The 226,568-nt window shown below is 70.0% G+C and carries 211 protein-coding genes, 11 tRNA genes, 1 other RNA gene, 1 pseudogene and 1 riboswitch (1 of these 225 running past the window's edge); of the genes and pseudogenes, 120 read left to right on the top strand and 104 right to left on the bottom strand.

Annotated elements, in window-relative coordinates:
• The 3 genes from hrpA to ABZ848_RS24450 form a co-directional block, all read left to right on the top strand.
• On the top strand, positions 1-1,341 hold the 3' portion of the coding sequence (gene hrpA / locus ABZ848_RS24460) for an ATP-dependent RNA helicase HrpA (RefSeq protein ID WP_360835108.1). Its footprint begins 2,667 nt before the window's first position; 1,341 of the gene's 4,008 nt are visible here — the last part of the coding sequence; its start codon lies beyond the left edge, outside the window; its stop codon occupies positions 1,339-1,341.
• A gap of 94 nt (positions 1,342-1,435) precedes the next feature.
• Positions 1,436-1,510 (top strand) — tRNA-Asp (locus tag ABZ848_RS24455).
• Between the two features lie 587 nt (positions 1,511-2,097).
• Entirely contained in the window at positions 2,098-2,289 is a 192-nt protein-coding gene (locus ABZ848_RS24450; RefSeq protein ID WP_360835106.1) for a DUF6274 family protein, read from the top strand.
• A gap of 496 nt (positions 2,290-2,785) precedes the next feature.
• On the opposite strand, the gene bldC is transcribed toward ABZ848_RS24450, so the two are convergent.
• Both bldC and ABZ848_RS24440 read right to left on the bottom strand, forming a co-directional pair.
• Positions 2,786-2,992 carry a developmental transcriptional regulator BldC gene (gene bldC / locus ABZ848_RS24445; protein WP_003949541.1) on the bottom strand — a complete coding sequence of 69 codons (207 nt, stop codon included), beginning with the start codon at positions 2,990-2,992 and terminating at the stop codon, positions 2,786-2,788.
• 498 nt (positions 2,993-3,490) lie between these two features.
• Positions 3,491-4,333 (bottom strand): hypothetical protein, encoded by an 843-nt coding sequence (locus ABZ848_RS24440; protein ID WP_360835104.1) that lies wholly within the window; start codon positions 4,331-4,333, stop codon positions 3,491-3,493.
• A gap of 224 nt (positions 4,334-4,557) precedes the next feature.
• Here ABZ848_RS24440 and ABZ848_RS24435 point away from each other — a divergent pair, with 224 nt between their 5' ends.
• Entirely contained in the window at positions 4,558-5,661 is a 1,104-nt protein-coding gene (locus ABZ848_RS24435) for a Glu/Leu/Phe/Val dehydrogenase dimerization domain-containing protein (RefSeq protein ID WP_360835102.1), read from the top strand.
• A 282-nt stretch (positions 5,662-5,943) separates the two neighbouring features.
• A complete protein-coding gene (locus ABZ848_RS24430; RefSeq protein ID WP_360835100.1) occupies positions 5,944-6,201 on the top strand; it encodes a DUF3073 domain-containing protein in 258 nt (85 codons plus the stop codon).
• A 66-nt stretch (positions 6,202-6,267) separates the two neighbouring features.
• Here the strand turns inward: ABZ848_RS24430 and purM are convergent, their stop codons facing one another.
• From purM to ABZ848_RS24405, 5 genes are all read right to left on the bottom strand, one after another.
• A complete protein-coding gene (gene purM, locus ABZ848_RS24425) occupies positions 6,268-7,335 on the bottom strand; it encodes a phosphoribosylformylglycinamidine cyclo-ligase (protein WP_360835098.1) in 1,068 nt (355 codons plus the stop codon).
• 32 nt (positions 7,336-7,367) lie between these two features.
• A complete protein-coding gene (gene purF / locus ABZ848_RS24420; RefSeq protein ID WP_123966093.1) occupies positions 7,368-8,897 on the bottom strand; it encodes an amidophosphoribosyltransferase in 1,530 nt (509 codons plus the stop codon).
• A gap of 61 nt (positions 8,898-8,958) precedes the next feature.
• Positions 8,959-9,405 carry an META domain-containing protein gene (locus ABZ848_RS24415; protein ID WP_360835096.1) on the bottom strand — a complete coding sequence of 149 codons (447 nt, stop codon included), beginning with the start codon at positions 9,403-9,405 and terminating at the stop codon, positions 8,959-8,961.
• 39 nt (positions 9,406-9,444) lie between these two features.
• Positions 9,445-10,242 (bottom strand): sterol carrier family protein, encoded by a 798-nt coding sequence (locus ABZ848_RS24410; protein WP_360835094.1) that lies wholly within the window; start codon positions 10,240-10,242, stop codon positions 9,445-9,447.
• 10 nt (positions 10,243-10,252) lie between these two features.
• The gene (locus ABZ848_RS24405) at positions 10,253-10,894 is read right to left on the bottom strand and encodes a helix-turn-helix domain-containing protein (RefSeq protein WP_360835092.1); all 642 of its coding nucleotides are present in this window, start codon (positions 10,892-10,894) and stop codon (positions 10,253-10,255) included.
• A gap of 95 nt (positions 10,895-10,989) precedes the next feature.
• On the opposite strand from ABZ848_RS24405, the gene ABZ848_RS24400 reads away from it, so the two are divergent.
• Positions 10,990-12,474 carry an MFS transporter gene (locus ABZ848_RS24400; RefSeq protein ID WP_360835090.1) on the top strand — a complete coding sequence of 495 codons (1,485 nt, stop codon included), beginning with the start codon at positions 10,990-10,992 and terminating at the stop codon, positions 12,472-12,474.
• A 60-nt stretch (positions 12,475-12,534) separates the two neighbouring features.
• On the opposite strand, the gene purL is transcribed toward ABZ848_RS24400, so the two are convergent.
• Genes purL through purS form a run of 3 tightly spaced genes read right to left on the bottom strand, consistent with a single transcriptional unit; the run spans position 12,535 to position 15,748 of the window.
• A complete protein-coding gene (purL, locus tag ABZ848_RS24395; protein ID WP_360835088.1) occupies positions 12,535-14,811 on the bottom strand; it encodes a phosphoribosylformylglycinamidine synthase subunit PurL in 2,277 nt (758 codons plus the stop codon).
• Entirely contained in the window at positions 14,808-15,488 is a 681-nt protein-coding gene (gene purQ, locus ABZ848_RS24390) for a phosphoribosylformylglycinamidine synthase subunit PurQ (RefSeq protein WP_360835086.1), read from the bottom strand. Before purQ ends, purL begins: the two co-directional genes overlap by 4 nt.
• Positions 15,485-15,748, bottom strand: coding sequence for a phosphoribosylformylglycinamidine synthase subunit PurS (gene purS, locus ABZ848_RS24385; RefSeq protein ID WP_360835218.1), 264 nt, complete (start codon positions 15,746-15,748; stop codon positions 15,485-15,487). The genes purQ and purS overlap by 4 nt, the downstream gene beginning before the upstream one ends.
• A gap of 279 nt (positions 15,749-16,027) precedes the next feature.
• On the opposite strand from purS, the gene ABZ848_RS24380 reads away from it, so the two are divergent.
• The 8 genes from ABZ848_RS24380 to ABZ848_RS24345 all read left to right on the top strand — a co-directional run bounded on the left by ABZ848_RS24380 (position 16,028) and on the right by ABZ848_RS24345 (position 20,531).
• Positions 16,028-16,345 (top strand): Lsr2 family protein, encoded by a 318-nt coding sequence (locus ABZ848_RS24380; protein ID WP_360835084.1) that lies wholly within the window; start codon positions 16,028-16,030, stop codon positions 16,343-16,345.
• Positions 16,346-16,481: 136 nt separating this feature from the next.
• Positions 16,482-16,553: transfer RNA gene (locus tag ABZ848_RS24375), tRNA-Gly, on the top strand.
• An 80-nt stretch (positions 16,554-16,633) separates the two neighbouring features.
• Positions 16,634-16,706: transfer RNA gene (locus tag ABZ848_RS24370), tRNA-Gly, on the top strand.
• A gap of 126 nt (positions 16,707-16,832) precedes the next feature.
• Complete coding sequence (locus tag ABZ848_RS24365) at positions 16,833-17,771, top strand: ABC transporter ATP-binding protein (protein WP_360835082.1); 939 nt, start codon at positions 16,833-16,835, stop codon at positions 17,769-17,771.
• The gene (locus ABZ848_RS24360) at positions 17,768-18,559 is read left to right on the top strand and encodes an ABC transporter permease (protein WP_360835078.1); all 792 of its coding nucleotides are present in this window, start codon (positions 17,768-17,770) and stop codon (positions 18,557-18,559) included. The genes ABZ848_RS24365 and ABZ848_RS24360 overlap by 4 nt, the downstream gene beginning before the upstream one ends.
• The gene (locus ABZ848_RS24355; protein WP_360835076.1) at positions 18,541-19,821 is read left to right on the top strand and encodes a histidine kinase; all 1,281 of its coding nucleotides are present in this window, start codon (positions 18,541-18,543) and stop codon (positions 19,819-19,821) included. The genes ABZ848_RS24360 and ABZ848_RS24355 overlap by 19 nt, the downstream gene beginning before the upstream one ends.
• A complete protein-coding gene (locus ABZ848_RS24350; protein ID WP_360835074.1) occupies positions 19,818-20,432 on the top strand; it encodes a response regulator transcription factor in 615 nt (204 codons plus the stop codon). The genes ABZ848_RS24355 and ABZ848_RS24350 overlap by 4 nt, the downstream gene beginning before the upstream one ends.
• Before the next feature lie 23 nt (positions 20,433-20,455).
• A tRNA-Gly gene (locus ABZ848_RS24345) sits at positions 20,456-20,531 on the top strand.
• 35 nt (positions 20,532-20,566) lie between these two features.
• On the opposite strand, the gene ABZ848_RS24340 is transcribed toward ABZ848_RS24345, so the two are convergent.
• From ABZ848_RS24340 to ffs, 6 genes are all read right to left on the bottom strand, one after another.
• The gene (locus ABZ848_RS24340) at positions 20,567-21,466 is read right to left on the bottom strand and encodes a phosphoribosylaminoimidazolesuccinocarboxamide synthase (protein WP_360835072.1); all 900 of its coding nucleotides are present in this window, start codon (positions 21,464-21,466) and stop codon (positions 20,567-20,569) included.
• A 107-nt stretch (positions 21,467-21,573) separates the two neighbouring features.
• Positions 21,574-23,097, bottom strand: a complete 1,524-nt coding sequence (locus tag ABZ848_RS24335; RefSeq protein ID WP_360835070.1) for a N,N-dimethylformamidase beta subunit family domain-containing protein — start codon at positions 23,095-23,097, stop codon at positions 21,574-21,576.
• Between the two features lie 199 nt (positions 23,098-23,296).
• Positions 23,297-25,327: a hypothetical protein gene (locus ABZ848_RS24330; protein ID WP_360835214.1), complete on the bottom strand. Its 2,031-nt coding sequence runs from the start codon at positions 25,325-25,327 to the stop codon at positions 23,297-23,299.
• A 382-nt stretch (positions 25,328-25,709) separates the two neighbouring features.
• Complete coding sequence (gene purD, locus ABZ848_RS24325; RefSeq protein ID WP_360835068.1) at positions 25,710-26,969, bottom strand: phosphoribosylamine--glycine ligase; 1,260 nt, start codon at positions 26,967-26,969, stop codon at positions 25,710-25,712.
• Positions 26,970-27,121: 152 nt separating this feature from the next.
• Entirely contained in the window at positions 27,122-29,620 is a 2,499-nt protein-coding gene (locus ABZ848_RS24320) for a DNA polymerase III subunit gamma and tau (protein ID WP_360835066.1), read from the bottom strand.
• A 70-nt stretch (positions 29,621-29,690) separates the two neighbouring features.
• Positions 29,691-29,789: signal recognition particle sRNA small type (gene ffs / locus ABZ848_RS24315), an RNA gene on the bottom strand.
• 72 nt (positions 29,790-29,861) lie between these two features.
• Here ffs and ABZ848_RS24310 point away from each other — a divergent pair.
• Positions 29,862-29,949 (top strand) — tRNA-Ser (locus tag ABZ848_RS24310).
• 55 nt (positions 29,950-30,004) lie between these two features.
• On the opposite strand, the gene ABZ848_RS24305 is transcribed toward ABZ848_RS24310, so the two are convergent.
• Entirely contained in the window at positions 30,005-31,057 is a 1,053-nt protein-coding gene (locus tag ABZ848_RS24305; protein WP_360835064.1) for a helix-turn-helix transcriptional regulator, read from the bottom strand.
• 93 nt (positions 31,058-31,150) lie between these two features.
• On the opposite strand from ABZ848_RS24305, the gene ABZ848_RS24300 reads away from it, so the two are divergent.
• Positions 31,151-31,594 carry a hypothetical protein gene (locus tag ABZ848_RS24300; RefSeq protein ID WP_360835062.1) on the top strand — a complete coding sequence of 148 codons (444 nt, stop codon included), beginning with the start codon at positions 31,151-31,153 and terminating at the stop codon, positions 31,592-31,594.
• 16 nt (positions 31,595-31,610) lie between these two features.
• Here the strand turns inward: ABZ848_RS24300 and ABZ848_RS24295 are convergent, their stop codons facing one another.
• The 11 genes from ABZ848_RS24295 to ABZ848_RS24245 all read right to left on the bottom strand — a co-directional run bounded on the left by ABZ848_RS24295 (position 31,611) and on the right by ABZ848_RS24245 (position 44,735).
• On the bottom strand, positions 31,611-31,772 hold the full coding sequence (locus ABZ848_RS24295; protein WP_360835060.1) for a hypothetical protein: 162 nt from the start codon (positions 31,770-31,772) through the stop codon (positions 31,611-31,613).
• 104 nt (positions 31,773-31,876) lie between these two features.
• A complete protein-coding gene (locus ABZ848_RS24290; protein ID WP_360835058.1) occupies positions 31,877-33,880 on the bottom strand; it encodes a beta-galactosidase in 2,004 nt (667 codons plus the stop codon).
• Positions 33,877-35,190, bottom strand: coding sequence for a glycoside hydrolase family 36 protein (locus ABZ848_RS24285; protein ID WP_360835056.1), 1,314 nt, complete (start codon positions 35,188-35,190; stop codon positions 33,877-33,879). Before ABZ848_RS24285 ends, ABZ848_RS24290 begins: the two co-directional genes overlap by 4 nt.
• 26 nt (positions 35,191-35,216) lie before the next feature.
• Positions 35,217-36,104, bottom strand: a complete 888-nt coding sequence (locus tag ABZ848_RS24280) for a carbohydrate ABC transporter permease (protein ID WP_360835054.1) — start codon at positions 36,102-36,104, stop codon at positions 35,217-35,219.
• Entirely contained in the window at positions 36,101-37,081 is a 981-nt protein-coding gene (locus tag ABZ848_RS24275) for a sugar ABC transporter permease (protein ID WP_360835052.1), read from the bottom strand. The genes ABZ848_RS24280 and ABZ848_RS24275 overlap by 4 nt, the downstream gene beginning before the upstream one ends.
• Positions 37,081-38,394 carry an extracellular solute-binding protein gene (locus ABZ848_RS24270; RefSeq protein ID WP_360835050.1) on the bottom strand — a complete coding sequence of 438 codons (1,314 nt, stop codon included), beginning with the start codon at positions 38,392-38,394 and terminating at the stop codon, positions 37,081-37,083. The genes ABZ848_RS24275 and ABZ848_RS24270 overlap by 1 nt, the downstream gene beginning before the upstream one ends.
• 223 nt (positions 38,395-38,617) lie before the next feature.
• The gene (locus ABZ848_RS24265; RefSeq protein WP_360835048.1) at positions 38,618-40,453 is read right to left on the bottom strand and encodes a copper resistance protein CopC; all 1,836 of its coding nucleotides are present in this window, start codon (positions 40,451-40,453) and stop codon (positions 38,618-38,620) included.
• A 359-nt stretch (positions 40,454-40,812) separates the two neighbouring features.
• Positions 40,813-41,574, bottom strand: a complete 762-nt coding sequence (locus ABZ848_RS24260) for an SDR family NAD(P)-dependent oxidoreductase (protein WP_360835046.1) — start codon at positions 41,572-41,574, stop codon at positions 40,813-40,815.
• Entirely contained in the window at positions 41,571-42,044 is a 474-nt protein-coding gene (locus ABZ848_RS24255) for a cupin domain-containing protein (RefSeq protein ID WP_360835044.1), read from the bottom strand. The genes ABZ848_RS24260 and ABZ848_RS24255 overlap by 4 nt, the downstream gene beginning before the upstream one ends.
• Positions 42,041-42,634 (bottom strand): GNAT family N-acetyltransferase, encoded by a 594-nt coding sequence (locus ABZ848_RS24250; RefSeq protein ID WP_360835042.1) that lies wholly within the window; start codon positions 42,632-42,634, stop codon positions 42,041-42,043. The genes ABZ848_RS24255 and ABZ848_RS24250 overlap by 4 nt, the downstream gene beginning before the upstream one ends.
• Positions 42,627-44,735: a penicillin acylase family protein gene (locus tag ABZ848_RS24245; protein WP_360835040.1), complete on the bottom strand. Its 2,109-nt coding sequence runs from the start codon at positions 44,733-44,735 to the stop codon at positions 42,627-42,629. Before ABZ848_RS24245 ends, ABZ848_RS24250 begins: the two co-directional genes overlap by 8 nt.
• A 91-nt stretch (positions 44,736-44,826) precedes the next feature.
• Here ABZ848_RS24245 and ABZ848_RS24240 point away from each other — a divergent pair, with 91 nt between their 5' ends.
• The 4 genes from ABZ848_RS24240 (at position 44,827) to ABZ848_RS24225 (ending at position 46,697) form a co-directional block, all read left to right on the top strand.
• Complete coding sequence (locus ABZ848_RS24240) at positions 44,827-45,420, top strand: HhH-GPD-type base excision DNA repair protein (protein WP_360835038.1); 594 nt, start codon at positions 44,827-44,829, stop codon at positions 45,418-45,420.
• 60 nt (positions 45,421-45,480) lie between these two features.
• Positions 45,481-46,146, top strand: coding sequence for an HdeD family acid-resistance protein (locus ABZ848_RS24235; RefSeq protein WP_360835036.1), 666 nt, complete (start codon positions 45,481-45,483; stop codon positions 46,144-46,146).
• Between the two features lie 66 nt (positions 46,147-46,212).
• A complete protein-coding gene (locus ABZ848_RS24230; protein ID WP_360835034.1) occupies positions 46,213-46,527 on the top strand; it encodes a hypothetical protein in 315 nt (104 codons plus the stop codon).
• Positions 46,528-46,574: 47 nt separating this feature from the next.
• Positions 46,575-46,697 carry a hypothetical protein gene (locus tag ABZ848_RS24225; RefSeq protein ID WP_360835032.1) on the top strand — a complete coding sequence of 41 codons (123 nt, stop codon included), beginning with the start codon at positions 46,575-46,577 and terminating at the stop codon, positions 46,695-46,697.
• Between the two features lie 22 nt (positions 46,698-46,719).
• Here ABZ848_RS24225 and ABZ848_RS24220 read toward each other — a convergent pair whose 3' ends face one another.
• On the bottom strand, positions 46,720-48,291 hold the full coding sequence (locus ABZ848_RS24220; protein ID WP_360835030.1) for a helicase HerA-like domain-containing protein: 1,572 nt from the start codon (positions 48,289-48,291) through the stop codon (positions 46,720-46,722).
• A 106-nt stretch (positions 48,292-48,397) separates the two neighbouring features.
• Here ABZ848_RS24220 and ABZ848_RS24215 point away from each other — a divergent pair, with 106 nt between their 5' ends.
• Positions 48,398-48,694 (top strand): type II toxin-antitoxin system VapB family antitoxin, encoded by a 297-nt coding sequence (locus ABZ848_RS24215; protein ID WP_003999914.1) that lies wholly within the window; start codon positions 48,398-48,400, stop codon positions 48,692-48,694.
• 112 nt (positions 48,695-48,806) lie between these two features.
• Entirely contained in the window at positions 48,807-49,457 is a 651-nt protein-coding gene (locus ABZ848_RS24210) for a LytR C-terminal domain-containing protein (protein WP_360835027.1), read from the top strand.
• A gap of 93 nt (positions 49,458-49,550) precedes the next feature.
• On the opposite strand, the gene upp is transcribed toward ABZ848_RS24210, so the two are convergent.
• Entirely contained in the window at positions 49,551-50,186 is a 636-nt protein-coding gene (gene upp, locus ABZ848_RS24205; RefSeq protein WP_360835025.1) for a uracil phosphoribosyltransferase, read from the bottom strand.
• A 94-nt stretch (positions 50,187-50,280) separates the two neighbouring features.
• Between upp and ABZ848_RS24200 the strand changes: the two genes are divergently transcribed.
• The 6 genes from ABZ848_RS24200 to ABZ848_RS24175 all read left to right on the top strand — a co-directional run bounded on the left by ABZ848_RS24200 (position 50,281) and on the right by ABZ848_RS24175 (position 52,482).
• Positions 50,281-50,475, top strand: coding sequence for a hypothetical protein (locus ABZ848_RS24200; protein WP_360835023.1), 195 nt, complete (start codon positions 50,281-50,283; stop codon positions 50,473-50,475).
• Positions 50,476-50,715: 240 nt separating this feature from the next.
• The gene (locus ABZ848_RS24195; protein WP_360835212.1) at positions 50,716-51,243 is read left to right on the top strand and encodes a hypothetical protein; all 528 of its coding nucleotides are present in this window, start codon (positions 50,716-50,718) and stop codon (positions 51,241-51,243) included.
• A 65-nt stretch (positions 51,244-51,308) separates the two neighbouring features.
• Positions 51,309-51,734: a tRNA adenosine(34) deaminase TadA gene (gene tadA / locus ABZ848_RS24190; RefSeq protein WP_360835021.1), complete on the top strand. Its 426-nt coding sequence runs from the start codon at positions 51,309-51,311 to the stop codon at positions 51,732-51,734.
• Positions 51,735-51,799: 65 nt separating this feature from the next.
• Positions 51,800-51,884, top strand: a tRNA-Ser gene (locus ABZ848_RS24185).
• Positions 51,885-51,971: 87 nt separating this feature from the next.
• The gene (locus tag ABZ848_RS24180) at positions 51,972-52,181 is read left to right on the top strand and encodes a zeta toxin family protein (RefSeq protein WP_360835019.1); all 210 of its coding nucleotides are present in this window, start codon (positions 51,972-51,974) and stop codon (positions 52,179-52,181) included.
• On the top strand, positions 52,129-52,482 hold the full coding sequence (locus ABZ848_RS24175) for an AAA family ATPase (RefSeq protein WP_360835017.1): 354 nt from the start codon (positions 52,129-52,131) through the stop codon (positions 52,480-52,482). Before ABZ848_RS24180 ends, ABZ848_RS24175 begins: the two co-directional genes overlap by 53 nt.
• 46 nt (positions 52,483-52,528) lie before the next feature.
• Here ABZ848_RS24175 and ABZ848_RS24170 read toward each other — a convergent pair whose 3' ends face one another.
• Entirely contained in the window at positions 52,529-52,978 is a 450-nt protein-coding gene (locus ABZ848_RS24170; protein ID WP_360835015.1) for a hypothetical protein, read from the bottom strand.
• Position 52,979: 1 nt separating this feature from the next.
• Positions 52,980-53,177 carry a hypothetical protein gene (locus ABZ848_RS24165; protein WP_360835013.1) on the bottom strand — a complete coding sequence of 66 codons (198 nt, stop codon included), beginning with the start codon at positions 53,175-53,177 and terminating at the stop codon, positions 52,980-52,982.
• Positions 53,178-53,650: 473 nt separating this feature from the next.
• Here ABZ848_RS24165 and ABZ848_RS24160 point away from each other — a divergent pair, with 473 nt between their 5' ends.
• The 5 genes from ABZ848_RS24160 to ABZ848_RS24140 all read left to right on the top strand — a co-directional run bounded on the left by ABZ848_RS24160 (position 53,651) and on the right by ABZ848_RS24140 (position 57,110).
• Complete coding sequence (locus ABZ848_RS24160; protein WP_242768096.1) at positions 53,651-53,827, top strand: hypothetical protein; 177 nt, start codon at positions 53,651-53,653, stop codon at positions 53,825-53,827.
• Positions 53,828-53,847: 20 nt separating this feature from the next.
• Entirely contained in the window at positions 53,848-54,141 is a 294-nt protein-coding gene (locus tag ABZ848_RS24155) for a Dabb family protein (RefSeq protein ID WP_360835011.1), read from the top strand.
• 124 nt (positions 54,142-54,265) lie between these two features.
• On the top strand, positions 54,266-55,132 hold the full coding sequence (locus tag ABZ848_RS24150; protein WP_360835009.1) for an RNA polymerase sigma factor SigF: 867 nt from the start codon (positions 54,266-54,268) through the stop codon (positions 55,130-55,132).
• Between the two features lie 316 nt (positions 55,133-55,448).
• Complete coding sequence (locus tag ABZ848_RS24145) at positions 55,449-56,336, top strand: RNA polymerase sigma factor SigF (protein ID WP_360835007.1); 888 nt, start codon at positions 55,449-55,451, stop codon at positions 56,334-56,336.
• Between the two features lie 54 nt (positions 56,337-56,390).
• Entirely contained in the window at positions 56,391-57,110 is a 720-nt protein-coding gene (locus tag ABZ848_RS24140) for a hypothetical protein (RefSeq protein WP_360835005.1), read from the top strand.
• Between the two features lie 9 nt (positions 57,111-57,119).
• On the opposite strand, the gene ABZ848_RS24135 is transcribed toward ABZ848_RS24140, so the two are convergent.
• Positions 57,120-57,320: a hypothetical protein gene (locus ABZ848_RS24135; protein WP_360835003.1), complete on the bottom strand. Its 201-nt coding sequence runs from the start codon at positions 57,318-57,320 to the stop codon at positions 57,120-57,122.
• 195 nt (positions 57,321-57,515) lie between these two features.
• Between ABZ848_RS24135 and ABZ848_RS24130 the strand changes: the two genes are divergently transcribed.
• The 4 genes from ABZ848_RS24130 to ABZ848_RS24115 all read left to right on the top strand — a co-directional run bounded on the left by ABZ848_RS24130 (position 57,516) and on the right by ABZ848_RS24115 (position 62,002).
• Positions 57,516-58,025 carry a MarR family transcriptional regulator gene (locus ABZ848_RS24130; protein ID WP_360835001.1) on the top strand — a complete coding sequence of 170 codons (510 nt, stop codon included), beginning with the start codon at positions 57,516-57,518 and terminating at the stop codon, positions 58,023-58,025.
• A gap of 13 nt (positions 58,026-58,038) precedes the next feature.
• The gene (locus ABZ848_RS24125) at positions 58,039-60,585 is read left to right on the top strand and encodes an MFS transporter (RefSeq protein ID WP_360834999.1); all 2,547 of its coding nucleotides are present in this window, start codon (positions 58,039-58,041) and stop codon (positions 60,583-60,585) included.
• Positions 60,586-60,700: 115 nt separating this feature from the next.
• Positions 60,701-61,522 (top strand): YceI family protein, encoded by an 822-nt coding sequence (locus ABZ848_RS24120; RefSeq protein WP_360834997.1) that lies wholly within the window; start codon positions 60,701-60,703, stop codon positions 61,520-61,522.
• A gap of 9 nt (positions 61,523-61,531) precedes the next feature.
• Positions 61,532-62,002, top strand: coding sequence for a PPOX class F420-dependent oxidoreductase (locus ABZ848_RS24115; RefSeq protein ID WP_360834995.1), 471 nt, complete (start codon positions 61,532-61,534; stop codon positions 62,000-62,002).
• A gap of 11 nt (positions 62,003-62,013) precedes the next feature.
• Here the strand turns inward: ABZ848_RS24115 and ABZ848_RS24110 are convergent, their stop codons facing one another.
• From ABZ848_RS24110 to ABZ848_RS24060, 11 genes are all read right to left on the bottom strand, one after another.
• Positions 62,014-62,769 (bottom strand): TetR/AcrR family transcriptional regulator, encoded by a 756-nt coding sequence (locus ABZ848_RS24110; protein ID WP_360834993.1) that lies wholly within the window; start codon positions 62,767-62,769, stop codon positions 62,014-62,016.
• 42 nt (positions 62,770-62,811) lie between these two features.
• The gene (locus ABZ848_RS24105) at positions 62,812-64,209 is read right to left on the bottom strand and encodes an MFS transporter (RefSeq protein ID WP_360834991.1); all 1,398 of its coding nucleotides are present in this window, start codon (positions 64,207-64,209) and stop codon (positions 62,812-62,814) included.
• Positions 64,210-64,272: 63 nt separating this feature from the next.
• Positions 64,273-66,498 carry a glycosyltransferase family 39 protein gene (locus ABZ848_RS24100; RefSeq protein WP_360834989.1) on the bottom strand — a complete coding sequence of 742 codons (2,226 nt, stop codon included), beginning with the start codon at positions 66,496-66,498 and terminating at the stop codon, positions 64,273-64,275.
• Positions 66,499-66,500: 2 nt separating this feature from the next.
• Complete coding sequence (locus tag ABZ848_RS24095; RefSeq protein ID WP_360834987.1) at positions 66,501-68,021, bottom strand: bifunctional glycosyltransferase family 2/GtrA family protein; 1,521 nt, start codon at positions 68,019-68,021, stop codon at positions 66,501-66,503.
• Positions 68,022-68,035: 14 nt separating this feature from the next.
• Positions 68,036-69,664: a HAMP domain-containing sensor histidine kinase gene (locus tag ABZ848_RS24090; protein WP_360834985.1), complete on the bottom strand. Its 1,629-nt coding sequence runs from the start codon at positions 69,662-69,664 to the stop codon at positions 68,036-68,038.
• Entirely contained in the window at positions 69,661-70,401 is a 741-nt protein-coding gene (locus tag ABZ848_RS24085; RefSeq protein WP_278196566.1) for a response regulator transcription factor, read from the bottom strand. Before ABZ848_RS24085 ends, ABZ848_RS24090 begins: the two co-directional genes overlap by 4 nt.
• A gap of 237 nt (positions 70,402-70,638) precedes the next feature.
• Positions 70,639-71,514, bottom strand: a complete 876-nt coding sequence (locus tag ABZ848_RS24080; protein WP_360834983.1) for an amidohydrolase family protein — start codon at positions 71,512-71,514, stop codon at positions 70,639-70,641.
• The gene (locus tag ABZ848_RS24075; RefSeq protein WP_360835210.1) at positions 71,507-71,950 is read right to left on the bottom strand and encodes an antibiotic biosynthesis monooxygenase; all 444 of its coding nucleotides are present in this window, start codon (positions 71,948-71,950) and stop codon (positions 71,507-71,509) included. Before ABZ848_RS24075 ends, ABZ848_RS24080 begins: the two co-directional genes overlap by 8 nt.
• A 139-nt stretch (positions 71,951-72,089) precedes the next feature.
• Positions 72,090-72,569, bottom strand: coding sequence for a hypothetical protein (locus ABZ848_RS24070; protein ID WP_360834981.1), 480 nt, complete (start codon positions 72,567-72,569; stop codon positions 72,090-72,092).
• 50 nt (positions 72,570-72,619) lie between these two features.
• Positions 72,620-73,498 (bottom strand): DUF2797 domain-containing protein, encoded by an 879-nt coding sequence (locus ABZ848_RS24065; protein ID WP_360834979.1) that lies wholly within the window; start codon positions 73,496-73,498, stop codon positions 72,620-72,622.
• A 59-nt stretch (positions 73,499-73,557) separates the two neighbouring features.
• Positions 73,558-74,013: an HGxxPAAW family protein gene (locus ABZ848_RS24060; protein WP_360834977.1), complete on the bottom strand. Its 456-nt coding sequence runs from the start codon at positions 74,011-74,013 to the stop codon at positions 73,558-73,560.
• Positions 74,014-74,105: 92 nt separating this feature from the next.
• Between ABZ848_RS24060 and ABZ848_RS24055 the strand changes: the two genes are divergently transcribed.
• Positions 74,106-74,582, top strand: coding sequence for a MarR family transcriptional regulator (locus ABZ848_RS24055; RefSeq protein WP_360834975.1), 477 nt, complete (start codon positions 74,106-74,108; stop codon positions 74,580-74,582).
• Positions 74,583-74,690: 108 nt separating this feature from the next.
• Here the strand turns inward: ABZ848_RS24055 and ABZ848_RS24050 are convergent, their stop codons facing one another.
• Entirely contained in the window at positions 74,691-74,879 is a 189-nt protein-coding gene (locus ABZ848_RS24050; protein ID WP_360834973.1) for a hypothetical protein, read from the bottom strand.
• 263 nt (positions 74,880-75,142) lie between these two features.
• Between ABZ848_RS24050 and ABZ848_RS24045 the strand changes: the two genes are divergently transcribed.
• Positions 75,143-75,349 (top strand): hypothetical protein, encoded by a 207-nt coding sequence (locus tag ABZ848_RS24045; RefSeq protein ID WP_360834971.1) that lies wholly within the window; start codon positions 75,143-75,145, stop codon positions 75,347-75,349.
• 101 nt (positions 75,350-75,450) lie between these two features.
• On the opposite strand, the gene ABZ848_RS24040 is transcribed toward ABZ848_RS24045, so the two are convergent.
• Positions 75,451-75,747 (bottom strand): zinc-ribbon domain-containing protein, encoded by a 297-nt coding sequence (locus ABZ848_RS24040; protein ID WP_360834969.1) that lies wholly within the window; start codon positions 75,745-75,747, stop codon positions 75,451-75,453.
• A gap of 229 nt (positions 75,748-75,976) precedes the next feature.
• Between ABZ848_RS24040 and ABZ848_RS24035 the strand changes: the two genes are divergently transcribed.
• The 5 genes from ABZ848_RS24035 to ABZ848_RS24015 all read left to right on the top strand — a co-directional run bounded on the left by ABZ848_RS24035 (position 75,977) and on the right by ABZ848_RS24015 (position 79,895).
• The gene (locus ABZ848_RS24035; protein ID WP_360834967.1) at positions 75,977-76,417 is read left to right on the top strand and encodes a VOC family protein; all 441 of its coding nucleotides are present in this window, start codon (positions 75,977-75,979) and stop codon (positions 76,415-76,417) included.
• A 249-nt stretch (positions 76,418-76,666) separates the two neighbouring features.
• Positions 76,667-76,879, top strand: coding sequence for a hypothetical protein (locus tag ABZ848_RS24030; RefSeq protein ID WP_360835208.1), 213 nt, complete (start codon positions 76,667-76,669; stop codon positions 76,877-76,879).
• Between the two features lie 291 nt (positions 76,880-77,170).
• Positions 77,171-77,671 carry a YfbM family protein gene (locus tag ABZ848_RS24025; protein WP_360834965.1) on the top strand — a complete coding sequence of 167 codons (501 nt, stop codon included), beginning with the start codon at positions 77,171-77,173 and terminating at the stop codon, positions 77,669-77,671.
• 907 nt (positions 77,672-78,578) lie between these two features.
• Positions 78,579-78,935, top strand: coding sequence for a hypothetical protein (locus ABZ848_RS24020; RefSeq protein ID WP_360834963.1), 357 nt, complete (start codon positions 78,579-78,581; stop codon positions 78,933-78,935).
• Between the two features lie 201 nt (positions 78,936-79,136).
• Positions 79,137-79,895, top strand: a complete 759-nt coding sequence (locus tag ABZ848_RS24015) for a hypothetical protein (RefSeq protein ID WP_360834961.1) — start codon at positions 79,137-79,139, stop codon at positions 79,893-79,895.
• A 783-nt stretch (positions 79,896-80,678) separates the two neighbouring features.
• On the opposite strand, the gene ABZ848_RS24010 is transcribed toward ABZ848_RS24015, so the two are convergent.
• Genes ABZ848_RS24010 through ABZ848_RS24000 form a run of 3 tightly spaced genes read right to left on the bottom strand, consistent with a single transcriptional unit; the run spans position 80,679 to position 81,950 of the window.
• Positions 80,679-81,065, bottom strand: coding sequence for a hypothetical protein (locus ABZ848_RS24010; RefSeq protein ID WP_360834959.1), 387 nt, complete (start codon positions 81,063-81,065; stop codon positions 80,679-80,681).
• Positions 81,059-81,487, bottom strand: a complete 429-nt coding sequence (locus ABZ848_RS24005) for an ATP-binding protein (protein ID WP_360834957.1) — start codon at positions 81,485-81,487, stop codon at positions 81,059-81,061. The genes ABZ848_RS24010 and ABZ848_RS24005 overlap by 7 nt, the downstream gene beginning before the upstream one ends.
• 46 nt (positions 81,488-81,533) lie before the next feature.
• Positions 81,534-81,950, bottom strand: coding sequence for an NUDIX hydrolase (locus ABZ848_RS24000; protein WP_360835206.1), 417 nt, complete (start codon positions 81,948-81,950; stop codon positions 81,534-81,536).
• A 107-nt stretch (positions 81,951-82,057) separates the two neighbouring features.
• Here ABZ848_RS24000 and ABZ848_RS23995 point away from each other — a divergent pair, with 107 nt between their 5' ends.
• From ABZ848_RS23995 to ABZ848_RS23950, 10 genes are all read left to right on the top strand, one after another.
• Positions 82,058-82,846, top strand: a complete 789-nt coding sequence (locus ABZ848_RS23995; RefSeq protein WP_360834955.1) for a GntR family transcriptional regulator — start codon at positions 82,058-82,060, stop codon at positions 82,844-82,846.
• Positions 82,847-83,015: 169 nt separating this feature from the next.
• The gene (locus tag ABZ848_RS23990; RefSeq protein ID WP_360834953.1) at positions 83,016-83,372 is read left to right on the top strand and encodes a hypothetical protein; all 357 of its coding nucleotides are present in this window, start codon (positions 83,016-83,018) and stop codon (positions 83,370-83,372) included.
• Entirely contained in the window at positions 83,372-84,754 is a 1,383-nt protein-coding gene (locus ABZ848_RS23985) for an FtsK/SpoIIIE domain-containing protein (RefSeq protein WP_360834951.1), read from the top strand. Before ABZ848_RS23990 ends, ABZ848_RS23985 begins: the two co-directional genes overlap by 1 nt.
• 84 nt (positions 84,755-84,838) lie before the next feature.
• A complete protein-coding gene (locus tag ABZ848_RS23980; RefSeq protein ID WP_360834949.1) occupies positions 84,839-85,477 on the top strand; it encodes a DUF2637 domain-containing protein in 639 nt (212 codons plus the stop codon).
• 15 nt (positions 85,478-85,492) lie between these two features.
• A complete protein-coding gene (locus tag ABZ848_RS23975; protein ID WP_360834947.1) occupies positions 85,493-85,684 on the top strand; it encodes a mobile element transfer protein in 192 nt (63 codons plus the stop codon).
• 16 nt (positions 85,685-85,700) lie between these two features.
• Positions 85,701-85,895 (top strand): hypothetical protein, encoded by a 195-nt coding sequence (locus tag ABZ848_RS23970; RefSeq protein ID WP_360834945.1) that lies wholly within the window; start codon positions 85,701-85,703, stop codon positions 85,893-85,895.
• 25 nt (positions 85,896-85,920) lie between these two features.
• Positions 85,921-86,166, top strand: a complete 246-nt coding sequence (locus ABZ848_RS23965) for a SpdD protein (RefSeq protein WP_360834943.1) — start codon at positions 85,921-85,923, stop codon at positions 86,164-86,166.
• A 144-nt stretch (positions 86,167-86,310) separates the two neighbouring features.
• A complete protein-coding gene (locus tag ABZ848_RS23960) occupies positions 86,311-87,612 on the top strand; it encodes a replication initiator (protein WP_360835204.1) in 1,302 nt (433 codons plus the stop codon).
• The gene (locus ABZ848_RS23955) at positions 87,609-87,815 is read left to right on the top strand and encodes a helix-turn-helix domain-containing protein (RefSeq protein WP_360834941.1); all 207 of its coding nucleotides are present in this window, start codon (positions 87,609-87,611) and stop codon (positions 87,813-87,815) included. The genes ABZ848_RS23960 and ABZ848_RS23955 overlap by 4 nt, the downstream gene beginning before the upstream one ends.
• The gene (locus tag ABZ848_RS23950) at positions 87,803-89,038 is read left to right on the top strand and encodes a site-specific integrase (protein ID WP_360834939.1); all 1,236 of its coding nucleotides are present in this window, start codon (positions 87,803-87,805) and stop codon (positions 89,036-89,038) included. Before ABZ848_RS23955 ends, ABZ848_RS23950 begins: the two co-directional genes overlap by 13 nt.
• Positions 89,039-89,116: 78 nt before the next feature.
• Here ABZ848_RS23950 and ABZ848_RS23945 read toward each other — a convergent pair.
• Positions 89,117-89,189: transfer RNA gene (locus ABZ848_RS23945), tRNA-Arg, on the bottom strand.
• Between the two features lie 187 nt (positions 89,190-89,376).
• Positions 89,377-89,467: transfer RNA gene (locus tag ABZ848_RS23940), tRNA-Ser, on the bottom strand.
• Positions 89,468-89,971: 504 nt separating this feature from the next.
• On the opposite strand from ABZ848_RS23940, the gene ABZ848_RS23935 reads away from it, so the two are divergent.
• The gene (locus tag ABZ848_RS23935) at positions 89,972-90,397 is read left to right on the top strand and encodes an SSI family serine proteinase inhibitor (RefSeq protein ID WP_360835202.1); all 426 of its coding nucleotides are present in this window, start codon (positions 89,972-89,974) and stop codon (positions 90,395-90,397) included.
• Between the two features lie 443 nt (positions 90,398-90,840).
• The gene (locus ABZ848_RS23930) at positions 90,841-95,412 is read left to right on the top strand and encodes a PAS domain-containing protein (RefSeq protein WP_360834937.1); all 4,572 of its coding nucleotides are present in this window, start codon (positions 90,841-90,843) and stop codon (positions 95,410-95,412) included.
• A gap of 81 nt (positions 95,413-95,493) precedes the next feature.
• Here ABZ848_RS23930 and ABZ848_RS23925 read toward each other — a convergent pair whose 3' ends face one another.
• From ABZ848_RS23925 to ABZ848_RS23900, 6 genes are all read right to left on the bottom strand, one after another.
• Positions 95,494-97,173 carry a long-chain fatty acid--CoA ligase gene (locus ABZ848_RS23925; protein ID WP_360834935.1) on the bottom strand — a complete coding sequence of 560 codons (1,680 nt, stop codon included), beginning with the start codon at positions 97,171-97,173 and terminating at the stop codon, positions 95,494-95,496.
• 138 nt (positions 97,174-97,311) lie between these two features.
• Positions 97,312-97,869, bottom strand: coding sequence for a SigE family RNA polymerase sigma factor (locus ABZ848_RS23920; RefSeq protein WP_360834933.1), 558 nt, complete (start codon positions 97,867-97,869; stop codon positions 97,312-97,314).
• Positions 97,870-98,065: 196 nt separating this feature from the next.
• On the bottom strand, positions 98,066-99,232 hold the full coding sequence (locus ABZ848_RS23915) for a lipid-transfer protein (RefSeq protein ID WP_360834931.1): 1,167 nt from the start codon (positions 99,230-99,232) through the stop codon (positions 98,066-98,068).
• Entirely contained in the window at positions 99,229-99,654 is a 426-nt protein-coding gene (locus ABZ848_RS23910) for a MaoC family dehydratase (protein WP_360834929.1), read from the bottom strand. The genes ABZ848_RS23915 and ABZ848_RS23910 overlap by 4 nt, the downstream gene beginning before the upstream one ends.
• Positions 99,651-100,580, bottom strand: coding sequence for an OB-fold domain-containing protein (locus ABZ848_RS23905; protein ID WP_360834927.1), 930 nt, complete (start codon positions 100,578-100,580; stop codon positions 99,651-99,653). The genes ABZ848_RS23910 and ABZ848_RS23905 overlap by 4 nt, the downstream gene beginning before the upstream one ends.
• A 259-nt stretch (positions 100,581-100,839) precedes the next feature.
• Complete coding sequence (locus tag ABZ848_RS23900) at positions 100,840-101,151, bottom strand: hypothetical protein (protein ID WP_242768202.1); 312 nt, start codon at positions 101,149-101,151, stop codon at positions 100,840-100,842.
• Between the two features lie 349 nt (positions 101,152-101,500).
• Between ABZ848_RS23900 and ABZ848_RS23895 the strand changes: the two genes are divergently transcribed.
• Positions 101,501-102,370, top strand: coding sequence for a bifunctional DNA primase/polymerase (locus tag ABZ848_RS23895; RefSeq protein ID WP_360834925.1), 870 nt, complete (start codon positions 101,501-101,503; stop codon positions 102,368-102,370).
• Positions 102,371-102,515: 145 nt separating this feature from the next.
• Positions 102,516-102,944 carry a hypothetical protein gene (locus tag ABZ848_RS23890; protein ID WP_360834923.1) on the top strand — a complete coding sequence of 143 codons (429 nt, stop codon included), beginning with the start codon at positions 102,516-102,518 and terminating at the stop codon, positions 102,942-102,944.
• Between the two features lie 394 nt (positions 102,945-103,338).
• Here ABZ848_RS23890 and ABZ848_RS23885 read toward each other — a convergent pair.
• Both ABZ848_RS23885 and ABZ848_RS23880 read right to left on the bottom strand, forming a co-directional pair.
• A tRNA-Ser gene (locus ABZ848_RS23885) sits at positions 103,339-103,425 on the bottom strand.
• A 109-nt stretch (positions 103,426-103,534) separates the two neighbouring features.
• On the bottom strand, positions 103,535-105,007 hold the full coding sequence (locus ABZ848_RS23880; protein ID WP_360834921.1) for a trypsin-like peptidase domain-containing protein: 1,473 nt from the start codon (positions 105,005-105,007) through the stop codon (positions 103,535-103,537).
• Positions 105,008-105,263: 256 nt separating this feature from the next.
• Here ABZ848_RS23880 and ABZ848_RS23875 point away from each other — a divergent pair, with 256 nt between their 5' ends.
• From ABZ848_RS23875 to ABZ848_RS23865, 3 genes are all read left to right on the top strand, one after another.
• Complete coding sequence (locus tag ABZ848_RS23875; protein WP_360834919.1) at positions 105,264-106,103, top strand: glycerophosphodiester phosphodiesterase; 840 nt, start codon at positions 105,264-105,266, stop codon at positions 106,101-106,103.
• 146 nt (positions 106,104-106,249) lie between these two features.
• Entirely contained in the window at positions 106,250-106,894 is a 645-nt protein-coding gene (locus tag ABZ848_RS23870) for an ATP-binding protein (RefSeq protein ID WP_360834917.1), read from the top strand.
• A gap of 127 nt (positions 106,895-107,021) precedes the next feature.
• A complete protein-coding gene (locus ABZ848_RS23865) occupies positions 107,022-107,987 on the top strand; it encodes a DUF5926 family protein (protein ID WP_360834915.1) in 966 nt (321 codons plus the stop codon).
• A 244-nt stretch (positions 107,988-108,231) separates the two neighbouring features.
• On the opposite strand, the gene ABZ848_RS23860 is transcribed toward ABZ848_RS23865, so the two are convergent.
• Both ABZ848_RS23860 and ABZ848_RS23855 read right to left on the bottom strand, forming a co-directional pair.
• Positions 108,232-108,789, bottom strand: a complete 558-nt coding sequence (locus tag ABZ848_RS23860) for a hypothetical protein (RefSeq protein WP_360834913.1) — start codon at positions 108,787-108,789, stop codon at positions 108,232-108,234.
• A gap of 56 nt (positions 108,790-108,845) precedes the next feature.
• The gene (locus tag ABZ848_RS23855) at positions 108,846-109,511 is read right to left on the bottom strand and encodes a bifunctional DNA primase/polymerase (protein ID WP_360834911.1); all 666 of its coding nucleotides are present in this window, start codon (positions 109,509-109,511) and stop codon (positions 108,846-108,848) included.
• Between the two features lie 452 nt (positions 109,512-109,963).
• On the opposite strand from ABZ848_RS23855, the gene ABZ848_RS23850 reads away from it, so the two are divergent.
• From ABZ848_RS23850 to ABZ848_RS23835, 4 genes are all read left to right on the top strand, one after another.
• Positions 109,964-111,475 (top strand): PP2C family protein-serine/threonine phosphatase, encoded by a 1,512-nt coding sequence (locus tag ABZ848_RS23850; RefSeq protein WP_360834909.1) that lies wholly within the window; start codon positions 109,964-109,966, stop codon positions 111,473-111,475.
• A gap of 83 nt (positions 111,476-111,558) precedes the next feature.
• Positions 111,559-113,022, top strand: coding sequence for an aminopeptidase P family protein (locus tag ABZ848_RS23845; RefSeq protein WP_360834907.1), 1,464 nt, complete (start codon positions 111,559-111,561; stop codon positions 113,020-113,022).
• Positions 113,023-113,292: 270 nt separating this feature from the next.
• Complete coding sequence (locus ABZ848_RS23840; RefSeq protein WP_360834905.1) at positions 113,293-114,660, top strand: PLP-dependent aminotransferase family protein; 1,368 nt, start codon at positions 113,293-113,295, stop codon at positions 114,658-114,660.
• 67 nt (positions 114,661-114,727) lie between these two features.
• Positions 114,728-116,038, top strand: coding sequence for an MFS transporter (locus ABZ848_RS23835; protein ID WP_360834903.1), 1,311 nt, complete (start codon positions 114,728-114,730; stop codon positions 116,036-116,038).
• A 194-nt stretch (positions 116,039-116,232) separates the two neighbouring features.
• Here the strand turns inward: ABZ848_RS23835 and ABZ848_RS23830 are convergent, their stop codons facing one another.
• From ABZ848_RS23830 to ABZ848_RS23820, 3 genes are all read right to left on the bottom strand, one after another.
• The gene (locus tag ABZ848_RS23830; RefSeq protein WP_360834901.1) at positions 116,233-117,066 is read right to left on the bottom strand and encodes a triphosphoribosyl-dephospho-CoA synthase; all 834 of its coding nucleotides are present in this window, start codon (positions 117,064-117,066) and stop codon (positions 116,233-116,235) included.
• Positions 117,067-117,076: 10 nt separating this feature from the next.
• On the bottom strand, positions 117,077-118,012 hold the full coding sequence (locus ABZ848_RS23825; RefSeq protein WP_360834899.1) for an intradiol ring-cleavage dioxygenase: 936 nt from the start codon (positions 118,010-118,012) through the stop codon (positions 117,077-117,079).
• A gap of 133 nt (positions 118,013-118,145) precedes the next feature.
• On the bottom strand, positions 118,146-118,595 hold the full coding sequence (locus tag ABZ848_RS23820; protein ID WP_360834897.1) for an ATP-binding protein: 450 nt from the start codon (positions 118,593-118,595) through the stop codon (positions 118,146-118,148).
• Positions 118,596-118,818: 223 nt separating this feature from the next.
• On the opposite strand from ABZ848_RS23820, the gene ABZ848_RS23815 reads away from it, so the two are divergent.
• The 9 genes from ABZ848_RS23815 to ABZ848_RS23775 all read left to right on the top strand — a co-directional run bounded on the left by ABZ848_RS23815 (position 118,819) and on the right by ABZ848_RS23775 (position 128,773).
• Positions 118,819-119,646, top strand: a complete 828-nt coding sequence (locus ABZ848_RS23815) for a hypothetical protein (RefSeq protein WP_360834895.1) — start codon at positions 118,819-118,821, stop codon at positions 119,644-119,646.
• 151 nt (positions 119,647-119,797) lie between these two features.
• Positions 119,798-120,541, top strand: coding sequence for a YcnI family protein (locus tag ABZ848_RS23810; protein ID WP_360834893.1), 744 nt, complete (start codon positions 119,798-119,800; stop codon positions 120,539-120,541).
• 124 nt (positions 120,542-120,665) lie between these two features.
• Positions 120,666-121,319 carry an SCO family protein gene (locus ABZ848_RS23805; protein WP_360834891.1) on the top strand — a complete coding sequence of 218 codons (654 nt, stop codon included), beginning with the start codon at positions 120,666-120,668 and terminating at the stop codon, positions 121,317-121,319.
• Positions 121,316-121,768 (top strand): copper chaperone PCu(A)C, encoded by a 453-nt coding sequence (locus tag ABZ848_RS23800; protein WP_360834889.1) that lies wholly within the window; start codon positions 121,316-121,318, stop codon positions 121,766-121,768. Before ABZ848_RS23805 ends, ABZ848_RS23800 begins: the two co-directional genes overlap by 4 nt.
• A 13-nt stretch (positions 121,769-121,781) precedes the next feature.
• Positions 121,782-123,869 carry a copper resistance protein CopC gene (locus ABZ848_RS23795; protein ID WP_360834887.1) on the top strand — a complete coding sequence of 696 codons (2,088 nt, stop codon included), beginning with the start codon at positions 121,782-121,784 and terminating at the stop codon, positions 123,867-123,869.
• Between the two features lie 8 nt (positions 123,870-123,877).
• A complete protein-coding gene (gene efeB / locus ABZ848_RS23790) occupies positions 123,878-125,203 on the top strand; it encodes an iron uptake transporter deferrochelatase/peroxidase subunit (protein ID WP_360834885.1) in 1,326 nt (441 codons plus the stop codon).
• 33 nt (positions 125,204-125,236) lie between these two features.
• Positions 125,237-126,169, top strand: coding sequence for a prephenate dehydratase (gene pheA, locus ABZ848_RS23785; RefSeq protein WP_360834883.1), 933 nt, complete (start codon positions 125,237-125,239; stop codon positions 126,167-126,169).
• 532 nt (positions 126,170-126,701) lie between these two features.
• Positions 126,702-127,979 carry a serine--tRNA ligase gene (gene serS, locus ABZ848_RS23780; RefSeq protein ID WP_360834881.1) on the top strand — a complete coding sequence of 426 codons (1,278 nt, stop codon included), beginning with the start codon at positions 126,702-126,704 and terminating at the stop codon, positions 127,977-127,979.
• Positions 127,976-128,773 carry an HAD family hydrolase gene (locus ABZ848_RS23775; protein ID WP_360834879.1) on the top strand — a complete coding sequence of 266 codons (798 nt, stop codon included), beginning with the start codon at positions 127,976-127,978 and terminating at the stop codon, positions 128,771-128,773. The genes serS and ABZ848_RS23775 overlap by 4 nt, the downstream gene beginning before the upstream one ends.
• 15 nt (positions 128,774-128,788) lie before the next feature.
• Here the strand turns inward: ABZ848_RS23775 and ABZ848_RS23770 are convergent.
• From ABZ848_RS23770 to ABZ848_RS23745, 6 genes are all read right to left on the bottom strand, one after another.
• Positions 128,789-128,876: transfer RNA gene (locus ABZ848_RS23770), tRNA-Ser, on the bottom strand.
• A 282-nt stretch (positions 128,877-129,158) separates the two neighbouring features.
• The gene (locus ABZ848_RS23765) at positions 129,159-129,359 is read right to left on the bottom strand and encodes a hypothetical protein (protein WP_360834877.1); all 201 of its coding nucleotides are present in this window, start codon (positions 129,357-129,359) and stop codon (positions 129,159-129,161) included.
• A 93-nt stretch (positions 129,360-129,452) separates the two neighbouring features.
• Positions 129,453-130,172, bottom strand: coding sequence for an ABC transporter permease (locus ABZ848_RS23760; protein ID WP_360834875.1), 720 nt, complete (start codon positions 130,170-130,172; stop codon positions 129,453-129,455).
• 10 nt (positions 130,173-130,182) lie between these two features.
• Positions 130,183-131,094 carry an ABC transporter ATP-binding protein gene (locus tag ABZ848_RS23755; protein ID WP_360834873.1) on the bottom strand — a complete coding sequence of 304 codons (912 nt, stop codon included), beginning with the start codon at positions 131,092-131,094 and terminating at the stop codon, positions 130,183-130,185.
• Positions 131,091-131,999: an ABC transporter permease gene (locus ABZ848_RS23750; RefSeq protein WP_360834871.1), complete on the bottom strand. Its 909-nt coding sequence runs from the start codon at positions 131,997-131,999 to the stop codon at positions 131,091-131,093. Before ABZ848_RS23750 ends, ABZ848_RS23755 begins: the two co-directional genes overlap by 4 nt.
• Positions 131,989-132,951, bottom strand: coding sequence for an ABC transporter ATP-binding protein (locus tag ABZ848_RS23745; RefSeq protein ID WP_360835200.1), 963 nt, complete (start codon positions 132,949-132,951; stop codon positions 131,989-131,991). Before ABZ848_RS23745 ends, ABZ848_RS23750 begins: the two co-directional genes overlap by 11 nt.
• Positions 132,952-133,204: 253 nt before the next feature.
• Here ABZ848_RS23745 and ABZ848_RS23740 point away from each other — a divergent pair, with 253 nt between their 5' ends.
• The 6 genes from ABZ848_RS23740 to ABZ848_RS23715 all read left to right on the top strand — a co-directional run bounded on the left by ABZ848_RS23740 (position 133,205) and on the right by ABZ848_RS23715 (position 139,483).
• Entirely contained in the window at positions 133,205-134,047 is an 843-nt protein-coding gene (locus ABZ848_RS23740) for a M24 family metallopeptidase (RefSeq protein WP_360834869.1), read from the top strand.
• Positions 134,048-134,049: 2 nt separating this feature from the next.
• On the top strand, positions 134,050-135,801 hold the full coding sequence (locus ABZ848_RS23735) for an SDR family oxidoreductase (RefSeq protein ID WP_360835198.1): 1,752 nt from the start codon (positions 134,050-134,052) through the stop codon (positions 135,799-135,801).
• Between the two features lie 79 nt (positions 135,802-135,880).
• A complete protein-coding gene (locus ABZ848_RS23730; RefSeq protein WP_360834867.1) occupies positions 135,881-136,819 on the top strand; it encodes a MerR family transcriptional regulator in 939 nt (312 codons plus the stop codon).
• 121 nt (positions 136,820-136,940) lie between these two features.
• The gene (locus ABZ848_RS23725; RefSeq protein ID WP_360834865.1) at positions 136,941-137,489 is read left to right on the top strand and encodes an RNA 2'-phosphotransferase; all 549 of its coding nucleotides are present in this window, start codon (positions 136,941-136,943) and stop codon (positions 137,487-137,489) included.
• A 124-nt stretch (positions 137,490-137,613) separates the two neighbouring features.
• The gene (locus tag ABZ848_RS23720) at positions 137,614-138,519 is read left to right on the top strand and encodes an LLM class flavin-dependent oxidoreductase (RefSeq protein ID WP_360834863.1); all 906 of its coding nucleotides are present in this window, start codon (positions 137,614-137,616) and stop codon (positions 138,517-138,519) included.
• A 76-nt stretch (positions 138,520-138,595) separates the two neighbouring features.
• Positions 138,596-139,483, top strand: coding sequence for a Cof-type HAD-IIB family hydrolase (locus ABZ848_RS23715; RefSeq protein ID WP_360834861.1), 888 nt, complete (start codon positions 138,596-138,598; stop codon positions 139,481-139,483).
• A gap of 68 nt (positions 139,484-139,551) precedes the next feature.
• Here ABZ848_RS23715 and ABZ848_RS23710 read toward each other — a convergent pair whose 3' ends face one another.
• From ABZ848_RS23710 to hisC, 6 genes are all read right to left on the bottom strand, one after another.
• Positions 139,552-140,610 (bottom strand): M23 family metallopeptidase, encoded by a 1,059-nt coding sequence (locus ABZ848_RS23710; RefSeq protein ID WP_360834859.1) that lies wholly within the window; start codon positions 140,608-140,610, stop codon positions 139,552-139,554.
• Between the two features lie 136 nt (positions 140,611-140,746).
• Entirely contained in the window at positions 140,747-142,432 is a 1,686-nt protein-coding gene (locus ABZ848_RS23705) for a GAF domain-containing protein (protein WP_360834857.1), read from the bottom strand.
• A 54-nt stretch (positions 142,433-142,486) separates the two neighbouring features.
• Positions 142,487-145,978 (bottom strand): thiol reductant ABC exporter subunit CydD, encoded by a 3,492-nt coding sequence (cydD, locus tag ABZ848_RS23700; protein WP_360834855.1) that lies wholly within the window; start codon positions 145,976-145,978, stop codon positions 142,487-142,489.
• A 35-nt stretch (positions 145,979-146,013) separates the two neighbouring features.
• Positions 146,014-147,018, bottom strand: coding sequence for a cytochrome d ubiquinol oxidase subunit II (gene cydB / locus ABZ848_RS23695; RefSeq protein ID WP_360834853.1), 1,005 nt, complete (start codon positions 147,016-147,018; stop codon positions 146,014-146,016).
• A gap of 18 nt (positions 147,019-147,036) precedes the next feature.
• Positions 147,037-148,545, bottom strand: a complete 1,509-nt coding sequence (locus ABZ848_RS23690; RefSeq protein WP_360834851.1) for a cytochrome ubiquinol oxidase subunit I — start codon at positions 148,543-148,545, stop codon at positions 147,037-147,039.
• Positions 148,546-148,743: 198 nt separating this feature from the next.
• Positions 148,744-149,823 carry a histidinol-phosphate transaminase gene (gene hisC / locus ABZ848_RS23685; protein WP_360834849.1) on the bottom strand — a complete coding sequence of 360 codons (1,080 nt, stop codon included), beginning with the start codon at positions 149,821-149,823 and terminating at the stop codon, positions 148,744-148,746.
• A 419-nt stretch (positions 149,824-150,242) separates the two neighbouring features.
• Here hisC and ABZ848_RS23680 point away from each other — a divergent pair, with 419 nt between their 5' ends.
• The 6 genes from ABZ848_RS23680 (at position 150,243) to ABZ848_RS23655 (ending at position 155,356) form a co-directional block, all read left to right on the top strand.
• The gene (locus ABZ848_RS23680; protein ID WP_360834847.1) at positions 150,243-151,355 is read left to right on the top strand and encodes a LacI family DNA-binding transcriptional regulator; all 1,113 of its coding nucleotides are present in this window, start codon (positions 150,243-150,245) and stop codon (positions 151,353-151,355) included.
• 200 nt (positions 151,356-151,555) lie between these two features.
• On the top strand, positions 151,556-152,632 hold the full coding sequence (locus tag ABZ848_RS23675; protein WP_360834845.1) for a metallophosphoesterase: 1,077 nt from the start codon (positions 151,556-151,558) through the stop codon (positions 152,630-152,632).
• A gap of 194 nt (positions 152,633-152,826) precedes the next feature.
• Complete coding sequence (locus tag ABZ848_RS23670; protein WP_360834843.1) at positions 152,827-153,690, top strand: hypothetical protein; 864 nt, start codon at positions 152,827-152,829, stop codon at positions 153,688-153,690.
• 767 nt (positions 153,691-154,457) lie between these two features.
• Positions 154,458-154,853 carry a VOC family protein gene (locus tag ABZ848_RS23665; RefSeq protein ID WP_360834841.1) on the top strand — a complete coding sequence of 132 codons (396 nt, stop codon included), beginning with the start codon at positions 154,458-154,460 and terminating at the stop codon, positions 154,851-154,853.
• Between the two features lie 67 nt (positions 154,854-154,920).
• On the top strand, positions 154,921-155,118 hold the full coding sequence (locus tag ABZ848_RS23660) for an NUDIX hydrolase (RefSeq protein WP_360834839.1): 198 nt from the start codon (positions 154,921-154,923) through the stop codon (positions 155,116-155,118).
• Between the two features lie 10 nt (positions 155,119-155,128).
• Positions 155,129-155,356, top strand: a complete 228-nt coding sequence (locus ABZ848_RS23655) for a hypothetical protein (RefSeq protein ID WP_360834837.1) — start codon at positions 155,129-155,131, stop codon at positions 155,354-155,356.
• A 19-nt stretch (positions 155,357-155,375) separates the two neighbouring features.
• On the opposite strand, the gene ABZ848_RS23650 is transcribed toward ABZ848_RS23655, so the two are convergent.
• Positions 155,376-155,792 (bottom strand): helix-turn-helix domain-containing protein, encoded by a 417-nt coding sequence (locus tag ABZ848_RS23650; RefSeq protein WP_360834835.1) that lies wholly within the window; start codon positions 155,790-155,792, stop codon positions 155,376-155,378.
• 94 nt (positions 155,793-155,886) lie between these two features.
• Between ABZ848_RS23650 and ABZ848_RS23645 the strand changes: the two genes are divergently transcribed.
• Entirely contained in the window at positions 155,887-156,825 is a 939-nt protein-coding gene (locus tag ABZ848_RS23645; protein WP_360834833.1) for an NADP-dependent oxidoreductase, read from the top strand.
• 43 nt (positions 156,826-156,868) lie between these two features.
• Here the strand turns inward: ABZ848_RS23645 and thiC are convergent, their stop codons facing one another.
• Positions 156,869-158,701 carry a phosphomethylpyrimidine synthase ThiC gene (thiC, locus tag ABZ848_RS23640; protein WP_360834831.1) on the bottom strand — a complete coding sequence of 611 codons (1,833 nt, stop codon included), beginning with the start codon at positions 158,699-158,701 and terminating at the stop codon, positions 156,869-156,871.
• Positions 158,694-158,883: riboswitch (TPP riboswitch) on the bottom strand. It overlaps the preceding gene by 8 nt.
• Before the next feature lie 71 nt (positions 158,884-158,954).
• Between thiC and ABZ848_RS23635 the strand changes: the two genes are divergently transcribed.
• Entirely contained in the window at positions 158,955-160,412 is a 1,458-nt protein-coding gene (locus tag ABZ848_RS23635; protein ID WP_360834829.1) for a YibE/F family protein, read from the top strand.
• A gap of 311 nt (positions 160,413-160,723) precedes the next feature.
• Here the strand turns inward: ABZ848_RS23635 and ABZ848_RS23630 are convergent, their stop codons facing one another.
• From ABZ848_RS23630 to ABZ848_RS23615, 4 genes are all read right to left on the bottom strand, one after another.
• Positions 160,724-161,161 (bottom strand): SsgA family sporulation/cell division regulator, encoded by a 438-nt coding sequence (locus ABZ848_RS23630; RefSeq protein ID WP_360834827.1) that lies wholly within the window; start codon positions 161,159-161,161, stop codon positions 160,724-160,726.
• A 98-nt stretch (positions 161,162-161,259) separates the two neighbouring features.
• Complete coding sequence (locus ABZ848_RS23625) at positions 161,260-161,994, bottom strand: helix-turn-helix domain-containing protein (RefSeq protein WP_360835196.1); 735 nt, start codon at positions 161,992-161,994, stop codon at positions 161,260-161,262.
• Positions 161,995-162,523: 529 nt separating this feature from the next.
• The gene (locus tag ABZ848_RS23620) at positions 162,524-162,736 is read right to left on the bottom strand and encodes a DUF5326 family protein (protein ID WP_242768329.1); all 213 of its coding nucleotides are present in this window, start codon (positions 162,734-162,736) and stop codon (positions 162,524-162,526) included.
• Positions 162,737-162,916: 180 nt separating this feature from the next.
• Positions 162,917-163,234, bottom strand: coding sequence for a cupin domain-containing protein (locus tag ABZ848_RS23615; protein WP_200703065.1), 318 nt, complete (start codon positions 163,232-163,234; stop codon positions 162,917-162,919).
• Positions 163,235-163,293: 59 nt separating this feature from the next.
• Here ABZ848_RS23615 and ABZ848_RS23610 point away from each other — a divergent pair, with 59 nt between their 5' ends.
• The 5 genes from ABZ848_RS23610 (at position 163,294) to ABZ848_RS23590 (ending at position 167,041) form a co-directional block, all read left to right on the top strand.
• Positions 163,294-163,671 carry a phage holin family protein gene (locus ABZ848_RS23610; RefSeq protein ID WP_242768332.1) on the top strand — a complete coding sequence of 126 codons (378 nt, stop codon included), beginning with the start codon at positions 163,294-163,296 and terminating at the stop codon, positions 163,669-163,671.
• Positions 163,672-163,678: 7 nt separating this feature from the next.
• Positions 163,679-164,170, top strand: coding sequence for a low molecular weight protein-tyrosine-phosphatase (locus tag ABZ848_RS23605; RefSeq protein ID WP_360834824.1), 492 nt, complete (start codon positions 163,679-163,681; stop codon positions 164,168-164,170).
• A complete protein-coding gene (locus ABZ848_RS23600; protein WP_360834822.1) occupies positions 164,167-165,312 on the top strand; it encodes a cystathionine gamma-lyase in 1,146 nt (381 codons plus the stop codon). The genes ABZ848_RS23605 and ABZ848_RS23600 overlap by 4 nt, the downstream gene beginning before the upstream one ends.
• 241 nt (positions 165,313-165,553) lie before the next feature.
• On the top strand, positions 165,554-166,459 hold the full coding sequence (locus tag ABZ848_RS23595; protein ID WP_360834820.1) for a LysR family transcriptional regulator: 906 nt from the start codon (positions 165,554-165,556) through the stop codon (positions 166,457-166,459).
• A 99-nt stretch (positions 166,460-166,558) separates the two neighbouring features.
• Positions 166,559-167,041 carry an NUDIX hydrolase gene (locus ABZ848_RS23590; protein WP_360834818.1) on the top strand — a complete coding sequence of 161 codons (483 nt, stop codon included), beginning with the start codon at positions 166,559-166,561 and terminating at the stop codon, positions 167,039-167,041.
• Positions 167,042-167,052: 11 nt separating this feature from the next.
• Here ABZ848_RS23590 and ABZ848_RS23585 read toward each other — a convergent pair whose 3' ends face one another.
• Complete coding sequence (locus tag ABZ848_RS23585) at positions 167,053-168,351, bottom strand: globin domain-containing protein (RefSeq protein ID WP_360834816.1); 1,299 nt, start codon at positions 168,349-168,351, stop codon at positions 167,053-167,055.
• A 340-nt stretch (positions 168,352-168,691) separates the two neighbouring features.
• Positions 168,692-169,324, bottom strand: coding sequence for an HAD-IB family phosphatase (locus tag ABZ848_RS23580; protein ID WP_360834814.1), 633 nt, complete (start codon positions 169,322-169,324; stop codon positions 168,692-168,694).
• Between the two features lie 194 nt (positions 169,325-169,518).
• On the opposite strand from ABZ848_RS23580, the gene ABZ848_RS23575 reads away from it, so the two are divergent.
• Positions 169,519-170,385, top strand: a complete 867-nt coding sequence (locus ABZ848_RS23575; RefSeq protein WP_360834812.1) for a GNAT family N-acetyltransferase — start codon at positions 169,519-169,521, stop codon at positions 170,383-170,385.
• A 36-nt stretch (positions 170,386-170,421) separates the two neighbouring features.
• Positions 170,422-170,874: a GNAT family N-acetyltransferase gene (locus tag ABZ848_RS23570; protein ID WP_360834810.1), complete on the top strand. Its 453-nt coding sequence runs from the start codon at positions 170,422-170,424 to the stop codon at positions 170,872-170,874.
• A gap of 112 nt (positions 170,875-170,986) precedes the next feature.
• Here the strand turns inward: ABZ848_RS23570 and ABZ848_RS23565 are convergent, their stop codons facing one another.
• The gene (locus ABZ848_RS23565; protein WP_360834808.1) at positions 170,987-172,372 is read right to left on the bottom strand and encodes a serine hydrolase domain-containing protein; all 1,386 of its coding nucleotides are present in this window, start codon (positions 172,370-172,372) and stop codon (positions 170,987-170,989) included.
• A gap of 256 nt (positions 172,373-172,628) precedes the next feature.
• On the opposite strand from ABZ848_RS23565, the gene ABZ848_RS23560 reads away from it, so the two are divergent.
• Complete coding sequence (locus ABZ848_RS23560) at positions 172,629-173,195, top strand: dihydrofolate reductase family protein (RefSeq protein ID WP_360834806.1); 567 nt, start codon at positions 172,629-172,631, stop codon at positions 173,193-173,195.
• A 30-nt stretch (positions 173,196-173,225) separates the two neighbouring features.
• Here the strand turns inward: ABZ848_RS23560 and dnaB are convergent, their stop codons facing one another.
• On the bottom strand, positions 173,226-174,695 hold the full coding sequence (dnaB, locus tag ABZ848_RS23555) for a replicative DNA helicase (protein ID WP_360834804.1): 1,470 nt from the start codon (positions 174,693-174,695) through the stop codon (positions 173,226-173,228).
• 458 nt (positions 174,696-175,153) lie between these two features.
• Here dnaB and ABZ848_RS23550 point away from each other — a divergent pair, with 458 nt between their 5' ends.
• On the top strand, positions 175,154-176,491 hold the full coding sequence (locus ABZ848_RS23550) for an MATE family efflux transporter (RefSeq protein WP_360834802.1): 1,338 nt from the start codon (positions 175,154-175,156) through the stop codon (positions 176,489-176,491).
• Between the two features lie 156 nt (positions 176,492-176,647).
• On the opposite strand, the gene rplI is transcribed toward ABZ848_RS23550, so the two are convergent.
• The 4 genes from rplI to rpsF all read right to left on the bottom strand — a co-directional run bounded on the left by rplI (position 176,648) and on the right by rpsF (position 178,375).
• Positions 176,648-177,094: a 50S ribosomal protein L9 gene (rplI, locus tag ABZ848_RS23545; protein WP_142153548.1), complete on the bottom strand. Its 447-nt coding sequence runs from the start codon at positions 177,092-177,094 to the stop codon at positions 176,648-176,650.
• A gap of 18 nt (positions 177,095-177,112) precedes the next feature.
• Positions 177,113-177,349, bottom strand: coding sequence for a 30S ribosomal protein S18 (gene rpsR, locus ABZ848_RS23540; protein WP_003949403.1), 237 nt, complete (start codon positions 177,347-177,349; stop codon positions 177,113-177,115).
• Positions 177,350-177,406: 57 nt separating this feature from the next.
• Positions 177,407-178,003, bottom strand: coding sequence for a single-stranded DNA-binding protein (locus tag ABZ848_RS23535; RefSeq protein WP_360834799.1), 597 nt, complete (start codon positions 178,001-178,003; stop codon positions 177,407-177,409).
• Positions 178,004-178,084: 81 nt separating this feature from the next.
• Complete coding sequence (rpsF, locus tag ABZ848_RS23530) at positions 178,085-178,375, bottom strand: 30S ribosomal protein S6 (RefSeq protein ID WP_005482942.1); 291 nt, start codon at positions 178,373-178,375, stop codon at positions 178,085-178,087.
• A gap of 263 nt (positions 178,376-178,638) precedes the next feature.
• Between rpsF and ABZ848_RS23525 the strand changes: the two genes are divergently transcribed.
• The 3 genes from ABZ848_RS23525 (at position 178,639) to ABZ848_RS23515 (ending at position 181,360) form a co-directional block, all read left to right on the top strand.
• Entirely contained in the window at positions 178,639-178,953 is a 315-nt protein-coding gene (locus tag ABZ848_RS23525) for a hypothetical protein (protein WP_242768368.1), read from the top strand.
• 179 nt (positions 178,954-179,132) lie between these two features.
• The gene (gene femX, locus ABZ848_RS23520) at positions 179,133-180,254 is read left to right on the top strand and encodes a peptidoglycan bridge formation glycyltransferase FemX (RefSeq protein ID WP_360834796.1); all 1,122 of its coding nucleotides are present in this window, start codon (positions 179,133-179,135) and stop codon (positions 180,252-180,254) included.
• 74 nt (positions 180,255-180,328) lie between these two features.
• Complete coding sequence (locus ABZ848_RS23515) at positions 180,329-181,360, top strand: alanine racemase (protein WP_360834795.1); 1,032 nt, start codon at positions 180,329-180,331, stop codon at positions 181,358-181,360.
• A gap of 109 nt (positions 181,361-181,469) precedes the next feature.
• Here ABZ848_RS23515 and ABZ848_RS23510 read toward each other — a convergent pair whose 3' ends face one another.
• A complete protein-coding gene (locus ABZ848_RS23510) occupies positions 181,470-182,978 on the bottom strand; it encodes a glycosyltransferase 87 family protein (protein ID WP_360834793.1) in 1,509 nt (502 codons plus the stop codon).
• Positions 182,979-183,109: 131 nt separating this feature from the next.
• On the bottom strand, positions 183,110-185,785 hold the full coding sequence (locus ABZ848_RS23505) for a transglycosylase domain-containing protein (protein WP_360834791.1): 2,676 nt from the start codon (positions 185,783-185,785) through the stop codon (positions 183,110-183,112).
• Positions 185,786-186,138: 353 nt separating this feature from the next.
• Here ABZ848_RS23505 and ABZ848_RS23500 point away from each other — a divergent pair, with 353 nt between their 5' ends.
• The 4 genes from ABZ848_RS23500 to ABZ848_RS23485 all read left to right on the top strand — a co-directional run bounded on the left by ABZ848_RS23500 (position 186,139) and on the right by ABZ848_RS23485 (position 189,945).
• Entirely contained in the window at positions 186,139-186,822 is a 684-nt protein-coding gene (locus ABZ848_RS23500; RefSeq protein WP_360834789.1) for a helix-turn-helix transcriptional regulator, read from the top strand.
• A 44-nt stretch (positions 186,823-186,866) separates the two neighbouring features.
• The gene (locus ABZ848_RS23495) at positions 186,867-187,949 is read left to right on the top strand and encodes an inositol-3-phosphate synthase (RefSeq protein WP_360834787.1); all 1,083 of its coding nucleotides are present in this window, start codon (positions 186,867-186,869) and stop codon (positions 187,947-187,949) included.
• A 92-nt stretch (positions 187,950-188,041) separates the two neighbouring features.
• A complete protein-coding gene (locus tag ABZ848_RS23490) occupies positions 188,042-189,304 on the top strand; it encodes an MFS transporter (protein WP_360834785.1) in 1,263 nt (420 codons plus the stop codon).
• A 125-nt stretch (positions 189,305-189,429) separates the two neighbouring features.
• Positions 189,430-189,945, top strand: a complete 516-nt coding sequence (locus ABZ848_RS23485; protein ID WP_360834783.1) for a hypothetical protein — start codon at positions 189,430-189,432, stop codon at positions 189,943-189,945.
• Positions 189,946-190,066: 121 nt separating this feature from the next.
• Here the strand turns inward: ABZ848_RS23485 and ABZ848_RS23480 are convergent, their stop codons facing one another.
• Positions 190,067-191,509 carry a CCA tRNA nucleotidyltransferase gene (locus ABZ848_RS23480; RefSeq protein WP_360834781.1) on the bottom strand — a complete coding sequence of 481 codons (1,443 nt, stop codon included), beginning with the start codon at positions 191,507-191,509 and terminating at the stop codon, positions 190,067-190,069.
• Between the two features lie 218 nt (positions 191,510-191,727).
• Here ABZ848_RS23480 and ABZ848_RS23475 point away from each other — a divergent pair, with 218 nt between their 5' ends.
• From ABZ848_RS23475 to trxA, 7 genes are all read left to right on the top strand, one after another.
• A complete protein-coding gene (locus ABZ848_RS23475; RefSeq protein WP_360834779.1) occupies positions 191,728-194,118 on the top strand; it encodes a DUF6049 family protein in 2,391 nt (796 codons plus the stop codon).
• Between the two features lie 45 nt (positions 194,119-194,163).
• A complete protein-coding gene (murJ, locus tag ABZ848_RS23470) occupies positions 194,164-196,455 on the top strand; it encodes a murein biosynthesis integral membrane protein MurJ (RefSeq protein WP_360834777.1) in 2,292 nt (763 codons plus the stop codon).
• Positions 196,456-196,593: 138 nt separating this feature from the next.
• Complete coding sequence (locus ABZ848_RS23465) at positions 196,594-198,312, top strand: serine/threonine protein kinase (protein WP_360834775.1); 1,719 nt, start codon at positions 196,594-196,596, stop codon at positions 198,310-198,312.
• A 31-nt stretch (positions 198,313-198,343) separates the two neighbouring features.
• Positions 198,344-199,069, top strand: coding sequence for an RNA polymerase sigma factor SigM (sigM, locus tag ABZ848_RS23460; protein WP_360834773.1), 726 nt, complete (start codon positions 198,344-198,346; stop codon positions 199,067-199,069).
• Positions 199,066-200,001 carry a hypothetical protein gene (locus ABZ848_RS23455; RefSeq protein ID WP_360834771.1) on the top strand — a complete coding sequence of 312 codons (936 nt, stop codon included), beginning with the start codon at positions 199,066-199,068 and terminating at the stop codon, positions 199,999-200,001. The genes sigM and ABZ848_RS23455 overlap by 4 nt, the downstream gene beginning before the upstream one ends.
• Before the next feature lie 168 nt (positions 200,002-200,169).
• Positions 200,170-201,138 carry a thioredoxin-disulfide reductase gene (gene trxB, locus ABZ848_RS23450; protein ID WP_360834769.1) on the top strand — a complete coding sequence of 323 codons (969 nt, stop codon included), beginning with the start codon at positions 200,170-200,172 and terminating at the stop codon, positions 201,136-201,138.
• A 44-nt stretch (positions 201,139-201,182) separates the two neighbouring features.
• Positions 201,183-201,512, top strand: coding sequence for a thioredoxin (trxA, locus tag ABZ848_RS23445; protein WP_242768399.1), 330 nt, complete (start codon positions 201,183-201,185; stop codon positions 201,510-201,512).
• A 74-nt stretch (positions 201,513-201,586) separates the two neighbouring features.
• Here trxA and ABZ848_RS23440 read toward each other — a convergent pair whose 3' ends face one another.
• The 9 genes from ABZ848_RS23440 to rpmH all read right to left on the bottom strand — a co-directional run bounded on the left by ABZ848_RS23440 (position 201,587) and on the right by rpmH (position 208,514).
• Positions 201,587-202,204: a GNAT family N-acetyltransferase gene (locus ABZ848_RS23440; protein WP_242768401.1), complete on the bottom strand. Its 618-nt coding sequence runs from the start codon at positions 202,202-202,204 to the stop codon at positions 201,587-201,589.
• A 329-nt stretch (positions 202,205-202,533) separates the two neighbouring features.
• Positions 202,534-203,634, bottom strand: a complete 1,101-nt coding sequence (locus ABZ848_RS23435) for a ParB/RepB/Spo0J family partition protein (protein WP_360834767.1) — start codon at positions 203,632-203,634, stop codon at positions 202,534-202,536.
• Entirely contained in the window at positions 203,631-204,704 is a 1,074-nt protein-coding gene (locus ABZ848_RS23430; RefSeq protein WP_360835194.1) for an AAA family ATPase, read from the bottom strand. Before ABZ848_RS23430 ends, ABZ848_RS23435 begins: the two co-directional genes overlap by 4 nt.
• A 265-nt stretch (positions 204,705-204,969) precedes the next feature.
• Entirely contained in the window at positions 204,970-205,686 is a 717-nt protein-coding gene (rsmG, locus tag ABZ848_RS23425; RefSeq protein WP_360834765.1) for a 16S rRNA (guanine(527)-N(7))-methyltransferase RsmG, read from the bottom strand.
• A gap of 117 nt (positions 205,687-205,803) precedes the next feature.
• Positions 205,804-206,316 carry a R3H domain-containing nucleic acid-binding protein gene (locus ABZ848_RS23420; RefSeq protein WP_015659255.1) on the bottom strand — a complete coding sequence of 171 codons (513 nt, stop codon included), beginning with the start codon at positions 206,314-206,316 and terminating at the stop codon, positions 205,804-205,806.
• Between the two features lie 15 nt (positions 206,317-206,331).
• On the bottom strand, positions 206,332-207,606 hold the full coding sequence (yidC, locus tag ABZ848_RS23415) for a membrane protein insertase YidC (protein WP_360834762.1): 1,275 nt from the start codon (positions 207,604-207,606) through the stop codon (positions 206,332-206,334).
• Positions 207,607-207,609: 3 nt separating this feature from the next.
• Entirely contained in the window at positions 207,610-207,987 is a 378-nt protein-coding gene (gene yidD, locus ABZ848_RS23410; RefSeq protein WP_242768408.1) for a membrane protein insertion efficiency factor YidD, read from the bottom strand.
• A complete protein-coding gene (gene rnpA / locus ABZ848_RS23405; protein ID WP_242768410.1) occupies positions 207,984-208,355 on the bottom strand; it encodes a ribonuclease P protein component in 372 nt (123 codons plus the stop codon). The genes yidD and rnpA overlap by 4 nt, the downstream gene beginning before the upstream one ends.
• Before the next feature lie 21 nt (positions 208,356-208,376).
• On the bottom strand, positions 208,377-208,514 hold the full coding sequence (gene rpmH, locus ABZ848_RS23400; RefSeq protein ID WP_015659252.1) for a 50S ribosomal protein L34: 138 nt from the start codon (positions 208,512-208,514) through the stop codon (positions 208,377-208,379).
• Between the two features lie 383 nt (positions 208,515-208,897).
• On the opposite strand from rpmH, the gene dnaA reads away from it, so the two are divergent.
• The 9 genes from dnaA (at position 208,898) to ABZ848_RS23355 (ending at position 221,811) form a co-directional block, all read left to right on the top strand.
• Positions 208,898-210,895, top strand: a complete 1,998-nt coding sequence (dnaA, locus tag ABZ848_RS23395; RefSeq protein WP_360834759.1) for a chromosomal replication initiator protein DnaA — start codon at positions 208,898-208,900, stop codon at positions 210,893-210,895.
• Between the two features lie 871 nt (positions 210,896-211,766).
• Positions 211,767-212,897 (top strand): DNA polymerase III subunit beta, encoded by a 1,131-nt coding sequence (gene dnaN, locus ABZ848_RS23390; RefSeq protein ID WP_360834757.1) that lies wholly within the window; start codon positions 211,767-211,769, stop codon positions 212,895-212,897.
• Positions 212,898-213,027: 130 nt separating this feature from the next.
• A complete protein-coding gene (gnd, locus tag ABZ848_RS23385) occupies positions 213,028-213,903 on the top strand; it encodes a phosphogluconate dehydrogenase (NAD(+)-dependent, decarboxylating) (RefSeq protein WP_360834755.1) in 876 nt (291 codons plus the stop codon).
• Between the two features lie 53 nt (positions 213,904-213,956).
• Positions 213,957-215,114: a DNA replication/repair protein RecF gene (gene recF / locus ABZ848_RS23380; protein WP_360834753.1), complete on the top strand. Its 1,158-nt coding sequence runs from the start codon at positions 213,957-213,959 to the stop codon at positions 215,112-215,114.
• Entirely contained in the window at positions 215,111-215,656 is a 546-nt protein-coding gene (locus tag ABZ848_RS23375; protein ID WP_360834751.1) for a DciA family protein, read from the top strand. The genes recF and ABZ848_RS23375 overlap by 4 nt, the downstream gene beginning before the upstream one ends.
• Before the next feature lie 398 nt (positions 215,657-216,054).
• Complete coding sequence (gene gyrB, locus ABZ848_RS23370; protein WP_360835192.1) at positions 216,055-218,115, top strand: DNA topoisomerase (ATP-hydrolyzing) subunit B; 2,061 nt, start codon at positions 216,055-216,057, stop codon at positions 218,113-218,115.
• A gap of 42 nt (positions 218,116-218,157) precedes the next feature.
• The gene (gene gyrA, locus ABZ848_RS23365) at positions 218,158-220,752 is read left to right on the top strand and encodes a DNA gyrase subunit A (protein ID WP_360834749.1); all 2,595 of its coding nucleotides are present in this window, start codon (positions 218,158-218,160) and stop codon (positions 220,750-220,752) included.
• Positions 220,753-220,770: 18 nt separating this feature from the next.
• Complete coding sequence (locus ABZ848_RS23360) at positions 220,771-221,610, top strand: DUF3566 domain-containing protein (protein ID WP_360834747.1); 840 nt, start codon at positions 220,771-220,773, stop codon at positions 221,608-221,610.
• A gap of 124 nt (positions 221,611-221,734) precedes the next feature.
• Positions 221,735-221,811: transfer RNA gene (locus tag ABZ848_RS23355), tRNA-Ile, on the top strand.
• Between the two features lie 209 nt (positions 221,812-222,020).
• Here the strand turns inward: ABZ848_RS23355 and ABZ848_RS23350 are convergent.
• Both ABZ848_RS23350 and ABZ848_RS23345 read right to left on the bottom strand, forming a co-directional pair.
• Positions 222,021-226,001 (bottom strand): hypothetical protein, encoded by a 3,981-nt coding sequence (locus ABZ848_RS23350; RefSeq protein ID WP_360834745.1) that lies wholly within the window; start codon positions 225,999-226,001, stop codon positions 222,021-222,023.
• A gap of 475 nt (positions 226,002-226,476) precedes the next feature.
• Positions 226,477-226,568, bottom strand: a pseudogene (locus ABZ848_RS23345) (ectoine synthase); the annotation flags it as partial.

The following is a 226,568-nucleotide window of genomic DNA, read 5'->3' as shown; positions in this document are numbered from 1 at the left end:
CAGTTCGAGCCGGGCGCGGACGCGGACGGTGTGACGGTGCACATCCCGCTCCAGGTCCTCAACCAGGTCAAGGACGAGGGCTTCGACTGGCAGATCCCGGGCCTGCGGGAGGAGCTGGTGACGGAGCTGATCCGTTCCCTCCCGAAGCCGATCCGCCGCAACTACGTACCGGCGCCGAACTTCGCGAAGAGGTTCCTGGACACGGCTGTCCCGCTGCAGGAGCCCCTGACCACGACCATGGCCCGCGAGCTCAAGCGCATGGTCGGAGTCCCCTTCACCGCCGAGGACTTCGACTGGTCCCGGGTTCCCGAGCATCTGCGCATCACGTTCCGGATCGTGGACGAGCGGCGGCGGAAGCTGGCCGAGGACAAGGACCTGGAGACGCTGCGGCTGCGCCTGAAGCCGAAGGCCCGCCAGGCGCTGTCCCAGGCCGCCGCGGCCACCGCGTCCCGCGAGGGCGGCGAGTCCCTGGAGCGCAAGGGCCTGACGGACTGGACGATCGGCTCCCTGACCCGCGTCTTCGAGACGCGCCGGGCCGGCCAGCCGGTGAAGGCGTACCCGGCGCTGGTGGACGACGGCGACACGGTCTCCGTACGGCTCTTCGACACGGAGGCCGAGCAGGCGGAGGCGATGTGGAAGGGCACGCGCCGGCTGATCCTGCGCAACATCCCGGTGAACCCGGCGAAGTTCGCGTCGGAGAAGCTGACGAACGCCCAGAAGCTCGCGCTGTCCGCCAACCCGCACGGCTCGATCCAGGCCCTGTTCGACGACTGCGCGATGGCGGCGGCGGACAAGCTGATCGGGGACTTCGGGGGGCCGGCGTGGGACGAGGAGTCGTACCGGAAGCTGTACGACAAGGTGCGCGCGGAGATCGTGGACACGACGGTGCGTACGGTGGGGCAGGTGCAGCAGGTGCTGGCGGCCTGGCAGGCCTGTGAGCGGCGCCTGAAGTCCGTGAACAGCCCGGTGCTCCTGGCGAACCTCCAGGACGTACGCAAGCAGCTGGACGCGCTCGTGCGGCCGGGCTTCGTGACGGCGACGGGGATCCGGCGCCTGCCCGACCTGATGCGGTACCTGGTCGCCGCGGACCGGCGTCTCCAGCAGATGCCGACGAGCGTCCAGCGGGACACGACCCGCATGGAAAAGGTCCACGAGATGCAGGACGAGTACGCCTGGCTGCTGGAACAACTCCCCCAGGGCCGCCCGATCCCGTCCTCCGTCACGGACATCCGCTGGATGATCGAGGAGCTCCGGGTCAGCTACTTCGCCCACGCCCTCGGCACCGCGTACCCCGTCTCGGACAAGCGGATCGTGAAGGCGATCGACGCGGCCGCACCGTGACCGACCCCGCACACTGGGTGAGTTCGACTGGTGGGCACACCCTCCTGTACAGTCTCTTCTCGCAGCGCAACGCACCAATCGCACTGCGAAACCTGGTCCTGTGGAGCAGTTTGGAGTGCTCGCCACCCTGTCAAGGTGGAGGCCGCGGGTTCAAATCCCGTCAGGACCGCATGTAGGAGGAAGGCCCGCACCCGGCAAGGGTTTGCGGGCCTTTCTCATGCCATCAACCCTCGCCACCCTGTCAAGGTGGAGGCCGCGCCCGCGGCGGAGCCGCAATCGAACACAGCAAATCCCGTCAGGACCGCAGCAAGCAAGTAGGCCCACATCCCGTCAAAGGATGCGGGCCTTCTTCGTTCCCGCCCCACTCTCTGATCGCCACCCTGTCAAGGTGGAGGCCGCGCCCGCGGCGGAGCCGCAATCGAACACAGCAAATCCCGTCAGGACCGCATGCGTGAGGAAGGCCCGCACCCGGCAAGGGTTGCGGGCCTTCTTCATGTCTCGGTGCCGGGCCGCATCATCCAGCCCGTCTGGGGGTGCCCCCTCCGGGGGAGTTTGAGGACGAGGCCCGTTCAGGGCCGAAGCGGGGGTTTGGGGGCGGCAGCCCCCAGGGCGGTGACCGTGACGCCGGGCGCCGATGCACAGGCGGCCACACGCGCCCCCGGCGACCGGCGGAGCCCCACGCCGTCTTGACGGCTTCTGGCTGCGCCGGTACCCAGAAGACAGGGGCGCTCCCCGTGCGGCCCTTGGAGGTGGCGTATGGCGGCATCGGCCAGGCACGAGACGCGAGCTCTGCTCCGCGCGCATCTGTCGGCCGCGTCGTCCTTCGGGCATCTGACCCGCCACTGCCCGATCTGCCACCACCTGCTGCGGCTGGCGATGGACTCCGCACCAAGAACCGCTCAGGCGCCGGACGAGGTCATGGAGGACGAAAGTCCCGCCGGTGCGTGACCATCGGCGGCGCCCAACCCCCTTCTCCCCGTGGGACGCTGGAAAGCGCGCCTCCTCTATCGCACGCGGACCGACGGTAACAAGGACCCCAGCATGTGACGGGTGTCACCGCATGAGTTTCTGAAACCGCGGTACTTACCCCTCACCTACAACTGGTCAATTTAATATGTGCAATTGCACCACTCCCGGCACCTCACCCCACCGCGTCGAGGCGCCCGCTCCGAGGCCGTCCACAGGAGATCCGACAGCCCTCCCCAGACTCCGACAAGCCCGCTCACAGCGGCCCCGGCCCGGCACCCCGCGCGCACAAAAAAATCGCGCTGGACCCGGCGGAGTCCAGCGCGATCAACGACGCACCCTGTTCACAACTTGCTTGGGAAGCCCGGAGGGGCTTGGGCGTGGGCTCTGTTGGGGCAGAACCCGCGTCGCTTGGAGCTAGGGTTCGGGCACTTCGGCGCAGTTGGGGGACCTGCCGATTTGCCCTGGTATGGAGTTGTCAGGCCTCGCTGCGCTGCTGCGGGATGCCCGCGAGCAGAGCACGGACCTCCGCCTCGCGGTAGCGGCGGTGCCCGCCGAGCGTACGGATCGACGTGAGCTTGCCGGCCTTCGCCCACCGCGTGACCGTCTTCGGGTCAACGCGGAACATCGTGGCGACCTCAGCCGGGGTCAGCAGCGGCTCGGCATCAGGGGTGCGAGCGGTCATGAGCGGCCTCCTCGGGAGAACCGAACCTTCTCGGTTCTTTCCTCTAAATTCTGCACCTTGACCCGCGTTGCCCGAAATGGCGGACGCGAGTCGAGTCGGTTATAGGACGAACGGCTTGTCCTCGGCACTACAACTACACCATCTGTCCAGCCGCTCGGGCCAAACCGATGGAATTGCCCCTCCAGGTGTTCATCAGCGACGGAAGCCGATGGACCATGCCATAGCGGACAGTCACGCCACTGTGACGATCAGTCACAGAGCGATCAGGAGTCACCAGACCCCCCAAAGCGTGCAATGCGGGCGGAGTCCTCCCCGGACTCCTTGTCCTATTTTGGCATGAGGAGGGGCAAGAGACGCAAGGGCCGGGTACGTGCGTTCCGTCACGCTCGACACATAAGCCCGTATCGGGGCCTACGTCCGATGTTGACGAAACCTCAGGAACCTCGGTGCGAGGACGAAACCCCAAAACGGGCGATTCGTCAAACGCCCGTTCGTTACCTAGTTCGCCGAGCGCCGGTCCCTGACGGACCGCCAGCGCTCCACGAGACGCGCGTACGCCTCCCCGGCGGCCGCCCCGTCGCCCTGCCGCAGCGCCTCGATGCCCTCGGCCACATCGGCCGCCGAGTGGTCGTCCTCCAGCTCGCCGGCCGACAGGGTGTGCACCAGCCCGCCGTAGTCCAGCTCGACCAGTGAGCGCGGGTGGAACTCCTCCAGCCAGCGCCCCACGTCCACCAGCCCGTCGATCAGCGGACCCTCGTCCATGGCGTCCTTGAGCGCCCGCAGCGCCCGCGCCACCCGCCGCCGCGCCTGCACCATCGGCGTCCGGTAGCGCAGCGCCGCGGGGATCTCGCCCGAGCCCTTGTCGAAGCGCCGCTCCTGGTCGGAGACCAGCACGAACCAGTGCAGCGGCACCTGCCAGGTCCCGGTGCGGATCCACGGCCGGGCATCCGGGTTGCGCACCAGCCAGCGCTCGTAGTCGCCGGTCGCCTGGCGCCGTACGAACTCCGGCAGAGCCGCGTCCAGGACCGCCCGCGGCAGCTCCTCGGGCAGCTCCTGCAGCGCCTGCCAGCCGCGCAGCCGGGTCCGCCAGGGGCACACGCACACGACACCGTCCACGTCGAGCACGAACGCGTCGCTGCTCTCGTGCACCGGCACCGGGATCGGCGGGGTGGGCAGCAAGTCGGCCAGCGAACGGCGCAGTTCGTCCTGGTACGTCGGCCGGTCGGGGCGGCGGGCGTAGCGCGCCCAGTGGGTGCGCTCGGGCTCCGGGAAGGCTGCCAGCGGTTCGTAGACGCGGAGGTACGTCGCGTACGGGACGATCACCGAGGACACCTTGGGCACGCCTGCTCCCTCCCCCGCCCACCACCGGGAAAACCTGCGGAACCCGCTCACAAACGTGCGGGAAATCTATGCAAATCGTCGCACGGACGTACTCCGGTGGTAGGTGATCCTGAGCACTGCGCGGATGGCGGGGCCGCGAGGGTCTAAATTCGTGCTCACAGCCCCCGCCACCCACACGGGGAGCTGGTCTCCACCCGCCGCTACTTACTTCAGGAGTCACCACAGTGACCGACGTAACCGGCGCACCTGCTGATGTACTGCACACCCTGTTCCACTCGGACCAGGGCGGACATGAGCAAGTCGTGCTCTGCCAGGACCGCGCCAGCGGCCTCAAGGCCGTGATCGCCATCCACTCCACCGCGCTGGGCCCCGCCCTCGGCGGTACGCGCTTCTACCCGTACGCGACCGAGGCGGAGGCCGTCGCCGACGCGCTCAACCTCGCGCGCGGGATGTCGTACAAGAACGCCATGGCCGGGCTCGACCACGGCGGCGGCAAGGCCGTGATCATCGGCGACCCGGACCGCGACAAGAGCGAGGAGCTGCTGCTCGCCTACGGCCGCATGGTCGCCTCCCTCGGCGGGCGCTACGTCACCGCCTGCGACGTCGGCACGTACGTCGCCGACATGGACGTCGTGGCCCGCGAGTGCCGCTGGACGACCGGGCGTTCCCCCGAGAACGGCGGCGCCGGCGACTCCTCCGTGCTCACCGCGTTCGGCGTCTACCAGGGCATGCGGGCCAGCGCCCAGCACCTGTGGGGCGACCCCTCGCTGCGCGGCCGCAAGGTCGGCATCGCCGGCGTCGGCAAGGTCGGCCACCACCTGGTGGCGCACCTGCGCGAGGAGGGCGCCGAGGTCGTGATCACCGATGTGCGCGAGGAGGCCGTGGGCCGGATCCTCGCCGCGCACCCGGAGGGCGTGACGGCCGTCGCCGACACCGCGACCCTGATCCGCGTCGAGGGCCTGGACATCTACGCCCCCTGCGCGCTCGGCGGCGCCCTGAACGACGACACCGTGCCCGCGCTCACCGCGCGGATCGTCTGCGGGGCCGCCAACAACCAGCTCGAACACCCGGGTGTGGAGAAGGACCTCGCCGACCGCGGGATCCTCTACGCGCCGGACTACGTGGTGAACGCCGGCGGGGTCATCCAGGTCGCCGACGAGCTGCACGGCTTCGACTTCGACCGGTGCAGGGCCAAGGCGGCGAAGATCTTCGACACCACGCTGGCCATATTCGCACGTGCGAAGGCGGACGGGATTCCGCCGGCCGCGGCGGCCGACCGGATCGCGGAACAGCGGATGCACGAGGCGGCCACGAAACAGGCGCTCTGAACGTTTGGCCGGTACCCGTCGGCGGGCACTTAGAGAGAACTCTCACGTTCGTCGGCGGGTCGCCCGCCGAGAAGTGGTTAAAATCGCGGTTGACCAGCGGGGACGGGGCGCCCCGAGGGTCCTGGACCCGGGCCCGTCCTGCGGGCGACGTACCGTATGGGCGCGGGCTCAGGTACCGTGGAAGCCCTACGGACCGGTCTCTCTGCGGAGAGCCCGTTCCAGATCATGAACGCGTGTCAAGACTCTGGGGCCGTCGAGCCCCGTCACCGAGGGGGTCGAGCCATGGGGCGCGGCCGGGCCAAGGCCAAGCAGACGAAGGTCGCCCGCCAGCTGAAGTACAACAGCGGCGGGACTGACCTGTCGCGTCTGGCCAACGAGCTGGGCGCTTCGACTTCGAACCAGCCGCCGAACGGCGAGCCGTTCGAGGACGACGAAGACGAAGACGACCCGTACGCCCAGTACGCGGATCTCTACAACGACGACGATGAGGACGAGGACGACGAGTCCGGCCCTTCGTCGCAACATCGCCGCGGCGCTTGACGCACCAGCTGTGCTTGACCCGGTCCGGGGTGGTTCCCACCACCGGACCGGGTTTTGCGCTGCCTGTCAGGCGTCGTAGTCGCCGACCAGTTCCGCACCCGTGGTGTGCTCGCCGCGGTCGGTGATCTCGCCGGCCACCCACGCCTCGACGCCGCGGTCCGCCAGTGTCGCCAGGGCCACGTCCGTCGACTCCTCGGGGACGATGGCGATCATGCCCACGCCCATGTTGAGGGTCTTCTCCAGCTCCAGTCGCTCGACCTGACCGGTCCGGCCGACGAGGTCGAAGACCGGGGCCGGGGTCCAGGTGGAGCGGTCGACGACCGCGTGCAGGCCGTCCGGGATCACGCGGGCCAGGTTGGCGGCCAGACCGCCACCGGTGATGTGCGAGAAGGCGTGCACATCGGTCGTCCGCGTGAGCGCCAGGCAGTCCAGCGAGTAGATCTTGGTGGGCTCCAGGAGCTCCTCGCCGAGGGTGCGGCCGAGCTCCTCGACGCGCGCGTCGAGGGAGAGGCCGGCCTGGTCGAGGAGGACGTGCCGGACCAGCGAGTACCCGTTCGAGTGAAGACCGGAGGCCGCCATGGCGATCACGGTGTCACCCGTACGGATGCGATCCGCGCCGAGCAGCCGGTCGGCCTCCACGACGCCCGTACCGGCGCCGGCGACGTCGAAGTCGTCCGGGCCGAGCAGCCCGGGGTGTTCGGCCGTCTCGCCGCCCACCAGGGCGCAGCCGGCCAGCACACAGCCCTCGGCGATGCCCTTGACGATCGCGGCGACCCGCTCGGGGTGGACCTTGCCGACGCAGATGTAGTCGGTCATGAACAGCGGCTCGGCGCCGCACACCACGATGTCGTCCATGACCATCGCGACCAGGTCGTGGCCGATGGTGTCGTACACGCCGAGCCGGCGCGCGATGTCGACCTTCGTGCCGACGCCGTCCGTGGCGGAGGCCAGCAGGGGACGGTCGTAACCCTTGAGGGCGGAGGCGTCGAAGAGGCCGGCGAAACCGCCGAGGCCGCCGAGGACCTCGGGGCGCTGGGTCTTCCTGACCCACTCCTTCATGAGTTCTACGGCGCGGTCGCCCGCTTCGATGTCGACGCCCGCGCTCGCATAGCTGGCACCAGTTGTCTCAGACATGGGGTGAGAACTTTCGTGTCGTACTACGGGGCTTACGGGCGACGGATCGCGTCGGCCGCCGCCGTGGCTGCCGGACCGGCGGCCAGTTCGGTCTCCAGGAGCTGCTTGCCGAGCAGCTCGGGGTCCGGGAGCTCCATCGGGTACTCGCCGTCGAAGCAGGCGCGGCAGAGGTTCGGCTTGGCGATGGTGGTCGCCTCGATCATGCCGTCGATGGAGATGTAGGCCAGGGAGTCGGCGCCGAGCGAGGTGCCGATCTCGTCGATGGTCATGCCGTTGGCGATCAGCTCCGCGCGGGTGGCGAAGTCGATGCCGAAGAAGCAGGGCCACTTCACGGGCGGGGAGGAGATCCGGATGTGGACCTCGGCGGCGCCGGCCTCGCGGAGCATCCGGACCAGGGCGCGCTGGGTGTTGCCGCGCACGATCGAGTCGTCGACGACGACCAGGCGCTTGCCCTTGATGACTTCCTTGAGGGGGTTCAGCTTGAGCCGGATGCCCAGCTGGCGGATGGTCTGGGACGGCTGGATGAAGGTCCGGCCGACATAGGCGTTCTTCACCAGGCCGGCGCCGAACGGAATACCGCTGGCCTCCGCGTAGCCGATGGCGGCCGGGGTGCCGGACTCCGGGGTCGCTATCACCAGGTCGGCCTCCACGGGGGCTTCCTTGGCGAGCTTGCGGCCCATCTCCACGCGGGAGAGGTAGACGTTCCGGCCGGCGATGTCGGTGTCGGGGCGCGCGAGATACACGTACTCGAAGACGCAGCCCTTGGGCTTCGCTTCCGCGAATCGGGAGGTACGGAGGCCGTTCTCGTCGATCGCCACGAACTCGCCCGGCTCGATCTCGCGGACGTAAGAGGCGCCGCAGATGTCGAGGGCGGCGGACTCGGAGGCGACGACCCAGCCGCGCTCCAGGCGGCCCAGGACCAGCGGGCGGATGCCCTGCGGGTCGCGGGCGGCGTAGAGGGTGTGCTCGTCCATGAAGACGAGGGAGAAGGCCCCGCGGACCTTGGGGAGGACCGTGTGGGCGGCCTCCTCGATGGTCAGGGGCTTGCCGTCGGCGTCCTCCTGGGCCGCGAGCAGCGCGGTGAGGAGGTCGGTGTCGTTGGTTGCCGCGACGCGCGGGGTGCGGCCGCCCTCCTTCTTCGGGAGGTCGGCGACCATCTCGGCGAGCTGGGCGGTGTTCACCAGGTTGCCGTTGTGGCCGAGCGCGATGGAGCCGTGCGCGGTGGCGCGGAACGTCGGCTGCGCGTTCTCCCACACGGAGGCGCCGGTGGTCGAGTAGCGGGCGTGTCCGACCGCGATGTGACCCTGGAGCGAACCGAGCGAGGTCTCGTCGAAGACCTGGGAGACGAGGCCCATGTCCTTGAAGACGAGGATCTGGGAGCCGTTGCTGACCGCGATACCCGCGGATTCCTGGCCCCGATGCTGGAGGGCGTAGAGCCCGAAGTAAGTGAGCTTGGCGACCTCTTCGCCCGGAGCCCAGACTCCGAAGACGCCGCAGGCGTCCTGGGGGCCTTTCTCACCGGGGAGCAGATCATGATTGAGTCGACCGTCACCACGTGGCACGGCACCGAGTGTAGGCGAGATCGACCACTGGTCCGAATTGGGGTTACTCACCGGTAGTGGATCAGTCGGCGGCGACGGCCCGTACGCTCGTGCCGTTTTCGCTGGTCAGCGTGAGGGTGTCGTGATCGACTCGGTAGCTGACAGTGCCGTCGAAGAGGCCGAGCAGGGCCCGATCGGTGTCCATGAGTGAGGCGTCGCACATCATTCGGGTGGTGAGCGGTCGGCCGAGCGTGATGTGTCCGCCGCGTACCGTCGCCGTGGCGTTGACGTGGTTGCAGCCGAGCTTGCCGCCCACCTTGTGGGTCTTCGCGTCGAAGGCGAGGTGCGGTTTGCCGTGCGCGGTCTTCGTGGTTCCGTCCGCAGTGATGTCCCGGACGCTCCAGTCGACGCTGGTGACGGGCCGCTCGGCGTCGACCGAGCCGCTGCCGCTGTTGGCCTTCTCGCTGCCGCACGCCGCCACGAGCGGAAGGACGGTCAGGACGGCGAGGGTGAATCGCTGTTTGTCCATGCCGGTGGGACGGGAGGGACGCGGGACCGGTTCCCCGGCTCAGCTCATCACCGGTAGCAGCCCGCCCAGATCCGCCCGCTCGCCACTGGCACTGACCTGGGCCTCCTCGACGGCGTCCGCCCAGGCCACCCGCCCGGTCGCGAGCCGGATCCAGGTCAGCGGGTCGGTCTCGACGACGTTCGGCGGGGTGCCCCGGGTGTGCCGGAGCCCCTCGACGCACTGCACCACGGCGTACGGCGGGATCCGCACCTCGGTCGAGCCGCCGGGGGCCTTCGCGGCGAGCGCGTCGGCGAGCAGCCGGGTGCAGGCGGCGAGGGCCTGGCGGTCGTGGGGGATGTCGAGGCCGGGGACGGCGGCGTTCAGGTCGTCGGTGTGGACGACGAGTTCGACGGTACGGGTGACCAGGAAGTCGGCGAGGATGATGGCGCCGGTGCGGAAGTCGAGGACGCGGGGGCCAGGGGTCTCGGCCAGTGCGGTGGCGAGGCGCTCGGCGGTCGCGGCGAGGGAGGCGTCCGGGTCGGTGTTCCGGGCGGCGAGTTCATGGGCCGCCTCGGAGAGCGCGGAGGCGTTGGCTGCGGTGCCGAACGCCCAGTCCAGGAGCGTGATCTCGGGCTTGGGCGGCGCGGGCAGGGCGATGAGCCGGGGCACGACGTCCACACACATCCCGATGTGCGCGACCAGCTCCCGCACGGTCCACTCCCCGAGCCGCGTGGGCGACGCGAACTGCTCGGCCGTAAGCCTCCGCACGCCTTCCCGGACGTGCCCGAACTGCGCGGTCACGGCGGCACGGATCTTCACGGAGTCGTAGGTACGGGCGCGCTTCTTGGCCGGAGACATGGCGGGGAGCCTATGCCTTCACCGCGTAGCCGCTCAGCCCCTTTTCGATCAGCCCGAACGCCTGGCGGGTGCGCTCGGCGGCATCGGCGGCGACCTGGTCGGCGGACTCCCCGGCGGCGATACGGGCGTGGTGCTCCTCGATGAGCGCGTTACGGGCGGCGCTGAGCATGGCGGCGGCGACGGTGGCGAGCATGGCGTCGTCGGTCTCCTCGGCGAGCAGCGCGGCCAGGTCGCGGGTGCCCTTCTGCGCGGACAGGAAGGCGCGCTCCATCAGCGCCGGGGTGCCGAGGACGAGTTGGCGCAGCCGCCGGGCGAGCGGCTCGGGGTGCAGCCCGACCGCGGGGTCACGGGCTTCGACCATCTCCAGGAACTGCCGGCGCACCGCTTCCACGGCGGACTCGCCGGCCCGCCGCTCGCGTACGGCGCGGGCGGCGTCGCCGAAGTGCTCCTCCATGGGCAGGAAGACCAGGTCCTCCTTGGAGCCGAAGTAGTTGAACACGGTCATCTTGGAGACCTCGGCCGCTTCGGCGATCTCCTGGACCGAGACCGCGTCGAACCCACGCTCCAGGAACAGCTCGACCGCCGTCTCCCAGATCCGCTGCGCCGTCTGCAGCTTCTTCCGCTCGCGCAGCCCCATCGCCCGATCAGCCATAACAGCACTGTACCAAGGCGAAACTTGAGCCAGGCCGAACTTTAATCCCGACCGAAAGATTGACTGGGTACACAAACTCCGGGCATGGTGATGCCATGACCGACACCCAGCGCAAGATCGGCTTCCTCGTCTGCCTCGTCACGATCGTCCTGGCCGTCCTGGACCTGCAGATCGTGTCCGCGGCCACCGTCCCGATCGTCCGGGACCTCGATCCGGCCCACGGCATCGACAAGATCCCGTGGCTGGTCAGCGCGTTCGCGCTGGCGTCGGCCGCGCTGCTGCCGCTCTACGGCAAGCTGTGCGACGTACTCGGCCCGAAGCGCGTCTTCACCGCCGCCATCGCCACCTTCCTGCTCGGCTCCGCGCTGTGCGGCGCCGCCCAGTCCATGGACCAGCTCATCGCGGCCCGCGCGGTGCAGGGCCTGGGCGGCGGCGGCCTGATGAGCGTGACGATGGTGGTGATCGCCCACCTCAAGGGCCCGGAGGAGAAGGGCGGCGGCAAGGGCGCGAACATGGGCGGGCTGGTCGCGGGCGGCGCCATGGCGGTCGGCCCGTGGATCGGCGGTCTGCTCGCCGACCACGCGAGCTGGCGCTGGATCTTCTACGTCAACCTGCCGGTCGGCCTCGCCGTCCTCGCCGGCTCCGCGTTCGCCCTGAAACTCCCCGAGCAGCACGTCCGCCGCCCGCTCGACTACTCCGGCGCCCTGCTCGCGGCGGCCTTCTCCTGCGCGCTGCTCCTGGTCACCGACTGGGGCGGCAAGAAGTACGCCTGGTCGTCGCCGGAAGTGCTGGCCCTCTTCACCACGGCCGCCGTCGCCCTCGCCCTGTTCCTGTGGCGCCAGCTCCGCGCCCCCGAACCGGTCCTGCCCCTGGCCCTGTTCCGCATCCGCGAACTGCGCCTCGGCTTCGCCATCCAGGCGATCATGGGCGCCGCGATGATGGGCGCGATCTACTACGTCCTGATCTATCTCCAGCTCGTCCGCGGCATCAGCAGCTCCTCCGCCGGCCTCTACCTGCTCCCCATGGCGGTCGGCATGTCCGCGGCCGGCCTGCTCGCCGGCCCGCTCACCGCCCGCGGCTGGACCCCGCGCACCTTCACCGTCAGTGGTACGGCGACCACCGCGCTGGCCTTCGTGCTGCTCGCCACGACGACCGGCCCCGACACCTCGCTCTGGCTGGTCCGCGCCGAACTCCTGCTGACCGGCGCCGGTTTCGGCCAGCTGCTCGGCCAGCTGATCCTGCTCGTCCAGAACGCGTCCCCGCGCCACCAGCTGGGCGTCGCGACCACGTCCATCCGCTACTTCCAGAACATCGGCAGCGCCCTGGGAACCGCCCTCTTCGGCACCGTCCTGGCCCGCCTGTACGCCTCCCACGGCCCCGGCGGCGACGTCAGCGCCCTGGCCCGCCTCACCGGAGCGGCCCACACCAACGGCGTGCACGCCTTCATCGACGCGACGAGCGTGGTGTTCTGGTGCGGCGCGGCGATCATGGCCGCGGCCTCGCTGCTGGCGCTCCGGCTGCCCAGGTCCGGCCCCGAGCCGCTGACTTCGGAGCCGACGAAGGAACCGGTCGCCGTATGACGCAAACCCGAAGGCCCCGCCCGTTCGAAACGGGCGGGGCCTTCGTCGTCGTACGACCGCCTACTTGAGCAGCGCGGGGATGGTCTCCTCGTGCGCCCGGCGCAGCTCCTCCAGCGACAGCTCGAACTCGCCCTGGAGCTCGACCACCGCATTTGAATCAGACACAGTGCCGTCGACGACACCGATGCGGGTGGCGGGCAGACCGCGCGCACCGCACATGTCGTTGAAGCGGACCTCTTCGGAGCGCGGGACGGCCACGACAGCGCGGCCCGCCGACTCCGAGAACAGCAGCGTGAACGCGTCGAGCCCGTCCGGTACGACCAGACGCGCACCCTTGCCGCCGAGCAGCGCCGACTCCACGACCGCCTGGATCAGACCGCCGTCGGAGAGGTCGTGCGCGGAGTCGATCATGCCGTCGCGGGAGGCCGCGATCAGGGTCTCCGCGAGCAGCCGCTCACGCTCCAGGTCGACCTTCGGGGGCAGCCCGCCGAGGTGGTCGTGCACCACCTGCGACCAGGCCGAACCGCCGAACTCCTCACGCGTGTCGCCGAGGAGGTAGAGCAGCTGCCCCTCCTCCTGGAAGGCGACCGGCGTACGGCGGGCGACGTCGTCGATGACGCCCAGGACCGCGACCACGGGGGTCGGGTGGATGGCGACCTCGCCCGTCTGGTTGTAGAGGGAGACGTTGCCGCCGGTCACCGGGGTGCCCAACTGCTGGCAGGCGTCGGCGAGTCCACGGATGGCCTCCGCGAACTGCCACATCACGGCGGGGTCTTCGGGCGAGCCGAAGTTCAGGCAGTCGGAGACCGCGAGGGGCTTGGCACCGGTGGTGGCGACATTGCGGTACGCCTCCGACAGCGCCAACTGGGCGCCCGCGTACGGGTCCAGCTTGGCGTACCGGCCGTTGCCGTCCGTCGCGATGGCGACGCCGAGGCCGCTCTCCTCGTCGATGCGGATCATGCCCGAGTCCTCGGGCTGCGCCAGCACGGTGTTGCCCTGCACGAAGTGGTCGTACTGCGAGGTGATCCACTTCTTGGAGGCCTGGTTGGGGGAGGCGACGAGCTGGAGCACCTGCTGCTTGAGCTCCTCCGAAGTCCCCGGCCGCGGCAGCTTGTTGGCGTCGTCGGCCTGGAGCTCGTCCTGCCAGGACGGGCGGGCGTACGGGCGCTCGTAGACCGGACCGTCGTGCGCGACCGTCCGCGGGTCGACGTCGACGATCTTGCCGCCGTGCCAGAAGATCTCCAGCCGGTCGCCGTCGGTGACCTCACCGATCACCGTGGCGATGACGTCCCACTTGTCGCAGATCTCCAGGAACCGGTCGACCTTCTCCGGCTCGACGACCGCGCACATGCGTTCCTGCGACTCGCTCATGAGGATCTCCTCGGGCGAGAGCGTCGAGTCGCGCAGGGGTACGTCGTCCAGGGTGACGCGCATGCCGCCGGAGCCGTTGGAGGCGAGCTCGGAGGTGGCACACGACAGACCGGCCGCGCCCAGGTCCTGGATGCCGACGACCAGCTTCTCCTGGAAGGCCTCCAGGGTGCACTCGATGAGGAGCTTCTCCTGGAAGGGGTCGCCGACCTGGACGGCAGGACGCTTGGAGGGCTTGGCGTCGTCGAAGGTCTCGGAGGCGAGGATGGACGCGCCGCCGATGCCGTCGCCGCCGGTCCGGGCCCCGTACAGGATGACCTTGTTGCCCGCGCCGGACGCCTTCGCGAGGTGGATGTCCTCGTGCCGCATCACGCCGATGGCACCGGCGTTGACCAGCGGGTTGCCCTGGTAGCAGGCGTCGAAGACGACTTCGCCGCCGATGTTCGGGAGGCCGAGGCAGTTGCCGTAACCGCCGATGCCGGCGACGACACCGGGCAGGACGCGCTTGGTGTCCGGGTGGTCGGCCGCACCGAACCGCAGCGGGTCCACGACGGCGACCGGCCTGGCACCCATCGCGATGATGTCGCGCACGATGCCGCCGACGCCGGTGGCCGCGCCCTGGTAGGGCTCGACGTACGACGGGTGGTTGTGCGACTCGACCTTGAAGGTCACCGCGTAGCCCTGGCCGACGTCGACGACACCGGCGTTCTCGCCGATGCCCACGAGCAGCGCATCGGACTGCGGGGCCTTCTCGCCGAACTGGCGCAGGTGCACCTTCGACGACTTGTACGAGCAGTGCTCGGACCACATGACCGAGTACATGGCGAGCTCGGCGCCGGTGGGCCGGCGGCCGAGGATCTCCACGACCCGCTCGTACTCGTCCTTCTTCAGACCGAGTTCGGCCCAGGGCAGCTCGACGTCGGGGGTCGCGGCCGCGTGCTCGACCGTGTCCAGAGGCGTCCGGCTCATGCGTTGACCAGCTTCTTGAGGATCGAGGTGAAGAAGGGCAGGCCGTCGGTGCGGCCAGAGCCGATGAGCGGCTCGACGGCGTGCTCCGGGTGCGGCATGAGGCCTACGACGTTCCCGGCCTCGTTGGTGATGCCGGCGATGTCGTTGAGCGAGCCGTTGGGGTTGAAGTCCAGGTAGCGGAACGCGACCCGCCCCTCGGCCTCCAGCTTGTCCAGCGTGTACTGGTCGGCGACGTAACGGCCGTCCATGTTCTTCAGCGGGATGAAGATCTCCTGGCCCTCGCTGTAGTCGCTGGTCCAGGAGGTGGTGGCGTTCTCCACCCGCAGCTTCTGGTCGCGGCAGATGAAGTGCAGGTGGTCGTTGCCGAGCATGCCGCCCGGGAGGAGGTGGGCCTCGGTGAGGATCTGGAAGCCGTTGCAGATGCCCAGGACCGGAAGACCGGCCTTCGCCTGCTCGATGACCGACTCCATCACCGGCGAGAAGCGGGAGATGGCGCCCGCCCGCAGATAGTCGCCGTAGGAGAAACCGCCGGGGAGTACGACCGCGTCGACCTGGTGGAGGTTCTTGTCCTTGTGCCAGAGGGCGACCGGTTCGGCGCCCGCGAGGCGGATCGCGCGCTGGGTGTCCCGGTCGTCGAGACTTCCCGGGAAAGTGACGACGCCAATACGAGCGGTCACTTCGCGGCCTCCGCGACTTCATCCACCCGAACCGTGAAGTCCTCGATCACGGTGTTGGCGAGGAAGGATTCCGCAAGATCATGGATGCGGGCGAGGACGGCCTCGTCGACCGGTCCGTCAACTTCCAGTTCGAATCGCTTTCCCTGACGTACGTCGGAGATGCCTTCGAAACCCAGCCGCGGCAGTGCGCGCTGCACCGCCTGGCCCTGGGGGTCGAGGATCTCCGGCTTGAGCATGACGTCGACTACGACGCGTGCCACGTGCACTCCCGGTGTGTGGTGCTGAGCAGGTTCCTGCAGGTGGTTTCAGACTACCTGCACAAAATTTCTACGCGCGTCGACTTGTAGGAATCTACGTGACGGCTGTCACGAACCGGCGACAGGGCGGCCCTCGGCGAAAAGTTCCTGGAAAGTTCGGAGATCGGTACCCGATACCTATTGCGCTCCGGACACGCGGGAGGATTTAGTCAGGCTTCACATTGCATTGTCGGGCACTGTACAAATGAATTGGCAACGTGCCGTACGAAGGGACCGATATTCGTGGCGCAGAAGGTCGTGGTCACTCTCTTTGACGACATCGACGGCTCGGAAGCGGCGGAAACGATCGCCTTCGGACTCGACGGCAAGTCGTACGAGATCGACCTGAATCAAGCCAATGCCAAGAAACTGCGTAAGGCGCTCGCGCCCTACGTGGAGGCCGGCCGCAAGCGGTCGAAGTCGGGCAAGACGTACCGGCAGACCGAGGTCGCCCCGGACCCGGCCGCCGTGCGCGCCTGGGCCCAGGCCAACAAGATGGACGTACCGGCCCGCGGACGCATCCCCAAGAAGGTCTACGAGGCGTTCGCCGCGGCCCAGTGAGCGGCAGGGCAGCCGCTGCCGACGCCGGGTCACCCGCCCCTCGGGACAACCGACTTGCGTTGCACCCCACCTGGTCAGCTAGAGTCTGGAGCACGCCGAGGGGCGAGGCCGGAAAGGCCCAGTCCACGGAGTACATGCGGGTGTAGTTCAGTAGCAGAACATCCCCCTTCCAGGGGGAAGGCGCAGTGTGCAATTCCTGTCACCCGCTCTGCACCGCCGGTCCTGGGTCCCTTGTGGATCAGGTAGGCTGGTGCTCGCGCCGATCGGTGGGAGCCGGTCGGAGGCAATGCGGACGTAGCTCAGTTGGTAGAGCGCAACCTTGCCAAGGTTGAGGTCGCGAGTTCGAGCCTCGTCGTCCGCTCGGGAGCAAGACCCCGGTCCACTGGACCGGGGTCTTTTTCGTGCGCCGGCCGCTTCTGACATTTGTCATGCCGGGCGATGACACCGCGCACTGCTTCCGGGCCCGTGGCGCCGGGACGCTTGAGCCATGGACATCAACGAACACGGACACGTGATTGAGGTCACTGACCTGCGGCGTGTGTACGGGGGCGGGTTCGAGGCGGTGCGCGGAATCACCTTTTCCGTGGCCCGGGGCGAGATCTTCGCGCTGCTCGGCACCAATGGCGCGGGCAAGACGTCGACCGTCGAGCTGCTGGAGGGGCTCGCGCGGCCGGCCGGGGGGCGGGTGCGGGTGCTCGGGCACGATCCTTACGCCGAGCGGGCCGCCGTACGACCGCGCACGGGCGTGATGCTCCAGGAGGGCGGCTTTCCGTCCGAGCTGACCGTGGCGGAGACCGCGCGGATGTGGGCGGGGTGCGTGAGCCGGTCGCGGCCTCAGGCGGAGGCGCTCGCGCTGGTCGGGCTGGAGCGGCGGGCCGGCGTACGGGTGAAGCAGTTGTCCGGGGGTGAGCGGCGGCGGCTTGACCTCGCGCTCGCGCTGCTCGGGGAGCCCGAGGTGCTGTTCCTGGACGAGCCGACGACAGGGCTCGACGCGGAAGGGCGCCGGGACACCTGGGAGCTGGTGCGAGCGCTGCGCGACGCGGGTACGACCGTGCTGCTCACCACGCACTACCTGGAGGAGGCGGAGCAGCTCGCCGACCGGCTCGCGATCCTCCACGAGGGGCGCATCGCGGCGACCGGAACGCCGGCCGAGGTCACCGCCGGGCAGCCGTCACGGATCTCCTTCCGGCTGCCCCACGGCTACTTCCTGGGGGATCTGCCACCGCTCGGCGAACTGGGGGTGTGCGGGCACGAGGTGGACGGGGAGGTCGTACGCCTGCGAACGCGAGAACTGCAGCGGACGGCGACGGGTGTGCTGGTGTGGGCGGAGGGGGCGCGGGTGGAGTTGCGGGGGCTGGATGTGCGGTCGGCCTCGCTGGAGGAGGCGTTTCTGGGGATCGCGCGGGAGCAGGGGGTGGGGGTGTGAGCGGGAATCGTGTGGTGGCCGGTCTGGTGCCCGGTGGGCGGCGGTTGCGGGCGTTGGGGCGGGCCGAGTTGACGTTGCTCGGGCGGAATCGGACCGCTGTGGTCACGGCGCTGCTGTTGCCGCTCGCGCTGCCGTTCAGTGTGCGGCCCGCCGTCGACAAGATCGACCTGGAGGCGGAGGGGCTGAGCATCGGGACGGTGACGCTGACGGCGGCCATCGGGTTCTCGCTGCTCTTCGCCGTGTACAGCTCCCTGGTGAGCGCCTTCGTCGCCCGCCGCGAGGAACTCGTCCTCAAGCGGCTGCGCACCGGGGAACTCGGCGACCCCGAGATCCTCGCCGGCACCGCGCTGCCCGCCATGGGCCTCGGCCTCGCGCAGGCGGTCGTGCTCGCCGTGGGCTGCACGGTGCTCCTCGACATGGGCGCGCCCCCGGCGCCGTATCTCACCGTCCTCGGTGTGCTGTTCGGCCTGGTGCTGTGCGCACTGCTCGCCGCCGTCACCGCGTCCTTCACCCGGACCGTGGAGAGCGCCCAGGTCACCGCGCTGCCGCTGGTGCTCGTGTCGATGATGGGCTCCGGCATCGGGATCCCGACCCAGGTCCTCCCCGACCGGCTGGCCTCCCTCTGCGAACTCCTCCCGCTCTCCCCCGCGATCCGCCTGATCCAGGGCGGCCTGACCGGCCACCTCAGCGGTTACGAGGCCCTCGGCGCCGCCGGCACCGCGCTGGCCTGGACCGGGCTCGCGGTGTTTGCTGTGCGGGGGTGGTTCCGGTGGGAGCCGCGGCGGTAGGCGACGACGGGGGAGCCGTGTTCGGGCGGATCAGAGGGTGGCAGCGGCGGCACTGGCGGGAGTTGAGCAAGGCTCAGCGGGTCGAGTTGCAGTCCGTGGTGACCTGGTACGTCACCACCTGGTCGTTCTCGCTGTTCTGGCTGGCGCTGCCGCTCGTGGGCGGACTCCACCGGCGGCCCACCGCACTCGTCCTCGGCGGGCTGCTGCTCCTGGTCGGCGCCGCGCAGTGCGTCGAGGCCAACCGGCTCACCCGGCCCGTCCTCGACCACTACCTGGGCCGCGCCGAACTCCCGCCCCGCGCCCTGCGCCCCGCCGCCGTCCTGCTCACCCTCGCCCTCGCACTGGCCCTGACGCTCGCCGCACTCGGCGGCACCGACGCGCTCACCGCGCGGCTCGCCATCGGCGCCTCGCTGCTCCCCTTCGGGCTGCTGTACGGGCTGGTCGCGCCGATGGCGGTGTTCCTGCGCCGGTCCGCCCTGCTCGCCGTGGCGCTGATGGCCGTGTCCGCCGCTGTCGACCCCGATCCCGCCGGGATCGTCATGGTCGGGGTCATGGCCCTGTTCGGCACCCTCTTCTCCCTGCTCGCCGGCCGCTGCGGCGCCTGGACCCTGTCCGTGCTCTGGGACGCGGAACGCTCCCGCGAGGTCCAGGCACGGCTCGCCGTCGCGGAGGAACGGCTGCGGTTCGGGCGCGACCTGCACGACGTGATGGGCCGGAACCTCGCCGTGATCGCCCTGAAGAGCGAGCTCGCCGTCCAGCTGGCCCTGCGCGGGCGGCCCGAGGCGGTGGAGCAGATGATCGAGGTGCAGCGGATCGCGCAGGAGTCACAGCGGGAGGTCCGGGAGGTCGTACGGGGGTATCGGGAGGCCGACCTGGGGGTCGAACTCGCCGGTGCGCAGGGGGTGTTGAGTGCGGCCGGGATTCGGTGCGGGGTTACCGGGGAGGTCGGGGCGGCCGCGGGGCTGGGTGGGGAGGTGCAGTCCGTGCTGGGGTGGGTGGTGCGGGAGGCGACGACGAATGTGCTGCGCCACGGAGATGCAGTGCAATGTGACATATCACTGCATGTGCATCAGAACCGCGTGGTGCTGACGGTGGCGAACGACGGCGTCACGAGCCCCACGGGTGACACCGGCTCCGGCCTCGCCGGCCTGCGCGAACGGCTCTCCGCGGTCGGCGGCACCCTGGAGGCCGGACCGGCCGGCGGGGACGGCTTCCGGGTCACGGCCGAGGTGCCGCTGAGCGTGAGAGAGGTCACCGCATGACGACGCCCGTACGGCTGCTGCTCGCCGACGACGAGCATCTGATCCGGGGTGCGCTCGCCGCGCTGCTCGCGCTGGAGGACGACCTGGTGATCGTCGCCGAGGCGGCATCCGGACCCGAGGCGCTCGCGATGGCGCGGGCCCACTCACCCGACGTAGCCGTGCTGGATCTCCAGATGCCGGGCGCGGACGGTGTGAAGGTCGCCACATCCCTGCGCGCCGAACTGCCCGGCTGCCAGGTACTGATCGTCACCAGCCACGGGCGGCCCGGACATCTGAAGCGGGCGCTCGCGGCGGGCGTGCGCGGGTTCGTGCCCAAGACCGTCAGCGCGCAGCGGCTCGCGGAGATCATCCGCACGGTGCACGCCGGACAGCGTTACGTGGACCCCGAGTTGGCGGCCGACGCGATCGCCTCCGGCGACTCCCCGCTGACCGCGCGGGAGGCCGAGGTGCTGGAACTCGCCGCCGACGGAGCACCCGTCGCGGAGATCGCCGAACGGGCCGCGCTCTCCCAGGGAACCGTACGGAACTACCTGTCCTCGGCCGTCTCGAAGCTCGGGGCGGAGAACCGTCACTCCGCGGTGCGCCTCGCCCGGGAGCGAGGTTGGGTATAGTGGTCATCGCGCTTCGGCGCAGTGCGAACGTAGCTCAGTTGGTAGAGCGCAACCTTGCCAAGGTTGAGGTCGCGAGTTCGAACCTCGTCGTTCGCTCCATGTGAAAGCCCCCGGTTCCCCGGGGGCTTTTCGCGTTACGACCAGCTCGTGCCCGTCAGCCGCTCGTACGCCTCCACGTACTTGGCGCGCGTCCGGTCCACGATCTCCTGCGGCAGCGGCGGCGGGGGCTGCTCGCTCTTCCGGTCCCAGCCGGACTCCGGCGAGGTCAGCCAGTCCCGCACGAACTGCTTGTCGTACGACGGCTGCGCGCGCCCCGGCTCCCACTGGTCGGCCGGCCAGAAGCGGGAGGAGTCCGGGGTCAGGATCTCGTCCGCGAGGACCAGGGTGTCGCCCTCGAAGCCGAACTCGAACTTGGTGTCCGCGAGGATGATCCCGCGGTCCCGGGCGATGTCCCGGCCCCGGGAGTAGACCGCGAGGGTGGCCTGGCGCAGCTGGGCGGCGGTGTCGGCGCCGACCTGGCGGGCGACCTCCTCGTAGGAGACGTTCTCGTCGTGCTCGCCGACCTCGGCCTTGGTGGCCGGGGTGAAGATCGGGGCGGGGAGTTCGCTGCCGTCGACCAGGCCCTCGGGGAGGGCGAGGCCGCAGACCGTGCGGGACTCGTTGTACTCCAGCAGGCCCGAGCCGGTGAGATAGCCGCGGGCGACCGCCTCGACGGGGACCATCTGCAGCGACTTGCAGACAAGGGTGCGGCCGGCCCAGTCGGCGGGGGCGCCTTCGGGCAGGTCGGTGCTGAGCACGTGGTTGGGGATCAGGTCGGCGATCTGGTCGAACCACCACAGGGACAGCTGGGTGAGGACCCGGCCCTTGTCGGTGATCTCGGTCGGCAGCACCCAGTCGAAGGCGGAGATGCGGTCACTGGCGACCATCACGAGGTCGCCGGCCTCGTTCTGGTACAGCTCACGCACCTTGCCGGTGTGGAGATGCACCAGGCCCGGAACCTGAATCGGCTCGGGCTTTTCTACGAATCCGGACACGGTTCCTCCCCGTGGTTCTGTCCAATGGCTCGATTCTCCCGTATGCGAGGGATCGCCCTTGGCTCGGGGTGGGCTTCATAGGGCGGGTGATCTGGGCGTACGTGAGCTCAGTCACGTTTGCAGATGCGGTCCAGGAGGTTGGCGGTGGCGCGCTGGACGCGGGTGTCGACGTGGCCCGGGCGGTCCAGTGAGGGTGACCAGGCGAAGGTCCCGGACGCGAAGACCAGGGCACCGGAGGGGGCCCGGTAGAGAGACGTCTCCTGGTGGCGGAGGACGCCCTCGGAGTCGGTGTACGGGGAGTGGGCGAGCAGGATGCGGTCCTCGTGCTCCGGCAGCGGGGTGCGCGGGAAGTAGCGGTCCGCCTCGCCGGCGACCAGTCCCTCGATCTCGTCGCCCTCGTGCGCTCCGGTCGCCTCCCACAGCCAGTGGTCGGCGTTGCGGACGATCAGCGGGTGGGGCTCGGGGACCCTTCCGGCGTACTGGATGCCGACCAACTGCTGCTCGGGCCGGTCGATTTCGCGCCAGAGGACCGGCCGTCCCGGGCCTTTGCGTTTTCGGCAGGTCAGCAGGCGGTCGGGGACGCCGGACGGGGACGGGCCCAACTCCACCTGCCAGTACATGGTGTTGGCGGAGAGGAAGACCAGCGACGTGCCGTGCTCGCGGGCGATCTCGCAGGTGCGGCGCATGGCGGCCGACCAGTACTCGTCGTGCCCGGGGAAGACGAGGCCGCGGTAGCGGCTGGGGTCCACATGGCCCGCGTGCAGGTCGCGGGCGTCGGCGTAGGCGAGGTCGTAGCCGTAGCGCTCGGCCCAGCGGATGAAGTCGTAGGCGTGGCCGACGTGCATGGGCAGGCCCGCGCCGGCGTACGGGCGGTCGAAGGAGACCGTGGTCGCGGCGTCGGCCTCGCCGAGGAGCCGGCCGTCCTCGTCCCAGGCGTGGTAGAGGCTCGCGCCGGTGCGGCCGTCCTCCGGATAGAGGTTGTACGCCTGCCAGGTCACGTCGGGCAGCAGGAGCAGCAGGTCGGCGGGGTGGTTGTCGCGGACCGTGAAGGGGATGTGGGAGCGGTAGCCGTCGGCGGTGGTGAGGACGGCGACGTATGCCCCGATGCTCCAGTAGCTCGGGATCTGCAGCCGCCAGGACAGCCACCAGTGGTGGCAGGAGACCGTGCGGTCCGCGGTGAGGGGCGGGGGCTGGACGATGCCGGAGAGGCGGGGGCTGGTGGTGATCTTCGATGCGCCGTCGCCGCCGTAGTGGCCGATGCGGTAGATGTCGACGGCGAATTCCTGGGGCGGGTCGACCGTGACGTGGAAGTCGACGGCCTCGCCGGGGGCTACGGCGCCGGTGGAGATGAAGCCCTTGATCTGGCGGCCGACGTCGTCCGCGGAGCGGGGGCCGCCGGCGGCTCGGGGGGCGGGCACGCGGGGGGTGCCGGCTGCGGTGGGGTGGCCGGGCGGTTGCGTATGCGGCTGTGGCTGCGGGGTGCCGTCGACGTACCAGGGGACGACCTGGCCGGTGTCGCCGAAGTACGTCTCCGTGCCGCGGAGCCAGGGGACGGGGCCCTGGCCGAAGGGGTCGGTCACGGCGTGTGCCAGCGTTCCGGATTCCCAGCGGCGGATCTCGTCCGACCCCATGGTCGCTCCCCTCCCTCGTGCCCCCGTGGTCGCGTGTGGTGTGTCTGTCCTGTGCCGTAAGCCCTTGCCATGTGCGCGATCGGTCCCAGCACATCACATTACGCACGCGACTGGTCACACTTCGTTGCGAATTGGCCGAAAGTGGAACCGGGGGTTCCGGCATGGGACCGGGGTCGGCGGCGTCGAGTCCGGCATCGGGTCAGACGAGGCGGACCGGCTTCTCCGGGCGTATGCCGGTTTCCAGGAGCCAGGCTCGGAGGGGGGCGGGGTCGCCGTCCTCTACGAGGCTGAGGACTCGGGGGGTGAGGTCGGCCGCTCGTTCGCCGTTGATGAGGAGGGAGGGGCCGTCGAGCCAGTCCAGGCCGGGGGTGGCGCCTGCAGTGTCCATGGCGGCGCAGCAGACCATCGCGGTGACGTGGTCGGTGAGCAACTCGCGGGCTGTGCGGGGGGGTTGGAGCGGGAAGAGGGGGAGGGGGGTGTCGTCCCAGAGGGCGGGGTCGGGGGCGGGGGGGTCGGTGGGGGTTGTCGTGCTGGGGGTGGCTTCCTCGCGGGCCAGCTGGGTGGTGAGGGCTGCGGCGAGGGTGGTGGCCCGTTCGTTCTCGGCTTCGCCTTCGAACGATTCGCTCCCACCCGCACCACCCGTGACAGTTTCGTCGTCGGGTGCGGGTGGCCCCTGTGGGGCGGACTCGCCATCGGCGACTGCGGGCTCGTTCGAGTGCATCGCTGCGGGCTCGTTCGAGTACGTCGCTGCGGGCTCGTTCGCCGATGCGGCTGAGAGCTCATCCACCGGCCCGGCTGAGAGCTCATCCGCTGACGCGGCTGGGGCCTCGTCCGCTGGCGCGGCTGGGACCTCCTCCACCGGCTCCGCTGAGAGGTCGTCCGCCAACGCGGCTGTGGGCTCGTTCGCCGGCTCGGCTGCCAGCTCGTTCGTCGGCTCGGCCGTGGGCTCTTCCTGGGGTGTCGACAAGTGGTCCAGGATTCTGGACAACGTCGGGGCGTCGGCGTCCGGGGTTGTGGGGTTTGGCGTGCCGTTTATGCCCATCGTGTTCAGGACCTTGTGGAGGCGGGCCGCGTCTGTGCGCCATTTGCGGTCCACCACCTCCTCCGGGTACTCCTGCCAGTCGACCGGGGACCAGTCCGGGCCCGGTTCGGCGGGGCCGCCGTGGAAGAGGCGGGCGGCCAGGAGGGATGCCGCCTCGTCGATCGCGCCGGGTTCCTCCAGGAGGTCGCAGGCGGGGCGTTCGCCCAGGCGGGAGGCGAAGCCCTCGGCCAGGCGGTCTCGGCGGGACAGCTCGGTGAGGGCCGCCACCACGCCCGCGTCCAGGCGGGACGGCCAGCGGCCCATGCGCCAGGCGGGGAGCGCGACTCGGGTCAGGAGGCGGTCCCAGCCGGCGTAGGCCAGGCCGACCTGTTCCTGGGCGACGATGCGCAGGCCGTAATCCACAGCCTGTGCACGCTCCGCCGCCGCTGCCGCGACCCCGCGCTCCATCAGCGCCGCATGCTCCCGGCAGCTGCGCAGGAGCAGCCGGGCCACCGCGCCGACCCCCGCGCAGACCGCACGGGTCAGCGGGCAGCGGCCCGGCGTCGAGGCGACGGCCACCGCCGCGTCCAGGCCCCGTACGAAGCGGCGGGCCGCGGCTATGTCCGGGTGCGCCGAAGGTCCCGTACCGGCGACGACCGGGGCGAGGACCGCGCGCAGCTCGCCGACGCGCATCCACCACAGGAACGGGGAGCCGATGACGAGCACCGGGGCCGCGGGGCCACGGCGGTGCGGGGCGTGGGCGCCCGCTATCTCGTCGTGCCGGTCCTCCGCCGGGGGCGGGCCGTGCGCCGGGTGGGTGCGGTCCTCCAGCCAGCTGTCGCAGTCGGGGGTCAGGGCTATCGCGGAGGGCGCGGGGACGTCCAGGCGGTCCGCGAGGTCACGCACCATCCGGTACAGGTCAGGGGCGGACTCCTCCGCGATCGGGACCGTCGGGCTCACGGCCGGGCGGGCCCGGGCGACGACCAGGGCGATGGCGCCGGCGGCGAGCAGCACGAGGACGGCGACGGGGGTCATGACCCAGCGGGCGGCATGCCAGAACGGGCCCACCAGATGTCCCGTGGAACCGCCCGCCAGCAGGATCACGGCGGCCGCCGCGGGCAGCAGCGCCACCGCCAGCGCGCGGCTGCGGATGCGCAGCACGGCGAGGGCCCTGGAGCGCGCGGCCTGCGCGCCCGCCTCCACTCCCATACCGGTACCGGTCACGACCGGTCCTCACCCCCTCCCCAGCTGTGCCGACTGCCTGGCTGTCCTGGCGTTGCTCACTCCCCCACTGTGGCACCCGCCACTGACATCGCAATGCCGGTGGGCCAAGTGCCGGAACGCCTGCGCCGCACCATAGTTGGGGTCCTGGGCCCCGTCAGCCGGATGGGGGAGCGCTCACTCGATGGAATGGCTTTGGTCAGAGCTGGATGACGGGTTGCGATGATCAGGCCTCTGTTTTTGACTCGGGTTCTAAGAGAATCGGTCCTGCCGTGCCGGACTTTCGCCAGTGAGTGCGCACAGCAGTGGGCCCCGCATCCGAAGACGGACACGGGGCCTGCGGGGTTCACTGCGGGCCGCGGAAGCCGGGTCAGGCGTCCGCCTCGCGGGCCGCCTTCGCGGCGATGTCCGTGCGGTGCTGGGAGCCGTCGAGGCGGATACGGGCGACCGCCTTGTATGCGCGGTCGCGGGCCTCGGTGAGGTCCTTGCCGGTCGCCGTGACGGACAGCACACGGCCGCCCGCGCTGACGATCGCGTCGCCGTCCTTCCTGGTGCCGGCGTGCAGCACGTATGCGTGCGGGGCGTCCTCCGCGGCCACCTCGTCGAGGCCGGTGATCGGGTCGCCGGTGCGCGGGGTGCCGGGGTAGTTGTGCGAGGCCACGACCACGGTGACCGCGGCGTCGTCGCTCCAGCGCAGGGGCGGCAGGTCCGCGAGGTCGCCGGTGGCGGCCGCCAGCAGCACGCCGGCCAGCGGGGTCTTCAGACGGGCCAGCACGACCTGGGTCTCCGGGTCGCCGAAGCGGGCGTTGAACTCGATGACCCGTACGCCTCGGGAAGTGATCGCGAGACCGGCGTAGAGGAGACCGGAGAACGGGGTGCCGCGCCTGCGCATCTCGTCGACCGTCGGCTGCAGGACGGTGTCGAGGACCTCCTGGACGAGCTTCGGGTCGGCCCAGGGCAGCGGGGAGTACGCGCCCATGCCGCCGGTGTTCGGGCCCTCGTCGCCGTCGAGGGCGCGCTTGAAGTCCTGCGCGGGCTGGAGCGGGACGACCGTCTCGCCGTCGGTGATGGCGAAGAGGGAGACCTCGGGGCCGTCGAGGAACTCCTCGATGACGACGCGCTCGCAGGAGTTGGCGTGGGCCCGGGCGGCGTCGAGGTCGGAGGTGACGACGACGCCCTTGCCGGCCGCGAGGCCGTCGTCCTTGACGACGTAGGGGGCACCGAAGGCGTCCAGGGCCTCCTCGACCTCGTCGGGGTTTGTGCATACGTACGAACGTGCCGTGGGCACCCCGGCGCCCGCCATCACGTCCTTCGCGAAGGCTTTCGAGCCCTCGATCTGCGCGGCGTCCCCGGCCGGCCCGAAGACCGGGATCCCGGCCTCGCGCACGGCGTCGGCGACCCCGGCGACGAGCGGGGCCTCCGGGCCTACGACCACGAGGTCGGCCTGGAGCTGCCTGGCCAGCGCGGATACGGCCGTGCCGTCGAGGGCGTCGACCTGGTGCAGCTCAGCCACCTCGGCGATGCCCGCGTTGCCGGGGGCGCAGTGCAGGGCGGTGACGGCGGGGTCGAGGGAGAGGGAACGGCACAGGGCGTGTTCGCGGGCGCCGTTTCCGATGACGAGGACCTTCACGGGGGTCAGCGTAGCCGGGTGGCTGTCCTGGAGGTTCGTCCAAGGGGTGCTCGGCGTTGGTGTGGCCGTGTAACTGGGGGCTTGCAGCCCCCAGACCCCCGCTTCGGCCCTGAAGGGGCCTCGTCCTCAAACGCCGGACGGGCTGAAAGCCCCTACTCGTTCGTGAACTCCTCCATCACCGTCGCCCCCAGCTCCCGCACGATCAGTTCGTGGCCGGAGAGGGCCGATTCGTTGAGGTCGGGGTCGTCGTCCTCGGGGATGTCGTCCTCGATGGAGACAGGGGGGGTGGGAGCGGGGGCGGCGGGCTGGGGCGCCGGAGTGGGAGCCGGGGCAGGCGTGGTGGAGGGCGCCGGGGTCGACGGGGTCGGCTGCGGGGGTGCCGGGCGCTGTGGGGCGGCCGTACCACCGGCGCCGTAACCGCTCGCGTTGCCGCCTCCGCCGTAACCACCACCACCGGCATTGCCCGCGCCGCCGTAGCCGCCGGGGGCTGCGCCGCCTCCGCCGTTGAAGCCGGGCGTGCCGCCGGTCGGGGCGGGGGCCGAGCCGCCCGACGGGTCGACGATCGCCTCGATCTTCCACTGCACGTTGAACTGCTCGGCCAGCGCCTGCCGCAGCACGTCCTCGCTGCCGCTGCTCGCGAAGTTGTCCCGGGCGCCTGCATTCACGAAGCCCAGCTGGAGGGTCGTGCCGTCGAAGCCGGCCACCTGGGCGTTCTGGCTGAGCAGGATCCAGGTGAAGCGGCGGCGGTTCTTGACCGCTTCCAGGATGTTCGGCCAGAGCATGCGGGGGTCGAGGCCGCCGGTCGGGGGAGCGTAGGCGGCGGGGGCCGATGTGGTGGGTGGGGGCGCGGCTGCCGGGGTGGAAGGCGGGGTCGGTTCCTGTGCCGGGGCCGATGCGGTGGGGTTCGGCTGAGGCTGTCCGCCCCCTGCCGGGGCCGCCGTCGGCCAGCCGCCCGGGCGTCGGCCGCTGCCCGCGGTGACGGCGGTGGGCCAGGCGCCGGGGGCTGCTGCGGTCGGGGATGAGGGGGGCGACTGGGGCTGCTGGGGCGGTTGGACGGCGGGGGCGGAAGGCATGGCGGAGGCAGCGGCGGCAGCGGGCTCTGCAGCGGCCGGTGCCTGGGGCGCAGGCGGCGCACCTTGACCTCCCTGGCCAACCTGGCCGCCCTGACCGTGACCGGTGTGGCCTCCCGGCCCGGCCGAGCCCGCGCCGAGCCCGGCGGCCGTACCGCTGCCGGGAACGCCACCACCCGCGGTGCCCGGAGCACCGGGGGCACCAGGGGCACTCGGCGCACCAGGCCCGCTTGAAGCCCGTACCGCCGCTCGTGCCGCAGCCGGGCCCCCGCCGGGCGGAACCGGCGCGCCACCGAATCCACCACCGCCACCAGGCCCACCACCCGGCGCACCCGGTACACCCGGCACCACGCCCCCGCCCGCATGTGCCTCGGGCCCCGGCGCGTACCCCATGGCCGGCAGGCCGCCGCCCGCGGAGAAGTTCACGCCTCGCTCCAGGCGGTCCAGGCGGGCCATGACGGAGCGCTCGTCGCCGTATGCGGCGGGCAGCATCACGCGGGCGCAGATCAGTTCCAGTTGGAGGCGGGGGGAGTTGGCGCCGCGCATCTCGGTCAGGCCCTCGTTGACGAGGTCGGCCGCGCGGCTGAGCTCGGCGGCGCCGAAGGTGCCGGCCTGGGCCTGCATCCGCTCGATGACGTCGGCGGGGGCGTCGATGAGCCCCTTCTCGGCGGCGTCGGGAACGGCGGCGAGGATGACCAGGTCCCGCAGCCGCTCCAGCAGGTCGGCGACGAAGCGGCGCGGGTCGTTGCCGCCCTCGATGACGCGGTCGACGACCTCGAAGGCGGCGGCGCCGTCACCGGTCGCGAAGGCCTCCACGACGGAGTCGAGGAGCGAGCCGTCGGTGTAGCCGAGGAGGGAGGTGGCCATGGCATACGTCACACCCTCCTCGCGCGCACTGGCGAGGAGCTGGTCCATGACGGACATGGAGTCACGGACGGACCCCTGACCGGCCCGCACGACGAGCGGGAGCACCCCTTCCTCGACGGGGATGTTCTCCTTGCCGCACACCTCGCCCAGGTACTCCCGCAGGGTGCCGGGCGGCACGAGGCGGAAGGGGTAGTGATGGGTCCGCGACCGGATGGTCCCGATGACCTTCTCGGGCTCGGTCGTGGCGAAGATGAACTTGAGGTGCTCCGGGGGCTCCTCGACGACCTTCAGCAGCGCGTTGAACCCGGCCGACGTGACCATGTGGGCCTCGTCGATGATGTAGATCTTGTAGCGGCTGGCGGCGGGCCCGAAGAAGGCCTTCTCACGCAGCTCACGGGCGTCGTCCACACCACCGTGGGAAGCGGCGTCGATCTCGATGACGTCGATGGACCCCGGGCCGTTCCTGGCGAGGTCCCGGCACGACTGACACTCTCCACAGGGGGTCGGCGTCGGCCCCTGCTCACAGTTCAGACACCGCGCCAGGATGCGCGCGCTGGTCGTCTTGCCGCATCCGCGCGGACCGCTGAACAGGTACGCGTGATTGACCCGGTTGTTCCGCAGCGCCTGCTGCAGCGGGTCGGTGACATGCTCCTGCCCGATGACCTCGGCGAACGACTCCGGGCGATAGCGGCGGTACAGCGCGAGAGACGACACGCATACGAGGTTATAGGCGCCCACTGACAACGAGCTCCCGCCCGCGGGCTCCACCCCCACCCGCACCGCGAACGCAAGCGCCCCCCACGCACCCGCCAGAGCCAACCTACCCTTGCTGCCTTCCGGCCCTGGGGGAGTTCAGTCAGATAGCGCCGCGTGAGGGGCTCCGCAAAGAGTACCCGACGTCAGCGGGTGGGAACGAGTTCGCGAGCACTCCTCTCGGTCATGTAATGTTTCCGGCGGAGGATTCGCCTAGAGGCCTAGGGCGCACGCTTGGAAAGCGTGTTGGGGGCAACCCCTCACGAGTTCGAATCTCGTATCCTCCGCCAGTTCAGAGGGTCGGACCGCGAAAGTGGTCCGGCCCTCTGGCTTTGTGGGCGTGGCTCATGTTCCGAGGGCCCGGGTCAGCAGCATGACCCGGTTGTTCGTCGAGGTTTTCGTGAAGATTGATTTCAGGTGGTCCTGGACCGTGTGTTCGGACAGGGACATGTGGTGGGCCACCGTGTGGCTGTCGCCGCCCCTTGCCAGGTGGGTCAGGACGTCCGCTTCCCGAGGGGTCAGGGCGAAGGCTCTCGTGAACAGGGTCAGGCGGTCCGTGGGGGACGTCTCCTCGATCGTCACGGCGATCGTGTTGCGGCGGTGCGTGGGGGTCGCATCGTCTATGCGGGCCGCGCTCAGGGTCAGCCAGAGGCCGTCCGCGAGGTGGGCGCGGGTGCGGGGTGGGTGGGTGTCGATGCCGGCCTCCACGGCCAGCAGCTGGGCCGCCACGTCGTAGACGCTCGCGTGGATCGCCGCCCTGCCGCCGTGCGCGGGAGGCGACATACGGCTCAGGAAGGTGGGCGTGGCCGCCGTCTGCGCGAGGACCCGCAGGTCGGGGGAGAGCAGCAGGGCGAGCGGGCCGGAGCTGCGGGTGTGCGGCCGGCGTACGACGAAGGTGTGGGCCTGGGTGCGGCGCAGTGCCGTCGTCACCGGTGCGGTGAGGCGGGAGAGGTAGGACGATTCCTCGGCGGTGAAGTGACCGTCCCGGCGGTAGAGGTCCAGGCGGCCCCAGCAGCCGAAGCGGTCCTTGAACGCCATCGCCGCGATGTCCCGTACTCCGTGGTGCCGCAGCAGTTCGTGCCACAGGGGGCTCACGGCGGGGTCGGGGAGGTCGCTGAGCAGGGCGACTCCGTCCAGGGCCGTCCAGCGGTGGACCTCGGTCAGGTACTTGAGGCGGGTCATCCTGGGCAGTTCCGGGAGGCAGGGGACCTCCGTGATCGGGGAGCAGCCCACCGTGGTCTCGGGGTCGGTGAGGAGGAAGGCGTACGCCTCGAAGGCGGTCGCCCTGCGCAGTTCGGCGATGAGTCGCGTGCGCAGGGTCCGGGAGTCGGTGGCGGTCTCGCAGAGCCGGACGACACGGTCGTACGACCGCGCGTACGGGACGACAGGAACCGCCATGAATCGAGCGTACGTCGCAAATCCCCAGATTTCTGGGATGGGCCGGGCTCCGGGCCAGGTCAAGCATGGAGGGAGCGGATCGAGGAGTCAGCCATGAACATCAATCCGAACCCCGCCAAGGCGGCCGGTGGTCGTCGGCGGGCGGTCGTGGCAGGCGCCGCGCTCGCCCTCGCCGCCGCGGCCGCGCTCACCACCGCCGGGCCCGCCGGCGCCGGGACCGTCGCCGCGACCCAGCAGAGCACGGTGTACGCGTGGATCGACGGCTGGGGCGGCGGCACCGTCACCAGCAGCCCGGCCGGGATCAGCTGCCACACGACGGCCTGGGACCCCTACGGCAGCGAGGAACCGCAGCCGGGCTCGACCGGGCCGTGCTCCGCGAGCTTCCCGGTCGGTACGACCGTCACCTTCACCGCCACCCCGGACACCGGATCCGCCGTCAACGGCGGCCCCGACCCGGCCTCCCTGACCGTCCGGGCCGGTTACAACAGCGTGTGGGCCATGTTCTGCCCGAACGACGGCCTCTGCTCCAGCTGGTGAGCGCGCGGGACGGCGGTCAGGGGCCGCCGTCCGCCACGTCCGCGTCGACCGCGGGCTCCCGCTCCGTGGACGGCTGCCGGTCCGCCGGCGCCTCCTCGCGGCGGCGTTGGCGGGCCAGTTCCGCGGCCGTCTTCTCCGAGTGCAGGCGCATTTCCGCCTCGGTGCGGAGATCGAACATCGTTGCCTCCCGTGGGTGCAGTGGTTGACTTTTCCTTGGTGTTCTTTACCATTGCATTACCCATGGTGAGGATCTTCAATCCTGGTCGGTCGCAGCTGTCGCGGTCAGGCGCCCCGCCGCTCCCGCACCACCGCCACCCCGCCCGCCGGAACCCGCGCCGAACCCGACAGCCGCTTCCCCGTGAGGAGTTCGGTCGACTCCGGGGCCACCTGGACCTCCGCTTCGCGGTCCGTGTGGTTGATCAGGAAGAGATAGTCGGACTCCGGGGCTCGGCGCAGGGCCACCTCCACGCCCTCCGGGGCCGTCCGGACCGGCTGCACGCCCGCCTCCGCGCGGATACGGTCCAGGATGGTCGTGAGGGTCGCCGCGTCCGGCTGGGTTGCCAGGTACCACGTCGTGCCCGTGCCGTGCGCGTTGCGGGTCACCGCCGGGACCCCGGTCAGGGGGCCGTCCGTGTACCTCGTCACCGCCTCCGCGCCCTCCAGGCGGAGGCGCTCCGACCACAGCGTGCCCGTGCCGCCGCCGTCCAGGCCCACCGACTCGCCCGGCAGCAGCGGGAACAGTTCGTCCGTGCGGATACCCAGGGCCGTGCGGAAGGCTCCCGGGTAACCGCCCAGGCGGACATGGCAGTTGGCGTCCACCATGCCGCTGTGGAAGCCGACCGCGAGGGTGCCGCCCCGCTCGGCGAAGGACGTCAGGTTCGCCGCGCCCGCCTCGTCGACCAGGTAGAGCGAAGGCGCCAGGACCAGGCGGTACGGCGCCAGGTCCGCGTCCGGGCGGACGAAGTCCACCGCGATGCCCGCGCGCCACAGGGGCTCGTACCAGGCCCGGACCAGGTCGTGGAAGCGGAGTTCGCCGCTCGGCTGGGAGGGCAGCTCCAGCGCCCAGCGGGCGTCCCAGTCCCAGACCACCGCCACCTCGGCGGTACCCGTGCTGCCCCGCACCTCCGCCAACGCCCGCAGGTCCGCGCCCAGTTGGACCACGTCCCGCCAGATCTGGCTGTCGGTGCCCGCGTGCGGGAGCATCGCCGAGTGCCACTGCTCGGCGCCCGCCTTCGCCGCCCGCCACTGGAAGTACGCGATGCCGTCGGCGCCCCGGGCCACATGCGCGAGCGCGTTGCGGCGCAACTCCCCCGTCGTCTTGGCCCGGTTGACCGGCTGCCAGTTCACCGCGCCCGTCGAGTGCTCCATCAGCAGCCAGGGGCCGCCGGCGAGGGAGCGGACCAGGTCGCCGCTCAGGGCGATGTCGATCTGCGACTCGGGATCGGCCGACTGGAGGTAGTGGTCATTGGAGACGATGTCCAGCTCCGGGGCCCAGCGCCAGTAGTCCAGGGCGTCGAAGTTGAACATCACCATGAAGTTGGTGGTCGCGGGCGTCGCCGGGGCCGCCTCCGACAGGACGTCGCGCTCCGCCTCGTACAGGGAGAGCAGGGCGTCGCTGCAGAAGCGGCGCCAGTCCAGCTGGTGGGTCGGGTTGGGGACCGCGCCGGTCGCGCGCGGGGGCAGGATCTGGTCCCAGTCGTAGTACCACTGGCTCCAGAAGGTCGTCCCCCAGGCGTGGTTGAGCTCGGCCAGGCTGTCGTAGCGGTCGCGCAGCCAGCCGCGGAAGGCCTCCGCGCTGGTGTCGCAGTAGCACTCGGCGTTGTGACAGCCGTACTCGTTGTGGATGTGCCACATGACGACGGCCGGGTGGTCGGCGTAGCGCTCCCCCAGCACCCGCGCCATCCGCAGTGCCGCCTCGCGGTAGGCGGGGCTGGACGGGCAGAAGGTCTGGCGGCTGCCGTACGACAGTCCGCGGCCGTCCCTGTCGACCGGCAGCGCGTCCGGGTGCTTGACGAAGAACCAGGCCGGCGGGGCCGCCGTCGGGGTCGCCAGGTCGGCGGCGATGCCGTGGGAGTGGAGGAGGTCGAGGATGCGGTCGAGGCGCGAGAAGTCGTACTCGCCCTCGGTGGGTTCCAGCAGCGCCCAGGAGAAGATGTTGACGCTGACCATGGTGACCCCGGCCTCGGCCATGAGGCGCATGTCCTCGGCCCAGACCTCCTCGGGCCACTGCTCGGGGTTGTAGTCGCCGCCGTACGCGATGCCCGGGACGTTCAGCGGCACGCTCATGCGTCGACTCCCGACAGCAGACGGCGCGTTGTGGTCACGCCCCACTCGTCCAGGGACAGCAGGCGGTCGCTGGACGCCATCAGGCCGCCCGTCGCCTCGACGTGCGCCGCCCAGCGCTCCCGGGTCTCGACCGCCGGCCGGGCCATCAGGCAGTCGGGGTCGTTGACCCAGAAGCGGCCGTGCTGCCACTGGCGGCCGACGCCGGTGAACTCGGCCGGGTCCTGGCCGGGTTGGCTGTAGTCGTCGGCCTCGGGGCGGCGGTGCGGGGCCGTGTCGGGGCTGACGCGCATCGCGTCGAACAGGCCGATGGAGGGGAGGATCGGGGCGCCGCAGCCGAGGAGGTAGGCGTCCGGGCCGATCGCCTCGCGGATCAGCTCGATGCCGGAGCGGTACGCCGTGAGGGCGTCCCCCTCTGCATGCCGTACGCCGTCCAGGGCGCCCGCGTAGAGGAAGTCGACCTTGAAGTAGTCGTAACCCTCGGAACGGAGCGTGCGGAAGACGTCCGTCAGGTACGCGGCCGCCTCGGGGTGGGTCGTGTCGAGGACGCGCAGGTCGTGGCCCCAGTTGCGGCCGGCGTGGGTGAAGCCGCCGTCGGGGTCGTGGACCAGCCAGTCGGGGTGCTCGGTGGCCAGGTCGCTCGCCGGGTCGACCAGGAAGGGGGCCGTCCAGATGCCGGCGCGGCGGCCGCGGGCGCGGATCGCGTCGGCGATGCCCGCGCGGGAGCGGAAGCGGCCGGAGAGGGTGAGCCAGTCGCCGAGGGCGGACTGGTAGCCGTCGTCGATCTGGACGACGTCGATGGGCAGGTCGAGGGTGTCCATCGCACGGAGGTTCTCGTGGATGTCGTCCTCGGTGACGTTCGTGAAGTACTCGTACCAGGAGCACCAGACGGTGGGCGCGGGGCGCGGGGCCGGCACCTCCTGCGCGGCGGCCCAGTCCGCCAGCACCGACTGGATGTCCGTGCCGGTCCACTCCTTCACCGGGCCGTCGGCGCCGACCTCCGCCACGCCGTCCGTGACCGTCAGACGGACGGACGGCACCTCGGCGGTGGGGTCGACGGCCGCCCACAGGCGTACGGCCGAGCCGTCGCCGGGGTCGAGCGCCAGCAGGCCCTCGCCCTGGAAGATGCCGTCGGGGACGGTGACGCCCGGGCGGTAACAGACCGTCGCCCAGTTGGCGTTGGTCGGGCGGTAGGGCCGCTCGTCCAGGGCGTAGGCGCCGCTGGGGCTCCAGGACTGCCAACCCTCCTCGTGGACGCGGGCGTTGGCCGGGTCCACGGGGACGGAGGCGACGGGGGTGAAGGGGTGGGACACGTCGTTCTCTTTCAGAGGTCAGGGCGTCAGCCCTTGTTGGCGCCCAGCGTCAGACCGCTCACGAACTGCCGCTGCAGCACGAAGTACACGATCAGCGTCGGGATGGCGGTCAGCAACGCGCCCGCGGCGACCAGGTTCGGGTCCGTGAAGTACTGGCCGGAGAGGTTGTTCAGGGCCGAGGTGATCGGCATGTTCTCGCCGGTGGAGATCAGCACGATCGCCCAGAAGAAGTCGTTGTAGATCCAGATGGACAGCAGCGTCGCCAGGGCGGCCATCGCCGGCTTGCACAGCGGCAGCACGATCTGCCAGTACATCCGCCACACCGAGGCGCCGTCGACCAGCGCGGCCTCGGTCAGCTCGTGCGGCAGCATCCGCATGTAGTTGCTGAGCACGAAGGCGCAGAAGCCGGACTGGAACGCCACGTGGATCAGGACCAGGCCCAGCGCGGAGTCGTACAGCTTGCCGCTGGCCGTGATGCCCGGCAGGTCGATCAGCAGGTACATCCGGTACAGCGGGGTGATGATGACCTGCTGGGGCAGCAGGTTGCCCGCGGTGAACAGCAGCAGCAGCGCGATGTTGAGGCGGAAGTCGAAGCGGCTGACGTAGAACGCGACCATCGACGAGAACAGCAGGGTCAGCAGCACGGCCGGCACCGCGATGATCAGCGTGTTGCCGAAGTAGTGCAGCATGTCCGACTGTTCGAACGCGTTCTTGAAGTTGTCGAAGGTCAGCTTGTCCGGCCAGGACACGTAACCCTTGTTGCTGGTCTCCGAGTACGGCCGCAGGGCCGCGAAGATCGCCCACAGCAGCGGGGCGAGCCAGGCCAGCGAGGTGACCACGAGGAACGTGTGCAGCAGGACGCGGGCCGGGCGGACCGGGGTGCGCTGCTTCAGCACAGCGGCATCGGTGCTCATGCGCGCCGCTCCTTCCGGAAGGTCGCGATCAGGTAGGGGATGATGACCGCGAGGGAGATCACCAGGAGGACCACGGCGATCGCGGAGCCGTATCCGATCCGGCTGGACTCGCCGATGATGTTGTTGGTGATCAGGATCGACAGCAACTCGGTTCCCTGGGCGCCCTTGTTGAAGACGAAGACCAGGTCGAAGGCGCGCAGCGCCTCGATGATGGTGACCACCAGGACGACCGTGTTGGTCGGGCGCAGGGTGGGGAAGATGACGTTCTTGAACGTCTGCCACTCGTTCGCGCCGTCCAGGGCGGAGGCCTCCCGCAGGGAGGGGTCGACGCCCTTCAGGCCGGCCAGGTAGAGGATCATCATGTAGCCGGTGTGCCGCCAGGACGCGGCGATCAGCACGGCCCACAGGTTGAGCTTGGGATCGCCGATCCAGTCGATGTAGTGGCCGGGCTTGTTGGCCCCGATGATGCTGTTGATCAGGCCGGTGTCGGGGTTGTAGACCAGCTGCCAGACGAAGCCGGTGACCGCGAGGGAGACCACGACCGGCAGGAAGAAGGCGGTCTGGTAGACGCGGCTGAAGCGGATGTTCTTGTCCAGCTGCACGGCCAGGAACAGGCCGAAGGGCGTCGGGATCAGGATCAGCACGACGAACCAGATGACGTTGTGCTGTACGGCCGGCCAGAACTGCGGGTTGTCGGTGAACAACTGACGGAAGTTGTCCAGGCCGACCCACTTGATGGAGTCGAAGCCGATGCCGTCCCAGGTGGTGAAGGCCAGCGCGATCGAGGCGATCGCGGTGATCCAGACCAGGGCGACGTGCAGGACGGTGGGCACACCCGCCATGAAGGCGAGCGTGACGCGGTCACGACGGGTCAGCAGGCGCTTGTGGCCCTGCGGGACCCGCGTGACGACAGGCGCGGGGCCCGGAGGCGGCACGTCGGCCGCCTCCGGGCTCTTCGTGGGGGTCTCGGAGCTCATCAGGACGCGAAGATCGTCTTCTTCTGGCGCTCGATCGAGGAGAGCAGGCTGTCGACGCCCTTGGGGTTCTGCAGGAACTTCTGCAGACCGGGCTGCATCACCGTGGAGGTGAAGTCCGGGCGGGAGTCGCGGTCCATGAACTGGGTCAGGGACTTGGCCTGGCCGATCATGTCGAACGCCTTCTTCTGCAGCGTCGAGTACGCGGCGGTGGAGGCCTTGTTGGAGGCGGCCACGACGCTCGGGTCGCCCTTGAGGTAGAGCTCCTCGGCGGCCGGGGTGCCCAGGTACTCCATGAGCTTGGCGACGCCGTCCTTGTTCTTCGGGGACTTGGAGACCATGAAGCCGTCGGTGGGCGCCTCGACCGTGTCCTGCCCGTACGCGGAGTTGATCTCCGGGAAGGCGAAGAAGTCGAGGTCGTCCAGGTCGGCCTTGTTGGTGAACTGCTGCGCCACGAAGGTGCCCAGCAGGTACATGCCGGCCTTCTTCGACACCAGGGTCTGGGCGGCGTCCTGCCAGGTGCGGCCCATGAAGCCGTCCTGGTGGTAGGGGAGCAGCTCGGCCCAGTGGTCGAAGACGGCCTTGACCTTGGCGTCCGTCCAGGCGGCCTTGCCGGCCATCAGCTCGACGTGGAAGTCGTAGCCGTTGAGGCGGAAGTTGATCTGGTCGAAGGTGCCCATCGCGGGCCAGGCGTCCTTGTCACCGAAGGCGATCGGAACCAGGCCGTCCTTCTTCATCTGCTTGCACAGGGCGACCAACTGGTCCCAGGTGGTGGGGACTTCGTAGCCCTTGGCGGCGAAGACGCTCTTGCGGTAGAAGATCGCCCAGGGGTACGTGGTCATCGGCACGAAGTAGTACTTGCCGTCCGCGCCCTTGCTGAGCTTCTTCATCGCGTCGGGGAAGTTGCCCCCGATCTTCTCCCAGACGTCGTCGATCGGGGAGGCGAGGCTCTTGGCCGCGAAGAACTGCATGCGGTAGCCGGCGAACCACTTGAACACGTCGTCCGGCGTGCCCTGCAGGTAGGAGTTGATCTGCTCCTGGAAGGTGTTGTGGTCCTTGGTGTTGACCTTGACGGTGAGCCCGGACTGCTTCTGGAAGGCCGAGTACACGGCCGCGTACGCCTTCTTCGGCACGGCGTCCGAGTCGTTGGAGCCGACGCTGACGGTCTTGCTGTCGGACGAGCTACCACTGCTGCCGCAGGCGCTCAGCAGCGGGATTCCCGCACCGGCGACAAGGGCAGCGCCTCCGACTCCCCGCAGCAGGCTGCGGCGGCTCGGGGAGGGGAGGGAGAGACCCGAGGGGGAGAGGTCTGTCATTACGGCTCCTGAGGGCAGGGTTCGGTCAGGCTGAGCCACGTCGAAAAAAGTCGAAACCGACCAGAAACCAACTCGACCGAACATCGTGGCGGTAATAACAGCCCCATGTCCGGTCATGGGTCAATAGGCACCCAAGAGCTTTGTGGAAACGTAACCGTCACGATTGTGATCATTCTTGTTCGACTGTTCGAACATACGATCACGGATTGTGCCGGAATGCGTCCTACCGGATGCGCACGGCCTTGGTGACGCTCACCTGGTCGATGTCGGAGGTGCGCACCGTGACCTTCATCGTCCAGGTGCCGGCGATGGGAAGGGTGAGGCTGTTGGTGCCCCAGTAGCCGCCCAGATTCGTCAGCCCCGCGTCCAGCGGACCGATCTTCTGGGCCGGGAGGCTGAAGGAAAGCCGCAGCTCAGGGACGGTGGAGATACCGCCGTCGGGGCCGAAGACCACCGCCTGGACGTTGTTGTCGCCGACCCGGCCGGGGTCGAGGGTGATCTGGACCTTGCCGTGACCGCCGGGGGTGCCGACGTCGAACGGGATCGTGGTGACGGAGGCGGCGGGCAGTCCGACGGCGGACGCCGGCTGCTCGGCCGCCTCGGCGGCGGCACGGCCCGGGAGGGTGCCGGTGAGCACGGTCGTGATCACGAGCACGAGAACCCCGACGGCGACTTCGGCGAGGACGGACCGGCGCAGGGCCCGGCGGTGGGGGCCGGGGGCGGAGGTGCCGGTGGTGCCCTCGGGGCCGGTGGTGGATTCGGTGGGTTGCCCGGGCGCGGGCCGGTCCGACGCGGGCAGCGCGGGCCCGCCGACGGCCTCCGGTACGCGCGCGCGTACGGCCGTCTCCGCGACGTCCGCGGGGGCGGCGACCATGCGGGCCGTCCACCGCCGCGACATCCCCGCCAGCGCCAGCAGAAGCACCACGGCGGCGACCTTGGCGAGCAGGAGACGCCCGTACGTCGTCCCGGTGAACGCACTCCAGGAGCCGAGGCCGCGCCAGGACTGGTAGACGCCGGTGACGACCAGGACGGTCACGGAGGCGAAGGCGAGCCGCGAGAAGCGGGCCACGACGGCCGCGGACACGTCGGTGCCGCGCAACAGGATCAGCAGCGCGGTGAGCCCTCCGAGCCAGACCGCCATGGCGAGCAGATGCAGCACGGAGGACACGACGGCCACGGGCACCTGGATGCCGGCGGAGGCATGCTCGGCGAGGGCCCAGGTGAGGGCGAGGGCCACGGCGTGGGCGGCGCCGGCGAGCAGAAGCGGGCGGGGGGCACGCTCACGGCCGGCTTCCCCGGCAGGCGGCGAGAGCCGGCCCGCTGATCGTTTGCGAAGGGTTACGAAGGCTGCGGCGGCGAGCAGCAGCAAAGCGAGGCGGGCGAGGAGGGTCAGGCCCGGGCGGCCCGTCAGGGTGTGGGTGAAGGCCGAGGCGCTGAAGGCCGTTCCAGGGGCCGTTCCCGTCTCGTAGGGGGACCGGAGGACCAGGAGGACGACGCTCGTGCCCAGGAGCGTCCACCAGCCGGTCAGAAGGGGCTTGCGGAGGGGCGCGCGGTCGGCCGGGCGGCACAGGGCCGCGAAGGCCGCCGTGCCGATCAGGAGGGCCGCGGCGAGGTAGGCGAGGTAGCGGGCGATGTTGTAGAGGCTGGCGGTCGCCGGGTTCTCGACGGGGCCGGTGCTCACCGAGGCGACCGTCGCCGAGGGTTTGCCGACCGAGAAGGTGAACGCGCCCGACACGGGGTGGCTGTCCGCCGAGACCACCCGCCAGGCCACCACGTACGTGCCCTCGGCGAGCTTCGCCGGCAGCGTCACCTGCGCCGTGTCGGAACGGCCGGACGCGTGCCGGGCCTCACCCGTGCTCACCCGCCGGTTCTCTGGGTCCAGGACGCGGAAGGAGTCGTCGAGCAGGCCGACGGACTCCGTGAAGGTCAGGGTGACGGAGCGGGGTGCCGACTTGAGGACGGCGGAGTCGGAGGGGTCGGAGGACTTGAGGGCCGCGTGGGCCGACGCGGGTCCCGCCCCGCCGAGGACGAGCAGGACCAGCACGGCGCCCAGCAGCACCAGCCCTTGAATTCGCCGGCGTCCGCGGGGGTTTCGGGGCGGCTGGGGGCTGCGGCGCCCGGCGAGGCCAAGGAGTCCGGGGAGGCCGCGAAGCCTGCCGGACCTTCGGGGTTCGCCGGGCTCGGGGTGTCCGCCGAAGCCGCCGAGTCCGAAGCGCCCGCCTGGTCCGGGGCGCCCGCCGAACCCTCGCCCCTCGCTGAAGCCGCGCGGTCCCTGGCGCTCCCGGCCAAGTCCGCGGAGCCCCCGCCCTCGCACTCCGCCATCCGCACCGTCACACCCCACGTCGTATCTCCGTCGTCGGACTCGCCGCCTTCCCGATACGTACGGACGCGAGCGCCCTCGTACTCACCGCGTGGCCCTCACCACGTCGGGCGGGCCGAGATCCCGCCGTCCACGAGCAGGTCGTGGCCCGTCACGAAGGACGCGAGCCGCGAGGCCAGGAACACACACGCGTCCCCCACGTCCTCCGGTCGCCCCAGCCGCCCGAGCGGCACCGCCTCCCGCCATCGCCGCACCCCCTCCGGCCAGGCCTCCGCCAGCCCCTCGCGCCCGATCAGGCCCGGCGAGACCGTGTTGACGCGGATCCCGTACGGCCCGTACTCCAGGGCCGCCGACCGGGCGTGCATCACGACCGCCGCCTTGGAGGCGCTGTAGTGCGCGTGCCCCGGCGCGGGCTGCCGTCCCTCGATGGAGGCGATGTGCGTCACCGATCCCCCGGCGCCGCGCTCCCGCATGACCTCCGCGGCGGCCTGCGTGCACGCGAACACGCTCGACAGGTTGGCGTCCACCACCGCCCGCCACTCCCCGGCCGTCATCCCGGGCAGCTCCCGCACCGGCTGCACGCCCGCGTTGTTGACCAGCGCGTCCAGGCCACCGCCCCACTCGGCCGCCTCCCGCACCACTCGCGCGCACACGAGTTCGTCGGTGAGGTCGCCCTCCACCACGACGGCCCGCCCGCCCGACTCCTCGATCCGGTCCGCCACTTCGCGCGCCGCCGCCACCGCCGTACGGCAGTGCAGCGCGACCGCGGCGCCCTCCTCGGCGAACCGCAGCGCGATCCCCCGGCCGATGCCGCCGCCCGCGCCCGTGACCAGGGCGACCTGTCCTTCGAGGAGTGTCATGGACGGGAGAGTTCCAGGATCCGGGCGGCCCGGTCCGGATACCGCGCCGTCAACTCCGCCGCGTCCCCGTGCTCGTAACCCTCGAAGGTGAAGCCGGGCGCCATCGTGCAGCCGAACAAGGTCCACGCGCCGTCGGCGAGGACCCGGGCGCCCATCCAGGTCCCGGCGGGCACGGTCAGCTGCACCTGCTGGCCGCCGAGGACGTCCGGACCGAGGACCGCCGTCGACGAGGTGCCGTCGGGGGCGAGGAGGAGGAGTTCGAGCGGGTCGCCGAGGTAGTGGTGCCAGATCTCGTCACTCGGGAGGCGGTGCAGGGCCGAGAAGTCGTCCGACGTGAGGAGGGCGACGATCGCCGTGCCCTCCGGGCGTCCGTCGGGGCGGTCGGGGCCCGCCCAGGTCTGGCGGTAGAGGCCGCCCTCGCGCGGTATCGGTGTGAGGCCGTAGTGGGCGACGAGGTCTTCGGGGGTCACGCCGGGAAGGCTACCGCCCGCTCCAGGAACGCCAGTTGTGCCTTCTTCTCGGTCAGGTACACGTCCGGGATGTCGATCTCCGGCAGCACCACGACCTCGCCGGCCACGAAGCCCTGGCGCAGGAAGCGGGCGATCGCCTTCTCGTTCCGCACGTCCGGATCGACCACGATCCGGCGCCGGTCGAGCCCGACCAGGACGTACGACACGACGACGCCGAGCAGCTCCGCCGACCAGCCGGACCGCTCGCCGCCCTCCCCCGCGGGCGCGAGCAGCACGTGCACGCCGATGTCGCCGTCGCGCACCTCGTAGCACTCGCTGACGCGGTCGGCCTCCGGTTCGTAGGTCTGGAGCAGGCCGACCGGTTCGCCGTCCCTCACCAGCAGGAAGGCGTGATGGGTGTCGAGGGTGTCCATGTGGGCGTAGATCTCGGCCACTTGGTCGCGGGTGAGGCCGTTCATGCCCCAGAAGGCGGCCCGCTCCTCACGCACCCAGCGGTGCAGCACGTCCGCGTCGGCGTGCGCGTCCAGGGGCAGGACGCGCACGGCGCCCGACGCGTGGACGGCGGTACGGGTGTCGTACGGGTCAGACATCGCTCTCCTTGCCGAGCCGGTCGAAGTCGGTGACGACCGGGACGAGATCTCCCCTGAGCCACAAGGGGAGTTGATCGGTGTGATGGGGCGAGCCGGGCAGGCCGGACGCCCCGAGCGGCACCACCCACAGGCTGTCCTCGCGCCGGGCCAGGTCCCACACATAGCGGGCGGCGGGACCGCGCGCGCTCAGGTCGGTCAGCCCGGGCACGGCCGAGGTGCACAGCACGCAGTCGTGGTCGCCGGACAGACCCGGTCCTTCGTACGACGGCTGCGGCAGCGCCCGCCAGGGGGCGAGGCGGTGGGTGTCGCCCCAGGTGCCGGCGGGCGGCGCGGCGGCCACCTCCTCCAGGGCGGCCCGTACGGCCTCCGCGCGGTCGACGCCGTACAACTCCTCTGCTCGCAGCAGGTGTTCGAGGGCGAAGGCGATGCGCGGGAGCAGGGCGAGCCAGGGGAGGAGGACCTCGGGGTAGGCGGGCGGAGTGGCGAGGGCGGCGAACGCCGGGTGGGCCGCGAGCCGTCGTACGACCGCGCCGCGCACCGCCGCGTAGACGGCCGCGTCGGTGGAGGCGGCGTCCATGCGGCGGTCCCAGCGCAGGAGGCGGTCGCGGAGGGCGGTGGCCTCCGGGGACAGGTCGGTGAGGGCCGCCAGGTGGTCCAACAGGGGTGCGGCGGAGGCGAGATGGGTGTCCATGTGGATCGCGGGCATGTCGGCGGCCGACCAGTGGTCCTTCTCCGCCAGCCGGGCGGCGATGCGGTCGGCGCGGTGCGGCGGGGCGAACTCCACGCCGAACGGGGTCGCCGGGCCGCGCTGGTTGGCCATCACGGCGACGCCGTCGGCCAGCCCGGCGTGCGGCATCCCGGCCCAGCCCCGCCACTCGTGCCCCGGCTCCCAGGCGGGCACCGGCCGCACCCGGTTGGCCTCGGCGCGCACCGGCACGCGCCCGGCGACCCGGTGCAGCAGCCCGCCCTCGGTGTCGGCGGCCTGCACGACGTTGACGGGCTCGGCCCACAGGTCGAGGGCCCGGTCGACGTCGGCGACGCGGCGGGCGCGCAGGAGGGGGAGGAGGGCGCCGAAGCCGAGGTCGGAGGTGACGCGGGGTGGGTGGCGCAGGGACAGGGCGAGGGGTGCGTGGGATTCCCCCACGGGGACCATCCCGTCGGCCTCGACCACCCCGCTCTCCAGCCCCTCCGGCCCCCCGACGATCACCGGCCCCCGTTCCGTCTCGATCACCTCGACCTCGACCGGTGTCTCCCCCGCCACCTCCACGGTCTCCGTGTGCCGGGAGGCGCGGCGCCAAGTGCCGTCCGGGCCGAGGGCCTCCACGCCCGCACCCGTGCGCCGCAGCCGCTCGCGGTACAGGTCCTGGTAGTCGGCCATGGCGTTGGTGATGGCCCAGGCGACCGTGCCGGTGTGGCCGAAGTGGGCGATGCCCGGGACGCCGGGGACGGCGAGGCCGACGACGTCGAACTCCGGGCAGGAGAGGTGGATCTGCTGGTAGACGCCGGGGTCCTCGACGAAGCGGTGCGGGTCCCCGGCGATCAGCGCGTGCCCGGTGCCGGTCCGCTCGCCGCTGACCAGCCAGCCGTTGCTGCCGGAGGTGCCGGGCCCGTCCGTGGCGAACAGCCCGACGGCCTCCTCACCCAGGTGCCGGATCGCCTGCTCGCGCCAGAGCTTGGCCGGGAACCCGGCGAAGAGGATGTGCGTGGCGAGCCAGACGCCGAGCGGGGTCCAGGGCTCCCAGCGGCCGGGGGAGAGGCCGGCCCGCTCGAACTCCGGCGCCGTGCTGCCCGGCAGCTCCGCGTTGATCCCGTCGACGTACGCCCGTACCCACTCGGCCGTCTCGGGGTCGTGCTCCTCCAGCGCGGCCCAGCAGCGGCGGGCGGTGTCGTCGAGGCGGGCCCGGCGGGCGAGCAGGTCCCAGTGCAGGGCGTCGGTGCCGAGGAAGGCCGCCGAGGTGCCCTGCGCGCGGTGCCGTTCGGCCTCCAGCTGCCAGGCGCGGTCGCGGGCGGTGACGACGCCCTGGGCGCGGGCGAGTTCACGGGCGCTGCCGGCCCGCAGATGCGGGATGCCCCAGGCGTCCCGGTAGATCTCGGTCGTCACGCTGCGATCCCCTTGCGCATTAAGCTTAGCCTTACCTTAGTAAGCGGTGGTGGAATCGTACGCGAGCCGTGAAAGGGGGATGATCGGGGTCATGGACGTCACCCTGCACCTCGCCCAGGACCCCGAGGCCGACGAGCTCCTCGGGCGTTCCCCGCTCGCCGCGCTGACCGGGATGCTGCTGGACCAGCAGGTCCCGATGGAGTGGGCGTTCAAGGGGCCGCGCACGATCGCCGACCGGCTCGGGCTGGACGACCTGGACGCGCACGAGATCGCCGCCCAGGACCCGGAGGCCTTCGCCGCGCTGCTCTCGCAGAAGCCGGCCGTGCACCGCTACCCGGGCTCGATGGCCAAGCGGATCCAGCAGCTGTGCCAGTACCTCGTCGAGCACTACGACGGGAACGCAGAGCTGGTCTGGAAGGGCGTCACCGACGGCCGTGAGCTGCTGCGCCGTCTGGAGGAGCTGCCCGGCTTCGGCAGGCAGAAGGCGCAGATCTTCCTGGCGCTGCTGGGCAAGCAGCTCGGCGTACGGCCCAAGGGGTGGCAGGAGGCGGCGGGCGCCTACGGCGAGAAGGGCTGCCACCGCTCCGTCGCCGACATCACGGGCCCCGACTCGCTGGCCAAGGTGCGTGCGCACAAGCAGGAGATGAAGGCGGCGGCCAAGGCGGCGAAGGCCGCCGGGAAGTAGCCGTCAGCCGGGTGGGTCCCAGGGGTGGCGCCACGGCCCCGGCCGGTCCAAGCATGGAGCATGACCGACCCGCCGAATACCTCGTCCTGGGGTCCGGAGTTCGACGACCGGAAGGTCCACGCCGCCGGACCCGCGACGGGCGCCCTGCCGCCCGAACCGCCCTTCGAGGGCCCCCTGCACGCTCTGTCCAAGGCCGCCTGGCAGGTCGTCCTGCTCACCGGCGTCGCCTCCCTGATCCTGGGCGTCCTGGTCCTCGTCTGGCCGGGCGCCTCCCTCCTCGCGGCCGGCGTGCTGTTCGGCCTCTACCTCCTGTTCAGCGGCGTCTTCCAGCTGATCGCCGCGTTCGGCACGCACAGGTCGACCTCGCTGCGCGTCCTGGCCTTCATCAGCGGCGCCCTGTCGATCCTGCTCGGACTGTTCTGTCTGCGCGGCCCGATGCGCTCGATCCTGCTGCTCGCCCTGTGGATCGGCATCGGCTGGCTCATCCGCGGCATCACCCAGACCCTGGCCGCGGCCTCCGACAGCTCCATGCCGGCCCGCGGCTGGCAGATCTTCCTCGGCGTCCTCACCTTCGTCGCCGGCATCGTCCTGATCGACTCCCCCTTCGAGTCCGTCGCCGTCCTCACCCTGGTCGGCGGCATCTGGCTGGTCGCTGTCGGTGTCGTCGAGATCATTACAGCGATCCGCATCCGGGGCCGGGCCCGGGAGATTCCCTGGTCCATGTAGCCCGTACGGGCGGATCTCGCCCCCGACGTGCTGAACGACGGGCGTGTCGGGGGCAGACCACCTCCCGTGAGCACCGCACGCCGTCTCCCGCACAGCCGCACCTGGCTGCGGGTGCTCGTGCTGCTGTTCGCCCTGCTGGTGCCGGGCGCCCACACCGAGGTGCACGCGGCGCCGGTCGCGTCCGTGGAGACCGTCGAGTACGACGCCCTGGACGCGGCCGTACGGCCACCGGCCGACGCCGTCCGCCGGGCCGCCGTACCCCTGCGCCCCGCGCCTCTCCCGGCCCCCGCGCCGCACGCCGCGCCGGGCCGCCCCCGGCCCGCGGTGCCGGGGCCGTCGTACCCCCTGCGCTGCCTGCGCACCGTCGTCCTGCGCTGCTGACGGACCCCGCTCCGGGAAAGGTCAGTCACGACGCAAGGAACACAGCCATGCCCACCGACCCGTACGCGGTCCTGCGCGCCCTGCTGCGCGCCGAGGCCGCCCGCAACGCACCGAAGCCCACCGAGAAGAAACCACACCCCAAGCAGCCCACGGAGAAACAGGGCCGCTGAGTGCGCGCAGGCCCGGCGGGGGCTAGCGCCTCCGTCGGGCCGTGCCGAAGAGGGAGCGGGTGATCTCGCGGCCGATCTGGGTGCCGACCGAGCGGGCCAGGGACTTGAACATGCCGCTGCCGACGACCTGTTGGACCATGGACGGCTCTTCCTTGGCCTTGGACTCGGCCTCCGGTGTCTCCTGCGGCTTCGGCGGCGCGGTGGTCAGCTTCTCGTACGCCGATTCTCTGTCCACAGCCTGTGCGTAACGTCCGTACAGCTGCGAGGACTTCACCGCCTGGTCCAGGGCCGTGCCCTCGACCGGCCCCATCAGGGACTCGGGCGCGCGCAGGCGGGTCGCGGCGACCGGGGTCGGGGCGCCCTTCTCGCTCAGGACCGTCACCACGGCCTCGCCCGTCCCGAGGCCGGTGAGGAGTTCCTCCAGGTCGTAGGCGGAGTCGGGGAAGGTCTTCACGGTCGCCTTGAGGGCCTTCTGGTCGTCCGGCGTGAAAGCCCTGAGCGCGTGTTGGACACGGTTGCCGAGCTGGGCGAGGACGTCGGACGGTACGTCCTTCGGGGTCTGCGTGACGAAGAAGACACCGACCCCTTTCGAGCGAATCAGCCGGACGGTCTGCGTGATCGAGTCCAGGAAGGCCTTGGAGGCGTCGTTGAAGAGCAGATGCGCCTCGTCGAAGAAGAAGACCAGCTTCGGCTTGTCGGCGTCGCCGACCTCCGGCAGATCGTGGAAGAGATCCGCGAGCAGCCACATCAGGAAGGTCGAGAACAGCTGCGGCTTGTCCTGTACGGCGGGCAGTTCGAGGACGGAGACGACGCCCCGCCCGTCCGGCGCCGCACGCAGCAACTCGCTCGTGTCGAACTCCGGCTCCCCGAAGAAGTCGGCCATCCCCTGCGCCTCGAAGGCGGTAAGCGAGCGCAGGATCACCCCCGCCGTGGCCGTCGAGAGACCACCGATGTTCTTCAGCTCCGCCTTGCCCTCGTCGGAGGTGAGGAAGGCCACGACCGCCCGCAGGTCCTTGAGGTCGATCAGCTCCAGGCCCTTGGTGTCGGCGTAGTGGAAGATCAGGCCGAGGGACTGCTCCTGGGTCTGGTTGAGCTGGAGCACCTTGGAGAGCAGGACCGGGCCGAAGCTGGTGATCGTGGCCCGTACGGGGATGCCGTGGCCGTATCCGCCGAGCGCGAGGAACTCCGCCGGGAAGCCGGTCGGCGTCCACTCCTGGTGGACCTCGGCGGCACGGCCCTGGACCTTGTCGTTCGGCTGCCCGGCGGCGGAGATCCCGGACAGGTCGCCCTTGATGTCGGCCAGGAAGACCGGCACGCCCTGCGCGGAGAGCTGCTCGGCGATCAGCTGGAGCGTCTTGGTCTTGCCGGTGCCGGTGGCGCCCGCGACGAGTCCGTGCCGGTTGAGCATGGGCAGGGGGATGCGGATCTGCGCGTCGGACAGGCAGTTTTCGGCCCACATCAGGGCGCCGAGGTCCAGCGCCGGACCGGTGAAGGCATACCCGGACGCGATCTCCAGCGCCTCCCGCGGGAGAGCGGAAGCGCTGCCCGGAGCCTCGGGCGCGGTTGCCGGTGGCATGGTCTCGCGGTCGCTCATGTCAGACCCTCTGTTCCCTTTTTGCCCCTGTTTACGGCATCTTTTCCAGCGTCGCACTCCGTCTCCATGGCTGCGCCCGGAACGTCTTGACCGGTAGGCTTTCCGTGTGATCTTCAAGCGCATCGGAAACGGCCGGCCGTACCCCGACCACGGCCGGGAAAGCACCCGGCAGTGGGCGGACGTCGCGCCGCGCCCGGTCCGCCTCGATCAGCTCGTGACGACGAAGGGGCAACTCGACCTGGAGACACTCCTGGCCGAGGACTCGACCTTCTACGGCGACCTGTTCGCACACGTGGTCAAGTGGCAGGGCGACCTGTACCTGGAGGACGGCCTGCACCGGGCTGTCCGGGCGGCGCTCCAGCAGCGCCAGGTGCTGCACGCACGCGTGCTCGAACTGGACTGACCCGCCCGCGTCGAGGGCCTGTCGGAAAGGGCTTGGCCCTTTCGGGTTCACCTGCGTGGCGTCGAATGATCATCTAGTAGGCATCGCCGCTCAGGCGCACTACGCTGCGCCCATGAGCATGCTGACTCCCCCAGGCATGGGCGGCAAATACCGGATCACGGGGGACAAGTACCCGCGCATGCGACGGCGTCGGCGGCGCGGCAGGCTCGTGCTCGCCATGGTGGCCTGCGTGGTCGCGCTCGGCGTGATCGGCTGGGGCACGCTGCAGCTCATCGACGTCTTCACCGGGGGCGGCAAGAAGGCGTCGGCCGCCGGGCCCAAGGCCGACTGCGCGACCAAGGCGAGCCCGTCCGCGTCCGCTTCCACGTCCACCGCCGCGCTGCCCGAGCCGGGTCAGATCACCGTCAACGTCTACAACGCCACGCCCCGCAGCGGGCTGGCCAAGGACACCGCGGACGAACTGGAGAAGCGGGGCTTCAAGATCGGTGACGTGGGGAACGCGAGCAAGGAGTTCGACAAGAAGGTCAAGGGCGCGGGGATACTGCTGGGCCCGTCGTCGTCCCTGAACACGTCACTGCCGGTGCTGGCGACGCAGCTGGCTTCCGCCGAGCGCCGTACGGACGCGGCGCGCAAGGGCACCGACGTGGACCTGATCATCGGCACGGCGTTCAAGAATCTGACGGCGAAGGCGGCGGCGGACAAGGCGCTGGCGGCGCTGGGACATCCGCAGCCGACGCCGACTGCTTCCAAGAAGAGCTGCTGAAGCGCCGCTGCTTTTAGGGGCGCGGGGAACTGCGCGACAAGCCACGACGAACCCGCAGCCGCCACACAACCGCACCCCTATGGCGCGAAGGCGTTATTCCGCAGCCCCATAGAGACGGTCCCCGGCATCTCCCAGGCCCGGCACGATGTAGCCGTGCTCGTTGAGCCGCTCGTCCACCGCCGCCGTCACCACTGTCACCGGCGTCCCCGCCAGCTCGCGTTCCATGACCTCGACGCCCTCGGGGGCGGCCAGGAGGACCACCGCCGTCACATCGTCCGCACCGCGCTTGATCAGTTCCTGGATCGCCGCCACCAGCGTGCCGCCCGTCGCCAGCATCGGGTCCAGGACGTACACCTGACGGCCGGAGAGGTCCTCGGGCATGCGGGAGGCGTACGTGGACGCCTGCAGCGTCTCCTCGTCGCGGATCATGCCCAGGAAGCCCACCTCGGCGGTCGGCAGGAGGCGGACCATGCCGTCCAGCATGCCGAGGCCGGCCCGGAGGATCGGCACGACCAGCGGGCGCGGGTAGGACAGCTTGACGCCCGTCGTCGAGGCGACCGGCGTCGTGATGTCGACCTGCTCGGTGCGCACGTCGCGCGTGGCCTCGTAGGCGAGCAGGGTGACCAGCTCGTCGGCGAGACGGCGGAAGGTCGCGGAGTCGGTGCGCTGGTCGCGCAGCGTGGTGAGCTTGTGGGCGACCAGAGGGTGGTCGACGACGTGGAGACGCATGCCCTAACAGTAACCGCGCCCAGGTGAGGCTCGCGCTGGCATCAAACCGCCCATCAGAGGGAAAGTGGGAGGGACACAGCGGGGTGGTGAGCTTATGGCCGAGCCCGGGTCCCGAGGGGACGCGTCACAACAGGAGCGGTCGGAGACCGACGCCGAGCGCAGGCGCCGCAGGGCGCAGTTCCTGCGTGATCTCGCCGAGGCCCGCGAGCTGCGGGACCGGGTACAGCCCAGGCGTGCCAAGGTCGCCCGCATGCGACACGCGATGCGCATGCGCACCTTCCGCTGGTAGACGTAAGCCGCCTCACAGCCGTCGTAACGCCAACCGGGTGCATGCGTCTCATGATTGCCGCGTACGATCCCGCTGGTGGTCGATCAAAACGGGCGGACACAGGGAGCCGAAGACGTCCCCTGAACGCCTTGTTTCTGCCACGATTCCGAGTGGGCGGGGCTCGGAGCACAGCTCTCCCCGCCCAAGCCTCCGCCGGGGGGACCCCCAACCGGCACGCCTATGACCAGTGGGAGAGTCACGGTGTACTTCGCCGCACTGCTCGCGCGCACCGAAGACGGGTGGGAAGCGAGCGACACAGAGCTCGACGATGTGGAGACCCTGTCGGATCTGGCCGATCTCGCCCGGGAGGCCTCGGCCGAGGACGACACGGTGCTCGTACTCATCGAGCAGGAAGAGACGTGGTTCGGCGTGGTCCGGATCGACGGCGAGGACGACCCTCGTATCTACGTCTCGGACGCCGCCGCCGCTGCCCGCAGCAGTTACGGCGAGATCCTGCTCACCGACGAACTGCTCGGCCGGGAGCCCGGTGACGACGGCCCCGACCTGGACGCCCTCGACCTCGACGGGACCGAGGACGGCGAGGACGAGGAGGACGGCGACGACGACGCCCCTTCCGCCGAGTCCGTGCCGCACAGCCCCGTCGGCGACGTCGAGATCCTCGACGACCTCGGTGTCAGCGCCAAGGAGCTGCGCGCCCTGGACGAGGACGCCCTGAGCGCGATCGCCGAGGCGCTGGGTGCCTCGGAGGTCCTGGAGACCGTCCGCTGACACCGGCGACCGAAGCCGGCGGACCGGGCACACCGGACCCGGTACGTGACCGCTGGCGGGCCGCGATGCGGCTCGCCCTGGACCAGGCCGAGCGGGCCGGCGGGGACGTCCCCGTCGGTGCCGTCGTGCTGGCCGCGGACGGTACGACCGTGCTCGGCGCCGGGCACAACGAGCGCGAGGCCACCGGCGATCCGACGGCGCATGCCGAGGTCCTCGCGATCCGCCGGGCCGCGGCCGACCTCGGCGAGTGGCGGCTTACGGGCTGCACGCTCGTCGTCACCCTCGAACCCTGCACGATGTGCGCGGGCGCGATCGTGCAGTCCCGGGTGGACCGGGTCGTCTACGGCGCCCGTGACGAGAAGGCCGGCGCGGCGGGCTCCCTCTGGGACGTCGTACGCGACCGGCGGCTCAACCACCGGCCCGAGGTGATCGAGGGCGTGCTCGCCGAGGAGTGCGCCCGTCTCCTCACGGACTTCTTCCGGGACCGCTGACCCCGTTCCCCCTTCCCCGAATACCGATTTCAAAGCATGGCCTGGCGTGCTGTAAGGTCTCTCTCGGTAGCGTGTCCGAGCGGCCGAAGGAGCTCGCCTCGAAAGCGAGTGTGGCGCAAGTCACCGAGGGTTCAAATCCCTCCGCTACCGCAGGTAGACGAGGGGCCCGGTCCGTGGACCGGGCCCCTCGTGGTCTTCCGTCTCACGGGAACCGAGTCCCAGACTCTGACGAGACGGATGTCGCCACGTCCACCGCTCTGCGTCCTGATGGCCGGGCTGCCCGGCTCCGGCAAGACCACGCTCTCCCGCGCCCTGAATGATCACGGGTTCGTTCGTCTGTGCCCGGACGAAGAGACGTACCGCCAGCACGGCGTCTACGGGGTCGACTTCCCTCGTGGCACATTCCCCGCCCTTGAGCGACCGGTGCTCGAAGGCGTGGCAGGTTGAACTCAGGGATCTGCTCGAGGCCGGCCACGACGTCGTCGTCGACCACGGCTTCTGGATCCCGGAAGACCGGGCCGGATGGCAAGCCATCGCCGTCGACTCCGGTGCCATCCCTGTGCTGATCCATCTCGCGGCCGACCATGACCAACTCTGGGCGCGCATCCGCAAAGCGCAACGAGTTCCACGCGGACGATCCGAATTCGATCTACTTCTCCGAGGGCGATCTTCGGCGGTACCGGGCGCGGTTCACCCCCCTCGGGAGACGAACCGCACCTCCTCCACGACGGCGATGTTGCGGGCGTGATCGCGGTCATGGAAGCCGACCTGCATCAGCCCTGACCCGCAGGGACTTACCACCAACCCCGTTTGACTGACACCCACGCCAGCCACACCAGGCCACCGGTGATCAAATAGTTCCTGGTCCGCAACCAGTCCACGTTCACTTGAGACAGCGCCGCCACCAGCATGAACGCGACGGCCACGCCGGGCCATACGAGGACGCCCCAGGATCCGGTCCGGCGGCGTCGGGCGGGCGCCGCACCTGCGATCTCCGCCGCGACGTAGGGGGCTATGTACCCGCTGCGCACCCCTGCGATCACAGCGTCGGCTATGTCCTCCTTGTCGGCTCTGGTCAGAGCTTTCTCTGCCTTCGAGATCGTGTAGACGTCACCGTGAAGGAAGACATCTCTGCCTGCGGTGACGTTTCCAGTGCCGGATACGTTGACCCGGACCTTTTCCGTGTCAGCCGACCCCGTTCCACTGCCCGGGCTCTGTTGGCTCAGGGGAGCTGGTTGTTCCACGTCAGTTGGTCCCGCCCTGCTGACCGGGCCCTGCTGACGGATCGGGGCCGTGGATGACGTCGCGACCTGCAGCGGTGATCCCCGTGCCCTTCGAGGTCACGATCGTGATCGGACCGTTGCCCGTCTGGTTCCTCCGATTGAAGGTGATCCTCAGGGCAACCGCCGCTCCCCCGAGCGCCGCCACGACGATGGAAGCCACCGCTATCAAAGAACCCTGATCCATTTCGCCCACCGATGCCGGCTTTGTTCTTTCTATGCGACATAAACGATATTCAGATCATAGTGATGGATAATTGTGGGCAGCAGGACGAGTGAACGCAAGACTTCCCTCTTCCGGGTCACCTCTCCGCCGGAGGCTTGACATCTGCGCCTCTGTGCTCCCTAGAAGGGCCCCCTCGAAAGACGGGGCCCTTCGTGCGTTCCGGACCCGCAAGTGCGCGTCGCCGACGGGGGAGAGCGGCGGCGCGTACCCCGCAGTGGGGTCCGTTCCGGCCCTGCGGATTCCTGCCAGTTCCGCTGGGCATGTCTCCATGGTCTCTCCCGGAGCGCCGCTCCGGAGCCGCCGAAGGCCCTTCACCTGCGGGCCGTTGGTCCTTAAAGGGGGCGTGAAGGTTACACTCGCGCCCGGCAACAGGGGGCCCTAGGGGCACATCAGTCACACAGGAGGCCGCGATGGCGGTGAACGCGAAGAAGATCGCCGTCTATTTGCTCGTGGTCTTCGTGATGTACGTGATCATCAAGGACCCGGCGAAGGCCGCCGACTACGTCCAGATAGGGTTCGAGGGCATTTCGGACGCCGCCAAGGCCATCGGGGACTTCTTCAGCTGGATCGCCGACGGCGCCCACTAGCCCGGAGCCCAGGAGCACACATGATCCGCCACCTCGTCCTCTTCAAGCTCGATGACGGCGTCGAGCGTGACGACCCGCGTGTCCTGGAGGGCGTCGACGCCTTCCGGTCGCTGGACGGGAAGATCCCCGAGATCCGGTTCTGGGAGCTCGGCTGGAACCTCAGCGACCGGCCCATCGCCTACGACTTCGCGATCAACTCCGGGTTCGAGGACGCGGCCGCGCTGCGCGCCTACGTCGAGCACCCGGAGCACCAGGCGGGCGTGACCCTGTGGAAGGAGTTCTCCACCTGGGTGATCGCCGACTACGAGTACTGAGCCACCGCGCTCCACAGCCTCCCGCCGGAACGGCGGGAGGCTGTTCTGCGTCTCAACACGGAGCAACGATGCGTTATGCGGTGCTTGCACACAGTGGACATGTCTTGTGATGCTATGACCGCTTTTGACGGATGAGTTGACCGATAAAGAGGTGGCGTTGACCGTGTCGGCCAGTACTGCGCCTCCCCAGGAGGCCACGGAAGCCGCGCCTGCCGTACCGCAGCGCAGCCGCGGCGCCGACACCCGGGCGCTCACCCAGGTGCTCTTCGGCGAGCTCAAGGGGCTCCGGCCCGGCACGCCGGAGCACAACCGGGTACGGGGAGCGCTCATCGAGGCCAACCTCCCGCTCGTGCGCTACGCCGCCGCCCGCTTCCGCTCCCGCAACGAGCCGATGGAGGACGTGGTCCAGGTCGGCACCATCGGCCTCATCAACGCGATCGACCGCTTCGACCCGGACCGGGGCGTGCAGTTCCCGACCTTCGCGATGCCGACCGTGGTCGGCGAGATCAAGCGGTACTTCCGGGACAACGTACGGACCGTGCACGTACCGCGCCGGCTGCACGAGCTGTGGGTGCAGGTCAACAGCGCGACCGAGGACCTCACCACCGCCTTCGGGCGCACCCCGACCACCGCCGAGATCGCCGAGCGGCTGCGCATCTCCGAGGACGAGGTGCTGTCCTGCATCGAGGCCGGCCGCTCGTACCACGCGACGTCCCTGGAGGCCGCCCAGGAGGGCGACGGACTGCCGGGACTGCTGGACCGGCTCGGCTACGAGGACCCGGCCCTGGACGGCGTCGAGCATCGCGACCTCGTCCGCCATCTCCTCGTCCAACTCCCGGAGCGCGAACAGCGGATCCTTCTGCTGCGCTACTACAGCAATCTCACCCAGTCCCAGATCAGCGCCGAACTCGGAGTGTCGCAGATGCACGTATCGCGGCTACTCGCGCGTAGCTTCCAGCGGCTGCGATCCGCGAATCGGATCGAGGCATAAGAGGCGCACGGGCGCACGCGCGGAATCACTCGCGGAACACCGCAGTTCGCAAGCAGGATCGAGTTGTCACCGGCGCGAGCGAATCGCTCACCAGGGCTGTTCCCGACAGTTCTGGGCTGAAAAACGCTCAGACCCCCTCTTTCCAGGGCCGATTCGCATCTCGCATGTCGACATGTCACTACAGCGTGTTGCCGACATGTGACATTCTTCCGCCAACGCGTTTGCCGTGGCTTCGGCTCCGGTATTCAGGTGAAGGCTGAACTCCTCGCCGAGGGGAGCTTCGGCCGCGACCGTCCCGCGACCCAGAGGGGGTGGCATGTCCGCAGACCAGGGCAGCTCCAAGGTGCTCACGCTCACGAAGAGCGACTCCGCGCCCGGCGCCGTTCTCGACGACGTCACGGCCCTGGAGGCCGTACCGGCCCCGGCCCTCCCGTCCTCGGGAGCCATCGACACCCGCACCCTGTCCCGCTCCCTTTTCCTGCGGCTCGCCGCACTGGACGAGAACAGCCCCGAGCGCGCGTACGTCCGGGACACGCTGATCGAGCTCAACCTCCCGCTGGTGCGCTACGCGGCGGCCCGCTTCCGCTCGCGCAACGAGCCGATGGAGGACATCGTCCAGGTCGGCACGATCGGCCTGATCAAGGCGATCGACCGGTTCGACTGCGAACGGGGCGTGGAGTTCCCGACGTTCGCGATGCCGACGGTCGTCGGCGAGATCAAGCGGTTCTTCCGCGACACCTCCTGGTCGGTGCGCGTCCCGCGCCGCCTCCAGGAGCTGCGTCTGGCCCTCACCAAGGCCAGCGACGAGCTCTCGCAGAAACTGGACCGCTCCCCCACCGTCCCCGAACTCGCCGCCGTGCTCGGCGTGTCCGAGGAGGACGTGGTCGACGGCCTCGCCGTCGGCAACGCGTACACGGCGTCCTCGCTGGACTCGCCGGCCCCGGAGGACGACGGCGGCGAGGGCTCCCTCGCGGACCGGCTCGGCTACGAGGACACGGCGCTCGAAGGCGTCGAGTACCGCGAGTCGTTGAAGCCGCTGCTGGCCAAACTCCCGCCCCGCGAGCGGCAGATCATCATGCTCCGCTTCTTCGCGAACATGACCCAGTCGCAGATCGGCGAGGAGGTCGGCATCTCGCAGATGCACGTCTCCCGCCTGCTGACCCGCACGCTGGCGCAGCTGCGTGAGGGCCTCATCTCCGACTGAGCCAAGAGCGCTTCAGGGGTTCCTATTTGACGGAGTGTCAGCCACCATGGCGCGATGCTGCGTGGAACTCCTGGGACCACATGGACCACCCGGACGACCCGGACACATGGCCGTCGAGGCGCCGCGATCGGCGCGTCGGCGGCCGTCGTCTGCCTGGCCGCGGCGCTCGCCGCGTGCGGGGGCGGCGCGCGTGAGGGCTACGTCGCGACCGGCATGGTGGGCGGCCCTCAGCCTTCCGGTACGGCGGTGCGGCCGACGGGGAGCGTGACGCTGGTGCCGCTGGAGGGCGAGCGGGCGGCGAGCGGGCGCGCCGGGGCCACCAACTCCCCTGCGGGGAGCGGCGATACGGAGGGCAGCTCGCCGGAGGCGACGGTGACCGCAAGCCCCGGCCCGTCGGCCGACGGCGCCAAGTCCGGTCGTACGACTACGGGTTCACCGTCCGCGACGACCGCCCCCAGCCCTGCCACCCCCGCCGCCCTCACCTGGGGCGATCCCGCCCGCAAGGCCACCGACAAGCGGTGGTGCGAGGACGTGACGCTGGAGTTCGTCAACTCCGGGGGCACCGCGGTGCGTTCGGGTGAGGTGACCTTCGGGACGCACATCATCGGGGCGCTCGGGCTCGACTGGGGGACGGTCGAGTCGACCGCCGGGCTTCCGGTGCCGATCAAGGCCGGCGCCGAGAAGGAGAAGACCTGGACGGTGTGCGTCGAGTCCTGGCGCGTGCCGCTGGGCATGCACATCGAGACCCGGGACGTCGCCGTCCGGTGGAAGTAGTGCCGTGCGCTACTTGAGCGCGAGCCAGGCCACCGCGGCCACGACCGCCACGGCGACCACGATGCCGACGATCAGGCCGATGCGGGGGCCGGAGGACGCGGGCGCCTGCTGCTGCTGACGGCCCTGCGGACCCTCGTCCACGAACGCGCGGAACATCTGGGTGCTGCCGGCGGGGTCGTAGTTGCCCTGGGGGTTCTGGGGGTTAGCCATAGCTGGAGACCCTAGCGAATACGCGTGTGCTGCCCAAGTGGGGGTCCGCCGGTACCCGTAGCCGCCGCCACCTGCGTGTTTACGCTCGCAATACTTGCCTTTGCCAAGTTTTTATGCCACCCCCACCCCAGATTGTTTGCCTGTAGCAACCAACAACTCTTATGGTTGCCCTAAGCAACGAATGCGGGAGGTGTGATGGCCGAGCGGGCACAGTACGAGGAGCTGGTACGTCAGTTCAGCGCCTTCGGTGCCGTGAAGCGGGAGCTGGGACGGATCCTGCCGTCCGACTGCCCGAGCGGCAGCGCTGCCGTGCTGACGCTCCTTGGCCGCCACGGCGACATGCGCATGAGCCGGCTCGCGGAGCTGCTCGCGGTGGACATGTCGGTCACCAGCCGGCATGTCACGCACCTCGCCGAGCGCGGCTGGATCGACCGCTCCCCCGACCCCGCGGACAAGCGGTCCCGGATCCTGCACCTCACCCCGGCCGGCACGGCCCGCCTGGAGGCGCTGTCCGAGCGGACCACCCAGCTGCTGGCCGAGCGGCTCGCGGACTGGAGCGACGAGGAGGTCGCCCAGCTCACCCGGCTGATGGCGCGCCTGCGCTCCAGCTTCGACGACAGCCGCGTCGCCGCCCTGCCGCCCAGGCTGCCGCCCCCCGCGCTCGAAGAACCCGAACCGACCACCCGTACACCCGCGAACACGTAAGAGAAGGAAGTCCATGGCAACGACCACACCAGCCGGTGTGCGGGCTCATGCCAAGCACGGGGGAGGCTCCGCCGCCGAGTACGCCCCGATGTCCCATCGGCAGATCATGGAGGCCATCTCCGGTCTGCTGCTCGGCATGTTCGTGGCGATCCTGTCGTCGACGATCGTCACCAACGCCCTGCCGCACATCATCAGCGACCTCGGCGGCGGCCAGTCCGCCTACACCTGGGTCGTCACCGCCGCCCTGCTGTCGATGACCGCGGCCACCCCGCTGTGGGGCAAGCTCGCCGACCTGTACAGCAAGAAGGCGCTCGTCCAGATAGCGCTCGTCATCTATGTGCTGGGGTCCGCGGCCGCGGGTCTGTCGCAGAACGCCGGCATGCTGATCGCCTGCCGTGTCGTCCAGGGCATCGGCGTCGGCGGTCTGTCCGCCCTCGCCCAGATCGTCATGGCCGCGATGATCTCCCCGCGTGAGCGCGGGCGTTACTCCGGCTACCTCGGCGCCACCTTCGCGGTCGCGACCGTCGGCGGCCCGCTGCTCGGCGGTGTCATCACCGACACCTCGTGGCTGGGCTGGCGCTGGTGCTTCTACGTCGGTGTCCCCTTCGCCGTCATCGCGCTGATCGTGCTGCAGAAGACGCTGCACCTGCCGGTCGTGAAGCGGGACGTCAAGGTCGACTGGGCCGGCGCGTTCTTCATCGCCGCGGCCGTCTCGCTGCTGCTGGTCTGGGTCACCTTCGCCGGTGACAAGTACGACTGGATCTCGTGGCAGACGTACGCGATGGTCGGCGGATCGATCGTCCTCGGGCTCGTCTTCGTGCTCATCGAGTCGAAGGCCAGTGAGCCGATCATCCCGCTGCGCCTGTTCCGCAACCGCACCATCACGCTCGCGTCGCTGGCCTCGCTGTTCGTCGGTATCGCGATGTTCACCGGCACGGTCTTCTTCAGCCAGTACTTCCAGCTCGCCCGCGACAAGTCCCCGACGATGTCCGGCGTCATGACCATCCCGATGATCGGCGGGCTCTTCGTCTCCTCCACCGTCTCCGGGCAGTTCATCACCCGCACCGGGCGCTGGAAGGCCTGGCTGGTCAGCGGTGGCGTGCTGGTGACGGCGGGCCTGGGCCTGCTCGGGACCATCCGGTACGACACGGCCTACTGGAAGATGTCGATCTTCATGGCCCTGCTGGGTCTCGGCATCGGCATGATGATGCAGAACCTGGTGCTGTGCACGCAGAACCAGGTCGAGCCGGGCGACCTCGGCTCCGCGAGCTCGACGGTCACCTTCTTCCGTTCCCTCGGCGGTGCGGTCGGCGTCTCGGCGCTCGGCGCGGTGATGTCCCACCGGATCACGCACTACGTCACGGACGGCATCGCCTCCCTCGACCCCAAGTACCGGGCCGCGCTGGCCGGTTCGAGCTCCTCGACCGACAGCATCCCGGACCTCGCCAAGCTGCCCGGCCCGATCCGCACGCTCATGGAGAGCGCGTACGGCCACGGCATCGCCGACGTCTTCCTGATCGCCGGCTGCCTCGCGGCCTTCGCGTTCCTGATCACCCTGTTCATCAAGGAGGTCCCGCTGAGGACCAAGGGCGCGCTGGCGCAGGCCGCGGCGGCGGACGAGACGCCGGCGGAGGCCTCTGTCGAGGCGCAGGCCCCGGCGGCGGCGGCGCAGGCTCCGGCCGCGGAGCATGTCCCGAGCTGGGCCGTGACCACCTCCGAGACGGAGACCGCCGCCGACGGCACGCAGCGGCTGGCGGCCGTGGCGACCATCGCGCGGCCCGAGGAGTCCGCGGCCAGCGGCGGGATTCCGGTACGGGGCTTCGTGCGCGGCAACGAGAGCGCGCCGGTGCCGCAGGCCGCCGTCACCCTGATCTCGCTGGCCGGACGCCAGCTGGGGCGGTCGGTGACGCAGGCCGACGGGTCGTACGCGGTGGACGCGCCGAGCGTCGGGTCGTACGTCCTGATCGCGGCGGCGGACGGGTTCCAGCCGCAGGCGTCCACCGTCGTCGTCAACGGCGAGCCGGTCTCGTACGACATCCTCCTGAGCGGTACCAGCGGTCTCAACGGGCTGGTGCGGGCCGCGGAGAGCGGGCTGGCGGTCAAGGACGCGATGGTCATCGTGACCGATGTGCGCGGGGATCTGCTGGCCACCCAGGCCACCGGTGAGCAGGGCGAGTTCTCCTTCGCCGAGCTGGTGCCGGGGGCGGTGACCGTCGCGGTGAACGCCGCCGGGTACCGGCCGCGGGCGCTGCCCGTCGAGGTCGGCGGCGCCGGGGTCACCCGGATCGAGGTCGACCTGGACTCCGGGGCCCAGCTCCAGGGCGTCGTACGGGCGCCGCACGGTCCGCTGGCCGACGCGCGGGTCACGCTGGTCGACGCGGCGGGCAACGTGGTCGGCACCGCCACCACCGGTCCGGACGGGGCGTACGCCTTCACCGACCTGAACGGCGGCGACTACACGGTCATCGCGACGGGCTACCCGCCGGTCGCGACGGCGCTGACGGTGAACGGCCGCGGTGTCGACGACCACGACATCGAACTGGCCCACCCGGGCGAGTAGTTCGGACCCCGGCCCGTGGCGGGCGGTGTGCGCGCGCTCTGAGCGGAGGCGCGCGCCCGGCGCCACGGGCCGGTTTCTTTTCACGACCATTGCAGCACCGCAGGGAGAGAACGGGATGAGACTGACCGCGAGGATCCGTACCAGGGACGGATGGGCCGTGTCGCACGCGGTCGTCACGGTGACCGACATGAGCGGCACGCAGGTGCTGCGGGCCGAGGCGGACGCGGAGGGGGCCGTGCGGGACACGACCTCGCTGACGCCGGGGCCGTACGTCGTCATCGTCACCGCCGTCGGATACGCGCCCGCCGCCTCCACGGCCATCGTCACGGCGAGCGGGCGGGCCGAGCTGGGGAACGTCACGCTGGCCCGGCAGGGCGGTACGGAGCTGCCGCCGCCGGGGCCATGGACCATCGACCCGGCGCACTCGAGCGTGGGGGCCGTGGCCCAGCACCTGGGGATCTCCAGCGTGCACGGGCGGTTCACCGAGTTCGCGGGGCGGATCGAGATCGCGCCGGACGAGGTGGAGAAGTCGCGGGTGGAGGCGGTGATCCGGGCAGAGTCCATCGACACGGGGAACGGGATGCGGGACCAGCATCTGCGGTCGGCGGACTTCCTGGACGTGGAGCGGTTCGCGGAGATCACTTATCGGTCCAGTGGGCTTGCGGCCGCCGGTTCCGACCGGTGGACCGTGCACGGGGAGCTGACGCTGCACGGGGTGGTGCGGCCGGTGGATCTGGACCTGGCGTACCTGGGCACGGGGTCCGACCCGTGGGGCGGGACGCGGGCGGCTTTCCGCGCCACGACCGAGCTGCGGCGGGAGGACTTCGCCATGAACTACAACCAGGTGGTGCAGGCGGGGATCGCGGCGATCGGTACGACGCTCAAGGTGGAACTCGACATTCAGGCGGTGCAGGGGGAGTCGCTGCCTCAGGCCTAGGCTGAGGGCATGGCACCCAACATCGCTACGAACACGTCTGTCTCCCTCGAAGAGTTGCTGGACTTCGTACGGCCCCGGCACCGGGCGATCCTGCTGACGCGGCGGGCCGACGGCAGCCCGCAGGCCTCGCCGCTGACCTGTGGCGTCGACGACTCGGGGCGGATCGTCGTCTCGACGTATCCCGAGCGGGCGAAGACGCGGAACGCGAAGCGGGACGAGCGGGTCAGCGTCGTCGTGCTGAGCGACGAGTGGAACGGGCCGTGGGTCCAGGTGGACGGGACGGCCGAGGTCATCGACTCGCCGGAGTCCGTGGAGCCGCTGGTGGAGTACTTCCGGAACATCTCGGGGGAGCACCCGGACTGGGACGAGTACCGCGAGGCGATGGTGAAGCAGGGCAAGTCGATCATCCGGGTCACGCCGGTGAAGTGGGGGCCGGTGGCTACCGGGGGATTCCCGGCGAGGCTGGTCTCCGACCAGTAGTCAGCCGCGAGTCAGCGGCGGGAGACCATCGCCTCGATTCCGGCCACCAGCAGGTCCAGGGCGAACGTGAAGTCCCGCTCCCGCATCTCCTCCACCGTGTCGCCCCCTCGGGCCGCCATGATGTCGGCGTTCTCCTTGATGATCGCGGCGGCCTCGGGGGCCTGGGTCACCGCGCTCATCGCGTGCTGGAAGTACTCGTCCTGGGACATGCCCGCCGTGGCGCAGCGCGCGATGAAGTGGCCCTCGATCGTGCCGAAGCCGTACACGAACTGGAAGACGGCCGAGATGGCGCCGGACAGTCCGTGCACGGGCAGGCCCGTCTTGCGGATGACCTGCTGGACGACCCGGGAGAAGGCGAGGCTGTTCGGGCCGATGTTCAGGAACGTGCCGGCCAGCGGGGACAGCCACGGGTGGCGGACCAGGAGGGCGCGGTACTCCGTTGCCAGGGTGCGGAGTTGGGCCCGCCAGTCCTCGTCGGTCCCGGGGTCGGGCAGGGCCAGCTCGCCATAGGCCGCGTCCAGGGCGAGTTCGAGGAGGTCGTCCTTGGTGTCGACGTACCAGTAGACGGACATCGCGGTGACGTTCAGCTCCCCGGCCAGGCGCCGCATGGAGAACTTGGCGAGTCCCTCGGAGTCCAGGAGCCGCACGGTGACCTCGGTGATGCGGTCGCGGTCGAGGCCGGACGGCTGACCGCCGCGCCCGCCCCGCCGGACCTTGCCCTCCAGCCACACACTGGTCCGCGCCGCCCGCTCGGCTGCCCTCACCATTGGCGCACCTTCCTCGACTTCCACGGTTCACTGATCAAGATGCTAGGCCGCAGCCATCTCCGAGTCTGCCCGCTGAGCCCGGCGCAGCAACGCCGCGGCCACGAACCCGCCCAGCAACACGGCCACGGCACCCACCAGCTGACCGGCCTTCAGCCCCTCGGCCAGCTGCCCGGAGGAGCTGAGCACCGCACCCAGCACCGCTACCCCGAGTCCGTTCCCGAACTCGGCCAGGGTGCCGTTGATTCCGGCTCCCACCCCCGCCTTCTCCGGCGGGATCGAGCTCATGATGGCGTGCGCCATGGCCGGGTTGGCGATCGCGCAGCCACCACCGATCAGCAGCAGCCCGAGCAGCGTCGCGCCGTAACCACCGGTGTCGAACACGGCGATCGACACCAGCCCGCCCGCCATCAGCACCATCCCCAGCGCGATCGACACCGGTGTGCCGAGCCTGGCCGCCCACTTCGCCGACAGGCCCGAGAAGTTCAGGACGACGACGGTCAGCGCGAGCGGCGCCGTGCGCAGGCCGGCCTCCAAGGGGCCGTACCCGAGCACGAACTGCAGATGCTGGGTGAGCAGGAAGAGCGCGCCGCCCATGCCGAAGGTGATCAGGACCGCTCCGGTGACCGCGCCCGTGAAACGGCGGTCCCGGAAGAAGTCCAGGTCGAGCATGGGGTACGGGATCCGGCTCTCCCACCACGCGAACGCGCTCAGGACCAGCACGGCGACCGCTGCCGTCAGCAGGACCCGGCCCGACAGCCAGCCGTGGTCCGGGCCGGAGATGATCGCGAACACGAGGGAGGCCATGCCGATCGTGGAGAGCAGGGCGCCGAGGAGGTCGGGGCGGTCGCCGGTCGGGTTCTTGGATTCCGGGACGAGGGCTACGACCGCCACCAGGCCCAGGGCCACCACCGGCAGGTTGATCAGGAAGATCGCGCCCCACCAGAAGTGGTTCAGCATGAAGCCGCCGATGAGCGGGCCCGCCGCGAAGCCGAGCGCGTTGACCGCCGCCCAGACGCCGATCGCCTTGGGCTGCTCCGCGGGCGCGAAGATCTGCATCGCCACGGCCAGGGTGGTGGTCAGCAGCAGCGCGCCGCCGATGCCCATGCCGGCCCGCGCGGCGATCAACTGGCCGGTGGAACCGGCGAATCCGGCGACCAGCGAGCCGAGGCCGAACAGGGCGAGTCCGGCCAGCAGCATCTTCTTGCGGCCGTAGCGGTCGGCCGCGCTGCCGGCCGTGAGCAGCAGGCCGGACTGGACGAGCGAGTACGCGTTGATCATCCACTGGATGTCCGAGGTCTCGGCGTGCAGCTCCCGGGTGAGGGAGGGGATCGCCACGTTCAGGACGGTGTTGTCGAGCAGCACGGTGAGCTGGGCGAGGCAGATGACACCGAGGATCAGCCAGCGCTGGGGATGGCCGTGGGGGGACGCGGACGTAGACATGCCGTACACCGTATAGCTGGTTGCTATACGGTGTACAACACTTTCTCCGTCAGCCGTTGACCGTCAGCTGCTCGCCTTCTGCGTCAGGTCGTAGAACGTGGACGAACCCACCGTCACCTTCTTGAAGTTCTTCTCGACCCACGAGGTGATCTGCGAGGACGTGCCGCTGCTGCTGCCGCCCATGCCGCCGCTGCTGCCGGACGAGATGAAGTAGTGGATCTTCCCGTCCGCCACGTACTGCTTGAACTGGGCCAGCGTCGGGGACGGGTCCGTGCCGTTGAAGCCGCCGATCGCCATGACCGACTGGTCGGTGGCGAGCTGGTAGCTCGCGGCGTTCTGGGCGCCGATGGCCGCGGCGACCCAGGTGTACTTCGAGGAGTCCGTCTCCAGCAGCTTCTTGGCCTGGGAGCTCACGGTCGCGCCGTTCAGCAGGCCGCCGACGCCGCCGCCCATGCCGCCGCCGTCGCCCATCTGACCCCGGCCGCCCTGCTGGTTCTGGGTGGTGCCGTTGCCGTTCTGCTGGCCCGGCATTCCGCCGCCGAAGCCGCCGTTGCCGTTGCCGGTCGTGCCGCCGCCCGGGAAGCCGTTGCCGTTCTGGGTGGTGCCGCCGGTGCCGTTCTGGCCCGGCATACCGCCGCCGAAGCCGCCGCGGTTGCCACCGCCGCCGGGGCCGCCACCCATGCCCATCATGCTCGCGCCGGCCGGACCGGCCGTCGGGATGGAGCCGGTGTGCGCGGAGTTGACCGTGCTCAGGGTGTACGCCGCCGGGCCCGCCAGCGCGGCCACCAGGCCCACCGCGGCCGCCCCGAGGGCGAGTTGGCGGTTGATGCGGCCGGCGAAGATCAGGCCGAGCGCGGCGGTCAGACCGCCGATCAGGATCAGGTACTTCAGCCAGGGCAGGTAGGTGGAGGTGCGGTTGAGGAGGACGTAACCCCAGACCGCTGCCGAGACGACGGCGGCGGCGAGGGTGATCGACGCCCACAGCTCGGCGCGCTTCTCCCACAGGAGCCCGGCGCCCATGCCGACCACGGCGGCGATGTAGGGGGCGAGGGCGATCGTGTAGTACTGGTGGAAGATGCCCGCCATGTAGCTGAACACGATCATGGTCATCAGCAGCGAGCCGCCCCAGACCAGGAACGACGCCCGGGTCACCGAGGTCCGCTTCAGCTTGCGGGTCGCCACCAGACCGGCGACGAGCAGGATCAGCGCGGCCGGGATCAGCCAGGAGATCTGGCTGCCGATCTCGGAGTTGAACATCCGGTCCCAGCCGGTAGCGCCCCAGCGGCCGGAGCCCGTGCCGCCGCCACCGCCGCCGACGCTGCCGGTCTCGTCACCGCTGATGCGGCCGAGGCCGTTGTAGCCGAAGGTCAGCGACAGGAAGCTGTTGTCCTGCGAACCGCCGATGTAGGGGCGGGAGGAGGCCGGCCACAGCTCGACGATCGCGACCCACCAGCCGCCGGAGACGACCAGCGCGACCGTGGCCAGGGCGAGCTGTCCGATCCGCTTCTTCAGCTTGTGCGGGCCGACGGCCGCGTAGACGAAGGCGAGCGCCGGCAGGATCAGGAAGGCCTGCAGCGTCTTGGCGAGGAAGGCGAAACCGATCGCCACACCGGCGTACACCAGCCACTTGGTCTTGCCGTCCTCGACGGCCCGTACGACGAAGTAGCAGGCCAGCGCCATGAGCAGGGCCAGCATCGCGTCCGGGTTGTTGAACCGGAACATCAGCGCCGCGACGGGAGTGAGCGCGAGCACCGCACCCGCGATCAGACCTGCCCCGGGGCTGAAGCGTCGGCGCACGGAGGCGTAGACGACGGCGACCGTGCCGACGCCCATGAGGACCTCGGGGCCGAGGATCGTCCACGAGTTCAGGCCGAAGATCCGGGCCGCGATCTCCATCGGCCACATGAACGCCGAGGGCTTGTCGACGGTGATCGCGTTGCCCGCGTCCAGCGAGCCGAAGAACATCGCCTTCCAGCTCTTGGTGCCGGCCTGGACGGCCGCCGAGTAGAAGGAGTTGGCGTAGCCGGACGCGCTCAGGTTGTAGAAGTACAGCGCCGCGGTGGCGAGCAGCAGGCCCCAGAACGCGGGGCGTACCCAGCGGGGGTCCTCGGGGCGGCCGCGCCACAGTCTCCGCGCGAAGGGCTGCTTGGGCTCACCGGCCTGGGGCTCGGCGGGGAGGGCCGGCTCCGGCTCCTGCACGGGCGAGTCGATCGTCTGCGACGGCCCCCAGGAGGACGGACCGGGCCCGGACCCTCCCTCGTAGGTCGTCTGGTCGTAGTGGGTGGTCATCGTCAGTCCCTCGGATCGGTGTCGGTCGGGCGCACCGGCTGCAGATGCATGGTGGCGTCCTCCCAGCGGCGGTCCGCGACTTCACCGGCGCGGAACTGGGTCGTCTCATGGCTCTCATACGTGCCGTTCGGGCGGCCGACCGGACGCTGCGGCAGCGGCGGCTGCGGGCGGTACGACTGCTGGAACTGGTCCTGGTACTGGGGATGTGCGGGCACGCTCGTCGCGTAGGTCGGCGAGGACGGGTTGGGGCTGTGCGAGGCCACCACCGTCGACGGCTCACCGTCCCTGCGGTCGGAGAAGACCCAGGCGCGGAAGAGCAGGAAGCGCAGCACGGTCGCCGCGAGGTTGGCGGCCACCAGGACCGCCAGCTCGGTGGAGTGCGCGGGGTCGGAGGTCGCCGCGTTCAGGGCGGCGAGCGAACCGGCGGTCAGCGCGAGACCGATGCCGAAGACGACGAGCCCCTGCGCCTGGTGGCGCACGGCGCCGCCCTTGCCGCGCACCCCGAAGGTCAGGCGCCGGTTGGCCGCCGTGTTGGCGACGGCGGAGACCAGCAGCGCGAGCGCGTTGGCGACCTGCGAGCCGGAGAAGGTGCGGAAGCCGCTGTAGAGGAGGAGGTAGAAGAGGGTCGACAGACCGCCGATGACGCAGAACCCGACGAGCTGGCGGGCCAGCCCCTTCGGCACGTCCTGGATCTCGCGGTCGCGCGGGTCGTCGCCGAACGGCCGGGCGATCCGGTCCAGCGGCAGCGAGCCGGTGGCCAGTGCCTTGCCCACGCGCCACACCCCCTTGAGGTCCTCGGTCGCCGTCTTCACGATGTGGACGGTGGAGTTCGGGTCGTCGACCCAGTCGACGGGCACTTCGTGGATACGGAGCCCCGCGCGCTCGGCGATGACCAGCATCTCGGTGTCGAAGAACCAGCCGGTGTCCTCGACCAGCGGCAGCAGCACCTGGGCCACGTCACGGCGGATCGCCTTGAATCCGCACTGCGCGTCCGAGAAGCGGGCCTGGAGCGAGCCGCGCAGGATCAGGTTGTACGAGCGGCTGATGAACTCCCGCTTCGGGCCGCGCACCACTCGCGAGGAGCGGGCGAGCCGCGAGCCGATGGCCAGGTCGGAGTGGCCCGAGATCAGCGGGGCCACCAGCGGGAGCAGGGCGTTGAGGTCGGTGGACAGGTCCACGTCCATGTAGGCGAGGATCGGGGCGTCCGAGGCTGACCAGACAGTGCGCAGCGCGCGACCACGGCCCTTCTGCTCCAGGCGGAAGTTGCTGACCTCGGCGATCTCCGCCTCCAGCCGTGCCGCCACCTGGGGAGTGGTGTCGGTCGACGCGTTGTCCGCGATGGTGATGCGGAACGCGTACGGGAACGTGCGCTTGAGGTGCTCGTGCAGTCTCAGCACACACGGCTGGAGGTCCTTCTCCTCGTTGTAGACGGGGATCACTACGTCCAGGACAGGCGTACCGGCGTCGCCGGCCGGGAGGTGCTCCCGCGCCGGCAGGGTGCCGGGAGAAGAGTCGGTTCGCATGACAACGACTCTGGTCAAGTGCCCTGTTGCACCCATGTGGTGGCACTGTGCTGTACCTGTGAGTGCGATTGCCAATTCGTTTCGGGGGCGGGCTGCGGAATCGCGGGGGCAAGCGCCGGCAAATGCACGGTAAACACGGTGCAGCCCGGAACGCTGTCCACGGTCACGGCACCCCCGTGGGCGGTCGCGACGGCCTGCACGATAGCAAGTCCGAGGCCGGTGGAGCCGGTCGCCCGGGACCGCGCCGAGTCACCGCGCGCGAACCTCTCGAAGACGTGCGGGAGCAGGTCCGGCGGGATACCGGGGCCGTTGTCCTCGACGTCCACGCACATCCACGGGCCGCGCCGCTGGATGCGGGCGGTGACCGTCGTACCGGGCGGGGTGTGCTTGCGGGCGTTGCCGAGCAGATTGACCAGCACCTGCTGGACCCGCGCCGCGTCGGCCGAGACCAGGGCGGGTTCGTCGGGCAGGTCGAGCCGCCAGTTGTGCTCCATGCCGGCCGCGCGGGAGTCGCTGACGGTGTCGACGACCAGCGGGATGAGGTCGGTCTGCTCGAACTGCAGCGGACGGCCCGCGTCCAGCCGGGCGAGCAGGAGGAGATCCTCGACCAGCAGGGTCATCCGCCCCGCCTCGGACTCGATACGGCCCAGGGCGTGCCGGGTGTCGGGGCCGACCTGCTCTCTGCCGCGCCGGGTCAGCTCGGCGTAGCCGCGGATGGAGGCGAGCGGGGTCCTGAGCTCGTGGCTGGCGTCGGCGACGAACTGCCGTACCCGCATCTCGCTCTGCTGCCGTGCGTGCAGGGCGCCGTGGACGTGGTTCAGCATCCGGTTCAGCGCGGCGCCCACTTGGCCGACCTCGGTGTGCGGGTCGGTCTCCGACTCCGGGACCCGCTCGCTGAGGTTGACCTCGCCGGTGTGCAGGGGGAGTTCGGAGACACGGGTCGCGGTGGCGGCGACGCGGCGCAGCGGGCGGGTGGCGACGCCGACGAGCACGTAACCGGCGATGACGGCGGCACCGAGGCCTGCGGCGGTGACGCTGACCTCGACGAGGATCAGCGTGTTGATGGTGCTGTCGGCTTCCTTGGTGGGGATGGCCACGTAGAAGGCGGACTTGTCGTTGCTGGAGTACGTGACCTGATAAGTCCCCAGACCCGGCAGGTCGACCGTGTGGATCTTGCTGTCCTGGGGGACGGAGTTGAGAACCTTGATCTGGGCCTCGGTGAGCGGCTTGGGGTTCATCGAGAAGTTGTTCGTGGAGTCGGACTTCACCCCGCGCTGGGCGTCGGTGATGGTCCGGTTCACCACCTTGGCCGCGATCGTGCCGTCCGGCTGCCCGCCCCTGGTGACGAACTGGGAGGGCTTGGTCACCGGGATGTCTTCGGTCGTCTTCTGCTGCTCGCCGGGCAGGGTCTTGCCGTTGGGCGGCCCGTCGAATTCGCGGGGCGCCACCCGCGCCGCGACCTCGCCCAGCTTGTCGTTGAGCTGCTCGTAGAGGTGGGACCGCAGTGCGAGGGTCGTCACCGTGCCGATCACCGCGCACACCACGGCGATCAGCACCACGGAAGCGACGACGAGCCGCGTCCGCAGGGTGCGCGGCTGTCCCGCTCGTCGCTTCTGCGGACGTGGCCGTCGTCGCCCGCTCATGAGGCGGCGGGCTTGATCAGGTAACCGGCGCCACGCCGGGTGTGGATCATCGGCTCCCGGCCGGCGTCGATCTTCCGGCGCAGATACGAGATGTAGAGCTCGACCACGTTCGCCTGGCCGCCGAAGTCGTAGGACCAGACCCGGTCGAGGATCTGCGCCTTGCTGAGCACGCGCCGCGGGTTGCGCATCAGGAAGCGCAGCAGCTCGAACTCGGTGGCGGTGAGGTGGATGGACTCGCCGGCCCGGCTCACCTCGTGGCTGTCCTCGTCCAGCGTCAGGTCGCCGACGACGAGCACGGAGTCCGAGCGGCGGTCGGCGGCACCGGAACGGCGGATGAGACCACGCAGCCGGGCCACGACCTCTTCGAGGCTGAAGGGCTTGGTGACGTAGTCGTCGCCGCCGGCCGTCAGACCCGCGATGCGGTCCTCGACGGCGTCCTTGGCGGTGAGGAAGAGGACGGGTACGTCGGGCAGCTCGCGCCGCAGACGGCCGAGGACCGTCAGGCCGTCCATGTCCGGCAGCATCATGTCGAGAACGACGGCGTCGGGCCGGAACTCCCGGGCGGTCTGGATGGCACCCGTGCCATCTCCGGCGGCCCGGATCTGCCAGCCCTCGTAGCGGAGGGCCATGGAGAGCAGTTCGGTGATCGACAGCTCGTCGTCCACCACAAGCACTCGGACGGGGCTCCCGTCCGGCCTCAGCAGTTCGGTGCGCCCCTGGGGCGAGGTCGTGGTCATGGTGGACACACTGTCTGGATCCTCTGAGAGCACCCTTTCGACAACCTGTGATTTCCCTAAGAAACGCACAGGCACCTCTCAGGGAACCCCTGGGAATCTCTTGACCAGCGGTACCAGGGGGCACTTCTGCGGACTCGGATACATCATGTGCGGGTCAAGGTGATCAGGGCGTAAAGGGGGGCTGTGAGGAGGCTGGGGGTGTCGAGGGGGTGACATGAGTGGCGGCAGGGGGCGGTCTCACAGACCGAACAACGTCGCTCCGTTGTCGTGGCACACGGCCCTCAGCCAGTCGGCCCCGAGGCTCAGTCGCTCCAGGGCGTGGAGCTGGTGGAGGTACGGGTACGGGATGTTCGGGAAGTCGCTGCCCAGCAGGATCCGGTCCCCGAGCTCCGCCAGCCGCGGCAGCGCCCGCCGCGGGAACGGCGCGAACCGCTCGGCGAAGTCGGTGAACACCGACGTCGTGTCCAGCCGCACCTCCCCGTACCGCTCGGCCAGGTCGAGGAAGTCCTCGTACTCCGTCATCCCCATGTGCGCGATCACGAGCCGCAGCCGGGGATGCCGGGCCAGTACCCGCGCGACCGGCTCGGGCCCGGTGTGCTTGCCGGGCGCGGGCCCCGACCCGCAGTGGATGACCACGGGCACCCCGGCCTCGGCAAGCAACCCCCAAGCGGGGTCCAGGAGTTCACTCGCCGGGTCGTACACCCCCACCTGCACATGCGCCTTGAACACCCGCGCCCCGGCCTCGACCGCCTCCCGCACATAGCCCTCAACTCCCGGCTCTGGAAAGAGAGTCGAGGTGTGCAGGCAGTCAGGGGTACGGCCGGCGAACTCGACGGCCCAGTCGTTGAGCCACCGCGCCATCCCCGGCTTGTGCGGATAGAGCATGGCGGTGAAGCCCCGGACCCCGAACTCCCTTATCAACGCGACCCGTTCGGCCTCCTCCTTCCGATACGTGATCGGCCACTCCAGCCCGCCGGTCAGTGACCCGAGCGAGTCGAAGTACGCCCAGACCTTGCGCAGCACGCGCTCCGGCATGAAGTGCGTGTGCACATCGACGAGGCCGGGCAACCCGAGCCGCCCCCAGAACCGCCGAATCTCCTCGGCTTCAGTCATGGGACTTCCCTCGGCCGGCGGCGCGCTCGAACCCCTGGCTGTGCTCGACCCTGGCGATGTGCAGCGTGTACCGCTCGTACCAGTGCTCACGCCCGTACGCCTTGGCCGCCCGATGCTCCTCGTGCCGACGCCACTCCTCGATCCCTGCCAGGTCCCGGAAGTAGGCGACGGTGACGCCGAGCCCACCCGGCGTACGCGCGGCGTCCTCTCCCAGAAACCCCGGAATGCCCTTCACCAAGTCTCCGAGCCGCTCGGCGGTCCGGTCGTACCCGTCATCACTATCCCCATTGCCATCGCCATCCCCGTTGCCGTCGCCGTCCGCTCCGGTCCGTACGGAGGTGAAGACAACGGCGTAGTAGGGCGGCTCATGGGCGGCGACAGGCACGTTGGCAGACACGTTGACAGGCGCACTGGCAGGTGCACTGACAGGTGCCATCCGGTGATCACTCATGTCCCTCACGATCGTCCCCGCTCCGCCCCCACGTCCACCTCCTTGCCGAAAGGGATCCGGAAGGGATCCAACTCTTGACCGTCGCCTACGACTGCCGAACGGCCCGCCCGCCGGACCGGCCCGCCTACCGGACCGGCCCCTGCTCGTCCACGTGAAAGCTCGGCTCACCGAGGAACACCTCGGCGTCGACCGGCCCGTACGCGATGTTGAACGTGTCCAGCCAGTACGACCAGTCCTGCATGCCGGCCATGCTGCTGAACCGGAAGTTGAGCTGCCACCGCACCCACTGCCCGGGGTCGAGCCGCACGGCGGGCGGACGCCGTGGTCTCGGCGGCAGCCCGTAGAGCGGATCCACGTGCGGCGGCCGGACCCGCAACCGCCCGTTCCTCACCTGGAGTCGGACAGCCAGGTCCCTCAGCTCCGCCCGCCCGTTGTACGGGACGAAGCCCTCCCACTCGCGCATCCGAACCGTGTGCGCGTCCGGCGCCGCCAGGCCGTGCGGGACGGCGAAGCCGACAGGCAGGGCGTTGCGCCGGGCGGCCGCCTCGCCGCCGCGGGACTTCTTGGTCCAGCTGGTGCGTATCCACTGGACGGTGATGTCCATAGAGCCCCCCTCCTCCGAACACCTGCACCGGCGCCCCGGCGCACCGACAGTCAGAACAACCCGTCCTGAATCCCCGCAGCCTCCCTGAACTCCCGTACCGGCACCGTGAATCCGGTCTCGCCCCCGGTCGCCGGCACGAGGTTCCAGCCCGTCATCAGCCGGGTGTCGAGCACGACGACCCCGCGTCCGGTCGCGAGGTGCAGGTCGGGTCCCGCGGCGGCGACCAGTTCCCCGCTCACCCAGCCGCCCGGGATCAGCTCACCCACCTCCCCGACCGCCCCCGGCAGCTCCGCCAGCCCGAACACCCCGACGTGGTCGACCACTTGGCACGGCTCGCGTCTCAGCGACTCCGGCCACTCGGCCAGCCCCACGGCCCGCGCGTGGAGCGCCTCCACCTCGGCCGCGCGCTCCGCCTCCGACGCCGGCAACCGGGACCGCACGGCCCGCTTGTCGCCGTACGGAATCCGGTCCGGCACCCGGAGTGCGGCCCGCAGCAGTTCCTCCGTGCGCCGGGCGGCCATCAGCGGTCCGAGGCCCAGCCAGCTGAAGCAGACGGCCCCCTGCTCAAGCAGCCGCGCCGAGCCCCGCTCTTCGGCGGTGATCCCGACCTTGACCATGCCGGGCCCGAACCAGGCCAGATATACGTGGTACGGCCGCGGATCGTCCGCGATCGTGTCGGCGGCCACCGAGTGCGCCCGGTCCAGCCGCGCACACTCCTCGCACCGCGCCCCCGTACTCCGCCCCGGCACCACCGCCCGTACCGGACACGCATGCCCCCGCGCTCCCGCACACGTCCGCACACCCCCGTCCGCGGCCCCGAAGGCCACCCGTTTCCCCCAGGTCAGCGCGGAGCGCCGACCACCGTCCCACACCAGCACGGGACCACCTGCCGCCCACCGCAGCCCCGAGCACTTCCATGCCTGTGCCATTGCTCCCGAGAGTAGAGGCCGCCACTGACAACGGCCTCCGACGCGGGCATCAGCGCAGCTCAGCGGCTATCTTCGGCGGCGAGGGCAGGCGCGGATTCCGGGCTGCCGGTCACGGTGGGGCTGGCGGCCACGACCGGGCTGCCGGCCACGACCGGGCTACTGGCCACGACCGGATCGCCGGTCACGGCCGGATCGCCGTACGACACCGCCGTACGAACCCGTCGTCCCGCCAGCCGGCACCCCACGCACCCGGGGTGCCCGTCCCGCGCCGTCAGATCCCGCGTGCGCCACCCCCACTGTTCCCGCGGCCGCCGGCCCGGCGGTTTGCCCCAGCCGGTGAGGTGCAGCGCCCAGGTGACCAGGACGCTCACCACCACGATCCCGAGCCCGCCGGCCAGGATCGCGGCCGAGGCCGTACACACGCCTAGTCCCAGCACCGCCGTCCCGACGGTCGCGACCGCGAAACCGGTCCACCCGGCGACCGTATGCCCCTCGTCATACTGATGTGCACTCATGCGCCCGCCCTCCCGATCACGGCAAATATCTCACCACCTAAGAAATTTAGCCCAGAAATCTCTCACGCACTAAGGGAATCAGGGAATCCGGAATGCAAGCGAAGCCGCGCCCGTCCGCGACACCGGCCCAGGCGCTGTCCGCCATGGACCACCTCATCGCGACCAGCATGATCGGCCAGCAGGAGATGGCCCAGCGGGTGGGCCTGAACGTCACCGACCTGACCTGCTTCGCGTACGTCATCGAGGCCGGCGAGAACCTCCTCACGGCCGGCGACCTGGCGGCCCGCGCGCACGTCACGACCGGCGCGGTCACCGGAATCCTCAACCGCCTCGAACGCGCCGGTTACGTCACCCGCCGCCCCGACCCGAACGACCGCCGCCGGGTCCGCGTGGCGGCACAGCCGGACGCGGAGGCGCGCGTACGCGAGCTCTACGAGCCGTACTACGCCCGCCTGATGGCCCTGTTCGCCGACTACTCCCCCGACGAGATCGCGATCCTGACGGACTGGTTCACGCGCGCGAGTGCGCTGGCGGCGGGGTATCTGGAGGAGCACTGCGGGACGGAGTGAGGTGAAGGGGGGTGGGGTCAGGTGGGGTGGGGTGGGGTCAGGTGGAGTGGGGTCAGGTCGGCCGGGATGCCGGTTGACGGGTATCGCCCTCCAACCCCGCCCGGCCGGTCACCGCTTCAGCGCCCGGTACCGCTTCAGCAGCGCGGCTATCCGTGTGCTGTCGGCGGGCCCGTTGAGCTCGGTCAGGAGGTCGTCGGGGCAGAGTTCGTAGAGGTCGCCCCACCAGCGACGGCCGTGGTTGTCCCAGATCCGGTATCCGCCGGGCACGCCTCGGGCGACGTAACGCCTCCGCCCCATCGCCGCAGCCCCCCTCACCCTTCGTCGTCCCGCGCACGAGGGTACGTATGGTGGAGGGGATACGGCGCGCGAGTTCTGGCGCGTGCCGAGAAGCCTCAGGGGGAGGGCAGCCCCCCTCGGGGGTACGGCCAGCTCCACCATCGTTCCGGTAGGACGCTTCATGGTGACAAGGGGCCGGCCGACGGCATCGTAGAACCCATCGAGGAACGGACCGAGGAACCGATCGAGCCCAGGCCTCCACCACTTCCTGGAAGGGAACCCCGATGAAGCCGCTGCAGCCCACCAAGCCGAACACCACGACCGGCGAGGCGACCAAGGCCCCGCACGAGAACGACCTCGCCCCTCTGCTCACCGCCTGGGACCAGGCCCACCCGTCCCTCAGCGACCCGGACTGGCGCCACCTCCTGGACGAACTCGCCCACCCGAACACGACGCAGGCGTTCCACCGCCTGGCGGAGGCGGCGGCTTGATCCCGTACGCGACCGCTTTCAACTGCCCACCCAGCGCCGATGGAAGAGGCCCCGGGGAAGATCTCCAGATCTCCCGGGGCCTTTTCGATGCCGTCGGCCTCTCAGACGCCCGGGTGCTGGTGCGGCTGCTGCGGCTGGCCGTACGGCTGCGCGCCGGGGCCGCCGACGGCCTGGGCCTGCAGCTGCTCGGCCTGTTCCTTCGTCACCTTGTGCTCGGTGCCGCAGAAGGTGCACTGCGTCGCGTACTTCGTGGACAGCGGGAACAGCGGCACGAAGAACAGCGTGAACTTCGTGACGCGCTTCCTGAGGGTGTGCGCGGCGGGGTTGCCGCAGTTGCCGCACACCAGCGTCAGTATCGCGAGCTGGTACAGGTATCCCTTGGTGCCAAAGATGATCACGAGATCGGCCCTTCTCGGGTCAGTGCCTACTACTCATAACGCACGAGTCCCGGAAATCTCTCCGGGCCTTTCGAGGACGGACGCTAACGGACGCCACCGGACGAGGGCATGCCCCCTCCCCATGTCGATGTCGAGAATGGCTCGTCGGTTCCGTCTCAGGGGCGGCAGAGGCGGCAGGTACGCCGGAGTGACCGGGGAGGCCGGCCGCTCGGTGCGAAGGAGGTCCAGCATGGCGATCAAGCGGATGGACAACGTCCTCATCGTGGTCGACGATCTCGACGCGGTGATCGCGTTCTTCGTCGAACTCGGCATGGAACTGGAGGGCAGCGGACCGGTCGAGGGCCGCTGGGTGGAACGGATCATCGGGCTCGACGACGTACGCCAGGACGTCGCGATGCTGCGGGTCCCGGACGCGCCCGGACGGATCGAACTGGTGAGATTCCACCAACCGAAGGCCGTCCAGCCCGAGCCGAAGAACGCGCCCGCGAACACGCTGGGCATCCGCCGCATCATGTTCGCCGTCGACGACATCGAGGACGTCATCACCCGCCTGCGCACCCACGGGGCGGAACTCGTCGGCACGGTGGAGCAGTTCGAGAACATCTACCGGCTCTGCTACGTCCGCGGCCCTGAGGACATCGTCGTCGGCTTGGCCGAGGAACTCGGCTGACGGGGCAGGGCTCGCCTGACGGGGCAGGGCTCAGCTCTGCGGGCCCGCCCGGCGATGGACGCATAAATCGAACACGTGCTTGAATTCAGTCATGCGACCGTTCCCCACCGAGCTGCGCCGCCACCACCTCCACCGGCACTGCTGCAGGCACCTGCAACGGTCACCGGGGGCCACCGAATGACGGGCGGGAGCGCGGGACGGCCGTACGACCCGGACGACCCGGACGACCCGGAAGGTACGTCCGCCCCGATACGCGTGACCGTCCACCCACCGTCCCCCGCCGGCGGCCGCCGCGTCCGCGCTGACGGCGAACTCCTCGGCCTGGCCCACAACATCATCGACCTGACCGAGTTCCTCCGCCGAGCGGGCCTGGAGATCGACCCTTCGGAGGTCGCGGGGATGCCATGGATCGACTGGAAAGGGGTGGGGCCGGACCGATGGGGTCCGGGGGCGGGCGCCTGACGCCGTACCCAGCCGACACAGCGCCTTGAGCCGCCCCGCTTCACTGAGACTCGGGTACGGCTACGGGCCAAACGTCGCTTCGGGCCAACGCCGTTGCGATCGGGGAGGCGCTCCCATGAACCTTGGCACAGGCTGACCGACCATTGAAGGTCATGGCTCTACCGCAGCCGGTACAACATCTCCTGAGTCTCTGGCCTGGCTGCCCGCACGCTTCCCAGCCGGGCCGAATGAGACGGAATCTGAGACGGCTCGTCCACGGCCGTTGTCAGTGGTCTCCTTTAGTCTCCGGCCATGAGCATGATCGGTGAGTACCTGCGTGTCACGGCTGCTGAGCTGGACCGGGCGATCCAAGACCCCGACTGGGCTCTGGACTTCGTCGAAAAGGTTCAGGACACAGAGGAGGAGACGGAGCCCGAGCCGTCCGAGGCGCGTCACTTCAGCACCTACAAGACCTGGGACTTGCTCCGATTCCTGCTGGCGCGCGCCGAGTTCCCCGTGAACGTGATCCACGGTGAGGAACCGTTCGCCGAGGATGAGGACTGGGGGTACGGGCCGCCGAGGTACCTGCGACCTGAACGGGTCCAACTCGCGGCGGAAGCTCTGCGGGTCACCAGCTATGCCCAGCTCATCACTGGCGTGGACCCTGCTGAACTGACCCGCGCCGAGGTGTATCCCCTCGGATGGAGTGAGCCCGGCTCGCTGGACTGGGGGCGTCCCTGGTACGACGGCCTCTCACAGTTCTTCGAGGCTGCCGCCCAGGCGAACGACGCGATGCTCGTCTGGCTGGACTGACGGACGCGCGGACCGGACTCAGCATCCTGTCCACTGTGATGGGCGGCAGCGCCAACGACGCCGGCTGTTCACCGCCTGTGGCCGTGCTTCGCTGCCCTACGGCACGTCAAAGCCCCCTCCGGAATGATCCGGAGGGGGCTTTGACGTGCTGTGCACTCGGCAGGATTCGAACCTGCAACCTTCTGATCCGTAGCTCTACAGAGATCGGTCAGCGGGGGGCATAGGGGCTGCGGGGAGGGTCCTGAGGGCCGATGTGCGGTGTTGGCGGTTGCTGGGGTTGCTGTACCTCGTTGCTGTACAGCAGGATCCCGACCGGGGGTGCGGCCATGGAACGGGAACAGCTCGAACGGCTGCTGGGTGGTGGCGACGACACGTCGTCGGCCGCTCTCGCTGCAGTCCGCGCCGGCGCTTCATACGTCGTCTGGGACGGAACGACGTCACCCAGATCGCTCGCGACGGTCTACGGGCGCCGACTCCGTCACACCCTTCGGAGGGGGATCGAGACCTCCGGCTTGGCTCGGGCTGTGCAACGCCTCGACCTATACAGCCGACCGGTTCGACTGGGGCAGATCAGGACTGCCGACAGATCGTGGATCTTCATGCTGTTTCTCGACGCGGACGGCAGCACGCTGGTGGCGTGCACTGGCGTCCGCCAATCCCAGCCGGGCCCTGTACGACCAGACATCTGCTGAAGCCTCGCACCGCCGACACGCTTTCCAACTGTGGTGGTGGGGTGCTGGACGTCGTCCGGGGGCGTTCACCTGGGTTCAGGGGCGGCTGGCCATCGGCGTCGGGACGGCTTCGGGTCTCGCCTGAACGGCCGTGAACGGGGCTGAATGAGACGGAACTTGAGACGGAGCCCGGTGGGTAAGGGGCTCTGTCAGAGCCATGGTGAATGATCCCTGGCATGGGATACGAGCTTCACATCACGCGGGCATCGCACTGGATGGACAGCGAGGAGTACCCGATCGCGTTCGATGAGTGGATCGCGTTCGCTCACCGCTGCCCAGAGCTCCGCGAGGACGGGTACCTCGACCTGGTCGACGTCGGTCGGCAGCCGGGCTTCACTTGGATCAGTCCGGGAGGTGGCGCTGTCGGGCTTCATTGGTACGAGGGAAGTGTGACGCTGTCCGGCGCACACGCCCCTGATGTTGACAGGGTTGCCCTGGCCGACCTCGCAGCAGAGCTGGCGGCGAACCTTGTCGGGGACGACGGCGAGCACTACACGGGGACCCGCGGCAGTGTCGACGGCGTAGAGCACTGAGCTTGGGAAACTAAGGGTATTTGGGGCCTGCTCCGGGACTGACCTGCGGTGAATCAGCGCCGGGGCCTGGTGGGCGGTCGGCTGGTTCCCCGGTATTCCCCGCCAGATCTGGCACAGGTCTGGCACGCGGCTCACGGCCTCACCGCGTGGCAATGTCAGTGGTGCCGCCAATCTACCTACTGAATCCCATATGTTTGGGCGATGCAGATGTCCAAGTCGGCGGTGCAGAGACTCGGCAAGCGCCTTGAGGTGCCTGGTGAGGCCCCCGAAGAAGCGCTCATACAGCTTGAAGAACTCCTCGTCGACTACAGCGAGCTACTCACAGCCGCACGAGGTGTCATTGATGAGCTCTGCGACGCTCTGGACTGGCCCCTCAGCGTCACGCACCGTCTGAAGACCACCGACACCTTGGTACAGAAGCTGCAACGAGCCAAGGCACGAGGTGCAAGCACCAACCTGGCTCGCATCCAGGACATCGCTGGCATCCGGGTATCTGGCAATATCACGCTCACCGAGCAGGACCAGCTCTGCGACTGGATCATCGAACGCTTCGAAGCGCAGGGCCACACTTGCTCCATCAAGGACCGTAGAACCGATCCGATGGTTGGCTACCGCGCAGTCCACGTCATCGTCTCGATCGATGGCCGCTACGTAGAGGTACAGGTGCGCACCCTCAGCCAAGACCTGTGGGCCAACGTGTTTGAGCGGATCGCCGACATCTTCGGGCGCGGCATCCGCTACGGTGAGCCACCGGATTCAGGCGGAGAAGCTGTGGGCAACATCATCCGTATGTTGGAGGACTTCTCGGCTAACCTGTATGAAGAAGAGCGCTTCGCCTACACAGACGACGCCATGCGGGATGGTCGAGAAGCTACGCTGGAGGCTCAACGCCCGCTTCTCGCCCAGTTGCGCGAGCTGCTGCGAACCACGGAAGACATCACGGGAGGGCTGTCAACATGAGGGCACTTAAGCACTTCCTTCTTGTCTACAACCGACGCACGGGCGAGACAGTCGTTCAGCAAGAGTTCTCAGCTGCAGAGGGCCGACAGGCAGTCCGCGCGAGGTTTCAGCTTGAACGAGAGCTGCGTGGGCACGACGACATTGAGATCGTCGTCTTGACCGGGACGTCACTCGCGAGCCTTCGGAAGACCCACTCTCGTTACTTCTCTGGCGCAACCGATCGGGCACTTGCCGTCGCCTAAAGGCGCCCCTCATCAGCAATTATCACGGAGCGTAGCAGGTAGGGGTCGCTGCTGGATCACCCGCTGTTACGCTCCGTCGCTATGCTGATCTTCGATCACGGAGCGTAACAGCGGGTGATCCAGCAGCGAGGGGAAACAGAAGGATTGTAATCTAATCGTTACCCCGACTGACTCCAACGACTGCAGGTGACGGCCTGCGCTGGCTAGGCCGCAAGGTCGGTGGAACGGCTTTGGGCTGGAGCTGCTTTGGGGCGAGTGATCATGGCCCCTTAAGCTTCCGGCGAGTCGGGCAGTCTGTGGACCTGCCCGTTAAAGCACGACGTTGGGGCCATGATCTTAGAGGCTCGCCCCAAAGTGGCTGCCTAAAGCCGTGGAGCCGACCGCCCCAGCCACAGAGGGTGTCTCCCACCTCATGCCCGCAGCTCGCCAGCGCGCCGCCTTGGCGCGGCCAGCCGGGGCGAAGACAGAGGCAGGCCGCGCCGTCGAGGCGGCGCGCGCCCGCGCCGTGCGCGGGCCTTGAACCAGTAGAGAAAGTTGTAACTCAGTCGGACGTGTGGGGCTTGAAGTCGTGTGCGCAGGCTGGCAGTTCGATCCTCTGACGATGTGCGAGCGGCAGGAAGCGTACGGGCCGGATCGTCCACGTGATGCGGGTGTTGGCTTGGGTCACTGACACCGCGCAGGGTTCGAGGCTCAAGAGTGCTCGCCTGGTCTTGATGCGGCTGGAGTAGAGCCAGTGCCATGCCTGGTCGGAAGCGTCCGGGTCCAGGGCCGGCGTGATGGTGCGGAGTGTGGTCGCGACCCATCGGTCGGCCTGGGTGGCGGTGTAGGCGTCGAAGGAGGCGTGGAGCGTCGGTCGTTCGGTGTCGTCGGTGAGGTCTTGGGTCCAGCACTCGCACCAGAAGCCGGGCAGGGGCTTGTCCGTCAGCATGGGTGGCCTCCCCTGCGGGTGTCGGTGAAGAGCTCCGCGGTGATGGTGTGGCCGTTGTCGCTGTCGTGGACCACGACCCGGTGGGCGATCGCGCTGACCATGCCCAAGCCTCTGCCGTGCTCGGCCTCCTGGTCCTGGTGCTCGACCTTGGGGGCCGTGCCCGTGCCTCCCTCGTCCGTCACTGACAAGGCGACTGCCTGCGCTGATACCGCCAGGGCCAGGTGAAAGCTGCCACGGTCGCCCCCGCTGGCCGTGTGCAGGATCGCGTTCGCGCTCAGCTCGCTCACGATCAGTTCCGCGTCCTCCGCCAAGGGCGAGTCGCGCAGGATGTCGCGCGTCCAGCGGCGGGCCCTGCTGACCTCTTCCGGGAAACCTGGGCAAGTGAGCCCCCAGACCCGGGCTGTACTCGTATACTCGTGCATACAAGTTCCTTCGTGCTGGTAGGCCGCCATGTGCAGCGGGTTCGGGCTAGACGAGTTTCACGCCATCGTGAGCGCGGATGGCCGGCGGGGATGTCCCGTCGGTGGAGTCGAGTGCGTCCAGGACGCGGATCGCGTACGCCTCGTCGGCGAGGTCGGAGACTTCTTCGCGGGTGGCCCAGCGCAGCGCGCGGGTTTCGGAACCGGTGGTGGGTGTGCCGTCGGCTGCCTGGCAGCGGAAGACCAGCGAGACGATCAGGCCGGTCATGTTCTTGTAGACGCCGGTCAGGGTCGCCGGAAGGGCGATCTTGATGCCGGTTTCTTCGAGGACTTCGCGTTGCAGGGCCTCGGGGATGGTTTCCTCGCGTTCGAGGACGCCGCCCGGGGGTTCCCACTTGGCGTTGTCGCGGCGCTGGATCAAGAGGGCCCGGTTCTGGGCGTCAACGATCACTCCGGCGACGCTCACGGAGTGCGGACGGTCCATGCTCACGTTCCTCGGCCCTCTCGGCTGGCTAGGCTCTCCACCGTAGCAACAAGACTCGCCCACACGTCTAGATACCTAAAGGAGTACGCGTGAGCCCTCTTCCTTCCGGCCTCCTCGGCGACCTCGACCCCACGAGTGATCGTGCGGTCTTCCGCCAGATCGCCGACCAGCTGCGCGAGGCCATCGACCGTGGGCGATTCCACGAGGGCGACAAGCTGCCCTCGGAGGCCGACCTCGTCGAGCATTACGGGGTATCCCGAATGACGGTCCGCAACTCCTTCTCCATCCTCCAGGGGGAAGGGCTCGTGCACGCCGAGCACGGCAAGGGCGTCTTCGTCCGACCACGGCCCCCTGTGCGGCGCCTGGCCTCGGACAGGTTCGCGCGGCGGCATCGGGAGCAGGGCAAGTCCGCCTTCATCGTCGAGGCCGACGCCGCCGGCAGTCACCCCCAGGTCGACAGCCTTGAGGTCCAGGAAGAGAAGGCCAGTCCCGACGTCTCCGCGCGGCTCGGGTCCGTCCGGCGGGTGCTCGCCCGTCGACGGCGGTATCTGCTGGACGGGCGGCCGGTCGAGTTCGCCACCTCCTTCCTGCCCCTCGACATCGCGCGCGGCACGCAGATCGCCGAACCCAACCCCGGACCTGGCGGCATCTATGCCCGCCTCGAAGAACTGGGCCACCGCCTCGACCACTTCGAGGAGGAGATCCGGGCGCGGATGCCCTCGCCGGCCGAGGTCAAGACGCTCAGGCTGGCCTCCGGCGTCCCGGTCATCCACCTCATCCGGACCGCCTTCGACACCGAGGGGCGGGCCGTCGAGGTCTGCGACACGGTCATGGCGGCTGACGCATACGTGCTGTCGTACCAGCTTCCTGCGACCTGATCGTCATGGTTTGCGGTGGTGCGCGGGGACGTTCTCCCGAACTCGTACACCCCAACGTGCATACTCGTATAGACGAGTGGGCAAGTTGTGTGGCAGGGTGGTCCACGCGTTCCCGGCAATCGGGTCCGCAGATCACTACATGTATAGACGAGTAGATAGGAAAACTGCCTTGCGTACCATCCGTGTTGAGACCTCGGCCGCGACGATCCTGCTGACCGAGGCTCCCGAGCCCAAGGTCCGCGACCGTCAGACGGGCGAGATCGCCAAGGACGCCGTCAGCGGTGAGGCGCTGATGACGATCGGGGTCGTCCACATCGAGGACGGCGAGTCGTCGCTGATCAAGGTCACCGTTCCGGAGAGCGGTGTGTCCGAGGGGCTGATCCTCGGGGCGCCGGTCTCGCTGCCGGGGCTGGTGGCCCGGCCGTGGGAGTCCGTGTTCAACGGGCAGAAGCGGCACGGCATCGCCTTCCGCGCCGCCGCCGTCACCCCGGTCGCGTTCCCGGCCGCTGCGGGGGCCGCCGCCTGATGTCCGACCTGACGACGCTTCTGGAGGTGGGTGGTCCCCTCGCCGCGCTCGGCGGCGGGGCCGCCTACACCCGGGCCAAGCACCCGGGCGTGTACTGGTCCACCATCGGCCTGCCGATATCCACGGCCAAGCTCCTCGGCTCGTACGGCTCGGTCATGGAGGCCTGCGGATTGACCGTGGCGCCCTCGCGGCTGCGGGTCCTGGCGGTCAAGGCCACCACCAACCGGGAGGTGCGGCCAGTCCCGCCGCGCCGGGGCCTCATCCGGCCCACCTCGACCGGGCTGCGCATCCGGCTACGGCTCGCGCCGGGCCAGGAACCCGCCGACGTCGCCGCCTCCGCCGAACGGCTGCGGCACGCCTGGGGCGTTCACGCCGTCTACGTCACCACCGTCAAGCCCGGTGTCGTCGAACTCCGACTCGTCGGATATGACGTCCTGCGCAAGGTCCGTATGCCCCGCAAGGTCGGCGGCGGGTACCTGCGCATCCCGGTCGCGCTGCGCGAGGACGCCACGCCCTTCGTGCGCGACTACCGCACCATCCCGCACCAACTCACCCTCGGTGCAACGCTGTCCGGCAAGTCCATGTACCTGCGCCACCTCATCACCGGACTCGCCCCGCAACCGGTCGCCCTGGTCGGCATCGACTGCAAGCGCGGTGTGGAACTGGCGCCGTTCGCGACCCGGCTCTCAGCGCTCGCCACCGACCCGGAGCAGGCGGCCGAGCTGCTGCCCGTACTCGTCAAGGAAATGGAGGACCGATACGACCTGATCAAGGCCCGGCAGGGCATCGCCCCGGACACCCCCGACGAGGAGATCACCTCGGACATCTGGGGCCTGCCCGACCACCAACGCCCCACCCCCATCGTGCTGTTCGTCGACGAGGTTGCCGAACTCTTCCTCATCGCCACCAGGAAGGACGAGGACCGGAGGGACGAGATGGTCACCCAGCTCATCCGCCTCGCCCAACTCGGCCGCGCCGCCGGCATCTATCTGGAGGTGTGCGGGCAGCGCTTCGGCGCCGAACTCGGCAAGGGCGCCACCATGCTCCGCGCCCAGCTCACCGGCCGCGTCTGCCACCGCGTCAACGACGAAGCCTCCGCCAAGATGGCCCTCGGCGACATCGCACCCGAAGCCGTCATGGCCGCCTGCGCCATCGCCCCCGAACGCCCCGGCCTCGCCGTCGCCGGTGACACCTCCGGAGGCTGGTCCCGCATCCGCACCCCGTACCTCTCCCTCGGCGACGCCGCCGAGATCTGCCGCGACTCCGCGCACCTGGTCCCCGACCTGCCCGCGCTCAAGCCCTTCCGGCCCGACGTACCCGTACGACCGGTCGAGGCCCCGGACCCGGCTCCGGTCGTGAAGCCGCGCCCGGTGACCGACTGACCTTCCGCCCAACCCCGGTCGGCGTGACCGCCTCACGCCACGTCCCTACCCCTCCCATGCGTGAACCCGAAAAGGAGCCGCATCATGCGCGCCCTGCTGGCACGCGTCGACGCGGTGCTCGTCCAGGCGCTCATCGCCGCCGCGCTGTCCTTCGCCCACCTGCACGACATCGCTGCGGCGGCCGGACAGGACGGATGGAAAGCCTGGGCCTACCCGATCAGTGTCGACCTGCTGCTCGTCGCCGCCTGGCGTCGGCTGCGCTCCGGGGGAGCGAAGGCGTCCTCGTGGTGCTGGTTCGTCATCGCCCTGACCGCGTCCCTCGGCGCCAACGTCGCCACCGCCGGACTGCTCGACATGACCGACGTGCCGGCCTGGCTGCGCATCCTCGTCGCGGGCTGGCCCGCCGTCGCCTTCCTCGGCGGAACCCTCCTCGCCCACACCGCCCCCACGACGTCACCGGACCACGACGCCGAGCCCAACGTCGAGGTCATCGAGAACCAGGAGCACACGCCCGTAGCCGCCTCCGAGCCAGCCGCCCAACCGGCCCTCGTGCCACCGCCCGAACGTCCCGCCGTCCCGGTTCCGGCCGCCCTGATCGGCCACGCCCGCAAGGTCGCCGCCGAACACCACACCCGCACCGGGACCCCGATCGACACCCCAACCCTCCGCGCCCGCCTCGGCGTTCCCGCCTCCATGGCCGAAGCCATCGCCGCCCAACTCTGAAGGGAGAACCCCCACATGACCGCCAACCGCCGCTTCCGCAACGTCACCCGCATCGGCCCCGTCCAGGTCGCCACCGCCTACGACGACCGGGGCCGCGAGAAGCACACCGCCGCCTGCACCGCCCCGCGCTGCGGCTTCTCCGCCGACTACGACAGCCGCGCCGCCGCCGAACTGGCCGCCCGCACCCACCGCTGCCCCGTCCGCTGAAAGGACCCGCCACCCCGTGACCGTCAGCCTCCCGCTCGTGTTCGTCCTCGGCCTCTTCGCCTGGGGTGCGGTCAAGTTCCTCGGCGTCCGCACCTGGGTCGTCGTCCTGATCGCCCTCTTCGGCTTCTGGCTCTCCCACACCTTCATGGCGCCCGCCGTCGAGTCCGGCACACGGTCCGGCGTGGACGTCATAAACGGCTCACATGACTAGACGAGTAGATAAGGAGTCCCCGGCCGTGTTCCTGCCCAAGTACCCCGACAACCCCACCCCGCCGCCCGCGCACACCCACACACCGAGCCACCCGGCGCCCATCCCGCGCTTACTCCCGTCGATCTCGATCGACAAGAACACCATCGCGGTCGTGCTCGTCGGCGGCGTCGTCCTCACCGCGCTCCTGGCCGCCGTCGCCGTCACGGCCATATCCGTATCCGTCGCAGCCGTGGTCCTGCGCTCCCTGCTCCGCGACCAGAACCGCCGCTAGAACTCCGCACCCGGCCACCGGGGCGACGGCACACGACCAAGTCTTTCGCCGCCCCGGGGCCCCTTCCTCCCGACCGAGCCAGCCAGAAGGAGAACCGTCATCTTCGCCCGCCCCACCCCGGCCCCACTCCCTGAACTCACGAACCTGGCCGAACAAGGCACCCTCCCCGGTATCCTCCGCCAGCTCTCCACACTCGGCGGTTGCACCCACCCCATCCGTCTCGACGGCCACCGCACCGAGTACGACGTCGACACCGCCACCGGCGAGATCGGCGCCGTCCTCCGCCACCTCGACTCGACCGACCTCCCCGCCGGCCAACTCCTCGTCCGCTGCAACAACCGCCGCACCACCCGCTGCCCGGCCTGCGCCGAGGTCTACCGCCGCGACACCTTCCACCTGATCACCGCAGGCCTACGCGGCGGCAAGGGCACCCCGGAAGAAGTCGCCGCTCACCCCCGCGTCTTCGCCACCTTCACCGCCCCGAGCTTCGGCCAGGTCCACAACCGCCCCTCCAACGGCCGTCCCTGCCGCTGCGGCCTCCACCACGACCAGGACGACGACGCCCTCGGCACCCCACTCAACCCCGACACCTACGACTACGAAGCGGCCGTGCTCTGGAACGCCCACGCGGGCGCCCTCTGGCGGCGCTTCTCGACCTACCTGCGCCGCGAAGTCGCCAAGCGCGCGGGCCTCTCCCAGCGCCGCCTCCGCGACCACGCCCGCGTGTCCTTCGCCAAGGTCGCCGAGTACCAGAAACGCGGCGCCGTCCACTTCCACGCCGTCATCCGCATCGACGGCCCCACCGGCGGAGACACCCCACCCCCACCCTGGGCCACCGCCGACCTGCTCACCGACGCCATCCGCACCGCGACCTCCAAGGTCCGCGTCGACGGCCCGGTCATCGACAACTACGCCCACACCTTCACATTCGGCCGCCAACTCGACGTCCGCACCATCCGCTCCGCCGACTTCAACGACGGCCAGGAACTCACCGAGCGGGCCGTAGCGGCGTACATCGCCAAGTACGCCACCAAGGGCGCCGAGACGGCCACGGGAGCTCTCGACCGCCCCCTGAAGTTCGCCGCCGAACTCGCCCAGCTCGACATCAGCGACCACGCCCGCCACCTCATCCGAACCGCCTGGGACCTCGGCGCCCGCAAGAGCCTCGAACACCTCCGCCTCCGAGCCTGGGCTCACATGCTCGGCTTCCGCGGCCACTTCTCCACCAAATCCCGCCGCTACTCCACCACCCTCGGCGCCCTCCGCACCGCCCGCGCCGAATGGCGCCGCGCGCAACACGACACCCGCCCAACACCTGGCCCGCACAACACGACGTACGTCCTCGCCCACTGGGTCTTCGCCGGAACCGGCCTCTCCTCCGCCGAATCCTGGCTCGCCGCATCCCTCGAACCCGCCCCCGGAACCGAAGGAGAACCGACCAAGTGACCACGGTGACGATCCACCGCAAGTGGCACACGACCGCCGAGGTCGCCGAGATGCTCGGCTTCGGCCTCTCCAAGACCAAAGCGCTCGTCCTCGCGGGCGAGATCCGTTCCGTCAAGGTCGGCCGTAACCGGCGCATCCTCCCTGCCTGGGTCGACGAGTACGTGAACCGCTGCGCGGCCGACTCCGAGGGGTGGGCGGCATGAGCGGGAAACGCGCCAACGGCGAAGGGTCCATCTACCCCTACAAGAACGGCTTCGCGGCCTACGTCTGGGTCACCACCCCCGACGGCGACCGCAAGCGGAAGTACGTCTACGGCAAGACTCGGGAGGACACCCACGAGAAGTGGATCAAACTCCACAGTGAGGCCGCCAAGGGCCCGGTCCAGACCCGCCACCGCACGGTGCAGGCCTTCCTCACCTACTGGCTCGACTCGATCGTGAAGCCCAACCTCGCCCCGCTGTCGTACGTCTCGTACGAGGGCTCGGTACGGCTCTACATCGCTCCTCACCTGGGCGCGAAGCGGCTCGACAAGCTGACCGTCCGGGACGTGCGCGAGTGGCTGACCAAGCTGGCCGGCATCTGCCAGTGCTGCGCGCAGGGCAAAGATGCCAAGCGGCCCAAGGATCGGCAGCGCTGCTGCGCCATCGGCGACTGCTGCGAGGCGTACCCGTCCCGACGCGTGATCCAGGCAGCCCGTGACGCGCTCCGCGCCGCGCTCACTCACGCTGTGACCGAGGAGGAGATCAGCAAGAACGTGGCCTCGCTGGTGAAAGTCCCGAAACCTCGTCGGCGCCGTATCAAGCCGTGGTCCGTCGTCGAGGCGGGCCGCTTCCTCGCCGATGCCCTCGCCCGGGAAGATCCGCTGTTCGCAGCCTGGGTCCTGGTGCTCTGCCTCGGGCTCCGCCGTGGTGAAGTCCTCGGCCTCACCTGGAAGTCGATCGACTTCGAGACGGGTGAGCTGTACGTGGATCACCAGATCCAGCGCGCGGGCCGACAGATCCTCCACCGGGAGACCAAGACGGAGGAGTCCGACGACTTCCTTCCCCTCCCGGAGTTCTGCCTCAAGGCGCTCCGCATGCGCCGCGCTCAGCAGACCGGCGACCAGAAGGCGGCCGGGGAGCTCTGGCAGGACACCCGCGGCCTGGTCTTCACCACGAAGTACGGGACGCCGATCGAACCGGGCAACCTGACCCGCATGTTCGCCCTGCGCGCCCGCCGCGCCGGCCTCCGGGTCATCCCGCTCCGGAACACCCGGCACACCTGTAGCTCGCTCCTGGTCGCGCTGAAGGTCCATCCCAAGGTGGCTCAGCGCATCCTCCGGCACTCGCAGATCGCCATGACGATGGAGGTCTACGCGGAAGCGAGTGAGGAAGAGGTGCGCGCCGCCCTCGGCAAGCTGTCTGATGCCATGGGCGGTACCGGCTGAGGCCGTTGCTGTACTTCACTGCTGTACGGCACGGAAAAGCCCCCTCCGGGATGATCCCGAGGGGGCTTTGACGTGCTGTGCACTCGGCAGGATTCGAACCTGCAACCTTCTGATCCGTAGTCAGATGCTCTATCCGTTAAGCTACGAGTGCTTGTTTTGTTTTTCCGCCGGTTCCTGGCCTTTCGGCCGCTCGCGGCGACAGGAAGAACATTACATGACTGCCGCCGCCATGTGAAATCCGTTTGGTCTACCCCTTGTGAGCTGCGGAAACGCGCTTCCGGGCCGCCTGCGAACGACGAAGCCCCGGTCGAGTGGACCGGGGCTTCGGTGATCAAGCGCGGAGGCGGAGGGATTTGAACCCTCGATGGGCTTTAAGGCCCAAACCGCATTAGCAGTGCGGCGCCATAGACCGGACTAGGCGACGCCTCCAGCACAGCCGCTCGCGCGAGCGCGAGTGGTGCGTGCAGATGATGACACAGTCGAGCGTGCTGTCACCAATCGGCCTCCACGGTACTAGGCAGGCGGGCCGCAGAGCAAAGGCCTTGTCAGGGGCGGTGGGGTGGTGGAAGGCGGGATCGGGGGTGGTGGAGGGCTGGGACAAAGCTGGTGGAGGGGTTAGGTCGGGGTGGCGGGGAGCGGTGATTCGATCATCGGGGACCGGTGACCGCGTCGGCGGGTACGGGCCCAGGACCCGCAGCCGCCTCCACCCCCGCGCAACATCCCGCCCCTCCCCGCGTTAGTCAGGTCATGTTGCAGGTCACCCCTAGCAGTCCTCAGCCCGGTCCGCGTTCCGACCCCCGCCGCCACCGCCGTTCCCGCAGCTCCCAGCGCTCCCTCCGCCCCCGCCTCACCCACCTCCTTCTCATCGCCACCGCCGCCACCGCCTCCTCCGTCGTGCCCACCGCCGCCCACGCCGACGTCGCACGCACCGGCATGACCCCCACCGGCGCAACCCGCCCGGACCTCGCCCCCGCCTCCCTCCTCCCCCTCGCGCCCCCACCCGCCCGCGACGAGGACCGTCCCGGTGATCACCTCACCGTCACCGTGCGCGGTGCCGGCGGCAAGGACGGGACGTATCAGCTGTACTGCCACCCCGGCAGCGGCGATCACCCCGACGTGGCCGGTGCCTGTGCCGCGCTGGATCGGCGGACCCGGTGGGGTACCGACACCTTCGCCCCCGTGCCCGGCGGCAGCATCTGCACCATGCAGTACGGCGGCCCCGCCACCGCGCACGTCACCGGCGTCTGGGCCGGACGGCGCGTCAACGCCTCGTACGACCGCAGCGACGGCTGCCAGATCGCACGGTGGGACCGACTCGTACCGCTGCTGCCCGACCTGCGTCCGCAAGGACGGTCGTAAGCACCGTCCGCGAGGACTGTCGTAAGCACCAGGAACAGCTGCGGTGGTAACGGCCGGCGCAAAGACCAAAGGAACCCAACCCAAAGGAACCCATGAGCACCCGCCCGCCGCACAGCTCCCGCGCACAGCCCCCGCGCACCACTCCCGCGCACAGCCCCCGCCCCGTGTTGACACCGGCGCACCGTGTTGACACCACCCCCGTAAAGGTCCCGCGAAGGTCTCGGGGAGTCTCCCGCTGGTCGGGGGTGGGGTGGTGTGCAGGCCAGGTGGTGGGGCGGTGATGCGGTCACACGTTCTGCTTCACTTCGTCGTGCGACCTCCCTCTCATCCGGCGCCGCGAGCGCAGGCACTGCGCTTAGACTCCCTCGCGTGACACGTCGCGGGCAGGTTGGCAAGATGGCCCGAGCGGTCGGCAAGGTGCGGTAACAGGGAGGAAGCGTCTCGTGAGCAGCAGGCCATCCCGAGGCGCTGCTCGCCTCGCAGCCATACTCGACGCGCTTCCCGATGCGTTGGTGCTGGTCAACGCCAATGGGACCGTCGTGAACGCGAACACCATCGCGCTTGAGGCCTTCGAGGCGCCCGGGACCGCGCTCGTCGGGCGCGGGCTGCTTGATCTGCTGCCCCAGTTCGACTCCAAGCTCATTCCCGGGTCCATGCGGCGGCCCGATCACATGGACCCGGCCGGGCGGACCAAGCCGACGCGGATGATCGCGCGGCGGACCGACGGCGTCGAGTTCCCCGTCGAGGTCACCAGCGCCAATCTGGAGAACGGGCAGCAGGCCTACGACGGTTACGGCTACAGCGGCGACGAGCTGCTGATGCTCGTCGTACGCGATCTGACCGGGACCGTCGACACCGAGGCCGAGCTCGCGCGGTCGCAGCGGCAGACCGAGATGATTCTGCGGGCCGCGGCCGAGGGGGTCGTGGGGACCGATACCGACGGGCGCATCGTGCTCGTCAACCCCGCCGCCGCTCAGATACTGGGGTACCGGGCCAGCGACCTCGGCGGCAAGGCGCTGCACGATCTCGTGCTGCACTCGCGCGCCGACGGCACGCCGTTCCCGTACGAGGAGTCGCCGCTCGCCGACACCCTGCGCTCCGGGCGCAAGCACCGGGTGCGCGGGCAGGTGCTGTTCGCCAAGGGCGGGCAGAAGGTCTCCGTCGACCTCACGACCGCGCCCGTGCGCGACGGCGACCAGCTCGTCGGCGCCGTGATGACCTTCACCGACCGGCGGCCGTACGACGCCCTCCTCGCCGAGAAGGCCGCGCTGGAGAAGCGGCACGCCGAGGAACTGGAGCGGCTCGACGAGGACCACGCCTCCGAGCTGACCGCCCTGCGCCAGAAGCACGTCACCGAGATCGAGGACCTGCAGGAACAGCACGACGAGGAACTCGCCGCCGGCGAGGAGCGCTACGCCGCCCTCGGAGAGCGCGAGGCCGACCGTTACGAGGCGCTCGCCGCGCGGTACGACCAGCTGTCGACGTTGCTCGGGCGGTCCCTGCGCGGCCCGCTGGACGAACTGCGCCGCGAACTCGCCGCGCTCGCCGCCGACGACGCCGGGCAGTTGTGGCCCGAGGCCAACCAGGTGCTGCACCACCTCTCCGCCGGTTATTCGCGGATCACGACTCTGATCGACAACGTCCTCGGGTATCAGCGGCTCGATGTCGGCAGTGAGCAGATCAGTCGTACCAAGGTGATGCTCGACGCCGTCGTCGCGGCGGGCGTCGACGGGGCCGTCGAGCTGATCGGGCCGGGGCGCGTGCAGTTCGCCGTGCACGCGCCGCCCATCGAGGCCGAGGTCGACCCGCAGCGCCTCGCGAGCGCGCTCGCCCACCTCGTCGCGGACGTCGCCGGCGTCGACGCGACCGGCAACGCGCCCGTGTCGGCGGGCGGTTACATGGACAACACGGTCGTGGTCGCGGCGGCGCAGCGCGGTGAAGTCGTACGGATCGAGGTGCGCGGGCCCTACGCCGGGGGAGACCCGGTGCACGAGCCGATCGTGCGCGGGATCGTGCGGGCTCATGGTGGTGTGCTGCAGACGCATGAAGTGCCCGGCATGAGCGGCAGCGCGTACGTCCTGGAGGTGCCGATCGGCGGTGGGGCCGGGGCCGTTCCGGTCGAGGCGCCCGTCGAGGTTCCCGAGGCCGAGGAGACGTCCGGCGGACGGCGGCGGGCCCGGCGGTCCTCTGTCGACGCCTTCCTGGAGAGCGAGGCCCCGGGGGAGGGCGCGGACGCGGTTACGGCGCCCGAGGGCGAGGCCGGTGTGCCCACCGGGCGGCGCCGGCGGCGCGCGGTCGAGGAGTCGGCGGCCGCGGCGGCCGCCACGGGCAGCGCCGTGGAGGTGGCCGGCGGGACGGGGCGGCGACGCGGACGGTCGGCCGAGGGCGCTGGTGACGGGGTCGCCGCCGAGGGTGCGGTGGTTACGGCCGCCGAGCATGCGGCGGGGGCCGCGGCCGTCGGTACGGGGCTCGGTGGCACCGTACCGCCGCAGGGTGTGCCGGTGTCGCCGCAAGGCGCGAACGCCGCGGCCGGTGGACGGCGTGCCCGGCATGGCGGCGAACAGCACGCCCTGCCTGCGGCGCTGCCGGCCGGGTCGGCCGCCGACGATCAGTCGATGGCGCCGGCTTCGGGGGCGGGTGCGGGTGGCCAGGGGGTTCCCGCCAATCAGCCTGTCCTGGCCAACCCGCCGGTTCCGGTCGAGGGTGGCCAGCCGACGGGGCGGCGTCGGCGTGCGCTGGCCGCCGCGAATGAGCGTGCCGCCGCGCAGGAGGCTGGTCCCCGTACGGTGTTCGCCTTGCCGCCCGCGGAGGCGGACCGGGCGCCGAGTGGGGTGCAGGGTGTGCCGGGTGGCGTGCCTGGGGTTCCCGTACCTGGGGTTCCGGGCGGGCCCGGTGGGCAGACACAGGGACAGGTGCAGCCGCAGATTCCGGGGCAGGCTCAGGCGGTGCCCGTGCAGGGGCAGGTTCCGGGGCAGATGCCGGTTCCGCCGCAAGGTCACGTTCCTGTTCCTGGACAGGCCCCGGTTCCGCCGCAGGGCCAGGCTCTCGGGCAGCCTCAGCTTCCGGGTCAGATCCAGGTCCCGGGCCAGCCTCTGCTCCCAGGCCAGGCTCAGGTTCCCGGCGGCCAGGCTCAGGTTCCCGGCCAGCCCCAACTCCCGGCGCAGGTCCAGGTTCCCGGTGGTCAGGCCCAGGTGCCCGGGCAGCCCCAGCTCCCCGGGCAGAGCGGTCAGGGCCTCTCCGGTGACGCGCTGATCGAGGACGGGCGGCACGACGCCGTACCGCACGATCAGTCCGGCGACCACACTCCGCCCCAGCCGCACCCCACCACCGCACCGACGGGTCGCCGTCGACGCGCCGGGGCGCAGCCGGGCGCGGCGGCCGGGACGCCCGCGCAGGGGGTTCAGGCGCAGGAGGCGGGTGTGCAGGGCGTTGCGCCGGCCACTGCCCAGGCCGCTGTTCAAGGTGGTACGGCGGCTGGTCAGGCCGTTCCTCAGGTTCAGCAGCCCGCGGCCACGGCCGTCCCGGCGCAGGGCACCGTCGCTCCGGGCGGGCAGCCGGCCCCTGGTCAGCCGGTCCCAGGGCAGCCCGCCCTGCCTGCACAAACCGCCCAAGCCGCAGCCCAGGCCGCCCCCGGCCACCCCCTCCCCGCCGAGGCCGGCGCGGGCGCCCCCGTACCGGCGACCGACGCTGCCGGCACCCCCGTACCCCCGCAGCCCGCGCAGGCGACCCCGGCTCCCGGTGTCCCGCAGCCCGCGCAGGCCACCCCCGCCCCCAACACACCGCAGCCCGCCGAAACTCAGGCGCAGGCGCGGGTCGCTCAGCCGCTGCCCGCCGAGGCGGATGCCGCTGCCGTTGATCCGAACTCCACTCAGGGGCGGGCGATCAGCGTTCGGACCTTGGGGCAGGGGGTGCCGTTCACGCGGCAGGCCGCGCAGGTGCAGCAGCCGACTGCGACGCCCGCGCCGCACAACCCGGGCGGTTCCGGCCGCCGTCGCAAGCTGGGCCAGCGGACCGACTCGGGGCAGGAGCAGGCCGCCCGGCCGCATCCGACCGCCGAGCAGGTGCCCGCGCAGGCACAGCAGCAGCCGTCCCTGGCCGGGCAGCCGCAGGCGCAGGCGCAGCCCTCGCTCGCCGGGCAGTCGCGGCTCGCGCCGATGACCGAGGGGGCCGGGCGGTCGTACGCCATAGGGGCACCGGACGAGAACGCCGCCGAGGGGCCCGAGCCGCTCGACGGGCCCGGTGGGGCGATCGAGGTCGCCGATCCGCCGCGGCCGATGCCGATGGACGACGAGCTGCCGCCCGAGCCGCTCGACAACCCGCGCCGGCTGCTGGTGTGGCCCGCGCCGGACGTGACGACCCAGCAGGCGCTGAGCGATCGCGGGTACCGGCCGGTCATCGTGCATTCGCGCGAGGAGGTCGACGCGCAGATCGCGGCCTTCCCGGCCGCGCTGTTCGTGGACCCGCTGACCGGGCCGATCACGCGGACCGCGCTGCAGTCGCTGCGGCAGGCGGCGGTCGCCGCCGAGGTGCCGGTCATGGTCACGGCGGGGCTGGGGCAGGCGACGCGCGAGGCCGCCTACGGCGCCGACCCCGCCGTACTCCTGAAGGCCCTTGCGCCTCGGGACAGTGAGCAGCATCCGCCGCGCGTGCTGTTGATCGAGGAGCACGCGGAGATCGCGCTGGCGCTGACCGCGACGCTGGAGCGACGCGGGATGCAGGTGGCGCGGGCCGCGAGTGATGCCGATGCGGTGACGCTGGCCGGGCAGCTCAGGCCCAATCTGGTGGTCATGGACCTCATGCAGGTGCATCGGCGGCAGGCCGGGATCATCGACTGGCTGCGGGCGAACGGGCAGCTCAACCGCACCCCGCTCGTCGTCTACACCGCCGCCGTCGACCAGGCCGACCTGCCGCGGCTGGCCTCCGGCGAGACCGTCCTGTTCCTCGCCGAACGGTCCACGAGCAACGAGGTCCAGGCCCGGATCGTCGACCTGCTCGCCCGGATCGGCACCAACTGACGCCCCGCGGGAACGGGTTCCGCGGCGGCGGCTGTCGTACGGCGATCTTCACGGCCGTACGACAGCCGCCGTCGAACCCGGTCAGAGCTTGGTGACGTCCAACTCCCCCTCCGCGTACTGCCTGCGCAGTACCTTCTTGTCGAACTTGCCGACGCTCGTCTTCGGCACCGCCTCGATGATCGTCCAGCGCTCCGGGAGCTGCCACTTGGCGATCTTGCAGACGTCGCTCGCCAGGAAGGCGCGCAGGGTCGCGAAGTCGGCCGTGGAGCCCTCCTTCAACACGACGGTGGCGAGCGGGCGTTCGCCCCACTTCTCGTCCGGTACGGCGACGACCGCGGCCTCGGCGACGTCCGGGTGGGACATCAGCGCGTTCTCCAGGTCGACCGAGGAGATCCACTCGCCGCCGGACTTGATGACGTCCTTGGCCCGGTCGGTGAGGGTGAGGTAGCCGTCCGGGGAGATGGTGCCCACGTCACCGGTCTTCAGCCAGCCGTCCTCGCTGAACTTGTCCGCCGGGCGCAGGGGTTCACCGTCCGGGCCGTTGTAGTACGCGCCGGCGATCCAGGGACCGCGGACCTCCAGCTCGCCCGCCGACTCGCCGTCCCAGGCCAGCCGCTCGCCACCGGGACCGCTCAGCCGCGCCTCGACCCCGGCCGGGAACCGGCCCTGCGTGAGCCGGTAGGCGAACTCCTCGTCCGTGCCCACCGCGTGGGCCGGCGGGCGGGCGACCGTGCCCAGCGGCGAGGTCTCGGTCATGCCCCAGGCGTGGCAGACCCGCATGCCGAGCTTGTCGAAGGCCTCCATGAGGGAGGGCGGACAGGCCGAGCCGCCGATGGTGACCTGGGTGAGGGACGAGACGTCGCGCGGTTTCGCGGTCAGCTCGGCGAGCAGGCCCTGCCAGATGGTCGGGACGGCGGCCGCGTGCGTCGGCCTCTCACTCTCGATCATCTCGGCGAGCGGGCCGGGCTGCAGGAAGCGGTCCGGCATCAGCAGGTTCACGCCGGTCATGAAGGTCGCGTGCGGCAGACCCCAGGCGTTGACGTGGAACTGGGGCACTACGACCAGCGAGGTGTCCTGGTCCGTCAGCCCCATCGACTGGGTCATGTTGACCTGCATGGAGTGCAGGTAGATCGAACGGTGGCTGTACACCACGCCCTTGGGATCACCGGTGGTGCCGGAGGTGTAGCACATGGCTGCGGCCTGGCGTTCGTCGATCTCCGGCCAGTCGTACGTCGTCGGCCGGCCCGCGATCAGCTCCTCGTACTCGTGCACCTGCGCGGCGGCACCCGCCAGCACGGAACGGTCGCCCGGCCCGGCCACCACGATGTGCTCCAGCGTCGGGAACTTGTCCAGCAGCGGGGCGATCAGCGGCAGCAGCGAGCCGTTGACGATCACGGCCTTGTCGGCCGCGTGGTTGACGATCCACACCAGCTGCTCGGGAGGCAGCCGCAGGTTGAGCGTGTGCAGCACCGCGCCCATCGAGGGGATCGCGAAGTACGCCTCCACATGCTCGGCGTTGTTCCACATCAGCGTCGCCACACGGTCGTCGCCCCGGACGCCCAGCTCGTCACGCAGGGCGTTCGCCAGCTGCGCCGCGCGGGCCCCGATCTCGGCGAAGGACCGGCGCTGCGGCTCGGCCTCCCCTGTCCAGGTGATCACCTGTGACGTGCCGTGGATGCTTGACCCGTGGGTCAGGATCCTCGAGATCAGCAGCGGTACGTCCTGCATGGTGCTCAGCACGGCGTCCTCCCGGGGCGACATTGCCTACGCGGTAGTAGGGGTTGCCGCTGATTCTGCGCACATACCGAGTGGTATGTCACTAGGTGCCGATGATCGATCGCATCACGCCGGCCCCCAATTGCCACCAGGTCGGCCCTCGACCGGCCCCAGGCGGGCGCATTACCGCACAAGCCCCAGCTCAGGGTCCTCGCGCAGTTTCCCGAGCGCCCGCGACACCGCCGACTTGACCGTGCCCACCGAGACCCCGAGCACCTCGGCCGTCTGGACCTCGCTGAGGTCCTCGTAGTACCTCAGCACGACCATCGCCCGCTGCCGGTCGGGCAACTTCATGATCGCCCGCCACATCGCGTCGTGCAGCGCCTGCTGCTCGGCCGGGTCCTCCCCGTCCGGCAGCGGCTCCGGCTCGGGCAGCTCCTCGCACACGAACTCGTCCACCTTGCGCTTGCGCCACTGCGAGGTGCGCGTGTTCAGCAGCGCCCGGCGCACATAGCCGTCCAGCGCCCGGTGGTCCTCGATCCGCTCCCAGGCGACGTACGTCTTGGTGAGCGCGGTCTGCAGCAGGTCCTCCGCGTCGCTCGGGTTCGCGGTCAGCGACCGGGCGGTGCGCAGCAGCACCGGCTGCCGGGCCCTGACGTACGAGGCGAACGACGGGTACGACAGGGTCTGCGTCGCCGGGTTGGCGGCGGTCGAAGCGCTGGTGCAGACGGGTGTGGTCATGGCTCCACGCTATGAGCGAGGGCACCTCCGGCTCATCGGCCGCAGGTCCCGAAGGCGAGTCCGCCTCAGGTTGTAGGGGTGGGGCTGACTCCACCTCCTGAAGGTGGACGGACGGGGCCGGACTACTGCGGGATGACCCCTGGGGGGCGGCGCTCCGGGGTGGGGGTGGATGGATGCCTGGGCGGGCGGATGCCGGTCAGTTGTCCGAGGCCAGGACCAGGCCCGACGTGGGCACGCCCGTGCCGGCCGTCACCAGGACCCGCTCCGCCCCGGGTATGGGGTTCGCCGCCGTCCCGCGCAGCTGTCTCACCCCCTCCGCTATCCCGTTCATCCCATGGAGGTACGCCTCCCCGAGCTGTCCTCCGTGCGTGTTGATCGGCAGCCTCTCCTCCGCCACGAACTCCGCCGCCTCCCCCTTCCCGCAGAACCCGAACTCCTCCAGCTGCATCAGCACGAACGGTGTGAAGTGGTCGTACAGGATCGCCACGTCCACCTCGGCCGGCCCCAGGCCCGACGTCCGCCACAGCTGGCGGGCCACCACGCCCATCTCCGGCAGGCCGGTCAGGTCGTCGCGGTAGAAGCTGGTCATCTGCTCCTGGCCGCGGCCCGCGCCCTGGGCGGCCGCCGCGATGACGGCCGGCCGGTGCGGCAGGTCGCGGGCCCGCTCCACCGAGGTGACCACGATCGCCTGGCCGCCGTCCGTCTCCTGGCAGCAGTCCAGCAGCCGGAGCGGCTCGACTATCCAGCGCGAGGCCGCATGGTCGGCGAGGGTGATGGGGCGGCCGTGAAAATACGCCGCCGGGTTCGTCGCCGCCCACTTCCGGTCGATCACCGCCACATGCCCGAAGGCCTCCGGGGTCAGCCCGTACATGTGCAGATACCGCTGGGCCGCCATCGCCACCCAGGACGCCGGGGTGAGCAGCCCGAACGGCAGGGACCAGCCGAGCGCCGCGCCCTCCGCCGACGGCTCCCGGTGCTGGACTCCGGAGCCGAAGCGGCGGCCGGATCTCTCGTTGAAGGCGCGGTAGCAGACGACCACTTCCGCGACCCCCGTGGCCACCGCGAGCGCCGCCTGCTGGACCGTGGCACAGGCCGCGCCGCCGCCGTAGTGGATGCGGGAGAAGAAGGACAGGTCGCCGATGCCGGCCGCCTGGGCGACGGTGATCTCAGGGCTGGTGTCCATCGTGAACGTGACCATCCCGTCCACGTCCCCTGGTGCCAGCCCCGCGTCGTCCAGCGCGGCCCGCACCGCCTCCACCGCCAGCCGCAGCTCGCTGCGCCCGGAGTCCTTGGAGAACTCCGTCGCCCCGATGCCGGCGATCGCGGCCCGGCCGCCGAGGACGTCCCTCTTGCGCACGCTCACCGGGCACCTCCCGAGGGGAGGCTGACCGTCACCGTGCCCGTGACGTGTCTGCCGATGCCGTTCGCCCCGACCACTTTCACGGTTGCCGTCGCCGTGGCCGCGTCGGTCTCCTCGGTCACTTCCTCGACCGCGCCCGTCAACACCATCGTGTCCCCCGGGTAGTTGGGCGCCCCCAGCCGTATCGCCACCTTGCGGAGCACGGCCGTTGGACCGAAGTGGTCGGTGATGTAGCGGCCGACCAGGCCGTTGGTCGTCAGGATGTTCATGAAGATGTCCGGGGAGCCCTTCTGCCGGGCCAGCTCGGCGTCGTGGTGCACGTCCTGGTAGTCGCGGGAGGCGATGGCCCCGGCGACGATCAGGGTGCGGGTGATCGGGATCTCCAGGGGCGGCAGCTTCTCGCCGGCCCTGACCTGGCTGCTCATGCGACCTCCTCCCGGGCGCGGAACACGGGCAGCACCAACTCGTCGTCGTACGACTGGAATTCGAGGTGGACGGGGAGGCCTATGCGCACCTTGTCGCAAGGCGTGCCGATGACGTTGCTGATCATGCGGACGCCTTCGGCGAGCTCGATCAGGGCGACCGCGTAGGGAGGGGCGAAGGCCGGGAAGGGCGGGTGGTGCATGACGACGTACGAATAGACCGTGCCCTCGCCGCTCGCCTCCAGCGTGTCCCAGTCCAGGGCGCCGCAGGCGTTGCAGCCCGGGAGCCACGGGAAGCGGAGGGTGGTGCAGGATGTGCAGCGCTGGATGAGGAGGCGGTGCTGTTCGACTCCTTCCCAGAAGCCGGCGTTGTCGCGGTTGACGACCGGGCGGGGGCGGCGGGGCTGCTCCTTGGGCCGGCTCCGGGCCGCGGGGGCGTACTTGAGGATGCGGAAGCGGTGGGTGCCGGACAGGGCGTGGTCCGGGCCCGCGCGGACGTCCGTGCGGGTCGTGACGAAGTAACCCGTGCCGAGTTTGGTGGTCTTGCGCTCCGAGACCGACTCGATCACGGTGTCGAAGGTGACCTCGTCGCCGGGGCGGAGGGGTCTGACGTACTCCTGCTCGCAGTCGGTGGCGACGACCGAGGTGCAGCCCGCGTCGTCGAGCAGGCCGAGGAGTTCGTCGAACGCGGCGGAGCGGCCCGTGTGGCCGGAGAGGCCGCCCATCGTCCAGGCCTGGAGCATGGTGGGCGGGGCCATGGCGTCCGGTCCCTCGTACGCCGGATTGGTGTCGCCCATCGCCTCGCACCAGTGCCGGATCATGGGCAGGTTGACGGGGTCCTTGCCCTGGCCGGCGACGGCGGCCGCGCGCCCCTCGTACGCCTTCAGCCGCGTCCCCAGCTCGTCGATCGCCTCCGGCCCACCGCTCATCGTCGCCCCCTCGTCCCGCGCCGTATCGCATTGACACTTCTGGTACACCGCAGCCGCCGGTCGGGTTCCCACGAGTCCGACAGGAGTTTCTGACTGTCCGTCAGATTTGATGCACTGTCAAGGTCGGCCCCGGACAGGCGAAAACGCCTGCGCGGCGATGCCGAAGCACCGCCGCGCAGACGCGTCACACCCCACGGAGCACACCCCTCGGGTCCCTTGCTCCCGGGCCCTCCGACGGCCGGGAGTCAGGGACGCCGGCTCACCAGAGGTTGGTGAAGTTGACGGCGACGTTCTCGTTTCCCTGGTTGATGGCCGTGAACGCGGAGCCGTTGACCTGGGCGGTGTTGCTCTGGTTCGAGGCGCCGGAGCCGACCGCGTTCTGCTGCGTGGTGGACGAGTTGCCGTTGTTGTCGTGGCCGACGCCGCTGCCGACGATGCTCGCGACACCGGCGTTCGATCCGTCGTCCGCGAAGCCGCCGTTGTCCGCCGCCGCGACGCCGGTGAACAGGGCTGCTGCCAGCGGGAGGGCGGAGACGGCGGCGATGACGCGGGCGGTGCGGATGCTTGCCATGTTTCTTCCTCCAGAACCCGGCTTCTTGCCGGAAGTACGTCAAGTAAGGCTGTTACCAGGGCAGTTGGCCGGCCGCCTCGGTGTTGTGCACGACGTCGCGAGACCAGAGTTGCCCACCGAATCCCCGGCGAACCAGCCCGGAAGCCGCGATTCCCACTCAAGTGCTACGACAAGTCGATAAACCCCTTTCACCACTTCCAACGCCCAGGTCAGGGCAAGAGGGGCGAGATCACCCCAAGCGCCGCAGGCGGTGAAGCGTTCCGGCAGATTTCCGGCCAATTCGTTTCGGCCCGGCGAGTCGCCGTCGATCCCCCTTCCCTTTTTCGAACATACGTACGAACATGGAGTCATGGCCACCACCGACCGGCAGGCCACGACGCTGGCCCTCGCACACGCCCTGTCAGCCGCCGAGCGCGGACTGGCCGTCATCCCCCTGTCCCGGACGAAACTCCCGGCCCTGCGATCCCCCCACCGCGACGACCCCGACCCCCATCGCTGCCACGGCGAGTGCGGCCGCCTCGGCCATGGGGTGTACGACGCCTCGACCGACCCGGCGCGCATCCGCGAGCTGTTCGCCGCCGCTCCCTGGGCGAGCGGCTACGGCATCGCCTGCGGGCTGCCCCCGCACAACCTGATCGGCATCGACCTCGACACGAAGACCGGCACCGACTCCTCCACCGCCCTGCGCGAACTGGCCCTGCGGCACCTGTTCACCATCCCGGACACGGTGGTCGTGCTCACGCCGAGCGGCGGCCGCCACCTCTGGCTGACCGGCCCGTCCGACGCGGCGGTCCCCAACTCGGCCGGCCGCCTCGCCCCCGGTATCGACATCCGCGGCGCCGGCGGCTACCTCGTGGGCCCCGGCTCCCGTACCGACCACGGCGTGTACGCGACGGCCCCGGGCACCGCCCATCTCGCCCCCGCCGTCTGCCCGCCGGCCCTGCTGCGCCTGCTCCTGCCGCCGCCGCGCCCCGTTCACCCCGCGACCCACCCCTCGGCCGGCGACCATGGGCAGGGCCTGGTGCAGTTCGTGCTCGCCGCGCACGAGGGGCAGCGCAACACGCGCCTGTTCTGGGCCGCCTGCCGCGCGTACGAGAACGGCATCGGGCCGGCCCTCGTCGCCCCGCTGGTCGACGCGGCCCTCAACACCGGCCTGTCGGAGCGGGAGGCGCGGGCGACGATCGCGTCGGCAGCGCGGATGACGGGACACCGGCCCTGAGCCCAGGCAGCACGCAGGAGACCGGCAAGGCACCGGCCCTGAGCCCAGGCAGCACGCGGGAAGCAGGCAAGGCACCGAGCAGGCCCAGGAAAGGCGCCGGAAAAACCGAAGGAACCAGATGCACGACCGCCCTAGAGTGCGGATCATGTCGCTGACCCGCGTGATCCTCACTTCCGGCCGCTCCGTCGACCTGTCCGAGGTGCGGTTCTCGTCGACGTACGGAGGATTGCTGGAGGGCTACCCCTGCAAGCCGGTCAACGAGATCAGGATCAAGGGTCTGCTGCACACGGCCGAGCGCGCCTTCCGCTCGCCCGTCCACCTGGTGCCGCCTCCGCGCGAATACCCGGACCAGTACGCCGGCGCGTTCGGGCCGGTTGAGGTGCTGCCGCCGGTGGCCTGCGTCGGCGCCTTCCGTTCCACGGCCCTCGACCCGGCCCATGACCCGGTGCTCTACCGCTCGGCGCTGACGGTCATATGGTTCCAGTCCACACCCCGGGTGCCGTCGGACTGCGACGCGGTCACGGCACTGCGGGACGTGGACTGGGAGGGGCTCGCCGAGGACTACGAGCTGTAGCGGCGTCCCGGTCGGTGATCGGGTTGTAGCGGAAGGTGATGCTCTGCGGCATCAGGATCGAGCCGTTGGCCCGCAACTGGTCCGGGACGTGCAGGACGGACTGCGCGAAACTGCGGGTTGATCGTGTACACGAAGGTCCGGTCGGTGACCACCGAGTGCCGTCAGCTGGACGTCACCATCCAGCCGACGACCGGGATGGACTGGCACCCGACGTCGAGATGTAACCGCTGTTGTTCGCCCGGTCGCCGCGGTACATCTGATCCTGGCCAACACATGGCCATACGCACTGGTCAACCCCGGGACACGGGCGAGTCAGGGGTGAGACAAGGCGCACGTAGAAGGGGTGCCTCTGCGAGAGAGGCACCCCTTCTGACCAGCACGCCTATGAGCTGTGCGGAGGCGGTGGGATTTGAACCCACGGTGACATCGCTGCCACGACGGTTTTCAAGACCGTTCCCTTCGGCCGCTCGGGCACGCCTCCCCGCGCCGCCCTGGAGATCGGCGGCGCGGGGACAAGAGTAACGGGTTGGTCCACGCGCGCGTGGGGCAGTTGTCGTCGAACCGGGGAGGTACGCGCGCGTGGCTCGGGGTCAGCTGTCGCCGGTGCGGGAGCCCAGCGTGAGCTGGACCGTGTGGGACTTGCCGTCCCGCTCGTAGGTGATCGTGACCTTGTCGCCGGGCTTGTGGGTCCAGATCTCGCCGATCAGGGTCGGGCCGGAGTCGATCACCCGGTCGTCGAGCTTGGTGATCACGTCACCGGGCTTGAGGCCGGCCTTGTCGGCGGGGCCGCCGGACTCGACCGCGGAGGCACCGCCGGCGCCCGTGTCGGTGATCTTCGCGCCGCCACTGGAGTCCTCCAGGGAGACCGAGGCGCCGATCTTCGCGTAGACCGGCTTGCCGGTCTGGATCAGCTGCTGTGCGACGTACTTGGCCTGGTTGATCGGGATGGCGAAGCCGAGGCCGATCGAGCCGGACTGGCTGGTACCGCCCAGGCCGCCGCTGCCGGTGGACTGGATCGCGGAGTTGATGCCGATCACATTGCCCTGGGCGTCGAGCAGCGGGCCGCCGGAGTTGCCCGGGTTGATCGACGCGTCGGTCTGCAGCGCGCTCATGTAGGAGGCGTTCGAGCCCGTGCCGTCGCTGGAGGCCACCGGGCGGTTCTTCGCGCTGATGATGCCGGTCGTCACCGTGTTGGACAGGCCGAAGGGGGCGCCGATCGCGATCGTGGAGTCGCCCACGGCCACCTTGTCGGAGTCGCCCAGGGTGAGCGGCTTGAGGTCCGACGGGGGGTTCTTGAGCTTGATGACCGCTACGTCGTAACCCTGCGCGTGGCCGACCACCTCGGCGTCGTACTTCTTGCCGTTCGGGAAGGTCGCCGTCAGCTTGCCGCCGTCGAGGGCGTCCGCGACGACGTGGTTGTTGGTGACGATGTGGCCCTGGGTGTCGAAGACGAACCCGGTGCCGGTGCCGCCCTCGCCGCTGTTCGACTCGGCCTCGATGGTGACCGTGCTGGGCAGCGCCTTGGCGGCGACCGCCGCGACCGTGCCGGCGTCGCGCTTGACCTGGCCACCGCTGGTGGACGAGGAGACCGTCGTGGAGCCGGTGTTGTCGTCGTTGTTCTTGGCCAGCGTGTAGCCGAGACCGCCGCCCAGGCCGCCGGCGACCAGCGCGGCGACCAGGATCGCGGCGACGAGTCCGCCGCGGCGGGCCTTCGGGGACGGCGGCTGCTGCTGGTACGAGGATCCCCAGTCGGAGCCGGAACCGGAGCCGCCGTCGGAGTACGACGGGGTCGCGGGGGGCGGGGGCGGCCAGGAGGCGTCCGGGGCGGAACCGCCGCTTCCCTGCGCGTTGTTCGACTCCGTCGACGCGTACGCGGGCGCGTGGCCCGCGTGCACCAGCTCCTGCTCCTGCGCGCCGGGGGCGCTCGGCGGCACCGGCGGGAGCGGAGCGGTGGGCGCGCTCCCCTCGGAGGCGGCGGGTGCCGAGGGAGCGGGAGCGTCCACCGGCACGGGGGGTGCGGACGGGGCCGGGGGTACCGGGGTGCCCTCGTTCTCGGTGCTCACAGCTTCTCTCCTCGGTCCACGGCTGATCTTCTGGGTCGCACTCGGTCACGCCCGTTCACGTTGTCGACGGTCCGGCGCGCTGCAGCTGTGCATGTCCTTTTGTATGCCGTCAGCTTTTCCCATGAGCCGTCAGGGCACCATAAGCGGTGCCTGTGGGTCTCGGGCAGTTCCTTATATAGGTCATGACGGGCAAAAGGGGCGCAATCTCTGGCCCTCCGCCCGCACGACTACCCCCGTGCGGTGGCACCATGACGCGGTGACCCACGCACGGCAGCACTCGATCCAAGTCGTCGCCCACCGGGGCGCCTCCGAAGAGGCCCCGGAGCACACCCTGGCCGCTTACAAGAAGGCGATCGAGGACGGTGCGGACGCCCTCGAATGCGATGTACGCCTGACGGCGGACGGCCACCTCGTCTGCGTCCACGACCGACGCGTCAACCGTACGTCCAACGGCCGCGGCGCGGTCTCGGCGCTGGAGCTCGCCGAGCTCGCCGCCCTGGACTTCGGCTCCTGGAAGGCGCGGGACGCCTGGAAGGGGCGCGACGAGGAGCCCGACTGGGAGTTCCGGCCGGAGGACCGCGAGGACACCTCCGTACTGACCCTGGAGCGGCTGCTGGAGCTCGTCGCGGACGCGGGGCGGCGGGTGGAGCTCGCCATCGAGACCAAGCACCCCACGCGGTGGGCGGGTCAGGTGGAGGAGCGGCTGCTGGTGCTGCTGAAGCGGTTCGGCCTCGACGCGCCCGCCTCGGCCGCCGAGTCGCCGGTGCGTGTGATGAGTTTCTCGGCGCGGTCGCTGCATCGCGTGCGTGCCGCGTCACCGACGCTGCCGACGGTCTATCTGCTGCAGTTCCTCTCGCCCCGGCTGCGCGACGGACGGCTGCCCGCGGGTGTCCGGATCGCGGGCCCCTCGATCCGGATCGTGCGCAACCACCCCGCGTACATCCAGCGGTTGAAGCGGGCCGGCCACCAGGTGCACGTGTGGACGGTGAACGAGCCCGAGGACGTGGACCTCTGCGTCGAGCTGGGCATCGACGCCATCATCACCAACCGCCCGCGCGCGGTACTGCGTCAGCTGGGGCGCGAGGGCGGCCTCTGACCATGTGTCACTGGTAAAGACCTGTGAAGAACCCTTGACCCTTCCGCCCCTCTGGCACCATTCTCGCTTTCCGGACACCGTCGAAATCAAGCCACGCGACTACGGGGAGTGCACCGGCGCGTTCGGTCCGTATTCGATCGTTGCGAATGCGTCACCGAACGTGGATTGGCCGGTTTCCGGTACAGGCCAATGGGGCATCCACACCGTGGCGTGGGGCAAAGGAGGTCTCGGGGGTGGCGTTGGTGGTGGCACAGGAGGTGCCCACGTCGTCGAGCATGGCCGTACCCCATGGCCCTGCGGGCGTGGGGGAGGCGAGACACCGTATGCGCGAGCAACTGCGCAGGGGCGGTGTGTCGGAGACGGTCATCGACGATGCCGTACTGATTCTTTCCGAACTCTTGAGCAATGCGTGCAAGCACGGCCGGCCGCTGGGCGACGCCCTGGCCGGGGACGGCGACGTCCGGGCGGCCTGGCGGGTCGACGGCGGCAGGCTCACCGTGGAGGTGACGGACGGTGGCGGACCCACCCGTCCGGCTCCAGCCACTCCCTCGGTCACCGCGCACGGCGGCCGCGGGCTGAACATCATCACCGCGCTGGCCGACGACTGGGGTGTACGGGACGACGCGCGCGGCGAGGTCACCGTGTGGGTCGTGGTGCACAAGGACGTTCATGATCCGGACGCGGGCCACCGTCGCGACGACTTCGCTACGCGCGTCACGGCGCCGACGGTCTCGCGGGTGCCGGGGATGCCGGGCATGGGGTACGTGGAGGCGTTCGACGACCTGGACTAGGTCGCCGGACCTTGTCCACAGGCTTCCGTTGTCCACAGGCCCCGTCATCCACAGGCTCCCGCCGTCGATGGCGTGAACGGCTAGGCTCCCGCCGTACGAGACGAGCCGTAACCGGGAGACACCCACGATGGCCAAGAAGCGACCTCAGACCAAGGCCAAGCAGCCCCAGATCACCGACGGAGAGATCCCGGTTGTCGGTGCGCGTGAGCCCTGCCCCTGTGGCAGTGGCCGGCGGTACAAGGCCTGCCACGGCCGGGCCGCCGCGCAGGCCTCGACCGAGCTGGTGCACCGGCCCTTCGAGGGGCTGGCCGGCGAGTGCGACTGGGTGGCACTGCGCGAGCTGGTGCCGGCGGCCACCGTCGAGCTGACGCTCAAGGCCGGCCTGCCCGAGGGAGTCCCGTCCGTCACGCTCGCGACCGTGCTGCCGATGGCGTGGCCGGCGCTGCGCCGCGACGACGGCTCGGTGCTGCTCGGTCTGCAGAACGACACGGCGTCGGGTGACATCAGCCGCGACCTGGCCGACACCCTCCAGCGCGCGCTGACCGCCGAGCCGGGCACGCCGGTCGAGGGCCGCCGCGCGCCCGCCGACGGGCCGCGGCTGCAGGATCTGCTCGATCCCGAAGGCGCGTTCGAGCCAGTTGTGCATGAGGGCTTCGAGTTCTGGGTGCCGGACGCGGAGAACGCGACGCCTGATGTGACCGCCTCCCTGGAGCGGGCGAACGCCGCGGCGATCCCGACCGTGAAGCTGACGGGCGTGGACGCCGCGTACTGGTGCGAGACGCCGGAGAAGAACCACCTGCGCTGGGTCATGCCGCACCCGGAGGAGCAGCTTCTGGACGCGCTCGCCCGGCTGCACGCGGCGGGCCGGTCCAACCTCGGCGAAGGCACCCGCCTGGTGGGCTCCTTCCGCGCTCACGGGCTCACCGTGCCCGTCTGGGACCTGCCCAGCGGCGTCGGCGCGGAGGACATCGAGAAGCCGGCCGCCGAGTTCGCGGAGCGGCTGGCGGGGGCTCTCGTCACGGACGCGCCGCTGACCGCGGACGAGCGCCGGGCGCGCGGCGGTCTCACCAACCGGCAGGTCACGCTCAGTTGACAGACCGTGACGAAATCGGGTGCGGCTGACCGACCGATCAGCCGCGTCCGATCTTGTGGAACCGGTGACTCCGCTCACAAGTCCCGTCAGGGACAAGCAAATACGTGACCGGAAACCCCGGATCGAATTTGCGAACCGCCGATCTCTTGTTACCGTTCCAGTAGCCCGGTTGCTGGTGCATCCCCCGTCGCCAGCAACCGGGTCTTTTCATGTCCGCGTTCCTTTTACGGAATTCCGCCGGACGTCAACTGCCGTTCGAGGCCCCGGAGTTGCTCCCGGACCTCAGCAGCAGCGGCCCGCGTCCGCCCCGCGCCGCGAACTCCGCGACGGCCGTGTACGCGTCCGGTCCACCCCGGGTGCGCTCACGCGGTGTCTCGCACGTCCCCGGTTCGTCCCCGGCGCCCACGGCGCAGTTGATCTGCACGGTGCGGCCCTCGGGTCCCATGAGACTCAGTACGGAGTCCAGGGCGTCGCCGGTCGCGTTGCGGTAGTAGGTGCGCGCCCAGGTGTCCGCACCCTGCGTGAGCACACAGGTCTGCGCCTCGATGCCCTCGGGCGAGGTGAGTTCGGGGCCGCAGCGGGCGGCGGTGGCCAGGCCCAGGCCGAGCAGCAGGGGCGACTCGGTGGGCCCGGCGGGGGGCGCCTTGGCGTCGGCGGACGGGGAGGAACGTACGGGCTCGCGCGCGGGGGCGCGTACGACGGCGCGGCCCTCGTCACCCGCCGGACCCGCGGACGCCACGGCCAGCGGCAGCGCGACCGCGCACGCCACGACGCCCGCGAGGGCGAGCAGACGGAGGTTCATGAGGGGGAAGATAACGACCACGCGCGCGTGTACCGTCCCGCGCGCGCTCGACACCCCTACAACTCGGGCGCGCTCACACCCGTACGAGTGAGGGCCTCGACCGTGGCGTCCACCACGGCCTCGACGTCGGGGACCCAGGGGGAGGCGGAGCCGGGCAGCGGCGCGCGCTCCCAGCGGATCTCGCCCTCGCCGGTCTCGGACGGGGGCAGGGCGAGATAGCCGCCCTCGCTGTGGAAGCGGAGCGAGCCGGGGACGAAGTCCTTGGCGTACAGCAGTTCGCCCAGCTGCTCCATGGAGTACGGCTTGACCAGGATCGCCCAGCGGCTGGGCGAGGCCACGACCGGGCCGAGGCGCATGCCCATGCGGTCGAGGGCGCTCAGGGCGTGCGCGGCCGCGAGGGCCGGCAGGCTCACCGCGCAGGGGGCCTTGCCGCCGGTGGCCAGGACGATCGGCGCGCTCGGGCGGTTGGTCCACCACCAGCGCACCATGCGGGCGTCCGTGGTGGCCGCGAGCAGACCGGGGTCGAAGGGGTGTGCACCGGGCACCGTGCACTCCGGGTCGGGGCAAGCGCAGCGGGAACGCCCCTGCGGGTCCGCCACCACACCCGGGAGTACGGGCCACTGCCATTCCGCCGCGAAGGTCAGGGCCGCGCTGATCAACTCAGGCCTCCCGTCGCTGCGCTGGGACAGGAGCCTGCGTCGCCTTCCGAGGATCTCGCGCATGAGCGCTCGTTCCTTTCCGTTGCACCGCTGGCAACACCGTGGGCCACATCACACCATGTGTCGATCACTTCACTGTGCGTACCTGTTGGCGCATCACACCCGTGTCCTGAACACGGGGAACCCCATACTGCGTCTATCAAAAGCATGGGCGTGGCGGGGGGTGGCGAAGTCTGGCGTTTTGCCGTCCCGCGTATTTCTCTCCGCCTCCGCCACGGGAGGATGGGGCACGGTCGTCGGTGGATAGGACGCCGGGGTCGGTCACCAGGTTCCGGGTGACTGTCAACCACCCCTGGCCTTCTCCGAGTACGTACCCATCACGACCGCTGTGACGCTCTGTGGAGCAAGGCCAGTCGACCGCAATACCCCGTTACCCGAGTCAGTTTTAAGCCAACTTTGCTTTATGGCAAGGGGTGCACCGGTGACCCACGGACACCAGGAATCCCAGCAGGACAATGCTGGACATCCCCTTACGAGTGCGTGTACATGTGGAGACACTGCTAGCGGCGCAGAATGACATGGGGGTTTGCGATGCTTTTGAGCAATACGCACCGGTCGGAAAGCCGGACGCCATGAACGCCCCTCACCCTCCGAAAGTGGCCGGAATCGATTCAACGGTTCCCTCGCCCGCACACACTGTCGCGCCCGCGCCCGTGGCCCCGGACACCCCTCCGGTCCCCCCGCCGAACCCACCAGGAGCGCTGCTCCAGGACCGTCTCGCCGGCTGGGTCTCGGACCTCACGACACTCCACGAACTCACCGAACGACTGGCCCGCACGGACGCACTCCAAGAGGCCCTGACCGAACTGCTGCGCGCCGGAGCCGCCCTGGTGGGCGCCCGGCGCGGTCTCGTCGTACTGGAACCCGGCGACGGCCTGGGACCGGACACCACGATCGGCCTCGGCCTCGCCCGCGCCGACCTCGGCCACATCGAGACCGTGCCGCGCAGCGCGATGTCGTACGGCCGCATCCTGGACGGACTGCCGGGCGCGGACGGCGAGATCGCCGAACCGGACCTGCTCGCCGAGGACGGCCTGGACCCCCGCCACCGCGAGGTCGCCGCCCGCCTCGGCTACGCCGCCTGCTACGCGCTCCCCCTGACCACCGAGGGCGCGGGCCGGATCGGCGCCGCCGTGTGGCTCTACGACGAGCCCGCCGAGCCGGTCGAGCGCCAGCGCCATCTGGTCGGCCTGTACGCGCGCTACGCCGGTGAGCACCTGGCACGGCTCGTCGAAGTGGAGCGCACGCGCGCGAACATGGCGACCATGGCCGAGGAGCTGCTGCCGTCCCGGCTCCCCCGCGTCGCCGGAGTCCAGCTGGCCGCACGTCATCGCACCGGGCCGCGCGGGGGCGGCGACTGGTACGACGCGCTGCCGCTGCCGGACGCCGCGCTCGGCCTCGCGGTCGGCGCGGTCACCGGTTCCGGTCCGAGCGCCGTCGCCGCGATGGGCCGGCTGCGCGCCTCCCTGCGCGCGTACGCGGTGATGGAGGGCGAGGATCCGGTCGCGGTCCTGTCCGACCTCGAACTGCTGCTCCGCCTCACCGAACCCGCCCGCTCCGCCACCGCCCTGTTCGCCTACTGCGAACCCGCGCTGCGCAAGATCACCCTCGCGGGGGCCGGGCACTGCCCGCCGCTGCTGGTCGGTGAGCGCCGCACCGAGTTCGTGGAGACCTCGGTCTCCGCGCCGCTCGGCATGCTCGCCTGCTGGGAGGCGCCGAGCGTGGAGCTCCAGGCCGAGCCCGGCGAGACCGTGCTGCTCTACACCGACGGCCTGCTGCACCGCACCGGCGACCCGACCGACCGCGCCTTCGCCCGGCTGCACTCGGCGGCGGCGAGCGTGCCCAAGGCGCTGCGGCACGACCCGGACGCGATCGCCGACCACGTGCTGCGGACCGTGCTGCCGGACGGGCTCGACCAGGCCGACGGCGAGGAGGACGTCGTCCTGCTGGCGGCGCGCTTCGAGTAGGTGGTCGGTAACAGGTCCTTCGCCCCTGGGCCCCCTTCCGTACGACCGTACGATGGAGGGGGTCCAGTGCCGTAACTAGGAGGATGACCGTGGCGGAGGAGCTCACCCCGGAGACCCCGGAAGAGAGCGAAGAGCCGATCAAGCAGCGCAAGAACGGCCTGTACCCGGGCGTTTCCGACGAGCTGGCCGAGAGCATGAAGTCCGGCTGGGCCGACACGGAGCTGCACCACCTGGAGCCGATCGCCCAGGCCGCCGAGACCGCGGCCCGCCGCGCGGCGCTGTCCACGCGCTTCCCGGGCGAGCGTCTGGTGATCCCTGCGGGCAACCTCAAGACCCGCTCGAACGACACCGACTACCCCTTCCGGGCGTCCGTCGAGTACGCGTACCTCACCGGCAACCAGACCGAGGACGGCGTCCTCGTCCTGGAGCCGACCACCGAGGGCCACGACGCGACGATCTACCTCCTGCCCCGCTCCGACCGCGAGAACGGCGAGTTCTGGCTGTCGGGCCAGGGCGAGCTGTGGGTCGGCCGACGCCACTCGCTCACCGAGGCGGAGAAGCTGTACGGCATCCCCGCCTCCGACGTCCGCGAACTGGCCGACAAGCTGCGCGAGGCGACCGGCCCGGTGCGGGTCGTGCGCGGTTACGACGCCGGGATCGAGGCGGCGCTGACCGACAAGGTCACCGCCGAGCGGGACGAGGAGCTGCGGGTCTTCCTCTCCGAGGCGCGGCTGATCAAGGACGAGTTCGAGGTCGGCGAGCTGCAGAAGGCGGTCGACTCGACCGTGCGCGGCTTCGAGGACGTGGTGAAGGTCCTCGACAAGGCGGAGGCCACCTCCGAGCGCTACATCGAGGGCACGTTCTTCCTCCGCGCGCGCGTCGAGGGCAACGACGTCGGTTACGGCACCATCGCCGCGGCCGGCCCGCACGCCTGCACGCTGCACTGGGTCCGCAATGACGGCCCGGTCCGCTCCGGCGACCTGCTCCTGCTGGACGCGGGCGTCGAGACGCACACGTACTACACGGCCGACGTCACGCGCACGCTGCCGATCAGCGGGCGGTTCAGCGAGATCCAGAAGAAGATCTACGACGCCGTGTACGAGGCCCAGGAGGCCGGCATCGCGGCGGTCAAGCCGGGCGGCAAGTACCGGGACTTCCACGACGCGGCTCAGCGCGTGCTGGCCGAGAAGATCGTCGAGTGGGGCCTGGTCGAGGGGCCGGTCGAGCGCGTCCTGGAGCTCGGGCTGCAGCGCCGCTGGACCCTGCACGGCACCGGCCACATGCTCGGCATGGACGTCCACGACTGCGCGGCCGCGCGCACCGAGGCCTACGTCGACGCGACGCTGGAGCCGGGCATGGTGCTCACGGTCGAACCGGGCCTGTACTTCCAGGCCGACGACCTGACGGTGCCGGAGGAGTACCGCGGGATCGGCGTCCGGATCGAGGACGACATCCTGGTGACCGAGTCCGGGAACCGGAACCTCAGCGACGGACTGCCCCGGCGCTCCGACGAGGTCGAGGCCTGGATGGCGGAGCTCAAGCACTAATACGAGACTGATGGCCGGGTACCTGTGGGGTGCCCGGCCATTCACGTGCCAGGGCCTGTCCGGCGGATCAAGTCGCAGGAAATCAGCGGCGACATACTGACCGAGGTGAGCGGGGTCTGGTGCGTGCAGCTGCAAGGCGGAGGAGGGAGCCGACGCGGAGCGTCGGGGACCGACGACAACGCGGCTGGGGGCACCCCCTCTGGGGGAGTGCGTGCCAGACCCCGCGTCTGCGGCATGATCCGCCGGACAGGCCCTAGGGGGAGGGTTTTCGTGAACGACTTCTGGTCCGGAGTCGGTGTCGATCTGCATCTTGAGCCCGATGCCGGTGACGGACGGCGGGTTGGGCTCGAACGGGCTCTTCGGGACGCTGTGCGGGACGGGCGGCTGGCCCCCGGGACCCGGCTTCCGGCCACTCGACGGCTCGCGACCGAACTCGGTGTTTCACGTGGAACAGCGAAAGCCGCGTACGACCAGCTCGTCGCCGAGGGGTATCTGACCGCGCGGCAGGGGTCGGGAACGCAGGTCGCCTCCTTGCCCTCGCTGGACTCCGAGGCTCCCAACGCGGCCGCACGCGCGCGTACTCCGCGTTTCGATCTGCGGCCCGGGAGTCCGGACGTAGGGGCTTTCCCCGCCGCGGCCTGGCTGCGGGCGCTGCGCCGGGCCATCGCCACGGCGCCTCTTCTGGCGTACGACTACGGCGATCCGCGTGGGCGAACAGAGCTGCGGACGGCGCTTTCGGGGTACCTGGGGCGCGCGCGGGGTGTGATCGCGCCGCCCGAGCGGATCGTGATCACCTCGGGGTACGTGCAGGGGCTCGCGCTCCTCACGCGCGTGCTGGAGGGCGGGACGGTCGCCATGGAGGACCCGGGGCTGCCGTTCCATCGTGAGGTCGTACGGCGCAACGGGGGCAGCGTGGTGCCGGTGCGCGTCGACGAACGCGGGGCGAGCGCGGAGGAGTTGGGGGACTGCCGGGCCGTCGTCGTCACCCCCGCCCACCAGTACCCGACCGGCGTGACACTGGGCCCGGAGCGGCGGCGCGCGCTGACCGACTGGGCACGCGCGCGTGGCGGGCTGATCGTCGAGGACGACTACGACGGGGAGTTCCGTTACGACCGCCAGCCCGTGGGCGCGTTGCAGGGCATGGCGCCGGGGCAGGTCGTCTATCTCGGTACGGCGTCCAAGACGCTCGGGCCCGCCCTCCGGCTCGGCTGGATGGTGCTGCCGCCGCACCTGGTCGACGCGGTCGCCGACGCCAAACTGCACAGCGACCACCACACCGAGTCCATCGGCCAGCTGGCGCTCGCCGAACTCATCGACAGCCACGCGTACGACCGTCACGTGCGCGCGTGCCGGCTGAGATACCGGCGCCGGCGCGACCAGCTCCTGGACCGGCTCGGCAACCGGCACACGGTCCGCGGCATCGCGGCCGGGCTGCACGCGCTCGTGGACGTCACCGACGAGGCGGAGGTCCTGGAGCGGGCGGAGGCGGAGGGGCTCGCGCTGGGCCGGCTCGGCGACCACTGGCACGGGCCGGGAGAGGGGCGGCCGCAGGGGCTGGTCGTGGGGTACGGGACGCCGAGGGAGCGGGTGTATCCGGAGGCGTTGGAGGTGCTCGGGAAGGTGCTCGACGGGGCCTGATTGGGCCATTGACAGGGGTGGCGATTGGATCTGTATAGGGGTCCATTGCGCCTCTAGCGTCGTACGTATGACACCTCGCCTCGTCCCGCCCGCGGGTCCGCAACGCGTCCTGGCGCTCGCCCAGTTGACGAACTCCATCGGTGACGGCGCCTACTACGTGACCTCGGCGCTCTACTTCACCCACGTCGTCGGGCTCGCGCCCGCGCGCGTGGGGCTCGGGCTGACCCTCGCCTGGGCGGTCGGGTCGCTCGCCGGGGTGCCGCTCGGGCGGCTCGCGGACCGGCGCGGGCCGCGTGGCACGGCCGTGCTGCTGGCGCTGGGAACCGGGGCGGCGGTCGGTTCGTTCCTGGTGGTGCGGGGGTTCGTGCCGTTCGTCCTCGCGGCCTGCGCGTACGCGACGGCGCAGTCGGGGCTGGCGGCGGCCCGGCAGGCGCTGCTCGCGGGGCTGGTGACCGCCGGGGAGCGGACGGGACTGCTCGCGCATCTGCAGGCGACGCTGAACGCCGGGCTGGCGGTGGGGGCGGGGCTCGGCGGGCTGGCGTTGCAGGCGGGGACGCGGGGTGCGTATCTCGGGGTGCTCGCGCTGGACGCGGTGAGTTTCCTGGTGTGCGCGGGGGTGTTGCTGCGGCTGCCGGGGGTTGCGCCGATGGCTGCGCGGGAGTCGGGGTCGGCCGCGCGGGAGTCGGGGTCGGCTACGGAGAAGCCAGGCTCGGCCGGACGGCGGTCGGTGGCGTCCGTGCGGAAGTCGGACCGGCTCGGGGTGTTGCGGGACCGGCCGTACGCCGTGCTCACGCTGCTCAACACCGTGCTGCTGCTGCGGATGCCGCTGCTCAGCCTCGGGCTGCCGCTGTGGGTCGCCGAGCGGACCGCCGCGCCGACCTGGGTGGTCTCCGCGCTGTTCGTGCTCAACACCGGGGCCGTGATGCTGTTCCAGGTTCGTACGGCTCGCGTCGTCACCGGGCTCGCGTCGGCCACGCGCGTGGTGCGGCGGTCGGGGTGGGTGATGTTCGGGGCGTGCGCGGTGTTCGCGCTGTCGGCCGGGGTGTCGCCGTGGGTCGCGGTGGGGGCCCTGGTGATCGGGGCCGTGCTTCAGGTCGTCGCCGAGATGGGGCAGTCGGCGGGTTCCTGGCAGCTGTCCTTCGACCTGGCGCCGGCGGACCGGGTGGGCGAGTACCAGGGGTTCTTCGGGACCGGCGTGACAGTGGCCCGGACGCTCGGCCCGCTGGTGCTGACCTCTCTGCTGGTGGGGTGGGGGACACCGGGGTGGCTGCTGCTGGGCGGGGTGACCGTGGTGGCGTCGTACGCGATGGGGCCGGCGACCCGACGGGCCGCCGGCCGGGTGGTCGAGGAGACCAGGCAGCCGGCACTCGCACGCTGACCGGCGGCAAGGTCTCCTGCACGCCGCCGGTCCTCATCAACAGACGCGGACCACCAGCTCCTGCACGCCGCCGTCCTCACCAACAGACCCGCGCCAACGGCTCCTGCACGCCGCCAGCCCTCATCAACACACCCGCGCCAACGGCTCCTGCACGCCGCCAGCCTTCACCAACCGACCCGCGCCAAGGGGCTCCTTCACTCCGCCCGCGCCGTCGCGGCAACCGGCAGCGAGTCCAGGAACAACGCCCCCGACAGCAGCCCCGCGCTCCCCCGCGGGCTCCAGCCACGCTCGTGCAGGTCGGCGTCGAGGGCCGTCAGTGCGTCGCGGCCCGCCTGTGTCGCCGTACCGCCCGATTCCAGGACACCGCGTGCGCCCGCCTGGACATGGCGCAGGCCCAACGGGCCCGCGGTGTACAGGAGTTCCGTGTCCTGGAGCGTGGACATCACCGTGAGCAGGGCGTCCAGCCGGGCCTCGGCCTCCGTCGCGCCGGCCGAGCGGGCCGCGGTGAGGGCGTCGAACGCCCGCCGTACGTGCGGGAATCCGGCGCGGGCCTCGCCTCGGGCACCGGCGGCGCCGTACTTCACGGAGATCGTCGAACCGCGTGAGGGGCGGCGCGGGGCGCCCTTGTCGTTGAGGGCGGCGAGCTTCTTGGCCGTGGCGGCCACGTCCCGGGCGCCGGCCCGGGGATGCAGCGCGGCCGCCGCGACCAGGAAGCCGAGCGCCCACAGGGCGCCCTTGTGGCCGCCGCCGGCCAGGCCCACCGAGTGCTCGGTGGACCGTCCGATCGCGCCCAGTTCCGCCCGCAGTTGGGGGTTGGGCTCGCCGGTGCGTCGGGCGGCGGCGGCCATCGCCGCGAGGCCGGGCGCGAGCGCCTTGGCCGACCAGCGCAGGGAACAGTGGTCCCGGCGACCGGCGGGTACCCCGAGGTCACGCGGGTCGGGCAGGCCCGGCTTGGGGGCCAGGGCCAGCTGCCCGGTCAGCGCCGCCACCGCGGCCTGCGCAAGCGTCTCGTCCTCGCGGCTGCTCATTAACGGCACCTCAGGACGCCGACGCCGAAGGGCTCGCGCTGTCGCTCGGGGCGTCGCTCGGCGGCGTACCCGTCGGCGCGTCGCTCGGCGGGGTGCCACCGCCGCCGCTGCCCGCACCGGTGTTCTCCGCGTCCGGGTCGATGCCGAGGGTGAGGAACCCCTTGTAGCCCTTGGACGGGTCCTTCTTGTGCACGGCCTTCAGGGTGAGCAGACCGCTGGAGGCGCCGCCGCCGTCGTACACCATGTCGTTGGCGAGGGTGGTGTAGCTGCCGGTGTGCTTGGAGTACGGGTCGAGGGTGAAGATCTCCTCGGCGACGTCGTCGGCGAAGAACAGCTGGCCGGTGTAGTTGACCTTGCCGCCCTCGTAGGTGCCGTCCTCCTTCTCGCCGCCGGTGTGCACCTTCACGTGGATGTGGCAGGTGCGCGGGGTGTACCAGCCGGGGAAGATCGTCTCGAACTTGACGACCCCGTTGGCGTTGGCGATCTGGTAACCGCGCAGGTACGTGTTGTCGTTGGCGGAGTCGCCCTCCTCGCTCTCCGAGGGCGCGGAGCCGCCGGGGTTGGCGGTGGTGTAGCCGGAGTAGTAGCCCCAGGCGTCGCAGTGCCAGATCTCGACCGCGGCGCCCTTGACCGGGGTGCAGCCGTCGGTGGCGTCGACGACGGTCAGACGCAGCGTCAGCGGGACGCCCGCCTTGCCCTCGGTGATGTCCTTGCGGACCAGCGCGCCGTCCAGGTAGTAGGGGCCCTCGGTGACGCTGGCCATCAGCGTCGCGCACTCGCTGGTCGAGGTGGCCGAGGCGCTGGCGTCGTCGGTGGTGGAGTCGGTGGTGGTGTCGGCGAACGCCGACTGGTAGCCGGCGGCGGCGAGACCGCCCGCCGCGACCGTGCCGCCGGTGACCGCGATGGCGCGGCGCCGGGTGATGGAGTTCCTGTGGTTTCCCGTCATGATCGGGAACGTAGGGAGGCCGTCCGTCAGGGATGTAGGGCCGGACTAAGAAAAAGCTGTGAATGCTGAGGAAGCTGAACTCCGTCCGGATCCTTGCGGTCGGCGGAGCTCACACGCGATCAGCGGCGCGTCCTCACACCGCGATCAGCGGCGCGTCCTCGCGCCACTTGAGGATCTTGTCGAAGCTGACCACCGTGCCCCCGCGGCCGGGCTTGCTGCCGATGTGGACGTGGTCGGCGAGCTCCCGGATGAGACACAGGCCTCTGCCGTGCTCGGCGTCCGCGCGGGCCGGGCGGGCGGCGGGGGCGCCGCCCGAGAAGCCCGGGCCGGAGTCGGTGACCTCGATACGGCACTTCTCGCCGTCCAGATAGGCCGTCACCCGGTACGCCTCCGAGGACCGGCCGCGCGCCGTGTCGCCGCCGTGCTCGACGGCGTTCGCGCAGGCCTCGCTCAGGGCGACCGAGAGGTCGTAGGAGACGTCGGGGTCGACGCCCGCCGTCTCCATCGTGCCGAGCAGCAGCCGCCGGGCGAGCGGCACGCTCGCAGCTTCCCGCCGCAAGTGGAGTGACCACCAGATGCTCATGCTCCAGCCTCCCGGCCGCGGCTCGACATACCGTTTCTTATTGCCGCCAGTGCCCGGGTGTAAGCACGGAGTTGACGTGATGCCGCCCATATGGGCGATGCATCCAAAACAGAATCGGTGTATGTGTGGGCGGCTCACACCAGAGGGTGATGTTCCGGTTCGTATGTCACCTTGCGGACCTGCCGTATGGGGTCGATAAGCGCAGTGCGATGATGAGCCCGCCATGACTGCCCCCCACCAGCGCAGGGCGCGCTCCGGACCGGACGTCCGGATTCTGCGGGCCGCGGTGTTCGCCGCGGTCTGCGTCGTGCTGGCCGCGGCCGGTCACACGCTGGCTTCCTGCGCCACCGTCCCGCTGTGGACGCTCGGCGCGGGATTCCTGGGGGTCTTCCTGGTCGCGGCACCGCTGGCCGGACGCGAGCGCTCGCTGCCGGGCATCGTGACGCTGCTCGCCACGGGACAGACCGTGCTGCACACGCTGTTCGGGCTCGGGCAGCACACGTCGAGCGGGACGTCGATGGCCTCGATGTCCATGTCCGACGCCACGCTGGTCGAACGGGCCGCACGCCTGGTCTGCGGGACCACCGCGGCGGCCATCACCCCGGCGCACGCGCGCCGGATCCTGGCCGACGCCCGGCTGAGCCCCGACACGGCCATGGACATGGGCTCCATGAACCACTCGGCGGACGCCCTGACCGGCACCGCCTCCCCGGTCGCGCTGCTGCCCTCCCTGCCGATGCTGCTCGGCCACGTCCTCGCGGCGATCGCCGCCGGCTGGCTGCTGCGCCGCGGTGACCTGGCTCTGCTGCGGCTGATCCGTCTGTCCGGGCAGTCCGCGGACTCCCTGGCGGAAGGGGCGGTCGTACGGTCCCTGCGCGCGGCCCTCGCCCTGGTGCGCGCCCTGCGTGCCGGGCTCCCGGCCGCGCCCGAGGCCGGTCCTCGTACGCCGCGCACCGCGCTGCTCGCGCCGCCGAAGCCCCGTACCACCGCACTCCAGCACTCCGTGATCCGGCGCGGCCCGCCGGCCGGCGGGTTCGACCTCGCCGCCTGACGCGACGCGACCGCCACTCCGCCTTCAGCTCCGGGCTTTCCGGGAGAGGTGCCGCCGTCGTGCGGCGCACACGCGCGCCCGCGTTTTCGACGCCCACGCGCGCGTACCCCTCCGTACACCGGAACTCACTCGAAGTGGAGTGCTCCCTGCCATGAAGGCTTCTCGTCTCGCCGCCTCCGGCGCCCTCGCCGGCACCGCCGTGCTGGCCCTGTCCGCCCCCGCGTTCGCGCACGTCAGCGTGGCGGCGGAGGGCACCGCCGCCAAGGGCGGTTACGCGGTCGTCGACTTCAAGGTCCCCAACGAGCGCGACAACGCCTCGACCACCAAGCTCGAGGTCACCTTCCCCACCGACCACCCGCTGGCCTCCGCCATGCCGGAGCCGATGAACGGCTGGAAGATCCAGGTCACCAAGGCCAAGCTGGCCAAGCCGCTGGAGCTGCACGGCGAGAAGATCACCGAGGCCGTCTCCAAGATCACCTGGACCGCCGAGGGCAAGGGCGTCGAGCCCGGCTACTTCCAGAAGTTCCCGGTCTCCGTGGGCGCGCTGCCCGAGGACGCCGACGAACTCGTGTTCAAGGCCGTGCAGACGTACTCGAACAAGGAGGTCGTGCGCTGGATCGAGGTCCAGCAGGACGGCCAGGAGGAGCCCGAGAACCCGGCTCCCGTGCTCACCCTGTCGGCCGCCTCGGAGGAGGGCCACCACGGCTCGGCCACCGCCGAGGACGCTTCCGACGAGACGGACTCCGGGTCCGCCGAGAACACCGCGGCCGACACGAGTGCCTCCGCCGACAGCAGCGACACCACCGCGCGCGTACTGGGCGTCGTGGGCATCGTCGTCGGCGGGCTGGGCGTGGCGTACGGCGTACTGGCCGGCCGTCGGCGTACCAACGCCTGAGGTCTTCGATCCGCCCTGTGCACGGGGGTCGTACGCCTGCGTATCGACGTCGGTACGACCCCGTACCGACGTCCGTACGACCCCCGGTGCACACCGGAGCTCACAACATCTGGGACATTTTTCTATGCGCAAGAAGACGTTCGCCGCGGCCGCGCTGATCGCCGCCGCCACCCTGACCCTCTCCGCCTGCGGCAGCGGTGGCGGTGACGACTCGCCCGTCGCCGTGGTCTCCGAGGACGGCTCGCAGAAGGCCGCCACCCTCCTCGACCAGCCCTTCGAGAAGCCGGACCTGGTGCTGACCGACACCCAGGGCAAGAAGTACGACTTCCGCAAGGAGACGGCCGGGAAGCCGACTCTGATCTACTTCGGCTACACCCACTGCCCCGACATCTGCCCGCTGACGATGAACAACCTCGCCGTCGCCAAGAAGCAGCTGTCCAAGGCGGATCAGGACAAGCTGCGGATCGTGTTCGTCACGACCGACCCGGCCCGCGACACCCCGTCCGAGCTCGGCAAGTGGCTCAAGGGCATCGACCCCCAGATCGTCGGCCTGACCGGCGACTTCGCCACCATCCAGGCGGGCGCCCGCACCCTCGGCATCTCCATCGAGCCGACCCACAAGGACAAGAAGACCGGCAAGACCGTCTCCGTGCACGGCACCCAGGTCATCGCCTTCTCGCCCAAGACCGACGGCGGTTACGTCCTCTACGGCGAGGACGCCACCGTCGACGACTACACCAAGGACCTCCCCAAGATCATCAAGGGGGAGAACCCGTGAGGCACCTCGTGGTGCCCGCGGCGCTGATAGCGGGCACGCTGGCCCTGACCGGCTGCGGCGGCTCCGGCGACTCCAGTGCCGAACTGTCCGTGTCCGCCTCGTACATGCCCCAGCCGGTCACCGGTGACATGGCCGCGGGCTATTTCACCATCGCCAACAAGGGCGGTGCGAAGGACGAGCTGACCTCGGTCACCAGCGACGCGGCGGCCACCGTCACCATGCACGAGACCGTCGGGCAGTCCATGGAGGAGGTCAAGTCCCTCGATGTGCCCGCACACGGTCAACTCGTGTTCAAGAGCGGCGGCAATCACCTGATGTTCGAGAAGCTGAAGCGCAAGCCGAGGCAGGGCGAGAAGGTGAGCGTCGAACTGCACTTCGCCAAGTCCGATCCGATCACGGTCGAGATGCCGGTGAAGTCGGCCACGTACAACCCTGCGACCGGCCACTGAGGGAGGCACGACCGTGACACCGACCATCACCCCCCGCCGTATGCGGACCCTGGTGCTGCTGTTCCTGGCCGTCATGGGGGCACTGCTCGCCGGCGCCGGACCGGCCTCCGCGCATGCGGCGCTCACCGGCAGCGACCCCGCTTCGGGGGTGGTGGTCGACAAGGCGCCCACCCAGGTCACTCTGACCTTCTCCGAGAAGGTCGCCACCTCCGGTGACTCCGTGCGCGTCCTCGACCCCAAGGGCAAGCGGGTCGACACCGGCAAGGCGACCGACGTCAGCGGCACCACGTACTCCGTGCCCCTGCACAGCGGCCTGCCCGACGGCACCTACACGGTGGCCTGGCAGGTCGTCTCGGCCGACAGCCACCCGGTCGCGGGCGCCTTCACCTTCTCCATCGGCGCCCCCTCCCAGACCACCGTCTCGGTCTCCGGCGACACGGCGGGCGGCGGGGTCGTCGGCTGGCTCTACGGCTTCGGGCGGTACGTCTCGTACGCCGGCTTCATCGTCATGGTGGGCGGCGCCGCCTTCGTCCTCGCCTGCTGGCAACGCGGTTCGGGGGTACGGCCGCTGCAGCGGCTCGTGGTCTCCGGCTGGCTCGCGCTGACCTCGGCGACCCTTCTGCTGCTGCTCCTGCGCGGCTCCTACACCAGCTCCGGCAAGGTCGGCGACATCTTCGACCTGAGCCTGCTGGGGCAGGTGCTGCAGACCAAGACGGGTGCGGCGCTGGTCTCCCGGCTGCTGCTGCTCGCGGCTGCGGCGCTGTTCATCGCCGTGCTGTTCGGGGCGTACGACAAGCGTGAGGACGAGGAGAAGCGGGACCTCACCTTCGGGCTCGCGATCGGCGGGTTCGTGGTGTCGGCGGGGCTCGCGGCGAGCTGGGCGTTGGCCGAGCACGCCTCGACCGGGCTCCAGCCGGGCATCGCGATGCCGGTCGACGTCGTCCATCTGCTGGCGGTCGCGGCCTGGCTGGGCGGACTGTGCGCACTGCTCGTCGCGCTGTACCGCGCGGATACGCCGATCGAGGCCGCGGCGGTACGACGCTTCTCGACCGTCGCTTTCGGCAGCGTGTGCGCGCTGGTCGCGACGGGCGTCTACCAGTCCTGGCGCCAGCTCGGCTCCTGGTCGGCGTTCACGGACACGGCGTACGGCCAGCTGCTGCTCGTCAAGATCGGGCTGGTGGCGCTGCTTGTGGGGATCGCATGGATCTCGCGGCGGTGGACCGCGCGGCTGGCGGACGGGCGTGTGGAGAGCGAAGAGGGCGCCGAGACGGAGGGGTCCGTCGAGGACGGTGCTGAGGAAAGCACCGAGGAGGACGCCGGCGTCGGCAAGAAGCAGCATGCGGCAGCGCGGGCAGGTGCCGGCTCGGCCACGGCCACTGCCGGCTCGGCCAGCGCGTCCGCCGGCAGCTCGACTGCCGCCGGCTCCACTGCCGGGGCCGCCGAGGACTCCGGCGATTCCGAGGCCACCGGCACTTCCAAGACCCCCGGCGCCCCCAAGTCCCCCGCCGACACCAAACGCGCCGCCCAGCTCGCCCGGCAGCGGGCCGCCGTCGACACCGCGCGGCAGAAGCGGCAACGGGACGCCGATCCCGACCGGTTCGGGCTGCGCCGCTCCGTGCTCGCCGAGGCCGGTGTGGCCGTCGTACTGCTCGCCGTGACCACCGTGCTCACGCAGACCGAGCCGGGCCGTACCGAGGAAGACGCCAACGCGGCCAAGGCAGCCGCGTCCTCCTCTTCCTCCGCGTCGGACTCCTCGTCCGGCGCCCTGACCCTGACCATGCCCTTCGACACCGGCGGCACGGACGGCAAGGGCGTCGTCTCGGTCGACCTCGACCCCGCGCGCGTGGGCGGCAACGAGATGCACGTCTACGTCACCCGGCCCAACGGGCGCGCCTTCGACATCCCCGAGGTGAAGGTCTCCTTCACCCTGGAGGCCAAGAAGATCGGTCCGCTGCCCGTCGCACCCGACCACGTCGCCACCGGTCACTGGGCGGCGAGCGGAATCCAGATCCCGATGGCCGGCGACTGGAAGGTCGCCGTGACCGTGCGGACCTCCGACATCGACCAGGTGACCGTCTCCAAGAACGCGCAGATCGGCTGAATCGCACCATGGCTGACCAGTCCATCCCCGAAGCCCGCACGTCCGGGGCGGCAACGGCCCCGGAGGAGGCCGTTTCAGGAAACGGCACCATCGGAGAAACGCCCGTCCAGGACGGACCCGGCATCTCCCGCCGCACCCTCCTCGGCACAGCCGGCGCCACCGGCCTCGTGCTCGGCGCCGCCGGTGGTGCCGTCGGATACGCCGCCGCGCCCTCCGAGGCCACTCCGCTCTCCTCCGTCGGCGCGGACATGGCAATGTTTCACGGGAAACATCAGCCCGGGATCACCGAGGGCCTCCAGGCCAAGGGCCACCTCGTCGCCTTCGACCTGGCGGCCGGCGCGGGCCGCAAGGAGGCGGCCGCGCTGCTGCGCCGCTGGTCGGCGACGGCCGAGCGGCTGATGGCGGGCGAGGCCCTCACCAGCGACGACACGGACGTGGCCCGTGACGCCGGGCCGTCCTCACTGACGATCACCTTCGGCTTCGGGCACAGCTTCTTCGCCCGCACCGGCCTGGAGAAGCAGCGCCCGGTCTCCCTCGACCCGCTGCCCGACTTCTCCTCCGACCACCTCGACAAGGCGCGCAGCAACGGCGACCTGTGGGTGCAGATCGGCGCCAACGACGGCCTGGTCGCCTTCCACGCCCTGCGCGCGATCCAGAAGGACGCGGGCGCGGCGGCCCGCATCCGCTGGCAGATGAACGGCTTCAACCGCACGCCGGGCGCCACGGCCCACCCCATGACGGCCCGCAACCTCATGGGCCAGCTGGACGGCACCCGCAATCCCAAGCCGACGGAATCGGACTTCGACAAGCGGATCTTCGTGCCCGCCTCCGGCTCGAACGACCCTTCGTGGATGGCGAACGGCTCCTACGCCGTCGTACGCCGTATCCGCATGCTCCTCGACGACTGGGAGAAGCTCTCGCTCGCCGCCCAGGAGAACGTCATCGGGCGCCGCAAGTCCAACGGGGCGCCGCTGTCCGGCGGTTCCGAGACGACCGCGATGAACCTCGACAAGACCGACGCCAAGGGCGAGTACGTCGTCCCGATCAACGCCCACTCCCGCATCACGCGCCCCGACCAGAACGGCGGTGCGGCGATGCTGCGGCGCCCGTTCTCGTACCACGACGGCTTCGACGCGAACGGGGTGCCGGACGCCGGTCTGCTGTTCGTGTGCTGGCAGGCCGATCCGCTGCGCGGTTTCGTCCCGGTCCAACGCAAGCTCGACCGCGGCGACGCCCTGTCGAAGTACATCCGGCACGAGGCCAGCGGCCTGTTCGCGGTGCCGGGCGGGACGGCGAAGGGCGAGTACGTGGGGCAGCGGCTGCTGGAAGGGTGAGCCGTGCCCCCGTGAGGCCATTAGGGTGAGGGCATGCCAGCGAGCTACGCCTACCTCGGCCCCGAGGGCACCTTCACCGAAGTCGCCCTGCGAACGCTGCCCGAGGCGGCCACCCGGGAGCTGATCCCGTACGTGTCCGTGCAGTCCGCGCTGGACGCGGTCCGCGCCGGTGAGGCCGAGGCCGCGTTCGTGCCGATCGAGAACTCCGTCGAGGGCGGCATCACCACCACCCTCGACGAGCTGGTCGCGGGCGCGCCGCTGATGATCTACCGCGAGGTGCTGCTGTCGATCACCTTCGCGCTGCTGGTCCGGCCGGGCACGAAGCTGTCCGACATCAAGACGGTCTCCGCGCACCCGGCCGCCCAGCCGCAGGTCCGCAACTGGCTCAAGAACAACCTCCCGGACGCCCACTGGGAGTCCGCCGCCTCGAACGCGGACGCCGCCCGGCTGGTCCAGGAGGGCCAGTACGACGCCGCCTTCGCCGGTGAGTTCGCGGCCGCCCGGTACGGCCTGGAGGCCCTGGAAACCGGGATCCATGACGCGGAGAACGCGCAGACCCGTTTCGTGCTGGTGGGCCGGCCCGCCCGGCCCGCGGCGCCGACCGGCGCGGACAAGACATCCGTCGTGCTGTGGCAGCGCGACGACCACCCCGGTGGTCTGCGCGACCTGCTCGGCGAGTTCGCGACCCGCGGCATCAACCTGATGCTGCTCCAGTCCCGCCCGACCGGCGCCGGCATCGGCAACTACTGCTTCTGCATCGACGCCGAGGGCCACATCTCCGACCGCCGGGTGGCCGAGGCGCTGATGGGCCTCAAGCGGATCTGCCTGGAGGTGCGGTTCCTGGGCTCGTACCCGCGCGCGGACGTGGGCGTGGAGGACGTGAGCGCGCCGCGCCTCGGCACCTCGGACGAGGAGTTCGTCTCCGCGTCGGACTGGGTGGCCCGTTGCCAGGACGGACGCTTCTAGCACCGGTCTTACCTGCAGATTTTCGTTATCCACAGAAGTTATCCACAGGCATGCTTCTCGACCTGGGGACAAGTCGACACCGAGGCATGACCCTGTCGACAAATCGGCCCTGGAGGCCCTCCACCGTCCACCAACGCGCACATCACCCTTCGTCCACTCTTTTCCTTTAGTCAATCCTTTGGAGCGACCCCTTTCCACTCGAAAGTAGTGGTAAGGCATGGTTTGAACCGGGAATCCCTGGCGTGACGCCCCGGTTTCGGAGTGATCAATTCCGAAATCCACAGATCCTCCGCACACCCTGTGGATAACTCTTCGGAGGGTGTGGATCGCTGTGGACAACGGGAGCTCAAGTCCCGCTCCACGCAAGGGAATCGGGTCAACACGACGCCCGCCGCGTGCCCCGTACCAGGGAGTGGGACACTTTTTATTGACACGCTGGGCAATTCCCTCATAACGGAACGTAAGCCGCAATTCGTCACGGTTGTGAATGCTGAGTCGTGAGGCGTATGCCCGCACCGGTAGCCTTGACCGCGTGATTGACCTTCGCCTGCTCCGTGAGGACCCCGACCGTGTGCGCGCGTCCCAGCGCGCCCGTGGAGAGGACGTCGCGCTCGTCGACGCTCTCCTGTCTGCCGACGAGCGGCGCAGGTCGTCCGGCGTCCGCTTCGACGAGCTGCGCAACGAGCAGAAGTCGCTCGGCAAGCTCATCCCCAAGGCCTCCGGCGACGAGAAGGCCGAGCTGCTGAAGAAGGCGAGCCAGCTGGCCGCCGACGTCAAGGCGGCCGACGCCGAGCAGAACGAGGCCGACGAGGAGACCAAGCGCCTCGCCCTCCAGCTCGGCAACCTCGTCCACCCCGACGTCCCCGTCGGCGGCGAGGAGGACTTCGTCGTCCTGGAGACGCACGGCACGATCCGCGACTTCGGCGCCGAGGGCTTCGAGCCCAAGGACCACCTGGAGCTCGGCGAGGCGCTGGGCGCCATCGACGTCGAGCGCGGCGCCAAGGTGTCCGGCTCCCGCTTCTACTACCTCACCGGCGTCGGCGCCCTGCTGGAGCTGGCCCTGGTCAACGCGGCGATCGCACAGGCCACCGAGGCCGGCTTCATCCCGATGCTGACCCCCGCGCTGGTCCGCCCGCGCGCCATGGAGGGCACCGGCTTCCTCGGCCAGGCCGCGGAGAACGTGTACCACCTGGAGAAAGACGACTACTACCTGGTCGGCACCTCCGAGGTCCCCCTCGCCGCGTACCACATGGACGAGATCCTCGACGCCGACAAGCTGCCGCTGCGCTACGCGGGCTTCTCGCCGTGCTTCCGCCGCGAGGCCGGCACCTACGGCAAGGACACGCGTGGCATCTTCCGCGTGCACCAGTTCGACAAGGTCGAGATGTTCTCGTACGTCGCCCCCGAGGACGCGGAGAACGAGCACAAGCGGCTCCTGGACTGGGAGAAGCAGTGGCTGACCGGCCTCGAACTGCCCTTCCAGGTCATCGACGTGGCCTCCGGCGACCTCGGCGCCTCCGCCTCCCGCAAGTACGACTGCGAGGCGTGGATCCCCACCCAGGGCAAGTACCGCGAGCTGACCTCGGCCTCCAACTGCGACAGCTTCCAGGCCCGCCGCCTCTCCGTCCGCCTGCGCGACGGCAAGAAGGTCCAGCCGCTGGCGACGCTGAACGGCACGCTGTGCGCCGTACCGCGCACGATCGTGGCGATCCTGGAGAACCACCAGCAGGCCGACGGCTCGGTCGTCGTCCCCAAGGTGCTGCGCCCGTACCTGGGCGGCCGTGAGGTCCTGGAGCCGGTCGCCAAGTGACGTTCCCCTACCGGCTGGTCGCGACCGACCTCGACGGAACACTCCTGGGCCGCGGCGAGTCCGTCTCGCAGCGCACCCGTGACGCGCTCGCCTCGGCCACCGCGGCGGGCGCCGCGCACATCGTCGTCACCGGCCGCGGGGTGCGCTGGACCCGGCACATACTCGACGACCTCGGCTACGCGGGCCTCGCGGTGTGCGGGCAGGGCGCGCAGGTGTACGACGCCGGCGAACACCGCCTGCTGACATCCGTGACCCTGGACCGGCAGCTGGCGGGGATCGCCCTCGCGAAGATCGAGGCGGAAGTCGGTCCGCTGTACCTGGCGGCGAGCCAGGACGGACTGGACGGCGATGTGCTGGTCGGGCAGGGGTACGCGGTGACGGGCACGCTGCCGTCGAAGCCGTTGACCGATGTCTCGGAGCTCTGGGCGGCCCCGCTGACCAAGATCTACATCCAGCATCCTTCGCTCACGGACGACGAGTTGGCGGAGGCCTCACGACAGGCCGCCGGCGGTTTCGTCTCTGTCGCGATGGCCGGCGAGGGCATCGTGGAGCTCCTCCCGCTTGGTCTGTCCAAAGCGACGGGGCTGTCCCTGGCCGCCCGCCGCCTGAAGGTCAAGGCAGCGGAGACGATCGCCTTCGGCGACATGCCGAACGACGTCCCGATGTTCGCGTGGGCGTCGTACGGCGTGGCGATGGCCAACGCCCACGAGGAACTCAAGGCGGTGGCGGACGAGGTGACGGCCTCCAACGAGGAGGACGGGATCGCGGTCGTACTGGAACGGTTGCTGGGCTAGTTCTTCGGCTTCTTGCGGAGGATGCACGGATCGAACGTGCGCGGGCTTTCCAGGCCCGACCATGGCTTAGCAAGCCAGTGCCTTACCACTCGGCCAATCCTCCGGGTGGGCGGCCCACGCGAGAGCGACATCGCGTGCTCGAAGCGGCCGCCCCGGGCAGTTCCATGCGGTCGTACTCGACGGTGGGGTAACTACACCGGAGTCCTCCGCGAGCTGCCCTGACGGGAGCTGGACGTACTGTCGTGCATGGACATCGTCCGGCTCCTCTCCCAGAACGTGGCGCCGGAACAGCATCCAGAAGTACGGGCGTCCGGCGGTGTGGACACAACCATCGTGCCTGTACGACGAGTTCGGCGCCACTGATTAAAAGGCGGCCGGGGCCTGGCTACCGCCGACGCCACTTCCGCCGGCGCGCCTTGCTGAAGAACCATCCCGCCGGCGGCTCGTCGGAGCGCCACGGCTGCGGCTCGGGTTCCTCGGCACGCCAGCGGGCGGCGAGCATACGGGCGCGGGCTGAGGGCTCGGTCGTCTCGGCGGACCGTATGAAGTCCTCGTCCAGGGCGAGGTCGTCCCAGTTGTCTGCCATCCCCATTCCTCTCAGCCCATCATTTCCCTTATGCCCAGTGTGCCCGGACAGAGGTGAAGTCCCTGTCAATAAAGGCGGCGTCCGGGGCGGTGCCTACTCCTCGCCGGCCAGCGTCAGCGACCGCAGCTTCTGCCCGGCGTACCAGGTGGCGAGGACGGTGACCACGATCAGCAGGACCGTCGCCGTGGGGAGGCTGACGTCCGAGGTCACGAGCTCTCCGCCGGCCACCTTGTGGGCGACGGCCAGCGACCACTGCTGGACGCTGAGCGTGCGGGCTCCGGAGACCAGGGAGCCGAACAGGGCCTCCCAGACCAGCGCGTAGACGAGCCCGAAGACCACCGCGTGCCGCGACACCGTGCCCAGCAGCAGGAAGAGCGCCGCGTAGGCGATGGACGAGACGAGAGCCGCGACCGTGTAGGCGACGGCGATCTGCTGCCCGTTGCCGTTCAGGATCAACCCGGCGATCAGCGTCGGCAGCGCCGAGAACACCATCGTCACCGCGATCGCCACGATCAGCTTGGTGAAGATGATCGTGGGCCGTTTCAGCGGCTTGGACAGCAGGTACACCACTGAGCCGTCGTCGATCTCCGGGCCGATCGCGCCGGTGCCGGCGATGACGCCGATGATCGGCACCATCGTGGCGAGCGCGAGCCCGCCCAGCAGGTCGGAGGCGGTCTGGTCGTCGGCGCCTGCCAGGCCGCGGACGACGACGGAGATCGCGATCAGCAGCAGCGGCAGGGCGCCCAGGATGAGGGCCCGGCGGCGGCCGAGCAGGGCCCGGTAGGTGAGTCGGGCGACTGTGGGGTCGTACATCTTCGGCCTCCTACGCCGCGACCAGGTACGAGAACACGGACTCGAGGGACTCGTCGGACGGCGAGACCGTCAGCAGCCGGATGCCGTGGTCGCGGGCGACCCTCGGCAGCAGCGCGGTGAAGCGGCCGAAGTCGACGGCCTGGATGCGCAACGCGCCTTCCTGAAGGTCGACTTCGATGCCGGACGTCGACGGGTCGGCGATCAGCGCGGCCGCGAGGGCGCGGTCGTCGCTGGAGCGGACCAGGTAGCGGTGCGGTCGGTCGGTCATCAGGCGGCGGATCTTGCGGAAGTCACCGCTGGCCGCGTGCCGTCCGGCGACCACGACCTCGATGTGCCAGGCGAGTTGCTCGACCTCTTCGAGGATGTGGGACGAGAAGAGGACCGTGCGGCCCTCGTCGCCCATGCGGCGCAGCAGGTCCATGAGCTGCATGCGCTGGCGCGGGTCCATGCCGTTGAACGGCTCGTCGAGCAGGAGCAGGGACGGGTCGTGCACCAGGGCGCTCGCCATCTTCACGCGCTGGCGCATGCCCTTGGAGTACGTCGAGATCTTGCGGTCCTGCGCGTACTCCATCTCGACCGTGGCCAGGGCCTTCTGTGCCGCCTTGGCGCCCAGGCCGTGCAACTCGGCGTTGGCGACGACGAATTCGCGGCCGGTGAGGAAGTCGTACATCGCCTCGCGCTCGGGGACGATGCCGATGTGCTTGTAGATCGCCTCGTTGCGCCACACCTGCTGGCCGTCCAGGGTGACGGTGCCGGTGGAGGGGGCGAGGAAGCCGCCCATCATGTTGATGAGGGTGGACTTTCCGGCGCCGTTGGGGCCGAGGAGGCCGGTGACACCGGGGCCGATGGTCATGGTGATGTCGTTGACGGCGACCACGTTGCCGAACCAGCGGGAGACGTGGTCGATGTTGAGCGTGGTCACAGTCCCACCTTCTGGTAGCGACGCATCAGGAGGCCGTAGCAGGCGGCGATCAGGCCGAGGACCACGAGGACGTAGACCGCGCCCTCGCCGTTGGTCGGGCCGACCGCGCCGGGGAACGCCGAGCTCGCGCCGAGGAAGGCCGACTGGACGCCGTCGATGAGCGTGACGGGCGAGAACAGGCCGATCCAGGGGATGGCGCCCGTGCTGTTCTGGGCGTCGGCGATCGCCTGGAGCGTGGAGACCGCGCCGTAGGAGATCGTCAGTACGGCGATGACGGCGGCGATGCCGAAGCCGCGCCGCGGGGTCACCGAGGCGATGACCAGGCCGATGCCGGCGAAGAGCAGTGAGAGCAGTGCCACGGAGACGAGTCCCTGTGCGAATCCCTTGGTCTGGTCGGCGAAGTCGAGCTTGGCCAGCAGCGCGCCCACATAGAGGACGAGCAGCGGAGCCGCGGTCAGGACGAACATCGCGGAGGCCAGCGCCGCGTACTTGGCGCGTACGTAGTCGGCGGTCTCGATCGGCCGGGAGAAATACAGCGGCACGGTCTTGAAGCGCAGGTCGCGCGAGACCGACTGGGGCGCCTGCGAGGCGACGTACAAGCTGATGACGGCCTGCATGATGATCGCGTAGCGCGTGTAGTCGACCGGCAGGTCCTTGGCCTTGGTGGCGACCGCGACGGCGACCATGATGGCCGCGGGCACGCACATCACCACGAACAGCAGCATGGGCAGCACCTTGGACTTGACCGAGCGGCCGAGGCCGTAGGCGCCGCGCAGGGACTGCGAGTAGAGCGAGCGGGTCGCGTACGAGCGGCCGAGGCGGGGGCCGTCGTAGTTGCGGTAGCCGATGTTGTGGATGCGGGTCTGGTCACCGGCCGTAGCGGCTACGGGGTGCTCAACTGCCATGGACGGCCGCCTCCTTGCTCTGCTCGTCCTCGGTGGTGAAGACCTCCGAGATGTGGTGGCGGCGCTGCTCCATGCGCACCAGGCCGAGGCCGAGGTCGGCGACGACGTCGCGCACCAGGTCGTACGTCTCCTCGCCCTGCGCGGTCAGCAGCAGGAGGTGGCCGGCGCCGGGGAGGCCGCTGCCGGCCTCGACGGTGACCCCGCGCGCGTGCAGCGCCTCGCGCATCACGCGCGTGCCGTCCGGGTGCTCGTCGGTGTCGGTGACCTCGATGGCGATCGTGGTCGTGGTCTGGGTGAAGTCCGTGGTGGAGCTGGAGCGCAGGAGCTTGCCGCCGTCGATGACGACCACGTGGTCGCAGGTGCGCTCCAGCTCGCCAAGGAGGTGGGAGGTGACCAGGACCGAGATGCCGAAATCCGTGTAGATGCGCCGGATCAGTGCGAGCATCTCGTCGCGGCCGACCGGGTCGAGGCCGTTGGTCGGCTCGTCCAGGAAGACCAGCTGCGGGTCGTGGACGAGGGCCTGGGCGAGCTTCACGCGCTGCTTCATGCCCGTCGAGTAGCCGCCGATGGGGCGGTAGCGCTCCTCGTACAGGCCGACATGGCGCAGTGTGTCCGCGGTGCGCTCGCGCGCGGCCGTCGGCGGCAGGCCGGACATGCGGGCCATGTGCACGACGAACTCGGTCGCCGAGACGTCCGGCGGCAGGCAGTCGTGCTCCGGCATGTAGCCGACGCGCTCGCGGATGGCGGCGCCCTTCGTCGCGACGTCGAGCCCGAGCACTTCGGCGCGGCCCTCGGAGGCGGGGGACAGACCCAGCAGGATCTTGATCATGGTGGACTTGCCGGCTCCGTTGGCTCCGACGAGCCCGGTCACACCGGGTCCGACGTCGACGGAGAGCCGGTCAAGCGCGGTCACCCGGGGGAACCGCTTGCTCAGGCTTTCGGTCGCGATCACAGTCACGCATTCGAAGGTAGTGACCTGGACCACGCCGGTCGTCAGACCGCAGAGCTGTCTTCGTCTCAGACTCCAGATGTACGGGTCCGTAGGGGAGACCCCTACCTGAGAGCTACGGACAGTTATCCGTCACCGAGAGTTGTCCACAGGCCCGACCCCGCCTATTGACGCAGCCTCTAACAACTGTCACATTCGCTGGTGTCAAGTTACGGACACGTACCGCAGTCGGCGTGGACGAGGGTGGGGCGGTGGCATGACGACGGCAGTGGCAGACGAACTCTCCGTGGAACTGCGGGGATTCAGGCAGGTGCAGCGCCTCGCCTACGAGTGCGCCGAGGCGGTCGCCGCCCAGCTGCAGCCCGGGGTGACCGAGCGCGAGGCGGCCCGTATGCAGCGGGCGTGGCTGCGAGAGCGCGGGGTGCGGGACTGGTTCCACCTGCCCTTCGCCTGGTTCGGCGACCGCACGGCCTTCGTGAACTTCCGTGTCCCGCTCCAGTTCTTCCCGACCGACCGCCGCCTGGAGCCCGGGATGCCGTTCATCCTGGACATGGCTCCCGTGTACGACGGCTGCACGGCCGACATCGGCTACTCGGGCTCGCTCGGGGTCAACCCCGTGCAGGACCGGCTGATGGCCGACCTGGAGGCGCACCGCGAGCTGATCCTGCGCGAGGTGCGCGAGCGGCGCCCGCTGCGCACGATCTACGAGGACGTGGACCGCCTCATGGTCCGCCAGGGCTACGCCAACCGGCACCGCGCCTACCCCTTCGGCGTCATCGCCCACAAGGTCGACCGCGTGCGGCAACGCCGCTTCTCACCCCACCTGTTCGGATTCGGCACCCAGTCCCTGAAGGGCCTCGCCGCCGACGCGCTGCACGGTCACCGCGAGGGCTGGTCCCCGCTCTGGTCGCCGTACCGCTTCTCCGACCACCCGCCGCAGCCGGGCCTGTGGGCCGTCGAACCCCACCTCGGATTCCGCGGCACGGGCGCGAAGTTCGAGGAGATCCTCGTCGTCACCGACTCCAGGGACCCCGAGCAGAGCGCCTTCTGGCTGGACGACGATCTGCCGCACGTGCGGCGCTGGGCGGAGGACAAGTGAGCATGCTCAAGGGCGCGCGCGAGCGCTGGGTGCGGACCGGCGGCGTCGAACTGTGCGTCGCCGAACTGGGCGACTCCGCACAGCCGACGGTCGTCCTGGTGCACGGCTACCCGGACAGCAAGGAGGTCTGGTCCGAGGTCGCCGGACGGCTGACGGACCGCTTCCACGTGGTGCTGTACGACGTCCGGGGGCACGGCCGCTCGTCTGCGCCGCAGCCCCTGCGCGGCGGCTTCACCCTGGAGAAGCTCACCGACGACTTCCTTGCGGTGATCGACGCGGTCAGCCCGGACCGGCCGGTGCACGTGGTGGGGCACGACTGGGGCTCGGTGCAGTCCTGGGAGTTCGTCACCGTCCAGCGCACCGAGGGACGTATCGCCTCCTTCACGTCGATGTCCGGGCCGTCCCTGGACCACTTCGGCCACTGGATCAACAGCCGCCTGAAGAAGCCCACTCCACGCCGGGTCGGCCAACTCCTCGGCCAGGGAGCCAAGTCCTGGTACGTGTACGCGCTGCACACGCCCGTGCTGCCCGAACTGGCCTGGCGCGGCCCTCTCGGCAAGCGCTGGCCGGCCGTCCTGCGCCGCTTCGAAAAGGTGCCCGCCGACGGCTACCCCACCTCCTCGCTGCCCCAGGACGCGGCCCACGGGGCATGGCTGTACCGCGACAACGTCCGGGCCAGGCTGCGCAGGCCGCGCCCCGATGCGTACGCGCACGCGCCCGTGCAGCTCATCACGCCCCTGGAGGACGCCTTCCTGTCGGAGCGGCTCTACGACGACCTCGACACCTGGGTCCCGCGGCTGACCCGCCGCACGCTCCCGGCCAAGCACTGGATACCGCGCACCCGCCCCGACCGACTGGCGTCCTGGATCACGGAGTTCGTGACGGCCACCGAAGGAGGCAGGACCGAGGTGACGGCCACCGGCAGGTACGCCGAGCGGTTCGGCGGACAGCTCGTCCTGGTCACCGGCGCGGGCAGCGGCATCGGACGGGCCACGGCGTTCGCCTTCGCCGAGGCCGGCGCGCGCGTGGTCGCCGTCGACCGGGACGCCGAGGCCGCGACCCGCACCGCCGAACTGTCCCGGCTGGTCGGCGCCCCCGAGGCCTGGGCGGAGACCGTCGACGTCTCCGACGAGCAGGCCATGGAGAAGCTCGCCGACAAGGTCGCCGCCGAGTACGGCGTGGTGGACGTCCTGGTGAACAACGCCGGGATCGGTCTGGGCGGCTCCTTCTTCGACACCACACCGGAGGACTGGAAGAAGGTCCTCGACGTCAACCTGTGGGGCGTCATCCACGGCTGCCGGCTCTTCGGGAAGCAGATGGCCGAGCGCGGCCAGGGCGGCCACATCGTCAACACCGCGTCGGCGGCCGCGTACCAGCCCTCCAAGGCGCTGCCCGCCTACAGCACGTCCAAGGCGGCCGTGCTGATGCTCAGCGAGTGCCTGCGCGCCGAACTCGCCGGTCAGGGCATCGGAGTGAGCGCGATCTGCCCCGGCTTCGTCAACACCAACATCACCTCGACCGCGCGCTTCGCGGGCGTGGACGCCGAGGAGGAGAAGCGGCGCCAGAAGAAGTCCGCGCGCCTGTACGGGATGCGCAACTACCCGCCGGAGAAGGTCGCCGACGCCATCCTGAAGGCCGTCGTCCGCAACCAGGCCGTCGTACCCGTGACTCCGGAGGCCCGCGGCGCCCACCTCATGTCCCGCTTCACCCCGCGCGCGTTGCGGGCGATAGCCCGGCTGGAACCACCGCTGTGAGCGCGGCGAGGACGGCTTGGAGAGCCCCGGCAGCGGCGCGGGCGGCGGGCAAAGGCCCCGGCGCGGCGAGGACTGCGGCATGAGCGACGCTGCCGTGTACCGGATAGAGGACCTGGCCCACGCCAGCGGCGCCACCGTTCGCACCATCCGTGCCTACCAGGACCGCGGCCTGCTCCCCCGCCCGGAGCGCCGCGGCCGCGCCAATCTCTACTCCGACGCCCACCTCGCCCGGCTGCGCCGGATCGCCGACCTCCTCGACCGCGGCTACACCCTGGCCTCCATCAAGGAGCTCCTGGAGGCCTGGGACGCGGGCCGCGGCCTCGGCGGGGTGCTCGGGCTGGTCGCCGAGGTGGACGGCCCGTGGACCGACGAGGAGGCGGTACGGATCACCCGCGCCGAGCTCGACGAACGCTTCGGCGGCTCCCCCGACGCCGCCGCCGTCGCCGACGCCGTGGAGCTCGGCATCCTGGAGCCGATCCCGGGCGACGAGGACGTCTTCCTCGTACCGAGCCCCCAAGAGCTCGCCGTGGCCGTGGAGTTGCACTCGGCGGGCGTGCCGCTGTCCGCGATCTCCGGTCATCTGCGGGAGTTGAGGGGGCAGGTCGAGCACATCGCGGCGCGTTTCCTGGAGTTCACCACCGAGCACGTCTTCGCGCGCTACCTCGAAGGCCCGCACCGCCCGACCGACGCCGACGCGGCCGAAGCGGCCTCGCTGGTACGACGGCTGCGGCCGCTCGCGCAGCAGACGGTGGACGCGGAACTCGCCCGGGCGATGCGGTTGTTGGCGGTACGGCATCTGCGACAGCACCTCGGCGGGCACAGCGCTGCGCAGGCCCGGCCGATGTCACGCTCCGTGGTTCTGCCCGAGGAGACGATTCGGGCGGTGGAAGAGCTGGTTGGAGCTGAACGGGCGGCGGAGTTCGTGGGGCTGGCGGCTGAACGGGAGGTGCGGGCAAGGGTGTTGGACGTGCTCGCGTCAAGGGGAGGCCCCCCAGGTGATCTTGACGAAGGGGGCTGACATGTCGGGGAGTTGTCCACAGAACCGCCAAGTAGCCTGTGGATAACTACAGTTGGTTGTGGATCAAACCTCGGAACAAAAAAATTAGCGTGACGCACGTCTCTCCCCTCATGCTGATCGCATGGACGAAAGACGCACCGTAAAGGTGTCGAAATACCTCTCGAAGCACCTGCGGCACCAACCCGAACGAATCGGGCTGACCCTCGATGACGCCGGCTGGGTCGAGATCGACGAGCTGATCGCCGCGGCCGCCGCGCACAACTTCCGCTTCACCCGGGACGAACTGGACCATGTCGTCGCCGCCAACGACAAACAGCGCTTCGCTGTCGACGGCACCCGGATCCGCGCCAGCCAGGGCCACAGCGTCGACGTCGACCTGGGACTGCCCCCGGCGACCCCGCCGCCCTACCTCTACCACGGGACCGTGGACCGCTACCTGGACGCCATCCGCGACGAGGGGCTGCGCCCCATGAACCGGCACGACGTGCACCTCTCGCCCGACCGTGAGACGGCCACGCGCGTGGGCGCGCGGCGCGGCCGGCCCGTCGTCCTCTCCGTGGACGCGGGCGCCATGCACCGGGACGGACACGTGTTCCACGTCAGCGCGAACGGGGTGTGGCTGACGCAGGGCGTGCCCCCGCGGTACCTGCGTTTCCCCGAGTCGCACTGACTCCCCGCGGGAACAGGCACCCACCCGCGAGCACCCGACACCGTTCCACCCCACCCCGTGGCCGGGCAGCCGCGCACGGTGACCGTTTCGTCCGTTGTCAGAGGGTGCGCTTAGTCTCGTACGCATGAGTCTGCGTCTGAGCACCGTGATCCTTCCGCACCGCCGCTGGCACGAGGGCGGCCGTTCGGCATGGCAGCGGGCCGAGCAGCTCGGCTTCCACACCGCCTACACCTACGACCACCTCTCCTGGCGCGTCCCCTTCCGCGACGGCCCCTGGTTCGGTGCGGTGCCCACGCTGACCGCCGCCGCGGCCGTAACCGAGCGACTGCGCCTGGGCACGCTGGTGACCTCGCCCAACTTCCGGCACCCGGTGACCCTCGCCAAGGAGCTGATCTCCCTCGACGACATCTCCGGCGGCCGCATCACCCTCGGCATAGGAGCGGGCGGCACCGGCTTCGACGCCACCGCGCTCGGGCAGGAGCCCTGGACGCCGCGCGAGCGGGCCGACCGGCTTGCCGAGTTCGTGCCGCTCCTGGACCGGCTGCTGACCGAGGACTCGGTGTCGTACGAGGGCAACTACTACTCGGCGCACGAGGCGCGGAACATCCCCGGCTGTGTGCAGCGGCCCCGGCTGCCCTTCGCGGTGGCCGCGACCGGGCCCCGCGGACTGCGGCTCGCCGCCCGGTACGGGCAGGCCTGGGTGACCACCGGCGACCCCAAGCTGTACGAGAACGGCACTCCTGAACAGTCGATTCAGGCCATTCGCGGACAGGCCGAGAAGCTGGCCGACGCCTGCGCCGAGATCGGGCGGGACATGGCCGGAATGGATCGCATCCTGCTCACCGGGTTCACCCCGGACCGGGCCCGCCCGCTGGAGTCGCTCGACGCGTTCGTGGACTTCGCCGGCCGCCACCGCGAGCTGGGCTTCACCGAGATCGTGATCCACTGGCCCATCCCCGACACGGCGTTCGCCGCCGACCAGAAGGTCTTCGAACAGATCGCCATGGAGGCGCAGGCGCAGCTCGGCTGAGTCGACGGAGGGTGACGGTGCTGATGAGGACGGTAACCACTCACATGTGCGCACTCCCGCACGGCCGTGCGGGCATATGCGGGAGAATGGCCGGGTGACCTCAGCGACTCGACAGCCCGAGACCCCGGCCGCCGCCGTCCCGCCCCGGCTCATAGCCACCGATCTCGACGGCACCCTGCTGCGCGACGACAAGTCGGTCTCCCCGCGTACCGTCGCCGCCCTCGCCGCCGCCGAGGAGGCGGGCATCGAGGTCTTCTTCGTCACCGGCCGCCCGGCCCGCTGGATGGACGTCGTCAGCGACCACGTGCACGGCCACGGCCTGGCCATCTGCGGCAACGGCGCGGCGGTGGTCGACCTGCACGGCGGCCCCGGCGCCCACCGCTTCGTGAAGGTGCGCGAGCTGGCGAAGGACAACGCGCTGGACGCCGTACGACTGCTGCGGGACGCGGCGCCCGGCACGGTGTACGCGGTCGAGCAGACGTACGGCTTCTACCAGGAGCCGAACTATCCCAAGCTGCACATGGAGACCCCGGACAACCTCGCGCCCGCCGAGGAGCTGCTGGCGCCGGACGGGCTCGCGGCCGGGGAACCGGTGCTCAAGATCCTCGCCTACCATCCGACGCTCGACCCGGACGGCTTCCTCACCGCCGCCCGCCTCGCCATCGGCGACCGCGCCAACGTCACCCGCTCCAGCCCCAGCGCCCTGCTGGAGATCAGCGGCCCCGGCGTCTCCAAGGCCAGCACGCTCGCCCTGTGCTGCGCCGAGCGCGGCATCTCGCACGAACAGGTCGTCGCCTTCGGCGACATGCCGAACGACGTCGAGATGCTGACCTGGGCGGGCCGCTCGTACGCGATGGGCAACGCCCACCCGGACGTCATCGCGGCGGCCTCCGGTCGGACGGTCGCCAACAACGAGGACGGGGTGGCGGTCGTGATCGAGCGGATGCTGGCGGAGCGGGGGTAGCGGAGGCCGACAGCCGTTGTAAGAGGCGTCGGCTATTGATTGCGCCCCTTACATCGACCGCTCCGCCTCTATCCGACCGCCACGCCGCGTGCCGCCAGCCACGGCAGCGGGTCCACCGCCGAGCCGAGTTCCGGGGTGACCCGGACCTCGAAGTGCAGGTGCGGGCCGGTGGAGTTGCCGCTGGTGCCGGACTGGGCGATCCACTGGCCCGTACTCACTCGGTCGCCCTGGTCGACCGTCACGGCGGCCAGGTGGGCGTACTGGGTGTAGTAGCCGCCGGGATGCTCGATCACGATCTCGATGCCGAAGGCGCCCCCGCAGGACACCTTCACCACGCGGCCCGCGCCGACCGCCCGCACCGGCGTCCCGATCGGCACCGCGAAGTCCTGCCCGGTGTGCCGGTTCGCCCACCGGTCGCCGCCGCTGCCGAAGCCCGCCGACAGCTCGTACGTCTCCACCGGCGTCACCCACGCCTGCGTGACCTGAGCGTTCGGCTGGTCCAGCCGGACCGCGCCACGGCAGCTGCCCGCCGCCACCGAGGCGTCCGCCCGGCCCTGCAACTCCCAGCGCGCCTGTTCGAGGCTGCGCTGGATGCCGTCCTTCATGGCCGCGAGCCCAACGTTCCGCTTCTCCAGGGCCTGCCACTGGGCCGCGGCCTTCTTCTCGTCGGCGGCCAGCCGCGCCTCGGCCCGGCGGCTCTTGCCGACCGCGTTCTCCAGCGCCAGATTCGCCTGCGAGAAGACATGCTGACCGCGCATCAGCTCGTCCGGGCTCTTGGCGAGGATGATCTGCGCGGTCAGCGGAAGCCCGCCACCGGTGCGGTACTGGGCGCGGGCGATGCGCCCGAGGTCCTCGTGCATCACGGCGATCTCCTGCCGTTCGCGGGCGAGCAGCGCCTCCGCCCGCCCGGCCCGTGCCCGCTGCAGCTCCGACTCCTGCCGGCCCATCTCGTACCGCTGGGTCGCCACCGCCGCGTCCTGGTAGAGCCGCGCCACCTGCGCGCTGACGTCCGAGTCGCCGTCCTGGTCGCCCGGCTCCCCGTCGGCCGCCGTCGGCCGGGCCGCCAACACGGCGAGAGCGCACAGCAGCGCCGGAACGAGCAGCGGGTGACGGCGAGGTGAGCGCATGTCAGCGATCGTGTCCCGGCACCCCGGCCCCGGTCCTGTTCAACTCGTACGGCTGGGGGACCCGTTGCTGCGGACGGGGCACGCGCGACCAGGAACGGCTGCCACGCGCGGCCGTCGCGGGAGGGTCACGCCCGGCTCAGTAAGGCGCCTCCCACACCACCGTCGTACCGCCGCCGTCCTCCCCGATGCCCGGCCCGTGCCTGCTGTCGCCGCCCAGGGACTCGGCCCGCCGCTTGAGGTTGTTCAGGCCGCTGCGGCGGCCGTCCGCCGGGATCCCGACGCCGTCGTCCGCGACCGTCAGCCGTACGCCCGGGCGTCCGTCCGGCAGGGTCACCGTCGCGTCGACGACGACGTCGATGCGGGAGGCCCGGGCGTGCCGGAAGGCGTTGGAGAGGGCCTCGCGCAGGGCGGCGATGAGGTTCTTGCCGGTGAGGTCGCCGACCAGGGTGTCGACCGCGCCGACGAAGCGGTGCGCGGGCTTGAAGCCGAGCGGCACGGCGGCCATGTTGATCTCGCGCAGCACGCGCGTGCGCAGCCCGGAGGGGACCTCGGTGGGGCCCTGCTGGAGCGCGAAGATGGCGGTGCGGATCTCCTGGATGGTGACGTCGAGTTCGTCGACCGCCTTGCCGACCCCGTCCCGCACCTCGGGCACGACCGACCCGCGCTGGGCGCTCTCCAGCATCATGCCGGTCGCGAACAGCCGCTGGATGACGAGATCGTGCAGGTCACGGGCGATCCGGTCGCGGTCCTCGTACACCGCGAGCCGCTCCCGGTCGCGCTGCGCCTCGGCCATCATCAGCGCGAGCGCCGCCTGCGAGGCGAACTGGACCGCCATAGTCCGCTCGGCCTCCGTGAACGCCGGCGCGCCCTGCGTCCGCGGGGTGACGAGCGCCCCGAGGACTCGCCCGTCGCTCTGCAACGGCAGCATCATGACCGGCCCGTACGCGCGCGCGTACGGGGTGAGCATGCGCGGGTCGGTGGCCGCGTCGTCGACGAACACGGCCTGTCCGTCGAGGAGTTCGGCGACCAGCTCGCTCTCCGGCGGGACGACCGAGCCCAGCATGGTCGAGGGCCGGTCCGCGGCCACGGCCACGATCTCCAGGCCGCCCTCGTCGGCGGGCAGCAGCACGACCCCGGCCGCGGACCCGGACAGCCGGCGCGCCTGCTCGGCGACGACCTGGAGCGCGTCGTCGGCGTCCCCGCCCGACAGCAGCGCCGTGGTGACGGCCACCGACCCGTCGATCCACTGCTCCCGCTGCCTGGCAGCCTCGTACAGACGGGCGTTGCCGACGGCGATACCGGCCTCGGTCGCCAGCACCCGGACCATGTCCAGGTCGAAGTCGTCGAACGGCTGACCGTCCCGCTTCTCCGTCAGATACAGATTGCCGAAGATCTCGCCCTGCACCCGGATCGGCAGCCCCAGGAAGCCGCGCATCACCGGATGGTGCTCGGGGAAGCCGCACGAGCGCGGATCCCGCGTCAGATCCGCGAGCCGCACCGGCTCCGGGTCCCGGATCAGCGCCCCGAGCAGCCCCTTGCGCCCGTCGGGCAGCCGTCCGATCCGCCGCGCGGTCTCCGCGTCGACCCCGCGGAACACGAAGTCGGCGAGCCCGTCCGCGTCCTCGTCGACGACCCCGATCGCCGCGTACCGGGCGCCCGTCAGATCGGCCGCGGTCTCACAGATCCGCTCCAGCGTGGAGTGCAGTTCGAGCCCACTCCCGACGGACCGCATCGCCTCCAGAAGCTGCGGCACATGGGCGGCCAGCTCGGCGGAGAGGCCGGGCAGAGGGCGCTCGGGGCCGGACGACGGTGCGACGGACATGCCCCGAGCGTAATTAGTCCCATTTGTTACGGAAACTTGAGACGAGGTCGCGCCCTACGCCGCCCCCACCAGTGACTCCGCCTCCGCCTCCCGCTCCACCATCGCCCGCAACGGCCCCGGCACAGCCGCCAGCTCCGCGTACGACCCCCGCTGCACAACCCGCCCCTCATCGAGTACGACGACCTCGTCGACCGCTTCGAGTCCGGCCAGCCGGTGGGTGATGAGCAGCGTCGTACGGCCCTCGGTGGCGGCCAGCAGGTCGGCCGTCAGCGCGTCGGCCGTGGGCAGGTCGAGGTGCTCGGCGGGCTCGTCGAGCACCAGCACCGGGAAGTCGGCGAGCAGCGCGCGGGCCAGCGCGAGCCGCTGCCGCTGCCCGCCGGACAGCCGCGCGCCGTGCTCGCCGACCAGCGTGTCGAGCCCGTCGGGCAGACCGTCGGCCCAGTCCAGCAGCCGCGCCCTGGCGAGTGCGTCGCGCAGGTCGTCCTCGGTGGCGTCCTTCTTCGCCAGCAGCAGGTTCTCGCGCACCGAACTGTCGAAGAGGTGCGCGTCCTGCGCACACAGCCCGACCAGCCGTCGTACGTCGTCGCTGTCGAGCGCGTACGCGTCGACGCCGGCGAGCGTGTAGGAGCCGGCCCGCGCGTCCAGGAACCGCAGCAGGGTCTGGGCGAGGGTGGTCTTGCCGGATCCGGACGGTCCGACGACGGCGACCCGGCGCCCCTGGTCGAGGGTGAGATCGAGCTCCGTGAGCGCGTCCCGGTCCTGCCCGGCGTGCCGGGCGATAAGCCCCTTGAGGGCGACCGGGAAGGGGGAGGCGGGCGCCTGCCGGGGCCGCTCGGGCTCCCGTACGGGCGCGGGCGCGTCCAGCACCTCGTACACCCGCTCCGCGCTCCTGCGCACCCGTTGCCGGTACTGCACGGCGAGCGGCATCCCGAGTACGGCCTCGAAGACGGCCAGCGGGGTGAGGACGACGACCGCCATCGCGACGCCGCCGAGCCGCCCGTCGGCGACTCCCTGGGCGCCCGCGAGGGCGGTGGCGGCGACGGTCAGGCCGGAGATCAGCGCGGTGAGCCCGTCGCCGAGCGCGGTGGCGGCGGCCGCACGGGAGGCGATCCGGGTGAGTGTGCCGTCGGCCCGGCGTGCTTCGGCCGTACGGGCGGGCAGGGCGCCGGCGACGGTCAACTCCGCGGTGCCGGTGAGCAGGTCGGTCACCCGCGTGGCCAGCACTCCTCGGGCGGGGGCCAGCCTGCGTTCGGCGCGCCGGGCGACGGCAGCCGTGATCAGCGGGACGCCGACGCCGGCCGCGAGCAGGCCGAGGGCGAGCACGGCGCCGGCCTCCGGCAGCAGCCACGCCGTGAAGCCGACGGAGGCGGCCGACACGAGCGCGGCGGCACCGGCGGGCAGCAGCCAGCGCAGCCAGTAGTCCTGGAGCGCGTCCACGTCGGCGACGAGCCGCGAGAGCAGATCGCCCCGGCGGGTACGGCGCAGCCCGGCGGGCGCCAGCCGCTCCAGGCGCCGGTAGACGGCGACCCTGGTGTCGGCGAGCATCCGCAGCACGGCGTCGTGCGACACAAGCCGCTCCCCGTACCGGAACACGGCCCGCCCGATCCCGAAGGCCCGCGTCGCCGTCACGGCCACCATCAGGTAGAGCACGGGAGGCTGCTGCGAGGCCCGCGAGATGAGCCAGCCGGAGGTGGCCATGAGCCCGACGGCGCTGCCGAGCGCGAGACTGCCGAGCAGCAGGGCCAGGGCGAGACGACCGCGCCGTGGGCCGGACATGGCACGGACGCGCGCGAGGACGCCGCCACTTGGCCCAGAGGGCTCGGTGGCTGCGGATGCTTCCAGAGTGGTGTCGCCTACCACTGGCGGCTCAGTCCGAGCCGCCGCGGACACCCGCCCCTCCACGACAGCAGGCACCATCGGCTCCGCCAGCCGCACCACCCGATCCGCCACCCCCAGCAGCGCCGGCCGATGCACCACCAACAGCACGGTCCGCCCCACCGCCAGCCGCCGTACCGCCTCCACGACCTCCGCCTCGGTGGCCCCGTCCAGCGCCGCCGTCGGCTCGTCGAGCAGCAGTACGGGCCGGTCCGCGAGGAACGCCCGTGCCAGCGCCAGCCGTTGCCGCTGGCCCGCCGACAGCCCGGCACCGTCCTCGCCGAGCACCGTGCCGACCCCGGCGGGCAGCGCGTCCACGAACTCCAGCGCCCCGGCGTCCCCCAACGCCCGCCGTACGGCGGCGTCGTCGGCGTCGGGACGTGCCAGCCGTACGTTCTCGGCGATGGTCCCGGCGAACAGGTGCGGCCGCTGCGGCACCCAGGCGATCCGCGACCGCCACTGCTCCAGGTCCACCTCGGCGAGATCGACTCCCCCGATCCGCACCCGCCCCTCGGTCGCCGGCACGAACCCCAACAGCACGTTCAGCAGCGTCGACTTGCCCGCACCGCTCGGCCCGACAAGGGCCACGGTCTCCCCGGGCTCGACGGCGAAGGACACGTCCGAGACGGCGTCCTCCGACCGGCCCGGATAGCGGACGGTGACCCCTTCGAAGGCCACGGCACCCGCCGGCACGGCACCGCTACCCGAAGCCTGCACAGGTGTCTCCAGCACCGCGAAGATCTCCTCGGCGGCAGCGAGACCCTCCGCCGCCGCGTGGTACTGCGCTCCGACCTGCCGCAGCGGCAGATACGCCTCGGGCGCGAGCACCAGGATGACGAGGCCGACGTACAGGTCCATCTCGCCGTGCACGAGCCGCATGCCGATCGTCACCGCGACCAGCGCCACCGAGAGCGTGGCGAGCAGCTCCAGGGCGAAGGAGGAGATGAAGGCGATCCGCAGCGTGCGCATGGTCGCCTGCCGGTACTCGCCGGTGATGCGCTTGATCGACTCGGCCTGCGCCTTGGCCCGCCCGAACACCTTCAGGGTCGGCAGACCCGCGACGACGTCCAGGAAGTGCCCGGACAGCCGGGACAACAGCTGCCACTGACGGTCCATCCGGGACTGCGTGGCCCAGCCGATGAGGATCATGAAGACCGGGATGAGCGGCAGGGTTCCCACGATGATGGCCGCCGAGACCCAGTCCTCGGTGACGACCCTGGCCAGCACGGCCACCGGCACGACCACCGCGAGCCCCAACTGCGGCAGATAGCGCGAGAAGTAGTCGTCGAGGGCGTCGACGCCACGCGTGGCCAGGGCGACGAGCGATCCGGTCCGCTGCCCGCCGAGCCAGCCGGGCCCCAGCGCGACCGCCCGCTCCAGCAGCCGCCCCCGCAGCTCCGACTTCACCGCCGCGCTCGCCCGGTGCGCGGCGAGCTCGGTGAGCCAGGAGACCAGGGCGCGACCGCCGGCGACGGCGACCAACAGCAGCAGGGGAGTGCGGAGTTCAGCGACCGACATGCCGTGCTGGAAGGCGCCCACCACGACCTCGGCGATGAGCATCGCCTGCGCGATGACCAGGAGGGCACCGAGGACGCCCAGGCCGACCACGGCCGCCATGAAGAGGCGGGTGGCTCGGGCGTATCGGAGCAGTCGCGGATCGATTGGTTTCACGTGAAACACACCTCAGTGCACGGTCGCGGCGATGTTCAGTGCACGGACTCAGCGATGTGCTGCGTACCGATGCGCTTGCGGAACACCCAGTAGGTCCAGCCCTGGTAGAGCAGGACGAGTGGTGTGGCGATCGCCGCCAGCCAGGTCATGATCTTCAGGGTGTACGCGCTCGACGAGGCGTTGGTGACCGTGAGGCTCCAGTCCCCGTTGAGCGACGACGGCATGACGTTCGGGAAGAGCGACAGGAAGAGCATCGCCACCGCGGCCACGATCGTGACGCCGGACAGTGCGAACGACCAGCCCTCTCGCCCGGCCTGATTCGCCGCCAGCGCCGCGACCAGGGCGGCGACGGCCACGATCAGTGCGACCAGGCTCTTGCCGTCGCCGCTGTCGACCTGCGTCCAGAGCAGGAAGACCAGCGCCAGTACGGCGGTGAGGAGACCGACCTTCGTCGCCAGCGCCCGCGCCCGGACCCGGATGTCGCCGACGGTCTTGAGCGCCGTGAACACCGCTCCATGGAAGGTGAACAGCGTCAGCGTGACCAGGCCTCCGAGGAGGGCGTACGGGTTGAGCAGGTCCCAGAAGTTGCCGACGTACTCGAAGTTCTTGTCGATCTTCACTCCGCGCACGATGTTGCCGAAGGCCACGCCCCACAGGAACGCCGGGATCAGCGAGGTCCAGAAGATCGCCGTCTCCCAGTTGCGCTGCCAGTTCTCCTCGGGCCGCTTGGCGCGGTACTCGAAGGCGACTCCGCGCACGATCAGGCAGACCAGGATGACCAGCAGCGGCAGGTAGAAGCCGGAGAAGAGGGTGGCGTACCACTCGGGGAAGGCGGCGAAGGTCGCGCCGCCCGCGGTGAGCAGCCACACCTCGTTGCCGTCCCAGACCGGGCCGATGGTGTTGATCAGCACCCGCTTCTCGGGCCGGTCCCGGGCGAGCAGCTTGGTGAGGATACCGACCCCGAAGTCGAAGCCCTCCAGGAAGAAGTAGCCGGTCCACAGGACGGCGATGAGCACGAACCAGACGTCGTGAAGTTCCATGACTCGATCTCCCTCGGCCTAGTACGAGAAGGCCATCGGCTTGTCGGCGTCACGGACGTCGCCGCCGATCTTCGTGGGCGGGTTGAGGTCGGCCTCGGTGAGCTCGGGCGGGCCGGCCTTGACGTACTTCACCATCAGCTTGACCTCGACGACGGCGAGGATGGCGTAGAGCGCGGTGAAGGTGATCATCGAGATGAGGACCTCGGCCTGGGAGACACCGGGGGAGACCGCGTGCCGGGTCTGCAGGACGCCGTAGACGACCCACGGCTGGCGGCCCATCTCGGTGAAGATCCAGCCCCAGGAGTTGGCGATCAGCGGGAAGCCCAGCGTCCAGATGGCCACCAGCCAGTACAGCCTGCCGAGCTTGGGGCTCAGGGCCTTGTTCCGGAAGAGCACCAGATGGGGCACCTCGTCGTCGCCGACCCGCAGATGCTGCGGCAGCATGAACTTCTTCCGGGTCAGCCACAGGCCGAGGATGCCGATGGCGAAGGACGCCATGCCGAAGCCGATCATCCAGCGGAACGCCCAGAAGGCGACCGGGATGTTGGGCCGGTAGTCGCCGGGGCCGTACTTCTGCTGCTCGGCCTTGTTGGTGTCGTTGATGCCGGGGACGTACGAGTTGAAGTCGTCGTCGGCGAGGAACGACAGCACGCCGGGGACGGACAGCTCGACGGTGTTGTGACCCTTGCTGACGTCGCCGTACGCGAAGATCGAGAACGGCGCGGAGTCCTGGCCGTCCCACAGGGCCTCGGCGGCGGCCATCTTCATCGGCTGCTGCTTGAACATGACCTTGCCGAGGGTGTCGCCGCTGATAGCGGTGAGCAGACCGGCGATGACCACGGTGACCAGGCCCAGGCGCAGCGAGCTCTTCATCACGGAGACGTGCTTCTTGCGGAAGAGGTGGAAGGCCGCGATGCCGACCATGAACGCGCCGCCGGTCAGGAAGGACGCGCTGAGCGTGTGGAAGGCCTGGGCCAGCGCGGTGTTCTGGGTCAGCACGTGCCAGAAGTCGGTCAGTTCGGCCCGCCCCTTGGCCTTGTTGATCTTGTAGCCGACGGGGTGCTGCATCCAGGAGTTGGCCGCGAGGATGAAGTACGCCGACAGGATCGTGCCGATCGAGACCATCCAGATGCAGGCCAGATGGATCTTCTTGGGCAGCTTGTCCCAGCCGAAGATCCACAGGCCGATGAAGGTCGACTCGAAGAAGAACGCGATCAGCGCCTCGAAAGCGAGCGGGGCGCCGAAGATGTCACCGACGAAGCGCGAGTAGTCGGACCAGTTCATGCCGAACTGGAACTCCTGCACGATGCCGGTGACCACGCCCATCGCGATGTTGATCAGGAAGAGCTTGCCCCAGAACTTGGTCGCCCTGAGGTACTTCTCCTTCTCCGTGCGCACCCAGGCGGTCTGCAGGCCGGCCGTCAGCGCGGCCAGCGAGATCGTCAGGGGGACGAACAGGAAGTGGTAGACGGTGGTGATACCGAACTGCCATCGCGCCAGAGTCTCCGGCGCCAACGCCAGATTCACGTCGCCGCTCCTTACGTACGCTTGTGAAAGCGTTCACATTCACAAGCAATTATGGACCATGCCTGTTCGACACGGGATGGGCGGGGGGTCCCCCAGAGGGTCCAATAGGTCACACCCGGACAGGACCGGTCGGCCCCTAGCGCACGGGGCGCCTCGGTTTCACGTGGAACCGAGGCGCCCCGCAGCTTACGACGACTGCTACAGCTCCTTACGGAAGGCCTCCGTCACCTTCAGGAAGATGTCGTTCGCCTCGGTCTCCCCGACCGTCACCCGCACGCCCTCGCCCGGGAACGGCCGGACCACCACGCCGTGCTGCTCACAGGCCTGCGCGAAGTCGACCGTGCGCTCCCCCAGCCGCAGCCACACGAAGTTGGCCTGGGTCTCGGGCACCGTCCAGCCCTGGGCCCGCAGCGTCTCGACGACGCGGTTGCGCTCGCACACCAGCGAGCCGACCCGGCCGAGCAGTTCGTCCTCGGCGCGCAGCGAGGCGATCGCCGCGTCCTGGGCGAGCTGGCTCACGCCGAACGGCACCGCCGTCTTGCGCAGCGCCGCCGCCACCGGCTCATGGGCGATCGCGAAGCCGACCCGCAGACCGGCGAGGCCGTACGCCTTGGAGAAGGTGCGCAGGACGCAGACGTTGGGGCGCTCGCGGTACAGCTCGACGCCGTCCGGAACCTCGTTGTCGCGGATGAACTCGCGGTAGGCCTCGTCAAGGACGACCAGGACATCGGCCGGCACCCGGTCGAGGAAGCGCTCCAGCTCGGCCCGCTTCACGACCGTGCCGGTCGGGTTGTTGGGATTGCAGACGAACACGAGTCGCGTGCGGTCGGTGATCGCGTCCGCCATCGCGTCCAGGTCGTGCACGTCACCGGGCGTCAGCGGCACCTGCACCGAAGTGGCTCCGCTGATCTGCGTGATGATCGGGTACGCCTCGAAGGACCGCCAGGCGTAGATCACCTCGTCGCCGGGGCCGGCGGTGGACTGGATCAGCTGCTGGGCGACGCCGACCGAACCGGTGCCGGTGGCCAGATGGGAGAGCGGAACGCCGAAGCGGTCGGACAACTCGTTCATCAGGCCCGTGCAGGCCATGTCCGGGTAGCGGTTGAAGGAGGAGGCGGCGGCCGTCACGCTCTCCATCACGCCGGGCAGGGGCGGATAGGGGTTCTCGTTGGAGGACAGCTTGTAGGCCACCGGCCCACCGGCCGCGGCAGGCTTCCCCGGCTTGTAGGTGGGGATACCCGCCAGCTCGGCGCGCAGCTTCGGGCTCGTCTCGCTCACCGCAGTCCTCCTCATGACCACCGGCTTCCAATACTGCTCACCTTATGAGGATTCGGCGCCGCTGCGTACAGGTGAGCGCGGACCGGGTTCGCCGGAGGAGCCGACCTCATCCGTCACACCAGCATCAGGCGCATCACCGTACGAACGCAGACGAATCGGGGGGCGCGGCTACATATATCTATGCGCCGGTGGCTCACGCCCTGGCGCGCATCACCCGTGCAGGTGAGTTGAGACCTCTTCGAAACATCGAGCACTTGGCAGGCTCATGCGTGCCGACAAGTCACGTAGTGCCATTGGATCGTTCAACTGACTGTGTTTCAAAGGTAGTTGACGGCTTATGACCTTGCAGAAACGTGCCTGTCAACGCGTGCATATGCGTCCGCCCTACCCCACCGCATGAGCCCTACTATCGGCTCGCCATGACAGCAGCAGGGAAGCACCAGGTGAGCCGCGCGGAAACCTCCCGTCGAGGCAGCCGGCCGGGTCGGGCGGGCATCAGGGATGTGGCCGCCGCCGCCGGAGTCTCCATCACGACCGTCTCCGACGCCCTGAACGGCAAGGGCAGGCTCCCGGACGCCACCCGCCGCCATGTCCGCGAGGTCGCCGACCGGCTGGGCTACCGCCCGTCGGCAGCGGCCCGCACGCTCCGTACCGGCAAGTCGGGTCTCATCGGCCTGACCGTGACGACGTACGGGGATGAACCTTTCACCTTCACCGAGTTCGCGTACTTCGCCGAGATGGCGCGGGCCGCCACCTCGGCCGCGCTCGCCCGGGGCTACGCGCTGGTGATCCTGCCGGCGACCTCGCGCCACGACGTGTGGTCGAACGTCGCCCTGGACGGGACCGTGGTGATCGACCCCTCCGACCAGGACCCGGTGGTCAGCGAACTGGTCAGGCAGGGTTTACCGGTGGTCTCCGACGGCCGCCCGGCCGGCGCCCTGCCGGTCACCGCGTGGGTCGACAACGACCACGAGGCCGCCGTGCTCGGCATCCTCGACCATCTGGCCGACGCCGGCGCCCGCCGCATCGGCCTGCTGACGGGGACGTCGACGGACACGTACACCCATCTGTCGACCACGGCGTACCTGCGCTGGTGCGAGCGCGTCGGCCAGGACCCGGTGTACGAGGCCTACCCGGCGCACGATCCGTGCGCGGGCGCCGTCGCCGCCGACCGGCTGCTGGCCCGCCCGGACCGGCCGGACGCCGTCTACGGGCTGTTCGACCCGAACGGCACCGATCTGCTCGCCGCCGCCCGTCGCTACGGCCTGCGCGTACCGGACGACCTGCTTCTGGTCTGCTGCAGCGAATCGACCGTGTACGCCAACACCGAGCCGCCGATCACGACACTCTCACTGAAGCCGCGCCGGATCGGCACGGCCGTCGTGCAGCTGCTCATCGACGCGATCGAGGGGGTCGAATCGGACCAACCGGTCGAGCAGGTGATACCGACGGAGCTGATCGTGCGCACCTCGTCCGAGCGACGCTCTCCGCGCACGACGGTCAGCCCCCCGCGTTCGCCCGAAGAGGAGTAGAACAAGCGCTGTCAGCAGCGGCCCAAGCTCTGCCCAATCGGGGCGAAAGCCGCGGTGAACTGGACTCTTGCTCCGATTCACCACCCCTGGGTCATCACATGGCGCGATCCGCATTCCTATGATGGGCCCACGACACCGCGGGCCGCTGCGACCAGGCAGTCCGAAGCGGTGCAGATGCGGCGCGATGGTGGAGGGGTCTGATGACTCAGGGGGCCGGTCAGGGACCCGAGGTGGAGCGGACGGCGACGTTGCCCGACTTCCGGGTGCCCGCGTACGTCCACGAGACCGGTCCGTACGGCCAGAGCACACACCCCGGTGACGTCGTACCGGCGCACGAGGAGACGTACCCCGAGGGGTACACCCCGACCGAGCGGGACCTGCCCGTGATCAACCGCGGTGACACGGTCCCGGTGGGCGTCGACCCGGCGTCCCTCGCCGCCCCGCAGGACGCGGACGGCGCGGGTCCGCTCTACGTCGTCGGCGATGTGCACGGCTACCTCGACGAACTGGTGGCCGCCCTGCAGGCCCAGGGCCTCATCGACGCCGCGGGCAACTGGTCCGCCGGCACCGCCCGGCTGTGGTTCCTCGGCGACTTCACCGACCGCGGCCCGGACGGCATCGGCGTCATCGACCTGGTGATGCGGCTGTCCGCGGAGGCGGCCGCGGCCGGCGGCTACTGCAAGGCGCTCATGGGCAACCACGAGCTGCTGCTGCTCGGCGCCAAGCGGTTCGGCGACACCCCCGTCAACTCCGGCGCGGGCACCGCCACCTTCCAGGCGGCCTGGCTGCTCAACGGCGGCCAGAAGAGCGACATGGACCGCCTCCAGGACCACCACCTGCAGTGGATGGCGCGCCTGGACGCGGTCGAGGAGGTGGACGGCTATCTGCTCGTCCACTCCGACACCACCGCCTACCTCGACTACGGCGACTCGATCGAGGCGGTCAACGACACCGTGCGCGAGACCCTCACGCGCAACGACGCCGACGAGTGCTGGGACCTGTTCCGCAAGTTCACCAAGCGGTTCTCCTTCCGCGACGAGGGCGGTGCAGACGCCGTACGCTCCCTGCTGGATACGTACGGCGGCACCCGCATCGTTCACGGTCACAGCCCGATTCCCTATCTGCTGGGCGAGGTCGGCTCCGAGGACGGCGAGGACAACTCCGGTCCGGTGGTCGAGGGACCGCACATCTACGCGGAAGGCCTGGCCATCGCGATGGACGGCGGAGTGACCATGGCCGGAAAGCTGCTGGTGCAGGAACTTCCCCTGGATATCTGAACGTTCACGGGGAAAGCGTTCCTCTCTCGGAGGAATGGCAACGAACGGCGCAGGCCAGGGCCCAATTTCCGGAAACCCCCTGTCACCGCGTGCCGTCCCCGCTCTACCATCGGCTTATCCGTAGCAGGCTCCCCTCCGTTTCTGCCCGACGGCTCGTTGGCATGCGAGCCCCAAGCCCTACGGAGCATCGGGGGATGCACATGAACAGCGTTCCGCAGCACCTGCTGAGCGAGGACCGCCAGGAGTACGAGCGGGTCCTCGATGAGGCGCTGCGCTCCGCCCCACACCGCCCGGAACTGGCCGCTGTTGGACAGCGGCTGAATCCCGAACAGCTGCGCACCATGGCGCTGAACGCCACCGCACTCATCACGGCGGCCGCGGCGACCGAGTACCAGCACTACGTGAAGGTTCGCGAGGAACTGCGCCGCCCGGCGCCGTCCACCCCGGCTACCGCCCGCGAGACCGGCTCCGAGGAGCCGGGCACGGGCGTGATGGGGCTCGCCACCACCCTCGGCGAGGCGGGCGAGCCCGCCGGCGCGGGCGCCGTCGCCGTCGCCGCCGTCCTCACCCCCGTCCTCGCCGGAACGGCCGCCGCGATCTTCCTGCTCGTCGGCTACATCCTCAGGTCGCTCGCCCCCAAACAGGCGTTCGGCAAGACCATGCTCATGGCCGGCTGGGTGTTCGGCGCCATGACGGCGGTCGCGATCCTCGTGGCCGCGGTCGGGCTGCTGCTCACCGCCCTGCGCAACCGGCCCTCCCTGGAGTCGGGACCGTACGGCGAACTGAGCGAGGAGGTGACCCGGGCCAGGGAAGCCTGGCGCGAGGCGCTTCTGGAGCGCGGCATCCTGCCCTTCCTGCGGGAGGCGCTCTCCGACCCGGGCTCAGCCGCCCTGCACCGCACGGAACCGGCGGCGCCGAGCCGTATCCCGCACCTCGGCTACGGCCGGCCGGGCTTCAGCAGCCCGGAGGACGGCCCGGCCGCCGGTCCGCGCCCGAGTTTCTCCAGCCCGGACTACACCAGCCCGGACTTCGGAGGCCCGGACCACCAGCTGGAGTGACCGACGGCTTGCGCCTTCCGCTTACGTGTCGCCGCGGGGGAGCGCAAGCCGAGTACCGGGCAAATCCGCCGGACGTCCGCGCACACCGCCCCGGCCCGCACTCAGGCCGCCGGCAGTGTGTCGGCGACGTCCGCGGTCGCCCGTACGAATTCCCGTACGCGTTCTGTGGTGTTGCCCTCCAGCCAGACGGGTCCCGTTCGACGAGCGGCGCGTCGTGGAGCGGCACATGGGCGACGTCCGGCCTCGGGCAGTAACGCCGGGCGTGCTCGCCGACCGGGAGCACACCCTTGCCCATCGCGACGAGCGTGAGCATCTCGGAGAACGACCCTCCGGCCGGTCCCTTCTCCACAGGGCGGCCCGAGAGTGTGCGGTCCGGGGTGCGGTCGCGCTTGAAGCCGACCGACGTCGCCTCCGGGTACCGCACCACGGGGTGCTCCGCGAGCACCTCCAGCGACACCGACTCCTCGCCGGCCGCGGATTCCCGACGGCCACGGCGAGCACCCGCCGCTCCATCAGCAGTACGGGTCCTCGCGCCATGCCGTCGAAGGGGTACGAGGCGACGAGCACGTCGACCGAGCCGTCGAGCAGGCTCGCGCGGGAGTTGGCCAGCTGAGCCTCCCGTACCTCGACCGACCCGCCCGGTGGTGAGACGCAGCCGCTCGGCGGTACGGCCGAAGTGCAGCTCCGTGGATCCGTCCTTGATGGCGGACCTGCCCCGGCGGATCGTGAAGGCACCCACCTGAACGCCCTTCCCGGAGGACCTCCTCATGCCCGCTGTCCGCGTAAAGGCCTTCGACCGCCTGGTCCTCAACGTCCGGCACGTCGAGCGTCCCCTGGACTTCTACGTCCACCGGCTGGGCCTGGAGCCGGTACGCGTCGCCGAATGGCGGGCCGGAAAGGTGCCGTTCCCCTCCGTGCGGATCACGCCGGAGACCATCGTCGACCTGGCCGCCCGTCCTCGCGGCGAGTCCAACGTCGACCACATCTGCCTCACCGTGGACCCCCTGGACTGGGACGAGTTCATCACCTCGGCCGGCTTCACGGTCCTCGAAGGCCCGGTCCCCCGCTACGGCGCCCGCGGCACGGCCACCTCTGTGCACGTCCAGGACCCGGACGGCAACTCGGTAGAGCTGCGGTGGTATCCGCAGGATGCGGCGGCCTGAGTCGGCCGTCCGGCCCCGCTTGCCCGACGTGCGTCGGCCGAGGGCCCGGCGCGCTACCGTCGCGGACATGAAGGTCCGCCACAAGGTACGCGTGGTCCTCCTCGACGGTGACCATCTGGTCCTGTTACGACGGGGCTGGCCAGGCGGACTGCCGTACTGGACGGCCGTGGGCGGAAGCGTCGAGTCCGAGGACGCCGACCTCGAAGCGGCGCTGCGTCGCGAGGTCATGGAGGAGCTCGGCGCGACGATCGGTCCCGCCCACTGAATTCCTGACGGTGACCGAGCCGGGCAGGGTCGCCGTCACGCGGCACTACTTCCTCGCCGACCTGCTGGACATGCGCCCGGACCGGCGTGGCGGCCCCGAGCTCGGCGACCCGGACATCGGCACCTTCGAACCCACCCGGGTTCCTCTGCGTGGCTCCGTCCTGTCGTCCCTCGGCCTCCAGACGCCCCAACTCGCCGAGTACGTGCTTGAGCACGTCGATGCGTGGCGGACCCGATGATCCTGTCCTCGGTCTGAGGTCACGCCCCCGTAGGGCCCATCGCCGCAGCCGTGCGTTCGTCGAAGTCCTTGCGGGCCGCCTGGATCGCGGAGATGTTCGCCTGCGACCAGTCGGTGATGCTCTGCAGCAGGCCGCCCACCTCCCGGCCCAGGTCGGTCAGCCGGTACTCCACGCACGGCGGGACCGTCGGGTAGACCTGACGGGTCAGCAGGCCCTCGCGCTCCAGTGTGCGCAGCGTCTGCGTCAGGACCTTGGACGTCACGCCGTCCAGCCGCCGGCGCAGTTCGGCGAACCGCATCGGGTGGCCGTCCTCCAGGGCGACCAGCACCAGCATGGTCCACTTGCTCGCTATGAGTTCCAGCACGGCACGGGTGGGACAGTCCCGCAAGAAGACGTCCACACCGCCGTGTTTTCTCAGGTCGAAGCCGGTATCCATGAGGAACCTCGATATCAGAAAAGTGCCTTCTTCCGTGGGGTGATCGCTCGGGCCGACGATGGGACGCATCCCGCCCGACCGATGGGGAGCCCTGATGTCAGCCCGTATGCATGCCGTCGTCCAGACCTCCTTCGGTGGTCCCGAGGTACTGACCTACACCGAGACCGACGTACCCGAACCCGGGCCCGGCGAGGTCCTGTTGCGGGTCGCCGGGGCCGGGGTCAACCCCGGCGACGCGGTGCTGCGGGCAGGCCGCGTGCCGGAGTTGGTGACCCTCCCCTGGACGCCGGGCAACGACGTGTCCGGCGTCGTCGAGCGGGTCGGCGAGGGTGTGACGCGATTCGTGCCGGGGGACCGGGTGTACGGCATGCTCGCCGTCAGCCGCCTTGGCGCGTACGCCGAGTTCACCGCCGTGCCCGCCGACGCGCTGGCGTTCGCGCCCGAGAACCTCGACCTGGCGCACGCCGGAGCCGTACCGCTGGTCGCGGTCACCGCCTGGCAGGCGCTGGCCGTGCTGGCACAGGTCCGGCCGGGCGACCGGGTCCTGATCCACGCGGCGGCGGGCGGCGTCGGCCATGTCGCTGTGCAGCTGGCCAAGGAGCTGGGCGCGCACGTCATCGGCACAGCACGAGCCGCCAACCACGACCGCCTGCGCGAACTGGGCGCCGACGAGCTGATCGACCACACCACCGCCGACTTCGAAACCGCCGTGGCCCCGGTGGACGTGGTCCTCGACCTGGTCGGCGGCTCCTACGGCCCGCGCTCCCTGGACGTACTGCGACCGGGCGGCCTTCTCATCGGCGCCGCGATCGACCCCGGCACGGACGAGGAACAGGCCGCGGCGCGCGGGCTGCGCTACACCTGGGTCACCGCCGAGCCCTCCGGTGACCTGCTGCAACAGGTCACCGAACGCATCGAATCCGGCCGACTGCGTGTCCAGGTCCAGCGGACCTACCCCCTGGCCGAGGCATCCGAGGCCCACCGAGCCATCGAGGCCAAGCGCACCACAGGCAAGATCGTCCTCGTCCCTTGACGATTCCACCGGTGGTGCCTGCTCAGGCCTCGACCTCCGGACGTCAGTCCGCGATCGGCAGATACACCCGGTTCCCGCTCGCCGCGAACTCCTTCGACTTCAACGCCATGCCCTCCTCGATCTCCACCCGACTGCCGCCGTGCTCGCGGCGGATGTCCTGGGAGATCTTCATCGAGCAGAACTTCGGCCCGCACATCGAGCAGAAGTGGGCGGTCTTGGCGGGCTCCGCCGGAAGCGTCTCGTCGTGGAACTCCCGTGCCGTGTCCGGGTCGAGGGCCAGGTTGAACTGGTCCTCCCACCGGAACTCGAAGCGGGCGTCGGACAGGGCGTCGTCCCAGTCCTGCGCCCCGGGGTGGCCCTTGGCGAGGTCGGCCGCATGGGCGGCGATCTTGTAGGTGATGACGCCGGTCTTGACGTCGTCCCGGTTGGGCAGGCCCAGGTGCTCCTTGGGCGTGACGTAGCAGAGCATCGCCGTGCCCCACCAGGCGATCATCGCGGCACCGATGCCGGAGGTGATGTGGTCGTACGCCGGCGCGACGTCCGTCGTCAGCGGGCCGAGCGTATAGAACGGAGCTTCATCACAGATCTCCTGCTGAAGGTCGATGTTCTCCTTGATCTTGTGCATCGGGACATGTCCCGGGCCCTCGATCATGGTCTGTACGTTGAAACGCTTGGCGATCGTGTTGAGTTCCCCCAGCGTGCGCAACTCCGCGAACTGCGCCTCGTCGTTGGCGTCCGCGATCGAGCCGGGCCTGAGGCCGTCGCCGAGCGAGTACGTGACGTCGTAGGCGGCGAGGATCTCGCAGAGCTCCTCGAAGTTCTCGTACAGGAACGATTCCTTGTGGTGCGCGAGGCACCACGCGGCCATGATCGAGCCACCGCGCGAGACGATGCCGGTCTTGCGGTTCGCGGTGAGCGGTACGTACGGCAGGCGCACGCCCGCGTGGACGGTCATGTAGTCCACGCCCTGCTCGGCCTGTTCGATGACCGTGTCCTTGTAGATCTCCCAGGTCAGCTCCTCGGCGCGGCCGTCGACCTTCTCCAGCGCCTGGTAGAGCGGGACGGTGCCGATGGGGACGGGGGAGTTGCGCAGCACCCATTCGCGGGTGGTGTGGATGTTGCGGCCGGTGGACAGGTCCATGACCGTGTCGGCGCCCCAGCGGGTCGCCCAGGTCATCTTCTCGACCTCCTCCTCGATGGAGGAGGTGACCGCGGAGTTGCCGATGTTGGCGTTGACCTTCACCAGGAACCGCTTGCCGATGATCATCGGCTCGATCTCCGGGTGGTTGACGTTGGCCGGCAGCACCGCGCGTCCGGCCGCGATCTCCTCGCGGACGACCTCGGGGGACACGTTCTCCCGGATGGCCACGTACTCCATCTCGGGCGTGACCTCGCCCCGGCGTGCGTACGCCAGTTGCGTGACCGCCCTGCCGTCACGGCTGCGGCGCGGCTGCCGCGGACGCCCCGGGAAGACGGCGTCGAGGTTGCGCAGGCCACCGCGCGGCGCGGTGTGCTTGATCCCGTCGTCCTCGGGGCGGACGGGCCGGCCCGCGTACTCCTCGGTGTCGCCGCGGCCGATGATCCAGTTCTCCCGCAGCGGGGCGAGCCCCCTGCGGACGTCCGTGTCGGTGAGCGGATCGGTGTACGGGCCAGAGGTGTCGTACAGCGTGACCGACTGCCCGTTGGTGAGGTGCACCTGACGGACCGGCACCCGCAGATCGGGGCGCGAGCCCTCGACGTATGCCTTGTGCCAGCCGATGGACTTCCCGGCCTCCTGGGCCTGTTCGCCCTGGGACCGTTCATCCTGGGGCTTTTCCCCCCGAATGAGCTGTTCGTCCTGGCTGGAGGCAGGCGTGCGTGCGTCCTTGATGGTCATGAGACCTACTCCCTACGCCGGCATTACCCGGTAACAGGTTCGGCGGTCGACGCAGCGATTTCCGTCTGTCGATGCCTCGTGGCGAACATCACTCGACTTCGGTGATGTTCCACGTGAAACATCGCTGGGACGGAGGTCAGCGCCCTCTCAGCCCGGTGCTCCGAGCTCCCGCGTGTGCAAAGGTGCCTCCACGCTAGCGTCAATTCGGGCGCGGTGAACAGGGGGCCCCTGTCGTTCTTGCGATGATCGGGCGGTGACCACGACACATCAGCCCCCGGAGCCACCGCACATCCACGGGTCGGGGCACGACCGTGGACACGACCACGGGTCGGGGCACGACCACGGTCGCGGACACGGGCATGGATCGGGCGGCGAGCAGGGCCACGGATCAGGTGGCGGACACGGCCACAGTCACAGCCATGGCCCGGCCGCCCCTGTCTCCAAGCACCTGCGCAAGGTCATCGCGGCGATCCTCATCCCGTTCGCCGCGGCCGTAGTGGTGGGCCTCGCGGTGCTGTGGCCCGGCGGCGCACCGGCTCACGAGCGCACCGGCGTGGGCTTCGACCGGCAGACCCAGCAGGCGACCGTCACCAAGGTCGTGAGCGTGAGCTGCAAGTCGGTGAACGCCTCCAGCGGGTCCTCGACCGGTGACACCTCCACCACCGGAAACTCCTCCGCGAAGCAGGAGGAGAACGGCACCTGCAAGAAGGCGACGATCCGCGTCGACTCGGGCAAGGACAAGGGCCGTACGTTCACCGAGATCGTGCAGCCGGACCAGTCACGGCAGTTGCACGAGGGCGAGAAGGTCGTGGTCGCCTACGAGCCCTCGGCGCCCAAGGACCTGCAGTACTCGGTGACCGACGTGAACCGCCGGTTCCCGATGGCCCTGCTCGCCGGTATCTTCGCGCTCGCCGTCGTGGTGGTGGGGCGACTGCGGGGCATCATGGCGCTGGTGGCGCTGGCCATCAGCTTCCTGATCCTGAACTTCTTCATCCTGCCCGCGATCCTGCAGGGCTCGAACCCGCTGCTCGTGGCGGTGATCGGGTCGAGCGCCATCATGCTGATCGCCCTCTACATCTGCCACGGGCTGTCGGCCCGTACGTCCGTAGCCGTGCTCGGCACCCTGATCTCGCTGATACTGATCGGCATCCTCGGCTCGGAGTTCATCGACTGGGCGGCCCTCACCGGCAACACCGACGACAACACCGGCCTGATCCACGGCCTGTATCCGTCGATCGACATGAGCGGTCTGCTGCTCGCGGGCGTCATCATCGGCTCGCTCGGTGTCCTGGACGACGTGACGGTCACGCAGACCTCCGCCGTCTGGGAGTTGCACGAGGCGAACCCGGCGATGGGCTGGCGCGGGCTGTACCGCGCGGGCATCCGGATCGGCCGCGACCACATCGCGTCCGTGGTCAACACGCTGGTCCTCGCCTACGCGGGCGCCGCGCTGCCGCTGCTGCTGCTCTTCTCCATCGCCCAGAGCAGTGTCGGCACGGTCGCCAACAGCGAGCTGGTCGCCGAGGAGATCGTGCGCACACTGGTCGGCTCGATCGGCCTGGTCGCCTCGGTACCGGTCACCACCCTGCTCGCGGCCCTGGTGGTCGCGGCCGACCGCCCTGAACCGGGTGCGGTACCGACGACGGCAACGGCGGGCACAGCACCGGCGGCACCGGCACGCGGGGGGAGGGGCCGGCGCCGTAAGCGGTGAAGCGGGGAGGGCCGATGCGGTGAGCGCTGAGACGGGAGGGCCGATTCCGGTCCGCTGCCGATTCCGGTCCGCTGCCGATTCCGGCCCACTGCAGTCTCCGACCCGCTTCCGACTCTGGCCCGCTTCCAAAGCCCGCCCGCAGCCAGCTCCGGTCCGCTGCCGCCTCCGGCCCACCTCCGACTCGGACCCGCTCCCGACTCCCGCCCACTGCCGCAGAAGCGTTCCTGCACCTCTTCAGCCGACTCGCGACCCCGCGCCCATGCGTTCCCTCAGCCTCGTGCCGAAGCGTTCCTTCGGCCTCATCGCCCGCTTCAGCCCGCGCTCTGTTCCTCCGCCAGGATGCGGTCCAGCGCCTCGTCGAGATGGGCGTCGAAGTCCGCGAGGGCGCCCTCCTGCCCCAGCGGCACCAACTTGTCCGTGCGGTCGAGGAACGCGATGAGAGGCGCCGTCGACGAGCGGAACAGGGCCTGGTCGCGGCCGACCTGAAGCCGGATCAGGACCTCGCACAGCGAGTCCGGTTCGGCGGGCGAGACCCGCACGTCCCCGTCCCCGCACGGCCGCCCCACCCCGTCGATCAGCAACTCCCGGCCGAACGCCCAGGTCACCGGGGCGTCCCCGGGCAGATGGAAGGTCAGCCGCACGGCATACGGATCACAGGGCTCGTAACGCAGCTCCACCGGAATACGGAAGGAGAGCTCCTCGGAGACGAGAAAGCTCATCATGACCTCTGCCTGTACGGACTCGCGCATCGCCTACCCCGTCATATGAAGCCGTCTGGCTGGGAATCATCCCCTGACACTGATGAAATCTTGCTGAACGTGCACGACAGATCACAAGGAGTGAGTTTTCAGATACTGATAGAGATCGCGAGCGACCCCAGCAGGCGCCCGACCTCACACTGCAGCTGCTGCGCCGCCGACACCAACCGGTCGGCCTGGTGCGCGGGCAGGGAGATGGCCATCGTCGCGGCCGTGGTGCCCAGGGTGATCGGGATCGCCGCGCAGACCGTGCCCAGCGCGTACTCCTGCCGCTCGATGACCGGTTCCATCCGCCGCGTCCGCTCCAGCCGCCGCAGCAGCGCGTGGTCGTCACACACCGTGTACGGGGTGATGGACTGCACGGGGTAGCGGTCGAGGTGGTCGCGGCGGGCGTCCTCGTCGAGTTGGGAGAGCAGACACAGCCCGATCGCGTGCGCATGCGCGGTCTCGCGGAAGTCGGCCCACTCCTCGACCGCCGGGTTGCCCGGGGTGTCGGAGACGCACATGACGTCGATCTCGCCGTCCCGGTACACCGCGTAGTACACGGGCACGCCGATCGCGTCCCGCCAGCCGGCGAGCGCCTCGACCACCGTGCTGCGACGTTTCTGCTGGGCTCCGCTGCTGCCCAGCCGCTCGGCCGCGTCACCGAGGAAGAACAGTCCCTTGTCGCGGCGCAGGTAGCCCTCGTGCACCAGGGTGCGCAGCAGGTGGTAGGCCGTGGGGAGGGCCAGGCCGGTCTCGCGGGCGAGTTGCTTGGCGGGGGCGCCGTGCGCATGGTCGGCGACGCATTCCAGGAGGCGCATCGCGCGCTGCACGGAGCCGATGAGGGTCGCGGTCTGGGGCTGTGCGGCCGGGGATTCGGGGTGCGCGGGCGCCGGGACGTCCGGGAGCCGTGTCGAGCCCGGCCGAGGCGTCGGCGTACGGGTCGGCTGCGGCCGCGCGGGGACCGGTGGTCGCGCGGAGGCCGGTGGTCGTGGCCGCGCCGGGGGTGTGGCCGCCGGGCCGGCCGTCGCGCACTCCTGTGTCGCGGGGCCGGGCTGCTCGGGCGGCCGGAGGCGTCCCGGGGGCACTGCGGCGGCCTGGGCCGATCCTGGCGGTGCGTGAGGGACGGTGAGTGCGGTGTCCGTGGCCAAGGGTCACTCCCGAAGCGCGAGAGGGCAGCCCGTGCGGGGGAACACGGGAGGGGGTGTACGCCGCTCGCGGGGTGACCCCCGCGTCGGGTTCCGGACTCTAATGGGCGGCGACCGTCTTGAGACGGCCTGTCCGGAAAACTTCCCTCGCGCGAGGGAACCGATGGTTCCTGTTACCGATCACCGACTTCCGCGGCCACCGGTCACCGGCCCCCGACGCCCCTCACCAGTCGCTGCGCGACGACGAACTCGACGTGAACTTCCGCACCACGTAGATGAGTCCGCCGACCAGGGCGACGAAGACCAGCACCTTGAAGAGCAGCCCGATGACGAAGCCGACGACGCTGGCTATCAGGCCGCCGAAGACGACCAGGGCGATGACCGGCACCGCGATCCACTTCACCCACCAGGGCAGTCCCGCGAAGATCTCTCCCATTGCTCTCGTCCTTACCTCTCCGCCCGTCGCTCGCACCGGGTCCGTCGATGACCCGGGTCTTGGATGCCGGATCCTTCTGATGTCCTGCACTCGATGCTAGGGCCGAGGTGGTGCCCGGCGGGGGCCTCGCATCCCTTGTCCTCCCCTGATCGAACCCCTAGGGAACCCCGAGGCGACGGCTCAGCTTTCCGGTGGAGAGAACACCACGAGCACCCGCAGGTCCTCGCTGATGTGGTGGAACTTGTGGGCGACCCCGGCCGGCACGTAGATCACGCTGCCGCGCGCCACCTGAGTCGTCTCCAGACCGACGGTGATCGCGGCGCGGCCGCTCACAACGAAGTAGACCTCGTCCTGGTTGTGCGGCTTCTGTGGATCATGCTCACCGGCGTCGAGCGCGTACAACCCGACCGACATGTTCCGCTCCCGTAGAAACTGCAGGTAGGCGCCGTCATTTGCGGCGCGCTCCGCCTCCAGTTCGTCCAGCCGGAATGCCTTCATCGCCGTTGTCGCCCTCGTCCCGGTGCTCGTAACCGATCTCGTCTGCCACGATCAGACACATGAAGAATTTCGTAGTCAAGACGATCGCCAACGCGGGCGCCCTGGCGGTCGCGGTATGGCTGCTGGACAAGATCACCCTCACCGGTGACAGCACAGGCAAGAAGGCCTGGACCCTTATCCTCGTCGCCCTGGTCTTCGGCCTGGTGAACTTCCTGGTCAAGCCGATCGTGAAGGTGCTGTCCTTCCCGCTCGTCATCCTGACGCTCGGCCTGTTCACGCTCGTCGTCAACGCCCTGATGCTGCTGCTGACCTCATGGCTGGCCGACAAGCTCGACCTCAGCTTCCACGTCGAGGGCTTCTGGACCGCCGTCCTCGGCGGCCTGATCATCTCGATCGTCTCCTGGGCGCTGCACGTCGTCCTGCCCGACGAGGACTGAGCAGGCGATGGCCTATCGCGTCTGCTTCGTCTGCACCGGCAACATCTGCCGTTCCCCGATGGCGGAGTCGGTCTTCCGCGACCGTGTGGCGGAGGCGGGGCTGGACGACCGGGTCGAGGTCGACAGCGCCGGCACCGGCGGCTGGCACGAGGGCGACGGTGCGGACCCGCGCACCGTCGCCGTCCTGGAGGAGAGCGGCTACGACGGCGCCCACACGGCCCGTCAGTTCCGGCCGTCGTGGTTCGCCCGCCTCGACCTCGTCGTCGCCCTCGACACCGGCCACCTCAAGGCCCTGCGCCGCCTCGCGCCGACCCCGGAGGACGCGGCCAAGGTCCGGCTGCTGCGCTCGTACGACCCCGCGGCCGGCGACGACCTCGACGTCCCCGACCCCTACTACGGGGGCATGGACGGCTTCGAGGAGTGCCTTGAGATGGTGGAGGCGGCGAGCGAGGGTCTGCTCGCCGCGGTACGCGAGCAGGTGGAAGGGCAGGCGGCATGAGTGATTCCGGTACGCCGGTGGGCGAAGGCGACGGCACGCGGGCGGTGCGGGCGGGACTGCCCGAGGCGGTCAAGAACGAACCGACCCTCCCCGGTCCGGTGTTCGCCGCCCACTACCACCTGCCGGGCGACGTCAGCGGCCCGTACACCTACGGCCGCGACGACAACCCCACCTGGACCCTGCTGGAGCGGGCCATCGGCGAGCTGGAGGCGCCCGGGCAGGAGGACGTCGAGACGCTCGTCCTCGCCTCGGGCGTGGCCGCCGCCTCGGCGGTGCTGTTCTCCCAGGTGCGCGCCGGGGACGCCGTCGTACTCCCGAACGACGGCTACCAGGTGCTGCCCCTGATCCGTGCCCAGCTGGAGGCGTACGGCGTCGAGGTGCGCACCGCGCCGACGGCGAACGACGCCCAGCTCGGCGTCCTCGACGGCGCGAAGCTGCTGTGGATCGAGACGCCGTCGAACCCCGGGCTCGACACCTGCGACATCCGGCGGCTCGCCGAGGCGGCACACGCGCGTGGCGCGCTCGTCGCCGTCGACAACACCCTCGCGACGCCCCTGGGACAGCGCCCGCTGGAGCTCGGCGCCGACTTCTCGGTGGCCAGCGGCACCAAGCAGCTGACCGGGCACGGGGACGTGCTGCTCGGTTACGTCGCCGGCCGGGACGGCGAGGCCATGGCCGCCGTACGGCGCTGGCGGAAGATCGTCGGGGCGATTCCGGGGCCCATGGAGGCCTGGCTCGCACACCGTTCGATCGCCACGCTCCAGCTGCGCGTCGACCGGCAGTGCGCCACGGCCCTCACCGTCGCCGAAGCGCTGCGGGAGCGGCCCGAGGTGACCGGGCTGCGTTATCCCGGGCTGCTCGACGATCCCGCGCACAAGGTCGCCGCGCAGCAGATGCGCCGCTACGGGTGCGTGGTGTCGTTCACGCTGCCCACGCGCGCGCGTGCCGAGCGTTTCCTCGACGCGCTGCGGCTTGTGGACGACGCGACGAGCTTCGGGGGTGTGCGGTCCACGGCCGAGCGCCGCGGACGCTGGGGCGGGGACGCGGTGCCCGAGGGCTTCATCCGCCTCTCGGTCGGCGCCGAGGATGCCGAGGACCTGGTGGCGGATGTGCTGCGGGCGCTGGACGAGTCGGCGGAATGACCACGTCAGAGCCTGGTTTACGGACACCCGGCCGGTGTTCCGCTCCGTACAACGGACGGTCCGAGCCTCCCCCCTCGTGGCTCGGACCGTCCTCGGTTCCGCGCGCGAAGAACCGCGCGAACAAGGCTAGTTGACTCTGTGTCAGTGTCCAATCACAGTAGCGACAGAGACCTATCGACTTATTTATAGTTGGGCCCTGTCCGGGGGCGGGAGAAGGGCAGGGAACCGGGGAGGGCGAACGATGGATCTGGCCTTGCTGCGCACCTTTGTGACCGTGCATCGGGCCGGCTCGTTCACCCGCGCCGCCGCCCTGCTCGGTCTGTCGCAGCCGGCCGTGACCTCGCAGATCCGCACACTGGAGCGGCAGCTGGGCCGCCCCCTCTTCCTGCGGCAGGCCCGCGGCGTGACCCCGACGACCATCGGCGACGAGCTCGCGCACAAGGCCGCCCCGCACCTCGACGCCCTGGTGGAGATCGCGGAGACGGGCCTCGACGACGAGTCCTCGTTACGGACCCTGCATCTCGCCGGTCCCCCTGAGTTCACTGCGGAACGCGCGCTGCCCGCCCTCACCGAGCTCACCGGCGAAGACGGCCAGGGCTTCGCGCTGCGCGCCTCCTTCGGGAACGCCGAGGAGACCCTGGAGGGGCTGGCCGCCGGGCATCACGATCTGGCCATCAGTACGGCCCGTCCGCGCGGCGCCCTGCTCACGGCGACTCCGCTCTGCGACGAGGAACACGTCCTGGTCACCTCCCCGGCACGGGCCGAGCAGATCGGTCCCGAGAAGCCGCGGCGCAAGGGAGCGCTTGCGCTGGAGGACGTCCCCGTGGTCGAGGTGCACGAGTCGCTGCCCTTCGTCTCGCGCTACTGGGCCTCCGTCTTCGACTCCCGCCCCGGCGCCCCGGGCACCGTCATCGTCCCCGACCTGCGCGCCGTCCTCGCCTGCGCCGCCGCAGGTGCGGGTCTCGCGGTGCTGCCCCGCTATCTGTGCGCGGCCGCCCTCAAACGCGGCGACGTCGTCGCCCTGCACGATCCCGCCGTACCGCCGCTGCGCACGTACTTCCTCGTGGTCCGCACCGGCACCCTCGCGATGCCGCATATCGCGCGGGCTCACGAATGGCTGCTGCAGGCGGCGGACGACTGGTGCTGACCAGGGCTTTTTCCGCCTCATTGCCGTCATCACGGGCTGAGCTCGGCCGATGACACCACGCGATGTTTCACGTGGAACCATCCGGGCCACATTCCACCCATGACCGTCCGACCCGTGGTCAAGCGCACCGCACGCGCCGTCCTCCTCGACGGCGACGACCTGATCTTGATCAAGCGCACGAAGCCCGGCGTCGATCCCTACTGGGTCACCCCCGGTGGCGGGGTCGAGCCCGGGGACACGACCGTCGTCGACGCCCTGCACCGTGAAGTGTACGAGGAGCTCGGCGCCAAGATCACCGACGTGGTGCCCTGCTTCGTCGATACCGTCGAGCACATCGGCGCGGACGGCGGTGCGACCGGCGTGAAGGTGCAGCACTTCTTCGTCTGCCACCTGGAGTCCATGGACACGTCGCTGCGGCACGGTCCCGAGGTGGACGAGCCGGCCGGTGAGTACGAGATCGTGCGCGTGCCGTTCACCCGTGTCGGGATCGCCTCGGTCCATCTCGTCCCGCTGTCGCTGCGGCACTACCTGGACGGCAACATCGAGGGCGTACGGGCCATGCACGCCCCGGACCTGGGCTGACTTCCGCCGGCTCAGGCGCCGGTCCCGACCAGTTCCTCGACCGAGTCGTGCCGTATCCGCTCCGCCGGGATGCCGATGTTCCTGAGGACGTCGACACCGCTGCGGATCATGCCGGGCGGGCCCGACAGATAGGCGTCGAACTCGTGCCACGGGCCGTACTGGCGTACCGCGTCGGGGAGTTGGAGGTGCCCCTGCTGGTCGATGACGGCGCGGACCGAGAGCCAGGGGTGGATCTGCTGGAGCCGGAGCATGGTGTCGATGTCGTACAGGTCGCGGTCGGTGCGGGCGCCGTAGAACACCTCGACCCGCCGCCGCTCACCGTGCTCGGCGACGTCCTCCACCAGGGCCTTGATCGGCGCTATGCCGGTGCCGCCGCCCAGGCAGAGCAGTCCGCTGTCGGTGGTGTGGTCCACGGTCATCGAACCGGTCGGCGGGCCGAGCCGGACGACGTCGCCCGGCCGGGCGCGGTGGACCAGGGCATTCGAGACCCAGCCCGCCGGGACGGCCTTCACGTGGAAGGTCAGCAGGCCGTCGGAGCGGGGTGCCGAGGCGAAGGAGTAGTGCCGCCAGATGCGCGGCCACCAGGGCGTCTCCACGCTCGCGTACTGCCCGGCGAGGAAGGGGTAGGGCTGGTCCGTGCGGACGGTGACGACCGCGACGTCCGAGGTCCTGAGGTCGTGCGCGACGATCTCGGCGAACCACCAGGCGGGCGCGCGTAGTTCGTCCGCCGCCGCGGCATCGATCATGACCTGCGAGATCGTGGTGTACGCCCGGACCCAGGCCGCTTCCGTCTCCGCGTCCCAGATACTCGTCGTGTACTTGCTCAGCGCCCCGATGAGGCATTCGCCCACCGCCGGGTAGTGCTCGGCGCGGGTGCCGTACTTGCGGTGGCCACGGCCGAGGTTCTGCAGGTAGGCGACGAGGACCTCGGTGTTGTCGATGTGCTCGGCCGCCGTGAGCAGCGCCTTGAGCAGCCGGTCCCGCTGGGTGTCCATGGCGGCCGGGAAGAGGGACCGCAGGTCGGGGTGGCGGACGAAGAGCAGCGCGTAGAAGTACGAGGTGACCTTGTCGGCGACCGGCGCGACCTCGGACATCGTCCGCCGGATGAGGACGGCGTCCGGCGACGCGGTCTGGGCCTGCACAGGGGCAAGGGAGTGCGGGGGTTCGGACTGTGCGGGGCGCTGGACGGGGACGCGGAGGTCAGCGGAGGTCTCCGGCTGCGGCGTGAACCAGCCGCCCCCGCCGCCGGAAGTGCCGTTGTCGGCCGACGCCGTGGTCGGAGCGTCCATGGTGTGCCTCGCCTCGAACATCTTTCGGTCGGTCTGCGCCCTTCCTCGGTCGGAAGGTGCCTGCTTTCCCCCGCAGACGGCTTACTTTCGTACGGACAAGTAAGGCGAGAGTGTGACATTGGCCGCAGTGCCCGCACCGCAGCATCGCATCCCATTCGGACGGTCCGACCGCATAACCGAAAATACGGGTCTTCGATCTCTGCGTCCCGTTAGGCTGCACTGCCCAGCTCACGGTCAGCCCGGGATGTCTGCACCACGCCCCGAAAGCGAACCGGAGTCGACCCTACCGGTCACCGACCCGATCACAAGTCCCCCCTCCCTCCGCCACGATTGTGAGGGGGTTAACTAACAATTCCCTCAATTACCGGGCACGGCGCACCAATTCATAGGCATCCCACAGATCGCCGCCGATGTACGTGTGTGTCGCAAGGCCGGCGAGATGGCGGTCGGCATTGACCGCCACGGAGACCGGCACCGCACCGAACAGATCCCGGTCCGACAGCGAGTCGCCATAGGCAATGCAGTCGGCGCGGGTCACTCCGAACTCCGCGCACAGGCGATCGGCGATCTCGACCTTTGCCGCCGCGCTGAGAACTCCGGCCGGGTCCACGGGCTCGGTGAACGGCACAGCCGGAAAGCGCGACCCGAATGCCGCATGCGCGCCCCAGCCGATGAGCCGTTCGACGAAGAAGGAGGGTGAGAGCGATACGACGGCGCAGTATTCGCCTTGCTGCCGGATTTCCGCCCAGACTTCCCGGATCCGCTCCAGCCACGGCGCTCCGTCGAAAGCGGCCGTCACATGCGCCTCGGTGAGGTCCGCCCAGAGGGCATACACCTGAGCCGCGTACTCCGGTGGACCGATGAGTCCCGCCGAGATCGCCTCGTCCAAGGCCACCGTCTCGGCTTCGAGCCCCAGCTGCCGTGAGATCTCAACGGGTGATGTGGTGCCGTGCAGCAACGTGCCGTCGAGGTCGAAAAGATGAAGTCTCGCCATGGGACCCGAGGCTAACGGGACACGGCAAAGGGGCCCTGGTGAGCCCGCGGATGCTCGCCGTTCGCCCATGTTTCACGTGAAACACCCGGCACCTGTAGGTGCACTGTGCAGTTGGCCACGACATGGCCAAAAGCTCATGCGTCTCGGTGGAAAGAGGTGGACGCCGAGGGCACCCGTCAGACAGCCTGACCTGCGTGGCGACTCCTTCCCTCACTGCTCTCCCCGTCCGCCGTCTGACGCTTCGCGATCTCACCGCCTGCGCCGACTTGTCCGAGGACCGGGGGTGGCCGCGCGAGGAGCACAAGTGGGGCTTCCTCCTCACAGCCGGGAAGGGCTACGGCATCGACGATCCCCAGGGCGGTCTCGTCTGCGCCTGCGTCGTCACCGAGTACGGACCGCAGGACCGGCCCGATCTCGCCGCCATCGGCATGGTGCTGGTCGCCGAACGGCACGCACGCCGGGGTATCGGACGCCACCTGATGCGGCACATCGTCTCGACGATGGGCACCACACCGCTGACCCTGCACGCCACCCCGAACGGCCGCCCGCTCTACGAGGAACTCGGCTTCAAGGTCACGGGCCGGGCCGAGATGCTGCGTGGACACTTCACCTCCGGCGGGCTGGAGGCCAAGGTCGTCACGAGGGCCGCGACCGCCGAGGATCTCCCCGCGATCGTCCGTCTCGACGAGGAGGTGTTCGGCGCCGACCGCACGCACATCGTCACGCGGCTGCCGGCCTTCGCCGACCGCCTCTGCGTCGCCGAGGAGAACGGCCGGATCATCGGATACGCGGGCGCCTGGCCCAACATGGAGACCCATGTGGTCGGCCCGCTGATCGCCCGGGACACGGAGACCGCGAAGGCGCTCATCACCTCACTCGCCGCCCACACCGACCGCCCCTTGCGCACGGACATCGACGTACGCCACGAAGAGCTGCTGGCGTGGGCGAAGGAGCGGGGGCTGGGATCCATCGCCTTCAACTCCGTGATGACGTACGGCATCCCCGAGCTGCCCGGCAACTGGACCCGGCGCTTCGCCCCCGTGACGGTCGCGGCCGGCTGAAGCTCCTCCGGAACGCCTGTGCGTAGGGTTGCCGGCATGGGAGATCTTGAGATGCGGCCCGCCACGGCGCAGGACGTACCCGCGATCGTCGCGATGCTCGCCGACGACCCGCTCGGCGCCCAGCGTGAGTCGCCGGACGATCTGACGCCCTATCTGGCCGCTCTGGAACGGCTGGCAGCCGACCCGAACCAGCATCTGGTGGTCGCCACCCGGGATGACCGCGTCGTCGGCACACTTCAGCTCACGATCGTTCCCGGGCTGTCGCGACAGGGCGCCACCCGGTCGATCATCGAAGGGGTCCGTATCCACGCGGACGAGCGGGGCAGTGGCCTGGGCACACAGCTCATCGAGTGGGCCATCGACGCGTCCCGGCGCGAGGGCTGCCAGTTGGTCCAGCTGACCTCCGACAACACCCGCACCGACGCGCACCGGTTCTACGAGCGGCTCGGCTTCACGGCCTCGCATGTGGGCTTCAAGCTCCAGCTGTGAAAGCGAGGCGTCCTGTTTCACGTGAAACAGGACGCCGGGACCGCTGATGGATGCCGAGCCGACCGATGGGGGGCCGGAGGCTGCCGATGGGGGCCGGAGCCCGGATGGGGGGCTAGCCGATCCCCCGCCATCCGTCCGGGTCCACCCCACCCGGCACAGAAGCCTCCTCGTCGTACGGCTGACGCGTGAACACGAACGACCCGAGGTCCAGGTGGCTCACGGTCCCGTCCGGGCGCCGTACGGCCCTCAGGAGCTCTCCGGCGTAGTAGCCCTCCAGGCCGGTCCAGGTGCCGTCGCCGTTCGCCTTGAAGCGCGAGCGGCGCCCCTTGCCGGTCAGCGGCTCCAGCGAGACGAGTCCGTCGGCCGTCAGCCGCAGGGCGAAGCCGTACGTGCCCCAGTACCACTGGCCGGCCAACTCCAGTACGCCCGTCTCGACTTCACCCATCGGCCGCCACGGCTCGGGGATCCGGGGCTCGGCCTCGGCGACGATCCGGACGAGATCGCCGGCCACGGTGACGAGCGGCGGGCCGGAGGTGCAGTTGGCGAGAACCACCGCCGCGACGTCGTCCTCCACGCTCATGGCGAGGCAGGCGAGGAAGCCCGGCAGGGATCCCGAGTGTCCGACGAGGAGCCGCTCGTCCTGGCGCCGGATCTCCATCCCCAGGCCGTACGCGTAACCCGCAGCCACGTCCGGGGCCTCGGGCGGGGCCGCCGGGGTCCGCATCTCCAACAGCGACTCGGCGCTCAGGACGCTGTCGTCCCCCTTGGCCAGGAAGGCCGCGAAGCGCGCCAAGTCCCCTGTCGTCGACCAGAGTTGACCGGCCGGGGCCATCCGGCCGAGGTCCTCCGAGGGCTCCGGCAGCATCACGTCCGCCCACGGGTGCACCGCCCAGCCGCCCGCGTGCGGTGCCTGCGGTCGTCCGCGCGTACGGTGGAGGCCGAGAGGTTCGAGCACTTCCCGCCGAAGAACCTCCTCCCACGGGGCCCCGCGCAGCTCCTCGACCAGCGCGCCGAGCAGGGTGAACCCGGGGTTGGAGTAGTGGAATCTCCGGCCGACGGGATGCACCAGAGGCTGCTCGCCGAGCACGTCGCCGAGCTCGGGGCGCAGCACACCCGGTGTCCGCTCCCACCACGGTCCGGGTGACTCGGCGGCCAACCCGCCGGTGTGCGCGAGCAGTTCGGCGATAGTGGCCTCCCCCGCGCCGGTGCCCGGCAGATGCTTCTCCAGGGGGTCACCGAGGTCGAGCGCGCCCTCGTCACGCAGCCGCATGACGAGAACGGCCGTGAAGGTCTTCGTGATCGAGCCGATGCGGTACTGCACGTTCTCGTCCGGCCCGTGCCCGTCCACCGAACTCCGCGCACCGTGCCACACCGTCTCCCCGCCCCGCACCACCGCCGCGACCAGCGACGGCGCCCGTCCCTCGGCCTGGGCCACGGCGATCCGGTGCAGCAGTGATCTGCGGGTACCGGCGAGCAACTCTTCCTGGGATGTCGTCATGCCCCCAGTCCATCCCGCGAGGCGCCCGGCCGTCGAGCTCATTTGCCTGGGCACGCAGCTGCAGGGTCTCGCCGCGCATGACATGTCGATCTTGGGCGGGGGCGAGGTCGAGATCGGGCGGCTTGCCCGTGTCGGCCGAGTACCCCACGCTGAGCCCCGAGCACGAGGACTACCGGCAAGCCCGGATCGCGCACCGATGAGTTTCCCGAGCCACGCTGGTCTGTACGCCGGACACCCACGGACGGAAGGCTGGGCCATGCGGAAATTGATCTACGGCATGAACCTGACCCTGGACGGCTACATCGCCGCGGCCGGCGACGACATCGGCTGGGGCGGACCGCCGAGCGACGAGCTGTTCCAGTGGTGGCTCGAGCACGAGCAGGCAAGTGGCCTGTCGCTGTACGGGCGCAAGCTGTGGGAGACGATGAGCTCCTACTGGCCGACCGGCGACCAGCAGCCGGGCGCCACCCCGGCGCAGATCGAGTTCGCGCGGAACTGGCGGGACACGCCGAAGGTGGTGTTCTCCTCGACGATCGACAAGGTCGACTGGAACACCCGCCTGGTCACCGGCGACGCGATCGCCGAGATCACCCGGCTCAAGGCCGAGGACGGCGGCCCGATGAACATCGGCGGCGCGACGCTCGCCGGTGCGGCCATGCGCGCAGGGCTGATCGACGAGTACGTGATCGCCACCCATCCGGTCCTGGTGGGTGGCGGCACGCCGTTCTTCACCACGCTGGACGGCTGGGTGAACCTGAACCTGTTGGGGACCCGGACGCTGCCCGGCGGCGTGGTACTGACCAGGTACGAGACGAGGCGCTGAGCACCAGCAGCCGCCCGCTGGTCTCACTGGTCAGGTCTGCGCCATGTCCACGAAGCGCGAGTAGTGGCCCTGGAAGGCGACCGTGATCGTCGCCGTCGGGCCGTTACGGTGCTTGCCGACGATGATGTCCGCCTCGCCCGCGCGCGGTGACTCCTTCTCGTAGGCGTCCTCGCGGTGCAGCAGGATGACCATGTCGGCGTCCTGCTCGATGGAGCCGGACTCACGCAGGTCGGACACCTGCGGCTTCTTGTCGGTGCGCTGCTCGGGACCACGGTTGAGCTGCGAGAGCGCGATCACCGGGACCTCCAGCTCCTTGGCCAGCAGCTTGAGGTTACGGGACATGTCCGAGACCTCCTGCTGGCGGCTCTCGGAGCGCTTGCCGGACTGCATCAGCTGGAGATAGTCGATGATCACGAGCTTGATGTCGTTGCGCTGCTTCAGCCGGCGGCACTTGGCGCGGATCTCCATCATCGACAGGTTCGGGGAGTCGTCGATGTAGAGCGGGGCGGACGAGACCTCGGGCATCCTGCGCGCCAGCCGGGTCCAGTCCTCGTCCGTCATGGTGCCGGAACGCATGTGATGCAGGGCGACGCGGGCCTCGGCGGACAGCAGACGCATCGCGATCTCGTTGCGCCCCATTTCGAGGGAGAAGATGACGCTCGGCAGGTTGTGCTTGATCGACGCCGCTCTCGCGAAGTCCAGCGCGAGCGTGGACTTGCCCATGGCGGGCCTGGCCGCGATGACGATCATCTGGCCCGGGTGCAGCCCGTTGGTGAGCGAGTCGAGGTCCGTGAACCCGGTGGGCACGCCGGTCATCTCGCCGCTGCGCGAGCCGATCGCCTCGATCTCGTCGAGCGCGCCCTCCATGATGTCGCCGAGCGGCAGATAGTCCTCGCTGGTGCGCTGCTCGGTGACCGCGTAGATCTCGGCCTGGGCGCGGTTGACGATCTCGTCGACGTCGTCGTCGGCCGCGTATCCCATCTGGGTGATGCGCGTGCCCGCCTCGACCAGCCGGCGCAGGACCGCGCGCTCGTGCACGATCTCCGCGTAGTACTCGGCGTTGGCCGCCGTCGGCACCGTCTGGACCAAGGTGTGCAGATACGATGCGCCACCGACCTTGTTGATCTCGCCGCGCTTGGTGAGCTCGGCGCCGATCGTGATGGGGTCGGCGGGCTCGCCCTTGGCGTAGACGTCGAGGATCGCCTGGAAGATCGTTTCGTGGGCCGGCTTGTAGAAGTCGTGGCCCTTGATTACCTCGACGACGTCGGCGATGGCGTCCTTGGACAGCAGCATGCCGCCGAGGACGGACTGCTCGGCATCGAGGTCCTGGGGCGGCACGCGCTCGAAGGCGACGCCGCCGTCCCATTCGCCGTTCTCCCGGCCCCGGTCGTGCTGCTCCTCGCGGCCCCGGCCCCCGTCGCCGCGTCGGCGGGAGGCAGGCAGACGGTCACTGGGCCCGCTGTCGGCCCAGGGGTCGTCCAAGGGCTCGGAAACGCTCACCGAGCCACCTCCTCCCGTCCGCAGGGCGGACCTAGCCATGCCCTCATTTCTACGGCACGGCACTGACAAATGAGAGGCCCAACTCCGCTTGTGGCGCGTCGGTTTTGTGATGGTTTCCCGGCCGACGGACGGAGTGGGCGCCGGACCACGGTAGGCCTGTGGGCACCGTCAGCCAATCTGGTTATCCACAGGCCATGTGGACGACGGCCCGGATGCTGTGGAGAACTCCGCAAAACCTGTGCACGACCCGGTGGACAGGCCTGTGAACAAGCTCGGGCCACTTCCGTCAAACCTACCCTGACCTGCAACTTTCCCGTCCACCGGCTGTGCAGAAGAAAAACTTCCCCAGTCGGATCAAGATCGCCTCGAACGCCACGCGAAAGTACACACCCCGAGTGAAGCGGTAAGGGTCAGAAAAGCTTTGCATCTCTTACCTGTGGACGATTAGATTGGTGCACATGACACAGGCTCCCGCGCCCCCCAGGGCCGCCCGGCGACAGCACGATCGAGAGATCGTCGCACTGGCCGTCCCGGCCTTCGGCGCACTCGTCGCCGAGCCGCTTTTCGTCATGGCCGACAGCGCGATCGTGGGCCACCTCGGCACGGCACAACTCGCCGGACTCGGCGTCGCCTCGGCCCTCCTCACGACAGCGGTCAGTGTCTTCGTCTTCCTCGCCTACGCGACCACCGCGGCCGTCGCCCGGCGCGTCGGAGCAGGCGACCTCCAAGCCGCCATCCGCCAAGGCATGGACGGCATCTGGCTGGCCCTCCTGCTCGGCGCCGCCGTCATCACCGTCGTGCTCCCCACGGCACCGGCCCTGGTGAACCTCTTCGGCGCCTCCGACACCGCGGCCCCCTACGCGACCACATACCTCCGCATCTCCGCTCTCGGCATCCCGGCCATGCTCGTCGTCCTCGCCGCGACCGGCGTCCTGCGCGGCCTACAGGACACGAGGACACCGCTATACGTCGCCGTCGCCGGCTTCGTCGCCAACGGGGCCCTCAACCTGGGTCTCGTCTACGGCGCTGGCCTCGGCATCGCCGGCTCCGCGTGGGGCACCGTCATCGCCCAGTGCGGCATGGCCGCGGTCTACCTCGTGGTGGTCGTCCGCGGAGCCCGCAGGCACGGTGCCTCGCTCCTCCCCGACACCGCCGGGATCAGGGCCTCCGCCCAGGCCGGAGCACCCCTGCTCGTCCGGACACTCTCGCTGCGGGCGATCCTGATGATCGCGACAGCCGTCGCCGCCCGGCTCGGCGACGCCGACATCGCGGCACACCAGATCATCCTGTCCCTGTGGAGCCTGCTCGCCTTCGCCCTCGACGCCATCGCCATCGCGGGCCAGGCCATCATCGGGCGCTATCTCGGCGCCGGTGACGTCCAGGGAGCCCGTCAGGCATGCCGTCGGATGGTCGAGTGGGGCATCGCGGTCGGCGTCGTCCTCGGCGTGCTCGTCGTGATCACGCGGCCGGTGTCCCTCCCGCTGTTCACGAGCGACTCGATAGTGAAGGACGCGGCTCTGCCCGCCTTGGTGATCGTGGCCCTCTCACAACCGATCTGCGGAATTGTCTTCGTCCTCGACGGAGTCCTGATGGGTGCAGGCGACGGAACCTACCTCGCGGGGGCCATGCTCGTCACGCTTGCGGTCTTCGCGCCCGTCGCCCTGCTCGTTCCCACGCTGGGAGGAGGTCTGACCGCCCTGTGGGCCGCCATGACGCTGATGATGGCCGTGCGGATGCTGACCCTGTGGCTCCGTTCCCGGTCGGGCCGCTGGCTGGTGACGGGGGCGACCCGTTGACGGTTTCACGTGAAACACGTCGGTCGGCCGGACTGACCGTTTCACGTGAAACATGCGCACGCGATCGCCCTCTCGGCACGCAGAAGGGGCCGCACCCCAACGGGTGCGGCCCCTTCTCAGCTGTTCAGCCGAAGCTGTTCAAGCCGAGCGCGGCGATCAGGCCGCGACGACCTCGATGTTGACCTTGGCGGCAACCTCGGGGTGCAGACGCACGGACGTCTCGTGGGCGCCCAGGGTCTTGATCGGAGCGGTCAGCTCGATGCGGCGCTTGTCGACCTCGGGGCCACCGGAAGCCTTGATCGCCGAGGCGATGTCGGCCGGGGTGACGGAACCGAAGAGACGACCGGCGTCGCCGGAGCGGACGGCCAGACGGACCTTGACGGCCTCGAGCTGGCCCTTGACCTGGTTGGCCTGCTCGATGGTCTGGATCTCGTGGATCTTGCGAGCACGACGAATCTGCTCGACGTCCTTCTCGCCACCCTTGGTCCAGCGGATAGCGAACTTCCGCGGGATCAGGTAGTTGCGAGCGTAACCGTCCTTGACGTCGACGACGTCGCCCGCGGCACCGAGGCCGGAGACCTCGTGGGTGAGGATGATCTTCATGTGTCGGTCACCCTTCCCTTATCGCGCGGTGGAGGTGTAGGGCAGCAGCGCCATCTCACGGCTGTTCTTGACGGCCGTGGCGACGTCACGCTGGTGCTGCGTGCAGTTGCCGGTCACGCGGCGGGCACGGATCTTGCCGCGGTCGGAAATGAACTTCCGCAGCATGTTCGTGTCCTTGTAGTCCACGTACGTGACCTTGTCCTTGCAGAAAGCGCAGACCTTCTTCTTCGGCTTGCGCACAGGCGGCTTCGCCATGGTGTTTCTCCTGTGTGATCAAGAAGTTTGGGTACGACCCGCCCTCGACCCGAAGGTCTAGAAGGGGGGTTCGTCCGAGTAGCCGCCGCCACCGCCACCGCCGGAGTTTCCACCCCAGCCGCCGCCACCGCCGCCCTGGCTGCCACCGGCGGGAGCGCCGGTCGCCCACGGGTCGTCGGCGGGAGCACCGCCACCGCCCTGCTGGCCGCCGCCGGAGTTTCCACCCCAGCCGCCGCCACCCTGGCCGCCACCGCCGCCGTAACCGCCCTGGCCACCGCGTCCGGCACCGCCGGCGGTCTTGGTGACCTTGGCCGTGGCGTTCCGCAGGCTGGCGCCCACTTCCTCGACGTCCAGCTCGTAGACCGTGCGCTTGACACCCTCACGGTCCTCGTAGGACCGCTGCTTCAGCCGGCCCTGCACGATGACGCGCATGCCTCGCTGGAGCGACTCGGCGACGTTCTCAGCCGCCTGACGCCAGACCGAGCAGGTCAGGAACAGGCTCTCGCCGTCCTTCCACTCGTTCGTCTGACGGTCGAAGGTGCGGGGAGTGGACGCGACACGGAACTTCGCGACCGCCGCACCGGAGGGGGTGAAGCGCAGCTCGGGGTCATCGACAAGATTGCCGACGACCGTGATGACGGTCTCGCCTGCCATGGGGGAACCTCTCGGCGGGTTTGCTGCTCTGGCTGCTTGGTTGCTGCTACTCGAATCCCGAGATCAGCTGAGCGGGAGAGCTCAGTGGGTCTCGGGGCGGAGGACCTTGGTCCGGAGGACCGACTCGTTCAGGTTCATCTGGCGGTCGAGCTCCTTGACGACCGCAGGCTCGGCCTGCAGGTCGATGACCGAGTAGATGCCCTCGGGCTTCTTCTTGATCTCGTACGAGAGACGACGACGGCCCCAGGTGTCGACCTTCTCGACCTTGCCGTTGCCCTCACGGACGACGGAGAGGAAGTTCTCGATCAGGGGGGCGACAGCGCGCTCCTCCAGATCGGGGTCGAGGATGACCATCACCTCGTAGTGACGCATGTGGAACCCACCTCCTTTGGACTCAGCGGCCACGGTCGTTCCGTGGCAGGAGGGTCGTGATGCGTACGCAACGATATCGGCCGCCACTGACAATCGGGCTGACCTCGCGGTTCGCCCGAGCTGGCCTGGGCAGACACCGGTGCAGACGGTACAGAGTACCCGCACACCGGCTTCCGGTTGAAATCCGGCCGTGCGGACCGTCAGTCTGTACACATCGGGTGTGTATGGCGCTACGATGCGCCGCCTTTCGCAGGAGGTGCCCCATGGCACAAGCATTGCGACCCAACACCGTCGGAGGCCTCTTCGCCACGGACGGAAAGCCCCACCCGCTCCAGGACACGCTGCTCGCGGTCACCCTGGTGCTCGGTCTGACGGCGTTCGTGACGGGCTTCTTCCACAACCTGCACCTGCTCAGCTCCTGGACCGGCCTGGTGGGGATCCTCACCGGCGCGTACGGCCAGTGGATCTCGGAGACGACACGCGAGCGCTTCGGACTCATCCTGGGTCTCGGCGCAGCCGGTGTCGGCTTCTTCCTCGGCATGGCGCACGGCGGCCTCTTCGGCGGGGTCATCAGCTGATGCCAGGGACACCGTCCCCTTAACTCCACGCAAAGCACCGCGGAACGCCTCGGCGGCCCATGAGCCGGGGCGCAGGTTCCGTACGCCCAGTCGGGGCGCTCGCAAGGCGCAGTAGGCTTCGGCGCGAGAGCCGGAGCCCCTGTACCCATGGGGACACACCAGCCCGAGGAGCGCCCCGAATGAGCCTGACCCTGAGGACGATCAGCCGCGAGCAGCATCTGGCGTACATCCAGACCCTGCCGGCGGCGAGCCACATGCAGGTTCCGGCCTGGGCCGACGTCAAGGCGGAGTGGCGCTCCGAGAGCCTCGGCTGGTTCGACGAGCGCACCGGCGAGATGGTCGGCGCGGGACTCGTCCTCTACCGCCAACTCCCCAAGATCAAGCGCTACTTGGCCTATCTGCCCGAGGGCCCGGTCATCAACTGGTTCGCGCCGAATCTGACCGAGTGGCTGGAACCGATGCTCGCGCACCTCAAGCAGCAGGGCGCCTTCTCGGTGAAGATGGGCCCGCCGGTGATCATCCGCCGCTGGGAGGCCAACTCCATCAAGGGCGGCATCCAGAACCCGGACGTGAAGCGGCTGCGCGACATCGAGGCCGACTTCATCGAGCCGCGCGCCTTCGAGGTCGCCGACAAGCTCCGCCGTATGGGTTGGCAGCAGGGCGAGGACGGCGGCGCCGGCTTCGGCGACGTACAGCCCCGCTACGTCTTCCAGGTGCCGCTGGCCAACCGGTCCCTGGAAGAGGTCCACAAGAACTTCAACCAGCTGTGGCGCCGCAACATCAAGAAGGCCGAGAAGGCCGGCGTCGAGGTCGTCCAGGGCGGCTACCAGGACCTCGAGGAATGGCAGCGGCTGTACGAGATCACGGCCGTGCGCGACCACTTCCGGCCCCGCCCGCTGTCGTACTTCCAGCGCATGTGGACGGCTCTCAACACCGAGGACCCCAACCGGATGCGGCTGTACTTCGCCCGCCACAACGGGGTGAACCTGTCGGCGGCGACCATGCTGATCGTCGGCGGGCACGTCTGGTACTCCTACGGCGCCTCCGACAACATCGGCCGTGAGGTCCGGCCCTCGAACGCGATGCAGTGGCGGATGCTGCGCGACGCCTACGCGCTCGGCGCGACCGTCTACGACCTGCGCGGCATCTCCGACTCGCTGGACGAGACCGACCACCTCTTCGGCCTGATCCAGTTCAAGGTCGGCACGGGCGGCCAGGCCGCCGAGTACCTCGGCGAGTGGGACTTCCCGCTCAACAAGCTGCTCCACAAGGCGCTCGACATCTACATGTCGCGCCGCTGACGTCGCGTCCTTCGCTTCAATTGGTTCCATACCTCTGATACACCGCAGCCACGAGAAAGGTTCCAGGTCCGGCCATGGCGCTCACGCTCTACGTCGACACCGCGCGCTGGCGTGCGCACCACAAGCACGTGCAGGACCAGTTCCCGGGGCTCGTCCCGGTCTGCAAGGGCAACGGATACGGCTTCGGGCACGAGCGGCTGGCGGAGGAGGCCACCCGGCTGGGCTCCGACGTCCTCGCCGTCGGCACCACGTACGAGGCCGCGCGCATCAAGGACTTCTTCGGCGGCGACCTGCTGGTGCTGACGCCGTACCGCCGCGGCGAGGAGCCCGTCCCGCTGCCCGACCGGGTCATCCGCTCGGTGTCGTCCATCGACGGCGTGTACGGCCTCGTGGGCGCCCGTGTGGTCATCGAGGTGATGTCCTCGATGAAGCGGCACGGCATCAGCTCCCAGGACCTGCCGCAGCTGCACGCCGCCATAGAGAACGTCCGTCTGGAGGGCTTCGCCATCCACCTGCCGCTGGACCGCACGGACGGCTCGGACGCCGTCGAGGAGGTCATCGGCTGGATGGACCAGCTGCGCGCCGCCCGGCTGCCGCTGCACACGATGTTCGTCAGCCATCTCAAGGCCGAGGAACTCCACCGGCTGCAGCAGCAGTTCCCGCAGACCCGGTTCCGCGCCCGTATCGGCACCCGGCTGTGGCTGGGCGACCACGAGGCCACCGAGTACCGCGGAGCGGTCCTGGACGTCACCCGCGTCGCCAAGGGCGACCGCTTCGGCTACCGCCAGCAGAAGGCGGCCTCGGACGGCTTCCTGGTGGTCGTTGCGGGCGGTACGTCGCACGGGGTGGGCCTGGAGGCCCCCAAGGCCCTGCACGGCGTCATGCCGCGCGCCAAGGGCGTCGCCCGGGCCGGCCTCGCCACGGTCAACCGGAACCTTTCTCCGTTCGTCTGGGGCGGCAAGCAGCGCTGGTTCGCGGAGCCTCCGCACATGCAGGTGTCGATCCTGTTCGTGCCGTCGGACGCGCCCGAGCCGAAGGTCGGCGAGGAGCTGGTGGCCCATCTGCGGCACACCACCACGCAGTTCGACCGGATGGTCGACCGCTGACCCACGGGTCGGACCGACCAGGCCGGGCCACAAGACAGCGGACAGAGCGAAGGCCGTACACGGAACTCCGTGTACGGCCTTCTGCGTGGACCCCGCGCGCTCTGTTCGCTCAGAGCGAACCGTCTGTGGAAGACGCCGCTCCACGACTGCCCCACTCCACCTGTTGGCCCTCGAAGTAGGCCGCGTGCCGCGGGGGATGGGCCGCCGGGCCGACGACGAAGACGTCCTCCGCGCAGTCCAGCACGCCTCCCGAGGGATCGTCGTCCCCGGACCTGCGCACGGGGTCCCGCTCCGGCATGAGGATGTCGCGCACGATGACGGCGCACAGGTACAGCGTCCCCAGCAGATGCACGCCGATGGCCCAGTGGTAGCCGTCCTGCGGCAGTCCCTTGTGGGCGTCGCCGCTGGTCGTGTACGCGAGGTACATCCAGATGCCCAGGAAGTACGCGACCTCGCACGCCTGCCAGATCAGGAAGTCCCGCCACTTGGGCCGGGCCAGCACGGCCAGCGGGACCAGCCACAGGACGTACTGCGGCGAGTAGACCTTGTTGGTGACGATGAACGCCGCGACAATCAGGAACGCGAGCTGGGCGAAGCGCGGGCGCCTGGGCGCGGTCAGGGTGAGGACCGCGATGCCGATACAGCAGAGCACCACCAGTGCGGTGGCCAGGTTGTTGACGGTGTCGGTGGTCAGCGGGTCGGACGAGTTCTGGGCCATGATCAGCCAGAACGAGCCGAAGTCCACACCCCGGTCGTGACTGAACTTGTAGAACTGCGACCAGCCGTCCCAGGCGAAGAGCATCACGGGCAGGTTCACGACGATCCAGGCGACGACCGTGCCCCCCAGCGCCTTGCCGAAGTCGCGCCACTTGCCGGCCCGCCAGCACAACAGGAACAGCGGGCCGAGCAGGAAGACGGGATACAGCTTGGCAGCCGTGGCGAGCCCCAGGAGGACGCCGAAGGCGAGAGGGCGGCTACGGGACCACATCAGCATGGCCGCGGCCGTCAGAGCGACCGCCAGGAGGTCCCAGTTGATGGTGGCGGTCAGAGCGAAAGCGGGCGCCAGGGCGACCAGAAGACCGTCCCAGGGCCGGCGGGCGTGCGTCCGGGTCACGCAGACCGCGATGACGGCCGCGCAGACCATCAGCATCCCGGCGTTGACCATCCAGTACCACTGCTCCTGGTCCTGGATGCTGCCGCTGCCCGGTGTGAGCCAGGCGGCGACCTCCATGAACACGCCGGTGAGGACCGGGTATTCGAGGTACGGCATGTCGCCGGAGAGCTTGTCGAAGTACGGCACGAGGCCGTCGGCGAAGCCGCGGCCTTGATAGAGGTGCGGGATGTCCGAGTAGCAGGCCTTCGTGTACTGCGAGCTGGCACCGAAGAACCAGGCGCCGTTGTAGCAGGGCGCCTTCTGGATCAGGCCGAGGGCGAACATGCCGATCGCGACGAGCGCGACGACCCGGACGGGAGTCCACCAGGACGTCCCGAGCAGGGCGCGCCGTCCGAGGGGGCCGCCGATCAGCTCGCTGCCGGCCGTGGCGACCTTGTCCTCCTTGGTCGGCCGCACGGTGTCCGGCTCGTGCACGCTCGCTTGCGTCGATTCTGCGCTGGGCATGGCGCACATCCTGCCGTACATGCCTAGGAATACGCCGAGGGCCGCCGCACCTACTCAGGTGCGGCGGCCCCTGTTTCACGTGAAACATCTGGACGTTTCACGTGAAACACCCTTGCCGGATGCTTTGGCGCCTAGCCGGTCGAGCCTCCGAAGAGGCCTCCGTTGCCATTGCCTCTGGTGTTGCCGTTGCCACTCGTCTCGGTGGCCGTCGGCGTAGAGGTCACCCCGCCGTCGGTCCCGCCCGTGTCCGTACCGCCGGTGTCGGTGCACTGCCAGCTGAACTGGCAGGACTCGCTCGCCGTGGGACTCGGACTGGTCAGCGTCTCGCTGGGCGTCGGAGTCGGCGTGGGGCTGTTCAGCGTCTCGCTCGGCGTCGGAGTCGGCGTCGGGCTGGGCACGTCGTTGACGACCTCGCCGATCGACTCGGGCGTCGGGAAGTCCTTCGCCTCCGTGCCCTTCAGCGCCTGCGTCATGTAGTCGTGCCAGATCTCCGACGGGAACGAGGCACCGTGGATCTTCTCCTGGCCACCCGTTCCGTACATCTCCAGGAAGGTGCGGTTCTTCTGGGACTCGTCGTCGTCGTACCGGAACATCGTGATCGACGTCGACAGCTGCGGCGTGTAGCCCACGAACCAGGCGGACTTGTTGCCGTCGGTCGTACCCGTCTTGCCGGCCACCTGGCGTCCGGGCAGCTGGGCGTTGGTACCCGTACCCTTCTCGACCACCGTCTTCAGCACGTCGGTGACGTTGTCGGCGACGGCCGAGGTGAAGGCCTGGGTGACCTTGTCCTCATGGGTGAAGACCGTGCCGTCCTTGCTCGTCACCTTGGTGACGGAGAAGGGGTCGCGCTGCTTGCCGCTGGAGGCGAACGTGCCGTACGCGCCCGCCATGCGGATCGCGCTCGGGTCGGAGATACCGATCGAGAAGGAAGGGAAGCTGGTGCCGGCCAGGCTGTCCTTCTTGAGGCCGGCGGCGATCGCCGCTTCCTTCACCTTGTCCAGCCCGACGTCCATGCCGAGCTGCACGAAGGCCGAGTTCACCGACTCCCGCATCGCCTCACGCAGGTCGATCCGGTAGTTGGGAGGACTGCCGTACGACTCATTGCCGTCATTGGTCTGCAGCCACTCCTGGCCCTTCTCGTTCTTCCAGATCGTCCCGTCGTAGTCCTTGATCTTGAGCTTGTTCTTGCCGCTGTAGAGGCTCTTCGGGGAGACCTGGGTGCGCTCGTCCTGGGCCTGCTCCGGGCCGAGGCTCTTGTCCCGCACGCCCCACTGCATGGCCGCCGCGAGCACGAACGGCTTCATGGTCGAACCGATCTGGGCGCCGGTCACGTCCGCGTTGTTGGTGAAGTGCTTGGTCGCGTCCTCACCGCCGTAGATCGCCCTGATGGCACCGGTCGACGGTTCCACCGAAGCGCCGCCGAACTGGACGTGGGTGTCCGTCTTCGGGCGCTGCTTGGGCTTGATGTTGGCCTTCTGGACGTTGGTGACCGCGGTCTCGAGCTCCTTGACCTTCTTCTTGTCGAAGGTCGTGTAGATCGAGTAACCGCCCTTCTGCAGGTCGTCGGCGGAGATGTTGGTGTTGTTGACCAGGTACGCCTTGGCGAGGTCGACGAGGTAGCCGACCTGGCCGCTCAGCTTGTTGTTGGAGCGCGGGTTCTGCCACTTGGGGAGCGTCGTGTACTTGGCCCGCTCCGTGGCGCTCAGGTGGCCGTACTCGACCATCTTGTCGAGGGTGTCCTGCATCTGCGCCAGCGCCCGCTTGCTGTTGGCCTGGGGAGTGGCGGCCGGGTCGAGGGAGGTCGCGCCCGCTGGGTCGTAGTACGTGGCGCCCTTGAGCATCGCTGCCAGGAACGCGCACTCGCCCGGCTTCAGATCGACGGCGTCCTTGTTGAAGTACGCGCGCGCGGCCGCCTGGATGCCGTAGGCCCCGCGGCCGTAGTACGCGGAGTTCAGGTAGCCGGCCATGATCTGGTCCTTCGAGACCGTGGTGCCCACCTTGATCGAGACGAAGATCTCCTTGAACTTCCGGGAGATCGTCTGCGACTGGTCGTCCAGCATCGCGTTCTTCACGTACTGCTGGGTGATGGTGGAGCCGCCCTGCGTCTCACCGCCCCTGGCCATGTTGAACACGGCGCGGGCGATGCCCTTCGGGTCGATGCCGCTGTCGGTGTAGAAGGTCTTGTTCTCCTGGGAGATGACCGCGTACTGCATCGCCTTGGGGATCTGCGAGAGGTTGACGATCTGGCGGTTCGTCTCGCCGCCCGTGGCGACCATCTCGCTGCCGTCGGCCCAGTAGAAGACGTTGTTCTGGGCCTCCGCGGTCTTCGCGATGTCCGGGACGCCCACCATGGCGTACGCGATGCCCGCGACGGCCACGATGCTGCCGAAGAACCCGATGAAGAGCCCCGCCACCAGCTTCCAGGACGGCAGCCAGCGCGCCGCGCCGTACTTGCCGGCGCGCGGGTAGTCGATGATCCGTTTCTTGCCGGGAACGGCGGCGCGTCCTCGGCCCCGCCCGGGTCCGGTGGGGCCTTCGGGCGCGCCGCGTCGACCTCCGCGGCCAGGTTCGGCCGCTCTGCGGCGGCCGCCTCCACTTCTCTGGGCCGCGCGACGGGCCTCGGCGCGGCCGCCGTAGGAAGGCTCCTCGCCTGCCGACCCGTAATTCAACCCGTACGCGTCGGAGGGAGACCCGGTGGCGCCTCGCGGTGCCGCGCGGCGGCCGGAGGACGAGCCGGACTGGCCGCGTCGGGCCGCGGCACGTCCGCCTCCCTGCGGCTGCGGCGGTTTGCGACGGTGCTCGCTCATCGAACGACTACTCCTCGGGCAGGCGCACGTCTGCGCGCCTGGAGACGACGGCTGGTTTCCGGTCCCCCCGAAGTACGGATGTGGTCGATCGCGCATTCATCCGTACCGCACCCAGGACGACGACGCCCCCCTGCGTCACTCGGATCCCGGTGGTGTGCATGGCGCACAGACTACGCACCGTCAAAACCCTCCGAGCCCCGAAGTTCACCCCAAATCAGGCAACTTGCCTCGGATGAATAAGTGATGTGATCCCGTTCACCGTCTCCCCACTTGTCGCATCCGGAAGGCCGTTCTATCGTCTTGATGTATCGAGTCGATACATCGGAGCGAGATAAGGACGAGGAGGCGAGAGGATGAGCCGGAGGTCCGGGATCCTCGAGTTCGCCGTACTCGGCCTGCTCCGCGAGTCCCCGATGCACGGCTATGAGCTGCGAAAGCGGCTCAACACGTCACTGGGCGTGTTCCGGGCGTTCAGCTACGGGACGCTCTACCCCTGCCTCAAGACGCTGGTCGCCAACGGCTGGTTGATCGAGGAATCGGGGAACACCCCCGAGGACGCCCTGGCAGCTCCACTCGCAGGGCGTCGCGCCAAGATCGTCTACCGGTTGACGGCGGAAGGTAAGGAGCACTTCGAGGAGCTGCTCTCGCAGACGGGCCCCGACGCGTACGAGGACGAGCACTTCGCCGCCCGCTTCGCCTTCTTCGGGCAGACGTCGCGCGATGTGCGCATGCGCGTGCTGGAAGGCCGCCGCAGCCGGCTGGAGGAGCGTCTGGAGAAGATGCGCGCCTCCCTGGCGCGCACCCGGGAGCGCCTCGACGACTACACGCTTGAGCTCCAGCGCCACGGGATGGAGTCCGTGGAGCGCGAAGTGCGCTGGCTGAACGAGCTCATCGAGAGCGAGCGGGCCGGACGGGACCTGAAGGGTCCTGCCTCCGGGGGGTCCGCTCAGCAGAACAACACATCTGGAGCGCCGGGCGTCCTGCCCCGGCCCGGGGACACCCCCGGGCCGGATACGCCCGACGACACCGCCACGTGAGCGCCCAGTCAGGGCCTCACTCGTACACACAGGGAGCAACCGGAATGGGTTCGGTTCGCGTAGCCATCGTCGGTGTGGGCAACTGCGCCGCGTCGCTGGTGCAGGGAGTCGAGTACTACAAGGACGCCGACCCGGCGTCGAAGGTCCCCGGCCTGATGCACGTTCAGTTCGGTGACTACCACGTCGGCGACGTGGAGTTCGTGGCCGCGTTCGACGTCGACGCGAAGAAGGTCGGCCTCGACCTCGCGGACGCCATCGGCGCCTCCGAGAACAACACCATCAAGATCGCCGACGTGCCGAACACGGGCGTCACGGTCCAGCGCGGCCACACCCTCGACGGCCTCGGCAAGTACTACCGCCTCACCATCGAGGAGTCCGCCGAGGAGCCGGTCGACGTCGTCCAGGTCCTCAAGGACAAGCAGGTCGACGTCCTCGTCTGCTACCTGCCCGTCGGCTCCGAGGACGCGGCGAAGTTCTACGCCCAGTGCGCCATCGACGCCAAGGTCGCCTTCGTCAACGCCCTCCCGGTCTTCATCGCCGGCACCAAGGAGTGGGCGGACAAGTTCACCGCGGCCGGCGTGCCGATCGTCGGCGACGACATCAAGTCGCAGGTCGGCGCCACCATCACGCACCGCGTCATGGCGAAGCTGTTCGAGGACCGGGGCGTCATCCTGGACCGCACCATGCAGCTGAACGTCGGCGGCAACATGGACTTCAAGAACATGCTCGAGCGTGACCGCCTGGAGTCCAAGAAGATCTCCAAGACGCAGGCCGTCACCTCCCAGATCCCCGACCGGGACCTCGGCGAGAAGAACGTCCACATCGGCCCGTCCGACTACGTCGCCTGGCTCGACGACCGCAAGTGGGCGTACGTCCGCCTCGAGGGCCGCGCCTTCGGTGACGTCCCGCTGAACCTGGAGTACAAGCTCGAGGTCTGGGACTCCCCGAACTCCGCCGGCGTCATCATCGACGCCCTGCGCGCCGCGAAGATCGCCAAGGACCGCGGCATCGGCGGCCCGATCCTCTCCGCGTCGAGCTACTTCATGAAGTCCCCGCCGGTCCAGTACTTCGACGACCAGGCCCGCGAGAACGTGGAGAAGTTCATCAAGGGTGAGGTCGAGCGCTAAGCGCGCCTCGCACTGAAAACGCTCCTGCCAGGGCTGTGAGGGTCCCCGGGTCCACGACCCGGGGACCCTCTCCGTATGTGAGGCTGTGCCCCATGGCCGTCGTCCGCGACCTGCGCGTCCTGCTCCGCTTCCGGAACTTCCGACGCCTGCTCGCCGTACGGCTGCTCTCCCAAGGAGCGGACGGGGTCTACCAGGTCGCGCTCGCCGCCTACGTCGTCTTCTCGCCCGAGAAACAGACCTCGGCCGCCGCGATCGCCTCCGCGATGGCGGTCCTGCTGCTCCCGTACTCCCTCGTGGGCCCCTTCGCCGGCGTCCTCCTGGACCGTTGGCGCCGCCGCCAGGTCTTCCTCTACGGCAACCTGCTGCGCGCCCTGATGGCCTGCGCCACCGCCGTGCTGATCCTGGCCCAGGTTCCGGACTGGCTGTTCTACGTCTCCGCGCTGTGCGTCACCGCCGTCAACCGGTTCGTCCTCGCCGGCCTGTCCGCCGCCCTCCCGCGCGTGGTCGACGCCGAGCGCCTGGTGATGGCCAACTCCCTTTCCCCGACCGCCGGTACGCTCGCCGCGACCGCGGGCGGCGGGCTCGCCTTCGTCGTACGGCTGGTGGTGGCGGACTCCGACGCCGCCGTGGTGCTGCTGGGCGCGCTCCTGTATCTGTGCGGGGCGCTCGCGTCCCTGCGCTTCACGCCCGAACAGCTGGGCCCCGACCGCGAGTTGGTTCAGCCGAGCCTGACGGTCGCGCTCTCCGGCACCGCCCGCGACCTGACCGCGGCGGTACGCCATCTCGCTGCGCCGGCCCGCCGGGAGGCCGCCTGGGCCCTCCTCACGATGACCCTGATGCGGTTCTGCTACGGCGCCCTGCTGGTCATGCTGCTGATGCTGTGCCGCTACTCCTTCTCCTCCGACACGGACGAGGGGCTACGGCTACTGGGGCTGGCGCTCGGCACGTCCGCGGCCGGCTTCTTCGCGGCGGCCGTGGTGACACCCTGGGCGGCGGGACGGCTCGGGCCGGGCCGCTGGATCGTCGTGTGCGCAGCGTCGGCCGCGCTCCTGGAGCCCGCGCTGGGCCTCCCGTTCGCCGTCGGCCCCATGCTCGCCGCGACCTTCGTGCTCGGCCTCACCACCCAGGGTGCGAAGATCGCGACGGACACGCTGGTGCAGTCGTCGGTCGACGACGGCTTCCGCGGCCGGATCTTCTCCGTCTACGACGTCCTGTTCAACATCGCCTTCGTCGGCGCCGCCGCGGTGGCCGCCCTGATGCTCCCCCCGGACGGCCGCTCGGTGGTGCTCGTCGTCACGGTCGCCGTTGTCTACGGGGCAGTTGCTGGGGCTATGGCCCGCTTTGAACACCGGTAAGTGTCACATCAAAGCCACAGAGTCCCTCTGAAGCACGTCCGTGTCAGTGGGGGCCGGTAACTTACCTGCGTCTTACGCGCCTCTTATGTGCGCAACTCATCTACTTGTTCTAGGGGGACCCCCAAGTGACCACTCCGCCGCCCCAGGGCCAGAACCCGTTCGCTCAGGGCCAGCAGCCGTACGGCCAGCCGCAGCCCCAGGCCCCGTACCCTCCGCAGGGCGGCTACCCGCAGCAGCCGGGCCAGCCCGGGTTCCCCCAGGGCGGAGCGCCTTACGCCCCGGTTCCGCAGCAGCCCCGCCGCCGGTTCAGCTTCAAGGCGATACGGATCGCCGTCGTCCTCGTGATCGCCCTTGTCGCGGCCATCGGCGGCTACATAGCCAGCCGGGACGACGCCAACACCGCGAAGGTCGGCGACTGCATGCACCGGGGCAGCACCTCCGACACCAACCCGGACCTCGAAGTCGTCAAGTGCAGCGACTCGAAGGCCCAGTACGTGGTGCTGGCCAAGATCAAGGGCTCGTACACCACCGAGATCACGGCTTCCTCGAAGTGCGAGGAGGCGGCCAAGGACTTCCAGTACACGTACACCGAGTCCGGTGACGGCAGCGACTTCCTGCTCTGCCTGAAGGACTACAAGTAAAAGAAGACGCGATGGGGGGCGTTGTTTCACGTGAAACAACGCCCCCCATCGCGTCCGGGTCTGAGTCTCCGCCGTGAAACGGGGTCATGTTTCACGTGAAACATGACCCCGTTTCACGGCCTCAGCCCTGCTCGGCCCACCACTCCTTGAGGGCCGCCACGGCCGCGCCGTGCTCCATCGGCCCGTTCTCCAGACGCAGTTCCAGCATGTGCTTGTAGGCATTGCCGATGACCGGGCCGGGACCGACGCCCAGGATCTCCATGATCTGGTTGCCGTCGAGGTCCGGACGGATCGAGTCCAGCTCCTCCTGCTCCTGGAGCTGGGCGATGCGCTCTTCCAGACCGTCGTACGCCCGCGAGAGCGCCGCCGCCCTGCGCTTGTTGCGGGTCGTGCAGTCCGAGCGGGTCAGCTTGTGGAGGCGGTCGAGGAGCGGGCCCGCGTCACGGACGTAACGGCGGACCGCCGAGTCCGTCCACTCACCGGTGCCGTATCCGTGGAAGCGGAGGTGAAGTTCGACGAGTCGCGAGACGTCCTTCACCAGTTCGTTGGAGTACTTCAGCGCCGTCATGCGCTTCTTCGTCATCTTCGCGCCGACCACCTCGTGGTGGTGGAAGGAGACCCGGCCATCCTTCTCGAAGCGGCGGGTGCGCGGCTTGCCGATGTCATGCAGCAGCGCGGCCAGCCGGAGGGTCAGGTCGGGACCGTCCTCCTCCAAGGCGATCGCCTGCTCCAGGACGATGAGCGTGTGCTCGTAGACGTCCTTGTGGCGGTGGTGCTCGTCGCTCTCCAACCGCAGGGCCGGCAACTCGGGAAGGACGTGGTCCGCGAGACCGGTGTCGACGAGGAGTGTCAGGCCCTTGCGGGGGTTCGCGGCGAGGATCAGCTTGTTCAGCTCATCCCGGACCCGCTCGGCGGAGACGATGTCGATGCGTCCGGACATCTCCTTCATGGCCGTCACGACCTCGGGAGCCACCTCGAAGTCCAGCTGGGCCGCGAAACGGGCGGCACGCATCATCCGCAGCGGGTCGTCGGAGAAGGACGCCTCGGGGGTGCCAGGGGTGCGCAGCACGCGTGCCGCGAGGTCGGCTCGTCCGTCGTGCGGGTCGATGAACGTCTTCTCCGGCAGCGCGAGCGCCATCGCGTTCACGGTGAAGTCGCGCCGGACGAGGTCCTCCTCGATGGAGTCGCCGTACGACACCTCGGGCTTGCGCGAGGTCCGGTCGTAGGCCTCGGACCGGTAGGTGGTGACCTCGATCTGGTAGCCGTCCTTCTGCGCACCTACCGTGCCGAAGGCGATGCCGACCTCCCACACGGCGTCCGCCCAGGGCCGGACTATCTTGAGGACGTCCTCGGGGCGTGCGTCGGTCGTGAAGTCGAGGTCGTTGCCGAGCCGCCCGAGCAGCGCGTCCCGGACCGAGCCGCCGACCAGGGCGAGTGAGAACCCGGCCGCCCGGAAGCGGCGGGCAAGGTCGTCGGCGACAGGGGCCACCCGGATCGCGTCGCTCGACGCGGCGGGCTGCACCTGGCTCAGGGCACTGGAAGTGTCTTCGTTGGCGTTCGGCACAACAGAAGAGGGTACGTGGCCCTGGCGACCGCGAGCGCCTCCATTAAACGTCCACACTCCGCCGGGGACGCGTCTTTACACCGCTACATAAAGGACACCCCGGCCCTGCTACCCGATCTTGTGGAGCAGACCGCGGCACTTCCCCTCAGCGCGCATCGTTACCATGCGTGGACGCACATTGCGACGACCACTGACGACGACGAGGGACGGGCGAGCGCGTGGCCGAAGCGGCAGACCACCAAGGGACGAGTCCCTCACCTGCCCGCCGCTGGCTGCGGCGCTCCGGAGCACTGCTCGCCGGAGCGCCTCTGCTGGCAGGCCTGCTGCAGCTGCCCGCCGCCGTGCCCGCGGGCGCCGCCGGTCAGGCCTCGCTGCGGGACGCCTCCGGCGCCGGCTCGGTGGCCGTCGCCCTCGACTCCCTCAGCCCCAGCGCGCCGACCGACGGGGACACGCTGACCGTCTCCGGCACGGTGACGAACAACGGCAAGCAGGCCGTCACAGGCGCCCAGGTGGACCTCCGGGTCGGCCCCGAGCTCAGCACCCGCTCGGGCATCGAGACCGCCGCCAAGGACAGCGACAGCGTCCAGGGCGCGACCGGCCAGGCGGTCGGCGGCAAGTACGTCGAGAAGTTCACCAAACTCACGCCGGGCGTCGCCGAGCACTTCAGCATCTCCGTACCGGTCGACAAGCTCGACCTGGGCGACGACGGGGTCTACCAGTTCGCCGTCTCCCTGTCCGGCGAGACCTCCGCACAGCCGTGGGACCAGGTCCTCGGCATCCAGCGGACCTTCCTGCCGTGGCAGCCCGAAGGGGCGGACACGAAGACGAAGACGACGTTCCTGTGGCCGCTCGTCTCCACGGTCCACATGACGGCCGAGACGGGGTCGAACGAGCAGCAGACACCGGTCTTCCTCAACGACGACCTCGCGAAGGAGATCGGCGCCGGCGGCCGCCTGGACGAGATGCTCTCGCTCGGCAAGGACCTCGACGTCACCTGGGTGATCGACCCTGACCTGCTGGCCTCCGTCGACGCGATGACCGGCAGCTACAAGATCCGCAACGCGGACGGCACCACCACGACCGGCACGCACCAGGCGATCGCCAAGCAGTGGCTCGCCGACCTGCAGACGGCGGTGGCGGGCAACGAGGTCGTCGCCCTGCCCTTCGCCGACCCGGACCTGGCCTCCCTGGCCCACAACGGCACCAGCGTCACCGGCTCCCTGAGCCACCTCAAGGAGGCCACCGACGTCGCCGCCACCACGGTGGAGACGGTGCTGCACGTGACGCCGAGCACCGACTTCGCCTGGCCCGTGGACGGCGCCATCGACCCGTCGATCGTCAAGGTCGCCACCTCGGCCGGCGCCGACAAGGTGATCGCCCGCAGCGACAGCCTCCAGGAGACCGGCGGCCTGCCGTACACGCCCTCCGCGGCCCGCCCGATCGGCGGCGGCACGACGGCGGTGGTCGCGGACGCCCGGCTGTCGACGGCCTTCCAGGGCGACCTGACGAAGGCGAACGCCACCACGCTCGCCGTACAGCAGTTCCTCGCCCAGAGCCTCGCGCTGAACGGCCAGACCGACCAACAGCGCAGCATCGTCATCGCCCCGCAGCGCATGCCCACGGCCCGCCAGGCCCAGGCGATGGCCGAGGCTCTGACCGCCCTGCAGGGCGGAAACTGGTCCCAGACGCAGAAGCTCAGCGCCGCCGCCAAGGCCAAGCCCGACTCCGGCGCCACCACGAAGGTGCCGTCCTCGTCGGCGTACCCCTCCTCGCTGCGCAAGCAGGAGCTGCCGCGCTCGGCGTTCGAGCAGATCGCGGCCACGCAGGACAGCCTCGACAACTTCCGGGTGATCCTCACCGACGAGTCCCGGGTGGTGACCCCCTTCGGGCGGGCCACCAACCGTGAGATGTCCACCTCCTGGCGCGGCCGCCCCGGCTCCGCGCAGGACTTCCGCGACAGCGTGCAGGCCTATCTCACCGGCCTGACCAGCCAGGTCAAGCTGATCGACAAGTCCGACACCAAGCTCTCCGGACGCAGCGCCACGATCCCCGTGACCGTCCAGAACAACCTGGTGCAGGGCGTCGAGCGCCTGACCCTGCGGCTCACCTCCAAGAGCCCCAACCGCCTCCAGATCGGCGGCCACGACTACTACGAGCAGCCCGTCGAGGTCTCCGGCGGCCACAGCCAGACGGTGAAGTTCACCACCTCCGCCAAGGCCAACGGCCAGGCGACGGTGGTCGCCCAGCTGTACACGCAGGACGGCCAGAAGTACGGCGCCGAGGTCGACTTCGACGTCAAGGTCACCGAGTTCACGGCCACGGTGATGCTGGTCATCGGCGGCGGCTTCCTGCTGCTCGTCCTCGCCGGCTTCCGGATGTACACCCAGCGCAAGCGGGCCGCCGCCCGTGAGGCCGAGGAGAACGGTCCCGAGGAGACGGGCGAGGCGGCCGACGGGCCGGAGAACCCCCAGGGCCCCGAGGACCGTCTCGACGAGGAGTCGGGCACCGAGGCGCGGGCAGACGACCCGGAGCAGCCGAGTGACCCTGCACCGGACACCGCAGCGGAAAGCGCCGACCCGTCCGGCACGGGTGAGAGAGTGGACCGTTGAGCGATGTCGTGGCCGGTGGGCCCGGGACGATGAGGTGGGGTAACCATGAACGCGCCGTACGACGGTGACCGCGGCCAGGCCGCAGGTCCCTCGGGTCACCCCGAGGGCCCGCCGCCCGAGCCCGGCCAGGTGCCGCCGCAGCCGCCCGCCGACATGTACCTCCAGGACGCCTACGCCCAGGACCCCTACCGCGCGCAGGACCTGTCCGCCCAGGACCCGGTCGCCGAGGCGCTCTACGACCGCGCCGCGCACCCTCCGCCGCCCCCGGGCACGTACCAGCCGCCGCAGCCCCTGTACGCGCAGCCTCAGCAGTCCCCGTACGCCCCCGACCCGAACGTGTGGGCCCAGACCCCCGCGCCGGAGCCGGAGGGGCCGACCCAGTACCTGCCCTACGGCGACAACCCCCGCACGACCCAGTTCGTGGGCGTCGACGACCTGGTGACCCAGGCCGGCGAGGAGCGCCACGAGCCCGACGCCTTCGCTCACCTGTTCCGGGACCAGCAGCAGGGCAGCGGTCGCCCGACGGATCCCCCGTCGGTGCCGGGCCCGGCCGCCGCGCCCGGCGAGCAGGCCCCGGTGCCGCAGTATCCGCAGCCGGCGGCTCCCGTGCCCGCGGCAGACCAGACCATGAATCTCGGCGCCATCCCCGCGGCCGACCAGACGCTGAACCTCGGCGCCGCGACACCCGCCCCCGCCGCGAAGAAGGGCGGGAAGGCCTCGGGCCTGCTCAAGTCGAGCGCCGTGATGGCGGCCGGAACGATGGTCTCCCGCCTCACCGGCTTCGTCCGCTCGGCGCTGATCGTCTCCGCGCTCGGCACGGCGCTCCTCGGTGACACCTTCCAGGTCGCCTACCAGCTGCCGACCATGATCTACATCCTCACCGTGGGCGGCGGCCTCAACTCCGTCTTCGTGCCGCAGCTCGTGCGGGCCATGAAGGAGGACGACGACGGTGGAGAGGCCTTCGCCAACCGGCTGCTGACCCTGGTGATGGTGGCACTGGCGGCGCTCACCGCCGTCGCGGTGCTCGCCGCGCCGCTGCTCGTGCGGGTGCTGTCCAACCCCGTCGCCAGCGATCCCGCCGCCAACGACGTCGCCATCACCTTCACCCGCTACTTCCTGCCCTCGATCTTCTTCATGGGCATCCACGTGGTGATGGGCCAGGTCCTCAACGCCCGTGGCAAGTTCGGCGCGATGATGTGGACGCCGGTCCTGAACAACATCGTCATCATCGTGACGCTGGGGATGTTCCTCTGGGTGTACGGCACCTCGGCCGGCTCCGGCATCACTGTCACTAGCATCCCGCCGGAGGGCCAGCGCCTGCTCGGCATCGGCGTCCTTCTGGGGCTCGTCGTCCAGGCCCTGGCCATGATCCCGTACCTGCGCGAGACCGGGTTCCGGTTGCGGCTGCGCTTCGACTGGAAGGGTCACGGCCTCGGCAAGGCGGCGATGCTCGCCAAGTGGACGGTGCTGTTCGTCCTCGCGAACCAGGCGGGCGCCCTCGTCGTCACGCAGCTGGCCACGGCGGCCGTCAAGGACACCAACATCGCGGGCACCGGCTTCAGCGCCTACGCCAACGCACAGCTGATCTGGGGCCTGCCGCAGGCCATCATCACCGTCTCCCTGATGGCCGCCCTGCTGCCGCGCATCTCGCGCTCGGCGGCCGAGGGCGACGGCGGTGCCGTCCGCGACGACATCTCCCAGGGGCTGCGCACCACGGCCGTCGCCATCGTCCCGATCGCCTTCGGCTTCCTCGCCCTCGGCATCCCCATGTGCACGCTCATCTTCGGCACCTCGGGCACCGGCGCCGCCACGAACATGGGCTACATGCTGATGGCCTTCGGCCTCGGCCTGATCCCGTACTCCGTGCAGTACGTCGTCCTGCGCGCGTTCTACGCCTACGAGGACACCCGGACGCCGTTCTACAACACGGTGATCGTGGCGGCGGTCAACGCGGTTGCCTCGGCGCTGTGTTACTTCCTGCTGCCGGCCCGCTGGGCCGTGGCCGGCATGGCCGCCGCGTACGGCCTCGCCTACGCGATCGGTGTCGGCGTCGCCTGGAACCGGCTGCGCAAGCGGCTGGGCGGCGACCTGGACGGCGCGAGGGTCCTGCGGACGTACGCCAGGCTCTGCATCGCCTCGGTACCGGCCGCCGCGCTCAGCGGCGCCGCCTGCTACGCGGTCGGCCACACGCTCGGCCAGGGCGTCGTCGGCTCGTTCGCGGCCCTGCTCGTCGGCGGGGCGATTCTCTTCGGGATCTTCTTCGTGGCCGCACGCAAGATGCGCATCGAGGAGCTGAACTCGCTGGTCGGCATGGTCCGCGGGCGTCTGGGGCGCTGACGCGGGGGTACGCGCACAACCATCGTCCGCCACCGTGTGTCGTGCATAGCGGCGGACTGTGGGCACAATTGGTTTCGGCGTCGGACGGCGCGCACGGAAGTCGGTCGGCGCGCAATGAATGGGGAGGCAGGAACGACGGTGGCGGAACGGAGCACGGCTGCCGTCGACGTGGCAGACAACAGCGGCGACGAGCCGCTGACCGCACAGGCGGACCAGTCCACGGCCGACGGGGTGGCCCAGAACCGGGAGCGGGACACGGACATCGACGAGGCACAGGGGAGTGGCGGGGCCGAGGGCCCCGAGAAGGCCTCACCACCCGAGCTGCACAGCGGCCACAAGCTGGCCAGACGGTACCGTCTCGAGGAGTGCGTCACCCGTCTGGACGGATTCAGCAGCTGGCGCGCGGTGGACGAGAAACTCCGCCGTGCCGTCGGCGTCCACATCCTGCCCGCGGACCATGCGCGGGCACGTTCCGTCCTGGCCGCGGCCCGTTCCTCGGCGCTGCTCGGTGACCCGCGCTTCGTCCAGGTGCTCGACGCGGTCGAGGAGAACGACCTCGTCTACGTCGTCCACGAGTGGCTGCCCGACGCCGTCGAGCTGACCACCCTGCTCGCCTCCGGCCCCCTGGAGCCGCACGAGGCCTACCAGATGGTCAGTCAGATCGCCTCGGCGATGGCTGCCGCACACCGTGAGGGCCTGGCCCATCTGCGGCTGAACCCCAATGCCGTACTGCGCACTTCGAGCGCGCAGTGGCGCATCCGCGGTCTCGCCGTGAACTCCGCGCTGCGCGGCATCAGTTCCGAGACCCCGCAGCGCACGGACACCGAGTCCATCGGTGCGCTCCTGTACGCGGCGCTCACCCAGCGCTGGCCGTACGAGAGCGACGCGTACGGCCTGTCGGGGCTGCCGAAGGACGTCGGGCTGATCCCGCCCGACCAGGTGCGGGCCGGGGTCCACCGGGGCCTGTCCGAGCTCTCGATGCGGGCGCTCGCCAACGACGGCGCGACCGCCTCCCGCCACGAGGCTCCGTGCACCACGCCGGAGGAGCTGGTGAAGGCGATCGGCGAGATGCCCCGCATCCGCCCGCCGGAGCCGGCGTACACCGCGCCGCCGGAGTACCAGCGCACGACGTACCAGCAGGGCACGTACGGCCGCCCGGCACCGCACCCCGGTGCCACGCAGCCCGTGCCGGCCCCGCCGGCTCCCCTGCAGAGCCGTACTGGCAAGGCGCTGAAGTGGGCCGTCTCGGCGCTTCTCATCGCCGCGCTGGGACTGGGGAGTTGGCAGCTCGCGGACGCCCTGATGGACAGCGGCAACAAGTCCGACGACACCAACAAGACCCAGACGACGGACGGGAACGACAAGGGCGGCGACAAGACCGAGCCGGCCAAGACCCTGACGATCCAGGGCGCCCAGGAATTCGCCGTCGAGGGTTCGCTCCAGGCTCCCGAGGACGTCGACAAGACCTACGACAAGGACAGCTCCACCTACTGGCGGACCAAGAGCTACAACGCCGGCCCGAAGCTCGCCCCGTACAAGCCGGGCGTGGGCATCGTCTACGAGCTCGGCTCCGCCCAGACGATCTCGACGGCGACCATAGGGCTCCTGTACGCGGGCGATCACACGACGGTCCACCTGTACGCGACCGACTCGCTCTCCCCCTCGACGTCCGTGGACGGGATGCAGGAGATCGGAACCGCCACCACCAAGGGCACCTCTCTCACCGTGAAGGCCACCAAGAAGCTCAAGACCCAGTACGTTCTGCTGTGGCTCACGGACGTGCCCAAGGCGCCCGGCGACAACTACAGCGGCGCCGGCTACAAGCAGGCCATCACCGACGTGAAGTTCACCGGCTGACCAGACACCGCATCCCAGGGGAGGGGGTCCGATGGCAGATGACACCGCATACGGCGACACCAGCGATCAGGACCTCCTGGCCCGCCACGTAGAGGGCGACCCGGACGCCTTCGGTGAGCTTGTACGGCGTCATCGCGACCGGCTCTGGGCGGTGGCCCTGCGGACGCTGGGCGACCGCGAGGAGGCCGCTGACGCCGTCCAGGACGCCCTCGTCTCCGCCTACCGGGCCGCCCACACCTTCCGCGGCCAGTCGGCCGTCACGACGTGGCTGCACCGGATCACGGTGAACGCCTGTCTCGACCGCGCCCGCAAGGCCGCCTCGCGCAAGACCTCTCCGGTGGACGACACGGAGCGGCTGGAGCAGCTCCTGGAGCCCCACGAGGAGGCCTCCGCTCCCGCCGAGCGCAATGATCTGCACCGCCAGCTGCTGGAGGCGCTCGGCACGCTCCCGCCGGACCAGCGTGCCGCGCTCGTCCTCGTGGACATGCAGGGCTACCCCGTCGCCGAGGCCGCCCGGGTGCTGGACGTCCCGACCGGCACGGTGAAGAGCCGTTGCGCCCGGGGCAGAGCCAGACTTCTGCCCCTGCTCACCCATCTACGGCCGGAAAGCGCCGGTGGTGGAAACGAACAGGGCGAAGGGCGGAACCGGACGCAGGGGACATCCGTCCCACCGGCAGCGGGGCCGCCGACTGCGGGTCCACGCGATACCGGGCCGAATGATTCAGCTGCAGTGAAGGGCGGAGGTGGGCGAGCGTGACTTCCACGACGGACATGGCCGGACACCCGGACGTCGCCGAGATCTCCGACCTCACCGAGGGACTGCTCACGCCGTCCCGGACCGCCGACGTCCGGCAGCATCTGGACGGGTGCGAGCTCTGCGCCGACGTCTACGCGTCTCTGGAGGAGATCCGGGGACTGCTCGGCACGCTTCCGGGACCGCCTCGGATGCCGGACGATGTAGCGGGCCGGATCGACGCCGCCCTCGCGGCGGAGGCCCTGCTGAACGCGACGGCACCCGACGACGCGGAGACTCCGGCACTCGTCAGTACATCCCGCTCTCTGGACGGCGCCGGTGACGGCGCGCATGTTTCACGTGAAACATCGCTACCGGGAGACCGCCCCTCCGGCCATGCGCGCGGTTCGAGCACCGGGCCTGGCCGCAAGAATCGGAAGCGAACCGGACGCCGCAGGGTCGCCGTCCTCGGCAGCGTCTTCACGGTCGCCGCTCTGGGGCTGGGCTCCGTACTGATCGCGACGTTCAACGATGGCAAGCCCTCCGGCACGGAGGCGAACGGACAGCAGACCAGCGCTGCTGACACCTTCTCCGAGAAGAAGCTGCAGACGCAGGTCGCCGACCTCCTTGTCCAGAAGGAGAGCTCGGGCCGCGGATCCACCGCCCCGCACAACAGTGTCGGCGTGCTGGGGGGCGACGACCACGGGGTCGTGTCACCCAAGATCGACAAGGTGCCCAAGATCCCGGACTGCGTTCAGCGGGGGATCGCCAGTGACGACGCGCCACTGGCGACCAAGAACGGCGTCTTCGAGGGAACCGACGCACTCCTTGTCGTGCTCGCCGACATCTCGCACAGCACCAAGGTGACCGCGTACATCATGGACGCGACGTGTGTGACGCATCCGTCGTCCGGTGACGCGAAGGTCCTTCTGAAGCGGTCCTACAACCGCTCCTGAACGCGCACGCTTCAGCGGCTTCCTCCGTGGTATCCCGTTCGGTGTGGCATCGCCGTGTGCCCGGACACAGCGGGAATGCGCGCCCCTTAGGATCCGTTGGGTGGGGTGAGAGTTCCGAGAGGTCTCCCACCGGTCCGACGACGCAGTCCAGAGACGAGGAAACAAGCCGTGAGCGACGTCCGTAACGTGATCATCATCGGCTCCGGGCCCGCCGGCTACACGGCGGCGCTCTACACCGCGCGCGCGTCGCTGAAGCCGCTGGTCTTCGAGGGCGCCGTCACCGCCGGTGGCGCGCTCATGAACACCACCGAGGTGGAGAACTTCCCCGGCTTCCAGGAAGGCATCATGGGCCCCGAGCTCATGGACAACATGCGCGCCCAGGCCGAGCGCTTCGGCGCCGAACTCGTCCCGGACGACATCGTCTCCGTCGACCTGACCGGCGAGATCAAGACCGTCACGGACACCGCCGGCACCGTGCACAAGGCGAAGGCCGTCATCGTCGCCACCGGCTCGCAGCACCGCAAGCTCGGCCTGCCGAACGAGGACGCCCTCTCCGGCCGCGGTGTCTCGTGGTGCGCCACCTGTGACGGCTTCTTCTTCAAGGACCAGGACATCGCCGTGATCGGCGGTGGCGACACCGCGATGGAGGAGGCCACTTTCCTCTCCCGCTTCGCCAAGTCCGTGACGATCGTCCACCGCCGGGACACCCTGCGCGCCTCCAAGGCGATGCAGGAGCGCGCCTTCGCCGACCCGAAGATCAAGTTCGTGTGGGACAGCGAGGTCGCCGAGATCCAGGGCGACCCGAAGCTGGCGGGGCTGAAGCTGCGCAACATCAAGACCGGCGAGCTCTCGGACCTGGCGGTCACGGGCCTGTTCATCGCGATCGGCCACGACCCGCGCACCGAGCTCTTCAAGGGCCAGCTCGACCTGGACGAGGAGGGCTACCTCAAGGTCGCCGCCCCCTCGACCCGTACCAACGTGACCGGTGTGTTCGCCGCCGGTGACGTGGTCGACCACACCTACCGCCAGGCGATCACCGCGGCCGGCACCGGCTGTTCCTCCGCTCTCGACGCCGAGCGCTACCTCGCCGCCCTCGCGGACGAGGAGCAGGCCGAGCCCGAGAAGACCTCCGTCTGACCCCCCTTCTGCCCCACCGCACACCAGTAAAAGGAGCCCTTGCCGTGGCCGACCTGAAGAACGTGACCGACGACTCCTTCGAGCAGGACGTCCTCAAGAGCGACAAGCCCGTCCTGGTGGACTTCTGGGCCGCCTGGTGCGGTCCGTGCCGCCAGATCGCTCCGTCGCTCGAGGCGATCGCCAAGGAGTACGGCGACAAGATCGAGGTCGTGAAGCTCAACATCGACGAGAACCCGGGTACGGCTGCCAAGTACGGCGTGATGTCCATCCCGACGCTGAACGTCTACCAGAACGGCGAGGTCGCCAAGACCATCGTCGGCGCCAAGCCGAAGGCCGCGATCGTCCGCGACCTTGAGGACTTCATCGCCGAGTGACGTTTCACGTGAAACATCGAGGGGCCGACCCGGGACGGGTCGGCCCCTTCGCGTTGGCGGCATCAACCGGGGCACTACAGGGGTCGGAGCACCGGTTCCTTCTGTACGGCCCCCAGCAGCCGGTCCAGGGCCATCTCCACGTCTTCCTTCCACGAGAGCGTGGTCCTGAGCTCCAGCCTCATCCGTGGGTATGTGGGGTGCTGTCGTACGGTCTTGAACCCCACCGCCAGGAGATGATCGGCGGGCAGAACACAGGCCGGTTCCTTCCAACGGGCGTCCCCGAACGCCTCGATGGCCTTGAAGCCCCTCCGCAGCAGATCCTTGGCCACCGTCTGTACCATCACCCGGCCGAGCCCCTGCCCTTGGTAACCGGGCAGGATGAAGCCGGTCATCAACTGCACCGCGTCCGGCGACACAGGGCTCGTGGGGAAAGCAGTGGAGCGGGGGACGTAGGCCGGAGGGGCGTACAGGACGAAGCCCACAGGTGCGTCGTCGACGTAGACGACCCGGCCGCAGGATCCCCAGTCGAGCAGGACGGCCGAGATCCAGGCCTCCTTCTCCAGGGCGGCCGTGCCCGCCTTTACCGCGGCCTCACCGCTGACTGGGTCCAGCTCCCAGAAGACGCACGAGCGACAGCGCTGGGGAAGGTCCTGAAGGTTGTCCAGCGTGAGCGGTACGAGCCGACGCCCCATGAAGGCTGTTCCTCGCTTCCTTCGCCCGCCGCGTCGCGGGCGGCCGTCAGAGCGCTCCGTTCCTTCAGCAGGCTGCCGACGAAGCCGCCGACCGCGCCCAGCCCCAGGCCCGCGCTCACCAGTCCGGTGCGGCTCATCGTTCGCATGGCCGCTGCCTCCCTCTCAGAGGTACTGCCAGGTGGATGCGCCATACCCGAACGCATCGTATCCACGAAGCGATTCCATCGATACCGCCTGAAAGCAAAGAGCGGGCCGTGTTCCGGTGCACACCGGACACGGCCCGCTCGGTCGGCCCACGGAGCGAAACCGCTCTGCCGGCCACCTGCTTTCTAGGACTCGTCGTCCTCGGAATGGTCGTCCAGGAGGCTCTTCTGCAGGACCGGTCCCTCGCCGGGAGCAAGGCTGCTGAGGATCCGCTCCAGATCCTCCATCGACGCGAACTCGACGGTGATCTTGCCCTTCTTCTGGCCGAGGTCGACCTTCACACGCGTCTCGAAGCGGTCCGAGAGACGGGTCGCGAGGTCGCTCAGCGCCGGGGAGACCCGGGTGCCGGCCCGCGGGCCCTTGGAGCGCTGGGCCGTCTGCGGACGCGAGCCCATGAGGGTCACGATCTCCTCGACGGCCCGCACCGAGAGTCCCTCGGCCACGATGCGGTGGGCGAGCCGGTCCTGCTCCTCCGAGTCGTCCACGGAGAGCAGGGCCCGCGCGTGACCGGCGGAGAGGACTCCGGCGGCCACCCGACGCTGGACCGCCGGCGAGAGCTTCAGCAGACGCAGCGTGTTGGACACCTGCGGGCGGGACCGGCCGATGCGGTCGGCCAGCTGGTCATGCGTGCAGTTGAAGTCCTTCAGCAGCTGGTCGTAGGCGGCCGCCTCTTCCAGCGGGTTCAGCTGCGCGCGGTGCAGGTTCTCCAGGAGGGCGTCCAGGAGGAGCTTCTCGTCCTCCGTGGCCCGCACGATCGCCGGGATCGCCTCCAGGCCGGCCTCACGGCAGGCCCGCCAGCGCCGCTCGCCCATGATGAGCTCATAGCGGGCGGGGCCCAACTGCCGTACGACGACCGGCTGAAGGAGACCGACCTCCTGGATGGAGGTGACGAGTTCCTGCAGCGCGTCCTCGTCGAAGACCTCACGCGGCTGGCGCGGGTTCGGCGTGATGGAGTCGAGGGGAAGCTCGGCGAAGTGCGCGCCCATGGGGGGCGCGGGCGTCTCCGCGTAGCCGTTGGCCGAAGGCTCCTCTGTTTCATGTGAAACAGGCGGCAGCGTTGTCACCTTCGCCGCGGCCACTCCGCGGTCGCCGTTCAGCACCGGTACCGCCGTCGGGGAGGCGGAAGCCGCACTCCCCACCGCGGCCGGGGCCGGCGTCTTCTCCGTCGGGGCAGCAGGGATCAGTGCGCCGAGACCACGACCCAAACCCCTCCGTCGCTCGCTCACTGGATCCCCTCCACCATGCTCGGGTTGTTCTGGGCGCCGATATGGGCCTGCGTCGGGTCGTAGCTGACGCCGACACCCTTCAGCGCGATTTCTCGTGCCGCCTCAAGATAGGACAGGGCACCGCTCGATCCGGGATCGTAGGTGAGAACCGTCTGTCCATAGCTCGGCGCCTCGGAGATACGGACCGAGCGGGGAATGCTCGTCCGCAGCACCTCGTCGCCGAAGTGGGTGCGCACCTCGTCCGCGACCTGGGACGCGAGCCGCGTCCGGCCGTCGTACATGGTGAGCAGGATCGTCGATACATGCAGGGCGGGGTTGAGGTGCCCCCGCACCAGATCGACGTTGCGCAACAGCTGCCCCAGCCCCTCCAGTGCGTAGTACTCGCACTGGATCGGGATGAGGACCTCGGCGCCGGCGACCAAAGCGTTGACCGTGAGGAGGCCGAGTGAGGGCGGGCAGTCGATGAGGATGTAGTCCAGCGGGTGCTCGTACGCCTGGATGGCCCGCTGGAGTCGGCTCTCACGTGCCACCAGGGACACCAGCTCGATCTCCGCACCGGCGAGATCGATGGTGGCGGGCGCACAGAAGAGTCCCTCGACATCCGGGACCGGCTGGACGACTTCGGCCAGCGGCTTGCTGTCGATCAACACGTCATAGATCGATGGCACTTCGGCGTGGTGATCGATCCCCAGGGCCGTGGACGCGTTGCCCTGCGGGTCGAGGTCGATGACAAGGACGCGACCGCCGTGGACCGCCAGCGAAGCGGCGAGGTTGACCGTTGTCGTCGTCTTGCCCACGCCACCCTTCTGGTTGGCGACGACGATGACACGGGTCTGCTCGGGCCGTGGCAGGCCCTCGCCGGCTCGGTTCAGAGCCTCCACTGCCAGTTGGGCAGCACGACCGATCGGAGTGTCGTCCATCGGGGGCGGTGTTTCACGTGAAACATCCTCCCCCAACGACTCGGTACGGGGACCGGGGACCGGATCGGTCATCGGTCCCGCGATGTTGGCGTCGGACCGCAAGGATTCACTCTCCTCGACTTCAGGCTCGCAATGAACAGAGCCTCCCATGCCTTCGGGGTCGTGAACCAGTGAGGCCTGGTGTTCTGTGGAGAAATCCACCTCTGTGGACAACTCGGTGCCCTCATCGAGTGATCCGAGAGGCTTACGGTCGCGGTTTTCGGCCGCGGCGCGGCCACGTCCGATGATGCCGTGCAGCAGTGAGCGACGTTTCACGTGAAACACGATGCACAGCAGCGAGGGCCGAACTGTCGCGACACTCCGGCATGCGTAGGTTTGGCAGCTTGTGTGGAGTACGGCTCGTCGTCAGGACGGATCAGCGACGCCGACGGGTACGTCCAGTGCGGGCCGCCTTGGCGCGCTTGGCGGCGAAGCGCACGCCTCCCGGACTCTCCCCGACCTCGACCCGCACCACCGTGGACGGCGGGTCCACCACTCCCTCACCCACATGCAGGACAGAGGTCTCCACCGCGCCGAGCTTGCTCAGTGCCACGGTGGCGGCCTTGAGCTCCTCCTCCGCGGTGTCGCCCTTGAGGGCGAGCATCTCTCCGTACGGGCGCAGCAGCGGGATGCCCCAGGCCGCCAGGCGGTCCAGGGGAGCCACCGCGCGTGCCGTGACCACGTGGACGGGCGTGAACTTGCCCATGACCTCCTCGGCCCGGCCGCGCATGACGGTCACATGGTCGAGGCCCAGCAGCTCCACGACCTCCGTGAGGAAGTTCGTCCGTCGGAGCAGGGGCTCCAACAGGGTGATCTTCAGGTCCTCCCGGACAAGCGCCAGCGGGATGCCCGGCAGGCCGGCCCCCGAGCCGACGTCGCAGACCGTCACGCCCTCGGGCACGACCTCCGAGAGCACCGCGCAGTTCAGCAGATGCCGCTCCCACAGGCGTGGCACTTCGCGTGGACCGATCAGCCCACGCTGCACACCCGCCTCGGCGAGCAGCTCCGCATAGCGAACCGCGTCCGCGAAGCGATCGCCGAACACCTCACGCGCCTGCTCGGGCGCAGGGGGGAGCTCCGCTGCCTCCGTCACGGGGACCGTCCTTCCGTACCGCATCGGCGCACCGAGCGCCGACCACCAGAACTATCAGGCTGACAAAGACCGGCCCCGTCTGCGCTACAGACGGGGCCGGTGAAACGTATGAACCGATCAGGCGGGAAGCACGACGACGAAGCGCTGCGGCTCCTCGCCCTCGGACTCGCTGCGCAGGCCCGCGGCCTTGACCGCGTCGTGCACGACCTTGCGCTCGAACGGCGTCATCGGCTTGAGCTTGACGGGCTCACCGGTGTTCTTGACGTCGGCGGCGGCCTTGGCACCCAGCTCGGAGAGCTCGGCGCGCTTCTTGGCACGGTAGCCCGCGATGTCCAGCATCAGCCGGCTGCGGTCCCCGGTCTCCCGGTGCACGGCCAGGCGCGTGAGCTCCTGGAGCGCCTCCAGCACCTCACCGTCGCGGCCGACCAGCTTCTGCAGGTCTCGGCCTCCCGAGTCGCTGATGATCGAGACAGCGGCGCGGTCGGCCTCGACGTCCATGTCGATGTCGCCGTCGAGATCGGCGATGTCCAGCAGACCCTCGAGGTAGTCCGCCGCGATCTCGCCCTCCTGCTCCAGGCGGGTCAGGGTGTCTGCACCCTCGGCAGCGGCGGAGGTGGTGCCTTCCGTCACGGGATGGGCTCCTTCTTACTTCTTGGACGGGGACTTGGGGCGCTGCGGGCCCTTGCGCTGCCCGGACTGGGCCTTGCTGCGGGTGCCGCTGCCCGGCTGCTGAGCGGGCTTCTTGGCAGCGGAGGCAGGCTTGGCGTCCTCGGGCTCGTCGGACTTGCTCAGCGAGGTGGTCTCACCGGCCGGCTTGGTGCCGCCGGTCTGCCGCTGGGACTTGGTCTGACGCTTGGGCTGCTGGCGCTTGGGGGCGGCGGGCGTACCGGTCGTCGGCGTGCCGTCCTCGGTCTGGGTGGCCACGGCCGCGTCGCTCTGCACCACGCTGCCGTCGGTCTGGGCCGCGAGGCCCGCCTTGCTCAGACCGTTGATGAACTTGCGCTCGAACTCGTTGCGATCGCGGCCCTTGGCGACGATCGCCTTGATGATGGTGCGCTCGCTGCGCTTGCGGGCCTTGCCGTGGTTCGTGACGTGCTTGGTCAGGCGCTCCAGGTAGGCGGCCTGGGCCTTGGAACCCGGGGTCGGGTTGTTGTGGATGACGTACATCTGCTGGCCCATGGTCCACACGTTGGTGGTCAGCCAGTAGACAAGGACACCGACCGGGAAGTTGATGCCGAAGACGGCGAACATGACCGGGAAGACGTACATCAGCATCTTCTGCTGCTGCATGAACGGCGTCTTGACCGTGGTGTCGACGTTCTTCGTCATCAGCTGGCGCTGCGTGTAGAACTGCGACGCCGACATCAGGACGATCATGATCGCGGTGACGACACGGACGTCGGTCAGCGTGGCGCCGAGCTGGGCGACCTTGTCGGAGCTGTCCGTGAACTTCGCCGCGAGCGGCGCGCCGAAGATGTGCGCCTGACGGGCGCTGGCCAGCAGCGAGTCGTTGATGACACCGATCGTCTTGCCGGTCGCGATGCCGTTGAGCACGTGGTACAGGGCGAAGAAGAACGGCGACTGCGCCAGGATGGGAAGGCACGAGGAGAGCGGGTTGGTGCCCGTCTCCTTGTACAGCTTCATCATCTCTTCGGACTGGCGCTGTTTGTCGTTCTTGTAGCGCTCCTGGATCTTCTTCATCTCCGGCTGGAGCGTCTGCATCGCGCGCGTCGACTTGATCTGCTTCACGAAGAGCGGGATCAGGCAGATGCGGATCAAGATCACCAGGGACACGATGGACAGGCCCCAGGCCCACCCGGTGTCGGGGCCGAAGATGGCCCCGTACATCTTGTGGAACTGGACGATGACCCAGGAGACGGGTGTCGTGATGAAGCTGAAGAGGCTGGCAATCGTGTCCACTAATCATGCTCCTTGGGCATGGGACGAGGTCTCTGCGGCCGGGCTCGAAGGAGGATTCTCTTCCGTGCTCGAAACAGGATTCTCTTCGGGGGCCGGTTCGGCGGCGGAGGACCCGCCCTTGCGTGCACGCCACGCGTCACGCAGCATTTCGTGCCACCGCGGGCGCTTGCGCGGCGGGACATGGTCCACACCGCCCAGCGACCACGGATTGCACCGCAGGATGCGCCAGGCGGTGAGCGCCGTGCCCTTGATCGCGCCGTGCCGGTCGATGGCCGTGTAGCCGTAGTGGGAACACGACGGGTAGTACTTGCACACGGGCCCGAGCAGCGGACTGATCGTCCACTGGTACAGCTTGATCAGAGCCAGCAGCGGGTACTTCATCGTGCGCCCCCTCCCAGCAGCCGCTCGATGGCGGCATCCAGGTCTTGGGCCAGTTGTCCATGGTCGGCGTCGCCCGCACCGGGCAGCGCTCGTACGACTACCAGGCTACCGGGGGGCAACAGGGCGACCCGGTCCCGCATCAGATGACGCAGTCTGCGCTTCACCTTGTTGCGTACGACGGCTCCGCCCACTGCTTTGCTCACGACGAAACCCGCACGCGTCGGGGGAGCGCTCTCCCCAGGCGCGTGCGGGTCCGTGGCACCGCTACGTAGATGGACGACGAGGGACGGGCGGCCGGCCCGGCGCCCTCGTCGTACCGCGGTCGCGAAGTCCTCGCGCCGCCTCAGCCGGTTCTCGGTGGGCAGCACGACGGCATGACCTGACCGGAATCAGGCGGACAGGCTGGCGCGACCCTTGGCACGACGGTTCGCGAGAATCGCGCGGCCGGCGCGGGTACGCATCCGCAGGCGGAAGCCGTGGGTCTTCGCGCGACGACGGTTGTTCGGCTGGAAGGTGCGCTTGCTCACTCGGGGGCTCCAGAAATCAAATCGTTGGTTGCGGGTGCCGTCCTGGCTGTCACCGTGCGCCCACGAGTAGCTCTCGTTACGCCCGAGTGCACCGCTTCCCGATCACCTGACGCGATCTGTGCCCATCGGAGGCAGGCGGCAGCAGCCATCGACAACTCGACCTGGTTACGGTACGCGGGGCTACGCCATCCGGTCAAACCAGCGGTCACTGAGAGACACTATCCACAGGCTGGGGACAACAACTTGAACCGCACCCGTCGCCCTGACTACCGTGGCTGAACTCCGATTCGTTCCCTTGAACCCTTGTTCATGGCTCCACCCCACTCGAATCCCGACCCGTCCCACCATCACACGTTCGTGGGACCCGTGAGAGAGCGTGCCCTGTGGCTGACGTACCTGCCGATCTTGCCGCAGTGTGGCCACGAGTACTGGAACAACTCCTCGGCGAGGGCCGCGGTCAGGGCGTGGAGACCAAGGACGAGCACTGGATCCGGCGCTGCCAGCCGCTCGCGCTGGTCGCCGACACCGCGCTGCTCGCCGTACCGAACGAGTTTGCGAAGGGTGTGCTCGAAGGCCGGCTCGCGCCGATCGTCAGCGAGACCCTGAGCCGCGAGTGCGGCCGCCCGATCCGCATCGCGATCACCGTCGACGACTCCGCCGGCGAGCCCCCCGCACCCCCGGCCCCGCCGATCCGCCCCCAGCCGCGCTACGAGGAGCCCGAGCTCCCCTCCGGCCAGTACGACGAGCAGAGCCGGTACGAGAGCCAGCGCCAGGATCCGTACGAAAACCCGCGCCAGGACCAGTACGACAGCCAGGGACAGGGCCAGTACGAGGGTTACGGCCGCCACCGCGCCGACGACCAGCGCCCCACCCGCGGCGAGCAGCTCCCCGGCGGCCCCGGCGACCAGCTGCCGCCCCCGCGCGCGGACCAGCTCCCGACCGCGCGCCCCGCATACCCCTCCGAGTACCAGCGCCCCGAGCCCGGCTCCTGGCCGCGGCCGTCGCAGGACGAGTACAGCTGGCAGCAGCAGCGCCTCGGCTTCCCCGAGCGCGACCCCTACGCCTCGCCCTCGCAGGACTCGTACTCCCCGCCGTCCCAGGACTACCGTCCGCAGTCGATGGAGCGCCCGCCGTACGACGGCCCGCGCCGCGACTACGACCAGCGGTCGGACTACGACCAGGGCCGCTCCGACTACGAGCCGCGCGACGCCCGCCGGGAGCTGCCCGAGCCCTCGGCCGGCTCCGGGCACGTGCACCGCGGCGGCCCCGTCGGCTCCAGCCTGCCGACCACCGGCGCCCCCGGCCCACTGGCCGCGAAGCCCGCGCCGGCGTCCGGCCCCGGTGAGCCCACCGCGCGACTGAACCCGAAGTACCTCTTCGACACGTTCGTCATCGGCGCCTCCAACCGCTTCGCGCACGCGGCCGCGGTCGCCGTCGCCGAGGCTCCCGCGAAGGCCTACAACCCCCTCTTCATCTATGGGGAGTCGGGGCTGGGCAAAACGCACCTCCTACACGCGATCGGGCACTACGCGCGGAGTCTGTATCCCGGCACGCGCGTGCGCTACGTGAGCTCGGAGGAGTTCACCAACGAGTTCATCAACTCCATCCGCGACGGCAAGGGCGACAGCTTCCGCAAGCGGTACCGCGAGATGGACATCCTGCTGGTCGACGACATCCAGTTCCTCGCGGACAAGGAGTCGACGCAGGAGGAGTTCTTCCACACCTTCAACACGCTCCACAACGCCAACAAGCAGATCGTGCTCTCCAGCGACCGGCCGCCCAAGCAGCTGGTGACACTGGAGGACCGGCTGCGGAACCGTTTCGAGTGGGGTCTGATCACCGACGTCCAGCCGCCCGAGCTGGAGACGCGTATCGCGATCCTCCGTAAGAAGGCGGTGCAGGAGCAGCTCAACGCCCCGCCGGAGGTACTGGAGTTCATCGCCTCCCGCATCTCGCGCAACATCCGCGAACTGGAGGGCGCGCTGATCCGCGTGACGGCGTTCGCGTCGCTCAACCGCCAGCCGGTGGACCTGGGCCTGACCGAGATCGTCCTCAAGGACCTCATCCCCGGCGGCGAGGACTCGGCCCCCGAGATCACCTCGACCGCCATCATGAGCGCCACGGCCGACTACTTCGGCCTGACCGTCGAGGACCTCTGCGGCACCTCTCGCGGCCGCGCCCTCGTCACGGCCCGCCAGATCGCCATGTACCTCTGCCGCGAGCTGACGGACCTCTCCCTGCCGAAGATCGGCGCACTGTTCGGCGGCCGCGACCACACCACCGTCATGCACGCGGACCGCAAGATCCGCAATCTGATGGCCGAGCGACGCTCCATCTACAACCAGGTGACCGAGCTGACGAACCGCATCAAGAACGGCTGACAGAAGCAGAGTTACGGCGTCCAGGGCGCCCTGGGGACGAGGTCCCGGGGCGCCCTTCGTCATGTCGCAGGTAACGCCGTCGTAGCCGCGTGTTCGATTCGTTGCCGAGTTACGGCCTCTCTCCACAGATTCGGCAACTTTCTGCCGTCCACATCCTGGGGACCGCGAAGTTGTCCAGACCGCGGTCCACAGGCAGCCTGCCGAAAGACGATCACCGCAGGTCACCTGGTTGTGGATTCGTGGACGAACGATCTCCACAGACTGTGGACAAAGCAGAGATCCACAGGCTGTGCATCGAGTTGTCCACCGACAACCCACAGGCTGGGGCCTGTTGTCCCCAGCGATCCCCACCTTCTCCACATGGCTGTCCACTGTTCGGCAACGCGACGCGCCTCCTCACCGGGTCGAGTGAAAGGCGTCACACGAAGATGCCGACTTGGGCTGTGGGAAAGGTGGGTAAAGCTGGGGACGGCGCTGGGGAGAAGTCGCCTCAGGCTGTGCACGGGGTGTGCAGAACTTTCCGTTCTCCACAGACCCCCTGAGTTGTCCACCGGTGTCGCCCACAGGGCCCGTGGACAAAATCTCCGGTCTGACCTGCGCAAACGGGGTTATCCACGGTTTCCACAGCCCCTACTACTACTCCCAACTAGAGAGAGCTGGGAATCCGTTTCGAAGGGGGTCCTGTGCACAACTCGCCGTCCGGCTCCCGGCTGCCCCTCGTCACGACTTGACCCCGAGAGGCACCTACTGTCAGTGCCGTGCGTCAGACTGTTCCCCGGTGTCCTTCCCATCACAGGGGCCGACGACACCGAGACAGACGACGAAGCCAGGCAGGCCGTAGAAGCGCCGGCAACAGCAGGAGGCGGCAACAGTGAAGATCCGGGTGGAACGCGACGTACTCGCGGAGGCAGTGGCCTGGGCGGCGCGCAGCCTCCCGGCCCGTCCGCCGGCGCCTGTCCTCGCCGGCCTTCTGCTGAAGGCCGAGGACGGGGCTCTCAGCCTCTCCAGCTTCGACTACGAGGTGTCCGCGCGCGTCAGCGTCGAGGCGGAGGTCGAGGAGGAGGGCACGGTCCTCGTCTCGGGCCGCCTGCTCGCCGACATCTGCCGCGCCCTGCCCAACCGCCCGGTGGAGATTTCCACAGACGGTGTACGGGCGACCGTGGTCTGCGGCTCCTCGCGGTTCACACTCCACACCCTCCCTGTGGAGGAGTACCCGGCGCTGCCGCAGATGCCGACGGCGACCGGCACCGTCCCCGGTGAGGTCTTCGCCTCCGCGGCCGCCCAGGTGGCCATCGCCGCGGGCCGTGACGACACGCTCCCCGTGCTGACCGGTGTACGCATCGAGATCGAGGGCGACACCGTCACGCTGGCCTCCACCGACCGCTACCGCTTCGCGGTCCGCGAGTTCCTGTGGAAGCCGGAGAACCCGGAGGCGTCCGCGGTCGCGCTGGTGCCGGCGAAGACGCTCCTGGACACCGCCAAGGCGCTGACCAGCGGTGACAGCGTCATCCTGGCGCTCTCCGGCTCGGGCGCGGGCGAGGGTCTGATCGGCTTCGAGGGCGCGGGCCGTCGCACGACGACCCGCCTGCTCGAGGGCGACCTGCCGAAGTACCGCTCGCTGTTCCCGACGGAGTTCAACTCCGTGGCCGTGATCGAGACCGCCCCCTTCGTGGAGGCCGTCAAGCGTGTGGCCCTGGTCGCCGAGCGCAACACCCCGGTGCGGCTGAGCTTCGAGCAGGGCGTGCTGATCCTGGAGGCCGGTTCCAGCGACGACGCACAGGCTGTGGAGCGGGTCGACGCGCAGCTGGAGGGCGACGACGTGTCGATCGCCTTCAACCCGACCTTCCTGCTGGACGGCCTGAGCGCCATCGACTCCCCCGTCGCCCAGCTGTCCTTCACGACGTCCACCAAGCCCGCGCTGCTCAGCGGCAAGCCGGCCCTGGACGCCGAGGCGGACGAGGCCTACAAGTACCTGATCATGCCCGTGCGGCTGAGCGGCTGAGGCCAAGCCCCAGGTGAGGGCATACGTTTGAGCGCGTATGCCCACAGGTGTGCGTGAGCGTCCGGGTTTAGGCTCGGACGTGGGTACGAACAGTGCCCCACACGCCACACAGCAACCTAAGGAACAACTGATGGAGCTCGGTCTCGTCGGCCTCGGCAAGATGGGCGGCAACATGCGCGAGCGGATCCGCCGCGCAGGCCACACCGTCGTCGGATACGACCGCAACCCGGACCTCGCCGATGTCCACAGCCTCAAAGAGCTTGTGGAGAACCTTGAGGCGCCGCGGGTGGTCTGGATCATGGTCCCGGCCGGTGCGCCCACCCAGTCGACCGTCGACGAACTCGCCGAGCTCCTGGAGCCGGGCGACATCGTCGTGGACGGTGGCAACTCCCGCTGGACGGACGACGAGAAGCACGCCGAGGAGCTCGCGGCCAAGGGCATCGGCTTCGTCGACTGCGGTGTCTCCGGCGGCGTCTGGGGCCTGGAGAACGGCTACGCGCTGATGTACGGCGGCGACGCGGAGAACGTCGCCAAGGTGCGGCCGGTCTTCGACGCCCTCAAGCCCGAGGGGACGTTCGGCGCGGTGCACGCCGGCAAGGTCGGCGCGGGCCACTTCGCGAAGATGGTCCACAACGGCATCGAGTACGCGATGATGCAGGCCTACGCCGAGGGCTGGGAGCTCCTGGAGAAGGTCGACTCCGTGACCGACGTCCGGGAGGTGTTCCGCTCCTGGCAGGAGGGGACCGTCATCCGCTCCTGGCTGCTGGACCTCGCGGTGAACGCCCTCGACGAGGACGAGCACCTCGACCGGCTGAAGGGTTTCGCACAGGACTCCGGCGAGGGCCGCTGGACTGTGGAAGCCGCCATCGACAACGCCGTGCCGCTCCCGGCGATCACGGCCTCCCTCTTCGCGCGGTTCGCGTCGCGCCAGGAGGACTCTCCGCAGATGAAGATGATCGCGGCGCTGCGCAACCAGTTCGGCGGCCACGCGGTCGAGACGAAGTAATCCACAGGGCTGCCCAGAACAGCCCACGACTTGGGGGAGGTCGGCGACCGACCATGCACGTCACGCATCTGTCGCTGGCCGACTTCCGCTCGTACGCCCGGGTCGAGGTCCCGCTCGACCCGGGCGTCACCGCCTTCGTCGGCCCGAACGGCCAGGGCAAGACCAACCTGGTCGAGGCCATCGGCTATCTCGCCACCCTCGGCAGTCACCGCGTCGCCTCCGACGCCCCCCTGGTCCGCATGGGCGCCGACCGAGCGATCATCCGGGCGCAGGTCCGACAGGGCGAGCGGCAGCAGCTGGTCGAGCTGGAGCTGAACCCCGGCAAGTCCAACCGTGCCCGCATCAACAGGTCCTCGCAGGTCAGACCCCGTGACGTGCTGGGCATCGTACGGACCGTGCTGTTCGCGCCCGAGGATCTCGCGCTGGTGAAGGGTGATCCCGGTGAGCGGCGGCGCTTCCTCGACGAGCTGATCACCGCGCGCTCCCCGCGCATGGCCGGTGTGCGCTCCGACTACGAGCGCGTCCTCAAGCAGCGCAACACCCTGCTGAAGTCGGCGGCGCTCGCCAGGAGGCACGGCGGCCGGAGGGGGGCACCTCCCGCGCGAGCGGATTCGAGCGTGGGGGCGGACCTGTCCACACTCGACGTATGGGATCAGCATCTGGCGCGCGTCGGCGCCGAGTTGCTCGCCCAGCGGCTCGACCTGATCGCCGCGATCCAGCCGCTCGCCGACAAGGCGTACGAGCAACTCGCCCCCGGCGGCGGGCCGATCGCCCTCGACTACAAGCCGTCCGCGCCCGGTGAGGCGCACACGCGCGAGGACCTGTACGAGCAGCTGATGGCGGCGCTCGCGGAGGCGCGCAAGCAGGAGATCGAGCGGGGGGTGACGCTCGTGGGCCCTCATCGGGACGATCTGCTTCTCAAACTCGGTCAGTTGCCGGCCAAGGGGTACGCCTCGCACGGCGAGTCCTGGTCGTACGCGCTGGCGCTGCGGCTGGCCTCCTACGACCTGCTGCGGGCCGAGGGCAACGAGCCGGTGCTGGTGCTCGACGACGTCTTCGCCGAGCTGGACACGCGTCGGCGCGAGCGGCTGGCGGAGCTGGTCGCGCCTGGCGAGCAGGTGCTGGTGACGGCCGCGGTCGACGATGACGTACCGCACGTACTGACGGGGACGCGGTACGCCGTGTCCGGGGGGACGGTGGAGCGCGTATGAGCAACGAACCGGGCCCCGGGAAGAGTTCCGGGAAGGACACCCCCGAGCCGTCCGGAGTCGACCTCGCGCGCGTGGCGCTCAGGGCGGCGAAGGAGGCGGCACGCGCGCGTGGGGACGCGGCGCAGCAGAAGAAGCAGGCGCGGCGCGGGGGCCTGCGCTCCGGCGCGGGCGCCGACGGGCGCGACCCCATGGCCTTCGGCGCCGCGATCAACCGGCTGATCACCGAGCGCGGCTGGGAGACCCCGGCGGCGGTCGGCGGGGTGATGGGCCGTTGGCCGCAGATCGTCGGCGAGGACGTGGCCAAGCACTGCGAGCCGGAGAAGTACGACGAGGACGAGCGGGTGCTCGTGGTGCGCTGCGACTCCACGGCCTGGGCGACGAATCTGCGGCTGCTCGCGCCGACGCTCGTCGCGCGCCTCAACGAGGACCTGGGGCACGGCGCGGTCCGGATGATCAAGGTGCACGGCCCCGCCGGCCCCGCCCGTCGCTACGGTCCCCTGCGCGCCCCGGGCAGCACCGGACCCGGCGATACGTACGGGTGACAGACCTCACATCTGCAGGCCGTCGGCGGTCTTGGGACACCGTCGGCGGCCTTTGCTGCGCGCGACCGCACGCGGTTGCGAATCGTCACCTGACTCCCAAGTAGCCAAGGGTTGACAGCCCGAAGCGCTGAGTGCCTCCGTGAGCCTCTTGGAGCCCCGTTCCGCATATGGGGAGTCGGACGAGACCGGTTGAGGGCGCCACATGCGGACTCAGGTACCGGCAAACCCCCATCACTGTCGGCGCTACCGGTAGACTGGAAGCCAATCCCGCCCCACTCGTGGGGACCGCCCGGGACAAGCTGAGCAACGCTGATCAAGGCTTACCAACGCAACATGCCGCAGCCGCTCCGGCAACCCGCCGAGGAGCCAGGCTCGTGCTGTGCCAGAAAGGGCGCTTCGTGGCCGATTCCGGCAACCCCAACGAGAACATCCCGTCCACCGACGCCGGCGAGAGCGACGCGGTGACCTCGTCGAACGGTGAGGTCACCGCCTCGTACGACGCCAGCGCCATCACCGTCCTCGAAGGCTTGGACGCGGTCCGCAAGCGCCCCGGTATGTACATCGGCTCGACCGGTGAGCGAGGGCTCCACCACCTCGTGTACGAGGTCGTCGACAACTCGGTCGACGAGGCACTGGCCGGCCACGCGGACACCATCGACGTGACGATCCTGGCCGACGGCGGCGTGCGCGTCGTCGACAACGGCCGTGGCATCCCCGTCGGCATCGTCGCGTCCGAGGGCAAGCCGGCCCTGGAGGTCGTGCTGACCGTGCTGCACGCGGGCGGCAAGTTCGGCGGTGGCGGCTACGCGGTCTCCGGCGGTCTGCACGGCGTGGGCGTGTCCGTCGTCAACGCGCTGTCGTCGAAGGTCGCCGTCGAGGTGAAGACCGACGGCCACCGGTGGACGCAGGACTACAAGATGGGCGTCCCGACGGCGCCGCTCGCCCAGCACGAGGCCACGGACGAGACCGGCACCTCGGTCACCTTCTGGGCCGACGCCGACATCTTCGAGACCACGGAGTACTCCTTCGAGACGCTGTCGCGGCGTTTCCAGGAGATGGCGTTCCTCAACAAGGGTTTGACGATCAAACTCACTGACGAGCGCGAGTCGGCGAAGGCCACGTCCGGTGCGGACGAGGCCGGCGCGGACGAGAAGGCCGAGGTCAAGCACGTCACGTACCACTACGAGGGCGGCATCGTCGACTTCGTGAAGTACCTCAACTCCCGCAAGGGAGACGTGGTGCACTCCACCGTGATCGACCTGGAGGCCGAGGACAAGGACAAGAGCCTGTCCCTCGAGGTCGCCATGCAGTGGAACAGCGGCTACAGCGAGGGTGTCTACTCGTTCGCCAACATCATCCACACGCACGAGGGCGGCACGCACGAGGAGGGCTTCCGTGCGGCGCTCACCTCGCTGATCAACAAGTACGCGCGCGACAAGAAGCTGATCCGCGAGAAGGACGACAACCTCACGGGTGACGACATCCGCGAGGGTCTGACGGCGATCATCTCGGTGAAGCTGAGCGAGCCGCAGTTCGAGGGCCAGACCAAGACCAAGCTGGGCAACACGGAGGCCAAGACCTTCGTCCAGAAGGCGGTCTACGAGCACCTGAACGACTGGCTGGACCGCAACCCGAACGAGGCGGCGGACATCGTCCGCAAGGGCATCCAGGCGGCCACCGCGCGCGTGGCGGCCCGCAAGGCGCGCGACCTGACGCGCCGTAAGGGCCTGCTGGAGTCGGCGTCGCTGCCGGGCAAGCTCTCCGACTGCCAGTCGAACGACCCCACCAAGTGCGAGATCTTCATCGTCGAGGGTGACTCCGCCGGCGGCTCGGCCAAGTCCGGCCGCAACCCGCAGTACCAGGCGATCCTCCCGATCCGCGGCAAGATCCTCAACGTCGAGAAGGCCAGGATCGACAAGATCCTGCAGAACCAGGAGATCCAGGCGCTGATCTCCGCCTTCGGCACCGGCGTGCACGAGGACTTCGACATCGAGAAGCTCCGCTATCACAAGATCATCCTGATGGCGGACGCCGATGTCGACGGCCAGCACATCAACACCCTGCTGCTGACCTTCCTGTTCCGCTTCATGCGGCCGCTGGTCGAGGCCGGGCACGTGTTCCTGTCGCGTCCCCCGCTCTACAAGATCAAGTGGGGCCGGGACGACACCGAGTACGCGTACTCGGACCGCGAGCGCGACGCGCTCCTGGAGCTGGGCCGCCAGCGCGGCAAGCGCGTGCGCGAGGACTCGATCCAGCGCTTCAAGGGTCTCGGCGAGATGAACGCCGAGGAGCTGCGCGTCACGACCATGGACCAGGAGCACCGCGTCCTCGGTCAGGTCACCCTGGACGACGCCGCCCAGGCCGACGACCTGTTCTCGGTGCTGATGGGCGAGGACGTCGAGGCCCGGCGCCAGTTCATCCAGCGCAACGCCAAGGACGTCCGCTTCCTCGACATCTGAGTCGGTCTCAGCTGACCGCACCAGGAAGGATCTTCACCAGCAATGGCCGACGAGAACACTCCTGTCACCCCTGAAGAGGGCGGCGACGTCGTCATGCGGATCGAGCCCGTCGGGCTCGAGACCGAGATGCAGCGCTCGTACCTCGACTACGCGATGTCCGTCATCGTGGCCCGCGCGCTGCCCGACGTCCGGGACGGCCTCAAGCCTGTCCACCGCCGGGTCCTGTACGCGATGTACGACGGCGGTTACCGCCCCGAGCGCGGCTTCTACAAGTGCGCCCGCGTGGTCGGCGACGTCATGGGCAACTACCACCCCCACGGCGACTCCTCCATCTACGACGCCCTGGTCCGCCTCGCCCAGCCCTGGTCGATGCGCATGCCGCTCGTCGACTCCAACGGCAACTTCGGCTCTCCGGGCAACGACCCGGCGGCGGCCATGCGCTACACCGAGTGCAAGATGGCGCCGCTGTCGATGGAGATGGTCCGGGACATCGACGAGGAGACCGTCGACTTCACGGACAACTACGACGGCCGCTCCCAGGAGCCGACCGTCCTGCCGGCCCGCTTCCCGAACCTGCTGATCAACGGCTCGGCCGGCATCGCGGTCGGCATGGCGACCAACATCCCGCCGCACAACCTCCGCGAGGTCGCGGCCGGCGCCCTGTGGTACCTGGACAACCCGGAGGCCTCGCACGAGGAGCTCCTGGACGCGCTGATCGAGCGCATCAAGGGCCCCGACTTCCCGACCGGCGCGCTGGTCGTGGGCCGCAAGGGCATCGAGGAGGCCTACCGCACCGGCCGCGGCTCGATCACCATGCGCGCGGTCGTCGAGGTCGAGGAGATCCAGAACCGCCAGTGCCTGGTGGTCACGGAGCTGCCGTACCAGGTCAACCCGGACAACCTCGCGCAGAAGATCGCCGACCTGGTGAAGGACGGCAAGGTCGGCGGCATCGCGGACGTCCGCGACGAGACGTCGTCCCGTACCGGCCAGCGCCTCGTGATCGTGCTGAAGCGGGACGCGGTCGCCAAGGTCGTCCTGAACAACCTCTACAAGCACACGGACCTGCAGACCAACTTCGGCGCCAACATGCTGGCCCTGGTCGACGGCGTCCCGCGCACGCTCTCGCTGGACGCGTTCATCCGCCACTGGGTGACGCACCAGATCGAGGTCATCGTCCGCCGTACGCGCTTCCGGCTGCGCAAGGCGGAGGAGCGGGCGCACATCCTGCGCGGACTGCTCAAGGCGCTGGACGCGATCGACGAGGTCATCGCGCTGATCCGGGCCAGCGACACGGTCGAGATCGCGCGCACGGGCCTGATGGACCTCCTGGAGATCGACGAGATCCAGGCGAACGCCATCCTCGAGATGCAGCTGCGGCGCCTCGCGGCCCTGGAGCGGCAGAAGATCGTCCAGGAGCACGACGAACTCCAGGCGAAGATCAACGAGTACAACGAGATCCTGGCCTCCCCGGTCCGCCAGCGCGGCATCGTCAGCGAGGAACTCACCGCGATCGTCGAGAAGTACGGCGACGACCGCAAGACGATGCTGGTCCCCTTCGACGGCGACATGTCCATCGAGGACCTCATCGCCGAGGAGGACATCGTCGTCACGATCTCGCGCGGCGGTTACGTCAAGCGGACGAAGACGGACGACTACCGCTCGCAGAAGCGCGGCGGCAAGGGCGTACGCGGCACGAAGCTCAAGGAAGACGACATCGTCGACCACTTCTTCGTCTCCACCACGCACCACTGGCTGCTGTTCTTCACCAACAAGGGCCGGGTGTACCGGGCGAAGGCGTACGAGCTTCCGGACGCCGGCCGGGACGCGCGCGGCCAGCACGTCGCCAACCTGCTGGCCTTCCAGCCGGACGAGGCGATCGCCGAGATCCTCGCCATCCGCGACTACGAGGCGGCGCCGTACCTGGTGCTGGCGACCAAGGGCGGTCTGGTCAAGAAGACGCCTCTGAAGGATTACGATTCGCCCAGGTCCGGCGGTGTCATCGCGATCAACCTCCGTGAGACGGAGGACGGTTCGGACGACGAACTGATCGGAGCCGAGCTGGTTTCGGCCGACGACGATCTGCTTCTGATCAGCAAGAAGGCACAGTCGATCAGGTTCACCGCCACGGACGAGGCACTTCGCCCCATGGGCCGTGCCACCTCCGGTGTCAAGGGCATGAGTTTCCGCGAGGGCGATGAACTTCTGTCGATGAATGTTGTTCGACCCGGTACGTTCGTGTTCACTGCCACAGACGGCGGGTACGCGAAGCGGACCGTCGTCGACGAGTACCGCGTCCAGGGTCGCGGCGGCCTCGGCATCAAGGCCGCCAAGATCGTGGAGGACCGCGGTTCGCTCGTCGGCGCGCTGGTGGTCGAGGAGAGCGACGAGATCCTCGCCATCACGCTGTCGGGCGGTGTGATTCGTACGCGAGTCAACGAGGTCAGGGAGACGGGCCGTGACACCATGGGCGTCCAACTGATCAACCTGGGCAAGCGCGATGCCGTCGTCGGTATCGCACGTAACGCCGAGGCGGGGCGCGAGGCGGAGGAGGTCGACGGCGATGTGGCCGAAGACGAGACCGCCGAGGGTGCCGCGACCACCGGCACGGACGAGGGTGAGTCGCCCTCGGCCGAGTAGCACGAGGAGTGAGTCATCGTGAGCGGAGCCACGGGCGCCGGATCGGCCGGTACCTCCACCGGGTCCTCCCCGGGTACGGAGACGGACGGCGGCGGCCGTGGCTCCGCCGCGCGTGCGGCCGACCCGCACACGACCCAACTTCGCAAGGTCGAGGCGGACCCGACCAGTCCGTCCTCGTCCGACAAGCAGGGATCCGGCAAGCAGGGATCCAGGCAGGGATCACAGGGGGGAACTGTGACGGACACCCGAGGGCCGCAGACCCAGCAGGCGGCTCCGGCCGCCGCGGGCGCGCCGCCCCAGCAGCCGCCGGCGCCGCCCGCGCCGCCTCAGCAGCAGACGGCTTCCCCGCTGCCCGGTGAGCGGCAGCCGCAGCAGCAGGCCGCGGGGCCGTACCACCCGCCGCAGGCCTACCCGAGCCAGGCGGCGGCTGCCGCGCCGCAGACCGGGGCGGTCCGCCGGCCGCGTACCGGCGCGCGCACCACGCCCCGGATCCGCAAGGCGCGGCTGCGGGTGGCCAAGGCCGACCCGTGGTCGGTGATGAAGGTCAGCTTCCTGCTCTCCATCGCGCTGGGCATCTGCACGATCGTCGCCTCCGCCGTGCTGTGGATGGTCATGGACGCGATGGGCGTCTTCTCCTCGGTCGGCGGCACGATCTCCGAGGCGACCGGCTCGAACGAGTCCAACGGCTTCGACCTGCAGGCCTTCCTGTCCCTCCCGCACGTCCTGATGTTCACGTCGGTCATCGCGGTCATCGACGTCGTCCTCGCGACGGCGCTCGCGACGCTCGGCGCGTTCATCTACAACCTCTCCGCCGGCTTCGTCGGCGGCATCGAGCTGACGCTCGCCGAGGACGAGTGACGGGCGGATGACGGGCGAGTGACGGACGTCGCTGATCAGCTCCGGATTACCGATTTTGGGACTGCCTGGGCCATGCGCTAATCTTCAGGAGTCAGCGCGCGGGACACACACCGCAGAGCGCGGCGGGGCTATAGCTCAGTTGGTTAGAGCGCATCCCTGATAAGGATGAGGCCACAGGTTCAAATCCTGTTAGCCCCACCAGACACAAAGACCTCCGGTCCACTCGGACCGGGGGTCTTTTGCATGGGTAGTTGGTGCTGGGTGAGCGGGTACGAAAAGACCCGACCGCTGGCGACGGGGGATGCACCAGCGGTCGGGCTATGGCCAAGGGTAACAAGGTCGGTTGCGCGGTGGGAGCCAACTGTTCGGGGCGGTCCGAGAGTTGTGATCCGGATCACCGGGTTCCGCGGTCAGTCGCCTTCGCACGGGGGGTCGTACGAGAGTCTGGGCAGGTATTCGTGCCATTTGTCCGGCGTCAGGACGCCCCGCGTGGTTGAGCAGATGCGGGTGATGGCCGTGTCGACGTCGAGGTTCCACAGACGGACCGTGTCGGAGCCGCTGGAGACGCCGAGGAGGTTGCTCGTGGGGCTGAAGGCGAGGAAGTGGCCGGTCCTGGCGTTCGGGCTCATCGACTGGCCGATGGGGGCCGCGTCCGAGGGGTCGGCGACGTTCCACAGGCGGACCGTGTTGTCGTTGCCGCCGCTGGCCAGGGTGCGGCCGTCCCTGCCGAAGGTCAGCGAGACGACCGCCTCGGAGTGGCCGGTGAGGGGTGGGCCCAGGGACCTCGCCTTCGCGGGGTCGGAGGTGTCCCACAGCCGTACGGTGTCGTCGTCGCTGCCGCTGGCCAGGGTGTGGCCGTCCGGTGTGAAGGCCAGGGCGTTGACCGGGCCCTGGTGGCCCGTGAGGGGCTTGCCGAGCAGTGCTGGGCGGGATGCGTCGCGCACGTCCCACAGGCGGATGGCGCCCTCCTCGCTGCCCGCGGCGAGGGCGTGGCCGTCCGGGGTGAAGGCGAGGGAGTCGATGAAGCCGCCCGGGCCGGTGAGGGGCTTGCCGAGCGGCCTGGCGTGCGCCGGGTCGCTGACGTTCCAGAGCTGGATCGTGCGGTCCTCGTAGGCGGTCGCGAGGATGCGGCCGTCGGGGCTGTAGGCGATCGCCTCCGGGCCCATGAAACGGGTCTTGAGGATGATGTCCGGTCCGGCGGGGACCGGGTGGGCCGGGTCGGTGACGTTCCACAGGGTCACCGAGCGCTGGCCGGTCAGGACGGCGAGGGTGCGGCCGTCGGGGGAGAACGCCGGGGACGGGTCGCCGTTGCCCGCGGCCATGAACGGCTTGCCCAGCAGCGCCGGCCGGGCGGCGTCGCGCACGTCCCACAGCCGCAGGCGTCCGTCGCTCGCGGCCGTGGCCAGCACCTTGCCGTCCGGGCGGAACACACCGCGGCCGCCGATCATGTCCGAGGTCGGCAGCGACCACAGACGGACCTTGCTGTCGCCGCTGCCGGTCACGAGGGTCTTGCCGTCGGGGCTGAAGCCGAGGGCGTACATCTCGCCGCTGCCGCCCGCGAGCGGCTCGCCGATCTGGGAGGGGAAGGCGGGATCGCGGACGTTCCACAGGCTGGCCGTGCTGTCGGCGCTGCCGGCCGCGAGCACGTTCCCGTCCGGGCTGAAGGCCACCGACCAGACCAGGCCGGTGTGCCCGGTCAGCGGGGAGCCGATGGCCTGCGCGCGGGCGGGGTCGGCCACGTTCCACAGCCGTACCGTGTCGTCGGCGCTGCCGCTGGCCAGCGTCTTTCCGTCCGGGCTGAAGGCCACCGAGTGGACCGTGGAGGTGTGGCCGGTCAGGGTCGGGCCGGTGCGCTCGGGCCTGCTCGGGTCGGCGATGTTCCACAGCATCACCGTGTTGTCGTCGCCGCCCGCGGCGATGGTCCTGCCGTTCGGGCTGAAGGCGATGGAGCGCACGGCGGCGGTGTGGCCGGTCAAGGTGGACAGCGAGGTCGGGTGGGTGCGGTCCCGCATGTCCCACAGGCGGACGGTGTGGTCCTCGTTTGCGGTGGCCAGGGTGTGGCCGTCCGGGGCGAAGGCGATGAGGTAGATCGTGCCGTCGTGGCCGGTCAGCGGGGCGCCCAGGGACCTGGGGTGGCTCGGGTCGCTGACGTCCCACAGCCGTACCGTGCCGTCGTCCGAGGCGCTGGCGAGGGTCTTCCCGTCGGGGCTGAAGATCGCGCTGCTGACCCAGCTGGTGTGCCCGGTCAGCGGCTTGCCGAGCGCCTTCGGACGGGTGCGGTCACGCACGTCCCACAGGCGTACGGTCCGGTCGGCGCTGGCGGTGGCCAGGAGGCGGCCGTTCGGGCTGAACGTGGTCAGGTACACGGCGCCCTTGTGGCCGGAGAGCGGTGTGGCCAGCGGGGCGTTGACGATCGAGAGCAGCCGGTTGTTCGTACCGGCGTCCCCCGAGCGCAGCCGGTGGGCGACCAGGTCCAGCTGGGCGGACAGCGACGGGTCTGTGTACTGCACCCGGTCCGCCTCCGCGAGCACCTGTTCGAACACGGCGTCGTCGCGCTGCTGCCACGCCACCACCGCGGCCCCGCCGGCGAGCACGGCCAGCGCCACCAGGGCCGCCACCGCGCTCCGGCCGATCCAGACCATACGGCGGCGCAGCCGGACCGAGGCCGCCAGGAACTCCACCGCGCTGCGGGTCAGGAAGGTGTCACCGGCCGACTTCGCCCAGGAGTGGGCCTGTTCCAGCCGGGAGCCGCGGTAGAGCAGCGAGGAGTCGCGCCCCGAGCTCTCCCAGGCGTGCCCGTCCTCCTCAAGGCGCTGGCGCAGCAGGTGGTCGCCGCGGTCCTCGTCGATCCAGTCGCGCAGCCGCGGCCAGGCGTGCAGCAGCGCCTCGTGGGTGATCTCGACGGTCTCCGCGTCCAGTGTCACAAGGCGGGCCCGGACCAGCGCCTCCAGGGACTCCTCCGTCTTGCCCGGGTCGGCCGACTCCTGGGCCAGCTGGCGCCGGGTGCCGCGCCGGCGCGTGGCCTGCGTGTCCTCGCCGAGCCGCACCAGCCGCAGCAACAGCAGCCGCGCGGCCGCCCGCGCCGCCGGGTCGAGGCCGGACCAGGCGCGCTCGGCGGTCGCCGCCACCGCGCCCTGGATGCCGCCCGCCGCGCGGTAACCGGCCAGCGTCAGCCGGACCCCCTTGCGCCGCTGCCAGGTGGCGAGCAGGGCGTGCGACAGCAGCGGCAGCGCGCCGGCGTCATGCGCCCCGCGCGGCCCGTCGGCGCTCACCTCGCGCACGATCAGCTCGGCGAGCCCCGGCTCCAGCTCAAGGCCGACGGCCTTGGCGGGACCGGTCACCGCCTCGCGCAGCTCCGCCGTGGTCAGCGGGCCGAGCACCATGTGCCGGTGCTGCAGCGCGTCGGCCAGCTCGGGATGGGCCAGGCACTGCTCGTAGAAGTCGGCGCGGATGCCCAGCACGACCAGCACCGGAGCGAGGGCGCCAGGGCCGGCGGGCGAGCACGCGGCGTGCAGCGCCTGGACGAACGTACGCCTGCCGCCCTCATCGGCGCAGAGGGTGAAGGCCTCCTCGAACTGGTCCACGATCAGCACCGGCCGCGCGGCGTCGACACCGTCCCGCTGCGCCCACGCGGTGACGGCGTTCCGGACGGCCTGCGCGAACTCCGGGTCGTCCGGCTCGGCGAGGACCGGGGCGAGCTCGGGTATACGTCCGGTCAGCTCCGCGAGCGGATCGGCGCCCGGCACGAACTGCAGCACCTCGGCCGGCGGGCCTTCCCCGCCACTCAGGGCGCCCTCACGCAGCGCGGTCACCAGACCGGCGTTCAGCAGCGAGGACTTTCCGGCTCCGGAGGCGCCAACGAGCATGACCAGGCCGCCGGTCTTCTCCGCCGCGCGCAACTGCGCGACGAGGGCGTCCGTGCTCCGCTCCCGGCCGAAGAACCAGCGGGCGTCCTCCTGCCGGTAGGAGGCAAGGCCCCGGTACGGGCACAGGCCGGCCACCGCCGGGCTCTCGGCCGGCGGGATCTCCTCGGCCACCTTGGGGTCGCCGACCGGGTCGGCCACGGCGCGCTCCCACAGCCGCTGCCAGTGCCCCAGGTCGTACAGGCCCGCGGACACCGCCACGGGCCGCGCGCGCCGGGCCTGCGGGATGAGGATGTGCAGCACCGCGGCGAGCGCGGTGAACTGCGCGGGCACGTTCTTCGCCCGGCGCCAGTCGCTGATCCGCTGCGCGGACACCCGTACGGGCCGCCCTCGCTCGTCCACCCGCTGCAGCTGTACGACCGCTTCGGCCACGCGCGTGAGGGGAGGGTTGCCGGCCTCCCTGTACAGCAACGCGAGGCGCTCCGCGAAGGCCGTGCGTGCCCCTGAGTCGGAACTCAAGGCCTCCACCCCTTACTTCCCCCACGTTGGAACATCCGGACCGGAAAACTCACTTTATACGGCTGACCTGCGGGTTAAGGGGCCGGGAGGCGACCGGAATCTCCTCCGCCGGGGCCTGAGCTGGCAGGATCCCGACCCAGTAGCGAACCCATCACGCTTCGTCCATGCAGGCCATCGGCTCAGCGCTCGGGGAGACAGCTCATGACGCCGAACGTTCTCGGTCAGCTTCAGTACGGGGCACGGGACGGCGGCGACGGTCTCATCGCCTGAGCCGGCAGGTCCGTGGGGAAGGATCCCGCCGGGATCACTTCCACGCCGAACCACGGATCCGGCCCTCCTCCCTCCACGCCCGCCGCGGCACGGAGGGAGGCTGCCGCAGCGTTCGGCACCGGTCCCCACGAGGGGAGGGACCGGAGCCGAACGACGCGGCCTCAGCTTCGCGCCCTACACCCACCCCGCCTCACGAGCGGCGGCCACCGCGTGCGATGGTGTACTTCCGCCCGGTCTCGTCGTCGGTCAGCTCGGCCTCGCCCTCGACGCAGACGACGGCCTCGATGTGGTTCGCGTACCACATCG

Source organism: Streptomyces sp. NPDC047081 (assembly GCF_040643775.1).
Classification (GTDB): domain Bacteria; phylum Actinomycetota; class Actinomycetes; order Streptomycetales; family Streptomycetaceae; genus Streptomyces.
This window is presented reverse-complemented; position numbering and strand designations above follow the sequence as displayed.

Coding starts and splice junctions, on each gene's coding strand:
- ABZ848_RS23505 (WP_360834791.1), bottom strand. CDS start 185,785: ATGAGCGAGCACCGTCGCAAACCGCCGCAGCCGCAGGGAGGCGGACGT.
- ABZ848_RS23705 (WP_360834857.1), bottom strand. CDS start 142,432: ATGTCCGTCGCACCGTCGTCCGGCCCCGAGCGCCCTCTGCCCGGCCTC.
- ABZ848_RS24400 (WP_360835090.1), top strand. CDS start 10,990: ATGACCGACACCCAGCGCAAGATCGGCTTCCTCGTCTGCCTCGTCACG.
- ABZ848_RS23905 (WP_360834927.1), bottom strand. CDS start 100,580: ATGAGCGGTGGGCCGGAGGCGATCGACGAGCTGGGGACGCGGCTGAAG.
- ABZ848_RS24005 (WP_360834957.1), bottom strand. CDS start 81,487: ATGCACGAGTATACGAGTACAGCCCGGGTCTGGGGGCTCACTTGCCCA.
- ABZ848_RS23590 (WP_360834818.1), top strand. CDS start 166,559: ATGACCGTCCGACCCGTGGTCAAGCGCACCGCACGCGCCGTCCTCCTC.
- ABZ848_RS23710 (WP_360834859.1), bottom strand. CDS start 140,610: ATGCGCTCACCTCGCCGTCACCCGCTGCTCGTTCCGGCGCTGCTGTGC.
- cydB (WP_360834853.1), bottom strand. CDS start 147,018: ATGGAACTTCACGACGTCTGGTTCGTGCTCATCGCCGTCCTGTGGACC.
- ABZ848_RS23890 (WP_360834923.1), top strand. CDS start 102,516: ATGTCGCTGACCCGCGTGATCCTCACTTCCGGCCGCTCCGTCGACCTG.
- ABZ848_RS23615 (WP_200703065.1), bottom strand. CDS start 163,234: ATGAAGGCATTCCGGCTGGACGAACTGGAGGCGGAGCGCGCCGCAAAT.
- ABZ848_RS24115 (WP_360834995.1), top strand. CDS start 61,532: ATGGCACCCAACATCGCTACGAACACGTCTGTCTCCCTCGAAGAGTTG.
- ABZ848_RS23985 (WP_360834951.1), top strand. CDS start 83,372: ATGTCCGACCTGACGACGCTTCTGGAGGTGGGTGGTCCCCTCGCCGCG.
- rplI (WP_142153548.1), bottom strand. CDS start 177,094: ATGAAGATCATCCTCACCCACGAGGTCTCCGGCCTCGGTGCCGCGGGC.
- ABZ848_RS24050 (WP_360834973.1), bottom strand. CDS start 74,879: ATGGGGCGGAGGCGTTACGTCGCCCGAGGCGTGCCCGGCGGATACCGG.
- murJ (WP_360834777.1), top strand. CDS start 194,164: ATGAACGCGCCGTACGACGGTGACCGCGGCCAGGCCGCAGGTCCCTCG.
- ABZ848_RS23980 (WP_360834949.1), top strand. CDS start 84,839: ATGCGCGCCCTGCTGGCACGCGTCGACGCGGTGCTCGTCCAGGCGCTC.
- ABZ848_RS24220 (WP_360835030.1), bottom strand. CDS start 48,291: ATGAGCGACCGCGAGACCATGCCACCGGCAACCGCGCCCGAGGCTCCG.
- ABZ848_RS24430 (WP_360835100.1), top strand. CDS start 5,944: ATGGGGCGCGGCCGGGCCAAGGCCAAGCAGACGAAGGTCGCCCGCCAG.
- ABZ848_RS24070 (WP_360834981.1), bottom strand. CDS start 72,569: ATGGACATCACCGTCCAGTGGATACGCACCAGCTGGACCAAGAAGTCC.
- ABZ848_RS23675 (WP_360834845.1), top strand. CDS start 151,556: ATGACTCAGGGGGCCGGTCAGGGACCCGAGGTGGAGCGGACGGCGACG.
- ABZ848_RS23620 (WP_242768329.1), bottom strand. CDS start 162,736: ATGGGAGAGATCTTCGCGGGACTGCCCTGGTGGGTGAAGTGGATCGCG.
- ABZ848_RS24160 (WP_242768096.1), top strand. CDS start 53,651: ATGGCGGTGAACGCGAAGAAGATCGCCGTCTATTTGCTCGTGGTCTTC.
- ABZ848_RS24075 (WP_360835210.1), bottom strand. CDS start 71,950: ATGGCACCTGTCAGTGCACCTGCCAGTGCGCCTGTCAACGTGTCTGCC.
- ABZ848_RS24410 (WP_360835094.1), bottom strand. CDS start 10,242: ATGTCTCCGGCCAAGAAGCGCGCCCGTACCTACGACTCCGTGAAGATC.
- ABZ848_RS23895 (WP_360834925.1), top strand. CDS start 101,501: ATGGCCACCACCGACCGGCAGGCCACGACGCTGGCCCTCGCACACGCC.
- ABZ848_RS24295 (WP_360835060.1), bottom strand. CDS start 31,772: ATGTTCGATCTCCGCACCGAGGCGGAAATGCGCCTGCACTCGGAGAAG.
- ABZ848_RS23670 (WP_360834843.1), top strand. CDS start 152,827: ATGCACATGAACAGCGTTCCGCAGCACCTGCTGAGCGAGGACCGCCAG.
- ABZ848_RS23850 (WP_360834909.1), top strand. CDS start 109,964: ATGCTGGACATCCCCTTACGAGTGCGTGTACATGTGGAGACACTGCTA.
- gyrA (WP_360834749.1), top strand. CDS start 218,158: ATGGCCGACGAGAACACTCCTGTCACCCCTGAAGAGGGCGGCGACGTC.
- ABZ848_RS24155 (WP_360835011.1), top strand. CDS start 53,848: ATGATCCGCCACCTCGTCCTCTTCAAGCTCGATGACGGCGTCGAGCGT.
- ABZ848_RS24300 (WP_360835062.1), top strand. CDS start 31,151: ATGAACATCAATCCGAACCCCGCCAAGGCGGCCGGTGGTCGTCGGCGG.
- rpsR (WP_003949403.1), bottom strand. CDS start 177,349: ATGGCGAAGCCGCCTGTGCGCAAGCCGAAGAAGAAGGTCTGCGCTTTC.
- ABZ848_RS23725 (WP_360834865.1), top strand. CDS start 136,941: ATGGACGAAAGACGCACCGTAAAGGTGTCGAAATACCTCTCGAAGCAC.
- ABZ848_RS23830 (WP_360834901.1), bottom strand. CDS start 117,066: ATGAGCAGCCGCGAGGACGAGACGCTTGCGCAGGCCGCGGTGGCGGCG.
- ABZ848_RS24305 (WP_360835064.1), bottom strand. CDS start 31,057: ATGGCGGTTCCTGTCGTCCCGTACGCGCGGTCGTACGACCGTGTCGTC.
- ABZ848_RS24415 (WP_360835096.1), bottom strand. CDS start 9,405: ATGGACAAACAGCGATTCACCCTCGCCGTCCTGACCGTCCTTCCGCTC.
- ABZ848_RS23665 (WP_360834841.1), top strand. CDS start 154,458: ATGCCCGCTGTCCGCGTAAAGGCCTTCGACCGCCTGGTCCTCAACGTC.
- ABZ848_RS23630 (WP_360834827.1), bottom strand. CDS start 161,161: ATGCGCGAGTCCGTACAGGCAGAGGTCATGATGAGCTTTCTCGTCTCC.
- ABZ848_RS23645 (WP_360834833.1), top strand. CDS start 155,887: ATGTCAGCCCGTATGCATGCCGTCGTCCAGACCTCCTTCGGTGGTCCC.
- ABZ848_RS23605 (WP_360834824.1), top strand. CDS start 163,679: ATGGCCTATCGCGTCTGCTTCGTCTGCACCGGCAACATCTGCCGTTCC.
- ABZ848_RS23815 (WP_360834895.1), top strand. CDS start 118,819: ATGACTGCCCCCCACCAGCGCAGGGCGCGCTCCGGACCGGACGTCCGG.
- ABZ848_RS24290 (WP_360835058.1), bottom strand. CDS start 33,880: ATGAGCGTGCCGCTGAACGTCCCGGGCATCGCGTACGGCGGCGACTAC.
- ABZ848_RS24035 (WP_360834967.1), top strand. CDS start 75,977: ATGGCGATCAAGCGGATGGACAACGTCCTCATCGTGGTCGACGATCTC.
- ABZ848_RS23900 (WP_242768202.1), bottom strand. CDS start 101,151: ATGGCAAGCATCCGCACCGCCCGCGTCATCGCCGCCGTCTCCGCCCTC.
- ABZ848_RS24110 (WP_360834993.1), bottom strand. CDS start 62,769: ATGGTGAGGGCAGCCGAGCGGGCGGCGCGGACCAGTGTGTGGCTGGAG.
- ABZ848_RS24020 (WP_360834963.1), top strand. CDS start 78,579: ATGGGATACGAGCTTCACATCACGCGGGCATCGCACTGGATGGACAGC.
- rpsF (WP_005482942.1), bottom strand. CDS start 178,375: ATGCGTCACTACGAGGTGATGGTCATCCTCGACCCCGATCTGGAGGAG.
- ABZ848_RS23490 (WP_360834785.1), top strand. CDS start 188,042: ATGGCCGTCGTCCGCGACCTGCGCGTCCTGCTCCGCTTCCGGAACTTC.
- purM (WP_360835098.1), bottom strand. CDS start 7,335: ATGTCTGAGACAACTGGTGCCAGCTATGCGAGCGCGGGCGTCGACATC.
- ABZ848_RS24270 (WP_360835050.1), bottom strand. CDS start 38,394: ATGACAGACCTCTCCCCCTCGGGTCTCTCCCTCCCCTCCCCGAGCCGC.
- ABZ848_RS23975 (WP_360834947.1), top strand. CDS start 85,493: ATGACCGCCAACCGCCGCTTCCGCAACGTCACCCGCATCGGCCCCGTC.
- ABZ848_RS23565 (WP_360834808.1), bottom strand. CDS start 172,372: ATGACGACATCCCAGGAAGAGTTGCTCGCCGGTACCCGCAGATCACTG.
- ABZ848_RS24055 (WP_360834975.1), top strand. CDS start 74,106: ATGCAAGCGAAGCCGCGCCCGTCCGCGACACCGGCCCAGGCGCTGTCC.
- ABZ848_RS24080 (WP_360834983.1), bottom strand. CDS start 71,514: ATGACTGAAGCCGAGGAGATTCGGCGGTTCTGGGGGCGGCTCGGGTTG.
- ABZ848_RS24240 (WP_360835038.1), top strand. CDS start 44,827: ATGGACGTCACCCTGCACCTCGCCCAGGACCCCGAGGCCGACGAGCTC.
- ABZ848_RS23585 (WP_360834816.1), bottom strand. CDS start 168,351: ATGTTCGAGGCGAGGCACACCATGGACGCTCCGACCACGGCGTCGGCC.
- ABZ848_RS23805 (WP_360834891.1), top strand. CDS start 120,666: ATGCGCAAGAAGACGTTCGCCGCGGCCGCGCTGATCGCCGCCGCCACC.
- ABZ848_RS24065 (WP_360834979.1), bottom strand. CDS start 73,498: ATGGCACAGGCATGGAAGTGCTCGGGGCTGCGGTGGGCGGCAGGTGGT.
- ABZ848_RS23595 (WP_360834820.1), top strand. CDS start 165,554: ATGGATCTGGCCTTGCTGCGCACCTTTGTGACCGTGCATCGGGCCGGC.
- ABZ848_RS23495 (WP_360834787.1), top strand. CDS start 186,867: ATGGGTTCGGTTCGCGTAGCCATCGTCGGTGTGGGCAACTGCGCCGCG.
- ABZ848_RS24450 (WP_360835106.1), top strand. CDS start 2,098: ATGGCGGCATCGGCCAGGCACGAGACGCGAGCTCTGCTCCGCGCGCAT.
- thiC (WP_360834831.1), bottom strand. CDS start 158,701: ATGACCATCAAGGACGCACGCACGCCTGCCTCCAGCCAGGACGAACAG.
- ABZ848_RS23855 (WP_360834911.1), bottom strand. CDS start 109,511: ATGCGCGAGATCCTCGGAAGGCGACGCAGGCTCCTGTCCCAGCGCAGC.
- ABZ848_RS23865 (WP_360834915.1), top strand. CDS start 107,022: ATGGCCAAGAAGCGACCTCAGACCAAGGCCAAGCAGCCCCAGATCACC.
- ABZ848_RS24105 (WP_360834991.1), bottom strand. CDS start 64,209: ATGTCTACGTCCGCGTCCCCCCACGGCCATCCCCAGCGCTGGCTGATC.
- ABZ848_RS24275 (WP_360835052.1), bottom strand. CDS start 37,081: ATGAGCTCCGAGACCCCCACGAAGAGCCCGGAGGCGGCCGACGTGCCG.
- ABZ848_RS24015 (WP_360834961.1), top strand. CDS start 79,137: ATGCAGATGTCCAAGTCGGCGGTGCAGAGACTCGGCAAGCGCCTTGAG.
- ABZ848_RS24120 (WP_360834997.1), top strand. CDS start 60,701: ATGAGACTGACCGCGAGGATCCGTACCAGGGACGGATGGGCCGTGTCG.
- ABZ848_RS24140 (WP_360835005.1), top strand. CDS start 56,391: ATGCTGCGTGGAACTCCTGGGACCACATGGACCACCCGGACGACCCGG.
- bldC (WP_003949541.1), bottom strand. CDS start 2,992: ATGACCGCTCGCACCCCTGATGCCGAGCCGCTGCTGACCCCGGCTGAG.
- ABZ848_RS24090 (WP_360834985.1), bottom strand. CDS start 69,664: ATGAGCGGGCGACGACGGCCACGTCCGCAGAAGCGACGAGCGGGACAG.
- ABZ848_RS23660 (WP_360834839.1), top strand. CDS start 154,921: ATGAAGGTCCGCCACAAGGTACGCGTGGTCCTCCTCGACGGTGACCAT.
- ABZ848_RS23825 (WP_360834899.1), bottom strand. CDS start 118,012: ATGACGGGAAACCACAGGAACTCCATCACCCGGCGCCGCGCCATCGCG.
- ABZ848_RS24095 (WP_360834987.1), bottom strand. CDS start 68,021: ATGCGAACCGACTCTTCTCCCGGCACCCTGCCGGCGCGGGAGCACCTC.
- ABZ848_RS24085 (WP_278196566.1), bottom strand. CDS start 70,401: ATGACCACGACCTCGCCCCAGGGGCGCACCGAACTGCTGAGGCCGGAC.
- ABZ848_RS23430 (WP_360835194.1), bottom strand. CDS start 204,704: ATGGGAGGCTCTGTTCATTGCGAGCCTGAAGTCGAGGAGAGTGAATCC.
- ABZ848_RS24200 (WP_360835023.1), top strand. CDS start 50,281: ATGGCCGAGCCCGGGTCCCGAGGGGACGCGTCACAACAGGAGCGGTCG.
- ABZ848_RS23910 (WP_360834929.1), bottom strand. CDS start 99,654: ATGAGCAGCCAGGTCAGGGCCGGCGAGAAGCTGCCGCCCCTGGAGATC.
- ABZ848_RS23610 (WP_242768332.1), top strand. CDS start 163,294: ATGAAGAATTTCGTAGTCAAGACGATCGCCAACGCGGGCGCCCTGGCG.
- ABZ848_RS24100 (WP_360834989.1), bottom strand. CDS start 66,498: ATGACCACCCACTACGACCAGACGACCTACGAGGGAGGGTCCGGGCCC.
- ABZ848_RS23715 (WP_360834861.1), top strand. CDS start 138,596: ATGCGGGAGAATGGCCGGGTGACCTCAGCGACTCGACAGCCCGAGACC.
- ABZ848_RS23440 (WP_242768401.1), bottom strand. CDS start 202,204: ATGGGGCGTCGGCTCGTACCGCTCACGCTGGACAACCTTCAGGACCTT.
- ABZ848_RS24330 (WP_360835214.1), bottom strand. CDS start 25,327: ATGGGAGTGGAGGCGGGCGCGCAGGCCGCGCGCTCCAGGGCCCTCGCC.
- sigM (WP_360834773.1), top strand. CDS start 198,344: ATGGCAGATGACACCGCATACGGCGACACCAGCGATCAGGACCTCCTG.
- ABZ848_RS24365 (WP_360835082.1), top strand. CDS start 16,833: ATGGACATCAACGAACACGGACACGTGATTGAGGTCACTGACCTGCGG.
- ABZ848_RS24135 (WP_360835003.1), bottom strand. CDS start 57,320: ATGGCTAACCCCCAGAACCCCCAGGGCAACTACGACCCCGCCGGCAGC.
- ABZ848_RS23580 (WP_360834814.1), bottom strand. CDS start 169,324: ATGGCGAGACTTCATCTTTTCGACCTCGACGGCACGTTGCTGCACGGC.
- ABZ848_RS24210 (WP_360835027.1), top strand. CDS start 48,807: ATGAGCATGCTGACTCCCCCAGGCATGGGCGGCAAATACCGGATCACG.
- ABZ848_RS23740 (WP_360834869.1), top strand. CDS start 133,205: ATGACGACGGCAGTGGCAGACGAACTCTCCGTGGAACTGCGGGGATTC.
- ABZ848_RS23835 (WP_360834903.1), top strand. CDS start 114,728: ATGACACCTCGCCTCGTCCCGCCCGCGGGTCCGCAACGCGTCCTGGCG.
- ABZ848_RS23720 (WP_360834863.1), top strand. CDS start 137,614: ATGAGTCTGCGTCTGAGCACCGTGATCCTTCCGCACCGCCGCTGGCAC.
- ABZ848_RS24225 (WP_360835032.1), top strand. CDS start 46,575: ATGCCCACCGACCCGTACGCGGTCCTGCGCGCCCTGCTGCGCGCCGAG.
- ABZ848_RS23845 (WP_360834907.1), top strand. CDS start 111,559: ATGACCGTGGCGGAGGAGCTCACCCCGGAGACCCCGGAAGAGAGCGAA.
- ABZ848_RS23510 (WP_360834793.1), bottom strand. CDS start 182,978: ATGCCCAGCGCAGAATCGACGCAAGCGAGCGTGCACGAGCCGGACACC.
- ABZ848_RS23600 (WP_360834822.1), top strand. CDS start 164,167: ATGAGTGATTCCGGTACGCCGGTGGGCGAAGGCGACGGCACGCGGGCG.
- ABZ848_RS24260 (WP_360835046.1), bottom strand. CDS start 41,574: ATGACACTCCTCGAAGGACAGGTCGCCCTGGTCACGGGCGCGGGCGGC.
- tadA (WP_360835021.1), top strand. CDS start 51,309: ATGCGGCTCGCCCTGGACCAGGCCGAGCGGGCCGGCGGGGACGTCCCC.
- ABZ848_RS24010 (WP_360834959.1), bottom strand. CDS start 81,065: ATGCTGACGGACAAGCCCCTGCCCGGCTTCTGGTGCGAGTGCTGGACC.
- ABZ848_RS23860 (WP_360834913.1), bottom strand. CDS start 108,789: ATGAACCTCCGTCTGCTCGCCCTCGCGGGCGTCGTGGCGTGCGCGGTC.
- ABZ848_RS24350 (WP_360835074.1), top strand. CDS start 19,818: ATGACGACGCCCGTACGGCTGCTGCTCGCCGACGACGAGCATCTGATC.
- efeB (WP_360834885.1), top strand. CDS start 123,878: ATGGCTGACCAGTCCATCCCCGAAGCCCGCACGTCCGGGGCGGCAACG.
- gnd (WP_360834755.1), top strand. CDS start 213,028: ATGGAGCTCGGTCTCGTCGGCCTCGGCAAGATGGGCGGCAACATGCGC.
- recF (WP_360834753.1), top strand. CDS start 213,957: ATGCACGTCACGCATCTGTCGCTGGCCGACTTCCGCTCGTACGCCCGG.
- ABZ848_RS24125 (WP_360834999.1), top strand. CDS start 58,039: ATGGCAACGACCACACCAGCCGGTGTGCGGGCTCATGCCAAGCACGGG.
- ABZ848_RS24145 (WP_360835007.1), top strand. CDS start 55,449: ATGTCCGCAGACCAGGGCAGCTCCAAGGTGCTCACGCTCACGAAGAGC.
- ABZ848_RS24280 (WP_360835054.1), bottom strand. CDS start 36,104: ATGAGCACCGATGCCGCTGTGCTGAAGCAGCGCACCCCGGTCCGCCCG.
- purL (WP_360835088.1), bottom strand. CDS start 14,811: ATGAGCCGGACGCCTCTGGACACGGTCGAGCACGCGGCCGCGACCCCC.
- ABZ848_RS23810 (WP_360834893.1), top strand. CDS start 119,798: ATGAAGGCTTCTCGTCTCGCCGCCTCCGGCGCCCTCGCCGGCACCGCC.
- ABZ848_RS24025 (WP_360834965.1), top strand. CDS start 77,171: ATGAGCATGATCGGTGAGTACCTGCGTGTCACGGCTGCTGAGCTGGAC.
- ABZ848_RS24060 (WP_360834977.1), bottom strand. CDS start 74,013: ATGAGTGCACATCAGTATGACGAGGGGCATACGGTCGCCGGGTGGACC.
- upp (WP_360835025.1), bottom strand. CDS start 50,186: ATGCGTCTCCACGTCGTCGACCACCCTCTGGTCGCCCACAAGCTCACC.
- ABZ848_RS23735 (WP_360835198.1), top strand. CDS start 134,050: ATGCTCAAGGGCGCGCGCGAGCGCTGGGTGCGGACCGGCGGCGTCGAA.
- ABZ848_RS24130 (WP_360835001.1), top strand. CDS start 57,516: ATGGCCGAGCGGGCACAGTACGAGGAGCTGGTACGTCAGTTCAGCGCC.
- ABZ848_RS23750 (WP_360834871.1), bottom strand. CDS start 131,999: ATGGCAGTTGAGCACCCCGTAGCCGCTACGGCCGGTGACCAGACCCGC.
- ABZ848_RS23765 (WP_360834877.1), bottom strand. CDS start 129,359: ATGGCAGACAACTGGGACGACCTCGCCCTGGACGAGGACTTCATACGG.
- ABZ848_RS23535 (WP_360834799.1), bottom strand. CDS start 178,003: ATGGCAGGCGAGACCGTCATCACGGTCGTCGGCAATCTTGTCGATGAC.
- ABZ848_RS23760 (WP_360834875.1), bottom strand. CDS start 130,172: ATGTACGACCCCACAGTCGCCCGACTCACCTACCGGGCCCTGCTCGGC.
- pheA (WP_360834883.1), top strand. CDS start 125,237: ATGCCAGCGAGCTACGCCTACCTCGGCCCCGAGGGCACCTTCACCGAA.
- ABZ848_RS23680 (WP_360834847.1), top strand. CDS start 150,243: ATGACAGCAGCAGGGAAGCACCAGGTGAGCCGCGCGGAAACCTCCCGT.
- ABZ848_RS23515 (WP_360834795.1), top strand. CDS start 180,329: ATGGCGCTCACGCTCTACGTCGACACCGCGCGCTGGCGTGCGCACCAC.
- ABZ848_RS23500 (WP_360834789.1), top strand. CDS start 186,139: ATGAGCCGGAGGTCCGGGATCCTCGAGTTCGCCGTACTCGGCCTGCTC.
- ABZ848_RS23935 (WP_360835202.1), top strand. CDS start 89,972: ATGACCCCCACCGGCGCAACCCGCCCGGACCTCGCCCCCGCCTCCCTC.
- ABZ848_RS23550 (WP_360834802.1), top strand. CDS start 175,154: ATGACACAGGCTCCCGCGCCCCCCAGGGCCGCCCGGCGACAGCACGAT.
- ABZ848_RS24180 (WP_360835019.1), top strand. CDS start 51,972: ATGTCGCCACGTCCACCGCTCTGCGTCCTGATGGCCGGGCTGCCCGGC.
- ABZ848_RS24335 (WP_360835070.1), bottom strand. CDS start 23,097: ATGGGGTCGGACGAGATCCGCCGCTGGGAATCCGGAACGCTGGCACAC.
- ABZ848_RS23650 (WP_360834835.1), bottom strand. CDS start 155,792: ATGGATACCGGCTTCGACCTGAGAAAACACGGCGGTGTGGACGTCTTC.
- ABZ848_RS24235 (WP_360835036.1), top strand. CDS start 45,481: ATGACCGACCCGCCGAATACCTCGTCCTGGGGTCCGGAGTTCGACGAC.
- femX (WP_360834796.1), top strand. CDS start 179,133: ATGAGCCTGACCCTGAGGACGATCAGCCGCGAGCAGCATCTGGCGTAC.
- ABZ848_RS24045 (WP_360834971.1), top strand. CDS start 75,143: ATGAAGCCGCTGCAGCCCACCAAGCCGAACACCACGACCGGCGAGGCG.
- ABZ848_RS23920 (WP_360834933.1), bottom strand. CDS start 97,869: ATGACCACACCCGTCTGCACCAGCGCTTCGACCGCCGCCAACCCGGCG.
- ABZ848_RS23925 (WP_360834935.1), bottom strand. CDS start 97,173: ATGTCGCCCCGGGAGGACGCCGTGCTGAGCACCATGCAGGACGTACCG.
- ABZ848_RS23820 (WP_360834897.1), bottom strand. CDS start 118,595: ATGAGCATCTGGTGGTCACTCCACTTGCGGCGGGAAGCTGCGAGCGTG.
- ABZ848_RS23570 (WP_360834810.1), top strand. CDS start 170,422: ATGGGAGATCTTGAGATGCGGCCCGCCACGGCGCAGGACGTACCCGCG.
- ABZ848_RS23375 (WP_360834751.1), top strand. CDS start 215,111: ATGAGCAACGAACCGGGCCCCGGGAAGAGTTCCGGGAAGGACACCCCC.
- ABZ848_RS24405 (WP_360835092.1), bottom strand. CDS start 10,894: ATGGCTGATCGGGCGATGGGGCTGCGCGAGCGGAAGAAGCTGCAGACG.
- ABZ848_RS23730 (WP_360834867.1), top strand. CDS start 135,881: ATGAGCGACGCTGCCGTGTACCGGATAGAGGACCTGGCCCACGCCAGC.
- yidD (WP_242768408.1), bottom strand. CDS start 207,987: ATGAAGTACCCGCTGCTGGCTCTGATCAAGCTGTACCAGTGGACGATC.
- ABZ848_RS23870 (WP_360834917.1), top strand. CDS start 106,250: ATGCGTCACCGAACGTGGATTGGCCGGTTTCCGGTACAGGCCAATGGG.
- ABZ848_RS23525 (WP_242768368.1), top strand. CDS start 178,639: ATGGCACAAGCATTGCGACCCAACACCGTCGGAGGCCTCTTCGCCACG.
- ABZ848_RS23560 (WP_360834806.1), top strand. CDS start 172,629: ATGCGGAAATTGATCTACGGCATGAACCTGACCCTGGACGGCTACATC.
- ABZ848_RS24250 (WP_360835042.1), bottom strand. CDS start 42,634: ATGTCTGACCCGTACGACACCCGTACCGCCGTCCACGCGTCGGGCGCC.